225 protein-coding genes, 3 tRNA genes, 1 pseudogene and 1 riboswitch (2 of these 230 running past the window's edge) are annotated in these 226060 nt (G+C 71.1%); of the genes and pseudogenes, 80 read left to right on the top strand and 149 right to left on the bottom strand.

Annotated features, from left to right (window positions below; all coding sequences use genetic code 11):
• The 7 genes from nrfD to ORV05_RS23500 form a co-directional block, all read right to left on the bottom strand.
• A protein-coding gene (gene nrfD / locus ORV05_RS23470; RefSeq protein WP_268754184.1) for an NrfD/PsrC family molybdoenzyme membrane anchor subunit crosses the window boundary here: on the bottom strand, positions 1-763 show its 5' portion. Its footprint begins 230 nt before the window's first position; 763 of the gene's 993 nt are visible here — the first part of the coding sequence; it begins with the start codon at positions 761-763; its stop codon lies beyond the left edge, outside the window.
• Positions 760-1779: a 4Fe-4S dicluster domain-containing protein gene (locus tag ORV05_RS23475; RefSeq protein WP_268754185.1), complete on the bottom strand. Its 1020-nt coding sequence runs from the start codon at positions 1777-1779 to the stop codon at positions 760-762. The genes nrfD and ORV05_RS23475 overlap by 4 nt, the downstream gene beginning before the upstream one ends.
• 238 nt (positions 1780-2017) lie before the next feature.
• Complete coding sequence (locus ORV05_RS23480; RefSeq protein ID WP_268754186.1) at positions 2018-2263, bottom strand: hypothetical protein; 246 nt, start codon at positions 2261-2263, stop codon at positions 2018-2020.
• A 431-nt stretch (positions 2264-2694) separates the two neighbouring features.
• A complete protein-coding gene (locus ORV05_RS23485; protein ID WP_268754187.1) occupies positions 2695-3465 on the bottom strand; it encodes an enoyl-CoA hydratase/isomerase family protein in 771 nt (256 codons plus the stop codon).
• A gap of 127 nt (positions 3466-3592) precedes the next feature.
• A complete protein-coding gene (locus ORV05_RS23490; RefSeq protein WP_268754188.1) occupies positions 3593-4072 on the bottom strand; it encodes a DUF3995 domain-containing protein in 480 nt (159 codons plus the stop codon).
• Between the two features lie 376 nt (positions 4073-4448).
• Positions 4449-4727 carry a hypothetical protein gene (locus ORV05_RS23495; protein WP_268754189.1) on the bottom strand — a complete coding sequence of 93 codons (279 nt, stop codon included), beginning with the start codon at positions 4725-4727 and terminating at the stop codon, positions 4449-4451.
• A gap of 266 nt (positions 4728-4993) precedes the next feature.
• Positions 4994-5419, bottom strand: coding sequence for a hypothetical protein (locus ORV05_RS23500; RefSeq protein WP_268754190.1), 426 nt, complete (start codon positions 5417-5419; stop codon positions 4994-4996).
• 348 nt (positions 5420-5767) lie between these two features.
• On the opposite strand from ORV05_RS23500, the gene ORV05_RS23505 reads away from it, so the two are divergent.
• Positions 5768-6145, top strand: coding sequence for an STAS domain-containing protein (locus ORV05_RS23505; RefSeq protein ID WP_268754191.1), 378 nt, complete (start codon positions 5768-5770; stop codon positions 6143-6145).
• Positions 6146-6169: 24 nt separating this feature from the next.
• On the opposite strand, the gene ORV05_RS23510 is transcribed toward ORV05_RS23505, so the two are convergent.
• From ORV05_RS23510 to ORV05_RS23520, 3 genes are all read right to left on the bottom strand, one after another.
• A complete protein-coding gene (locus ORV05_RS23510; protein WP_268754192.1) occupies positions 6170-6700 on the bottom strand; it encodes a hypothetical protein in 531 nt (176 codons plus the stop codon).
• A gap of 126 nt (positions 6701-6826) precedes the next feature.
• Complete coding sequence (locus ORV05_RS23515; RefSeq protein ID WP_144588478.1) at positions 6827-7885, bottom strand: NAD(P)-dependent alcohol dehydrogenase; 1059 nt, start codon at positions 7883-7885, stop codon at positions 6827-6829.
• Between the two features lie 76 nt (positions 7886-7961).
• The gene (locus tag ORV05_RS23520) at positions 7962-8372 is read right to left on the bottom strand and encodes a pyridoxamine 5'-phosphate oxidase family protein (protein WP_268754193.1); all 411 of its coding nucleotides are present in this window, start codon (positions 8370-8372) and stop codon (positions 7962-7964) included.
• Between the two features lie 223 nt (positions 8373-8595).
• Here ORV05_RS23520 and ORV05_RS23525 point away from each other — a divergent pair, with 223 nt between their 5' ends.
• On the top strand, positions 8596-10359 hold the full coding sequence (locus ORV05_RS23525) for a sensor histidine kinase (protein WP_407652536.1): 1764 nt from the start codon (positions 8596-8598) through the stop codon (positions 10357-10359).
• A gap of 184 nt (positions 10360-10543) precedes the next feature.
• Here the strand turns inward: ORV05_RS23525 and ORV05_RS23530 are convergent, their stop codons facing one another.
• Entirely contained in the window at positions 10544-11443 is a 900-nt protein-coding gene (locus ORV05_RS23530; RefSeq protein ID WP_268754194.1) for a universal stress protein, read from the bottom strand.
• Positions 11444-11576: 133 nt separating this feature from the next.
• On the opposite strand from ORV05_RS23530, the gene ORV05_RS23535 reads away from it, so the two are divergent.
• Positions 11577-13334, top strand: a complete 1758-nt coding sequence (locus tag ORV05_RS23535; RefSeq protein WP_268754195.1) for a sensor histidine kinase — start codon at positions 11577-11579, stop codon at positions 13332-13334.
• 25 nt (positions 13335-13359) lie between these two features.
• On the opposite strand, the gene ORV05_RS23540 is transcribed toward ORV05_RS23535, so the two are convergent.
• The 9 genes from ORV05_RS23540 to ORV05_RS23585 form a co-directional block, all read right to left on the bottom strand.
• Positions 13360-13782: a hypothetical protein gene (locus ORV05_RS23540; protein WP_268754196.1), complete on the bottom strand. Its 423-nt coding sequence runs from the start codon at positions 13780-13782 to the stop codon at positions 13360-13362.
• Between the two features lie 76 nt (positions 13783-13858).
• Positions 13859-14212: a cupin domain-containing protein gene (locus ORV05_RS23545; protein ID WP_268754197.1), complete on the bottom strand. Its 354-nt coding sequence runs from the start codon at positions 14210-14212 to the stop codon at positions 13859-13861.
• The gene (narI, locus tag ORV05_RS23550) at positions 14209-14937 is read right to left on the bottom strand and encodes a respiratory nitrate reductase subunit gamma (protein WP_268754198.1); all 729 of its coding nucleotides are present in this window, start codon (positions 14935-14937) and stop codon (positions 14209-14211) included. The genes ORV05_RS23545 and narI overlap by 4 nt, the downstream gene beginning before the upstream one ends.
• On the bottom strand, positions 14934-15593 hold the full coding sequence (narJ, locus tag ORV05_RS23555; RefSeq protein ID WP_268754199.1) for a nitrate reductase molybdenum cofactor assembly chaperone: 660 nt from the start codon (positions 15591-15593) through the stop codon (positions 14934-14936). The genes narI and narJ overlap by 4 nt, the downstream gene beginning before the upstream one ends.
• On the bottom strand, positions 15590-17293 hold the full coding sequence (narH, locus tag ORV05_RS23560) for a nitrate reductase subunit beta (RefSeq protein WP_268754200.1): 1704 nt from the start codon (positions 17291-17293) through the stop codon (positions 15590-15592). The genes narJ and narH overlap by 4 nt, the downstream gene beginning before the upstream one ends.
• Positions 17293-20979, bottom strand: a complete 3687-nt coding sequence (locus ORV05_RS23565; protein WP_268754201.1) for a nitrate reductase subunit alpha — start codon at positions 20977-20979, stop codon at positions 17293-17295. The genes narH and ORV05_RS23565 overlap by 1 nt, the downstream gene beginning before the upstream one ends.
• 81 nt (positions 20980-21060) lie before the next feature.
• Positions 21061-21555 (bottom strand): hemerythrin domain-containing protein, encoded by a 495-nt coding sequence (locus ORV05_RS23570; RefSeq protein ID WP_268754202.1) that lies wholly within the window; start codon positions 21553-21555, stop codon positions 21061-21063.
• Positions 21548-22792: an MFS transporter gene (locus tag ORV05_RS23575; protein WP_268754203.1), complete on the bottom strand. Its 1245-nt coding sequence runs from the start codon at positions 22790-22792 to the stop codon at positions 21548-21550. Before ORV05_RS23575 ends, ORV05_RS23570 begins: the two co-directional genes overlap by 8 nt.
• Positions 22793-23261: 469 nt before the next feature.
• Positions 23262-23609, bottom strand: a complete 348-nt coding sequence (locus tag ORV05_RS23585; RefSeq protein WP_268754204.1) for an ArsR/SmtB family transcription factor — start codon at positions 23607-23609, stop codon at positions 23262-23264.
• A gap of 80 nt (positions 23610-23689) precedes the next feature.
• On the opposite strand from ORV05_RS23585, the gene ORV05_RS23590 reads away from it, so the two are divergent.
• Complete coding sequence (locus tag ORV05_RS23590) at positions 23690-25102, top strand: MFS transporter (protein WP_268754205.1); 1413 nt, start codon at positions 23690-23692, stop codon at positions 25100-25102.
• A 159-nt stretch (positions 25103-25261) separates the two neighbouring features.
• On the opposite strand, the gene wecB is transcribed toward ORV05_RS23590, so the two are convergent.
• Positions 25262-26377, bottom strand: a complete 1116-nt coding sequence (gene wecB / locus ORV05_RS23595) for a non-hydrolyzing UDP-N-acetylglucosamine 2-epimerase (RefSeq protein WP_268754206.1) — start codon at positions 26375-26377, stop codon at positions 25262-25264.
• Between the two features lie 438 nt (positions 26378-26815).
• Here wecB and ORV05_RS23600 point away from each other — a divergent pair, with 438 nt between their 5' ends.
• Positions 26816-27427 carry an RNA polymerase sigma factor gene (locus ORV05_RS23600; protein ID WP_268754207.1) on the top strand — a complete coding sequence of 204 codons (612 nt, stop codon included), beginning with the start codon at positions 26816-26818 and terminating at the stop codon, positions 27425-27427.
• Between the two features lie 52 nt (positions 27428-27479).
• Here ORV05_RS23600 and ORV05_RS23605 read toward each other — a convergent pair whose 3' ends face one another.
• Entirely contained in the window at positions 27480-28580 is a 1101-nt protein-coding gene (locus ORV05_RS23605; RefSeq protein ID WP_268754208.1) for a lytic transglycosylase domain-containing protein, read from the bottom strand.
• 335 nt (positions 28581-28915) lie between these two features.
• Between ORV05_RS23605 and ORV05_RS23610 the strand changes: the two genes are divergently transcribed.
• Together ORV05_RS23610 and ORV05_RS23615 are read left to right on the top strand one after the other, a co-directional pair.
• The gene (locus tag ORV05_RS23610; protein WP_268754209.1) at positions 28916-29689 is read left to right on the top strand and encodes a hypothetical protein; all 774 of its coding nucleotides are present in this window, start codon (positions 28916-28918) and stop codon (positions 29687-29689) included.
• Positions 29690-29928: 239 nt separating this feature from the next.
• A complete protein-coding gene (locus ORV05_RS23615) occupies positions 29929-30522 on the top strand; it encodes an RNA polymerase sigma factor (RefSeq protein ID WP_268754210.1) in 594 nt (197 codons plus the stop codon).
• Here the strand turns inward: ORV05_RS23615 and ORV05_RS23620 are convergent.
• Positions 30512-31051, bottom strand: coding sequence for a helix-turn-helix domain-containing protein (locus ORV05_RS23620; RefSeq protein WP_268754211.1), 540 nt, complete (start codon positions 31049-31051; stop codon positions 30512-30514). The two genes, ORV05_RS23615 and ORV05_RS23620, sit on opposite strands and share 11 nt — an antisense overlap.
• A gap of 86 nt (positions 31052-31137) precedes the next feature.
• Positions 31138-31911 (bottom strand): response regulator transcription factor, encoded by a 774-nt coding sequence (locus tag ORV05_RS23625; protein ID WP_268754212.1) that lies wholly within the window; start codon positions 31909-31911, stop codon positions 31138-31140.
• A gap of 351 nt (positions 31912-32262) precedes the next feature.
• Here ORV05_RS23625 and ORV05_RS23630 point away from each other — a divergent pair, with 351 nt between their 5' ends.
• Entirely contained in the window at positions 32263-32913 is a 651-nt protein-coding gene (locus ORV05_RS23630; protein ID WP_268754213.1) for a helix-turn-helix transcriptional regulator, read from the top strand.
• Between the two features lie 9 nt (positions 32914-32922).
• On the opposite strand, the gene ORV05_RS23635 is transcribed toward ORV05_RS23630, so the two are convergent.
• Positions 32923-33621, bottom strand: a complete 699-nt coding sequence (locus ORV05_RS23635; protein WP_268754214.1) for a helix-turn-helix transcriptional regulator — start codon at positions 33619-33621, stop codon at positions 32923-32925.
• A 234-nt stretch (positions 33622-33855) separates the two neighbouring features.
• On the opposite strand from ORV05_RS23635, the gene ORV05_RS23640 reads away from it, so the two are divergent.
• From ORV05_RS23640 to ORV05_RS23655, 4 genes are all read left to right on the top strand, one after another.
• On the top strand, positions 33856-34518 hold the full coding sequence (locus ORV05_RS23640) for an NADPH-dependent F420 reductase (protein WP_268754215.1): 663 nt from the start codon (positions 33856-33858) through the stop codon (positions 34516-34518).
• A gap of 79 nt (positions 34519-34597) precedes the next feature.
• Positions 34598-36211 (top strand): helix-turn-helix transcriptional regulator, encoded by a 1614-nt coding sequence (locus ORV05_RS23645; RefSeq protein WP_268754216.1) that lies wholly within the window; start codon positions 34598-34600, stop codon positions 36209-36211.
• Positions 36212-36272: 61 nt separating this feature from the next.
• Complete coding sequence (locus tag ORV05_RS23650; protein WP_268754217.1) at positions 36273-37451, top strand: cytochrome P450; 1179 nt, start codon at positions 36273-36275, stop codon at positions 37449-37451.
• Positions 37452-37493: 42 nt separating this feature from the next.
• Complete coding sequence (locus tag ORV05_RS23655) at positions 37494-37994, top strand: adenosine-specific kinase (protein WP_268754218.1); 501 nt, start codon at positions 37494-37496, stop codon at positions 37992-37994.
• A gap of 13 nt (positions 37995-38007) precedes the next feature.
• Here the strand turns inward: ORV05_RS23655 and ORV05_RS23660 are convergent, their stop codons facing one another.
• The 11 genes from ORV05_RS23660 to ORV05_RS36515 all read right to left on the bottom strand — a co-directional run bounded on the left by ORV05_RS23660 (position 38008) and on the right by ORV05_RS36515 (position 49458).
• Positions 38008-39042, bottom strand: a complete 1035-nt coding sequence (locus tag ORV05_RS23660; protein ID WP_268754219.1) for an LCP family protein — start codon at positions 39040-39042, stop codon at positions 38008-38010.
• Complete coding sequence (locus tag ORV05_RS23665) at positions 39042-39548, bottom strand: SigE family RNA polymerase sigma factor (RefSeq protein WP_268754220.1); 507 nt, start codon at positions 39546-39548, stop codon at positions 39042-39044. Before ORV05_RS23665 ends, ORV05_RS23660 begins: the two co-directional genes overlap by 1 nt.
• Before the next feature lie 93 nt (positions 39549-39641).
• On the bottom strand, positions 39642-41108 hold the full coding sequence (locus ORV05_RS23670) for a glycoside hydrolase (protein WP_268754221.1): 1467 nt from the start codon (positions 41106-41108) through the stop codon (positions 39642-39644).
• Positions 41109-41126: 18 nt separating this feature from the next.
• The gene (locus ORV05_RS23675) at positions 41127-42008 is read right to left on the bottom strand and encodes a serine/threonine-protein kinase (protein WP_268754222.1); all 882 of its coding nucleotides are present in this window, start codon (positions 42006-42008) and stop codon (positions 41127-41129) included.
• A gap of 146 nt (positions 42009-42154) precedes the next feature.
• Entirely contained in the window at positions 42155-43981 is a 1827-nt protein-coding gene (locus ORV05_RS23680; protein ID WP_268754223.1) for an ABC transporter ATP-binding protein, read from the bottom strand.
• 605 nt (positions 43982-44586) lie between these two features.
• Positions 44587-46539, bottom strand: coding sequence for an ABC transporter ATP-binding protein (locus tag ORV05_RS23685; protein WP_268754224.1), 1953 nt, complete (start codon positions 46537-46539; stop codon positions 44587-44589).
• A 115-nt stretch (positions 46540-46654) separates the two neighbouring features.
• Positions 46655-46969, bottom strand: coding sequence for a hypothetical protein (locus ORV05_RS23690; protein ID WP_268754225.1), 315 nt, complete (start codon positions 46967-46969; stop codon positions 46655-46657).
• A 405-nt stretch (positions 46970-47374) separates the two neighbouring features.
• Positions 47375-47830 (bottom strand): hypothetical protein, encoded by a 456-nt coding sequence (locus ORV05_RS23695; RefSeq protein WP_268754226.1) that lies wholly within the window; start codon positions 47828-47830, stop codon positions 47375-47377.
• Between the two features lie 37 nt (positions 47831-47867).
• The gene (locus tag ORV05_RS23700; RefSeq protein WP_268754227.1) at positions 47868-48050 is read right to left on the bottom strand and encodes a hypothetical protein; all 183 of its coding nucleotides are present in this window, start codon (positions 48048-48050) and stop codon (positions 47868-47870) included.
• A 309-nt stretch (positions 48051-48359) separates the two neighbouring features.
• Positions 48360-48764, bottom strand: a complete 405-nt coding sequence (locus tag ORV05_RS23705; RefSeq protein ID WP_268754228.1) for a DUF7660 family protein — start codon at positions 48762-48764, stop codon at positions 48360-48362.
• A 313-nt stretch (positions 48765-49077) separates the two neighbouring features.
• Positions 49078-49458: a CPCC family cysteine-rich protein gene (locus ORV05_RS36515; RefSeq protein ID WP_407652537.1), complete on the bottom strand. Its 381-nt coding sequence runs from the start codon at positions 49456-49458 to the stop codon at positions 49078-49080.
• Positions 49459-49539: 81 nt separating this feature from the next.
• Between ORV05_RS36515 and ORV05_RS36520 the strand changes: the two are divergent.
• Together ORV05_RS36520 and ORV05_RS23710 are read left to right on the top strand one after the other, a co-directional pair.
• Positions 49540-49923, top strand: a pseudogene (locus tag ORV05_RS36520) (tyrosine-type recombinase/integrase); the annotation flags it as partial.
• Positions 49924-49966: 43 nt separating this feature from the next.
• Positions 49967-50161 (top strand): hypothetical protein, encoded by a 195-nt coding sequence (locus tag ORV05_RS23710; RefSeq protein WP_268754230.1) that lies wholly within the window; start codon positions 49967-49969, stop codon positions 50159-50161.
• Positions 50162-50200: 39 nt separating this feature from the next.
• On the opposite strand, the gene ORV05_RS23715 is transcribed toward ORV05_RS23710, so the two are convergent.
• A tRNA-Asn gene (locus ORV05_RS23715) sits at positions 50201-50273 on the bottom strand.
• A gap of 152 nt (positions 50274-50425) precedes the next feature.
• Between ORV05_RS23715 and ORV05_RS23720 the strand changes: the two genes are divergently transcribed.
• Complete coding sequence (locus ORV05_RS23720) at positions 50426-50662, top strand: hypothetical protein (RefSeq protein ID WP_268754231.1); 237 nt, start codon at positions 50426-50428, stop codon at positions 50660-50662.
• Here the strand turns inward: ORV05_RS23720 and ORV05_RS23725 are convergent.
• Genes ORV05_RS23725 through dnaG form a run of 3 tightly spaced genes read right to left on the bottom strand, consistent with a single transcriptional unit; the run spans position 50607 to position 53863 of the window.
• Positions 50607-51428, bottom strand: a complete 822-nt coding sequence (locus tag ORV05_RS23725; RefSeq protein WP_268754232.1) for a trans-aconitate 2-methyltransferase — start codon at positions 51426-51428, stop codon at positions 50607-50609. The two genes, ORV05_RS23720 and ORV05_RS23725, sit on opposite strands and share 56 nt — an antisense overlap.
• Positions 51429-51443: 15 nt before the next feature.
• The gene (locus ORV05_RS23730) at positions 51444-51956 is read right to left on the bottom strand and encodes a hypothetical protein (RefSeq protein WP_268754233.1); all 513 of its coding nucleotides are present in this window, start codon (positions 51954-51956) and stop codon (positions 51444-51446) included.
• A 2-nt stretch (positions 51957-51958) separates the two neighbouring features.
• Positions 51959-53863, bottom strand: a complete 1905-nt coding sequence (gene dnaG / locus ORV05_RS23735; RefSeq protein WP_268754234.1) for a DNA primase — start codon at positions 53861-53863, stop codon at positions 51959-51961.
• A 67-nt stretch (positions 53864-53930) separates the two neighbouring features.
• Here dnaG and ORV05_RS23740 point away from each other — a divergent pair, with 67 nt between their 5' ends.
• Complete coding sequence (locus ORV05_RS23740) at positions 53931-54863, top strand: sigma-70 family RNA polymerase sigma factor (protein WP_268754235.1); 933 nt, start codon at positions 53931-53933, stop codon at positions 54861-54863.
• On the opposite strand, the gene ORV05_RS23745 is transcribed toward ORV05_RS23740, so the two are convergent.
• Positions 54823-55392 carry a carboxymuconolactone decarboxylase family protein gene (locus tag ORV05_RS23745; protein WP_268754236.1) on the bottom strand — a complete coding sequence of 190 codons (570 nt, stop codon included), beginning with the start codon at positions 55390-55392 and terminating at the stop codon, positions 54823-54825. The genes ORV05_RS23740 and ORV05_RS23745 overlap by 41 nt on opposite strands.
• A 95-nt stretch (positions 55393-55487) precedes the next feature.
• Positions 55488-56435, bottom strand: coding sequence for a quinone oxidoreductase family protein (locus ORV05_RS23750; RefSeq protein ID WP_268754237.1), 948 nt, complete (start codon positions 56433-56435; stop codon positions 55488-55490).
• An 89-nt stretch (positions 56436-56524) separates the two neighbouring features.
• On the opposite strand from ORV05_RS23750, the gene ORV05_RS23755 reads away from it, so the two are divergent.
• Positions 56525-57028, top strand: a complete 504-nt coding sequence (locus ORV05_RS23755; RefSeq protein ID WP_268754238.1) for a MarR family winged helix-turn-helix transcriptional regulator — start codon at positions 56525-56527, stop codon at positions 57026-57028.
• Here ORV05_RS23755 and ORV05_RS23760 read toward each other — a convergent pair.
• The 8 genes from ORV05_RS23760 to ORV05_RS23795 are packed head-to-tail and all read right to left on the bottom strand — an operon-like array spanning position 56977 to position 65375.
• Entirely contained in the window at positions 56977-58761 is a 1785-nt protein-coding gene (locus tag ORV05_RS23760; protein ID WP_268754239.1) for a glycosyltransferase family protein, read from the bottom strand. The genes ORV05_RS23755 and ORV05_RS23760 overlap by 52 nt on opposite strands.
• Positions 58762-58770: 9 nt before the next feature.
• The gene (locus ORV05_RS23765) at positions 58771-59904 is read right to left on the bottom strand and encodes a serpin family protein (RefSeq protein ID WP_268754240.1); all 1134 of its coding nucleotides are present in this window, start codon (positions 59902-59904) and stop codon (positions 58771-58773) included.
• 38 nt (positions 59905-59942) lie between these two features.
• The gene (locus tag ORV05_RS23770; protein ID WP_326938159.1) at positions 59943-61196 is read right to left on the bottom strand and encodes a deoxyguanosinetriphosphate triphosphohydrolase; all 1254 of its coding nucleotides are present in this window, start codon (positions 61194-61196) and stop codon (positions 59943-59945) included.
• Between the two features lie 58 nt (positions 61197-61254).
• Positions 61255-61899: a YdcF family protein gene (locus ORV05_RS23775; protein WP_268754241.1), complete on the bottom strand. Its 645-nt coding sequence runs from the start codon at positions 61897-61899 to the stop codon at positions 61255-61257.
• 19 nt (positions 61900-61918) lie between these two features.
• Positions 61919-62524 carry a response regulator transcription factor gene (locus ORV05_RS23780; RefSeq protein WP_268754242.1) on the bottom strand — a complete coding sequence of 202 codons (606 nt, stop codon included), beginning with the start codon at positions 62522-62524 and terminating at the stop codon, positions 61919-61921.
• The gene (locus tag ORV05_RS23785) at positions 62521-63693 is read right to left on the bottom strand and encodes a sensor histidine kinase (protein WP_268754243.1); all 1173 of its coding nucleotides are present in this window, start codon (positions 63691-63693) and stop codon (positions 62521-62523) included. The genes ORV05_RS23780 and ORV05_RS23785 overlap by 4 nt, the downstream gene beginning before the upstream one ends.
• Before the next feature lie 12 nt (positions 63694-63705).
• Entirely contained in the window at positions 63706-64431 is a 726-nt protein-coding gene (locus ORV05_RS23790; RefSeq protein ID WP_268754244.1) for an ABC transporter permease, read from the bottom strand.
• Complete coding sequence (locus ORV05_RS23795) at positions 64428-65375, bottom strand: ABC transporter ATP-binding protein (protein WP_268754245.1); 948 nt, start codon at positions 65373-65375, stop codon at positions 64428-64430. The genes ORV05_RS23790 and ORV05_RS23795 overlap by 4 nt, the downstream gene beginning before the upstream one ends.
• Positions 65376-65479: 104 nt before the next feature.
• Between ORV05_RS23795 and ORV05_RS23800 the strand changes: the two genes are divergently transcribed.
• Together ORV05_RS23800 and ORV05_RS36525 are read left to right on the top strand one after the other, a co-directional pair.
• Complete coding sequence (locus ORV05_RS23800; RefSeq protein ID WP_268754246.1) at positions 65480-66040, top strand: helix-turn-helix domain-containing protein; 561 nt, start codon at positions 65480-65482, stop codon at positions 66038-66040.
• Positions 66041-66263: 223 nt separating this feature from the next.
• A complete protein-coding gene (locus ORV05_RS36525) occupies positions 66264-66593 on the top strand; it encodes a GNAT family N-acetyltransferase (protein WP_407652793.1) in 330 nt (109 codons plus the stop codon).
• Here ORV05_RS36525 and ORV05_RS23810 read toward each other — a convergent pair.
• The gene (locus tag ORV05_RS23810) at positions 66575-67513 is read right to left on the bottom strand and encodes an alpha/beta fold hydrolase (RefSeq protein ID WP_268754248.1); all 939 of its coding nucleotides are present in this window, start codon (positions 67511-67513) and stop codon (positions 66575-66577) included. The genes ORV05_RS36525 and ORV05_RS23810 overlap by 19 nt on opposite strands.
• Before the next feature lie 108 nt (positions 67514-67621).
• Between ORV05_RS23810 and ORV05_RS23815 the strand changes: the two genes are divergently transcribed.
• Positions 67622-68101 (top strand): CGNR zinc finger domain-containing protein, encoded by a 480-nt coding sequence (locus ORV05_RS23815; protein ID WP_268754249.1) that lies wholly within the window; start codon positions 67622-67624, stop codon positions 68099-68101.
• A 22-nt stretch (positions 68102-68123) separates the two neighbouring features.
• Here the strand turns inward: ORV05_RS23815 and ORV05_RS23820 are convergent, their stop codons facing one another.
• Positions 68124-68669, bottom strand: a complete 546-nt coding sequence (locus ORV05_RS23820; protein ID WP_326938080.1) for a GlxA family transcriptional regulator — start codon at positions 68667-68669, stop codon at positions 68124-68126.
• A 7-nt stretch (positions 68670-68676) separates the two neighbouring features.
• Positions 68677-70065, bottom strand: coding sequence for a glycine--tRNA ligase (locus ORV05_RS23825; RefSeq protein WP_268754250.1), 1389 nt, complete (start codon positions 70063-70065; stop codon positions 68677-68679).
• Between the two features lie 152 nt (positions 70066-70217).
• Between ORV05_RS23825 and ORV05_RS23830 the strand changes: the two genes are divergently transcribed.
• Complete coding sequence (locus ORV05_RS23830) at positions 70218-70625, top strand: ArsR/SmtB family transcription factor (RefSeq protein WP_268759869.1); 408 nt, start codon at positions 70218-70220, stop codon at positions 70623-70625.
• A gap of 70 nt (positions 70626-70695) precedes the next feature.
• A complete protein-coding gene (locus ORV05_RS23835) occupies positions 70696-71130 on the top strand; it encodes a Fur family transcriptional regulator (protein ID WP_268754251.1) in 435 nt (144 codons plus the stop codon).
• Positions 71131-71134: 4 nt separating this feature from the next.
• Here the strand turns inward: ORV05_RS23835 and ORV05_RS23840 are convergent, their stop codons facing one another.
• The 17 genes from ORV05_RS23840 to ORV05_RS23920 all read right to left on the bottom strand — a co-directional run bounded on the left by ORV05_RS23840 (position 71135) and on the right by ORV05_RS23920 (position 86744).
• Positions 71135-71863, bottom strand: a complete 729-nt coding sequence (locus ORV05_RS23840; RefSeq protein ID WP_268754252.1) for a TIGR03943 family putative permease subunit — start codon at positions 71861-71863, stop codon at positions 71135-71137.
• Positions 71860-72861: a permease gene (locus ORV05_RS23845; protein ID WP_407652538.1), complete on the bottom strand. Its 1002-nt coding sequence runs from the start codon at positions 72859-72861 to the stop codon at positions 71860-71862. The genes ORV05_RS23840 and ORV05_RS23845 overlap by 4 nt, the downstream gene beginning before the upstream one ends.
• A 22-nt stretch (positions 72862-72883) precedes the next feature.
• On the bottom strand, positions 72884-73300 hold the full coding sequence (locus ORV05_RS23850; protein WP_144587873.1) for a hypothetical protein: 417 nt from the start codon (positions 73298-73300) through the stop codon (positions 72884-72886).
• On the bottom strand, positions 73297-74151 hold the full coding sequence (locus ORV05_RS23855) for an isoprenyl transferase (protein WP_268754254.1): 855 nt from the start codon (positions 74149-74151) through the stop codon (positions 73297-73299). The genes ORV05_RS23850 and ORV05_RS23855 overlap by 4 nt, the downstream gene beginning before the upstream one ends.
• A 40-nt stretch (positions 74152-74191) precedes the next feature.
• Positions 74192-74950: a DNA repair protein RecO gene (recO, locus tag ORV05_RS23860; RefSeq protein ID WP_144587869.1), complete on the bottom strand. Its 759-nt coding sequence runs from the start codon at positions 74948-74950 to the stop codon at positions 74192-74194.
• Positions 74951-74985: 35 nt separating this feature from the next.
• Positions 74986-75435 (bottom strand): CD225/dispanin family protein, encoded by a 450-nt coding sequence (locus tag ORV05_RS23865; protein WP_268754255.1) that lies wholly within the window; start codon positions 75433-75435, stop codon positions 74986-74988.
• A 100-nt stretch (positions 75436-75535) separates the two neighbouring features.
• Positions 75536-76429 carry a GTPase Era gene (era, locus tag ORV05_RS23870; protein ID WP_268754256.1) on the bottom strand — a complete coding sequence of 298 codons (894 nt, stop codon included), beginning with the start codon at positions 76427-76429 and terminating at the stop codon, positions 75536-75538.
• Positions 76426-76761: a cytidine deaminase gene (locus ORV05_RS23875; protein ID WP_268754257.1), complete on the bottom strand. Its 336-nt coding sequence runs from the start codon at positions 76759-76761 to the stop codon at positions 76426-76428. The genes era and ORV05_RS23875 overlap by 4 nt, the downstream gene beginning before the upstream one ends.
• 2 nt (positions 76762-76763) lie before the next feature.
• Entirely contained in the window at positions 76764-78083 is a 1320-nt protein-coding gene (locus tag ORV05_RS23880; RefSeq protein ID WP_268754258.1) for a hemolysin family protein, read from the bottom strand.
• Positions 78084-78086: 3 nt separating this feature from the next.
• Positions 78087-78632: an rRNA maturation RNase YbeY gene (gene ybeY / locus ORV05_RS23885; protein ID WP_144587859.1), complete on the bottom strand. Its 546-nt coding sequence runs from the start codon at positions 78630-78632 to the stop codon at positions 78087-78089.
• Positions 78633-78637: 5 nt separating this feature from the next.
• Complete coding sequence (locus ORV05_RS23890) at positions 78638-79717, bottom strand: PhoH family protein (protein ID WP_144587857.1); 1080 nt, start codon at positions 79715-79717, stop codon at positions 78638-78640.
• 89 nt (positions 79718-79806) lie between these two features.
• The gene (locus ORV05_RS23895; protein ID WP_268754259.1) at positions 79807-80163 is read right to left on the bottom strand and encodes a histidine triad nucleotide-binding protein; all 357 of its coding nucleotides are present in this window, start codon (positions 80161-80163) and stop codon (positions 79807-79809) included.
• Between the two features lie 474 nt (positions 80164-80637).
• A complete protein-coding gene (locus tag ORV05_RS23900) occupies positions 80638-81390 on the bottom strand; it encodes a 16S rRNA (uracil(1498)-N(3))-methyltransferase (protein ID WP_268754260.1) in 753 nt (250 codons plus the stop codon).
• Positions 81390-82550: a molecular chaperone DnaJ gene (gene dnaJ, locus ORV05_RS23905; protein ID WP_268759870.1), complete on the bottom strand. Its 1161-nt coding sequence runs from the start codon at positions 82548-82550 to the stop codon at positions 81390-81392. The genes ORV05_RS23900 and dnaJ overlap by 1 nt, the downstream gene beginning before the upstream one ends.
• Positions 82551-82586: 36 nt before the next feature.
• A complete protein-coding gene (hrcA, locus tag ORV05_RS23910; RefSeq protein ID WP_268754261.1) occupies positions 82587-83612 on the bottom strand; it encodes a heat-inducible transcriptional repressor HrcA in 1026 nt (341 codons plus the stop codon).
• Positions 83613-83763: 151 nt separating this feature from the next.
• Complete coding sequence (locus ORV05_RS23915) at positions 83764-85257, bottom strand: CoA-acylating methylmalonate-semialdehyde dehydrogenase (RefSeq protein ID WP_268759871.1); 1494 nt, start codon at positions 85255-85257, stop codon at positions 83764-83766.
• 188 nt (positions 85258-85445) lie between these two features.
• Positions 85446-86744: an aspartate aminotransferase family protein gene (locus tag ORV05_RS23920; RefSeq protein ID WP_268754262.1), complete on the bottom strand. Its 1299-nt coding sequence runs from the start codon at positions 86742-86744 to the stop codon at positions 85446-85448.
• An 84-nt stretch (positions 86745-86828) separates the two neighbouring features.
• On the opposite strand from ORV05_RS23920, the gene ORV05_RS23925 reads away from it, so the two are divergent.
• From ORV05_RS23925 to ORV05_RS23950, 6 genes are all read left to right on the top strand, one after another.
• On the top strand, positions 86829-88421 hold the full coding sequence (locus ORV05_RS23925) for a PucR family transcriptional regulator (RefSeq protein WP_268754263.1): 1593 nt from the start codon (positions 86829-86831) through the stop codon (positions 88419-88421).
• Between the two features lie 85 nt (positions 88422-88506).
• Entirely contained in the window at positions 88507-88872 is a 366-nt protein-coding gene (locus tag ORV05_RS23930) for an SSI family serine proteinase inhibitor (protein WP_268754264.1), read from the top strand.
• Between the two features lie 166 nt (positions 88873-89038).
• Positions 89039-90613 carry an NCS1 family nucleobase:cation symporter-1 gene (locus ORV05_RS23935; RefSeq protein ID WP_268754265.1) on the top strand — a complete coding sequence of 525 codons (1575 nt, stop codon included), beginning with the start codon at positions 89039-89041 and terminating at the stop codon, positions 90611-90613.
• On the top strand, positions 90564-91406 hold the full coding sequence (locus ORV05_RS23940) for a nitrilase-related carbon-nitrogen hydrolase (RefSeq protein ID WP_268754266.1): 843 nt from the start codon (positions 90564-90566) through the stop codon (positions 91404-91406). The genes ORV05_RS23935 and ORV05_RS23940 overlap by 50 nt, the downstream gene beginning before the upstream one ends.
• A gap of 10 nt (positions 91407-91416) precedes the next feature.
• On the top strand, positions 91417-92799 hold the full coding sequence (gene hydA / locus ORV05_RS23945) for a dihydropyrimidinase (protein WP_268754267.1): 1383 nt from the start codon (positions 91417-91419) through the stop codon (positions 92797-92799).
• 9 nt (positions 92800-92808) lie between these two features.
• Positions 92809-93801, top strand: a complete 993-nt coding sequence (locus ORV05_RS23950) for a TIGR03842 family LLM class F420-dependent oxidoreductase (protein WP_268754268.1) — start codon at positions 92809-92811, stop codon at positions 93799-93801.
• A gap of 70 nt (positions 93802-93871) precedes the next feature.
• Here the strand turns inward: ORV05_RS23950 and ORV05_RS23955 are convergent, their stop codons facing one another.
• The 5 genes from ORV05_RS23955 to ORV05_RS23975 form a co-directional block, all read right to left on the bottom strand.
• Positions 93872-95110, bottom strand: coding sequence for a serine hydrolase domain-containing protein (locus tag ORV05_RS23955; RefSeq protein ID WP_268754269.1), 1239 nt, complete (start codon positions 95108-95110; stop codon positions 93872-93874).
• Positions 95111-95142: 32 nt separating this feature from the next.
• A complete protein-coding gene (locus tag ORV05_RS23960) occupies positions 95143-95973 on the bottom strand; it encodes a siderophore-interacting protein (protein WP_268754270.1) in 831 nt (276 codons plus the stop codon).
• Positions 95974-96048: 75 nt separating this feature from the next.
• On the bottom strand, positions 96049-97878 hold the full coding sequence (locus ORV05_RS23965; protein ID WP_268754271.1) for an FtsX-like permease family protein: 1830 nt from the start codon (positions 97876-97878) through the stop codon (positions 96049-96051).
• Positions 97879-97881: 3 nt separating this feature from the next.
• The gene (locus ORV05_RS23970; protein ID WP_268754272.1) at positions 97882-98643 is read right to left on the bottom strand and encodes an ABC transporter ATP-binding protein; all 762 of its coding nucleotides are present in this window, start codon (positions 98641-98643) and stop codon (positions 97882-97884) included.
• Between the two features lie 88 nt (positions 98644-98731).
• Complete coding sequence (locus ORV05_RS23975) at positions 98732-99835, bottom strand: ABC transporter ATP-binding protein (protein WP_268754273.1); 1104 nt, start codon at positions 99833-99835, stop codon at positions 98732-98734.
• A 92-nt stretch (positions 99836-99927) separates the two neighbouring features.
• Between ORV05_RS23975 and ORV05_RS23980 the strand changes: the two genes are divergently transcribed.
• Complete coding sequence (locus ORV05_RS23980; RefSeq protein WP_268754274.1) at positions 99928-101106, top strand: ROK family transcriptional regulator; 1179 nt, start codon at positions 99928-99930, stop codon at positions 101104-101106.
• A 147-nt stretch (positions 101107-101253) separates the two neighbouring features.
• On the opposite strand, the gene ORV05_RS23985 is transcribed toward ORV05_RS23980, so the two are convergent.
• From ORV05_RS23985 to ORV05_RS24010, 6 genes are read right to left on the bottom strand one after another with little or no spacing between them, the layout of a single operon-like run.
• Positions 101254-102363 (bottom strand): vWA domain-containing protein, encoded by a 1110-nt coding sequence (locus tag ORV05_RS23985; RefSeq protein ID WP_268754275.1) that lies wholly within the window; start codon positions 102361-102363, stop codon positions 101254-101256.
• A complete protein-coding gene (locus ORV05_RS23990; RefSeq protein ID WP_268754276.1) occupies positions 102353-103228 on the bottom strand; it encodes an AAA family ATPase in 876 nt (291 codons plus the stop codon). Before ORV05_RS23990 ends, ORV05_RS23985 begins: the two co-directional genes overlap by 11 nt.
• Positions 103221-104123: an XdhC family protein gene (locus ORV05_RS23995; protein ID WP_268754277.1), complete on the bottom strand. Its 903-nt coding sequence runs from the start codon at positions 104121-104123 to the stop codon at positions 103221-103223. The genes ORV05_RS23990 and ORV05_RS23995 overlap by 8 nt, the downstream gene beginning before the upstream one ends.
• Before the next feature lies 1 nt (position 104124).
• On the bottom strand, positions 104125-106521 hold the full coding sequence (locus tag ORV05_RS24000) for an aerobic carbon-monoxide dehydrogenase large subunit (protein WP_268754278.1): 2397 nt from the start codon (positions 106519-106521) through the stop codon (positions 104125-104127).
• The gene (locus ORV05_RS24005) at positions 106518-107066 is read right to left on the bottom strand and encodes a (2Fe-2S)-binding protein (RefSeq protein ID WP_268759872.1); all 549 of its coding nucleotides are present in this window, start codon (positions 107064-107066) and stop codon (positions 106518-106520) included. Before ORV05_RS24005 ends, ORV05_RS24000 begins: the two co-directional genes overlap by 4 nt.
• Before the next feature lie 4 nt (positions 107067-107070).
• Complete coding sequence (locus ORV05_RS24010) at positions 107071-107964, bottom strand: FAD binding domain-containing protein (protein WP_268754279.1); 894 nt, start codon at positions 107962-107964, stop codon at positions 107071-107073.
• Positions 107965-108064: 100 nt separating this feature from the next.
• Here ORV05_RS24010 and ORV05_RS24015 point away from each other — a divergent pair, with 100 nt between their 5' ends.
• Entirely contained in the window at positions 108065-109000 is a 936-nt protein-coding gene (locus ORV05_RS24015; protein ID WP_326938081.1) for a LysR family transcriptional regulator, read from the top strand.
• Between the two features lie 9 nt (positions 109001-109009).
• Here the strand turns inward: ORV05_RS24015 and ORV05_RS24020 are convergent, their stop codons facing one another.
• The 3 genes from ORV05_RS24020 to hemW all read right to left on the bottom strand — a co-directional run bounded on the left by ORV05_RS24020 (position 109010) and on the right by hemW (position 111786).
• On the bottom strand, positions 109010-110047 hold the full coding sequence (locus tag ORV05_RS24020) for a hypothetical protein (protein ID WP_268754281.1): 1038 nt from the start codon (positions 110045-110047) through the stop codon (positions 109010-109012).
• Between the two features lie 3 nt (positions 110048-110050).
• Complete coding sequence (locus tag ORV05_RS24025; protein ID WP_268754282.1) at positions 110051-110545, bottom strand: SigE family RNA polymerase sigma factor; 495 nt, start codon at positions 110543-110545, stop codon at positions 110051-110053.
• A 101-nt stretch (positions 110546-110646) separates the two neighbouring features.
• Positions 110647-111786: a radical SAM family heme chaperone HemW gene (hemW, locus tag ORV05_RS24030; RefSeq protein WP_268754283.1), complete on the bottom strand. Its 1140-nt coding sequence runs from the start codon at positions 111784-111786 to the stop codon at positions 110647-110649.
• Here hemW and ORV05_RS36530 point away from each other — a divergent pair.
• The 11 genes from ORV05_RS36530 (at position 111774) to ORV05_RS24080 (ending at position 121244) form a co-directional block, all read left to right on the top strand.
• Positions 111774-111956 (top strand): putative leader peptide, encoded by a 183-nt coding sequence (locus ORV05_RS36530; protein ID WP_407652539.1) that lies wholly within the window; start codon positions 111774-111776, stop codon positions 111954-111956. The two genes, hemW and ORV05_RS36530, sit on opposite strands and share 13 nt — an antisense overlap.
• A 120-nt stretch (positions 111957-112076) precedes the next feature.
• A complete protein-coding gene (locus ORV05_RS24035; RefSeq protein WP_268754284.1) occupies positions 112077-113771 on the top strand; it encodes a nitrite/sulfite reductase in 1695 nt (564 codons plus the stop codon).
• Positions 113768-113917 carry an Insertion element protein gene (locus tag ORV05_RS24040; protein ID WP_268754285.1) on the top strand — a complete coding sequence of 50 codons (150 nt, stop codon included), beginning with the start codon at positions 113768-113770 and terminating at the stop codon, positions 113915-113917. Before ORV05_RS24035 ends, ORV05_RS24040 begins: the two co-directional genes overlap by 4 nt.
• Complete coding sequence (locus tag ORV05_RS24045) at positions 113914-114618, top strand: phosphoadenylyl-sulfate reductase (RefSeq protein ID WP_268754286.1); 705 nt, start codon at positions 113914-113916, stop codon at positions 114616-114618. Before ORV05_RS24040 ends, ORV05_RS24045 begins: the two co-directional genes overlap by 4 nt.
• Positions 114619-114649: 31 nt before the next feature.
• Entirely contained in the window at positions 114650-115582 is a 933-nt protein-coding gene (cysD, locus tag ORV05_RS24050; protein WP_268754287.1) for a sulfate adenylyltransferase subunit CysD, read from the top strand.
• A complete protein-coding gene (locus tag ORV05_RS24055; RefSeq protein WP_268754288.1) occupies positions 115582-116883 on the top strand; it encodes a sulfate adenylyltransferase subunit 1 in 1302 nt (433 codons plus the stop codon). Before cysD ends, ORV05_RS24055 begins: the two co-directional genes overlap by 1 nt.
• A 30-nt stretch (positions 116884-116913) precedes the next feature.
• Positions 116914-117978 (top strand): ABC transporter substrate-binding protein, encoded by a 1065-nt coding sequence (locus ORV05_RS24060; protein WP_268754289.1) that lies wholly within the window; start codon positions 116914-116916, stop codon positions 117976-117978.
• 41 nt (positions 117979-118019) lie between these two features.
• A complete protein-coding gene (locus tag ORV05_RS24065; RefSeq protein WP_268754290.1) occupies positions 118020-118820 on the top strand; it encodes an ABC transporter ATP-binding protein in 801 nt (266 codons plus the stop codon).
• Entirely contained in the window at positions 118807-119682 is an 876-nt protein-coding gene (locus tag ORV05_RS24070; protein WP_268754291.1) for an ABC transporter permease, read from the top strand. The genes ORV05_RS24065 and ORV05_RS24070 overlap by 14 nt, the downstream gene beginning before the upstream one ends.
• Positions 119682-120413 carry a sirohydrochlorin chelatase gene (locus tag ORV05_RS24075; protein ID WP_268754292.1) on the top strand — a complete coding sequence of 244 codons (732 nt, stop codon included), beginning with the start codon at positions 119682-119684 and terminating at the stop codon, positions 120411-120413. Before ORV05_RS24070 ends, ORV05_RS24075 begins: the two co-directional genes overlap by 1 nt.
• A 57-nt stretch (positions 120414-120470) precedes the next feature.
• Positions 120471-121244 carry an enoyl-CoA hydratase family protein gene (locus tag ORV05_RS24080; protein ID WP_268754293.1) on the top strand — a complete coding sequence of 258 codons (774 nt, stop codon included), beginning with the start codon at positions 120471-120473 and terminating at the stop codon, positions 121242-121244.
• Between the two features lie 197 nt (positions 121245-121441).
• Here ORV05_RS24080 and ORV05_RS24085 read toward each other — a convergent pair whose 3' ends face one another.
• The 3 genes from ORV05_RS24085 to ORV05_RS24095 are packed head-to-tail and all read right to left on the bottom strand — an operon-like array spanning position 121442 to position 122487.
• Complete coding sequence (locus tag ORV05_RS24085; protein ID WP_144589023.1) at positions 121442-121804, bottom strand: barstar family protein; 363 nt, start codon at positions 121802-121804, stop codon at positions 121442-121444.
• Between the two features lie 6 nt (positions 121805-121810).
• Positions 121811-122227 carry a ribonuclease domain-containing protein gene (locus tag ORV05_RS24090; RefSeq protein WP_268754294.1) on the bottom strand — a complete coding sequence of 139 codons (417 nt, stop codon included), beginning with the start codon at positions 122225-122227 and terminating at the stop codon, positions 121811-121813.
• A gap of 59 nt (positions 122228-122286) precedes the next feature.
• The gene (locus tag ORV05_RS24095) at positions 122287-122487 is read right to left on the bottom strand and encodes a hypothetical protein (RefSeq protein WP_268754295.1); all 201 of its coding nucleotides are present in this window, start codon (positions 122485-122487) and stop codon (positions 122287-122289) included.
• Positions 122488-122530: 43 nt separating this feature from the next.
• Here ORV05_RS24095 and ORV05_RS24100 point away from each other — a divergent pair, with 43 nt between their 5' ends.
• The 3 genes from ORV05_RS24100 to ORV05_RS24110 all read left to right on the top strand — a co-directional run bounded on the left by ORV05_RS24100 (position 122531) and on the right by ORV05_RS24110 (position 126087).
• A complete protein-coding gene (locus ORV05_RS24100; protein WP_268754296.1) occupies positions 122531-123496 on the top strand; it encodes a zinc-binding dehydrogenase in 966 nt (321 codons plus the stop codon).
• A 114-nt stretch (positions 123497-123610) separates the two neighbouring features.
• On the top strand, positions 123611-124573 hold the full coding sequence (locus ORV05_RS24105; protein ID WP_268754297.1) for an alpha/beta hydrolase: 963 nt from the start codon (positions 123611-123613) through the stop codon (positions 124571-124573).
• A gap of 110 nt (positions 124574-124683) precedes the next feature.
• Entirely contained in the window at positions 124684-126087 is a 1404-nt protein-coding gene (locus ORV05_RS24110; RefSeq protein ID WP_268754298.1) for an amino acid permease, read from the top strand.
• On the opposite strand, the gene ORV05_RS24115 is transcribed toward ORV05_RS24110, so the two are convergent.
• Positions 126088-127134 carry an NAD(P)H-dependent flavin oxidoreductase gene (locus tag ORV05_RS24115; protein WP_268754299.1) on the bottom strand — a complete coding sequence of 349 codons (1047 nt, stop codon included), beginning with the start codon at positions 127132-127134 and terminating at the stop codon, positions 126088-126090.
• A gap of 73 nt (positions 127135-127207) precedes the next feature.
• The gene (gene lepA / locus ORV05_RS24120; RefSeq protein WP_268754300.1) at positions 127208-129061 is read right to left on the bottom strand and encodes a translation elongation factor 4; all 1854 of its coding nucleotides are present in this window, start codon (positions 129059-129061) and stop codon (positions 127208-127210) included.
• Positions 129062-129174: 113 nt separating this feature from the next.
• Between lepA and ORV05_RS24125 the strand changes: the two genes are divergently transcribed.
• Positions 129175-129750, top strand: a complete 576-nt coding sequence (locus tag ORV05_RS24125; protein ID WP_268754301.1) for a class I SAM-dependent methyltransferase — start codon at positions 129175-129177, stop codon at positions 129748-129750.
• Between the two features lie 15 nt (positions 129751-129765).
• On the opposite strand, the gene ORV05_RS24130 is transcribed toward ORV05_RS24125, so the two are convergent.
• Genes ORV05_RS24130 through ORV05_RS24150 form a run of 5 tightly spaced genes read right to left on the bottom strand, consistent with a single transcriptional unit; the run spans position 129766 to position 133096 of the window.
• Positions 129766-130800: a WXG100 family type VII secretion target gene (locus ORV05_RS24130; protein ID WP_268754302.1), complete on the bottom strand. Its 1035-nt coding sequence runs from the start codon at positions 130798-130800 to the stop codon at positions 129766-129768.
• Positions 130797-131111: a type VII secretion target gene (locus tag ORV05_RS24135; protein WP_268754303.1), complete on the bottom strand. Its 315-nt coding sequence runs from the start codon at positions 131109-131111 to the stop codon at positions 130797-130799. The genes ORV05_RS24130 and ORV05_RS24135 overlap by 4 nt, the downstream gene beginning before the upstream one ends.
• On the bottom strand, positions 131111-131569 hold the full coding sequence (locus ORV05_RS24140; RefSeq protein WP_268754304.1) for a YbaB/EbfC family nucleoid-associated protein: 459 nt from the start codon (positions 131567-131569) through the stop codon (positions 131111-131113). The genes ORV05_RS24135 and ORV05_RS24140 overlap by 1 nt, the downstream gene beginning before the upstream one ends.
• Before the next feature lie 23 nt (positions 131570-131592).
• Positions 131593-132726, bottom strand: coding sequence for a DUF6346 domain-containing protein (locus ORV05_RS24145; RefSeq protein WP_268754305.1), 1134 nt, complete (start codon positions 132724-132726; stop codon positions 131593-131595).
• Positions 132716-133096: a VOC family protein gene (locus ORV05_RS24150; RefSeq protein WP_268754306.1), complete on the bottom strand. Its 381-nt coding sequence runs from the start codon at positions 133094-133096 to the stop codon at positions 132716-132718. The genes ORV05_RS24145 and ORV05_RS24150 overlap by 11 nt, the downstream gene beginning before the upstream one ends.
• 217 nt (positions 133097-133313) lie before the next feature.
• Here ORV05_RS24150 and rpsT point away from each other — a divergent pair, with 217 nt between their 5' ends.
• Complete coding sequence (gene rpsT / locus ORV05_RS24155; protein WP_268754307.1) at positions 133314-133574, top strand: 30S ribosomal protein S20; 261 nt, start codon at positions 133314-133316, stop codon at positions 133572-133574.
• A gap of 97 nt (positions 133575-133671) precedes the next feature.
• On the opposite strand, the gene holA is transcribed toward rpsT, so the two are convergent.
• Positions 133672-134646, bottom strand: coding sequence for a DNA polymerase III subunit delta (gene holA, locus ORV05_RS24160; RefSeq protein WP_268754308.1), 975 nt, complete (start codon positions 134644-134646; stop codon positions 133672-133674).
• Positions 134647-134760: 114 nt separating this feature from the next.
• Positions 134761-134893, top strand: a riboswitch (SAM riboswitch).
• A gap of 12 nt (positions 134894-134905) precedes the next feature.
• On the opposite strand from holA, the gene thrC reads away from it, so the two are divergent.
• Complete coding sequence (thrC, locus tag ORV05_RS24165) at positions 134906-136171, top strand: threonine synthase (RefSeq protein WP_268754309.1); 1266 nt, start codon at positions 134906-134908, stop codon at positions 136169-136171.
• Between the two features lie 18 nt (positions 136172-136189).
• Here the strand turns inward: thrC and ORV05_RS24170 are convergent, their stop codons facing one another.
• From ORV05_RS24170 to nadD, 7 genes are all read right to left on the bottom strand, one after another.
• Complete coding sequence (locus tag ORV05_RS24170) at positions 136190-138547, bottom strand: ComEC/Rec2 family competence protein (protein WP_407652794.1); 2358 nt, start codon at positions 138545-138547, stop codon at positions 136190-136192.
• Entirely contained in the window at positions 138547-139308 is a 762-nt protein-coding gene (locus tag ORV05_RS24175) for a ComEA family DNA-binding protein (RefSeq protein WP_268754311.1), read from the bottom strand. The genes ORV05_RS24170 and ORV05_RS24175 overlap by 1 nt, the downstream gene beginning before the upstream one ends.
• A gap of 229 nt (positions 139309-139537) precedes the next feature.
• Complete coding sequence (locus ORV05_RS24180) at positions 139538-140392, bottom strand: DegV family protein (RefSeq protein WP_268754312.1); 855 nt, start codon at positions 140390-140392, stop codon at positions 139538-139540.
• A gap of 10 nt (positions 140393-140402) precedes the next feature.
• Positions 140403-141140 (bottom strand): diglucosylglycerate octanoyltransferase, encoded by a 738-nt coding sequence (gene octT / locus ORV05_RS24185; RefSeq protein ID WP_268759873.1) that lies wholly within the window; start codon positions 141138-141140, stop codon positions 140403-140405.
• On the bottom strand, positions 141137-141745 hold the full coding sequence (locus ORV05_RS24190) for a histidine phosphatase family protein (RefSeq protein WP_268754313.1): 609 nt from the start codon (positions 141743-141745) through the stop codon (positions 141137-141139). Before ORV05_RS24190 ends, octT begins: the two co-directional genes overlap by 4 nt.
• Entirely contained in the window at positions 141742-142122 is a 381-nt protein-coding gene (rsfS, locus tag ORV05_RS24195; RefSeq protein ID WP_268754314.1) for a ribosome silencing factor, read from the bottom strand. The genes ORV05_RS24190 and rsfS overlap by 4 nt, the downstream gene beginning before the upstream one ends.
• A gap of 56 nt (positions 142123-142178) precedes the next feature.
• Positions 142179-142748 carry a nicotinate-nucleotide adenylyltransferase gene (nadD, locus tag ORV05_RS24200; protein ID WP_246128038.1) on the bottom strand — a complete coding sequence of 190 codons (570 nt, stop codon included), beginning with the start codon at positions 142746-142748 and terminating at the stop codon, positions 142179-142181.
• 136 nt (positions 142749-142884) lie between these two features.
• On the opposite strand from nadD, the gene ORV05_RS24205 reads away from it, so the two are divergent.
• Complete coding sequence (locus ORV05_RS24205) at positions 142885-145020, top strand: RecQ family ATP-dependent DNA helicase (RefSeq protein WP_407652541.1); 2136 nt, start codon at positions 142885-142887, stop codon at positions 145018-145020.
• Positions 145021-145112: 92 nt separating this feature from the next.
• The gene (locus ORV05_RS24210; RefSeq protein ID WP_268759874.1) at positions 145113-146408 is read left to right on the top strand and encodes an MFS transporter; all 1296 of its coding nucleotides are present in this window, start codon (positions 145113-145115) and stop codon (positions 146406-146408) included.
• Here the strand turns inward: ORV05_RS24210 and proB are convergent.
• The 5 genes from proB to ORV05_RS24235 all read right to left on the bottom strand — a co-directional run bounded on the left by proB (position 146405) and on the right by ORV05_RS24235 (position 152826).
• Positions 146405-147550 (bottom strand): glutamate 5-kinase, encoded by a 1146-nt coding sequence (gene proB, locus ORV05_RS24215; RefSeq protein ID WP_268754316.1) that lies wholly within the window; start codon positions 147548-147550, stop codon positions 146405-146407. The genes ORV05_RS24210 and proB overlap by 4 nt on opposite strands.
• Positions 147547-149001, bottom strand: a complete 1455-nt coding sequence (gene obgE, locus ORV05_RS24220; RefSeq protein ID WP_268754317.1) for a GTPase ObgE — start codon at positions 148999-149001, stop codon at positions 147547-147549. Before obgE ends, proB begins: the two co-directional genes overlap by 4 nt.
• Before the next feature lie 106 nt (positions 149002-149107).
• Entirely contained in the window at positions 149108-149365 is a 258-nt protein-coding gene (gene rpmA, locus ORV05_RS24225; protein WP_268754318.1) for a 50S ribosomal protein L27, read from the bottom strand.
• A gap of 14 nt (positions 149366-149379) precedes the next feature.
• The gene (gene rplU / locus ORV05_RS24230; protein ID WP_091512575.1) at positions 149380-149694 is read right to left on the bottom strand and encodes a 50S ribosomal protein L21; all 315 of its coding nucleotides are present in this window, start codon (positions 149692-149694) and stop codon (positions 149380-149382) included.
• A gap of 165 nt (positions 149695-149859) precedes the next feature.
• Positions 149860-152826, bottom strand: coding sequence for an Rne/Rng family ribonuclease (locus ORV05_RS24235; protein WP_268754319.1), 2967 nt, complete (start codon positions 152824-152826; stop codon positions 149860-149862).
• 483 nt (positions 152827-153309) lie between these two features.
• Here ORV05_RS24235 and ORV05_RS24240 point away from each other — a divergent pair, with 483 nt between their 5' ends.
• Entirely contained in the window at positions 153310-154704 is a 1395-nt protein-coding gene (locus ORV05_RS24240; RefSeq protein WP_407652542.1) for a S8 family peptidase, read from the top strand.
• Here the strand turns inward: ORV05_RS24240 and ORV05_RS24245 are convergent.
• The 9 genes from ORV05_RS24245 to folC form a co-directional block, all read right to left on the bottom strand.
• Positions 154682-155506 carry an ABC transporter permease gene (locus ORV05_RS24245; RefSeq protein WP_268754320.1) on the bottom strand — a complete coding sequence of 275 codons (825 nt, stop codon included), beginning with the start codon at positions 155504-155506 and terminating at the stop codon, positions 154682-154684. The genes ORV05_RS24240 and ORV05_RS24245 overlap by 23 nt on opposite strands.
• A gap of 1 nt (position 155507) precedes the next feature.
• On the bottom strand, positions 155508-156332 hold the full coding sequence (locus ORV05_RS24250) for an ABC transporter permease (protein WP_268754321.1): 825 nt from the start codon (positions 156330-156332) through the stop codon (positions 155508-155510).
• Positions 156332-157243, bottom strand: coding sequence for an ABC transporter ATP-binding protein (locus ORV05_RS24255; protein ID WP_268759876.1), 912 nt, complete (start codon positions 157241-157243; stop codon positions 156332-156334). Before ORV05_RS24255 ends, ORV05_RS24250 begins: the two co-directional genes overlap by 1 nt.
• Positions 157244-157378: 135 nt before the next feature.
• Positions 157379-157789, bottom strand: a complete 411-nt coding sequence (gene ndk / locus ORV05_RS24260; RefSeq protein ID WP_144593369.1) for a nucleoside-diphosphate kinase — start codon at positions 157787-157789, stop codon at positions 157379-157381.
• A 53-nt stretch (positions 157790-157842) separates the two neighbouring features.
• The gene (locus ORV05_RS24265) at positions 157843-159393 is read right to left on the bottom strand and encodes an alkaline phosphatase D family protein (RefSeq protein ID WP_268754322.1); all 1551 of its coding nucleotides are present in this window, start codon (positions 159391-159393) and stop codon (positions 157843-157845) included.
• Entirely contained in the window at positions 159390-160058 is a 669-nt protein-coding gene (locus ORV05_RS24270) for a hypothetical protein (RefSeq protein ID WP_268754323.1), read from the bottom strand. Before ORV05_RS24270 ends, ORV05_RS24265 begins: the two co-directional genes overlap by 4 nt.
• A 110-nt stretch (positions 160059-160168) precedes the next feature.
• Entirely contained in the window at positions 160169-160783 is a 615-nt protein-coding gene (locus ORV05_RS24275) for a pentapeptide repeat-containing protein (RefSeq protein ID WP_268754324.1), read from the bottom strand.
• The gene (locus ORV05_RS24280) at positions 160780-161130 is read right to left on the bottom strand and encodes a DUF4233 domain-containing protein (RefSeq protein WP_268759877.1); all 351 of its coding nucleotides are present in this window, start codon (positions 161128-161130) and stop codon (positions 160780-160782) included. The genes ORV05_RS24275 and ORV05_RS24280 overlap by 4 nt, the downstream gene beginning before the upstream one ends.
• A 128-nt stretch (positions 161131-161258) precedes the next feature.
• Positions 161259-162719, bottom strand: a complete 1461-nt coding sequence (gene folC / locus ORV05_RS24285) for a bifunctional tetrahydrofolate synthase/dihydrofolate synthase (protein ID WP_326938082.1) — start codon at positions 162717-162719, stop codon at positions 161259-161261.
• A gap of 40 nt (positions 162720-162759) precedes the next feature.
• On the opposite strand from folC, the gene ORV05_RS24290 reads away from it, so the two are divergent.
• The 4 genes from ORV05_RS24290 to ORV05_RS24305 all read left to right on the top strand — a co-directional run bounded on the left by ORV05_RS24290 (position 162760) and on the right by ORV05_RS24305 (position 166829).
• On the top strand, positions 162760-163365 hold the full coding sequence (locus tag ORV05_RS24290; protein WP_268754325.1) for a class I SAM-dependent methyltransferase: 606 nt from the start codon (positions 162760-162762) through the stop codon (positions 163363-163365).
• A 44-nt stretch (positions 163366-163409) separates the two neighbouring features.
• On the top strand, positions 163410-164672 hold the full coding sequence (locus ORV05_RS24295) for an amidase (protein ID WP_268754326.1): 1263 nt from the start codon (positions 163410-163412) through the stop codon (positions 164670-164672).
• On the top strand, positions 164669-165835 hold the full coding sequence (locus tag ORV05_RS24300) for an acyl-CoA dehydrogenase family protein (protein ID WP_268754327.1): 1167 nt from the start codon (positions 164669-164671) through the stop codon (positions 165833-165835). The genes ORV05_RS24295 and ORV05_RS24300 overlap by 4 nt, the downstream gene beginning before the upstream one ends.
• 91 nt (positions 165836-165926) lie before the next feature.
• Positions 165927-166829: an SGNH/GDSL hydrolase family protein gene (locus ORV05_RS24305; protein WP_268754328.1), complete on the top strand. Its 903-nt coding sequence runs from the start codon at positions 165927-165929 to the stop codon at positions 166827-166829.
• A 69-nt stretch (positions 166830-166898) separates the two neighbouring features.
• On the opposite strand, the gene ORV05_RS24310 is transcribed toward ORV05_RS24305, so the two are convergent.
• A complete protein-coding gene (locus tag ORV05_RS24310; RefSeq protein ID WP_268754329.1) occupies positions 166899-167726 on the bottom strand; it encodes an alpha/beta fold hydrolase in 828 nt (275 codons plus the stop codon).
• Positions 167727-167737: 11 nt separating this feature from the next.
• Positions 167738-168481: an alpha/beta fold hydrolase gene (locus tag ORV05_RS24315; protein WP_268754330.1), complete on the bottom strand. Its 744-nt coding sequence runs from the start codon at positions 168479-168481 to the stop codon at positions 167738-167740.
• Positions 168482-168551: 70 nt separating this feature from the next.
• Here ORV05_RS24315 and ORV05_RS24320 point away from each other — a divergent pair, with 70 nt between their 5' ends.
• The 5 genes from ORV05_RS24320 to ORV05_RS24340 all read left to right on the top strand — a co-directional run bounded on the left by ORV05_RS24320 (position 168552) and on the right by ORV05_RS24340 (position 174748).
• The gene (locus tag ORV05_RS24320; protein ID WP_268754331.1) at positions 168552-169466 is read left to right on the top strand and encodes a LysR family transcriptional regulator; all 915 of its coding nucleotides are present in this window, start codon (positions 168552-168554) and stop codon (positions 169464-169466) included.
• Between the two features lie 56 nt (positions 169467-169522).
• Positions 169523-170512 carry a hypothetical protein gene (locus tag ORV05_RS24325; protein ID WP_268754332.1) on the top strand — a complete coding sequence of 330 codons (990 nt, stop codon included), beginning with the start codon at positions 169523-169525 and terminating at the stop codon, positions 170510-170512.
• A gap of 77 nt (positions 170513-170589) precedes the next feature.
• Positions 170590-171024, top strand: coding sequence for a MarR family winged helix-turn-helix transcriptional regulator (locus tag ORV05_RS24330; protein ID WP_268754333.1), 435 nt, complete (start codon positions 170590-170592; stop codon positions 171022-171024).
• A gap of 78 nt (positions 171025-171102) precedes the next feature.
• The gene (locus ORV05_RS24335) at positions 171103-172437 is read left to right on the top strand and encodes an MFS transporter (RefSeq protein ID WP_268759879.1); all 1335 of its coding nucleotides are present in this window, start codon (positions 171103-171105) and stop codon (positions 172435-172437) included.
• 4 nt (positions 172438-172441) lie between these two features.
• The gene (locus ORV05_RS24340) at positions 172442-174748 is read left to right on the top strand and encodes an FdhF/YdeP family oxidoreductase (protein ID WP_268754334.1); all 2307 of its coding nucleotides are present in this window, start codon (positions 172442-172444) and stop codon (positions 174746-174748) included.
• Between the two features lie 94 nt (positions 174749-174842).
• On the opposite strand, the gene ORV05_RS24345 is transcribed toward ORV05_RS24340, so the two are convergent.
• Both ORV05_RS24345 and ORV05_RS24350 read right to left on the bottom strand, forming a co-directional pair.
• Complete coding sequence (locus ORV05_RS24345; RefSeq protein ID WP_268754335.1) at positions 174843-175601, bottom strand: SDR family NAD(P)-dependent oxidoreductase; 759 nt, start codon at positions 175599-175601, stop codon at positions 174843-174845.
• Entirely contained in the window at positions 175598-176017 is a 420-nt protein-coding gene (locus tag ORV05_RS24350; RefSeq protein ID WP_268754336.1) for a VOC family protein, read from the bottom strand. The genes ORV05_RS24345 and ORV05_RS24350 overlap by 4 nt, the downstream gene beginning before the upstream one ends.
• A gap of 66 nt (positions 176018-176083) precedes the next feature.
• Here ORV05_RS24350 and ORV05_RS24355 point away from each other — a divergent pair, with 66 nt between their 5' ends.
• On the top strand, positions 176084-176755 hold the full coding sequence (locus tag ORV05_RS24355; protein WP_268754337.1) for a GntR family transcriptional regulator: 672 nt from the start codon (positions 176084-176086) through the stop codon (positions 176753-176755).
• Positions 176756-176799: 44 nt separating this feature from the next.
• Here ORV05_RS24355 and ORV05_RS36585 read toward each other — a convergent pair whose 3' ends face one another.
• Together ORV05_RS36585 and ORV05_RS24360 are read right to left on the bottom strand one after the other, a co-directional pair.
• Positions 176800-176916 (bottom strand): MFS transporter small subunit, encoded by a 117-nt coding sequence (locus tag ORV05_RS36585; protein WP_425458439.1) that lies wholly within the window; start codon positions 176914-176916, stop codon positions 176800-176802.
• The gene (locus ORV05_RS24360; RefSeq protein ID WP_268754338.1) at positions 176913-178265 is read right to left on the bottom strand and encodes an OFA family MFS transporter; all 1353 of its coding nucleotides are present in this window, start codon (positions 178263-178265) and stop codon (positions 176913-176915) included. Before ORV05_RS24360 ends, ORV05_RS36585 begins: the two co-directional genes overlap by 4 nt.
• A 178-nt stretch (positions 178266-178443) precedes the next feature.
• Between ORV05_RS24360 and fdhD the strand changes: the two genes are divergently transcribed.
• Both fdhD and ORV05_RS24370 read left to right on the top strand, forming a co-directional pair.
• Positions 178444-179283 carry a formate dehydrogenase accessory sulfurtransferase FdhD gene (gene fdhD, locus ORV05_RS24365; protein ID WP_268754339.1) on the top strand — a complete coding sequence of 280 codons (840 nt, stop codon included), beginning with the start codon at positions 178444-178446 and terminating at the stop codon, positions 179281-179283.
• 28 nt (positions 179284-179311) lie between these two features.
• Positions 179312-180253, top strand: coding sequence for an alpha/beta hydrolase (locus ORV05_RS24370; protein WP_268754340.1), 942 nt, complete (start codon positions 179312-179314; stop codon positions 180251-180253).
• Positions 180254-180263: 10 nt separating this feature from the next.
• Here ORV05_RS24370 and ORV05_RS24375 read toward each other — a convergent pair whose 3' ends face one another.
• The 5 genes from ORV05_RS24375 to tig form a co-directional block, all read right to left on the bottom strand.
• Entirely contained in the window at positions 180264-180677 is a 414-nt protein-coding gene (locus ORV05_RS24375; RefSeq protein ID WP_268754341.1) for a hypothetical protein, read from the bottom strand.
• A gap of 83 nt (positions 180678-180760) precedes the next feature.
• On the bottom strand, positions 180761-182056 hold the full coding sequence (gene clpX, locus ORV05_RS24380) for an ATP-dependent Clp protease ATP-binding subunit ClpX (protein WP_144587391.1): 1296 nt from the start codon (positions 182054-182056) through the stop codon (positions 180761-180763).
• Between the two features lie 307 nt (positions 182057-182363).
• Complete coding sequence (locus tag ORV05_RS24385; RefSeq protein WP_144587390.1) at positions 182364-182990, bottom strand: ATP-dependent Clp protease proteolytic subunit; 627 nt, start codon at positions 182988-182990, stop codon at positions 182364-182366.
• 25 nt (positions 182991-183015) lie between these two features.
• Positions 183016-183630, bottom strand: a complete 615-nt coding sequence (locus ORV05_RS24390) for a ClpP family protease (protein ID WP_144587389.1) — start codon at positions 183628-183630, stop codon at positions 183016-183018.
• Between the two features lie 144 nt (positions 183631-183774).
• On the bottom strand, positions 183775-185205 hold the full coding sequence (gene tig, locus ORV05_RS24395; RefSeq protein ID WP_268754342.1) for a trigger factor: 1431 nt from the start codon (positions 185203-185205) through the stop codon (positions 183775-183777).
• Positions 185206-185453: 248 nt separating this feature from the next.
• Between tig and ORV05_RS24400 the strand changes: the two genes are divergently transcribed.
• Positions 185454-187028, top strand: a complete 1575-nt coding sequence (locus ORV05_RS24400) for an FAD-binding oxidoreductase (RefSeq protein WP_268754343.1) — start codon at positions 185454-185456, stop codon at positions 187026-187028.
• Here the strand turns inward: ORV05_RS24400 and ORV05_RS24405 are convergent.
• The 6 genes from ORV05_RS24405 to ORV05_RS24430 are packed head-to-tail and all read right to left on the bottom strand — an operon-like array spanning position 187021 to position 190934.
• Positions 187021-187410 (bottom strand): ferredoxin, encoded by a 390-nt coding sequence (locus ORV05_RS24405; RefSeq protein ID WP_268754344.1) that lies wholly within the window; start codon positions 187408-187410, stop codon positions 187021-187023. The two genes, ORV05_RS24400 and ORV05_RS24405, sit on opposite strands and share 8 nt — an antisense overlap.
• On the bottom strand, positions 187407-188597 hold the full coding sequence (locus ORV05_RS24410; protein WP_268754345.1) for an NADH-ubiquinone oxidoreductase-F iron-sulfur binding region domain-containing protein: 1191 nt from the start codon (positions 188595-188597) through the stop codon (positions 187407-187409). The genes ORV05_RS24405 and ORV05_RS24410 overlap by 4 nt, the downstream gene beginning before the upstream one ends.
• A complete protein-coding gene (locus tag ORV05_RS24415; RefSeq protein WP_268754346.1) occupies positions 188594-189151 on the bottom strand; it encodes a ferric reductase-like transmembrane domain-containing protein in 558 nt (185 codons plus the stop codon). The genes ORV05_RS24410 and ORV05_RS24415 overlap by 4 nt, the downstream gene beginning before the upstream one ends.
• On the bottom strand, positions 189148-190077 hold the full coding sequence (locus tag ORV05_RS24420) for an FAD:protein FMN transferase (RefSeq protein ID WP_268754347.1): 930 nt from the start codon (positions 190075-190077) through the stop codon (positions 189148-189150). Before ORV05_RS24420 ends, ORV05_RS24415 begins: the two co-directional genes overlap by 4 nt.
• Entirely contained in the window at positions 190077-190331 is a 255-nt protein-coding gene (locus tag ORV05_RS24425; RefSeq protein ID WP_268754348.1) for a hypothetical protein, read from the bottom strand. The genes ORV05_RS24420 and ORV05_RS24425 overlap by 1 nt, the downstream gene beginning before the upstream one ends.
• A gap of 3 nt (positions 190332-190334) precedes the next feature.
• Positions 190335-190934 carry a hypothetical protein gene (locus ORV05_RS24430; RefSeq protein WP_268754349.1) on the bottom strand — a complete coding sequence of 200 codons (600 nt, stop codon included), beginning with the start codon at positions 190932-190934 and terminating at the stop codon, positions 190335-190337.
• 231 nt (positions 190935-191165) lie between these two features.
• On the opposite strand from ORV05_RS24430, the gene ORV05_RS24435 reads away from it, so the two are divergent.
• The gene (locus ORV05_RS24435) at positions 191166-192623 is read left to right on the top strand and encodes a sensor histidine kinase (RefSeq protein WP_407652544.1); all 1458 of its coding nucleotides are present in this window, start codon (positions 191166-191168) and stop codon (positions 192621-192623) included.
• A gap of 76 nt (positions 192624-192699) precedes the next feature.
• On the top strand, positions 192700-194604 hold the full coding sequence (locus ORV05_RS24440; RefSeq protein WP_268754350.1) for an ArnT family glycosyltransferase: 1905 nt from the start codon (positions 192700-192702) through the stop codon (positions 194602-194604).
• A 55-nt stretch (positions 194605-194659) separates the two neighbouring features.
• On the opposite strand, the gene ORV05_RS24445 is transcribed toward ORV05_RS24440, so the two are convergent.
• The 4 genes from ORV05_RS24445 to ORV05_RS24460 are packed head-to-tail and all read right to left on the bottom strand — an operon-like array spanning position 194660 to position 199236.
• Positions 194660-196087: a GH1 family beta-glucosidase gene (locus ORV05_RS24445; protein ID WP_407652545.1), complete on the bottom strand. Its 1428-nt coding sequence runs from the start codon at positions 196085-196087 to the stop codon at positions 194660-194662.
• Complete coding sequence (locus ORV05_RS24450) at positions 196084-196938, bottom strand: carbohydrate ABC transporter permease (RefSeq protein ID WP_268754352.1); 855 nt, start codon at positions 196936-196938, stop codon at positions 196084-196086. The genes ORV05_RS24445 and ORV05_RS24450 overlap by 4 nt, the downstream gene beginning before the upstream one ends.
• Positions 196935-197921 (bottom strand): carbohydrate ABC transporter permease, encoded by a 987-nt coding sequence (locus tag ORV05_RS24455; protein WP_268754353.1) that lies wholly within the window; start codon positions 197919-197921, stop codon positions 196935-196937. Before ORV05_RS24455 ends, ORV05_RS24450 begins: the two co-directional genes overlap by 4 nt.
• Before the next feature lie 19 nt (positions 197922-197940).
• Positions 197941-199236 (bottom strand): ABC transporter substrate-binding protein, encoded by a 1296-nt coding sequence (locus ORV05_RS24460; RefSeq protein ID WP_268754354.1) that lies wholly within the window; start codon positions 199234-199236, stop codon positions 197941-197943.
• Between the two features lie 139 nt (positions 199237-199375).
• On the opposite strand from ORV05_RS24460, the gene ORV05_RS24465 reads away from it, so the two are divergent.
• Both ORV05_RS24465 and ORV05_RS24470 read left to right on the top strand, forming a co-directional pair.
• Positions 199376-200401 carry a LacI family DNA-binding transcriptional regulator gene (locus ORV05_RS24465; protein WP_268754355.1) on the top strand — a complete coding sequence of 342 codons (1026 nt, stop codon included), beginning with the start codon at positions 199376-199378 and terminating at the stop codon, positions 200399-200401.
• Positions 200402-200557: 156 nt separating this feature from the next.
• Positions 200558-201439, top strand: a complete 882-nt coding sequence (locus ORV05_RS24470) for a ketopantoate reductase family protein (RefSeq protein WP_268754356.1) — start codon at positions 200558-200560, stop codon at positions 201437-201439.
• Between the two features lie 146 nt (positions 201440-201585).
• Here ORV05_RS24470 and ORV05_RS24475 read toward each other — a convergent pair whose 3' ends face one another.
• Both ORV05_RS24475 and ORV05_RS24480 read right to left on the bottom strand, forming a co-directional pair.
• Positions 201586-202953, bottom strand: coding sequence for an aldehyde dehydrogenase family protein (locus ORV05_RS24475; protein ID WP_268754357.1), 1368 nt, complete (start codon positions 202951-202953; stop codon positions 201586-201588).
• Positions 202954-203014: 61 nt separating this feature from the next.
• Positions 203015-203518, bottom strand: coding sequence for a DUF1360 domain-containing protein (locus ORV05_RS24480; RefSeq protein ID WP_268754358.1), 504 nt, complete (start codon positions 203516-203518; stop codon positions 203015-203017).
• An 81-nt stretch (positions 203519-203599) separates the two neighbouring features.
• On the opposite strand from ORV05_RS24480, the gene ORV05_RS24485 reads away from it, so the two are divergent.
• Complete coding sequence (locus tag ORV05_RS24485; RefSeq protein ID WP_268754359.1) at positions 203600-203842, top strand: DUF2630 family protein; 243 nt, start codon at positions 203600-203602, stop codon at positions 203840-203842.
• Positions 203843-203956: 114 nt separating this feature from the next.
• Positions 203957-205249 (top strand): tannase/feruloyl esterase family alpha/beta hydrolase, encoded by a 1293-nt coding sequence (locus ORV05_RS24490; RefSeq protein WP_268754360.1) that lies wholly within the window; start codon positions 203957-203959, stop codon positions 205247-205249.
• A gap of 65 nt (positions 205250-205314) precedes the next feature.
• On the opposite strand, the gene ORV05_RS24495 is transcribed toward ORV05_RS24490, so the two are convergent.
• The 4 genes from ORV05_RS24495 to mgtA form a co-directional block, all read right to left on the bottom strand.
• Positions 205315-207108 carry a helix-turn-helix domain-containing protein gene (locus tag ORV05_RS24495; protein WP_268754361.1) on the bottom strand — a complete coding sequence of 598 codons (1794 nt, stop codon included), beginning with the start codon at positions 207106-207108 and terminating at the stop codon, positions 205315-205317.
• A gap of 4 nt (positions 207109-207112) precedes the next feature.
• Complete coding sequence (locus tag ORV05_RS24500) at positions 207113-208447, bottom strand: MFS transporter (protein ID WP_268754362.1); 1335 nt, start codon at positions 208445-208447, stop codon at positions 207113-207115.
• A 34-nt stretch (positions 208448-208481) separates the two neighbouring features.
• Positions 208482-209237 (bottom strand): 3-hydroxybutyrate dehydrogenase, encoded by a 756-nt coding sequence (locus ORV05_RS24505; RefSeq protein ID WP_268754363.1) that lies wholly within the window; start codon positions 209235-209237, stop codon positions 208482-208484.
• Positions 209238-209339: 102 nt separating this feature from the next.
• Positions 209340-211988, bottom strand: coding sequence for a magnesium-translocating P-type ATPase (gene mgtA / locus ORV05_RS24510; RefSeq protein ID WP_268754364.1), 2649 nt, complete (start codon positions 211986-211988; stop codon positions 209340-209342).
• 150 nt (positions 211989-212138) lie between these two features.
• Between mgtA and mftD the strand changes: the two genes are divergently transcribed.
• From mftD to ORV05_RS24550, 8 genes are all read left to right on the top strand, one after another.
• Positions 212139-213311, top strand: a complete 1173-nt coding sequence (mftD, locus tag ORV05_RS24515) for a pre-mycofactocin synthase MftD (RefSeq protein ID WP_268754365.1) — start codon at positions 212139-212141, stop codon at positions 213309-213311.
• 36 nt (positions 213312-213347) lie between these two features.
• Entirely contained in the window at positions 213348-214124 is a 777-nt protein-coding gene (locus ORV05_RS24520; RefSeq protein ID WP_268754366.1) for a GntR family transcriptional regulator, read from the top strand.
• A 163-nt stretch (positions 214125-214287) separates the two neighbouring features.
• Positions 214288-215391, top strand: a complete 1104-nt coding sequence (locus ORV05_RS24525) for a TIGR03364 family FAD-dependent oxidoreductase (RefSeq protein ID WP_268754367.1) — start codon at positions 214288-214290, stop codon at positions 215389-215391.
• A complete protein-coding gene (locus tag ORV05_RS24530; RefSeq protein ID WP_456062009.1) occupies positions 215388-216065 on the top strand; it encodes a phosphonatase-like hydrolase in 678 nt (225 codons plus the stop codon). The genes ORV05_RS24525 and ORV05_RS24530 overlap by 4 nt, the downstream gene beginning before the upstream one ends.
• Positions 216062-217099, top strand: coding sequence for a 2-aminoethylphosphonate ABC transporter substrate-binding protein (locus tag ORV05_RS24535; protein ID WP_268754368.1), 1038 nt, complete (start codon positions 216062-216064; stop codon positions 217097-217099). Before ORV05_RS24530 ends, ORV05_RS24535 begins: the two co-directional genes overlap by 4 nt.
• Positions 217096-218190 carry an ABC transporter ATP-binding protein gene (locus ORV05_RS24540; protein ID WP_268754369.1) on the top strand — a complete coding sequence of 365 codons (1095 nt, stop codon included), beginning with the start codon at positions 217096-217098 and terminating at the stop codon, positions 218188-218190. The genes ORV05_RS24535 and ORV05_RS24540 overlap by 4 nt, the downstream gene beginning before the upstream one ends.
• Positions 218160-218993, top strand: a complete 834-nt coding sequence (locus tag ORV05_RS24545; protein WP_268754370.1) for a 2-aminoethylphosphonate ABC transporter permease subunit — start codon at positions 218160-218162, stop codon at positions 218991-218993. Before ORV05_RS24540 ends, ORV05_RS24545 begins: the two co-directional genes overlap by 31 nt.
• Positions 218971-219768, top strand: coding sequence for an ABC transporter permease (locus ORV05_RS24550; protein WP_268754371.1), 798 nt, complete (start codon positions 218971-218973; stop codon positions 219766-219768). The genes ORV05_RS24545 and ORV05_RS24550 overlap by 23 nt, the downstream gene beginning before the upstream one ends.
• A gap of 64 nt (positions 219769-219832) precedes the next feature.
• Here ORV05_RS24550 and ORV05_RS24555 read toward each other — a convergent pair whose 3' ends face one another.
• The 4 genes from ORV05_RS24555 to ORV05_RS24570 all read right to left on the bottom strand — a co-directional run bounded on the left by ORV05_RS24555 (position 219833) and on the right by ORV05_RS24570 (position 223858).
• The gene (locus tag ORV05_RS24555) at positions 219833-220138 is read right to left on the bottom strand and encodes an antibiotic biosynthesis monooxygenase family protein (RefSeq protein ID WP_144590374.1); all 306 of its coding nucleotides are present in this window, start codon (positions 220136-220138) and stop codon (positions 219833-219835) included.
• A gap of 99 nt (positions 220139-220237) precedes the next feature.
• Complete coding sequence (locus ORV05_RS24560) at positions 220238-222592, bottom strand: arylsulfatase (protein WP_268754372.1); 2355 nt, start codon at positions 222590-222592, stop codon at positions 220238-220240.
• 117 nt (positions 222593-222709) lie between these two features.
• On the bottom strand, positions 222710-223036 hold the full coding sequence (locus ORV05_RS24565) for a Rossmann-fold NAD(P)-binding domain-containing protein (RefSeq protein WP_268754373.1): 327 nt from the start codon (positions 223034-223036) through the stop codon (positions 222710-222712).
• A 408-nt stretch (positions 223037-223444) separates the two neighbouring features.
• A complete protein-coding gene (locus ORV05_RS24570) occupies positions 223445-223858 on the bottom strand; it encodes a nuclear transport factor 2 family protein (RefSeq protein ID WP_268754374.1) in 414 nt (137 codons plus the stop codon).
• Positions 223859-223948: 90 nt separating this feature from the next.
• Between ORV05_RS24570 and ORV05_RS24575 the strand changes: the two genes are divergently transcribed.
• Entirely contained in the window at positions 223949-224389 is a 441-nt protein-coding gene (locus tag ORV05_RS24575; protein WP_268754375.1) for a MarR family winged helix-turn-helix transcriptional regulator, read from the top strand.
• Positions 224390-224586: 197 nt separating this feature from the next.
• On the opposite strand, the gene ORV05_RS24580 is transcribed toward ORV05_RS24575, so the two are convergent.
• Positions 224587-224663, bottom strand: a tRNA-Pro gene (locus ORV05_RS24580).
• 78 nt (positions 224664-224741) lie between these two features.
• Between ORV05_RS24580 and ORV05_RS24585 the strand changes: the two genes are divergently transcribed.
• A tRNA-Gly gene (locus ORV05_RS24585) sits at positions 224742-224812 on the top strand.
• Between the two features lie 250 nt (positions 224813-225062).
• Positions 225063-225530, top strand: coding sequence for a DIP1984 family protein (locus tag ORV05_RS24590; protein WP_268754376.1), 468 nt, complete (start codon positions 225063-225065; stop codon positions 225528-225530).
• A 273-nt stretch (positions 225531-225803) separates the two neighbouring features.
• Here ORV05_RS24590 and ORV05_RS24595 read toward each other — a convergent pair whose 3' ends face one another.
• A protein-coding gene (locus ORV05_RS24595) for a TetR/AcrR family transcriptional regulator (protein ID WP_268754377.1) crosses the window boundary here: on the bottom strand, positions 225804-226060 show its final stretch. The gene runs 340 nt beyond the window's last position; only the last 257 of its 597 coding nucleotides appear in the window; its start codon lies beyond the right edge, outside the window — the gene reads right to left on this strand; the stop codon is at positions 225804-225806.

Here is a 226060-nt window from a genome sequence, read left to right on the forward strand (position 1 = left end):
TGAGCGCCTCCGCCCAGGACTTCAGCCGCCCGGCCCGGCCGGTCGAGTAGGCCTCGGCCGAAGCCCCGGTTCGCCGGCCGAGCATCCGCGAGGCGGCGGTTTCCAGCAGCGCACCCACCACCGCCAGCCGCCGCGCGGGACCGGCCTGCGCCACGGGTGTCAGCGCCATGCCCAGCCCGCCCCCGCTCGCCGCGGCCGATCCGGTGAACACGAAGGGCAGGCAGGGGTGCGCCTCATGCCAGGCGGGCACCGCGGTCTGCGACAGCAGGACCGCCGTGTAGGACGCGACTCCGGGGGCCACGGCCGCCGCCGCCAGCCCAGCGGGCCGCGCCATCCGGCCCAGCAGACGGCCCGGTAGGGCTCGCCGCAGGCCGCTCGGCACGAGTTCGGCCAGGCCGCCGACACCGGCACCCGGCCCGTACGCGACCAGGATCCAGGTGCCCACGCTCATCGGGGAACTGGGCTTGGCCACCCTGAGCATGTGGTGGAACCGTTCCGGCCGCCCGAGATCCGCGATCAGCAGAACGGTGCTGACCACTAGGCTTCCCAGGGCGGCGAGCCTGCCCGTCCGGCGCAGGTCGGGACGGCCGGTGAGATCGGCGCCCGCCGCCAGCATCGCCGATCCCGCCGACAGCCCGCCCGTGAACAGGTAGGCCGGGATCTTCCATTCCCACACCGGGGTCTTCAACACGGCCCGGCCGTAGTAGGACCGGAATTCCGCCGGCGGTACGGCCGCCTGCCCGCGCTGTCCGTTGCGGCTCATCGCTTTCCCCTCCCCAGGAAGACCGACACGGCGGCGGCGACGAACGCCGAAGCGGCCATCCCCGCGTATTTCCACATCGACGCCAGGTCACGGGTCGGCACCACCGGGTCCGGTGGCAGTCCGTAGACCTCCGGCTCGTCCAGCAGCAGGAAGAACGCGCCGGCACCGCCCACCCCGTCCCCCGGGTCGTGACCGTACAGCCGGGCCTCGGTCACCCCGTCCTCATGGAGCCGGGCCAGCCGCCGCGCCGCCCGATCCCGCAGCTCGTCGAGCGGCCCGAACTGGATGGACTCGGTCGGGCAGGCCTTGGCGCAGGCCGGCTCGAGGCCATCCCGCAAACGGTCGTAGCAGAGGGTGCACTTCCAGGCGCGTCCGTCGTGCTCCCGCCGGTCGATCACACCGTAAGGACAACCGGAAACGCAGTAACCGCACCCGTTGCAGATATCCTGCTGGACCACCACAGTGCCGAATTCCGTCCGGAACAGCGCACCGGTGGGACAGACGTCCAGGCATCCCGCATGCGTGCAGTGCTTGCACACGTCGGAACTCATCAGCCACCGGAAGTCGGTGCGCGACTCGGCCCCGGTCGCGTCGCCCGGCCGCTCGAACCGGGGAAGGCCCAGATCGACCGGCGAGGTGCCCAGTTCCCCGCCGCCCCGTTCGGCCTGTTCGAGGGCGGAGGCCACGGTCCCCGCCGAGACCTCGCTGCCGGAGGGACCGGTGGGCAGGCCGCCGAATCCCGCGTCCTGACCGCTCAGCGGCCGCGACTGTTCGACGAAGGCAACGTGACGCCAGGTGTCGGCCCCCAGAGAGCCCGTGTTGTCGAAGGACATGCCGAGCAGACTGAACCCGTCGTCGGGCACGTTGTTCCACTCCTTGCACGCCACCTCGCAGGCCTTGCAGCCGATGCAGACCGAGGTGTCGGTGAAGAACCCGACGCGGGGCGGATGTTCCTCGTGGCCAGCATCGGCTGCCGGATCGGCGAGCGGCCCGAAAAGGCTGTGTTCGTCCCTCATCGCTCCTCCTCCGGCACGGTGCGCCCGTCGTCCCGGACCGGACACGGACCATCACCTCGGTGGCCGTCACCTCAGTGGTAGGCCCTGCGGACCCGGTCCACAACTCGGCCGCACCGAGCGCCGTCGGAAGGGACATCGCCCGCTTGCGCCTTCCGGGCCCCTCCTGCCCGCACGGCAGGCTGAACCGCGCGGCGTGGCGAACCCGCCCGCGACTACCCCGCCCACGCCCGGCCAAACCTCAGGCGCCCAGTTCCGCGATTTCGGTGTTCAGGATCTCGGCCTGTTCCCGGAGCGTGCGCTCCTCCGGCTCTCCCGTGCCGAGCCGCTGCCGCAGCTCCTCCCTGGTCGTGACGGTCATCGCCCCCGCGTGCCCGGGGAGCTGTTCCGGCGGCACCAGGAGGATCCGCCCGCCCTCCAGAACCAGACTCGTCCCGCCCCCGGCTTCCAGGAGCTTCCGCAAATCCGCGACGGTCACCTTGCTCATGCCCGCCACATACCCGCCGCCGGCCCGGGTTATGCGCGGCGACGGACGTCCCCCGGGCACAGCGGAGATACGAAGATCGAGTTATCAAACACCAGAGCGACCAGGAGTGCATTTTTCACGCGCCAGAATCGCCGTGGAACGGACTCTACCCGGCGCCGGAGATCTGTAAATCTATCTTTCGGTAGATGTTGCGACGCCCGGCCGACTCATACGATGGCAGCACGGATGCTCGTCCGTCCTAAGACGACGGTGATGCGAGACTGCGCCAGACAAGGAGGAAGCCGATGGCACTTTTCCTGACATACAAGAAAAAAGAGCGCCTTCTCGGGGCGGTGGCAGGCGCGCTCACCCGGGTCCGCCGGCTCGCGGCCCGCGGACCCGGGACCGGCATTCAGCGGGATCGTCCCCCGCCGCCGGTGACGCGAGCGGCATCAGCGGCCGGTGAAGGTGGCCTTGCCCGGCCCTTCGGCAAGGAACGATCGGACCGCGGACCGCAGGTCTTCGGTGCGGTACAACTCGGCGGCGATCGAGGTGATGTGCTCGTTCGCCGCCGGCACCCCGCCGCGCTCGAAATGCGCGAGGACCTTCTTTGTGGCGGCATGGGCGCGGGTCGGGCCGGCCGCAAGACCGGTGGCGAAGGCGTGGGCCGCCCCGGCGAAGCCCTCGTCGGGCAGGACCCGGTTCACGACGTTCCACCGCTCGAGCGTGGCAGCCGGGTAACGGTCCCCGGTCATCACGAATTCCTTCGCGCGGCCCACTCCCGCCCTGGCGGCGAGCCGCTGCGTGCCGCCCATCGTCGGGGTCAGCCCGACCACCTTCTCCACCAGCCCGAAGCTCGCTCCTTCGGCGGCCAGAATGAGATCACAGGCGACCGCCACCTCGAAGGCCCATGTCAGGCACAGGCCATGCGCGGCGAAGACGGTCGGGAACTCGAGTGCGGCGATGCGGTTCGGCAGTTCCAGCATCCGGTCGAACAGGACCTTCGCCTGTTCCGGGGTCTCCTGCGCGGCGAAATGGTGGACATCGACCCCACCGCTGACCACCTTGCCCTCGGCCCGGATCAGCAGAGCCCGGGTGTCCGGAGTCAACCGGTCCAAGGCCGCGTCCAACTCGTCGTGCAGGTCGGGGGTATAGAGATTCAACGGGCCCGCGGCGATGGTCAGCACGGCCAGCCCGGAGGGCTCGAGGTCCAGGTTCGTCACCCGCGCAGCCTATCCCGGCCTCCGGCACAGCTCCGGTGCGCTGCTGCCCGGGCCAAGGCGTGCAGCACAGTCGGCGCGCATGGGGGCCGCTATCCGCACCGCCACGCCAACCACCTCGCTCTCGGCCCTAAACCCGGCTGCCTACCACCGGTGACCGGCGGCGGAAGGCGATGGTGGCGAGGGCGAACAGCACCCCCCACACCAGGAACCACAAATCCCACACGGCGACATGCCAGGTCAGCGCGGTCCGGTCGATCGCCGTGCCCGGGTCCATGGCGCCGGTCAGCACCAAGGCCCCGACCGCGACCAGCACCCCGCCGTAGACGATGAGGACGAATCCGATCAGTGCCGCGAGGATCAGCAACCATCGCAACCGGCCGCCCGTTCGCGCCAGCACGAATGCCACGGCGCTGGCCGCTAGCTTCAACGCTGCCGCTCCGAGCCCCACGGTGACCGCACTCGTCCCGCCCCGCCCGGCCAGATCCCTGACCGCCCCGCCCACCGTGTCGAGCCAGTAGGTCCCGCCCGCGCCCCAGTACAGGCTCAACGCCGCGTACAGAGCGCCGATGACAGCGGCCGCGTACCCGGCCACGCTTCCCAGCCTCATGACCGGCGTGACACGACAGGAAGGAGAATGCGACCGGCATCAGAGGAAAGCGGCAACCCTCGAGGGCACTGGCGGTCCGGGCCGACGCTCCGGCCTTCCTTCTCGTCGTCGATGAACGGCGTGTGCTGGCCCATAACAGAAAGCTACCGCATGGAGCCGACGACTTCGTCCACTGAGGAGCGTGAGGGCGAGCACTGGAGGCACTTGCTCGCCCCTTCCTGTGACGGAGGCCAAAGAGGCAACCCCATTCGGAGAAGCTTGGTCGCCCACGTGGCCCAACCCTTCCCCCACAGGAGAGCCCATTCCTCCCCGCCTTCCCGATTCGGCCACGCACAGCGCTCCACCGCTAGGCCATTCGGGTGTCGAGACTGTCCGCTCACAACTCGGGCGGCCGGGCGAACCGGATTTCGGCGGCCAGATGGTGTGCGCGCGTGATGGCACTGTCCGACAAGAGCGTTTCCGTCCTCGGCTCCAGTTCCTGGATGAGGCCGCACAATGCGGCGCCGAGCCGTTCGACCGCCGCCCCCACGCCCCGGCGACAGGGACCGTAGTCCAGCGGTGTGGCATCCGGTCGCAGCGCGGCAGCCACCGCGGCGGCGAGCTGTTCCGCCGCGCGGGCGGCCAATTCCGGCGTGTCAGCAGCCACCGCCGTCATCGGGACCTCCCACCTTCGGGTGTGCAAGCTTCTCCTGAGCTGCCCGAAAAGCCGCCCGCGAAACACGGTTGCGAACACTGCTACCAGCGGTGGCCGGCGCTTCGGAGGGTGACGGGGAACGGGTGACCGAAATGTAATCCGGGCGCGGATCACGAACCGGCCCGTCGATCCGGCTGGGCAGCACCAGAGAGCGATTACCGTCCTCGACGAGGAGCCTTCAGGAAGAGAATGTCCACACGGGATGGAGAGACGTCACCGGTCCGCGATCAGGAGGCCGGGATCCGGGGCAGCGGAAGCTCCTCGTCCAGCAGTGCCCCGACCCGGATGCACGCCCACAGCGTCATGTACTCGCCGCTGTTGCCGATCCCCCAGTCCGTCGTGCAGGCCTCCAGCAGGTACCGGCTCGTCCGAGAGCGGCTCGGAGCCGTCGGCAGCACCAGGTGCGGCACGGTCACCGCCATCCGTAGCGAAGGACGGCGGTAGGAACGGATGAGGCAGACCCCCGCAGGCAGGTTCCCGTACTCGCAGGCCAGCGTGCTCAGCTCGTCGGCGACCAGCACCGAGTCGATCACGTCCTCCTGTGTGCAGCCCGTCAGCAACTCCCTGACGGCCTCCCGAACCTTCCCCAGGTCGGCCAGACCGGTCAGGGTCAGCCGTACCAGCTGCTCGTTGTGCCGCTGCGTTGCATACATCGTGGCCGTTCACCTCCGCTGACCCGCGATGCGAGTGCCCTCCAGATACCCGGGTGACGGAGGGGGAAACGCAGAGCGACCGATCATCCACGAACGGGCACCCGCCGACGCGGGCGGAAGTACCACAACCAGGCAGCGGAGCCGGCCCCCATCACCCGATTGCGCGAAACCGGATCGCGGCTACGCTGCAAGGCACGGTTGAGTCCACAGCCGGAACTACGCCAAATGGAGAGCCGCCGAAGCCGGCGGATCCGCCGGTGGACTGAACCTGGCCCGACGGCCATCCCGATCCGGCCCACCGGCCCACCGGCGCCGCGAGGCACCGAGACGGGGAAGGGTCACCACGTCATGTCTCAACCACTCGTACCCACCGGTCAGGCCCAGCCCGGCTCGCTGGGCCTGGCCATCGACCGCCCGGAGCCCGAGGTCACCGTCCTCACGGTCTCCGGGGAACTCGACATGCTCACCGCACCACAGCTTGCCGCGAGCCTCGAACAACTGCTGGCCCCTGCCCCGCGAACGCTGGTCGTCGATCTGGGCGGAGTCACGTTCCTCGGTTCGGCCGGCCTCGCCGTCCTGGTCACCGCACACGAGCGGGCACAGGGCCGCGAGGTGCTGCGGATCGCGGCCGGGAACCGGCAGATCCGGCGGGCCTTCACCATGACCGGGCTGGACAGTCTGCTCGCGCTCTACGAAAGCCGCGAGGCGGCACTGTCGGGGGCCTGATCCCCTGGCCCGGGGCCATGGCCGTCAGGAGAACATCGGATACATGTTGTCTTCGGCGAGCCCGAAGGACAACAACAGCACCGCGATCACGAAGGCGAGCAGACCGCAGAGCAGACCGGTCAGCGCCTGGCCCGGATTGGTTGCCATCCCCTTGCGGACGCGGCGGAAGCCCAGCAGCCCGAACACGGTGCCGAGCAGCCCGAACACCAGATTGACGACCGGCAGCCAGAACAGCGCCAGCCCGATCACCCCGGTGATGAGCGCGGTGAACCCGAACCCGTTCTGGGCCTCGAAGGGCGGGGCGGCCCAGCGCTCCGGCGCCGGTTCGGGCCGCTTCGGCCGCTCGGGTGCCTGCCGCTCGGGTGCCTGCTGTTCGGGTATCTGCTGGTCGGGCAAGGCTCGCTGGGGTTGCGTCAGCGGCTCCGTCGGCTCGCCGCGAGGGGCCGCCTGCCGTGGAACGGGTGTGTGCTCGCCCTGACGCGGTACGGAGGTCTGCCCGCCCTGCTGGGCGGAACGGTCCGGTTCGGCCTGAGGTCGCTGAGGTCGGTGGGACATGGCGTGCTCCTTCGTCGTAGCGGACCTACCCCCGTTATCGCCGATGAACCACCCGTTCCGGAGCGGGACAAAGTCACGAGAGGCGGCGACCACCGGCACCACGGCCCGGGACGAACGACCCGGCGGTCAGCCCGCGCCCGGCACGACCACGGCACGCCCGGTCAGTTCCCCGGATTCAAGGCGCCGGTACGCCGTCATGGCCTGTTCGAGCGGGAAGGTGGTCAACGCGGTACGCACCAGCCCGCGCGAAGCCAGGTCCAGGACCTCGAGCAACTCGGGGCGGGTGCCCCACAACGTCGTCTGCACCGACAGTTCGTAAGGCTGTCCGAAGAACGACATCGGCAGCGTGCCGCCACCGAGGCCGATGATGGTGAGATCGCCCAGGATGCGGGCCGCGGCCACCCCGAGCGCCAGCGTCTCGTCGTTGCCCACGCAGTCGAGGATCACGTCGGCGCCGCGCCCTCCGGTGAATTCGCGGATCTCCTCCGCGGCTCCCTCCCCGGCCTGCACGGTGTGATCGGCCCCGCCGCGCTCGGCGAGCCCGAGCGCGGCGGCCCGGCTGTCCACCGCGACCACACGGGCCGCCGTGGTGGCCTTGAGGATCTGCACGGCCAAGTGGCCGAGTCCGCCGATGCCGATCACCACGGCCGTGGCGTCCGGCGTCAGTTTGGGCCACGAGCGGCGCACCGCGTGATACGGGGTGAGGGCGGCATCGGTGAGCGGGGCGGCGGTCACCGGTTCGAGCCCGTCCGGCAACGGCACCAGATGCCGGACCGCGGGGACGAGCAGGTACTCGGCCATACCCCCGTCCAGACCGAGACCTCCGCCGCCCATCCCGCCCGCCGGGGCGGCAGCCAGGTTTTCGCAGTACGCATCGGCACCGGCGAGACACCGTGCGCAGGTTCCGCAGCCCCACGGTCCGAAGACCGCGACCGGCTGCCCGATCTCCGGTCCCCGGACACCCCCGCCCAGCGCGTGCACCCAGCCCGCGTTCTCGTGCCCGAGCGTGAACGGGGGGTTCCACGGCATCGTGCCCGTGTCGAACTCGCGCATCAGGTGCAGATCCGAATGGCAGGCCCCGGCACCTCCGATCCGGACCACCACCTGGCCCGGGCCCGGCTTGGGTTCGGCCACCTCCGTCAGCTCCGGATCGCTCTTCCATGCGTTCAGCCGCAACGCTTTCACGGCGCCTCCCGGTTCTTCTCCCCATCGATGGTGCGGCAGCGACGGGCGCCGTGCCGGGGCTCTTCGCTCACACGGGTCAGCCGACGGCGCACACGGCCGACGAGAGGCGCCGTCCGGTGACGATCTTGATCGGGATCCGCAGGACCACGCTCTCCTCCCCCTGCACCCAAGGCCGCTGATGGGGATCGGTGTAGAGGGCGAGCCGCTCCGGATCGCGCACCAGTTCCGCCTTCCCGACCGCCACCACGCTCCAGCCGGCTTCGCTCCCGGAGTCGAGGCTGTCGATCTCCAGCGCGACGACCTGCTCGTCGAGACCGGCGAGGATGCCGTCGCGTGCCGCCCGGACCACGATGTCGTTGTGGTGGACGAAGAAGTTCACCGGCCGGGCGGTCGGCATCGCGCCTTCGGTGAAGATCAGCCGCCCGAGGGGGCACTGTGCCAGCAGCCTGCGGCATTCCGGCACCGGCAGCGGCTGTGGGTCCTTCATCGTTCCTCCAAGAACACGTGCGGTTTCCCCTGTTCCAGACTCCTCGCCGGACCTCCTTTCCCGGCAGGGCCACACGTAGTCGTCGCGAGGGACCGTCGTCGGTACCGGTGAGGGCCTAATCCTCCGGGCACGATCTTCGGGTCACCGAACGATTACGCAGCGGCACAGCCATCTCCGCCACATCACCTGCCCCAGCACTGTGCCGATCACTCGACCCGTTGGTATGTTTCTCGGCGGAGAGGGGAGCGCGGTGTCCGTCGAAAAAGTCGTGGTGAAGGCCGAGAAGACCCCACCTTCGGTCCGCGGCACCCTGTCGCAACTGCGCCTGCGGGAACTGCTCCGGGAGGTCCAAGACAGCCTCGAGCAGATGGCCGACGTCCGCGACCACCTGGACGGCCTGCTGGAAGCCATGCTCGCGGTCTCCTCGGGCCTCGAACTCGACACGACACTGCGGCGCATCGTCCAGGCCGCCATCGAACTGGTCGACTGCCGCTATGGGGCGCTGGGCGTGCTGGACGCCGACGGTGCCGGGCTCGCGCAGTTCGTCTACGAGGGCATCGACGAACAGGCCCGCCGGGAGATCGGTGCCCTGCCGACCGGCCACGGCCTGCTCGGGCTGCTCATCGAGCAGCCGAAACCGCTGCGGCTGGACGAACTTTCGCACCACCCGGCGTCCTCGGGCTTCCCGGCGAACCACCCGCCGATGCACAGCTTCCTTGGCGTGCCCGTCCGTGTCCGGGACGAGGTGTTCGGCAATCTCTACCTCACGGAGAAGACCGGCGGGCCGTTCACCGACGACGACGAGGTCATCGTCCAGGCGCTGGCCGCGGCCGCCGGTATCGCGGTCGAGAACGCCCGCCTGTTCGAGGAAGCCCGGCTGCAGCAGCGCTGGCAGGAGGCCACCAGCGAGGTGCGGGCCGAACTGCTGGCCACCGCCGACCCCGGCGACGTGCTCAGCCTCATCGCGCACCGCGTGCTCACGCTCACCGGTTCCGACTACGCCTTCCTCGCCCGCCCCGAGGATCCGGAGTTGCCCGCCGAAGAGGTGTCCACACTCGTCGTCAGCGCGTGCACCGGACTGCGGGGCGGCACGCTCGACGGCCGCGCGATCCCCATCGAAGGCTCCACCTGCGGGGCCGCGTATCGCGAAGCCACACCGAAGATCGCCGACCGGCTGGTGTACGACGTGTCCGCCGGGCTGGACGAAGAGTTCGGACCCGCGATGGCTCTTCCGCTGCGGGCGTCGGCGGAGTCGGTGTCGGGCGTGCTGGTCGCAGTGCGGCGACCCGGCCGGGAGCCGTTCCGGCGCAGCGCACTGTCGCTTGCGGCGTCGTTCGCCGACCAGGCCGCGATCGCCCTCAAGCGCGCGGAGGACCAGCGCCGGCTCTACGAGTTCGAAGTGCTGGAGGACCGCGACCGCATCGCCCGCGACCTGCACGACCAGGTCGTGCAACGGCTGTTCGCCCACGGGCTGCGACTGCAGAGCGCCAAGGCCCGCACCCGCGTGCCGGAGGTGCAGCGGCGGCTGGGTGAGCTGATCGAGGACGTGCAGAGCATCGTGTCGGAGATCCGGACCGCGGTCTTCGATCTGCACGGCGGGCTGCAGGGCGGCACGGGGTTGCGCAAACGGCTCGGCGAGATCATCGCCGAGATCACCGGCGACACCGCGCTGCAGACCACGATCCGCATGGCGGGCCCGATCGGCGTGCTGTCGCCGGGCCTGGGCGAGCACGCCGAAGCCGTGCTCCGGGAGGCACTGTCCAATGTGGTCCGGCACGCCCGCGCGAGCACGGTGACGGTGAACGTCTACGTCGGGGACATGGTCACGATCGACGTCACCGACGACGGCGTGGGCATCCCGGAGACGGTGGCGCGCAGCGGCCTGCACAACCTGAGCCGGCGGGCCGCCGACGCGGGCGGTGCCTGCACCGTGGAAAACGCGGACGGTGGCGGCACCCGCATCTCCTGGACCGCACCACTGAACTGAAGCGGCCGGACCGGTTTACGGTCGATACGGCCGTGAGGGGACCCCTCACAGGAAAGAACGCAGGATCCCGGCAAAGGCCCGTTGCCCTGTTCACCGGACCGAACGTGGGACAGAAGCGCACGAGCGTGGAACACGAGCGCCGGAGAACGAGGGTGGGACTCGCGCGGCAAGGTCCGGGGGCCCTTCACGGCGCGGGTGCGGCGGCGCGGACCACGAGCACCGGGCACTGTGCGTGGTGGATGAGTGCCTGGCTGGTCGAGCCGAGCAGCAGGCCGGTCACCCCGCCGCGTCCCCGGCTGCCGACCACGAGAAGTTGCGCCGCCTCACTGCGCGCGAGGAGTTCGGCGCGGGGCTGGTCGCGCACCGCCACCGGTTCCAGTTGGACCTCCGGGTACTCCTCCCGCCACCCGGCCAGGTTCTCCGCGAGCAGGCGCTCCTGCTGCTGCGAGACCGTGCCCCAGCCGCGGTCCGGTTCAGGCAGCAGTAGTCCGGCGTCGGCGTCGCTGAAGGCGTGCACCGCGATCAGCGGCACTCGCCGCCACGACGCCTCCTCGAAGGCCACGGCCACCGCTCGGTCACTCACGTGGCTGCAGTCCACTCCCACCACCACGGGGGCGTTCGCGGGTACGGGCAGGCCGTCGGTCCGCGGCCGCACGATCACGACGGGACAGAGGGCGCGGGCGGCGACCGCGACGGCGGTGGCCCCGGCGAGCCGTCCGGCGAAACCGGTCCTGCCGGTGGCTCCCAGCACCAGCATGCGCGCCCTTCCCGACGCGTCGACCAGCGGTGGAACGGGCGGTTCGAACGGCATCGAGTGGGTCACCGCGACTCCGGGGCTGACCTCGCGCGCGGCCCTTTTCGCTTCCGCCAGCAGGGTTTTGCCTGCCTGGTCGAGATCGTCGAAGTAGCTCTGCGGGACGGGCAGCCCGCCGCCGTACCCGCCACCGACCCAGCCCGCCGCGAACAGCAGGTGCAGCGGGAGGTCGCGGGCGCCCGCCTCCGCCGCCGCCCAGCGCACCGCCAGTGCGGCGCCGGCGGAACCGTCGACTCCCACCACGATGGCCCCTTCGGCCCCGCGTACCACCGTGCCTCCTCCGTTCCCGGAAAAGGGCGGGGTACCCCGGTCCGGCCGTGGCATTCCTGCGGGGACACGCGTTCCACCCAGTGACCGGGCTGTTTGACTGGCCGAGGGCCGCTCTCGGTGCGACGCTGGAAGCATGCCCGAGTTCGAACGCACACGGGCCGATGCCACGCCGTCGTTGAAAGGCACCCTGTCGCAGCTGCGGCTCCGTGAACTTCTCAGTGAGGTCCGGGACCGGATCGAGCAGCTGAGCAACACCCGCGACCAGTTGGACGGGTTGCTGGAAGCGATGCTGGCCGTGGCGTCGAGCCTGGAGCTCGACTCCACCCTGCGCCGGATCGTGCACGCCGCCATCGAGCTCATGGACTGCCGCTACGGGGCCTTGGGAGTGCTCAACGCCGATGGCGAGGGCCTGGCCGAGTTCGTCTACGAGGGCATCGACGAGCAGACCCGCCGCAAGATCGGGCCGCTGCCGCAAGGGCACGGTCTGCTGGGACTGCTGATCCAGCAGCCGAAACCGCTCCGGTTGGAAGACCTGTCCCAGCACGTGTCCTCGTCGGGCTTCCCGCCGCACCACCCGCCGATGCACACCTTCCTCGGTGTGCCGATCCTGGTGCGGGGCAAGGTTTTCGGCAATCTTTACCTCACCGAAAAGATTTCCGGTCAGCCATTCACCGAGGACGACGAAGTGGTCGTGCAGGCGCTGGCCGCCGCGGCCGGGATCGCGGTGGAGAACGCCCGCCTGTACGAGGACACGCGGTTGCGGCAGCGCTGGCAGGAGGCGACCAGCGACATCCGGGCCGAACTGCTGGCCGCCACCGACCCGGCCGACGTGCTGCACCTGGTCGCCAACCGGGCGCTCGCCCTCACCGGCGCGGACTGCGCGTTCCTCGCCCAGCCCGAGGATCCCGACCTCACCGCCGCGGAGGTGCGGGCCCTCACCGTCACCGCGAGCGCCGGCCTGGACCCCGGGCTGGACGCGGGCGAACTCACCGGCCGGAGCATCGCCGTGGAGGGCACCGTATGCGGCGAGGCGTTCCGTGACGCCACTCCGCGCCGCCTTGCCATGGCCGGGGACGATCTGGGCACCGGCCTGGGCGAGCCGTTCGGCCCCGCGCTGGTGCTGCCGCTGCGTGCGTCGGTGGATTCGGTGTCCGGGGTGCTGGTCGCCGTGCGCAAGGCCGGCGCCGAGCGGTTCGACGCCGGTCAGCTCCCCCTGGCCGCCTCATTCGCCGACCACGCCGCGCTTGCCCTGCGCCTGGCCCAGGACCAGCGGCGCCTGCACGAACTGGACGTGCTGGCCGATCGTGACCGCATCGCCCGCGATCTGCACGACCACGTCATCCAGCGGCTGTTCGCCCTGGGCCTGTCACTGCAGAGCACCGCCATGCGCAGCCGCTCGCCGGAGACGCAGCGCCGGATCGGCAACACGGTCGAGGACGTGCAGCAGATCATCAGCGACATCCGCAGTGCGATCTTCGACCTGCACGGCGGCCTGGAAGGCACCACGAAGCTGCGCAAGCGCCTGCACGACATCATCGCCGAACTCACCACGGACACCGACGTGCACACCACGGTGCGGATGTCCGGCGCGCTCGGTGTCGTCTCGCCCGCGCTCGCCGAACACGCCGAGGCGGTGGTACGGGAGGCCGTCAGCAACGTGGTCCGGCACGCGCACGCCAGCGCGGTCACCATCACCATCTCGGTCGAAGACGATTTCGCCATCGACATCACTGACAACGGCGTCGGCATCCCGGACACGGTCGCCACCAGCGGGCTGCACAACCTGCGGGAGCGGGCCGAGCAGGCGGGCGGCGTGTTCACCGTGCAGCGGCTGGAAAACGGTGTGAACGGGGGCGGCACCCGCCTGTTCTGGTGCGCCCCCGTGAGCTGAGGCGGATTACTTCGACAAAGGACCTCTAGCGCACCGGCAGCGGCTGGCCGCCGGGCAGTTCGGTCATCGGCACCGCCTGCGCGCGGTTCCACTCCACCGCCAGCCGCAACTGCTCGTCGCCGAGGAACGCCCGCCGCGCCACCTGCCGCAGATCCATTCCGGCCGCCCCGGGCTCGCTGCTCGCCTTGGCGAGCCGGCCCAGCCACAGCTGCTCGTCACGCCAGGCGGCCCGCCCGGCCGCGATCAGGCCGGGGACCTCCGCCGCCGAACACACGGTGACCATCCGCTGGCCGTCCCGGCTGGAATCGACCGGATCCACCACGGACGAATCCGGGACGAGCACGGTCATCTCCCGTTCCGGCGGGATGTCCGCCCCGCACACCTCGCACCGCCGGACGCGGGACGTCCCCGGTACCTGCTCACTGCCGATCGAGGCATCGGCCCGCATGTGCCACCTCCTCCGGTACGGCATGGCCGCCGCACCCTCCGCCCTCGGGGTTACCCCGTGCGCGGGCCGATCATCCTCAGCGCAGGGCGACCGTGAGGAGGAAGACCGCGTCGGCGAGCGCGACCACGCCGTGCCGCTCGGGCGGCACCGGGAACAGCTCACCCTCCTCGATGTCCCACTCGTGGTCCGCGGTGCGCAGCCGCACGCGGCCGGAGAGCACGTGCAGGGTGGCCGCGGCCGGGGCGTCGTGCTCGGCGAGTTCGGCACCGTCCAGCGCCACGATCAGGGTGGCCCGCTGCGAGGTGGACGCGGCCACCGTGCGCGCGGTGCGCCGCGCCGGATGTTTGCGGGCCTCCTCCAGCAGTTCGGCGGCCAGCGCGGTCAGGTTCACCACGGCGTGGTGCGGGACGTGTCCCTGGATCCTGGTCATGGCAGGCGCTCCCATCCTCGGCGGGGGATCCGGGTGCCCAGTTGGTGGTCCCGGCTCCGGTAGACGATGTACGGGCGGGTCAGGTAACCGAGCGGCATCGAGAATACGTGAACCAGGCGGCTGAACGGCCAGAACGCGAACAGCACCCAGGCGGCCAGGACATGCGCCTGGAAACCCCACGGCGCCCGCTTGATCAGGGCCGTGTCGGGCTGGAGGGCGAAGATCGAACGGAACCACGGCGCGACCGTCTCGCGGTAGTCGTGCGGGTGGCCGGTCAGGTTGCCCAGCACCGTGGTGCCCAGCCCGAGCACGATGGTGCCGATCAGCAGCACGTACATGAGCTTGTCGTTGCGGGTGGTGGCGGAGAAGACCGGGCCGACCGTGCGGCGGCGGTAGATGAGGATCGCCGCCCCGCCCAGCGTGCACGCCCCGGCGACGGTGCCCAGCGCGACCGCCCCGGCGTGGTAGGCGGTCTCGCCGATGCCTGCCGCCTCGGTCCACGCCTTCGGGATGAGCAGCCCGACCACGTGGCCGACCGCGACGACGAGGATGCCGAAGTGGAACAGCGGGCTGCCCAGCCGCAGCAGCCGGTTCTCGTAAAGCTGGGACGACCGGGTGGTCCAGCCGAACTTGTCGTAGTGGTAGCGCCAGTAGTGCCCGAGCACGAAGATCGCGATGGACACGTACGGCACCGCGATCCACAGCAGGGCGTCGGCCACGCTCATCGGTTCACCCCCCGGAACAGGTGGTCGGCGGCATGGAACGGATCGAGCCCGACCTCCTCTTCGGGCGGGCCCTGCTGGATCAGCCGGGCGATCGCCTCGTGGTCGGGACCGCGGAGCGCGGGCAGGGTCGCCGACACCGAGTCCAGCACGTGCGCCCACGGGGACCGGATCTCGTGCAGGCCGCGGCGCAGCAGTTCCAGGCCCGCGCGGTGCTCGCACAGCAGCCGCCTGCCCGCCTCGGGATCGACGGTCGCGGCGAACTCCAGCACGACCGCGAGGTGGTCGGGCAGTTCCCCCTCGCCCAGATCGAGCTCGGCGCGACGGTAGGCGTTCAGGAACCGCAGCAGGGCCATGCCGCGTTTCCTGGTGTCCCCGCAGGTGTAGTAGGTGAGGTAGAGGCTGCCGAGCTTGCGGTGGTCGAACGTGGCCACGTACTGGGATTGCAGTTCCATCGCGGGGGTGCCCTCGAGATGGTCCAGAAACCGCTGCAGCGGTTCGCCGACCGGTTCGGCGAGCCCGGCGGCGACCTCGCGCAGCAGCGGCACGTGCTCGAACAGTTCCGGGTGCGGATAGTCCACCAGCAGGGACTGCGCCTGCCAGGCCACCGCCGGTTCCACCTCGGTGCCGTTCCTGCCACCGGTCCTGCCGCCGCTCATGATCGCGGCTCCGGGTGTCCGCGCCGGGACGAGCCGGTGCCCTCCTCGTCCTCCCGGCGGGGCGGGAACAGGCCCTCCGGCAGACCCTTGCCGTCCCAGTTGAGCAGGTTGACCCGGTGCCGCTTGTCCACCGGTGCGGCCACCGTGTCGGCCCTCTGCCGCGTGTGCAGCATGCGGAAGTTCTCCACCGCGATCGGCGACGCTCCCCCGGAACTCTCCCCGAACGGCCCGGAGCCGAGCATGCCCGGGCCGCCGTCGTAGTCGAGGCTGCATTCGGTGGCCAGTTCCTCCAGCCCGTGCGCCTGCTCTGCGTGGGCGGTGGGGATGACGTAACGCTCGTCGTACTTGGCCAGGGCCAGCAGGCGGTACATTTCGTAGATCTCCTCGCCCGTCATGCCGACCTTGGCCGGGATCTCCTCCCGGGGTTCGCGGCCGAGGTTGATGTCGCGCAGGTACGAGCGCATCGCCGCCAGCCGCCGCAGCACCGCCTCCACCGGCGCCGGGTCGCCCGCGGTGAACAGCTTCGCCAGGTACTCGACGGGGATGCGCAGTGCCTCGATCGCGGCGAAGAGGTTCCCGTGTTCCTCGGCGTCGTGCCCGGTGTCCCGGACCACGTCCACCACCGGGGACAGTGGCGGGATGTACCAGACCATCGGCAGCGTGCGGTATTCCGGGTGCAGCGGCAGGGCGAGCCGGTAGTCCTCGATCAGCCGGTACACCGGGGACCGTTGTGCCGCCTCGATCCAGTCGTCCGGAATGCCCGCGAGCTCCGCCTCCCTGATCACCCCGGGATCTTGCGGGTCGAGGAAGACGCGACGCTGCGCCTCGCAGAGTCCCTGTTCGTCCTTTGTGGACGCCGCTTCGAGCACCCGGTCGGCGTCGTAGAGCACCAGCCCGATGTAGCGCAGCCTGCCGACACAGGTCTCGGCACAGACCGTGGGTATGCCGACCTCCACCCGGGGGAAGCAGAACGTGCACTTCTCGGCCTTGCCGGTGCGGTGGTTGAAGTAGACCTTCTTGTACGGGCAACCCGACACGCAGAACCGCCAGCCGCGGCAGCGGTCCTGGTCCACCAGCACGATGCCGTCCTCGCTGCGCTTGTAGATCGCCCCGGAAGGGCAGGAGGCCACGCACGAGGGGTTGAGGCAGTGCTCGCAGATCCGCGGCAGGTAGAACATGAAGGTCCGCTCGAACTCGAACCGGACCTTGTCCTCGATCCCGGCGAGCAGCGGATCCTTGCGCGCCTGTTCGGGCGCGCCGCCGAGGTCGTCGTCCCAGTTCGCCGACCACGAGATCTTCATGTGCTCGCCGCTGATCAGCGACCGGGGCCGGGCGACCGGGGTGTGCTCGGACAGCGGCGCGCTGGTGAGGTTGTCGTAGTCGTAGGTCCAGGGCTCGTAGTAGTCGTCGATACTGGGCAGCTTGGGGTTGGAGAAGATGGTCAGCAGCTTGCGCAGCCTGCCGCCCGCCTTGAGCGTCAGCCGGCCGCGGCGGTTGAGCTTCCAGCCGCCGCGCCACCGCTCCTGGTCCTCGTAGGTGCGCGGATACCCTTGCCCAGGCCGGGTTTCCACGTTGTTGAACCAGACGTATTCCACCCCGCCGCGGTTGGTCCACGCCTGTTTGCAGGTGACCGAGCAGGTGTGGCAGCCGATGCACTTGTCGAGGTTCATCACCATCGCCATCTGGGCCATGACCCTCATCAGTAGGTCACCTCCTGGCCGCGCCGGCGGATCACCGTCACCTCGTCGCGCTGGTTGCCGGTCGGGCCCAGGTAGTTGAACGCGAAGGACAGTTGCGCGTAGCCGCCGATGAGATGGCTCGGTTTGATCAGCAGCCGGGTCAGCGAGTTGTGGATCCCGCCCCGCCTGCCGCTGGTTTCGCTGCGCGGGACGTCGACGAGCCGGTCCTGCGCGTGATGCATGTAGACGGTGCCCTCGGGCATCCGGTGCGAAACCACCGCGCGGGCCACCACCACCCCGTTGCGGTTGACCGCCTCGATCCAGTCGTTGTCCCGCACGCCGATCTTCCCGGCGTCCTGCGGGGACAGCCAGATCGTGGGGCCGCCCCGGGAGAGGCTGAGCATGAACAGGTTGTCCTGGTACTCGGAGTGGATCGACCATTTCGAATGCGGGGTCAGGTACCGGACACTCACCCCGAGTTCGCCCCGTTCGCCCACCTTCGGCTCGCCGAAGAGGACATCCATGTGCAACGGGGGCCGGAACACCGGCAGTCCCTCGCCCAGTTCGGCCATCCAGTCGTGGTCCAGGAAGAAGTGCTGCCGCCCGGTGAGGGTGTGCCACGGCTTCAGGCGTTCGACGTTTACGGTGAACGGCGAATACCGCCGTCCGCCGGTCTCCGCGCCGGACCACTCCGGGGAGGTGATCACCGGCACCGGCGCCGACTGCGTCTGGGCGAAGGTGATCTGCTCGCCCTCGTGCTCCGCGGCGAGGTCCGCCAGCGCCATCCCGGTGCGCCGTTCCAGCGAACGGAATCCCTGAGTCGACAAATGCCCATTCGTGGTGCCCGACAGTGCGAGGATCATCTCGCAGGCCTGCACGTCGCGAGCCAGCGACGGCCGTCCCGCGGCCGGGCCCCCGCGCACCGTGCCGTTCTTGCGCTGCAGGTACTCCACGGCGCCGCTCAGGTCGTAGGCGACGCCCTTGGTGGTGGCCCCCATCGTCTCGGCGAGCGGCCCCAGCGCGATCATCCTCGCCGCCACCGCCGGGTAGTCGCGTTCCACGATGGTGAGCTTCGGCATGGTGCGGCCGGGAACGGGTTCGCACTCCCCCGCCCGCCAGTCGGCCACCCGCCCGTGCGGCGTGGCCAGTTCGTCGGGGGTGTCGTGCAGCAGCGGGGCCGCGACCACGTCCCGGCGCACCCCCAGATGCGTGGCGGCCAGCCTGCTGAACACCGAAGCGATGGCGTTGAAGGCCTGCCAGTCGGTCCTGGTCTGCCACGGCGGGTCGATGGCGGGGTTGAAGGAGTGGACGAACGGGTGCATGTCGGTGCTGCTCAGATCGTGCTTTTCGTACCAGGTCGCGGCCGGGAGCACGATGTCGGAGAAGACGGTGGTGCTGGTCATCCGGAAATCCAGCGTCAGCAGCAGATCGAGCTTCCCGGTCGGAGCCTTCTCGCGCCAGGTCACTTCGCTCGGCCGCCTGCCCGGCGGTGCCTGTTCCGCGCGCAGCGAGGAATCGGTGCCCAGCAGGTGCTCGAGGAAGTACTCGTCCCCCTTGGCCGAGGAGCCGAGCAGGTTCGCGCGCCACACCGTCAGCACCCGGGGGAAGTTCTCCGGCGCGTCAGGGTCCTCGCCCGCGAAACGCAGTCTGCCGGCCTTCAGTTGATCGGCGACGTACTCGCCGATCGGCCGGTTGCCCGCCTCGTCGGCGAGATCCAGGGGATTGCGGTCGAAGGTCGGGTACGAGGGCATCCAGCCCAGCCGCGCCGACAGGGCGAGCACGTCGGCGATGGTCCGCCCGGCCAGCTGCCCGGGCTCGCCCGCCGCGAGCGCGTCGGCACCGAACTGGTCGTAGCGGAACTGGTCGGCGTGCAGGTACCAGTAGGCGGTCTGGATCATCTGCCGGGCGGGCCGCACCCAGTCCGACGCGGTGGCCAGCATCGTGTACCCGGTGAGCGGGCGGACTTTCTCCTGCCCGACGTAGTGGGCCCAGCCACCCCCGTTCACGCCCTGGCACCCGGTGAGCATGGTCAGGGTCAGGAAGGCCCGGTAGATCGTGTCGGAATGGAACCAGTGGTTCGTTCCCGCCCCCATGATGATCATCGACCGGCCACCGGAGGCCTCCGCGTTCTCCGCGAACTCGCGCCCGATGCGGGCCGCCTTGGCCGCGGGTACCCCGGTCACGGTCTCCTGCCAGGCCGGGGTGTACGGCTGGGACGGATCGTCGTAGCCGGAGGGCCACTGCCCCGGCATCCCGTCGCGGAAGACCCCGTACTGGGCCAGCAGCAGGTCGAACACCGTGGTGACCACGTGCTCGCCGAGGCGCCGCACCGGGACTCCGCGCCGCAGCACGCTCGCCGAACCGTCCGGCGTGTCGAACCGGGCAAGCCGCACCTCGGCCGCCTCGCCGCCCTCGGGCGACCACACCGACAGCAGAGGATCGAGCTCGCCGAGATCGAGGTTCCATTTCCCTTCGCCGTCTTCGCCGTAGCGGAAGCCGAGCGATCCACCGGGCACCACCGGCCTCCCGGTGGCGGAATCCAGCAGCACCGTCTTGAACGCCGCGTTCTCGGTCTGCTCGCCGAGGTCCTCGGCGGTGAGGAACTTCCCCGGCACGTAACCGTCTCCGCGCTCTTCGAGCCGCACCAGGAAGGGCAAGTCGGTGTAGCGCTTGACGTAGTCGCCGAAGGCGGGCGCTTCCCGCCGCACGAAGAACTCGGTGAGGATCACGTGCCCCATCGCCATCGCGAGTGCGCCATCCGTGCCCGGCTGGGGGGCGAGCCATTCGTCGGCGAACTTCACGTTGTCGGCGTAGTCCGGGGAAACCGCGACGACCTTCTGCCCCCGGTACCGGGCTTCGGCCATCCAGTGCGCGTCGGGGGTGCGGGTCACCGGCAGGTTGGAACCCCACATCACCAGGTAGCCCGCGTCCCACCAGTCCGCCGACTCCGGCACGTCCGTCTGGTCGCCGAAGACCTGCGGTGAGGCGACGGGAAGATCGGCGTACCAGTCGTAGAAGGACAGCATCACGCCGCCCAGCAGCGAATAGAACCGCGCACCCGCCGCGTGCGAAACCATCGACATGGCCGGGATGGGCGAGAACCCGGCGAGCCGGTCCGGGCCGTAGGCGCGGATGGTGTGCACGTGCGCCGCCGCGACCATCTCCACCGCCTCGGCCCAGCTCGCCCGGACCAGGCCGCCCTTGCCGCGCGCCGACTTGTAGCGCCGCGCGGTGTCGCGATCCGACACCACGGCCGCCCAGGCCGCCACCGGATCCCCCGTGCGGGCCTTGGCTTCGCGGTAGGCCTGCAGCAGCACGCCCCGGACGTAGGGGTAGCGCACCCGGGTGGGCGAGTAGGTGTACCAGGAAAACGCCGCGCCCCGCGGGCATCCGCGCGGCTCGTACTCCGGCCGGTCCGGGCCCACCGACGGGTAGTCGGTCTGCTGCGCCTCCCAGGTGATGATCCCGTCCTTGACGTAGACCTTCCAGGAGCACGAACCGGTGCAGTTCACGCCGTGGGTGGAGCGCACGACCTTGTCGTGGCTCCAGCGGTCGCGGTAGAAGGCGTCCGCCTGCCGTCCCCCGGTCCGGTACAGGCTGCGCCGGTCCGCGGAGACCTCCGCCCTGGTGAAGAAGCGCCGGGTGCCGACCAGTGCCTCGGTGAGGGCGGAATCGAGGCCTGCCTGGGAAGGAGTCTGACCTGCCATCGCGCCGCCTTCACGCCGTCGAGTGCCGGTAGAACACGATCTGGATCGACGCTAACAGCAGCCTCCCGGCACCGCAGCGCTTCAGGCTCCGGTGCGCCCCGATACGGGGAAGGCAGTGGGAAGGGAACTACCCACCCGCTCCCGCACCGCGTCCACCGCGGCCCAGTCTTCGGTGCCGAGAAAGCCCAGCGCGGCCGGGAAAACGCCATCCTGCTCGGTGAGGATGTGCTCCCGCAGCACGTGCAGGACCGCCATCAGCCGATCGGGCCAGGCCGGATCGGCCGGGGTACCCGCCGCGGCCTCGTCCAGCACGGCCTCGATCCGCCGGTGCTCGGCGGTCAGCGAGGCGACGTGCTCACCGAAGTCCCCTTCCAGCGCGGGAAACAGTCCCTGCTCCTCGACCTGCGTGTGCGGGCCGAGCACCGTCGCGATCTCCCGGGCGAGGCGGGCCATCCCGGCGGCGTCGCCGCGCGCCCTGGCGTCACGCACCAGGCTGATCAGCCCGGCCACGTGGTCGTGTTCGGCGGTGAGCTCCGCGATCGCGGGGATCGACTGGCAACCGCAGTATTCACACATCGGGTGCTCCTTGGGGCCGGTGCGCCGAGTGGCGCACGCCGGTCATGGTGAACAACAAGGCGGCGAGCGCGACCACGGCCAGTGCCGCCAGGCCGAGCGCATAGGACGCGAAGGCGCCGTACAGCGCGCCCATGACCAGGGGCGGCAGGAACCCGCCCAGCCCGCCCGCCGCGCCGACCACGCCCGTCACCGAACCGACCGCCGACGGCGGCGAAAGCAGCGCCACCAGCGCGAACACCGCACCGCTTCCCGCTCCGAGGGCGGCCGCCATGGCCAGGAACAGGATCGTGCCGACCGGCAGCAGGGGCGGGGTGAACGCCTGGGCCACGGCGCAGCCGCTGATCACGGCGAGCACCCAGCCGAGCACCGGGATGGGGCCGAAGCGGTCGGAGGCCCAGCCGCCCACCGGGCGCATCAGCACCGCGAGCAGCACGAACCCGGCCATCCGGCGGGCCGCGTCGGCCTGGGCCAGTCCGTAGGCGGTCTTGAGATACGCCGGAAGGTACACCGAAAAGGCGACATAACCGCCGAAAACCACCGCGTACAGCGCGGAAGCCTGCCAGGTGACGGACAGGCGCAGGGCGCCCGCCAGCCGCCGCCCCACCGACTCGGCGGGCCGGACGCGGCCGGGCGCGTCACGCAGCAACAACGCGGCCACCACGGCGTACACCGCGAGCGCGGCCGCGGTCACCACGAACGGCGCGCGGATCGACCAGGCATCGGCGAGGCTCACCGTGGTCAGTGCCGCGATCGCGGTGCCGCCCATGCCCGCGCCGAAGATCCCGATCGCCAGCCCCCGCCGGTTCGGCGGGAACCAGGCCGAAACGAACGGCACGCCGATGGCGAAGGCGGTACCGCCGAGACCGAGGACGAACCCGCCTGCCAGCAGTGCGGCCAGCGAGGAGTACCCGGCCAGCCCGAGGAACAGGACGGGCACGATGGTGGCGGCCGAGACCAGCGGGAACATCACGCGGCCGCCGTAGCGGTCGGTGAGCGCGCCCACCGGGATGCGCCCCAGGGAACCGACCACCACCGGCACCGCGACCACCAGGGACTGGCTGAACGAGCTCAGCCCGAGCTCGTCCTTCAGCAGGGGCGCCAGGGGACTGAGCAGCGCCCACGCCCAGAAGTTGATGGCGAAACCCGCGGTCGCCAGGCCGAGCATCAGGGCCCGCCGCCCGGCGGTGGGCTGGAGTTCCCGCCCCGCGCGGGCCGTCGCCGCCGCTCGTTCGCCCATGGTCGCCTCCTCGGTTCCTCCGGTGGCAACCCCCAGCGTGCTCGCGCGGCCCCCGGCGTCCCCAGAGCGGGAGGACCCTCTCCCGCCAGGACTTCGGTCCCGCGCCCCGGTGACTCAGTGCCGCGAGGACGTCACCGGAGCCGCGAAGGCGGCCAGGGCCCCGCACACCTCGCCGACCCGTTCACGGCCTACAACCGCGCCCGCGAGCAGGCGCCTATGGCGCGCCTGCTCGTCCCCGGTTTCCCGATGTGGGCGGTGACCCGCCACGAAGAGGCCCGCACGCTGCTCAACGACCCGCGGTTCGCCCTGAGCGCCGCGATACGCGCCCTACCTGCGCACGATGGAGGCCAACGGGCCGGAGCACCGGCGCCTGCGCAGGCTGGTCGCCCCGGCGTTCACCCCGCGCGCCGCGGACGGGTTCCGCCCGCGCCTGGAAGCGCACCTCAGTACACCCGTGTGAAGGGACCCTTCACGGCACCCCTGGGGCCCTGGAGCCGTTCGGCGACTCGGTCGCGGCGAGGCGCAGGACCGGATCGAGCAGGCCCGGGAAGCGGTCGTGGAGATCGTCGGCGCGGACCCGCACCCGGCGGTGCCTTCCCTCGACGGTCATGGTGATCACCCCGGCCTCGCGCAGGATCCGCCAGTGGTTGGTCACCGTCGACAGCGGCACGTCCAAACCGGCGACGAGAGCGGAACAGGTCGACTCGGGCGTGGCCGAGGCCCGCCGCACCAGTTCCAGGCGCACCGGATCACCGAGCGCGTGCAGCACCGGCGCAAGCGTCAGCGCCTCGCGCGCAGGTTGGGGCAGTGGTCGCATGCCTCCACGATACCCCACTGTTCGACAGTTCGGGATTCTCGAACTATCCTGCGGGGTATTCGATCACGAGAGGACCTGCGTTGACCGCACACGAAACCGCGACGAAGACCGGATCGCCGGGGACCCCGGACGCCCGGCCGAGCCGGGCGGCGCTGCTCACGGTGACCTGCCTGGGTCAGTTCATGGTGCTGCTCGACAGCACGATCGTCGGCGCGGCGCTGCCCGACATGCAGCAACGGCTGCACACCCGGCTGAACGGTCTGCAATGGATCGTCGACGCCTACGTCCTGCTGGTCGCCATGCTGCTACTGTCCGGCGGCGTCTTCGCCGACCGCTTCGGCCGCAAGCGGGTGTTCCTGACCGGCGTCGCGGTGTTCACCGCCGCCTCCGTGCTGTGCGCACTCGCGCCCTCGCTCGGCTGGCTGATCGCCGGACGCGTGGTGCAGGGCATCGGGGCCGCGGCGCTGAGCCCCGGTTCGCTGGCCCTGCTCGCCGCCGCGTATCCCGCTCCGCAGGAACGGGTCAAGGCGATCGGCCTGTGGGCCGGGCTCAGCGGCATCGGCCTGGCCGCCGGACCGCTGGCCGGTGGCATCCTGGCCGAAGCCTTCGGCTGGCCCGCGATCTTCGTCGTCAACGCGCCCATCGGCGTGGTCCTGCTGCTGGCCGGTCTGCGCGTCCTGGGCGAGTCCCGCAATCCCGGCGCGCCGTCGATCGACATCCCGGGGACGGTCCTGTCCGTCCTGGCCGTGGGGGCACTGACCTACGGGCTGATCGAGGGCGGTTCCCGCGGCTGGACCTCGCCGGTGATCCTGGCCAGCTTCGCCGCCGCGGTGGTGCTCCTCGCCGCCTTCGTCGCCGTCGAAGGACGAAGCCCGGCGCCGATGCTGCCGCTGCGGCTGTTCCGGCAGCAACTGTTCACGGTGTCCAACACGGCCATGGTCGTGGTGGGTTTCGCGCTCATGGGGTCGGCCTTCTTCTTCTCCCAGTTCTTCGTCTCCGTCCAGGGCAGCACGGTTCTGCGCGCCGGACTGCAGACCCTGCCCACCTCCCTCGCCATGGTCGTCGTCAGCCCGTACGCGGGCCGGTTCGCCGCCCGGTACGGCTTCCGGATCGTGGTGACGACCGGCCTGGCGCTGGCCGGACTGGGGCTGCTGGCCCTGGGCTTCGTGCACGCGGACACCGCATACGGGAACGTGTGGTGGCGGCTGGCCATCGCGGGCACCGGTTTCGCGCTGACCATGTCCCCCCTGACCGGTGCGGCCATCCAGGCCGTCAGCCCGCAGGAGGGGGGTCTCGCTTCCGGCATCAGCAGCACCACCCGGCAGATCGGCGCGGTGCTGGGCGTGGCCGTGCTCGGCGCCATCGTCCGCACCCGGGAATCCGGTGGCGCGTCCTTCGAAGCCGGTCTCGACACCGCCTTCGTCGCGGCCGGTGCCGTCACCCTGGCCGGCGCCGTGTTCACCGGTCTGTGGCTGGTGAAGTCCCGGGGGTGACCGCCGCTGGGGTCGCGGACGGAAGGAAAAGGCTGGGCCGGGCCCCCTCGATCCCGGCCCAGCCGGTGTCCGTCCCGGCCGGACCGGCCAGGGAACCGCCGCGGTCTCCCTCTGGGCGCGCGAACCGCGGCGGCAACGATCCGCCAGGACGGAGCCTCCTTACCGCGTACCGAAACGGCGCGCGATCTCGGCCACGATGCGCCGGGACGCGTCCCCGGCGCCGAACGGCGATTCCAGCCTCGCCAGGCGGCGGTGCAGGCCGGGGAGGTCCTTCCACCATTCGGCGGCCGTCTTGCTGATCAGCGGTCCCGGCGAGACGAGCACGGCGAAGTCCCGCATCGCCTCGGGCCGTTCCGTGGACCGCCGCACCACGATCAGCGGCCGCTTGAGCACCGTGCACTCCTCCTGCACCCCGCCGGAATCCGAAACCAGGAAGGCGGCGTGGGCGGCGAGGCCGAGGAACTCCGCCGAACCGAGCGGCCCGGTCACGCCCAGCCCGTCGAGCAGGTCCACCAGGCCGTGCCGCCGGACCGCGCCCAGCGTCCGTGGATGCAGCGGCAGTACGACCGGGCACGGGAACCGGTGCAGTTCGGTGAGAATCGTGCGCAGCGCGGCGGCATCGTCGGTGTTCTCCGGACGGTGGACGGTGACCAGTGCGTAGCGGCCGGGCGCCAGCCCCCGCTCCGCCAGCAGGGCGCGGCACCGATCCGGCCCCGGCAGGGCCGCCCGCACGGCCTCCACCACCGTGTTCCCGGTCCGGATCACCGCGGCACCGCCGATCCCTTCTCTGGCAAGGTTTTCGACGTTTCCTTCGGTGGCCGCGCACAGCAGGTCGGACAGGTGGTCGGTGATGATCCGGTTGTACTCCTCCGGCATGGTCTTGTCGAAACTGCGCAGGCCGGCTTCCACGTGCACGACGGGGATCCGGCGGGCGTTGGCGGCCAGCGCACCGGTCACCGTGGCGTTGGTGTCGCCCTGAACCACCACCGCGACCGGTCTGTGCCGGGCGAACCACTCGTCGAGCGAGGCCAGCCCCGCGCCGATCTGCCCGCCGCGCCCGGCCCCGCCCACCGCGAACCGCACCTGCGGTGCGGGCAGTCCCCTCTCGGTGAAGAACACGTCGGACAACCCCGTGTCATAGTGCTGTCCGGTGTGGATCACGCAGGCCTTCGGTCCGAGTTCGGCGATGATCCCGGCGAGTTTGATGATTTCCGGCCTGGTTCCGAGAACCACCGCGACGCCGCCGTCCGGGATTGCTGCGATCTCCTGGTGCACTGCCTGTTTCCTTCCGCGAGCCGAGCAGTCGCGGTGAGGACCTTCCAGCGGCATCCGAATCTGACGCGCGCCCCGCCGCGGGTTCGTGATCTCGCCCACCGCGTCGGCGAACCCGCGCTCGGCTGCCGCCCGCCCGCGCCTGCCCCGCAAGGGGGATGAGGGCCGTGCATCGTCCCCGCGTTACTCTGTTTTTCGCCCCAAAACTCCTCCAGGCTTTCCAAAACGGCCCACTGTTACCTTCTCGTTATTCGACTCGAAAAGTGCTGGCGAGTTATCGGATGTCCAGATCGGCACGTTACCCGACGGCCCACTGTTCACTCCAAAGACACCTTTCGGCAAGCGCCTTACGCGCGCCGTGGCGGTTTTTCACTCGGTTGGCAGTCTCCCTTTCGTGCTGAATTGGTCAGGACGCGACGAAAATGTTCACGAGGAGGATCGATGCACCAGGTTGCCGGCGACACTCTCGCGGAACTGCCGGACGAAAAGCTCCTCGCCGAAGCGCGTGGCGGAAACCCGGGCGCCTTCGCGGCCCTGTTCACCCGCCATCACCGGCACGCCCTCCGGTACGCCAGGGCAATCGCACGCTCGGCCGCCGACGCGGAGGACCTCGCCGCCGAAGCCCTTCTCCGGATGATGGTGTCCCTCAAGGCCGGAAAGGGGCCGCTGACCAACATTCCGGCCTATCTGCGCACCACGGTCCGGCGGCTGTCCGTGGACGTGGGAACCAAGACCTCCCGCCTGGTCTCGGTGGGCCTGGACCTCCAGGCCGAGGAGAACGCCGGACCGGCACTCTCCGGCGAAGAGCACGCGAGCGAACAGGAAGTGATCCTCGAAGCCGCGTTCTCCTCGCTCGTTCCACAATGGAGGAACGCGCTGTGGATGGTGGAGGTTCTCGGTTATCGCCCGCGCGATGTGGCCGCGATACTGGGCATCGCCCCGGCGGCGGCGTGCTCCCTGCTCTGGCGGGCGCGCAAGGCACTGCGAAGACGGTTCGAGGAACTCTGGGGGGAGGGGTTTTCACCGGCCCCTCCACCACGCGGGGAGCCCTGAAGCCGACTGCCGCGGAAGTGCCGGACGGCCTCCGTCCGGCACTTCGCGGTTCTCAGCCCGGAGGCCGGGTGGAGCTCGGTCCACTGGGCCGCGTCGTCGTCGCGGAAGCGGCGGTCGAACTCGTCGTGGACGGGCGGGTGGACGGGTACGTGGGCGAAGAGGCACTCGATCCCGCTGCGCCGGTCGACGGCGTCGGCGTGGCCGATGGCGTGGTACTCGTCGTGGCAGGACTCGGCTCGGACGTACCGGACGGACTGGAAGGCGTTCCGGCAGGCGGCACCGGCACCGGCACCGGGGATACGGCGCCGGTGGGCGCCTTCTGCGCGGTGACCGGCACCACGACCACGGGTGCCGCACCGGCGCGGTACGACGCGTCGAGCGCCACCACCATGTCCACATAGGACTGAGAATGGTTGTACCTCAGCACGGCCGCTCGCAGGCCGTCGGGATTCCCCAGATCCTCCCCGCCCGCACACAGATAGCGGGCGGCGGCCAGTGCGGCGTCGAAGATGTTGTCGGGATCCGCGCGCCCGTCTCCGTTCCCGTCGGAGGCGTAGGCCCGCCAGGTGGACGGGATGAACTGCATCGGGCCCACCGCCCGGTCGAACACCCGATCCCCGTCGAACCCGCCGCCGTCGGTGTCGCCGATCCTCGCCGTCCCAGCCGATCCGTCCAGCACGACTCCCCGGATGGCCGGGGCGACCGTGCCGTCGGAGTACAGCCGCGAACCGCCGTAGCGGCCGTGATCGGATTCGACCCTGCCGATCGCCGCCAGTGTGCTCCAGTTCAGCCCGCAGCGCGGGCTCGTACCGGCCAGGATCGCGGCCGCCGAGCGGTAGGCCGCGAACGCGACGTCGGGAAGCCCACCGGGCAGGACGGTGGCGAGCGGCCCGGACACCAGGACGGCCGTGACCGCCGCCGGTGCCGCCGCTCCCGGTGGCGCCGGGGTTTCCCGGGGATCCGGTGCAGGAGGCACCGCGTGCGCTCGCCGGGCCGGAGTCTCCTCGGCGGGCGAGCGCGGGACCGGGGCGGCTACGGGCACCATCGCGGGGGCCTGCCCCGGCGGACGGCCGAGGAGGAGCGAAAGCCCGGCCAGTACCGCGAGGCAGGCCAGCAGGAACGAGGCGGGCAGTATCGCGCTTCTCCGTCGCACCAAGGTTTTCCAGCATGTGCCCGCGCGTCGGCGCCTGGTCATCACATCCCCCGTCGTCGGCTCTCGCCGCAGCGGCAAGCGCTCTCCGGTTTCCGTCCTTCTCAAGACCCGCGGCGGGGGCCGGATCTGATGCGCGGAAGCGGGTCGCCGGGCAAAATTGCTACTTGGGAGTAGACAAGAAAGGAAAAAGTGAGCACGATCACAGTCACCTTGGCCCCATCGATGGTTGAGTTCCTCCATGGGTGGGTACGCCGGGGCGCAGTCTTCGTCGAGTGGCGTGCCTGCGGGCCACCGTGGACACCGGGGGAGTGTCGATCGTGATAGGGCCGGCCAGCATGTCCGATGATCGCGAAGGCACTCGGGTTCCCCGGCCACGCCACCGGCCGGACACCTCGGCCGCAGGACTGCGCACCCGGTGGCACGCCGAAAGCCTGCGACGCGACTGGCCGCGGGATCTTCCCTGGGACGTCCCCGCCACCAGTGCCGTCGTCACCGCCTGCTTCGAGGGCGCCCTACTGTCCGAAACACTGCCCGACGCGCTGTACGCGCTCGCGGACGAGAGGCTCGCCGAAGCCGCCTCCCCCGCCGACTTCGAACGCGACATCGAAGCACTCGCGTGCTGCCTGGACGACGGGCCCGCGGCGGACGAGCTGATCGGATTGGGACGTCACGCGATCGGCGCGGTGCTGGCGCGCGACCACGTGCTGGGCGAGCTGTACTCCCCCGCGACCTCGTTCCGCAGCAGGACCGCGTTCCTGGCCGACCTGACCGGCCCCGCGGCGGCGGGGATGCCGGTGCACGTGTGGGCCGCCCGCTGGCGGCCCGCCGCCCGGACCTGGTCCGCCACGGCCACCCAGCTGACCGTCGCCTCCGTGGTCCGCACCGCCCTGCGTGACGGCGAGTCGGCCACTTACTTCGGCCCGGGCTGTCTGGCCGTACTTCTCGCCTCGCCAGGGCGCGGAGCGGAACTGGACGAACTGCTGCGCGGGGTCACGGACCTGGGCCCGGTGGAATCGCTGATCCACACCCGGCCGGACGGTCCGCTCGAACGATGGGGCCGCTGGCTGATCGAGGTGTTCCCGGAACTGATCGAAGATCCACTCCCCTGAAGCTCCAAAATGGAGCAATGTGACTCATTCGTTACGCACCCGCAGCCGCGGACGGCGCATTATGCGCGAGGTCCGATCAAGATCCAAGTCGCTTCCGGTCATTCACCCGACCGCCTACCTGTCCGGGTGAAAAACGCGGAAATGCCACGTCCCGTAGATCGATCTTTCACCCGACCGGCGGCTACTCGATGTAGTTCCATTTGGGACTCCAGAACCGGGGAAAGCAACGAGGAGGGCCCATGAGCCAGGCGCTCGCGGTGAGTCTGGCCGAACTTCCGGACAGCGAACTTCTCACCCAGGCGCGGCACGGCATCGGCGAGGCACTGGTCATCCTGTTCCAGCGGCACCACGGCCCCCTGCTGCGCTACGCGCGCTCGGTGGTCCGCTCCCGCAGCGACGCGGAGGACCTGACCGCCGAGGCACTGCTTCGCATGATGCTGGCCTTGAAGTCGGGCAAGGGCCCCACCACGAACACTCCGGCCTACCTGCGCACCACCGTCCGCAGGCTCGCCGCCGAGCACGGCGGCGACAACTCGCGACTGGTGTCGGTCGGGCTGGCCTTCGCCGAGGCCGAGCGCGACGAAGCCGGACGGCCCGGCGCGCGCGACCAGCCGACCGACCACGAGGCGCTGCTGGATCTGGCCTTCCGGTCGCTGGCACCGCGGTGGCGGCAGGTCCTGTGGATGAGCGAGGTACTGGGCTACCGGCCGCACGAGATCGCCACCGCGCTCGCCATCGCCCCGGCCGCGGCCAGCGCGCTGTTGTGGCGAGCCCGCAGGGCACTCAGGTTCCGCTTCGAAGAGCTGTCCCCGGCCGCCCCCGTCAGCGGCTAGCGCCGGGCTCCGGGGGGACGGGCCCGTGCGGGCGGGCAGCTGCGGTCCTCCGGTCCTGTGCGCTCAGGGACAGCAGGAGTTCCGCGCAGCGCGCCGGTTCCATGCCTGCGATCTCGGCGAGTGCGGTCACCCCGCCCCAGCCGAGCAGGACCTCGCCGGAGCGTGCCCCGCGCGCGCTGGCCCGTGCCCACCGCTGCAGCGGCAGGAGTTCCGGCTGCGTGCACCGCGCCAGCACCGAAAGCGGAACCACGACGGCACCGCGGTCCACACCGGCGGCACCGCCCACCTTGCCGAAGGCCGACACGCGCCGCTCCGCCTCGCCGACCAGGCTGCGCACGGACTGTCCGAGCGCGGCGCACAGCACGGCCAGCGTGTCCATCTTCAAGGCCCGATGACCGTCCTCATAGGACGCGATCGCGGACGGGGAGATGCGGCCGCCGGTTCGCGCGCTCAGCTCGCTCCTGCTCAGCCCGTGGGTCCGCCGGAGGTCGCGCAGGAGGAAGACGAGCGTGGCCACGAAGGCGGGCACCCGGTGGCCCGTTTCGTCACGAGAAACCTTTTCTTCACTCCAGTGGACGGATTCCGCTCGCTCGCCGGACCGGGGCACCGGGGCGTTCACCGCACCGCTCCCGCCGCGGCCTGCCGCATCCGGTCCTCGACCGCGCCGGGCTCGCCGCCCAGCGTCAGCAGGCCGTGCCGGAAACCGATCGACACCGCGTGCGTCCGGTCCCGCGCGCGCAGCTTCCGCAGGATGTTCTTCACGTGGGTGCGGACGGTCTCCACTGAAACACCGAAGATATCGGCGATGGCCGCGTTTTCCAGTCCCTCGGCGAGCAAGTCGAGCACCTGGTATTCGCGCTGGGACAGCGCGACGGCGAGCGCGCTGTTGGCCGCCGCCGGACGGCGCGGTCGCGGCGCCGGTGTGACCGCGCCGTCCGCGGACAGCCCGGCCAGCACAGGATCCAGGTACCGGCGGCCCGGCAGCGTCCGCCGGATCCCCATCAGCAACTGCCCGGCGTCGGCCGCCCGCGGGATCGCCCCCTGCACCCCGGCTTCCATCATGCGCGCCACGAAATCCGGGTCGTGGTCACCGTCCTCCACCACGAGCAGCACGGTAAGGCCGTGCTCTCCCGAGGAGAGTGTGCGCGTCAGCTCCCCCTGCGGGTCCAATCTCGAGTCCACCAGCACCACGTCGGCCCGGGCGTGCGCCGCCAGCCGCAGCGCCCCGCGCGTGGTGCCGGCGTGCCCCACCCAGGCCAGGTCCGGTGCGCGGCCGATCAGCCAGGACAGCCCGGCCCGGTAGATCGCGTCGGCGTCAACGGCGGCGACCAGCCTGCGGCGTCCCTGCTGCGGGATCGGCACCTCGCCGGTGAACTTGCGGTTCGTCATCGGTTCCCTTCCTTCGCCCGGGCACGAACCGGAGTCCGGCCGGGCGGTTGTGCTCGCTCACGTTTCGCTCGCCGCCCCGTGCGCTTCGCCGCTATGCTCGGCACCTCACCGTTTCCGGCGCCGCGCGCGCTCTCGTCGCGCACTCCCGCTCCCTCCCCGGCCTCGAGCTCCCGCTTAACGGACCGTCGAGGCCCTCGTTTCATGACGCGATCCGGGCAATCCGTTTTCCCGGCAGACGCGAAAAATTCTCGCGATTAGCGTCACGCCCCTCCGGCAAAGACGTCGCACCGCCAGACCGGTTCTCACGAAGGCCGGTGCCGACCGTCCCCACGACCCGCATCCGAGGCCCGCATGATCAGGGAAACCGCCAGTCCCCCGCAGCCCGCCGTCGACACCCGGGGGCTCCGCTACGCCGGAAACCGGCCCGATCACCGGGCCTTCCTGGAGGCGGTGTGCGCCGCCTCGGCCCGCCTGCGCTGGCTCGGCACCGCGAACAGCGGGTTCCGTGCCGCCGTCGAAACACCGCGGCCGGACATCGTCGTGATCGACTGGCGGTCCGCCAAACCCCTGTCGTCCTGCCTTGCCGCCCGGCGCGCCCTGCCCGCCGCCGCGATCTTCCTGCTGCTGCACGGCGAAGACGACATCCACCCGGACCTGTGGCCCGAACTCGCCAGGACCACGACGGGACTGCTGACCTGCGCCGCCCAGCCCGCGACCATGGCGGGGGTGCTCGCCGCGAGCACGGAAGTGGCCGAAGCGCTCGGAGCGGCGCGGCGGCGCCTGCCCGCCGCGCCGCCACCGGTCGAGTTGACCGATCTCGAAGAGGCCGTGCTGCGCCACGCGGCGGACGGCCGGACGGCCGCGGAGACCGCGGCGAAACTGGGGATTTCCTCCGCCGACGTCCAGTCCGTCCTGCGCGGCCTCAAGAAGAGACTGGGGGCCCGCTCGCGGGCGCATGCGGTGGCGCTGGCGATCCGGGCCGGTCACCTCCCCGTGCCGTGAGGGGCCCCCTCACAGCCCTATCGACCGTGAGGGTGCCCCTGACGGCAATCCGCGGCGGGGACTCACCGGCAGCACCCCGTACTCGTAGCCCTTCGCCACGGCGTGGGCGCGGTCCCGGACCTGCAACTTGAGGAACAGGCGGTGGGCGCGTTTCTTCACCGTGTTCGGCGAGATGGACAGCGCCGCGGCGATCGCTTCAGTCCGGTTTCCCGCCGACATCAGGGAAAGCACCTCGACCTCCCGGTCGGTCAGCGCGACGGAACGCTCCTCCTGCGGCGGCCCGGGCACCCCGGTGGCGAACTCCTGCCCGGCACAGGCGTGCAGGGCGCCCACGAGCCGGAGCGCACCGGCGGACAACGCGACGAACCGGTCGACCCCGGGCACGGTGCCCGGCACCCGGTCGGCCAGCACGACCACGGAAGCCCGCGGCGCCGAGACCCGCAGCGAACGGCAGACCGAGTAGCCCGGATCGGCGGCCTGCTCGACGATCAGCACGTCCGGAAAGCTCACCGATGCCAGCAGGTGCAGCGGCTCCTCGTCCTGGACCTGCCCCAGCCAGCACAGCCAGGGATCGGCGGTGACGACCGCCTCGACACCCCGGGCGACGAGGTCGAGCCGCCCGAAATAGGCCACCCGCAGCACCCGGGGAACCCGGTCCCCCGCCTCGACCCTACGGCTCGCCACGGGCAACTCCACCACGTTACTCATCGAGGACACACGCGCTCCCTAGCACTTTTCCGCCTGTCGCATGTGCACAGTCCACCGTGCACAACCTTCAAGACCGGCCCCCCGGCCCCACCATGACGCGGGAGCTCGATCAGGTGACGTGCCGGGCGCGGTAGGAAGGGTTTCATCAACCGATTCATGCACCGGGCCCTTGATCGGGGCCGAGCCCGATCGGTAAGACGAAAGGACGAGTCCAGGTGGAGGAGAGGAGATACGGTGCGGATCGCGGTGCTGGGCACGGGAATCGTCGGGCGGACCCTGGCGAACCGTCTTGCGGGCCTGCACCACCGCGTGGTCCTGGGCAGCCGCGATCCCGGCGGCGACCGGGCCCAGCGCTGGGCCCGCTCGGCGGGGCCCCACGGGAAGGTCGCGGGCTACGCCGAGGCGGTCACGGACGCCACGGTGGTGGTCAACGCGATCGCGGGAGCGGCCTCGCCGCACGCCCTCGGCGAGTTGAGCACGGCGCTGGAAGGCAAGGTGCTCGTCGACGTCGCCAACCCCGTGGCCGCGATCGACAGGGACCCGCCGGTGCTGGAACCGGTCACCGAGCTCAGCCTGGGCGAGCGGCTCCAGTTGCTGCTCCCCCGCACCCACGTCGTCAAGACCCTCAACACGGTCAGCCCCGCGGTGATGATCCACCCCACCCGGGTTCCCGGCCACCACGTCGTCTTCCTCGCCGGCAACAGCGGTCACGCCAAGCGCATCGTCACCGGGCTGCTGCGCGAGCTCGGCTGGCCGCCGGACGGCATCGTCGACCTCGGCGACATCACTGGCGCCCGCTCCACCGAAATGCTCGTTCCGCTTCGTCACCGGCTCACCCGCTCGTTCGGGCACAGCGACTTCAACCTGGACATCCAGCGCGGCCGAACCCGAAGGTGACCGGTTCGTCATCGCCGACGGGTGCGGCACGCGCCGGAAATCCCCGGAGAGCGGCCCCCGCCGCAGCACACTGTGGATCATGGATGCTGCCCGCCCCGTTCCGGGCACCCCCGTGACCCGGGCCAGGGAACTCGTCGACCGGAAGGACTGGGACGGCCTGGCGACGTTGTGCGACCAGTACTGGCTCGCGCTGCCGGAAAGGCACGAGAGCGCCATGGTCGCTCTGCTGGAAGAGGTGCCGGAAGCGGAATTCGCGGCGCGGCCGAGCCTGCTCGTGGCCTGGGTGATCTGCTACCACGCGATGGTCGACCAAGACTCCCGGGACCGCAGGCCGTTCCTGCGCCAGTACATGGAGCTCGGCACGCGCCTCGCCGGAAGTCTCGATCCGGAGCGGGAATCGAGCCCCGCCAACCTGATCCTCATCGGCACCCTCGCGATGATCACCCTCCGGGGGCAGGGGCGGTTCGAGGAGGCGGAGGCCCGCGGGCAGCGAGTGGCCGAACGGCTGGCCGTTCTGCATCCGCTGCCCGCGGTCGAACCGGCTCCCCGGCCCGGCTGGCTGGCGATGCAGCGCGGCCTCACCCGGTCCCTGCAGGCCGATTTCGACGGCGCCGCGGAACAGTACCGCCTGGCGCACGAACAGGCGCGGGCCGAACCGACGGCCTATTTCGCCGGGACCAACGCCACCGCGAACCTCGCGATGATCTTCGCCCATCTCGGCCACCACGAGACGGCACGCAAATGGCTCGACGAGCACGAGTCGTACCCGCCCTCGCCCCGCTGGGCCTCGACGCTGCTCGAGGTGGGCGCCACCATCGCACGGGGATGGGACGCACTCGACCGTTACGACTTCACCCGGTTCGACCGGATCGCCGAAGCGACCGGCGACGGCACCGAATCGTTCGAAGTGTGGCCGTTCATCGCCGCGCTGATGGCGGAGCGGGGGCTGCACACCGGCGGTCCGGCCCAGGCACTGGCGCACCTGTCCACGATCCGGCTCAGCCACGCCCCCGCACTCACCGGGCAGGGGGCGGCACGGCAGGTCCTGCTCCGCGCCGAGGCCGAGCTGCTGATCGCCCTCGGCGAGGGGAATCGCGCGCTGCGCGTGCTCACCGAGGCCGGCCCCGTCCCGTGGCTGGCGGTGCCCGCCGCCCGGCTGCGGCTGCTCGCCGGCGACCACGAAGCCGCGAGTGCCCTGGCGTCACAAGGCCTGTGGGCGATGCGCGCGGTACCGCGGGACACGCGGCAACTGCTGCTGATCAAGGCCGTCGCGGCCGTGCGGGCCGGGCGCACCGAGGAGGCGGCGGGCCTGCTCGCGGCGCTGCCCGCGCTCCGCTCGCCCCACGAAGTCCTTTCCCTGGCGACCGTGCCGCCCGCCGAGCGGGAGGAATTGCTCCGGCTGGCGCGCATCCCCCTCTCCGACGACGCCGCCGCGAGGCTGGCGACCGCGGGCCCGGTCTATCCCGAGCGGGTCACGCTCGTCGAGCTGACCGCGCGTGAGAGGGCCGTGCTCGCCGAACTCGCCACCGGCGACACCACCCCGGACATCGCCGCCCGGCTCGTGGTTTCCGCCGCCACCGTGCGGACCCAGGTGCAGAGCATCTACCGCAAGCTCGGGGTGTCCAGCCGGAAGGACGCGCTCCTGCGGGCCCGGGAGCTCGGGCTCCTGGGCTACGAGGTCCACTGTGGATGACCGGCGCCGGTGCCCGTCGCCTTCCCGGGCGGCGGCGCCGGACTCGGGATAGCGTCGGGACATGGACGAGCCGCTGACCTACCCGTTGACCCGCTCGGCCCCGTTCGACCCGCCGCGGGAAATCCTCGACCTGCTCCCGGAACGGCCCATCGCCCGCGTGCGCTATCCCGACGGCCGGCCCGGCTGGCTGGTCACCCGGCACGCCACGATCCGGGCCGTGCTCGCCGACCCGCGCTTCAGCGCCCGGCAGGAGCTGCGGAACTCCGAATTCGGCGAGGTCGGGGAGGTTCCTCCCGCCGCGCCGGGGATGTTCGTCGGCATGGACCCCCCGGCGCACACCCGGTACCGGCGGCTGCTCACCGGTCAGTTCACCGTGCGCCGGATGCGGGCACTCGCCGCGCACATCGAAGAGATCGCCGAAGCCTGCCTCGACCGGATGGCCGCCGCCGGCCCTCCCGCCGACCTCGTCGAGGCCTACACGGCGCCGCTCCCGGCCCAGGTGATCTGCGAACTGCTGGGCGTTCCCACCGCCTACCGCGAGGAGTTCGCGAGGCAGGTCGCCGTGGCCGGCCGGCGGGACACCACCGCGGAGGAACGTCAGCGCTTCCTCACCGCCATCTCGGAGTACCTCGGCGAACTGGTGCGGCACAAGCGGTCCGCACCGGCGGACGACCTCGTCAGCGGGCTCGCCGCCGACCGCGACGCCCGGCTCACCGACGAGGAACTGACCAACATCACCATCCAGCTCCTCGGCGCCGGGCTCGGCACCACGGCGAACGTGCTCGCCCTCGGCACCTTCGCGCTGCTGCTCGACCCCGGACAGCGCGAGGCGATCACCGCCGGGGAGACCGTGGAAGACGCGGTCGAGGAACTCCTGCGCTACCTCCCGATCGTGCCCAGTACCGCCAGGACCGCGCTTGAGGACGTCGACCTCGAAGGCGAACGGGTGCGCGCGGGCGAAACCGTCACCCTCTCCCTGCCCGGCGGCAACCGGGATCCGCGGCGTTTCCCCGATCCCGGCCGCCTGGACCTGACCCGCCACGCGGCCGGGCACCTCGCCTTCGGCCACGGCGTCCACCAGTGCCTCGGGCAGCAACTGGCCCGGAACGAACTGCGCGTCGCCTTTCCCGCGCTGTTCCGCCGCTTCCCGGACCTGCGGCTCGCCGTCGCGCCGGAGGACGTGCCCCTGCGCGACGACATGGTCATCTACGGGGTGCACGCGCTTCCGGTCACCTGGTAGCGACTCACCCCGGGCGGAGGTTGCCGCCCAGGGGGCGTCTGCGTGACGCTCGGATCCGCGATGGAACTGAGTGCGGTGACCGTGGAAAAGCCCGAGGACCTGAACCTGGTCCTCGGGCAGACGCATTTCATCAAAACGGTCGAGGACGTGCACGAGGCGCTCGCCGGTACCGTCCCCCGCCTGCGGTTCGGGCTCGCGTTCTGCGAGGCGTCCGGACCCCGCCTGATCCGGCATTCCGGGAACGATCCCGAACTGGTGGACCTGGCCGTCGCCAACGCCCGGCGGATCGGCGCGGGGCACGCGTTCCTCGTGTTCCTTCGCGAGGGCTTCCCCGTCAACGTGCTCAACGCCCTCAAGCAGGTTCCCGAGGTGTGCGGGATCTTCTGCGCCACCGCCAACCCGGTCCAGGTCCTCGTCGCCGAGACCGATCTCGGCCGCGGCATCGTCGGTGTCGTCGACGGCGGACCTCCGCTGGGCGTGGAGACCGAACAGGACCAGCAGGACCGCAGGGCACTGCTGCGCCGGATCGGTTACAAGCTCTGAGCGGCCGCGGGGTTCAGTTCACGCACGGGAGGTCGTCCCCGCTCGCGTTCCCGGACGCCGAGGGCGGGGCGCCCTGCCCGGCGGGAGCCGCGGGCCCGCCCGCGAAGAAACTCCCGACGAACGCCCGGACCTGCGCGGGATCCACCACCAACGCGTCCATCCCCTGCGGTGTGCGGGCGAAATTGCCCACCGGCACGGTCGCGGTCCGCAGCCCGTCCCCGTGCACGGCCCGCAACTGCCCGGCCGCTGCCGCCAGGTCCCAGCCTGGGTCGACCCGCACACTGTGCCGGACCGTGGCGAGGACCTGCGGGTCGGCCAGTTTGCCACTGCGCGCCAGCTCCCGGCCCAGGGACCGCAGGAACACCTGCAACCGCACGATCCGGTCCAGGTCGCCGTTGGGCAGGCCGTGCCGCTGGCGGAGGAAGGCGAGCGCCGCGGGCCCGGTCAGGGTCTGCTGCCCGGCCTGTAGCGAAGCACCGGAATACCGGTCCGAAGTGGCCGCACGGAGACAGACCGGCACCCCGCCGAGCGCCGTGCTCAGGCTGTCGAAGGCGGACAGGGACACGACCGCGTAGTGGTCGATGTGCACGCCCGTGAGCTCCTGCACGGCCCGGACCGTGCTCTCGGTACCGCCGCTCGCCTGGGCGGTGACCAGTTTGTCCATCCCGTGGCCCGGAACGTTCACATAGCTGTCCCGCGGCACCGAAACCGCCGAGGCCGAGCCGTCGCTGCCCAGGTGCACCAGCACGAGGGAGTCCGCGTTGTTCCCCTCGTCGGTCCCGATCAGCAGGATGTTCTGCTCGCCCGGCGGTGCCGCCGCCGTCTCGGCCGTGCCGTCGCCAGAACCGTGCGGCACCACGACGACCACGGCGATCACCGCGGCCACCACCACGGCCGCGGCCGTGACCATGAGGGCCAGTGTGCGGCGGCCGGACGGGCGGGCACGCCGCCGGTGCAGTTCGGCCAGCACGGGCCGCGGATCGGGCGCCCGGCCCGCCTCCTCGGCCAGCGTCTGGCGGATGAGCTCTTCGGTGGGGTCGTAGTCCATCACAGCGTCTCCCTGACGGGCGGGCTCGGCTCGGCGGCCCGCAAGGCCTTGAGCGCGCGGGAAATATGGCTGCGCACGGTGCCGGTGGTGCAGCCGAGCGCCTCGCCGATCTCGGCGTCGGTGCAGTCCTCGTAGTACCGCAGCACGATCGCGGCACGCTGCTTGCGCGGCAGGGCCGCGATGCGCTGCCGCATCGCGTCCCGCTCCGCGTGGGCGTTCGCGTGATCCGCGACCGGAATGCCGATTTCGTCCAGTGCACCGTGCGTCAGCGTGATGGTGCGGGCCGCACGCCGGCGGCGCCAGGACAGGTACTCGTTCGTCACCATGCGCCGCACATACGGTTCCGGTGCCGCCAGGGCCCCGATCCGTGACCAGCGATCCTGCGCCCGCACCAGCACGTCCTGCACGATGTCCTGCGCGAGATGGGGATCGCAGGTCAGCACTGTGGCGTAGCGCAGCAGCCGGTCGAGGCGGTCGGCGACGAACTGCTCGAAGCGGTCCGGCACGCCCGCTCCCTTCTTTCCGGTTGCTCTTGCGTCCGGAAGAACGCGCCGGACCCCTCCGGTTGTTGAATCCCGCGGCGAACTTTTTTCGCGCCGTCAGAGGGAGACGCCGTTGACCTCGAAGGTCTGGACGGTGTTCGGGGCGAACCAGGACCAGAACCTGGTCCCGTGCAGGACCGTGTCCTGGTGGTAGGCGTAGAGGTCGCCCCCGCCGGTGTTCGTGCACCAGCGGTCGACCGCGGCCCCGTCGGCGGGAATCGCGCCGAACCGGGACAGGTCGAAATCGATCCACTGCCCGGTGCCGTAGTTCGTGGCCACGATGACCAGCTTGCGCGCGCCCGGATCGTAGGCCGCGACCGTGTTACCGTTCCCGCCGTCGATCAGCAGCATGCCGGGACGGATGTGCCGGGTGTACTGGGCCAGCACGAAGTACTTGGTGTTGACCGGTCCCGGCTGGCCCCCCGTCTCCTGCACCAGTCCCCAGCCCCCGCCGTCGACGGCCTGCCAGTAGACCCAGGCACTCGGGTGGAGCCAGCGCAGGTCCAGGTTCAGGTTGGTGGCCAGGGACAGCCCGCTGCCGTCGTCCTCGCCGTACTCGGAGTTCCAGATCTTCTTCCCGGCCGCGGCCGCGGCGTCGTAGAGCAGGTCCCGGCGGCCGCCGGTGCCCTGGTAGCCGTGCACGTTGATCCGGCCGATGTTGCCCCGGGTGGTGGCGTCGAAACCGTTCCAGGTGTTCAGCGCGGCGTCGTAGGTGTTGCAGTCGGACGCGGCCACCGGCATCCAGCCCAGATCACGGCTGTTCAGTTCGGCTCGCAGGTAGTTGACGACCGGCACCTGGGTGGCCACCTCGAAGTGGCAGCCCTCCTGGGTGCCGGTGGACTTCCACCACGTGCCGTCGGGCTCGTTGAACGGCTCCACCGAACAGAAGTCGATACCCCAGTGGTCGTGGGCGTAGCGGGCGATGGTGGCCAGGTACACGGCGTGCTGCTGGTGGTTCCAGCTCTGCAGGTTGTCACCGCCGTCGTCGGCGCCGGAGGGGTTGTGGTTGTTGCACATCCACCACATCGGCGAGTTCGAGAACAGCTCGAACTGGTTCACCCCGCGGTCGCGCGCCGCCCACATCATGTTCCGCTGGTTGGTGTCGGCATACCAGTTCCAGCTGTCCGACGAGGGGTCGGCGCTGTACCAGTTGTGCCAGTAGCCTTCGATCAGGCGGGCGTCGCCGACGTTCGGGGAACGCTGCATGGTCTCGCCGCCGATCGGCGTGGTGTCGGTGGCCCCGGCGTTGTACCGCACGATGTTCAGGCCCAGCCCGGGCAGTGACTGCCCCTGGTAGGCGACGGTGCCACGGGTGAAGAAGAGGTCCGCGAGGTCGCTGCGGTCACCGAATGCCTTGGCCCACCAGCACAGGGAGGTACCCCAGCCTTCCCAGGTCCCCCACGAGGTCGCGGGGTTGAGGGTGGTCCAGGTGTCGGCGCTCGCCGTCCCCTCTGTCGCCGCGAGTACGGCGGCACCGACCGGAGCGGCGAGCAGAGAGCGCAGGATCTGTCTACGTCTGATCACCGCGCCACGGTAGTACGGTCAGCGGCCGAGCAGGTGGCCTTTCGGGAAATCGGCCGGACCGGCGAAGGCGGTCTCGGGTGCGGTCAGATAGCGGTCGGCCCATTCGGGCCAGGGCCGCTGCCGCGGCGGCACCTGGCGCGCGAGCATGAGTGCCGCCGTCGCGGTGTCGGGCCGCCGGTCCGGGTCGGGGTCCAGAAATGCTTCGACCATCGGGGGAATCCGGGTTCCCCCCTCGCCCGGCGGATGCCCCGTCAGCGATTCGTGCAGGACCGCACCAACGCCGTAGACGTCCATGGCCGTCGAAACGGGTTGGCACGCAACCTGTTCCGGCGCGGAGTAGCCTTCGGTGCCGGACGGAAAGCCCTTTCGCTGCGGCGAACCGACGGGGTAGGCGAAGCCGAAGTCCACCAGGATCGGCTTGCCGTCGCTGAGCAGGATGTTCGCCGGTTTCAGGTCGAGGTGCACCAGACCTCTGGTGTGCAGGGCCGCGACCGCGGACAACAGCTGCACACCGAGCAGGGCGGCCTCCACCGGCTGCAGCGGCCCGTCGTCCTCGATGCACTCGTCGAGCGCCGGACCGTCGATGTACTCGATCACCATGTAGGGCAAGGATTCCGTGGTCCCGTCGTCGATCAGCCGAGGCAGTCCCGGGTGGACGATCCCGGACAGCGCACGCACTTCGCGCTCGAGTGCTTCCCGTGTCGAGAGGCGCTCCACCTCGTGGGGGCGCGGCAGCTTCAGCACCGCCGGGCACCACAGCCGCACGGACCACACCAGCCAGGTTTCGTACCGGTGCCCCAGACCAAGGCGCTGCAACGCGAGATGGCGCCCGGGAAGTTCACTGCCCTCCTGGCAGGACCAGACGGGTTCGCCGTCCTCATCGATTTCCGTCGGACTCATCCTTGCCTCCCCGAAAAGAAAAACACCTGGTGGCCCGTCCGTGGACGGGCCACCAGGCGATGAATCACCAGTGCCAACGGCTGTACCGGCGCCAGCTGCGACGCCTGTGGCGACGGCGGTGACCGAAGCCACACCAGTCGTCACACCTATCGTACGAGATCGGTTGCTTGATACGCTGCATTCTGTTCACCTCCCTTCTTCGCATGGTCTGTAACGTCGTCCAGTTTGGACAAGTGGACGACGCGGTCTGCGATCGCCGCCAGGTTCTCGTCGTGGGTCACGATCAGCACGGTGCGCCGGAGCGTGGCGGTGCGGATCGCCTGGACGACGGTGGCGGACGAAACGGGGTCGAGGGATGCGGTCGGCTCGTCCAGCAGGACGATGGGCGCCTGCGACACGGCCGCCCTGGCGAGAGCCACGCGACGGCGCTGCCCGCCCGACAGCCGGACGCCGTCTTCGCCGAGCGGGGTGTCGTACCCCTGCGGCAAATCATGCACGAACTCGTCGACCAGGGCCAGCCGTCCGGCCTCCTCTACCTCGTCCCGGGTGGCCTCTAGCGCGCCGAAGGCGATGTTCTCGGCGACGCTGGCGTCGAACAGCCACGGATCCTGCGGCACGAACGCGATGCGCTGCCGGAGGCTGTGCCGTTCGCAGTCCCGGACGTCGAGTCCGTCCAGGCGGACGGCACCCGAATCGACGTCGTAGAGCCGCAGCAGCAGATGCAGGATGGTGCTCTTGCCCGCCCCGCTCGGTCCCAGCAGGCACACCGTTTCCCCTGCCGACAGGCGGAGGTCGAAGTCGCGCAGCACGGGATGGCCCTGCTCGTAGGAGAAACCGACGCCGTCGAACCGGACCTCCTGGATCCGCTCGGGGACCGGACGCGCCTTCGGTGCGTCGACCACGGCATCGGAAGCCGACAGCACTTCCTGCACGCGCCGGGCACTCGCCCCCGCCTTGGCGAGGATCGACGACAGCCGGGTCAGGCTGCGCACCGGCGAGTACAGCTCGCCCAGGTAGGCCAGCACCACGAGCAGGTCACCCGTGCTGAGTGAACCGTGGAGCACGTACCCGCCGCCGATGATCAGTACCAGGCCCGATCCGAGAGCCAGCACGATCTCGGCGATCGGGCTCCACCGGGCCGACACGATGGCCGCCCGCACCTCGGCCTTGCGCACCCGCTCGTTGCTCCGGCCGAACAGTTTCCGGGCCTTCTCACTGCGCCCGAAGGCCTGAACCGCACGAACGTTGCGGAGCAGATCGCCGGTCGCCGCGAACAGGTTTCCCGCTTCCTCACGGGCGTCCTGCTGGGCGGCACGCACGCGGCGGCGCTGGCGCTCGGCGAGCAGGGCCAGCAGAGGCACCACCGCGAGCCCGATCAGCGCGAGTCTCGGGTCGAACGCGGTCAGGACTACCAGCACTACCACGAGAACCACGGTTTCGGGCAGGAGAATGGTCGCCACCGCGATGACCGCATCGAGCATGCGGGTGATGTCGCTGGTCATCCGCGACAGGAGTTCGCCGTGGGGCATCCGGTCGTGCCAGCGCAACGACAGGTCCATCGTGTGCTCGAACATGGTTTGGCGGAGCCGGGCACCGATGCCCTCCGCCGACCGTTCGCCCAGCGCCGTGCTGCCGAAAGCCAGTAGTCCGGATAGGGTGGTGATGAGGACCAAAGCCACCCCCGCGAGCACGAGCACGGTCTCCGGTGACAGATCGTTCATCCAGGCGAGCAGTCCGGTCGACTGTCTTCGGCCGATGGCGTGGTCGACGGCCAGTGCCAGTGGCCACGGGAGAATCAGGGTCGCTCCAGCCCCCAGCAGTGCCAGCGCCCCGGTTCCGGCCAATGCCGCGAGATGGGGGCGCGCGGCCGGTGCGGAAATGGCCAGCGCCTGCGGCAGGTGCGGACGAAAGGCAGCTCTCGGTCTTCTGATCGAGCCACCAGCGCGCTCCAGCGGCGCTTCGGTGGAAACCATGTACGAGCTCCCCTCACTGCTCTCCCAGCGGCTGCTTCAATGCTACGACCGGAAGAACAGCCCGTGCATCTTGGGAAAATTCGCGTTATCCAAGAAATTTCCAAGACATCACAACGGGATCTCAGTCATGGCCACAGTGGACTTTGCTCCGGTAGTCTCTCGCGCTCCGCCGTGATTTACCGGGTATCGATCACGGATTTTTGCCGGTTTTCCTTGCACCACCAAGGTTTTCTCCTCGAGTGCTCACCCAGCGTGGGCGGAGTCGCCGTTTCGGTAGCCTGCTCCGGACTCCAAAATCCACCCTCGCCGGGTGAGTGCTCACCCGGCCCCGGGCGGTCACCCGACACGTCAGTATCCCGTCCCCTTTCACCATTCCTATATAGACAACCAGCTCGGTATCGGCGGCTTTTCCGGCCAGTGGGGTGCGTGCACAACAATCTCTCCTTTCTCTTCGCGCACACGAGCACCTTCTTGGCCGTGGCGACCGTGCTGCCGCTGGTCCCCCCTTTTGCCGGCCGCTGCCGCCGCTACCCTGTTCACGCCACTGCCCGCGCCGTCCGTCCCGGAATCACCTCGGCTGGGCGAAGGAACCGCGCGGCGACCCCTCAGGCTCCCGCGTTCCCGGCCTGGTAGGCCCCGGCCTGGATCCGGTAGAGCTCCCGGTAGGGGCCGGTGCCGGCGAGGAGTTGTTCGTGGGTGCCGTGTTCGACGAGCCTGCCCTGGTCGAGGACGAGGATGCGGTCGGCCGTCCTGACGTTGGCGAGGCGATGGGTGATCATGACCGTGATGCGGTCCTCACCATGGGTGGCCGCGTTCCCGAGCGCTTGGAAGACGCGGGCCTCGGCCTTGGCATCGAGGGCGGCGGTGGGTTCGTCGGCAACGAGGACGGGTGCGTCGCGGTAGAGGCCGCGAGCGATGCCGAGGCGCTGCCATTGCCCGCCAGAAAGGTCCTGCGCGGTATTGAAATGCCGGGACAGCAGGGTGTCCGCACCGTCCGGCAGGGCGGCGAGCACCTCGTCGGCTCCGGACTGGGAAACCGCGGCGTGCCATGCCCGGTGGGCGGGATCACGGCGGTCGAGGCGCCCGACGGTGATGTTGCGGTACGCCGTCATGGGCCAACGGGCCGGATCCTGGGCGATCACCGCGATACGGGAGTGGATCGAGGCGGGATCGGCGGTGGCGAGATCGGTGTCGTCCCAGAAGACGGTGCCCTCGGTGGGCGGGTAAAGGCCGGTGAGAATCTTGGCCAGGGTGCTCTTGCCCGAGCCGTTCTCCCCGACCAGGGCGACGATCTCGCCTCGGTGGAGGGTGATGGTCACGTTCTCCAGGACGGGCTTGTCCTGTCCTGGATAGGTGAAGGAGACGCCCTCCAGGCGGATCCGCCGTGGACTGGCCGGTGCGGTGATCGCCGAACGGGACTGCCGGCGGCGGCGCGCCTCGCCGAGCAGGCGGAGGTAGATGTCGATGTAGAAGGAATCCTCGTAAAGGAAGTTGATCGCGTTCATGGTGTTCGACAGCGCGGTCGCGGAGGTGCGCATGGCCAGCGCCGCCGTCCCGGCCAGTGCCAGGGGAAGCTGCCCGGTGTAGAGCAGGAAACCCAGCACGAGGTAGGCGGCGCCGGTCCCCACTCCGGCGGCGGCGCGGCCCACGAGGCGCACGAGGGTACTGCGGTGCGCGAGGCGGACTTCGTCGCGCACGAGACTCGCGGCGATGCGCCGGTACTCGCCGAGCAGGGGTTGCTGCAGGGTCAGCGCGTGCCGTTCGAGCGCGAGGGTGCGGGAGGTGGCGGCTTCCTCGATGACGGCCTTGCGGAGGTCGCGGGTGACCACGCGCAGGAAATGCCGGTAGCGCAGCTTCGCGACCTTCGCCGCCGCCCACCCGTCCGCGACCGCCGCGAGCAGCAGGGTGGGCGCCAGCCACGGGTCGAGCACCGCGGCCGTGACCACCGCGGCGGCGAGCGCGACCAGGGAGGCCAGCAGGTCGGCGATCGAGCTGACGCTGGACTCGATCGAGCGCACCCCGAACCGCTCGCCCTTGCGCGCGAGTTCCCGGAAGTCGGCGTCTTCGAACGCCAGCAGGCGCACGCCCACCAGTGCTGTGGTGACCTCGTTGTCCGCGGCCATCGCGACCCGGGGGCGCAACGTGCCCTCCACGGCGGCGACGGCGGAGTCGAGCCCGGCCCTGGCCGCGTAGGACGCGACGACCACCATCAGCGCGGGGAACGAGTCCAGCACCCGCGCCGGAGTGGGCCCCTCGCTCAGCAAGGCGGCGAACACGTTCGCCGTCGCGAGCAACCCGAACGCGGTCACACCCCCGGACACGACGTGCACCCCGGCGGCCAGCGCGGTCAACCAGGGTGCGGTACGCCACGCCAGTCGTACCACGACCGCGACCGCGACCGGCAGGGACCGCACCGCCTGCCACCACCCCGCGGACAGGACACGCTGCCCGGCGAGCGCCCAGTCCGGGGTGGCGAGGTTGTCGATACCAATCAGCGGCTCACCATCGGAGGAGGAGTTTTCTCTGTGTGACGGGGGATCCGCGGTCTCGGTCGTCATGAGCGCCCCCTGGTGGTTCCGCCGTTTCCGCGCCGTCTCGAAGACTACCGAGCTTCGCCGCGCGCGCCCAGCGTCCATCCCGGTGGCGATGACGGGCACAGTCCTTTGGGGACGATCACGAACCGCGCGGTTCACCGCGGTAGGACAAACAACCCAGCAGCGGAAGCACCGCGACCACCGTCGGGTTGCCGTGGTCGTCGGCGGTGCGGAACACCCGTGGCCGCCACAGACCGCTCACCCGCCACGGCGCGCGCCACTGGACGCGAGGACCGTAGTAGCACTGCCCCTGCCAGACCCGGAACCCGGACGGCACATCGAGCACCTCACCGCACCGCAGACACACATCCGGCCGCTCGAGTTCCTCCAAAGGCATGCGGCACAGCGCCTCGAGCGAATAGCGCGGCAGCCGATGCACACGGCAGGTCGTCATGGTCTCTCCCCGTCGGGTCGGCCGTTCGACACGTACGTCCAGCGGCTTCGTCTCGATGGTTCGCGCACGGACGGTTCCGCGTTACTCCCGTGGCCGGTGATTTCTCGGACCGGTTGCTCACTGGCGTAGTCGCGGATCGTTCTGGATCCTGGTAACGACGATTTCCCGTGCCTTCTCCCACGTCGACGCACCGGGATACCAGTCGGCTCCTTGCGCTGTCGACGTGACCGAGCGTGCCCCTTGCGCAGTAACCGTGCGACAGCACGCCCCTCCGGCGGAGGCCCTAGTTGATTTCAGGGCAAGTTGGCCGCGCGCCAGTCTTCCATCACGCACGCCCGTGGAACCATGACCGCACGATATGAGCGTGCGTGCGTACAACAGATCCTGGAGCCACGTGATCGGAAACTAATCGTAATACCCCGGAGCCGCAGCAAGAACAGCCTCGAAGTACCTCCCATCCTCATCTTCCGGCCTGCCTGGAAGCGTGCCTCTCCAGAGAGAAAGAAGCAGTTCAGGTGCCAGCACCTGCCGGCCACCGTCTTCGATCTCCAGGCGAGCAACATCCGAAATCCGACGGATGACCTCATCCGCAGCAAGCCCGAAGACCGAGATGCCGCGGAAGAGGACATTGACATCCCGACTGGGCCGATAGACCTCAATCGACCGAACGTTGCGACTCCGGTCCTGCCCAACTGCGATCGACATCTCGGAGTCGTAGTGGGCAAAGCCAGGAGCTACCCGGCCACCGGGCTCCGGAGGCACGAACCCGGCGATAGATTTCAGAGCCAGTTCGGCCTTGTCAAACGGCATACCGATCGCAATGGGACCAACCCCTCGCGGTGGATCAACGATCAGGTCCACTGGCTCCTCCGATCTGGACGCGCCGCCTCGGATCAACCTATAAGGTCGTAGCCCGAATGCGGGATGGCAGGCCGCCGAGGAGGTTCCCGCCATCGGCGGTGAGCATGTCGACCGCTTCCTGGTGCATCGGCTTGTCCGGCTGATGCTCGGCGCATGCCCGGGCCCACAGCAGCCAGTCCTGCCAGCCGTCCGGCTGCGGCCGGGCGGACGTCACAGTCACCAGTTCGGTGATCTCCTTCCGCAGGAGAGGACTGTCTTTCGCATGGCGCACTGCCCCGGCTCCCATCGGTTATCGCGCTGCCCATCCACGTGTTCAACCCGGCGCCGTGCTGCCCACCTACACCACCACAGGCGAACTCGTCCCCGACTTTCGCTGGCCACAGTCACCGACATCGAAGCCCACCCCGACCTGTTCACCTCCTGACCGGAAAGACCGCACTACGTGACCGTCTCGACCACGCCATTCAGCCCCACCGCAACGCAGGCGGCGGGGCTGGGCGCCGTTGCCGAGGCCAGTCACAGGTTCTCGTCACTCATAAACAGTCGCTGCCTTCCAGCCCGCTGCAAGAGCAGCCCAACTGTTCATCGGAACCCTCGCCTTCAACTCGGCACGATCAGAATCGGCACCCGCCAGCCAATCTGCGAGCGCCTCCAAGTAGTCGGGGAGATCACGAATGTCCCAGTTCGCCGGAGGACCATCCGACCAATCGTCGACGAGGGCGCGCAGCACCGCCAAAAGATGGTCTCGCCCACGGTCCTGAGATGCAGACGGACAGCCATCCAAGCCACAGTCATCGTCCCGATCAACCGACCAGTGTTCGAACGCGTAGTGGAAACACACGAAGTGCATCCCGTCGAACCTCGAGTAGCTCTCACGATTAGCTACCGGCTGGCTGCACTCCCTGCACAACAGGTCAGCCTCATCCTTATCCACCACAGCATCCTTCCACTGACGACCGGCCGAAAAGCGACGTGTGTTCAGGAGACAGTGTGATGTCCGGTGTGACGAGACTTCACGCGGCCATTTCTCCGGAGCACGTCCGACGAAGCGTCCTGACCCGCGCGTCCCGCCCCGGATATCGCTGGTGGCTGGCCCACGTCATGCCCGCGGCTGCCCGCGTCGCCGAACCGACTGGGTAATCCGCTGGGGCGAGCAGATCGACATCCGCCGCGTGCACCTGGCTGCCGCTGACCACGACGAGGAGGCTGCCTGAATGTCGACAACTGCCTCAGCCGGTTGGGGTGCGCTATCGCAGGGGATATTCCTCTGCCAGGGCAGGGCGTACGTGCCGGACCATCTCCGGCGAGCAGGCTCCGTAACGCGTGAAGTTGCGTCGCGCCTGGTCAAGGCTCAAAAAGCCGTTAGGACCACCGCGCACCTGGGCGGAGTCGTGATCGCCCTGCCCGTCATCCTCCCAGAAGCACACAGCACAGATCTCGAAGCCACCACGTGTTCGCAGCGTCAGATAGCCACAACACGGGCAGGCGTATGGCCCGGCGCCCGCGGGACGAATCACGTTGTTGAACGGCGTAACCGTGGTCACGCCCTGGATTCTCCCATCGTGCAGCGCAAGGACGGCCGCTATCAGGCTGCCGTGTACGTGCTCGCGCAAGCTCAACGCGCTCACCCCGGCCGATGTCCGGACGTTCGTCGAAACGTGGTCAAGTTCGTGAAAGCGCCGTCAAGGGACCACTTCGAGGTCGAGCCGATGTCCGAAACGGACGCTCGGCGCTTCCTCCGGCAGGCTGCGGGCCACTGGCTCTACGCGCTCTGGCTCGTGCTGATCACGACCGGGTTACGCAAGGGTGAAGTGCTCGGGCTGGCCTGGTCGGACATCAACATGACGACCGGTGAGTTCAAGGTTCGCCGGACTGTGCAGCACGTTCGCGGCAAGCTCGTGCCCAAGACGAAGCGGTCCCGGCGCACGCTCTACCTGCCGCCGGTCTGCCTCGTCGCCCTGCGGGCGCACCGCATTGCGACGGCCAAACGGATGTCGGACACACTGAACCCCGCAGAAGGGCAGCCGGGAGACCTGGTGTTCGTGACCCGGCACGGACAGGTGATCGAGCCCAGGAACGTCAACGCGATGCTGGACCGGCTGTTGAAGAGCGCGAAGATCGACAAAAGCCGCGTGCATGACCTGCGCCATATGCGCCACGCTGCTGCTCCTGGACGGGGCCACGATCCGCGAGGTGATGGACCAGCTCGGCCACGCCTCGATCACCACGACGGCGAACATCTACGGGCATGTGCTCGACGAGGCGAAACGGCGGATGGCCGAGCGGATGAACCGGCTCGCCGACATGGACCGATGTCAACCGTGGATGTAAAAAGGGCCCCCGATGATCTTGGGGGCCTCTTTCTTGCTGCTCCCCCGGTTGGACTCGAACCAACAACCCTTCGGTTAACAGCCGAATGCTCTGCCAATTGAGCTACAGGGGAATGCTCGGTTGTCTGCCCGGATCACTCCGGGCCAACGGAGTGAAACTTTAGCGCACCCCTGATCGCGCTCTGCAAGCACCCCCGGCATCCGGATGGCGGGTGAGGGACAATCGGGGAGAGGGTCGGAGAAGATCGGCGAGGAGGCGAGGGGCATGAGGGTATTCCTGCTGGGCGCGGCGGTCGGCTACGTGCTGGGGGCGAAGGCGGGCCGGGCGCGGTACGACCAGATCGTGCGCACGTACCGTAAGGTCGTCGATCACCCGATGGTGCAGGGGGCGGCCGGGGTGGTGCGCGCCAAGGTGAGCGAGAAGGTCGGCGGCAGGGTGCCGTTCTTCAGGGCGCAGGCGCAGCACAACGGGCACCGGCCGACCCGGTCCGTGGTTCCCTGACCTGGGCGATCCTGGCCACGGCGAAGACCCGCCGGAACGGGAACCAGGTGGTGCCGTCCCCGCGCGGCGGATAGGCCTCGTCCAGCAGCGGTGCCAGTTCGGCGCGGAACCGCTGCCACAAGTCCTCGCCGAGGGCCGCCTTGACGGACCGCAGTGCGGTGCCGGCGATCCATTCCAGTACCGCGTCCGGCCCGCTCAGCCGGTGCACGTAGGTGGTTTCCCACGCGTCCACGAGGCAGCCGGCGTCGGCCAGGAGCCCGGCGTAGTGGCGAGCGTCACCGACACTGCCTTCGTCACGCAAAGTGTGCGGCGGCAGGCGGTCCGCCCACTCGGGTGAGGCGGCCAGTTCACGCGGGAGGGTGTGCGAGGGGGCGTCGAAATTGCCGGGGACCTGCATCGCCAGCCACGCTCCGGAAGGGAGTTGCCCGGCCCAGCGCCGCAGCAGGTCCTCGTGCCCCGGCACCCAGTGCAGCACGGCGTTGGTGACCACCACGTCGGTGTCGTCCGCGGGCACCCAGTCCTGCACATCGAGCACCCGCGCATCGAGGCCCGCCGCCCGCGCCGCGCCCACCATTTCGGGGGAACTGTCCAGGGCTTCGAGGATGGCCGCGGGCCAGCGCTTCCCCAGGGTGCCGGTGAGATTGCCGGGCCCGCAGCCCAGATCCACCACGCGGCGGGGTGCGGTCGCGCCGATCCGGGCGATCAGGTCGTGGAAGGGGCGTCCTCGCTGGTCAGCGTAGTCGAGATACTTCTCAGGATCCCACACAGTACGAGCGTACTGCTATACCGGCGGCGGGGCCAGCCTCTCCGCGGCTTCCCGCGCCATCGCCGCGACGACCTCGGAGTCCACCCCGGGATCGGGTCGCGCCTGCAACACGCTGCCGTCCTGCCCGGGCAGCTTGCGCTGCACGAACCACACCCCTCCCCCGGGCAGTTCGTGCCGGTGGCGCCCCCGGATCGAGCCGTCCACCCGCTGCCGCACCATCAGCGGCACCTTTCCCGGCCTGGGCAGGGAAAACCGCACCGGTTCCCGGTCCGCCAGCAGCACCGCCGCCCCGGCGGACCCGGCCTCCTCGGCCTCCACCACGGTCAGGCCGCCGTCCCGCCACACCGCCTTGCTGATCAGGTGCCAGCCGATCCGCCGCCCCTGCGGCAACCACAGTCCCAGCTCGGTGACCACGAGGTGCCCTCCCCCGGCGACCTCGGCCGCGGCCAGTGCGTTCTCCCCCGGCGCGAGCGTGCCGGCGAACTCCTCCGGCAGCGGGTCGCCGAACAGCCGGCGCAGCCGTCCCATGGCTAGTCCGCCCCGCCGATCGCCTGCTCGCGCAGCGCCTTGCGGTACTCCTCGAGCGCGACCAAATCGCCGAACAGGCCGCGGTACTCGTCCGCCGCGTCGACCGGTGAGAGCCGCTGCAGCTTCGACTTGATCTCCGCGATCTGCCGCCCGACGAGGTTCTCCTGCACGGCGGCGATCATGCTCCCGATGTAGCGCACGTCCGCCTCTCCCTTGGCGCGCAACGGTTCCACCGCCAGTTCGGACACCAGGGTGCGCACCGTGCCCTCCGGGGTGTACGCGGCGGCGGCGTCGATCAGCGCGGGCCCGCTCAGCCCGCTGCTCGCCCCGCCCGCCTTCAGGATCGCCCGGTGCACCGCGACGTACGCGGGATGCGTGAACGCCTCTTCGGGCAGCGCGTCGTACTCCGGCCCGGACACGGCCGGTTCCTGAAGCGCCGCCTTGAGCACTTCGCGTTGCGCCAGCAGACCCGGGTCGCGCGGAGCCGGGTGTGCGACGTCCGACACCGTGGCGGCCTGCTGCCGGGGGCGGCGGCCAGCCGGTCCCGGGGTGCCGCCGTTGCCCGCCGACTCGCGGACCCGGCGCACCACCATCGCCTCGTCCTGCCAGCCGACCCACCAGGACAGCCGCGTGGCGTACCCGTCCCGCTTCGCCCGGTCCTTGATCTGCGCCACCAGCGGCACGGTGCGCTGCAGCGCGGCGACCTGCCCGTCGACCGAGTCCAGGTCGTACTCGGCGAGGATGCTCTTGATCGCGAACTCGAACAGCGGGATCCGCCGGGCCACCAGATCGCGCACCGCGGTCTCGCCCTTGGCCAGCCGCAGTTCGCACGGGTCCATCCCGTCCGGTGCGACCGCGATGTAGGTCTGGGCCGCGAAGGTCTGGTCGCCTTCGAACGCCTTCAGCGCCGCCTTCTGCCCCGCCTCGTCGCCGTCGAAGGTGAAGATCACCTCGCCCCGGAAGGCGTCGTCGTCCATCAGCAGGCGCCGCAGCACCTTCATGTGGTCCTCGCCGAACGCCGTCCCCGACGAGGCCACCGCGGTGGGCACCCCGGAGGCGTGCATGGCCATCACGTCGGTGTAGCCCTCGACGACCACCACCTGGCGCCGTTTGGCGATCTCCCGCTTCGCCAGGTCCAGCCCGAACAGCACCTGCGACTTCTTGTAGATCGGGCTCTCGCTGGTGTTGAGGTACTTCGCCTGTATCGGATCGTCGTCGAACAGCCTGCGGGCCCCGAAGCCCACCACGTCGCCGGAAAGCTCCCTGATCGGCCACACCAGCCGCCGGTGGAACCGGTCGATCGGCCCCTGCCTGCCCTGCTTGACCAACTGCGCCTTGAGCAGTTCGTCGAGTTCGAACCCGCGGTTGAGCAGGAACTTCGTCAGCTTGTCCCAGCCGCCGGGCGCGAACCCGCAGCCGAAGGTCCGCGCGGCCGTCTCGTCGAACCCGCGCTCCTTGAGATACGCCCTGGCCGCCTCGGCCTCGGGGGTGCGCAACTGCTCGGCGTAGAACTCGGCGGCCGCCTTGTGCGCCTCGACCATGCGCGTGCGGGTGCCGCGGTCGCGCCGGACGCTGCCGCCGCCACCCTCGTAGGTCAGCCGGAACCCGACCCGGTCCGCCAGGCGTTCGACCGCCTCCACGAAGGGCAGGTGGTCGATCTTCATCAGGAACTTGATGACATCGCCGCCCTCGCCGCAGCCGAAGCAGTGGAAGGTGCCGTGGGTGGGCCGGACGTTGAACGACGGGGTCTTCTCGTCGTGGAACGGGCACAGTCCCTTCAGCGCGCCCCCGCCGGCGTTGCGCAGGGCGACGTAGTCGCCCACGACCTCGTCGATCCGGTTGCGCTGGCGTACCTCCGCGATGTCACTTTCCCGGATGCGACCTGCCACCCGTCGAGGATATGCCATTTGGCGGCGGCCACCCGAGGTGGCGCACCCCTGCCCGGCGCCGTCCGCCGCGAGTAGGTTGCCGGGTATGGGTCTCGCCGAGCAGTTCGACGATCACCGCTCGCATCTGGTCGCGGTCGCCTACCGGCTCACCGGATCGGTGTCCGACGCCGAGGACGCGGTGCAGGAATCCTGGCTGCGGCTGAGCACCCTGCCCGACGGCAAACGCGACGGGATCCGGGATCTCAAGGGCTGGCTGACCAGGGTGGTCGGCCGCATCTGCCTGGACCGGCTGCGTTCGGCGACCGCGCGCCGTGAACAGTACGTCGGCCAGTGGCTGCCCGAACCGATCGTGACCCCGCTGACCGGCCAGCCCGGCGAGGACCCGCTCGACATCGCGGTCCGCGACGAGGGCCTGCGCATGGCCGCCATGGTGGTGCTGGACCGGCTCAGCCCCGAGCAACGCGTCGCGTTCGTGCTGCACGACGCGTTCTCGGTGCCCTTCGACGAGATCGCCGGCATCCTCGGCGCCAGCCCGGACGCCACCCGCCAGTACGCGTCGCGCGGGCGGCGCGCGCTGAAGGACGCGGAGCCGCCGCCCCGGGCGAGCCTGGCCGAGCAGCAGCAGCTCCTCGACCGGTTCCTGACCGCACTGTTCGCCGGTGACGTGCGGGCGGTGGCCGAGGTCCTGCACCCGGACGTGGTCCTGATCGGCGACAGCAACGGCAAGGCCAGCACCGCGCGCCAGATCATCGTCGGCGCGGACAAGATCGCCCGGTTCCTGTTCGGGCTGCTGTCGAAGTACCCGCCCGAGGCACTACGGGACGGGCAGCCGCTGCTGGTCAACGGCGACCTCGGGCTGTACCTGCCGGGGGCCGCGGGCGCCGGGGGCTACCGCGAACTCGCCCCCCGGCTGGAGGCCATGGCCATCCGCGACGGCCGGATCGTGGCGATCTACGACCAGTGCAACCCGGACAAGCTCACGCGAGCCCTGGCACCCGGCACGCCTCACCGGACGTGAAGCCCTGGTCGGTGATGTCGAGCGCGCTGAACATCCGGGCCCGCTGGTTCTCCAGCCCGATCTGGTAGGTCAGCTCGAGCAGGCCCCGGCGGCCGAACTCGCGCTCCAGTTCGGCGACCTGCTCGGACGTGACGGAGACCGGCGTGTCGCTCATGGCGTCGGCGTAGGCCAGGGCGAGCCGTTCCGCTCGGTCGAACAGCGGCGAGGTGGCGTAGTCGTCGATGTTCTTCAGCCGGTCGATGTCGAGCCCCTGGTGCTTCTGCAGCATCGTCCCGAAGTCGATGCACCACGAGCAGCCGAGGCGCACCGCGGTGCGATACACCGCCAGGTCGGCCACGTGCTTGGGCAACGCCCGGACGGCCTTCTCGGCCAGCAGCTCATGGATCGCGCTTGCGCGCAGCAGTGCGGGGTGGTTCGCCAGCACGGCGAACGGTTCGGGCACGGCACCGAAGCGACGGCGCGCGACGCGGTAGAACAGCTTCGCCTGGAGACCGGCTTCACTGGCGGGTACGGCGGGAATGCGGGGCATGATGACCTCCGGCTGTCGGTTTCTCGACGGACACCCGGTGGACGAGACGGCCCGGCGCGATGTGACAGCCGGGCCGCTCCCTCTTCGGCCCTTTTTCACGCGACGCGGACGACGCTCTTGCCGCGGGTCACTCCGCCGGCCAGGTCCGCTACCGCCTTCCCGACCTCGGCGAGGGTGTATTCGGCGGTGACATCGAGCCGCACCGACCCGTCGGCGACGAGGGCCATGGCACGAGCCGCGCTGTCGGCCAGCTTCCGCGGGCTGGTCTGGCTGGCCAGGTTGCTGTTGTAGGTCATCAGCGACTGGCCTCGCATCAGCAGGTCGTTGGCCGACACGGTGACCGGTTCGAAGGTGGCGATGTTGCCATAGACCGCGATCCGGCCATGCGGTGCCAACCGCGCCAGGTTCGCCACCCGGGTGGCGCCGCCGATCGGATCGAGGATCACGTCGAACGTCTCGTCGCCGAGTGCGTCGGGAAACTGCTGACGCACCAGCACTTCGTGGTAGCCGAACCGGCGCGCGTAGTCGACCTGGCCGGCATTGCCGACCACCCCGACGATCCGTTCCGCACCCGCGGCCGCGGCGAACTGCCCGGCCAGTGAACCGACACCACCGGCGGCGGCATGGATCAGCACACTGTCCCCGGGCGTGACCCGGGCGACGGTGCTGATCAGGTCGTAGGCGGTCGGCGCGACCCACCCGAACGCGGCGGCGGCACGGAATCCGACCCCGGCGGCGTTGATCGCCAGCACCGACGGCGCGGTCACGACCTCCGCGTATCCGCCCCCGCCGACCAGCGCGATCACCGGCTCGCCGATACGTTTCTCGTCGACGCCTTCACCGACCGCGACGATCTCACCCGCCGCCTCGAAACCGGGCACGAACGGACGCGGAATCGGGAAGTGCCCCTCGCGCACCAGGACATCGCCGTACTGCACCCCCGCATAGGCGACCCGGATCGCGACCTCGCCCGGCCCGGCCACGGGCTCGGCCCGCTCCGAGATCCGGAACTGGTCGTCGGTGCCCAGCACAACAGCCTTCATTGCATGCAACCTTCTGTGTTGACTCAGTATCCTGATACTTGGAAACCTAGTCAGTATCAGGTACCTGAGTCAAATTAGGGAGTTGTGAAGTGGCTGACGTGCCGGTCGAGGAATACGTCTGCAACCGCATCCGCCGCGCCGAGCAGGCGCTCATGGCCCACCACGAGGGGGTGCTCCGCGGCTACGGGTTGACGATGACCCAGTACACCGTGCTGCTGACCCTGTCCCGCGACGACGGCATGTCGGGTGCCCAGCTCGCACGGGCGTGCGGGGTCACCCAGCAGAGCATGGCCAGCGTCCTGACCGGGATGCAGAACAAGGGGCTCATCGATCGGCAGCCGTCGCCGGTGCACGCCAAGGTCCTGATCGCCACCCTCACTCCGGACGGCCGTGACCTGCTCGACCGGGCCTACCGGGAAGTGATCGTGCTCGAACGCGCCCTGACCGACCGGTTCACCCCGGAAGAGCACAGGCTGTTCTGCGAATTCCTCGACCGCGCCACGGCCACCCTCGTCGAGCAGACCCCCGCCGCGCCGGGGCTTCAGGCGCCCCGGAGGGAGCGGACGTCCCAGAGCCACACCCCATCCACATAGGTGGCCGGGGTGCGGAGCAGAAGTTCCACAGTGGACTGCAGTGCCTGCTGGTTGGTCACCGGCGCCAGCACCATCACGTCCGCGTGCCAGTACTTCAGGTCGGCCAGCAGGTCGGCCCGCTGGCGGTCGGTGACGTCGGGCACGTCGCCGGTCTCGCGCACCTTGTTGAGCAGGGAGGCCGTGGGCCGGTCCGGGGCGCCGTAACGGCCCCGCTTGTCAACTGGCCCGCTCGGCCCGACGAAATAGCCGTCCGCGATCGGGAAGCCCAGATCGGCCTTGATCTGCCAGGTCAGCGCGCGGGCGTCACCGGGGCTGCTCAGCGGCACGGCCACCAGCGAGCCCGAGCCGACGAACCTGCGCCACGTCCCGTCGGTGAAGAAGGCCGGGGTCGCGGGGCGGGTGAAGGTGTCCAGCGGGGTGGGCGCGATCGGCACGAGCACCGCGGCCACCACGCCGAGCCACAGCCACCGCGCCGAGAACTGCTGTTGCCGCACCGGCGGCACCGAGGCGAACACCTTGTCGGTGGCGATCGCGAGCAGCACACCCACCGCCGGGATGCAGGCCATCGCCAGGCGGGATTCCAGCAGCGAGTCGAACAGCGGCAGCTTGGCCAGCAGCTTCCACGGCCCGGGCAGGCCGGTCTCGTGGTGGGCGACGGTGATCTGGACGCCGAGGGAAAGCCAGGCCAGCGCCAACATCGCGATCGCGGCGCACCGCGCCACGATGTCGCGCCACAGCCACACCGTCAGCACGACCATGAACACGATCAGCGGCCAGCCGAAGAAGGCGTTCTCCTCGGTGCGGTTCATCGACACGTCGGCGGCGGCCGCGGGATTGCCCGCGATGGACTCGGTGGCGAACCGGGTGAGCGCCGCCGTGTCGTTGCCGACCGCGCCGTGCTCCAGGGTCCGGTAGCTCTGCGGCCCGAAGAACTGCCACCACAGCGGGTAGATCGTCAGGGCGAGCGTGATCACCGCGGCCAGGCCCGCCCCGATCACCGTGGGGCGGATCATCTTCACCGCTTCACGGGGGCGGGACACGACGAAGGTCAGCGCGAACACGGCGAAGCCCATCATCGTGATGAGCAGCGGCTCCTCGCCGAGGTACACCTGGTAGGCGATCAGCAGGCCGAGGATGACGCCGTCCCGGACCGGACGGCGCCCCTGCGCCACCCGGACCAGCTTCAGCACGATGAACGGCAGCACGAACAGCCCGACGAAGTTCGGGTGCGCGTTGCCGTGCGAGATCATGGCGGGGGCGAAGCCGCAGAACGCGCCGCCGATCGCGGCGGCCAGCCGCGAGCGCACCACGGTGCGCGAGAAGACCCAGTACCAGGCGGTGGCGGTACCGGCCAGCCCGCCGGTCAGCGCGATCGCCCAGGTCACCGTGGGTCCGAACAGCAGCGTGATCGGGGAGAGCGGGATGCCGAGGCCGAACATCGCCGTGTTGGCCATCAGGTTGACCCCGGCGGGGAAGTTCTGCAGCGTCGAGCCGAGCGGGTTCTCCAGGTGCCAGACGGAGTGCGCGGTGACCGCGAAGAACCACTCCCACATGTTCTGGTCCTGGGCGCTGTTGTAGAGGTAGCCGCTGTTCAGGTTGGTCCACAGGCCGCCGTAGACGACGAACGCGACTGCCAGGTAGCACAGCACGACCAGGGCGTCACCCCGGGTCCACCGGGGTCGTTTCGGCTCGGCCACCTGTACCGCCTCAGGCGCCTCCAGCAACGAGGTCACTTCCCACCCTTACGGTTCGACTACGCGGGCGAAAAAGTAGACCACACCGGTCCGCGCGTGCCGCACGAGGAGCAGGAAAGGCCGGTCGACCACCACTTCGACCGGTTCGGCGCGCACCATCGCCAGCGTGCGGAAGACCACCGCGGTGGCCGCGGCTCCCTCGAGTCCCTCCTCGTCGATGCGCAGCACCGCCTGGTGCACCACGTCGTCGACGAAGACGCGCGGATCGGGGGTGAGCGGGGCGAAGTCCGCCTCACGGGTGAACATGGTCCGTACGCCGAGGCCGGCCAGCGCCGTTTTGAGCGCGGCGCGCCGGTCCAGCCTGAACTTCGGCAGCGACAGGCTGACCTGTTTGTTTCCCTTGGTGGACACCAGGTTCGCCAGCAGGTCCGGGTCCAGATCGGACTCCTGGGAGGCCAGGTCGCCGTCCGGCAGCAGGATCAGCGCCTGCACCCCGCCGGCGCCGGGCAGTTCGACCAGCTGCCATCCGTCGCGCGCGGCGTGGCCGAGCATCGCGGACTGGTGCATGGTGGGCACGCGGCGGAGACCGCCCGGGCTGTGGAAGTCGCCGTCGGCGGTGCGCTCCGCCGGGAACGGATGGGTCCAGGCGAGCTTGAGGTAGAGCGCGTTGACCAGGCAGGCGACCGTGTCGTCCGTCACCGCCCCGGGCTGGAGCAGCTCGGGGATGAGCCGCCGGGTGGTCTCGGCGACGTCGGCGTTGATCCGGCGGCGCGCCGCGTCCGGGTCGCGGACGAACGGCGCGGTCCTGACCCCGCCACCCGGCCAGGCGGCGAGCTCGCCGAGGAAGTCCTCGTTGAGGGGGAGCTCGTCCCACGCCCACAGCGTGTTGGCCGCGGCGAGCACCGGCGGCTCACCCCGGTCGTGCTCGTCGAGGCTGGAGGCGGCGCCGAGCAGTTCGGCCTGCTTGGCGACGTCGGCCTCCCCGCCGGTCAGCAGGTGCAGCAGCTCGGTGGCGGCCGCGCCGCGGGCGGCCTGGCTGGTCAGCCCGAGCGCGCTCGCCACCGAGTAGGGGGAAAAGCACGAATCACCGCCCCCGGCGGCGTCACCGGCGATGGCCCGGTGCAGGGCGAAGCAGAACCTGAGGTGGTCACGCTCGGGACCACGCGCCTTGAGCTTGGTCACACCCCGACGCTACCGGACCACCTCCCGCCACGGCGGGGTCAGTGGCGGCCGGTGTGCCAGGCGTGCCAGGCGTGGGCCTGGGCGTCGGTGAGCGTGGCGACCTGGTCGATCACCACGCGCAGGCGCGCCGCGTCGTCACCGGCCGCCTCCCAGGCCGGGTGGAAGACGGCGTCGAGCGATTCCGGGGCACGGTGGCACAGCCGCTCGACGAGCTCGACGAGCAGCTCACGCTGTCCTTCCTGCAGGGCGCGGCGCCGCGGATCGCTCATCACGTAACGCAGCGCCACCGCCTTCAGCAGGGCCACTTCGGCGGCCACCCGTGCCGGGATCTCCAGGTCCGCCACGTACCGGGTGAGCGGCCCGTCGCCGTGCCCGCGCCGGGTGCCCGTGACCACCACGGAGGCGAAGCGGCCGACCAGCTCGCTCGTCAGGCGTTTCAGCGCGGCCTGCGCCCGGAACGAGGCGTCGAATCCCGTCCGGGCGAGCGCCGCGACCACGGGCAGCTCCAGCAGGCCCTCCGCGGCCCCCTCCAGCGCCGACACCGGCTGACCCGAGAAGTGCTTCGCGGCCAGTTCGGCCACCGCGGCCCGCTCTTCGCGATCGGTGAGCACCCGCAGGGAGATCCGGCCCGCCAGCACGCCGTCCTCGACGTCGTGCACCGAATAGGCGACGTCGTCCGCCCAGTCCATGATCTGCGCCTCCAGGCAGCGCCTGCCCTCCGGTGCGCCTTCCCGCAGCCAGGCGAAGACCTCGGCGTCGTCGGCGTAGACGCCGAACTTGGCCAGGCCGGGACGGCGCGGCCACGGGTACTTCGTCGCCGCGTCCAGGCAGGCGCGGGTGAGGTTGAGCCCGGCAGGCTCGACCTTGGGCTCCAGCCGCGTGAGGATGCGCAACGTCTGCGCGTTGCCCTCGAACCCGCCACACGGCTCGGCGACGCTGTCGAGGGCCTTCTCGCCGTTGTGGCCGAAGGGCGGGTGGCCGATGTCGTGCGCGAGCCCGGCGGTGTCCACCAGGTCCGGGTCGGCGCCCAGTTCGGCGGCGATGCCCCGGCCGATCTGCGCGACTTCCAGCGAATGGGTGAGCCGGGTCCTCGGCACACCGCTGACCTCCGCGCCCTCCCCGGGCCCGACGACCTGCGTCTTGCCCGCCAGCCGCCGCAGCGCGGCCGAATGCAGTACCCGCGCCCGGTCCCGGGCGAAGGGACTGCGCCCGTCCGCCGATGCCCCCGGGAGGGCGGCACTCTTCGGCTCCTCCGCCACCCTGCGCTGCACGTCGTGCTCGCCATAGCCGATCACGGGCCCACCCTAACCGCGATCGCCGCGCGAAGGGCAGTGCCGTGATCAGCCGTGATCAGCCGAGGCCGGTGCCGCCGATGTCGTCGGCCGGGGTGCGGGTGAGCAGGTAGAACAGCAGTGCGCCGGTCTCGCGCCGGATGTAGAGCGCCTGGGTCTGGCGGGTCTGCACGATCGGACCGCTGTGCGTGGGCGAGGTCCACGCGGTGAGCCCGACGCCGGTGGCCATGGTGCGGGCCCGGAACGAATGCCACGGATCACTGACCAGCACCGCGGTGTGCCAGCCGCGTCTGAGGACCTCGGCCGCCACCGCGCGCAGGCTCCCGAGGGTGTCTCGCCCCTCCCCCACCGCGAGCGTGGCCTGCCGGGGCACGCCCTCCTCGATCAGCCACCTCGCCCCCGCCGACGCCTCGGTGTAGGTGTCCCCGGCCTTGTTGCCCCCGGCGGTGACGATGACCTTGGCGACCCCGGCGTCGTAGAGCTGCTTGGCGTGGCGCAACCGCGCCTCGAAGATCGGCGATGGCTTCCCGTTGTACTGCGCCGCCCCGAGCACGACGATCATGTCGGCGTGCGCACGGTCGTCGACGCGGGCCACCTGCCACACGCGGAACGCGGTTCCCCCGAGGACCAGCACGACGACCAGTACGGTGCCGAAGAGTGTGCGGCGCAACCAGACAAGGCCCGCCGTCCTGAACTTCCCCATCCGCCCCATCTTCGCACGGTCACAGCCACCCGTTCTCCTCGGCGAGCCGTACCGCCTCGGCGCGGGTGCGCGCCCCGGTCTTGCCGATCGCGGCGGAGAGGTGGTTGCGCACCGTGCCCTCCGACAGGTGCAGCCGCCTGGCCACGTCGGCGACGGTGCCGCCGTCACTGGCCGCCCTCAGCACCTGCAGCTCGCGGCCGGTGAGCGGGCTGGCCCCGTGGACGAGGGATTCGGCCGCCAGCGCGGGATCCACCACCCGGAGTCCGTTGTGGACACGGCGGACCGCGTCCACGAGCTGCTCGGGCGGGGAGTCCTTGACCACGAAACCGGACGCCCCCGCGGCCATCGCCCGCGCCAGGTAGCCGGGCCTGCCGAAGGTGGTGCAGATGATGATCCGGCACGCGGGCATCGCCGCGTGCAGTTCGGCCGCGGCGGTCAGCCCGTCCTTGCCGGGCATCTGCACGTCCAGCAGCGCGACGTCCGGTGCGGACTCCTTCGCCGCCGCCAGCACCGCGTCCCCCGAGCCGACCTGTGCCACCACCTCGAGATCGGGTTCCAGGCCCAGCACGGTGGCCAGCGCGCCCCGCACCATCGCCTGGTCGTCGGCCAGCAGCACCCGGATCACGACGCCACCTCCAGCGCCGGCTTCACTTCGGCCCGCACCAGGAACCCGCCGCCCGGCCGCTGCTGCGCGTGCAGCGTGCCCCCGACCGCGGCCAGGCGTTCCGCCAGGCCTCGCAGGCCGTTGCCGCTCGCGTCCGGCGCGGCGCCCACCCCGCCGACCCCGTCGTCCTCGATCTCCAGCCACGTCCTGCCGAACCGCACCTTCACCTGCCGGGCCCGCGCATGCCGCAGCACGTTCGTCACCGCCTCCCGCAGCACGTACCCGAAGGTCTGCTGCAGCTCCGGGCGGACGTTGTCCACCGCCTGCGGCAGCTCGGCCTCGATGTCCGCGGCCCGCAGCGCAGCCTTCGCTCCCACGAGTTCGGCCGACAGCGACACCTCCCGATAGTCCGAGACGGTGGCCCGGACATCGGACAGCGCGCTGCGGGCGAGCCCTTCCACCTCGCGGATCTCGGTGACGGCCCGCTCGGGGTCGTTCCCCGTTTCCAGCACCCGGCGCGCCAGTCCCGCCTTGACCGTGATGGTGGTGAGGCTGTGCCCGAGGATGTCGTGCAGGTCCCGTGCGAGGCGTTCCCGCTCGGCCGTCACGGCCAGGGTGGCGATCTCCTGGTTGGCCGCCCGCAGGCTGCGCACGGTGGCGATCAGCCTGCCGATCGAGAACAGCGCGCTGCTCACCCCAATCACCGCGCCGAGGTCCCCTGGCGAACCGTGGTCGCCGGGTTGCAGGGCGACCAGGACCACCGCCGCGGCGAGCGACGTGCCTCCCAGCACAAGGGTCCACACCGGCGGCAGTCCGAAGGAGATCACCGCGGCCGAGTAGATCAGCAGGTACACGGTGCCGCCGGGCAACAGCAGCAGCATCAGCCAGCCCAGCAGCAGCATGACCGCGCAGAAGGACACGCGGTGTGCCAGTGGCCGCGGCCGGAACAGCAACCACGGAAAGACGATGTAGCCGGCCCCGTAAACGATGGTCAGCGCGATCGCGAGAACAGCGCGCCAGACCGTCAGATCACCGGCGGCCACGTTCCGGACCGTGGGAATGAGCACCGGAAGGTAGAACAGCAGACCCAGTAACGGCCACCGGACGTTGGCTCCTCGCTTTCCCCACGGGCCAGGAGGATTGTCGCTCCACAGGCCGATGCCCGACTCACGACCACGCTCGCCCACCACCGGTTCTCCTCGCTAAACCCGAGCCGAATCCTTACGGTATCGCCGCACCACGGCGAAGGAGAGGACCACGGTCCAGATGCCCAGCATGAGCGCGGCACGCCCGAGGCTGGTGGACAGCTGGCTGGTCACCGCCCCGCGGCCGACCTGCCCCATCCAGTAGCTGGGCAGCACGTGCGCGATGTTGAGCAGCCAGTCCGGCATCGCTTCGATCGGGATGAAGATCCCGCCGATCAGAGCCATCGGCAGCATGACCAGCTGGGTGATCGGCTGGGTGGAGTCGGCCGTGCCGACCTGCCCGATCAACAGGCCGAGCAGCGCGAACGGGATCGCGGCGAGCCACACCCCCAGAGTGACCCGAAGCCAGCCCGAAGCATCCAGCCGCACGCCCTCGGCGAGCGCGCCGACCAGCGGGACGACGATCACCGGGACCAGCGCCAGCATCATGCTGGTGACGGCCTTCGCGACGAGGTACCCCGGGCCGGAAAGCGGGGTCAGCCGCAACTGCCGCTGCCAGCCCGCCTGCCGTTCGAAGGCGACCCTGGTGCCGGTGAACAGGGCCGAAGCCAGCGCGCCGAAGGCGGTCATGCTCACCATCAGCGCGGCCCTTTCCTCCGGCTGCTTGGCGAAGATGCCCGTGTAGAGCAGAAAGAGCAGGACCGGGAAGGCCATGGTGAAGATCAGAAACCGCGGCGAGCGCAGCACGCGGCGGATTTCGAGGACCAGGTAGGTGAGGCTCATCGGATGGTCTCCTCGTCTGCGGTGAGGGAAAGGAAAGCGCCTTCCAGGCCGATCGCGGTGATCTCGATGTCGTGCGCGGCGGGGAAGGCGGCCAGCAGGGCGCGCAGGGTGGCGTCCGAGTCACCGCTGGACAGCGCGATCCGGTCGCCGCGCACCTCGTACTCGGTCACCCCGGGCAGGGCCGAGACGGCTGCGGAGGTGGCGCCCGGCACGACCGCCCGCAGTGTCCGGCCGCCCGCCAGCGCCCGGACCTCGGCCACCGAGCCGTCGGCCACGATGCGGCCCGAGCGCATCAGCACCACGCGGTCGGCGAATTCCTCGGCCTCTTCCAGGTAGTGCGTGGCGAAGAGGACAGTGCGGCCGGAGTCGGTGAAGGTGTGCATGGATTTCCAGAACTCGCGGCGGCTGCCCACGTCCATCGCCGCGGTCGGCTCGTCCAGCACGAGCAGATCGGGGTCGCTGACCAGCGCGATGGCGAACCGCACCCGCTGCTTCTGGCCGCCGGAAAGCTTGGTGCTGCGGCGGGCCGCGAGATCTTCGACCCCGGCGCGGCGCAGTGCCTCGGCCACCGGCAGGGGCTTGCGGTGCAGGGACGCGACCATGGCGACCATCTCGCCGACGGTGGCGTCCTCCAGCAGCGCGCCACCCTGGAGCATCGCGCCGATCGCCCCCTCGGTGATCGCTTCGGCGGGTTCGCGGCCGAACACACCGACCTGACCCGAGTCGGGCCTGGTCAGGCCGAGAATCATGTCGACGGTGGTCGACTTGCCCGCACCGTTGGGCCCGAGCAGGGCGACCACCTCGCCGGGGGCGATCGTGAGGTCGATGCCGTCGACCGCACGGACCTCGCCGTAGTGCTTGCGCAGCCCGGACAGGGCCACCGCGGCGCCCTGCCGGACCGCCGCGTCCCTGGTGCCGGGAAGGTGTGTACCGGTTGTGTTCATGGTCATCAGCGTGCCGCGGGAACGGGCCCGGCGAGCAGGCCGCGGATCATGGCTTGAGCATGACAACTGTCATTGCTTCCCGAACTTGAGATATATTCTCTGTTGTGAGAGATGATCTGGATCGACAGCTGGCCGACCGGTTGAGCGGGCTGCGGGCCGAACGCGGGTGGTCGCTGGAGAGGCTGGCCGAGGTGTCGGGGGTGAGCCGCTCGACGCTGTCGCGCATCGAACGGGCCGAAATCAGCCCGACCGCGGCCCTGCTGGGCCGCCTCTGCACGGCATACGGGCGGTCGATGTCGCAACTGCTCAGCGAGGTCGAAGCCGACCCGCCCGTGCTGCTGCGCGCCGCGGACCAGCCGGTGTGGACCGATCCGGAGACCGGCTTCACCCGGCGCTCGGTCTCCCCGCCGCAGCCGGGGCTGCGGGCCGAAGTCCTCGAAGGCGTCCTGCCCGCCGGTGCGGTCATCGCCTACGAGGCCGCCGCCCGGCCCGGGCAGGAACAGCATCTCTGGCTCACCGAAGGCGTGCTGGAACTCACCGTCGGCGGCGAGCTCCACGAGCTTCACGCCGGGGACTGCCTGCGATTCCGCGTCCGGAGCGGCACCCGGTTCCACTCCCCCGGCCCCGGCGCGGCCCGCTACACGCTCGTCATCGTCCTGCCCTGACCTGTCCTGACCACCCCGACCGCCAGGAGCGCCCATGCCCACGATCACCCCGCTCACCGCCGACGCCCTGCCCGAGGCGGGGCCCGAACTGGCCCGGCTGCTGATCGACTCCGTCGACGGCGGTGCCTCCGTCGGCTTCTTCGCCCCGCTCGACTTCACGACCGCCCTGCACTGGTGGCTCGCCCTGGAGTCACCCCTGCGCACCGGAAACGCGCTGATCTGGCTGGCCCGGGAGGAACACCGGATCGTCGGCACGATCGGACTGCGCCTGACCGCCTACCCGACGGGCCGTCACCGTGCCGAGGTCTCCAAGCTGCTGGTCCACAGCGATGCCCGCGGGCAGGGGCTCGGCCGGGCACTGCTGGCACATGCGGAGCGGGAGGCCGCGGCACGGGAGCACACCCTGCTCTTCCTCGACACCGAAACCGGCAGCGTGGCCGAGGGCCTCTACCGCCGCGACGGCTGGACCCCGGTAGGCACCATCCCCGGCTTTGCCCACAGTCCCGGCGGCACCCTCCGCCCCACCACGATCTTCTACAAGCACCTGTCCTGACCGAGGGGCGTGTGTGCGGTCCCGCTGACCGCGGTGGCGCAGTCGGCCACCTGCTCGCCCAGGACCCGCCCGAGGAAGCCGCGCAGGTAACCCGCGACGACGTCGAGGTGGCTCTCCAGCAGGAAGTGACCGCCGTTGATCAGGTGCACCTCCACGTCCTTGGCGTCACGGGCGAAGGCCAGCGCGCCCGCCGGGCTGAAGATCTCGTCGTTGCGGCCCCACACGGCGAGCACCGGGACCTCACTGGTGCGCAGGAATTCGTGCAGCAGCGGATAGAGCGGGCGATTGTTCTGGTAGTCGCGGAACAGCGCCAGCTGGATCTCGTCGTTGCCCGCGCGGGAGACGAGGGCGAAGTCGTGCTCCCAGGTGTCCGGGCTGATCAGGCTCGGGTCGGGCACGCCGTGCACGTACTGCCAGCGGATGGCCTCGAGGCTCAGCGCGGTGCGGACAGCGGGTTCCGTGCCGGGGCCGGGGTTCGCCCCGTACGCCCAAAGGCCGGTCCAGAACGACTCGACGAAACCGTCCTCGTAGCCGTTGCCGTTCTGGGTGACGAGGGCGGAGATCCGTTCGGGGTGCTTGAGCGCGAGGCGCCATCCGATGGGGGCGCCGTAGTCCTGGACGTAGAGGGCGTAGCGGTCCAGGCCCAGGTGGTCGAGCAGTCCGGAGGTGAGTTCGGCGAGGGCGTCGAAGGTGTAGGCGAACTCCTCGGCGCGGGGAGCGGCGGAGTGGCCGAAGCCCAGGTGGTCCGGCGCGATGACGTGGTAGTCCACGGCCAGCAGCGGGATGAGTTCGCGGAACATGAACGAACTGGTGGGGTAGCCGTGCAGCAGGACGATCGCGGGGGCGTCGGCCGGACCGGCTTCGCGGTAGAAGATCTCGTGCCCGCCGACGGTGGCGGTCCGGTGGTGTACCGAGCTCATTTCTAACCCCTTTAAACGCTTGATCTGGTTAAGCCCTTCGCCAGTCAAGCACGGGGTGGGTTAACCTGTCAAAGGACTTGATCTGGTTAGAAAGGGGAGCGGCACTCGATGGACGCGCTGCTGGACCTGCTCAACAGCAGGCCACTGGTCAACGGCGAGGAACAGGACGCGCTCGGCGACCCGGCCGAAGGCAGACGGTGGGCGCGGGAGCACGGCGGCGAAGGCAGCCTCGCGGAACTCGCGCTGCTGCGCCAGGCGCGGGACATCCTGCGGGACGTGGTGCGCGGAGAAAGCCCGCCCGCCGCGTTGAGCCCGCTGCTAGAAGGGGTCCACCAGATCCCGGAGATCACTTCGGACGGTCTTCAGTGGACAGTCGAGACTCCTCCGCACGCCCGGCTGGCCGTCGAGGTGGTCCTGGCCTGGGCCGCCACCGAGAAGCAACTTCCCGGCCGGCTACGCCCTTGCGCCAACGAGAAGTGCCAGCTGTTCCTGCTCGACCGCAGCCGCGCCAACCGCGCCCGCTGGTGCTCGATGGCCGTCTGCGGCAACCGCGAAAAAGCGCGCCGCCACTACGAACGCACCCGCTGACCCGTCCCCCACGCCCCCCGCATCAGGCGGCTGTGGAGGCGGGGCGAAAAGTGCGGCGGTATGTCTGGGGGCTGACGCCGATAGCGGCGTGGAGATGCCGGCGCAGGGAGACGCCGGTGCCGAACCCGGCGCGGTGGGCGACGAGGTCCACAGACCAGTCGGTGGTCTCCAGGTAGTGGCGCGCCAGGTCGACGCGCTGGCGGATCAGCCATTGGCCGGGCATGGTGCCGGTCTCGTCGTGGAAGCGGCACGTGAAGGTGCGCACGCTCATGTTGGCGTGGGCGGCCAGGTCGGCCGGGGTGAGCGGTTCGGCGAGATGCTCCATGACCCAGGCCTGGGTGGGGGCGGTGCCGGTAGCCGTCGGGTCAGGGACAGGACGCTGGATGTACTGGGCCTGTCCGCCGTCCCGCCAGGGCGGCACCAGGCACGAGCGGGCGACGTCGTTGGCGATCCGGCTGCCGTGGTCGCGACGGACGAGGTGCAGGCACAGGTCGATCCCGGCGGCGACGCCGGCGGAGGTGCAGATGTCGGGTGGCGTGTGCCGTGAAGGGGACCCCTCACGGCACACGCCATGGTCAGCAGCCGAGGAGGCGGCCCGCCAGGTAGGCCTCGAGCTTGTCGATGGCGACGCGCTCCTGGGCCATGGTGTCGCGCTCGCGCACGGTCACGGCCTGGTCCTCGAGGGTGTCGAAGTCCACCGTCACGCAGAACGGGGTGCCGATCTCCTCCTGGCGGCGGTACCGCTTGCCGATGGAACCGGCGTCGTCGAAGTCCACGCTCCAGTGCTTGCGCAGCGCGGCCGCCAGGTCCTTGGCCTTGGGCGTGAGGTCGGCGTTGCGGGACAGCGGCAGCACCGCCACCTTGTACGGCGCCAGCCGGTAGTCCAGTTGCAGCACCACTCGCTTGTCCACGCCGCCCTTGGCGTTGGGCACCTCGTCCTCGTGGTAGGCGTCGAGCAGGAACGCCATCATCGGGCGCCCGACACCCGCCGCCGGCTCGATGACGAACGGCCGGTACCGCTGCCCGGTGGACTGGTCGAAGTAGGACAGATCCACCCCGGAGTGGTTCGAGTGCGTGGTGAGGTCGAAGTCGGTGCGGTTCGCGATGCCTTCGAGCTCACCCCACTCCTGGCCCGAGGAGAACCCGAAGCGGTACTCGATGTCCACCGTCCGCTTCGAGTAGTGGGACAGCTTCTCCTTCGGGTGCTCGTAGTGCCGAAGGTTCTCCCGGCGGATGCCCAGGTCGGTGTACCAGTCGGTGCGCAGGTCGATCCAGTACTGGTGCCAGCGCTCGTCCTCGCCCGGCTCGACGAAGAACTCCATCTCCATCTGCTCGAACTCGCGGGTGCGGAAGATGAAGTTGCCCGGGGTGATCTCGTTGCGGAAGGACTTGCCGATCTGGCCGATGCCGAACGGCGGCTTCTTGCGCGAGGTGGTCTGCACGTTGAGGAAGTTGACGAAGATGCCCTGCGCGGTCTCCGGGCGCAGGTAGTGCAGGCCTTCCTCGCTCTCCACCGGGCCGAGGAAGGTCTTGAGCATCATGTTGAACTCGCGCGGCTTGGTGTACTGGCCGCGGGTGCCGCAGTTCGGGCAGGGCACGTCGGACAGGTCGTCCTCGGTGGCCGCCTTGCCGGTGCGCTCGGCGTAGTCCTCGGCGAGCTGGTCCGCCCGGAACCGGCGGTGGCAGGACAGGCATTCGATCAGCGGGTCGTGGAAGGCGTTGACGTGCCCGGAGGCCACCCACACCTGGCGCGGCAGGATCACCGACGAGTCCAGGCCCACGACGTCGTCGCGGTTCTGCACCATGGTCTTCCACCACTGGCGCTTGATGTTGTCCTTGAGCTCGACCCCGAGCGGTCCATAGTCCCACGCCGACCGGGTACCGCCGTAGATCTCCCCGCTCGGGAAGACGAAGCCACGGCGCTTGCACAAGCTGACGACGGTCTCAATGGTGTTGGCGGGCACTCCACGCTCTCCATAGATGCGGGGACGGTTATCTGATAGTCCAGCGTATCCGGCCCTTCCCGCGGACCCGCGGGGGGCTTGACAGATCGACGGGGAAACGATTAGCGACCACTAGGATGGGGGAACACCCCCACGACAGGCTGGAGAGCGACATGCCGACGGCGAGCCCGGACGCGGCCGTCCCTGGATTGCCGGACGAGGTGCATGCCGCCGGGCCGGCTCAGCCGCCCGCCCCGGCACCGCCGTCCCCGACACTGGCCGCCGCCGGAGAGCTGCTGCGCGCGCTGTCGGCCCCGGTGCGGATCGCGATCGTGCTGCAGTTGCGCGACGCCGACCGGTGCGTGCACGAGCTGGTCGACGCGCTCGACGTGACCCAGCCGCTGATCAGCCAGCATCTGCGGGTGCTGAAGGCGGCCGGGGTGGTCAGCGGCCAGCGGCGGGGCCGCGAGGTCGTCTACCGGCTGGTCGACGACCACCTGGCGCACATCGTGCTGGACGCCGTGGCGCATGCGCAGGAGTCGGACGGCGGGCACGACGTGAAGACACAGGAGGGCGCATGAGTCAGAATCGCCCACCCCGAACTCATGCACCCGACCGGGTGAGGGTGCCCCGCAGGACACAGGAGGGCGCATGAGCAGCGTCGCGCGAGACAGGGCTCCGATGCCCGGCCGCCGCTCGACGAAGCAGCGGGCTGCCGTGGTGGAGTTGCTGGCCGAGATCGACGATTTCCGTTCGGCACAGGAACTGCACGACGAGCTGCGCAAGCGCGGTGACGGGATCGGCCTGACCACCGTCTACCGCACCCTGCAGTCGCTGTCGGACGCCGGGGAGATCGACGTGCTGCGCACCGACTCCGGCGAGGCGATCTACCGCCGCTGCTCCTCGCACCACCACCACCATCTGGTCTGCCGGTACTGCGGCAAGACCGTCGAGGTCGAGGGCCCGGCGGTGGAGCGCTGGGCGGAAAAGGTCGCGGCCGGGAACGGTTTCTCCGAGATCGCGCACACCGTGGAGATCGTCGGCACCTGCGCCGAGTGCGCGGCCACCCGCCGCAGCAGGCCGTAGCCGGCTAATCCTCGTACGGGTCCTGGGGGGCGGGGACGGGGTGCAGGCCGGTGACGGTGAGGTCGGCGGTGTAGCGGTTCGCCGCGGTGGCCGTGCCGGGCACGATCCGCCCGGTCACCTCCAGCCAGGTGTCGTCAGCGTAGCGGCCCGCGGCGGGACCGTCGAGCCGGACGGTCAGCGGGTAGGCGTCGGCCGCGCAGCAGGTGATCTTCATCCGGGCCAGCAGCACGGCGCCCTTGTTGTGGGTGACGAACCCGGTCAGCCGGACCGTGCGGTCGTTGAGCGAACCGCCCGGGTCCCAGCCCGCACGGGTGACGAAATCGGTCATCGTCAGCTGGACCACGTCCCCGGCGGGCAGCGGCGGGAACGCCGCCGAGGCCTGCGGCGCGGGGGCGCGTGCCGGGGTGGTGGTCACCGAGTAGGAGCCAAGCGCGGGCGGGGCGACCAGGAACACCGCCAGCACCGGCAGCACCAGCAGCCACGCGGACCGGGCCGGGCCGTGGACGTGCCCGTCCTCCGGCTCGTGGTCGTGGTCGTCCCCGTGGCCTGCCCGGGCGGCGAGCACGTCCCGCACGATCGCGACCGCGCCGAGCAGGACCATCACGGCCCCGCTCGCCAGTACCCACGGCAGCTGCCCGGGCTTGACGTAGCGCAGGTAGTCCCCGGTGATGCCGATCTTCAGCAGCGCCCCGCCCAACAGGACGAGCAGGATGTTCTGGGTTTCCCGCCTCACCGGGCACCGCCGATCAGCGGCACCCCCACCGCGACGGCGCAGCACACCGCCACCACGAAGGTCACCGGCGCGAACCGCATCGCGAAACCCCGCCCGAAGGTCCCCGCGTGCAGCGCGAACAGTTTCACGTCGATCGCGGGCCCGACCACCAGGAACACCAGTTTCGGCAGCAACGGCAACGCCGCCATCGAGGCCGCCACGAACGCGTCCGCCTCGCTGCACAGTGCCAGCAGGACGGCCAGCACGGCCATCACCGCCACCCCGAGCACCAGCTGGGTGCCCAGCACGTCGAACCAGGACCGCGGCACCAGCACCCCCAGCGAGGCCGAGATGAGCCCGCCGAGGACGAGGAAACCGCCCGCCTCCACCAGGTCCGTGCGCGCCGTCTCGGCGAAGGCCCGCCAGCGTCCGCCCTCCGGGTCCGGCACCCGGCTCAGCGCACGGGCCACGATCCAGTCCGCCTTGCCCCAGCGCGCCCACAGCAGCCCCATCACCACCGCGGTGGCGAAGGAGCCGAGGAACCGCGCCAGCACCATCTCCGGCCGACCGGGGAAGGCGACCGCGGTGGCCACCAGCACCACCGGGTTCACCGCGGGCGCGGCGAGCAGGAAGGTCAGCGCCGCCGCGGGCGCCACGCCCTGCCCCATCAGCCGCCGCGCCACCGGCACCGAAGCGCACTCGCAGCCGGGCAGCGCCACCCCGGCCAGCCCGGCCATCCCGACCGCCGCACCGGTGTGGCGCGGCAGCACCCGCCGCAGTGTCCTGGCGGGGACGAACGCCGCGATCGCCCCGCTGATCAGCACCCCGAGCACGAGGAACGGCAGCGCCTGCACGCACACCGCGACGAACACGGTGGCCCCCGTGCTCAGGGCGGGCACGTCCAGCACGTCCCGCAGCCACGACTGGCCCAGGATCGCCACCACCAGCAGCGCGCAGAGCGCCTCCAGCGAGGTGATCCGGCGCCGGGCGCGCGGCTGGGCGGTGGCTTCGCCGGTCACGCCTTCCACCCGGGTGCCCGTCTCAGCCCTCGACCGGCACCAGCTCGCCCCGCAACTGCGAAGCGGTGGACACCACGAGCATCAGCAGCGTCCCCAGCGCGGTGGGGTCCAGCCCCTGCGCCGGGAAGGCGTACCGCAGGGTCAGATCGAGGCCGCGGTCGGTGTGGCTCACGCCGAGGGTGCCGAACAGGCCCCGGCCGGCGCGCTCCGCCGCCGAGGCCGCCACCCCGGGCTGGTCCGGCAGGTCCCAGGCCACCACGCAGGTCAGGCTCAGCACGGTGAGCCCTTCGGCGAGTTTCGTCGACTGGATCACGCACGGGACCCCGGCGTGGGAGAAGGTCAGCGCGCCGTCGTCGTCGACGTTGACCTCGAGGTAGCGCTCCAGCGCCTCACGGGCCCGGGACAGCAGCTCGGCGGTGTCGGACGCTTCAGTGCTCATGACGCTCCCTGATCCGAAGTGGCCGCGCTCGCGCCGTCGGCGGCGCCGGCCGTGTTGTCCACGGCGCCGCCGAAACGGCGGTCCCGCTTGGCGAACTCCAGGCAGGCCGCCCACAGCTGCCGCCGGTCGAAGTCGGGGAACAGGGTGTCCTGGAAGACGAACTCGGCGTAGGCCGACTGCCACAGCAGGAAGTTCGACGTCCGCAGCTCCCCCGAGGGCCGCAGGAAGAGGTCCACGTCCGGCATGTCCGGCTGGTACAGGTACCTGGCGAGCATCCGCTCGTCGACCTTGTCCGGGTTGATCTTGCCCTCGGCGGCCAGCTTCGCGATGCGGCGGGTGGCGTCGGCGATCTCCGCCCGGCCGCCGTAGTTCACGCACATCGTCATGTTGAGCAGCGTGTTGTCCTTGGTCTTCTCCTCGGCGACCTGCAGCTCCTTGATCACGCTGCGCCACAGCCGCGGCGCCCGCCCCGCCCACCGGATCCGCACCCCGATCGAACCGAGGTAGTCCACCTGCCTGCGAATGGTGTCGCGGTTGAAGCCCATCAGGAAGCGCACCTCCTCGGGGCTGCGCTTCCAGTTCTCGGTGGAGAAGGCGTACACCGACAGCCACTTCACGCCCAGCTCGACGGCACCGCTGGCGACGTCGATCATCACGGCCTCGCCGCGCTTGTGCCCCTCGATCCGGGGCAGGCCCCGCTGGTTGGCCCAGCGGCCGTTGCCGTCCATCACCAGCGCGACGTGCCGGGGCACCAGCTCCGCGGGGATCCGCGGCGGGCGCGCCCCCGACGGATGCGGGTCCGGCGGCCGCAGCACTGTTTCCGTCGCGGCCCGGCGTCCCCTGCCCAGCACCTGATTCGCCTCCCATGCCTTGCTTTTTCCGCCGACGACCTTACTTGCCCCCCGCGGGCGCCTCCCGGGCGCGCCTCTCCACGAGCGGCAGCGACCGCAACTGGCGTTCCAGATGCCACTGCAGATGCGCGGCGACCAGGCCGCTGGCGTCCCGCCGGGTACCGGGCACGGAGGCCTCCGCGATGTCCCAGTCGCCGTGCAGCAACGCCTCCAGCAGCACCAGCACCTCGGCGGCAGGGTGCACCGAGCCGGGGGCGCGGCAGTTGCCGCACAACGACCCGCCCGCCTGCACGCTGAAGGCGCGGTGCGGGCCGGGCAGGCCGCACCGGGCGCATTCTGTGATGGCGGGCGCCCAGCCGGCGAAGGCCATCGCCCGCAGCAGGAACGCGTCGAGCACCAGCGAGGCGTCCCGCTCCCCCTCCGCCAGCGCCCGCAGCGCGCCGGTGACCAGGAGGTAGAGCCGCATCGCCGGGGCGCCCTCCTCGGCGGTGAGCCGGTCGGCGGTCTCGGCGATCGCGCTGGCGGTGGTGTAGCGCTGGTAGTCGCCGACCAGCGGCAGCGCGAACGCGTCCACGGTCTGCACCTGGGTGATCACGTCGAGTGTGCGGCCGGTGTAGAACTGCACGTCGACGTGCCCGAACGGCTCGAGGCGCGCGCCGAAGCGCGAGGTGGTCCGGCGCACTCCCTTGGCGACGGCGCGCACCTTGCCGTGCCGCCGGGTGAGCAGGGTGATGATCCGGTCGGCTTCACCGAGCTTGTGGACCCTCAGCACCACTCCGGTGTCGCGATAGAGGCTCACCGGTCCATGGTCTCACCCGGCACCGACAGGAAACGTCAGTAGTAGGCGCGGGCGGTGGCCGCCGTCAGGACGGCGATGAGGATGCCGATGACGATCCCGGCCGCGCCGATGATCGTGGCGACCAGGCACAGCGTCTTTGCCGACTTCGACGCCTGCTGGGCCATCGCCAGGTTGCCCTGGGCGAGGTAGTTGTCGACCTCGTTCGACTTCATGATGGCGAAGATCGCGACGATCCAGCACAGGAAGATGGACCCGATCGCCCACCCCTTGTAGTTGGGGATCACCTGGCCGGGCGCCGCGAAGCCGGGCTGCGCGTAGCCCTGCGGATACGGCGACTGGGCGTAGGGCTGCTGGGGATAGGCCTGCTGCGGGTACTGCCCCTGGCTGTACGGCGTGGGAAGCCCGCCGGACGGCGGGCCGTATCCGGGCTGCGGCACGCCCGGCTGCTGGCTGTAAGGCCCGGGCTGGCCGTAAGGGTTGGTCATCTCGTTCCCCCTCTTCGATGATCGCGGCGACTGCGCGGACAGTACTCGACCGCTGCCACCCCGGCGCCGGTAGCCCGCCGTTCTGTGGTGAAAGCGAGACCTAGAAGCCGAGGCGGCGCAGCTGCTTGGGGTCCCGCTGCCAGTCCTTGGCCACCTTGACGTGCAGGTCGAGGTACACCTTGGTGCCCAGCAGCGCCTCGATGTGCCGCCGGGCCTGCGAACCCACGGCCCGCAGCCGCTCGCCCCGGTGCCCGAGGATGATGCCCTTCTGGCTGGGCCGCTCCACGTACAGGAAGGCGTGCACGTCGATCATGTCGTCACGGCCTTCGTGGGGCAGCATCTCCTCCACGGTGACCGCGATCGAGTGCGGCAGCTCGTCCCGCACGCCTTCCAGGGCCGCTTCCCGGATCAGCTCGGCGACCAGCGTCTGCTCCGGCTCGTCGGTGAGGTCGCCGTCGGGGTAGAGCTGCGGGCCCTCGGGCAGCCGCGTGACCAGCAGGTCCTCCAGCTGCTTGACCTGGAAACCGTCCACCGCCGACACCGGGATCAGCTCGGCGAAGGACATCACCTCCTGCAGGGCGAGCAGCTGCTCGGCAACCTGCTGGGGGGCGGCGAGGTCGGTCTTGGTGACGATGCCGATCACCGGCGTGCGCCGGGCGATCTTGGTCAGCTCGGCGGCGATGAACCGGTCGCCGGGGCCGACCTTCTCGTCGGCGGGCACGCAGAACCCGACCACGTCCACTTCGGACCAGGTCTCGCGCACGATGTCGTTGAGCCGCTGGCCGAGCAGGGTGCGCGGCCGGTGCAGGCCGGGAGTGTCCACGATGACCAGTTGCGCGTCGTCGCGGTGCACGATGCCGCGCACCGCGTGCCGGGTGGTCTGCGGTTTGCTGGAGGTGATCGCGATCTTGCTGCCGACCAGCGCGTTGGTCAGGGTCGACTTGCCCGCGTTGGGGCGGCCGACGAAGCAGGCGAATCCGGAGCGGTGGGTCACCGGAGCACTTCCTGGACTTCCCCCTTGGGATCGGCGCGGAAGATCGGCGCGGCGGGCGCCAGATCCCGCACCGCCTGCACCGAGGCGCCGGACACGAGCGGCTCGGCGGTGGCCACGGCCGCGGCCTCCAGGCCCTCGGCCCCGCTCGACACCGCCGCCGCGATCGCCGCCTGCAGCGCGGTGATCTTGAAGGACGGCAGGTCGACGGTGCACGCGGCATAGGTGCGTCCGTCGGTGTCCCGCACCGCGGCACCTTCGGCCGCCTGGGTCCGGGCCCTGGCCGACCGGGCGAGAATGACGATCTTCTCGTCTTCCGGCTCCAGCTCAGACATCCTCAACGCTCCTGTCCTTGGTCATGGCTTCCGGTAGGCACCCTACGTCCGGCGATGGTGTCGTCCACCGCGCGGACCACCACAGTGGTGATGCGCATCCGCCCGCGCCGGTCCTTGCCGCCTTCGGCGTGCAGCCGCAGGCCGTCGACCTCGGCCTCCGCCCCGGGCAGCGGGACCCGGCCGAGCCGCTGGGCGAGCAGGCCGCCCACCGTCTCCACGTCGTGGCCGGACAGGTCCAGGCCGAACAGTTCGCCGAGGTCGTCCACACCGAGCCGGGCCGCGACGCGCACCGACTTGTCGTCGAGGTGCTCCACCGGGGGACGTTCCTCCACATCGGACTCGTCGGTGATCTCCCCGACGATCTCCTCCAGGATGTCCTCGATGGTCAGCAGTCCCGCCGTGCCGCCATACTCGTCCACCGCGATCGCCATGTGGTTGTGCGACAGCTGCATCTCGCGCAGCAGTTCGTCCAGCCGCTTGGAATCCGGGACGAACGTGGCCCCGTACATGAGTTCGCGGACGGGCCGGACGGCCCCGTCGTCCAGCGACGCCCGCACCAGGTCCTTGAGGTTGACCACGCCGACGATGTCGTCGACGGACTCCTCGATCACCGGGATGCGGGTGAACCCGGTGCGCAGCGACAGCGCCAGCGCCTGCCGGACGGTCTTCTCCTGCTCGATCCACACGATTTCGGTGCGCGGCACCATGACCTCGCGGGCCACCGTGTCCCCGAGCTCGAACACCGAATGGATCATCTCGCGTTCGGCGGGCTCCACCACGCCGCGCTCCTGCGCCAGGTCGACCAGCTCGCGCAGCTCGATTTCCGAGCTGAACGGGCCTTCCCGGAAGCCGCGTCCCGGCGTGATCGCGTTGCCGACGAGGATGAGCAGACGGCTGAGCGGGCCGAGGACCGAACCCAGCACCCGCACCGGCCACGCCACGATCATGCCCACGCGGTAGGGGTGCTGGCGGCCCATCGTGCGGGGCCCCACCCCGATGATCACGTAGGTGACCACGACCATGACCACGGCCGCGACCAGCAGCGCGAGCCATTCGGGGCCGAACCAGCGCGGGAACACCACGGCGACGAGCACCGTCGCGGTGAGTTCGCACGCCATCCGGAGCAGGAGCAGCAGGTTGATGTGACGCCGCCGTTCGGCGACGACGAGTGCCAGTTGCCGTGCGCCGACCCGGCCGAGCCGGACGAGCCCGTCGACCCTGGCCGGGGACACCGTGCTCACCGCGGCCTCCGCAGCGCCGAACACCCCGCCCAGCAGGATCAGCGCAACCGCGATGACCAGCAAACCGGCGGAGGTCGCCATCTGCTAGGCGTCCTCCTGGGCACCGTCGAGACCGGCGGCGCCAAGGAGGCGGTCGTCGTTGCTGCGCTGCGCGTCGCGCCGCTCCGCCGCCGCCACCGCGGCCTTGAAGTCGGCGAGGATGCGCTTCTGCAGCCCGAACATCTCGCGTTCCTCGGCCGGTTCCGCGTGGTCGTAGCCGAGGAGGTGGAGCACGCCGTGCACGGTGAGCAGGTGCAGCTCGTCGAGCAGGGAATGCCCCGCGGTGCGGGCCTGGTCCTTCGCGAAGGCCGGGCACAGCACGACGTCCCCGAGCAGCGCGGGTGAGGTGTCACCGGCGTCGGGGCGGCGGGCCGAGTCGAGCTCGTCCATCGGGAAGGCCATCACGTCCGTGGGGCCGGGCAGGTCCATCCAGCGTTCGTGCAGGTCGGACATGACGTCGAGGGTGACCAGCACGACGGACAGCTCGGCGAGCGGGCTGACCTCCATGCGGTCGAGGGCGAAGCGGGCGGCGGAGACGATGGAGGCCTCGTCGACCGCCATCCCGGACTCGTTGGCGATTTCGATGCTCATGGTGGTTAGCGGCGGCCCTTCCAGCCGTTGCCGTTGCCGGCGTCCTGAACGGCCTGCCATTTCTCGTAGGCGTCGACGATGTCGCCGACCAAGCGGTGCCGTACCACGTCGTGACTGGTGAGGGTGGCGAAGTGCAGGTCGTCCACGCCTTCGAGGATCTCCCGCACCACCCGCAGGCCGCTGCGCTGCCCACTGGGCAGGTCGACCTGGGTGATGTCGCCGGTCACCACGATCTTGGAGCCGAAGCCGAGCCGGGTCAGGAACATCTTCATCTGCTCCGGCGTGGTGTTCTGGGCCTCGTCGAGGATGATGAAGGCGTCGTTGAGGGTACGGCCGCGCATGTAGGCCAGCGGGGCGATCTCGATCGTGCCCGCCTGGATGAGGCGGGGAATCGACTCCGGGTCGACCATGTCGTGCAGCGCGTCGTAGAGCGGCCGCAGGTACGGGTCGATCTTCTCGGACAGCGTGCCGGGCAGGTAGCCGAGCCGCTCCCCGGCCTCGACCGCGGGCCGGGTGAGGATGATGCGGGTGACCTGCTTGGCCTGCAGGGCCTGCACCGCCTTGGCCATGGCGAGGTAGGTCTTGCCGGTGCCTGCGGGGCCCACCCCGAACACGACGGTGTGCCTGTCGATGGAGTCGACGTAGCGCTTCTGGTTCAGCGTCTTGGGCCGGATGGTGCGTCCGCGGCGCGACAGGATGTCCAGGCTGAGCACGTCCGCCGGGGATTCACCGCTCTCGGTGGAGAGGATGCCCACGGTGCGGCGCACCGTGTCCGGGCCGACCTGCTGCCCGCGCGCGGCCAGCGTCACCAGTTCCGCGAACACGCGTTCGGCGAAGGCGACGTCCGCCGGGGCCCCGGTGAGGGTGACCTCGTTGCCGCGGACGTGCACGTCGGCGTCCAGGAGTTCCTCGGCGACGCGCAGATTCTCGTCGCGGGACCCGAGCAGCGTGAGTACCGCCGCTTCCGGGATCGGGAACCTGGACTGCGCGCTCTTGGTGGCGATCTCGGTGACGTCCGGGGTGGTCTGCGGGACGTCCTCGGGGATCTCGGATCGGGCGGCTCCACCCTGTGCGGTTCCGGCCACGTGCTTTCGGGCCTGCTTTCTGCGCGTGCGCTACTCGACGGTGTTGTCAACCATGATGCTAGCGGTCCGCACCCGCTCGACGCAGGTGGTTACTTGTACCGCCCGAACAACCCGAGCTGTTCCCCGCCGAGCACGTGCGCGTGGACGTGGAACACGGTCTGGCCGGCATCCTGGTCGGTATTGAACACAACGCGGTAACCGGTGCCGCTGATTCCCTCCAGCTCGGCGACCTTGGCCGCGGTGGCGATCACGTCGGCCAGCAGCTGGGGGTCGGCGGCGGCGAGCTCGGCGACGTTGCGGTACCGCTTGCGGGGCACCACCAACACGTGCACGCGGGCCTGCGGGTTGATGTCCCGGAAGGCGAAGGTGGTCTCGTCCTGGTACACCACGTCCGAAGGCAGCTCACCCGCGATGATGCGCTCGAACAACGTCTCCGCGTCACTCATGCGCCCGACCCTATCGCCCGCACACCCCCCACTGGCCCCCCGGCACGCCGTCGAGCCGCCCACGGCGGCAAGACAGGCCCCCGCGGGAGCCGCGGAGAGTCCCGGGACGGTCACGGAGCAGAAAAACCAAACACGTTCTGGCGTCAAGGTGTCCTGACCGTTTACTCTCATCACCGGATACCCCCGGGGACACCCCGCGGGTACCCCCGAGACCCCGCCGGACACCTCCCCCCTCGGTCCGGCGGAGCCGCGGAAGCGGTGGAGCGACCCCCAGGCTCCACCGCTCCGCGGCGGCCTCACTCACCCACCCACCAAGTCGCGCGGTCGTTGGGCGCGAATGCTTGGCTGAGCAGCGCTTGCCCTCAAGGTCGCCTTGAGGGCATCTATGACCCTCAAGACGGCCTTCAGGGCACACAACCCCGCACGAACGTGGAATCCGTCCGTGAAGGGACCCTTCACGGCTCGCCCCATGCCTCAGTGCCAGCGGGCGGTGAGGGCGCCGAGGGCGCCCAGTGCCACGGCCGCGGCGGTGGAGGTGCGCAGCACGGCGGGGCCGAGGCGGACGGGGGTGGCACCCGCGTCGGTGAGGGTCTCCAGTTCGGCATCGGTGATGCCGCCTTCGGGGCCGACGACGAGGAGCAGTTCTCCCTCGGCGGGCAGGCTCAGTTCGGTGAGCCGCCGGGGCGCGGTGCCTTCGAGGACGAAGGCCGCGGCGGCGGCGCGGACGGCTTCGGCGAGGCCGGTGGTGCCGACCGCCGGCCGCACGGGCGGTACCCGCAGGCGCCGGGCCTGTTTGGCGGCGGCCCGCGCAGTGCTCTGCCAGCGGGCGAGCGCCTTGGCTCCGCGCGGCCCCTCCTCCCAGCGGGCGACGCTGCGTTCGGCACGCCACGGGAGGATGGCGTCGGCCCCGGCCTCGGTGGCCAGTTCGACGGCGAGTTCGCCGCGGTCGCCCTTGGCCAGTGCCTGCGCGATGGTGATGGCCGGGCGGGGCGCGGGCTCGGTCCAGCGGTCGCCGACGGCGAGGTCGAGCTCGGGGTCGCGGCCGGGGCGCACCGCCTCGATCACGCAGTCGGCGCCGGTTCCGGCCCCGTCGGCGAGGGTGAGCCGTTCACCGGCCCGCATCCGGCGCACGGTGACGGCGTGCCGGGCCTCGTCCCCGCGCAGCACCCCGCGCGGCCCCGCCGGTAGCTCCTCGACGAGGAACACCGGCGCGGTGGTGGCGGGCATTACTTGTGGCTCTTGGCGCGCAGTTTGGAGAACAGCCCTCCGGAGCGGCCGTTGCTGGCCAGCGTGGGCACCTCCTCGCCGCGCTGCTGGGCGAGCGCGAGCAGCAGTTCGCGCTGCGACTCGTCGAGCCGGGTCGGCACCGTCACGTCGACGTGGACGTGCAGGTCACCGCGCCCGTCCACGCGGCCGGAGGACCGCAGCCGCGGCATGCCCTTACCGGGCAGCACCAGCTCGGTGCCGGGCTGCGTGCCGGGCTCGATGTCGATCTCGTACTCGCCGTCGATCAGCGTCTCGAGCTGCACGGAGGCGCCGAGCGCCGCCGTGGTCATCGGGATGCGCAGGTTGCAGTGCAGGTCGTGGCCCTCGCGGACGAACACCTCGTGCGGTTCCTCGTCGATCTCGACGTAGAGGTCGCCCGCGGGGCCGCCGCCGGGGCCCACCTCGCCCTGGCCGGACAGCCGGATCCGCATGCCGTCACCGACCCCGGCCGGGATCTTCGCGGTGACGTTGCGGCGGGCCCGCACCCGGCCGTCGCCCCCGCACTGGCGGCACGGGTCGGTGATGACCTCGCCGAAGCCCCGGCACACCGGGCAGGGCCGGGCGGTGACCACCTGGCCGAGGAAGGACCGCTGCACGGACTGGATCTCGCCCTGGCCGCCGCAGGTGTCGCAGGTCTTGACGGTGCCGCCGGGGGCGGTGCCGTTGCCGCGGCACTGGTCGCACAGGATCGCCGTGTCCACGGTGATGTCCTTGTGCGCGCCGGAAGCACACTCCTCGAGCGTGAGGCTGATCCGGATGAGCGCGTCGGAGCCGGGCTGTACCCGGCTGCGGGGCCCCCGGCCGCGGCCACCGCCGGTGGCGGCGCCGAAGAAGGCGTCCATGATGTCGCCGAGGCCGCCGAAACCGGCGAACGGGTCGCCGCCCGCCCTGGCGCCCGCGCCGTTGTCGAGCGGATCGCCGCCCAGGTCGACGATCTTGCGCTTCTGCGGGTCGGAGAGGACCTCGTAGGCGGTGGTGACCTCGCCGAACTTGTGCTGGGCGTCCTCGGACGGGTTGACGTCCGGGTGCAGTTCCCTGGCCAGCTTCCGGTACGCGCGCTTGATCTCCTGATCGGTCGCGTTCTTGGGCACCCCGAGAATGCCGTAGTAGTCCCTGGCCACCGTTCTCATGTCCTCCTGCAAAGGCCCGCTCGCCGGCTAGCTGCCGGCCAGAATCTGCCCCACGTAGTTCGCCACCGCGCGCACCGCGGCGATCGTGCCCGGATAGTCCATCCGGGTCGGTCCGACGATCCCCATGCCACCGAGGAGCACGTCGTCCTTCCCGTAGCCGATCGATACCACTGAGGTGCTGCGCATCTGCTCGTCCTCATTTTCCTCGCCGATACGCACCGTGATCGCACCGGGGTTGCGTGCCGCGGCGAGCAGCTTGAGCACCACCACCTGCTCCTCGAGCGCCTCCAGCACCTGGCGCAGCGAGCCGGGGAAGTCGGCGACGTTGCGGGTCAGGTTGGCGGTGCCGCCGAGGACCAGGCGTTCCTCCGGGTGATCGACGAGGTGTTCGACCAGCACCGTGCAGACCCGGATCAGCGCATCGCGCAGCTCACCCGGGGCCTGGTCGGGCAGGTCGGCCACCCGTGAGGCGGCGTCGGTGAGCCTGCGGCCGCTCAGCGTCGAGTTGAGCACGTCCCGGATGCGGTAGACGTTCTCCTCACTGAGCACGTCACCGAGGTCGATGGTGCGCTGGTCGACGCGGCCGGAGTCGGTGATCACCACGAGCATCAGGCGGGCCGGGGTGAGCGGCACCACCTCCAGGTGACGCAGTGTGGCGCTGCTCATGGTCGGGTACTGGATCACCGCGACCTGCCGGGTCAGCTGGGCCAGCAGGCGCACCGACCGGCGCAGCACGTCGTCGAGGTCGATCGCGCCGTCGAGGAAGTTCATGATCGCCCGCCGCTCCGCGCTGCTCAGCGGCTTGACGTCGGCGAGGTGGTCGACGAAGAGGCGGTAGCCCTTGTCGGTCGGGATGCGGCCGGCACTGGTGTGCGGCTGGGTGATGTACCCCTCCTCCTCGAGCGCCGCCATGTCGTTGCGGATCGTGGCGCTGGACACACCCAGGTTGTGCCGGTCCACGATCGCCTTCGACCCCACCGGCTCATGGTTGGACACGTAGTCGGCGACGATGGCACGCAGAACTTCGAAGCGGCGCTCCTCGGAGCTGGCCACACCTCACCTCCCGCGTTCGACGTTTACCCCACGTCAAGTCTACGGAAGTGGCGATGCCAGGAACACGACCTTGCGCACACCCTCCCCCAACGGCCGTGAGGGGCCCCTTCACAGCCGATACGACTGTGAAGGGGCCCTTCACGGCAACGGGTCAGGTGGTGCGGGGAAAGCCCAGGTTGACGCCGCCCTGTGCGGGGTCCGGCCACCGGGAGGTGACCACCTTGCGGCGGGTGAAGAAGTGGAAGCCCTCCGGTCCGTAGGCGTGGCTGTCGCCGAACAGCGAGTCCTTCCAGCCGCCGAACGAGTAGTGGCCCACCGGCACCGGGATCGGCACGTTGAGCCCGACCATGCCGACCTCGACCTCGTTCTGGAAACGCCGCGCGGCGCGCCCGTCGTGGGTGAAGATCGCGGTGCCGTTGCCATAGGGGTTGCCGTTGACCAGCTCCAGCGCGGTGTCGTAGCTCCCCGCCCTGACCACGCACAGCACCGGCCCGAAGATCTCGTCGGTGTAGATCGTCATGTCCGGGGTGACCCGGTCGAACAGCGTGGGGCCGAGCCAGAAGCCACCGTCGGTGACGCGCAGGCCGCGCCCGTCGACCACCAGCTCCGCGCCCGCCGCCACACCGGCCTCCACGTGGGACTCGACCCGGCGCCGGTGCGCCGCGGTCACCAGCGGGCCCATCTCGGACTCCGGGTCGCGCCCGTCCCCGACCTTCAGCCGGCCCATCCGCTCGGCGATCCGGCCGACCAGCTCGTCGCCGACCGGATCGACCGCGACCACGACCGACACCGCCATGCACCGCTCCCCCGCCGAGCCGAACCCGGCGGACACGGCGGCGTCGGCGGCCAGGTCGAGGTCGGCGTCGGGCAGCACCACCATGTGGTTCTTCGCGCCGCCCAGCGCCTGCACGCGCTTGCCGTGCCGGGTGCCGGTCTCGTAGACGTAGCGCGCGATCGGGGTGGAGCCGACGAACGACACCGCCTTGACCGCGGGGTGCGCCAGCAGCCCGTCCACCGCGACCTTGTCGCCGTGCAGCACGTTGAACACCCCGGCGGGCAGCCCGGCCTCGGCGAAGAGCCCGGCGATGAACAGCGATGCCGACGGGTCCTTCTCACTGGGCTTGAGCACGACGGTGTTGCCGCACGCGATCGCGTTGGGCACGAACCACAGCGGCACCATCGCCGGGAAGTTGAACGGCGAGATCACCGCCACCACGCCGAGCGGCTGGGCGATCGAGTACACGTCGACCCCGGTGGAGGCGTTCTCGCTGTACCCGCCCTTGAGCAACTGGGCCGCACCGCAGGCGTACTCGACGTTCTCGATGGCGCGCGCCACCTCGCCCGCCGCGTCGGATTCCACCTTGCCGTGCTCGGCGGTGATGATCTTCGCCAGTTCGTCCCTGCGGGCGGCCAGCAGCTCGCGGAAGGCGAAGAGCACCCGGCCGCGCGCGGCCAGTGAGGTGTCGCGCCACGCGGGAAAGGCGCGGGCGGCCGCGGCGACCGCCTCGTCGACCTGCGCGGGCCCGGCGAAGTCCACGTGCGCGGTGACCTCCCCGGTGGCGGGGTCGAACACCTCGCCGGTCTCCTCGGCGAGGCCGCCCCAGCCCTTGCCGTCGATCCAGTGGCTGATGCGCTGGGGGCTCATCGCGAAGTCTCCTGTGTCCTGCGCTCCGCCAGTGTCGTTCACGCGCCCTCCTGTGCCCTGCGGGACACCCGCACCCGGTCGGGCCGCGCGAACAGGGGCTCCGCCAGTGTCGTTCACGCGCCCTCCTGTGCCCTGCGGGACACCCGCACCCGGTCGGGCCGCGCGAACAGGGGCTCCGCCAGTGTCGTTCACGCGCCCTCCTGTACGACCGCGATCGACTCGCCGAGGATGGCCAGCGCCTCGTCCGCCTCCTGCTCGGTCAGGGTCATCGGCGGCGCCAGGCGGAGGACGTTGTTGTACAGCCCGCCCTTGCCGACGAGCAGGCCCCGCGCCCTGGTCTCCTCCAGCACCGCGGCCGCATGGTCCGGGCTGGGCCGGTCACCGCCGGACTCCACGAGTTCGACCCCGATCATCAGGCCCTTGCCGCGCACGTCGCCGACGATGTCGTTCCGCTCGCCGATCGCGGCCAGCCCGCCGAGCAGCCTGCTGCCGAGCTTGGCGGCGTTGCCCTGCAGGTCGTGGTCGAGCAGGTAGTCCAAAGTGGCCTTCGCGCCCGCGGTGGCGACCGGGTTGCCGCCGAAGGTGGAGATCGAGTTCGCGGTGATCGAGTCCATCACCTCGGCGCGGGCCACCACCCCGCCGATGGCCAGCCCGTTGCCGAGCCCCTTGGCGAAGGTCATCGCGTCCGGGGTGACGCCGTGCGCCTGCATCCCCCAGAAGTGCTCGCCCGTGCGGCCCCAGCCCGTCTGCACCTCGTCGGAGATGAGCAGGATGCCGTATTCGTCGAGCACCTCCTTGAAGGAGGCGAACAACCCGTCCGGCGGCACGTTGAAACCCCCGACGCCCTGGATCGGCTCGGCGATCAGCGCCGCCACGTCGCCGGAGGTGGTCGTCTGCAGCACGTCGCGCAGGTCGTCGGTGCAGGCCTTGACGTAGTCGGCGTCGGACAGGCGGGAGAAGGCGTCTCGGTAGCGGTAGCCGCCGTGCACGTAGCCGACCTTCACCGGGGACAGCGAGCTGGCCGACCAGCCGCGGTTGCCGGTGACGCCGACCGTGGCGAACGCCCGCCCGTGGTAGGAGTTGCGCATCGCCAGCACCTGGTTGCTGCGCCGGTACTGGGTGGCCAGCATCAGCGCGGTCTCGTTGGCCTCGGTGCCGGAGTTGGTGAAGAACACCTTGGCGTCGTCGATACCGGACAGTTCGGCGATCCGCTCGGCCAGCTCGACCTGGCTGCGGATCAGGTACAGGGTCGAGGTGTGCAGGACGCCGGTGTCGAGCTGGGCCCGGACGGCGTCGGAGATTTCCGCGATGTCGTAGCCGACGGCGTTGGTCAGGATCCCGGCGAAGAAGTCGAGGTAGGTGTTGCCGCCGGCGTCGGTGACGTGCCTGCCGCTCGCGCGGACGATCTCGATCGGTTCCCGGTAGTAGAGGGCCATCCAGCGGGGCAGGACCGCGCGGTGGCGTGCCACCAGCTCAGCGTCGCTCATGGTTTCCGAGTGTCCGTGCCCCGCCCGGCGGCCACCACACGCATTGTGTACGCACTACCCGGCCCGGCCGTACAGTTTGTTGGCATGTACCCGACCGTGGCCGACGTGCTCGCGCTCCCGGTGGTCCGCCACGGCCGCCCGCGCGTGGTGGCCGGTGCCGAGGGTCTCGACGGGCGCGTGCGCTGGGTGCACGTCGCGGAGGTCGCCGACATCGGGCATCTGCTCAAGGGCGGCGAACTCGTGCTCACCACGGGGATCGCGCTGCCCGACGACGCCGCGGCGCTGACCCGCTACCTGGACGGGCTGGCCGAGGCCGGCGTGGCCGGGCTCGTGGTGGAACTGGTCCGGCACTGGAACGAGGGACTGCCCACCGCGCTGGTCGAGGCGGCCGCCCGGCACGGCGTCCCGCTGATCACCCTGTCCCGGGAGACGAGGTACGTGACGGTCACCGAGACCGTCAACGGGCTGATCGTGGACGCCCAGGTGGCGGAGCTGCGGGCGGCCGAGCAGGTGCACCAGGTGTTCACCGAACTCACCGTTTCGGGTGCCGAACCGGTGGCGGTGCTGCGCGAGGTGGCCAGGATGACGGGGCTGCCGGTGGTGCTGGAAACGCTGGCGCACGAGGTTCTCGCCTACGACGCGGCGGGCACCGACCCGGGCGAGTTGCTTTCGGGCTGGCTGTCCCGCTCGCGGCTGGTCCACGTCGGGGAGCGCACCGGCTACCACGCCGACGCCGGCTGGCTGGTCACCGTGGTGGGTGCACGCGGGCACGACTGGGGCCGCCTGGTCGTGGTGTCCGAGGAACCGCCGCCGCACCGGCACGTGGTGGTCATCGAGCGCGCCGCCTCGGCACTGGCCGTGCACCGGCTGGTCGCGCGGGAATCGGACAGCCTGGAACGGCAGGCGCATCGGGCGGTGCTGGCCGAACTGGCCGCCTCCCCGGCACCGTCGGCCGAACTGCTGGCCCGCGCCTCGGCGCTGGGGGTACCGCTGACCCGGCGCCGCCTGGTCGGGGTGGCGATCCGGCCGCGACTGACCGAGGCGCGGCGCCCGGCGGGCTCGGCCGCGCCGGTCCTGCGGGACCTCGCCGAGACGGTCTCGCTGGCGGCGCGGCGCGCGAAGGTGTCGGCCCTGGTCGCGGTGTCCGACGAGCTGACCGTCCAGGCGCTGCTTTCCTTGTCCCCCAAGGCGAACATCGAGGCGGTGCTCGACCGCCTCGCCACCACCGTCCATCCCGGCCGGACCGCGGTACTGGCCGCGGGGACCACTGTGGACAGTCCGGCCGACGCGCGCCGGACGCTGGCCGAGGCCGTCCAGGTCGCCTCGGCCGCCCTGCACCGCGGCACCGACCGGCTCGTGCACCGGCTCGAAGACCTCCGGCTGCGCGGGCTGCTGCACCTGCTCGCCGGGGACGAACGCGTCCAGGCGTTCGCCGCCCGCGAACTGGGCCCGCTGCTCTCCCGCGACGCGGCCTCGGGCACCCGGCTGGTGCAGACCCTGCGGCACTACTGCGAACAGGGCGGCAACAAGTCGGCCGCCGCGGCCGCCGCCCACACCTCCCGCACCGCCTACTACCAGCAGCTCGCGCGGATCGAGAAGGTGCTCGGTGTCCCGCTGGAGGAGCCGGAATCCCTGCTGTCCCTCTACGTCGCCCTGCTCGTCCACGAGCTGCCCTGACCCCGGGCCTGTCCCGGGCACCACCAGGGGATTTCACCCGGTCGTGTGGGTGCGGGGAAACTCCGGAACGGCCGATACCCCCGGTATGCCTCTGACCCAGTTGGTACCCGCGGTCGCGTCGATGCTCGCCCTGGCCGGCACCCCGGCGCACGGCGCCTGCGATCTCACCTTCAGCAACCAGGACTCCGGCGGCCGGGTGACCACGGTGACCCTGCGCTGCGAACCCGACGGCGGCAGCCATCCTCACGCCGCCCGCGCCTGTGCCGCCCTCGAAGCCGCCGACGGCGACTTCGACCGGCTGGCGGGCCAGGACCAGCCGTGCCCGATGATCTGGCAGCCGGTGACCGCCACCGCCACCGGGCACTGGCGCGGCAGGCCCGTCCAGTACAGCCACACCTATCCCAACCGCTGCGAAGCGGCCATCCGCTCCGCCCAGGTTTTCGATTTCTGATCGTGACCATGTTTCCGCTTTATTGACGGATTGCTACGATGAGCGGCCGACCGGGCCGCACAGCACCGGCCCGCGCCGGACGCAACAAACAGAATGCGTTCCGACGCGGGCAACGGTGAACACTCTGCCAATGCCGTCGCCCCGCGCCGTCGCGCACGATTCCGCAATGGCACCCTCGCAGACAGTCCGCCCCGACGGCCGGGTGGATCTCAGCGACACCGCATCGATCCGCGGCAGCCGGTACTTCAACGACGAACTCGCCCCGGTCCCGGTGGAAAAGCGGACCTGGACCACCTACAACTATTTCGCCCTGTGGATGGGCATGGCGCACAACATACCGTCCTACGCCCTGGCTTCGTCCCTCATCGCGCTGGGCATGAACTGGCTGCAGGCGCTGATCACGATCACGCTCGGCAATCTCATCGTGCTCGTCCCGATGCTGCTCAACAGCCACGCCGGGACGAAGTACGGTATCCCGTTCCCGGTCTACGCGCGGGCTTTCTACGGAGTGCGCGGCGCCAACTTCGCGGCGCTGCTGCGGGCCTTCATCGCCTGCGGCTGGTTCGGCATCCAGACCTGGGTCGGTGGTGAGGCGATCTACATCCTCGTCGGCAAGCTGGTCGGTGGCGGCTGGCGCCACGCCGCCCAGCTCGGCGGGCAGCCGTGGACGCTGTGGCTGTCCTTCGCGGTGTTCTGGGTGGTCCAGATGCTCATCATCTGGCGGGGCATGGAGGCGGTCCGGCGCTTCGAGAACTGGACCGCGCCGCTGGTGTCGGTGGGCTTTTTGATCCTGCTCGCCTACGTGCTCGTCAAGGCGGGCGGGCTCGGGCCGATCCTGTCCGAACCCGCCAGGCTCGGCTGGGGCGGCACGTTCTGGAAGGTGTTCGCCCCCTCGCTGATGGGGATGATCGCCTTCTGGTCGACGCTGTCGCTGAACATGCCGGACTTCACCCGCTTCGGGGGCAGCCAGCGCAAGCAGGTGCGGGGCCAGTTGCTGGGCCTGCCCACCACGATGACCTTCATCGCGATCGTGGCCATCCTGACCACCTCCGGCGGGGTGCTGCTCTACGGCGAGGCGATCTGGGACCCGGCCCAGCTGGCGGACCGGTTCTCCAGCCCGGCGCTGGTGGTGGTCGCGCTGGTGGCGCTGGTGCTGGCCACCATCTCGGCCAACCTGGCGGCGAACGTGGTGAGCCCCTCCTACGACTTCTCCAACGCCTTCCCCAAGCGCATCACCTTCGCCGTCGGCGGCCTGATCACCGGCGTGATCGGCGTCCTGATCCAGCCGTGGAAGCTGTATTCCGATCCGGGCATCTACATCTTCGCCTGGCTGGGCTTCTATGGCGGGATCCTGGGCGCGGTGGCGGGAGTGCTGGTCGCGGGCTACTGGGTGGTGCGCCGCCGCAGGCTGGACCTGGCCGGTCTCTACACCGAGGGCGGCCGCTACTGGTTCCGCGCGGGCTGGAGCTGGCAGGCCCTGGTGGCCACCGTGGCCGGCGGGGTGCTCGCGGTCGGCGGCGCCTACACCGCGCCCGGGTCCTCCGGGCCCTTCCCCGCGGACGGGCTCATCCCGTTCCTCAAGCCCGTCTACGACTACAGCTGGGTGGCGGGGCTCGTCGGCGGCTTCGTCATCTATCTCGCGCTGGCCCTTCCGGGCCGCGCCGCGGAATCGGCAATCGAGGAGGAGAACAGTGAGCGAAGTGGTCAGGGCCGCCTTGGTACAGCAGCGATGGACGGGTGACAAGGAGTCGATGATCGCGGGTGCGGTCGCGGCGATCGCCTCGGCCACCTCGCAGGGGGCACAGGTGGTCTGCCTCCAGGAACTGTTCTACGGCCCGTACTTCTGCCAGGTGCAGGACGCCGACTACTACTCCTACACGGAGGGCATCCCGGACGGGCCGACCACCCGGCTGATGCAGGAGGTGGCGCAGCGGCACGGGATCGTGATCGTGGCCCCGATGTACGAGCAGGAGCAGCCCGGCGTCTACTACAACACGGCGGCGGTGATCGACGCGGACGGCAGCTACCTCGGCAAGTACCGCAAGAACCACATCCCGCAGGTGAAGGGCTTCTGGGAGAAGTTCTACTTCCGTCCCGGCAACACCGGCTACCCGGTGTTCGACACCGCGGTCGGGCGGATCGGCGTCTACATCTGCTACGACCGGCACTTCCCGGAGGGCTGGCGCGCGCTCGGCCTGGCCGGGGCGAAGATCGTGTTCAACCCGTCGGCGACCAGCCGGGGCCTGTCCCAGTACCTGTGGCGGCTGGAGCAGCCCGCCGCCGCCGTGGCCAACGAGTACTACGTCGGGGCGATCAACCGGGTCGGCGTGGAACCGCTGGGCGACAACGACTTCTACGGCCAGACCTATTTCGTCGACCCGCGCGGCGAACTGGTCGGCGAGGCGGCATCGGATGCCGAGGACGAGGTCGTGGTGCGTGATCTGGACATGGGCAGGCTCGCCGAGGTCCGTGACCTGTGGGCCTTCTACCGCGACCGCCGCCCCGACTCCTACGACTCGATCGTGGCCCCGTGAGGAGGAATTCGTGCGAACCCTGATCAAGGGCGGGACGGTGCTGTCGGCCAGCGGCGCGAGCCCGGCGGACGTGCTGGTGGAGGACGAGAAGATCGCCGCGGTGGCGGCCCCCGGCGTGTTCTCCTCGGCCGAGGAGGTGCTCGATGCGACCGGGAAGTACGTGCTGCCGGGCGGGATCGACGCGCACACCCACATGGAGATGCCCTTCGGTGGCACCTTCTCGGCGGACACCTTCGCCACCGGTACCGCCGCGGCCGCCTGGGGCGGCACCACCACCATCATCGACTTCGCGGTGCAGCCCAAGGGCGGCTCGCTGCTGTCCACACTGGATGCCTGGCACGGGAAGGCCGACGGCAACTGCGCCGTCGACTACGGCTTCCACATGATCGTCTCCGACGTCAACGACACCACGCTGAAGGAGATGGAGACCTGTCTGGACCGCGGGGTGTCCAGTTTCAAGATGTTCATGGCCTATCCCGGCGTCTTCTACTCCACCGACGGCGAGATCCTGCGCGCCATGCGGAAGGCGAACGACACCGGGGCGACGATCATGATGCACGCGGAGAACGGCATCGCGATCGACGAACTGGTGGCGCAGGCGCTGGCGTCGGGCCGGACCGAACCCGTGCAGCACGGCCTGACCCGTCCGGCCGCTTTGGAGGGTGAGGCCACCTCGCGCGCCATCACACTGGCCAAGGTGACCGGCGCGCCGCTGTACATCGTGCACCTCTCGGCGGCGGAGGCGCTGGCCGCCGTGGCGCAGGCCCGCGACGAGGGCCAGAACGTGTTCGCCGAAACCTGCCCGCAGTACCTCTATCTGTCCATTGAGGACCTTGCCAGGCCGGGATTCGAGGGGGCGAAGTACGTGGCCTCTCCCCCGCTGCGGGAGAAGAAGCACCAGGCGGACCTGTGGCGCGGACTGCGCACCAACGACCTGTCGGTGGTGTCGACCGACCACTGCCCGTTCTGCTTCAAGGAGCAGAAGGAACTCGGCGCCGGCGACTTCTCCAAGATCCCCAACGGCATGCCGGGCGTGGAGCACCGCATGGACCTGCTGCACCAGGGCGTGGTCGCCGGGAAGCTTTCCCTGGCCCGCTGGGTCGAGGCCTGCTCGACCACCCCGGCCCGGATGTTCGGGCTCTACCCCCGCAAGGGGGTGATCGCGCCGGGTTCCGACGCCGACATCGTGATCTACGACCCGTCGGCGCGGCAGACGCTGTCCGCCGAGACGCACCACATGGCCGTGGACTACTCGGCCTACGAAGGGTTCGAAATCACCGGGAAGGTGGAGACGGTGCTCTCGCGGGGCAAGGTCGTCGTCTCCCCCTCCGGGTTCTCCGGCGGCTCCGGCGGCCGGTTCCTGTCCCGCGATCTCTGCCAGTACCTGGGGTGAGGGGGCCCGATGGAGTTCGGGGTTGTCCTGCAGACCGACCCACCGGCCTGGGAGGTGGTGCGGCTGATGAAGGAGGCCGAGGCGCTCGGCTTCGGTTACGGCTGGACGTTCGATTCCTGCGTGCTGTGGCAGGAACCGTTCGTCATCTACAGCCAGATCCTCGCCGCGACCTCGGCGATGACGGTGGGGCCGATGGTGACCAGCCCGGGTACCCGGGACTGGTCGGTGCTGGCCTCGCTGTTCGCCACGTTGAACGACATGTTCGGCAACCGCACGGTGTGCGGGATCGGGCGCGGGGACTCGGCGCACCGGGTGGTCGGCAAGCAACCGTCCACCTTGGCCACCGTGCGCGAGGCCATGCACGTGATCAAGGAGCTGGCCGAGGGGCGGGAGGTGCGCTACGGCGACACCGCGGTGCGCATCCCCTGGGTGCGCAACGGGCGGCTGGAGATGTGGATGGCCGGGTACGGGCCGAAGGCGCTGCGGACCGCGGGTGAGCACGCCGACGGCTTCATCCTCCAGTGCGCCGATCCGGCGATCGCGCGCTGGACGATCGGCACCGTGCAGCAGGCGGCACGGGCGGCGGGCCGCGATCCGGCGGGCATCAGCATCTGCGTGGCCGCCCCGGCCTACGTCGGCGACGACCTGCCGCACCAGCGTGAACAACTGCGCTGGTTCGGCGGGATGGTCGGCAACCACGTGGCGGACCTCGTCGCCCGCTACGGGGATTCGGGGCCGGTGCCGCATGAGCTGACCGACTACATCCGGGAACGGGAGGGCTACGACTACGCGCATCACGGGCGGGCGGGCAACCCCTCGGCCGGGTTCGTGCCGGACCAGATCGTCGACCGGTTCTGCCTGGTCGGCCCGCCGGGAGCGCACACCGACCGCCTGGCCGAGCTCGCCGAGCTCGGAGTCGACCAGTTCGCGCTGTACCTCATGCACGACCAGCGTGAGGACACGCTGGCCGCCTACGGCGGCATCATCGGCGACCTGACCTGACCCGGCCCCCGCACGGGCGGTGCCGTGAAGGGTCCCTTCACGGCTCACGGCACCGCGGCGGAGCGAAGGCTCAGGAGATCAGGGCCTGGTAGACGAGGCGGCGCAGTTCCTGGCGGACGGGATGGGTGCTGGAGGGCAGCAGCTGCGTGAAGAACAGCGCGGTCACCTCCTCGGCGGGATCCACCCAGAAGGCGGTGCTGGCCGCACCGCCCCAGGCGAACTCGCCGACGCTGGCCAGGCTCTTCGCCTTGACGGGGTCGATCAGCACGGAGAACCCGAGGCCGAACCCGTGCCCGTGGAACGGCATTTCCGCGAACAGCGGCCTGCCGTAGGCCTCCAGGTCCACCCCGCCGGGCAGGTGGTTGCTCGCCATCAGCGCGACCGTGCGCGGGCTGAGCAGGCGGACGCCGTCGAGCTCCCCGCGGTTGAGCAGCATCTGGGTGAACCGGTGGTAGTCCGCCGCGGTCGACACCAGGCCGCCACCGCCGGACAGGAAGTCGGGGCGGGAGCGGCCCGTCTGGCCGAACGCGTCGTTGCGCACCGCCTTGCGGGTGCCCGGCTTCGGCACGTACAGCGCGGCGAGCCGTTCTGCGGCCTCGCCCTCCACCCAGAACCCGGTGTCGTTCATGCCCAGCGGCGAGAAGATCCGCTCCGCGAAGAACTCGTCGAGGGCGCGGCCCGACACGACCTCGACCAGGCGCCCCAGCACGTCGGTGGACACCGAGTAGTTCCATTCGCTGCCCGGCTGGCAGATCAGGGGCAGCTCCGCCCACTTCCGGGTGCAGGCCGCGAGGTTCATCCCGGCGGGCGCGCCCCATTCGAAGCCCGCGGCCCGGTACATCGCGTCCACCGGGTGACCGTGGTGGAACCCGTAGGTCAGTCCCGCGGTGTGCGTCAGCAGATGCCAGACGCGGATCGGTTCGGTGGCCGGTTCGGTGAGCGGGTTGAGCGCCGATCCCTTGACGTAGACGCGGGGCTGGGCGAACTCCGGCAGCCAGCGGGAAATCGGGTCGGTGAGGTCGAAGGCGCCCTCCTCGTACAGCATCATCGCCGCTACCGAGGTCACCGGCTTGGTCATCGAATAGATCCGCCACCGGGTGTCCGTCTCGACCGGGAGCCCGGCCTCGACGTCCCGGTACCCGTGGTGGGCCAGGTGCACGATCCTGCCCCGCCGGGCCACGGCGATCAGCCAGCCCGGAAGGAGTCCCTCATCGACGTACCGTGCGAAATGCCGGTCGATCCGTGCCAGCCTGCCCGCGTCGAACCCGGCCTCGGCCGGTTCGACGTCCACCTTCAGCTCCGTCGCCATGATGGGCACTGTCGCCGTCGCGCGGTCCTGCGTCAAGCGTCGCGGCGGTCCTCTTCGAGCGCGCGCTCGGCGGCCTTCTCGGCGCGCCACTGCTCGTCGGTGGCTCCGCGCCGCCAGTACCCGGACACCGACAGCAGGTCCCGGCGCATGCCGCGTTCGCCGAGCAGGTACCGGCGCAACTGCCGGACGAACCCGGCCTCGCCGTGCACGAAGGCCTGCACGGTGCCGCCCGGGAAGTCCATCGCGCGCACCGCGGTCACCAGGTCCTCCCCGGCGTCGCGATGGATCCAGCGGATCTGCGCGTCGCCCTTGGTGACCAGCGGCTGCTCGTCCTCGGCCCCGTCCACCTCGAGGAACACCCGTACCGGAACCCCGGCGGGCATCGCCTCCAGGGTCAGCGCGATCGCGGGCAGCGCGCTCTCGTCCCCGACGAGCAGGTGCCAGTCGGCCTCGGTGCCGGGCGCGTACGCCCCGCCCGGCCCGGTCAACAGCAGTTCGTCCCCGGGCTTCGCCCGCCGCGCCCACGGCCCGGCGATCCCCTCGTCACCGTGGTGCACGAAGTCGATCGCCAGTTCCCCGGCGACCGGGTCGAAGGAGCGCACGGTGTAGCTGCGCTGCTTCGGCCACTGCTCGCGCGGCAGGCTCGCCCGGACCGTGTCCAGGTCGAACGGTTCGGGATAGCGCACGCCGGGCACCGGGAACAGGACCTTGACGTAGGCGTCGGTGAACTCGTTCGGCGTGAAGGCCGCCAGCCCCTCGCCACCGGCGACGATGCGGACGAAGTGCGGGGTCAGCCGCTCGGTTCGCAGCACGCGGAGGCTGACCGTGGGCCGGCCCCGCCGTGCGGGTTTCTCCTGCGCCATCCGCGCTCCTTCGTCTCGTCACCGATCCTCGGACTTAGGCTACCCTAAATCGCCGGGCGGGCGGCGCGTCCCCGGTCACTCCCGCGCGCCCAGCAGCCCGACCGGAGCCTGCCGCGTGGCCGAAATGCTGGTCCACACGCTGGTCAGGCCGACCACGGTGAACGCGCCCAGCACAACCAGGCCCAGCGTGGTCCACGGCAGGGACAGGGTCGCGGTACCCAGGATGCGCACGGTCGCCCCGGTGATCCCGGCCAGCGCCGCGGAAGCCGCGACCAGGCCGAGCAGCAGCGCGATGACCACGACCGCCAGCGACTCCACGAGCGCCATCAGCACCACCTGCCACCGCTTCAGCCCGGTCACCCTGACCACGGCGAACTCCCGCCGCCGCTCCGCGGCCGCGATCACCACCGCGTTGATCACCGCGATCACCGAGTACAGCCCGGCCAGGCCCATGAGCACCGTCATGATCCCGGAACTGGTCTTCTCCTGCTTCGAAGAGCCGGTGGCGATCCAGTCGCCGACCGTGGTGACCGGTCCGGGAAGCGACGCCGCGACCTTCGCCGGGTCCGCACCGGGCGCCAGCTTCACGATCGTGTGCGCCGGGGCGTTCCCGAGCAGCGACGACGGCACCAGATCCCGCGGCAGCAGGTAACCCGGACCCCCCACGAACGAGTCGGGCAGCACCGCCACCACGCGCGTGTCGAACTCGCGATCCCCGATCCGCACGGTGATCGCGTCCCCCAGCGCGGCCCCGCGAGCCGCCACCGCCATCCCGTGCAGGTCGGCGAAGGAGCCCGCCACCGGCGCCTCCCGGTGTGTCCGCCGGTAGTCCCCCGCGTCCACGACCAGCGCCTGCTTCTCCTTCACCTTCCGCTTGCCCGACTTGTCGAACGACACGACGACCGGCACCGTCGTCTCCGTCGAGGCGACCGCGATCCCCGGCACCGGCCGCGCCGGGGCGGAGGCGGCCACCAGGTCCGCGTCCAGGTCCTGCACCATCTCCTGCCTGCCCGCCGCGGTGAGCGTGGACAGCGTGCCCGCCAGTCCCGCGACCAGTGCGACCAGCACCAGCAGCGGCGCCGCGGTGGAAGCGCTGCGCCGGACCCCGTCGGCCAGGTTCGCCCTGGCCAGGGTGCCGAGCGTGCCGCGCCCGGGCACCAGCCCGAAGACGCGGCTCACCAGCGGGACCAGCAGCGGGCTGAGGGCGCTGAGCCCCACCGCGGCGGTGACCGCGGAGTTGACCGACAGCGGGATGGCCGTGCTCGCCCCACCGAACACGGCGACGATCGCCAGCGCGACCGCACCGGCCACGAAGAGGATCCCGAAGAACCACCGGGGGAAAGTCATCACCCGGGCGGCGTCACCGCTCTCCCGCAGGGCCTCCAGCGGCCGCACCTTCGCCGCGCGCCGCGACGCGGCGAGCACCCCGAACAGGGACACGCCGACGCCGACGACGGCGGACACCACGATGATCCAGCCCTGCCATTCCGGCGAGAACGCCGCGGGCAGGAACTCCAGTCCGGTCAGCATGCGGCTCTGCAGCCCCATCACGCCCACGCCCGCCGGGACACCCAGCGCGGTCCCGATCAGCCCGAGCAGCAGCGCTTCCGACAGCAGCAGGCGGCGCACCTGCCCGCGGCTGCTCCCGATCAGCCGCAGCAGCGCGAGATCGCGCCGCCGCTGCGCGATGGTGAAGGCGAAGGTGGAACTGACGATGAAGACGGCCAGGAACGCGGCGATGCCCAGTGTCATCGCCAGGAGCGTGATCGCCTCGACGTGATCGAGCGCGGACAGCAGGATCAGCAGGGAGGACTGGACCAGTGCCACGCCGAGTGCGACGGTCACGATCGCGCCGAGGAACAGCTGCCACCGTTCACGGAAGGTGGCCACGGACAGTTCGAACATGCCTCAGCCCTCCAGCGCGGCGAGCCGGTCGGCGACCTCGCGCGCCGAGGGGCGGACGAGGCGGTCGACGATCCGTCCGTCGGACAGGAACACCACCGAGTCCGCGGCGGCCGCCGCGACCGGGTCGTGGGTGACCATGACGATGGTCTGGCCGATGGTCTCCACCATCCGCCGGAGCAGGCCGAGCACCGTGCGCGCGGAGTGGGAGTCCAGCGCTCCGGTGGGTTCGTCGGCGAAGAGCACCGACGGGCGCATCGCCATCGCCCGCGCGATCGCCACGCGCTGCTGCTGGCCACCGGAGAGTTCGCGCGGCCGGTGCCGCAGCCTCTCCCCCAGTCCCACCTGCGCCAGGACGGCGCGGACATCCTTTTTGGACACACGCTGGCCCGCCAGCCGGATCGGCAGGGCCACGTTCTGCTCGGCGGTGAGCGAGCCGACGAGGTTGAAGCTCTGGAAGACGAACCCGACGGTCCCGCGGCGCAGCGTGGTGAGCTGGTCGTCCGAGGCGGCGGTGACGTCGTGCCCGGCCAGGGTCACCTGGCCGCTGGTGCACTGCTCCAGCCCGGCAGCGCAGTGCAACAGGGTGGACTTGCCCGAACCGGAGGGACCCATCACCGCGGTCCACGAGCCGGCCGGAAAGCCGATGCTCACCCCGTCCAGAGCGCGGACCCGCGCCTGGCCGCTGCCGTATTCCCTGGTGACCGACCGGAGTTCGACCGCGGTGGCGGTACCGGCCTGGTCGCCGATGGCGATCGCTTGCGTCATGGGCCAATCACATCAGCGGGGCGCTTTCCGATCACCAGTGCTTTCCCCCGGGCCCGGGGTAGGGCCGTCCCTACCCCGGGCGGGCGCGTCAGGCGTCCGGAAGGCGTTCGCCGCTTTCCGGGTGGAAGGCGTGCACGTCGCCCGCGTCGGCGATGGCCACCTCGACGATCTCGCCGATCTGCGGCGGGCGGCGGCCTTCGGCCCGCACCACGAACCGTTCCGGCGTGTCGCCGATGCGGATGCTGCCGTGGATGTAGGCGTCCGCGCCCAGTTCCTCGACCAGCTCGACGGTCAGCTTCGCGGCCTGCTCCCCCTCATGCGCCGGGCGGAGCGACTCCGGCCGCACGCCGAGCTGGATCCGGTCCACCCCGGCCGCCTCGGCGGCGGCGAGCGTGGCCCGGGGCAGCGGCACGGTGAGCCCGTCGAGCCGCGCGCCCCCATCGGTGAGCGCGACGGTCTTGAGGTTCATCGCGGGCGAACCCATGAAACCGGCCACGAAGGCGTTCAGGGGCCGCTCGTAGAGGTTGCGCGGCGTGTCGCACTGCTGCAGCTTGCCGTCCTTGAGCACGGCGACCCGGTGCCCCATCGTCATCGCCTCGACCTGGTCGTGCGTGACGTAGATCGTGGTGGTACCCAGCCTCTTCTGCAGCGCCGCGATGTTCGCGCGCGTCTCCACGCGGAGCTTGGCGTCCAGATTGGACAGTGGCTCGTCCATCAGGAACACCGCGGGTTCGCGGACGATGGCGCGTCCCATCGCCACGCGCTGCCGCTGCCCGCCGGAGAGCGCCTTGGGCTTGCGGTCGAGGTAGGGCGTGAGGTCGAGCAGAGCCGCCGCTTCCCGGACCCGCTGGGCGATCTCCGCCTTGGGCAGGCGCTTGAGCTTGAGCGCGAAGCCCATGTTCTCCGCGACCGTCATGTGCGGGTAGAGGGCGTAGGACTGGAACACCATCGCGATGTCGCGGTCCTTGGGCGGGGTGTTCGTGACGTCGCGGCCGTCGATGTGGATCGCGCCCTCGTCGACGTCTTCGAGTCCGGCGAGCATGCGCAGCGCCGTCGACTTGCCCGAGCCGGACGGGCCGACCAGGACCAGGAACTCGCCGTCGGCGATCTCCAGGTCGAGCGCGTCCACGGCGCGGACCGGCGGGGAGCCGGGGTAGAGCCGGGAGGCTTGCCGGTAACTGACCTCTGCCATCGCTGACCGCCTTTCGCGTCGTTGCCGCGTCGTGTCTAACGGGCGGGGAGCCGGGGCCGCCAGAGATAGTAAGTTCACTAAACTTTCGATTCATGGAGTCTTCCCGGGTGGGCGCCGGCGCCAAGGCGATGCGGCGCCACAACCTCGCGCTGGTGATGAACCTGATCGCCCGCTCCGCGCCGGTCTCACGGGTCGAGCTGGCCGAACGGGCCGGGCTGACCAAGGCGACCGTCTCCGCCCTGGTCACGGAACTGATCTCGGCGGAGCTGGTGCGAGACCTCGGCCCGGCACCCGGCGGAGCACCCGGCCGTCCCGCCGGGCGGCTGGTGCTCGACCCCTACGGCCCGGTCGCGATGGGGCTGCAGTTCGGTGCCGACTTCGCCGCCGCCACCCTCCTCGACCTGTCCGGCCGCCCGCTGGCCCGGCACGTGCGGCGGTTCGACGTCGCCGCGGTCCCCGCCGCCGAAGGAGCACGGGCCGCGCGGCCGGTCCTGCGGCGGCTGTTCGAGGAGGCGACGCTGGCCGGGCGGCTGGTGGCGGGCATCGGGATCACCGTCGGCGGCACGGTGTCCCCGGGCCCGCGAGGACGGCCCGTGGTCACCTGGGCCCCGGCCCTGCGCTGGCGCGACGTCGACGTGATCGGTCTCGTCTCCGCCCAGCTGCGGGAACTCGACCTGCACGGACTGGACGTGCGGCTGGCCGGCGAAGTGGCGTGCGCGGCGCTGGCCGAGTACCAGGCGGGCGCCGCCGGGGACTGGCTCTACCTCGGCGGGGAGGACGTGATCGGGCTCGCGCCGCTCAACCCCGCCCTCACCCTCGCCGGAGACCTCGGCCACGTCCCCGTGCGCCGCCGCGGCGAGCCGTGCCCGTGCGGGAACCGCGGCTGCCTGGACCGCTACGCCGGACGGGCCGCCATGGCGGCCGCGGCCGGGCTCGCCGGTCCCGGCCCGTCCCGGCTGCTGGGGGACGAGGACGCGGTCACCGGTCTGATCCGTCGCGGTGACCCGGCCGCGCGCCGGGCCCGGGACACCGCCGCCGACGCCCTCGCCGACGCGCTGGTCCCGGTGCGCGCCCTGCTCGCCCCGGACACCGTCGTGCTCGGCGGGCGGCTGGGTGCCTTCGGCGAGCCGCTGCTCCGCCGCGTGCAGGACCGTCTTCCCGGGCTTGTCCTCCGGCAGGCGAAGCTCGGCGCGGACGCCGCCCTGCACGGCGCGGCGGGCAGCGTGATCGCCCGGGTGATCGCCGACCCCCTCACCTGGATCGACGGCTGAAGCCTCCGCCCGGAGGTGTTTTATAAGCGGCGGAGCCGCTTGCGGTGAGCTGTCAGCTTGCACCATGAGGAGGAGATCCCACAGCGAGGGACCACGTCAGGTTCCGCTACCCGCACCGCCACGCACACCACTTCGACACAGGCGAGATCAGGCGAGGGCGTCGAGGAGGGGGCCGAGGGCGTCGAGCCGGTGGGCGCTGACCACGGCGTCGCAGTACGGCCAGGCGGCGGCCATGCCGCCGGCGAGCGGCCGGTAGCCGGGTTTCGCGGTGCGCGGGTTGACCCACACGATCCGGTGCGCCAGCCGGGACAGGCGTTCCATCTGGGCCCCGAGGAGTTCGGCGGGCCCGGTCTCCCAGCCGTCGGAAACGATCACCACGACCGCGCCGCGTGCCATCCCGCGCGCACCGTACGCGTCAAGGAATTCGCGCAGTGCCGCCCCGATCCGCGTGCCGCCCGCCCAGTCCGGCGCCTCCTCCCCCGCCCTCCGCATCGCCAGCGCGGGTTTCGACCTGAGCGCGCGGGTGAGCCGGGTCAGACGCGTGGCGAAGGTGAACACCTCCGCGCGGGTTCCCCCGGCCGCGCACACCAGCAGTTGCAGCATCGCCCGTGCGTGCGCCTGCATGGAGCCGGAGATGTCGCACAGCACCACCAGTTTCCGCGGTTTCCACCGGGGACTCCACCGGCGCAGCACGGCCGGTTCCCCGCCGCTGCGCCGGGACCGGCGCAGAGTCTCACGCAGGTCCACGCGCCGCCCGGCGGGCGTCGCCCGTTTACGGCGGGTCCGCCTCGGCGGGGTCGCCAGCCGCAGCCGCCGCATCGCGTCGCGCAGCAGCGCCAGTTCCCCGGGTTCCAGGTCCCCGAAGTCACGGGAAGCCAGCCGTTCCACGGCGCTGCCCGCCGTCGCGACCGCCAGCTCGCGCACCCGTCCCGGTTCCCGGGGTTCGTCCCCCACGGAGAACGCGGCCTTCTTGGCGTCCACTGTGGACAAGGGTGGTTCCGGCCGGTCGCCGCGGAAGTCGGCCAGGTCCATGCCCCCGCCGAACACGGCGGCGAACACGCGGTCGACGATCTCGACCTCGCCGGGCGCCGACGCCAGGGTGGCCAGTGCACACCAGCGGAGCTCACGGGTCTCCACCGGTGAGAGCAGCAGCACCGCGCGGGTGAACCGGGCGGCGCGGTCCACGCCGACCGGCAGGCCCGCCGCGCGCAGCGCCCCGCAGAACCGGGCGGCGACGAGTGCGAGGTCAGCCCTCACCACCGGCCACCCCGGCCAGCCCGGCCTTCTCCACCGCCGCACGGTCCTCTTCGTACTTGATCAGCGCACTCAGCGTGTGCCGCAACGCCGGTTCGTCCAGTGTCTCCACCCCCAGCGCGTGCAGCGCCGCGGCCCAGTCGATCGCCTCCGCCACGCCCGGCGGTTTGTACAGTTCGAGCCCCCGCAACCGCTGCACCGAGCGGGCGACCTGCCCGGCCAGCCAGTCCGCCACCCCCGGCACCCGGAGCCGGATGATCGCGGCCACCCTGGCCGGACCGGGATGGGCGATCCACTGGTAGAGACACCGCCGCTTCAGCGCGTCATGCAGTTCGCGCGTCCGGTTCGAGGTGAGCACCGCGATCGGCGGCACCACCGCGTGCCGCGTGCCCAGTTCGGGAATCGTGACACTGGCTTCGGCGAGCAGTTCGAGCAGGAAGGCCTCGAACTCGTCGTCGGCGCGGTCGACTTCGTCGATCAGCAGCACGGCCGGGCGCGGACCGGGATGTTCGATCGCGGCGAGCAGCGGCCGCGCCATCAGGTAGTCCTCGCCGAAAAGGTCCTCTTCGGACAGTGGTTCGCCCCGTGACTCGGCGAGCCGGATCCCCAGCAGCTGCCGGGGATAGTTCCACTCGTACAGGGCATCCGAAGAGGACAGTCCTTCGTAGCACTGCAACCGGATCAGCCTGGTGTCCAACGCCCGCGCCAGCGCCTTCGCCGCCTCGGTCTTGCCCACCCCCGGCTCGCCCTCGAGCAGGATCGGCTGGGTCAGGTGCACGGCGAGGAACAGCGCGGTGGCCAGTGCCTCGTCGGTGAGGTACCCCGCCTCCTCCAGCCTGCGCGCGAACTCCTGGACCTGCTCACTCATCGGCATACCTCGCCGGGTCGTCCGAGAAGGCCTGGCGACAGCCCGGCCCGCAGAAGTGGTACTCGCGCCCGCCGTGCGCCAGCCGGAGCGCGCCGGGCGTGACCGCGACGCTCATGCCGCACACCGGATCGACGGCCTCCGGATGCCCGGCCGCCTCCTGCACCGCGGGCCGCGCCGCGGTGCCGCCGGTACCCCGGCGGGAGGCGATCAGCTCCGCGTACACCGAGACCGCGATCTCCTCCGGGGTTCCGGCCCCGATGTCCAGCCCGGCGGGGGTGCGCACCCGGCCGGGGTCCAGTTCCAGCGCCGAGAGCACCGCCGCGCCCCGGCGGCGGCTCGCGATCAGCCCGACGTAGCCCGCGTCCGCGGCGAGCGCGGCCCGCAGGGCCGGTTCCTCGTCCCGCCCGTGCGAGGCGACGATCACCGCCGCGGCGTCGGGGGGCACCGCCTCCCCCGGCACGGCGGCGCGCACGTCGTACCCGATCGCGCGGCCGAGGGAAACCAGCGCCCTGGCCACCGGTGCGTCCCCGAACACCACCACCAGCGCGGGCGGCAACTGCGCTTCGAGGAAGATCTCCAGCGTGCCACCGGACAGGCACGGGTTGCCGACGGTCACCACTCCCTCTTCGACCCGTTCCCGCGTGCCCGCCTCCGCTGTGATGCGCAGCAGCGTGGACCTCCCGGTGCCGAGCAGGCGGATCCCCTGCCGCCGCACCGTCGATTCGGCGCAGCTCCCGCCGACGAAGCCGGACATCGTGCCGTCCGGCAGCACCAGTGCGCAGTCACCGGGCTTGGCGCTGGTCGGGCGCTGCACCCGCACCACGGTGGCCAGGACGAACGGTTTCCGGGCCGCACGGAGGGAATCCGCCTGCGCGAGCAGTTCGCGACTGGGCATCTCAGGTGATCGCCAGGTCCGGGCGCAACGGACGTCCCTGCATCGCCCGCCACACCGCGGCGGGGGTCAGTGGCATGTCGGCGTGCCGTACGCCGTAGGGCTTCAGCGCGTCCAGCACCGCGTTGACCACCGCGGCGGGCGAGCCGACCGTGGCCGACTCCCCGATGCCCTTCGCGCCGATCGGGTGGTGCGGCGACGGCGTGACCGTCTCGCCCAGCTGCCAGGACGGGCATTCCAACGAGGTGGGCAGCAGGTAGTCCATGAAGGACCCGCCGAGGTGGTTGCCGTCCTCGTCGAAGGCCATCACCTGCATCAGCGCCATGCCGACCCCTTCGGCGAGCCCGCCGTGGATCTGGCCCTCCACGATCATCGGGTTGATCCGCACCCCGCAGTCGTCGACGGCGACGAACTTCCGCACCCTGACCTGCCCGGTGTCCGAATCCACCTCCACCACGCAGATGTAGGCGCCGAACGGGTAGGTCAGGTTCGGCGGGTTGTACACGCAGGTCGCGTCCAGATGCCCCTCCACACCTTCGGGCAGCTCCAGACTCGAATGCGCGGCCATCGCGATGTCCTGAATGGACTTGCCCGCTTCGGGATCGCCTTTGACGAACCAGCGGCCCTTCTCCCATTCCAGGTCGTCGGGGCTGACTTCGAGCATCGCCGAGGCGACCAGCCTGGCGCGCTCGCGCACCCGGCGCGCCACCACCGCCGTGGCCGCGCCGGACACCGGGGTCGAGCGTGATCCGTAGGTGCCCAGCCCGAACGGGGTCTGGTCGGTGTCGCCGTGCACCACGTCGATGTCGTCCGGCGGGATGCCCAGCTCCTCGGCCACGATCTGCGCGAACGTGGTCTCGTGCCCCTGCCCCTGGCTCTGGCAGGACAGGCGCAGCACCGCCTTGCCGGTGGGGTGCACGCGCAGTTCGGCCCCGTCGGCCATGCCGAGCCCGAGGATGTCCATGTGCTTGCGTGGCCCCGCGCCGACCGCTTCGGTGAAGAACGCCACCCCGATGCCGAGAAGGTCGCCGCTTTCGCCGTTGGCGTTCAGCTCCCGCCGCTGCGCCTGTTCGGCGCGCAGTTCGTCGTAGTCCACCATGTCCATCGCCATGCGCAGGGCACGCGGGTAGTCGCCCGAGTCGTACTCCCAGCCGGTCTTGGTGAGGTACGGGAACTGCTCGGCCCGCAGCAGGTTGCGCATCCGCAGGTGCGCCGGGTCCACGCCGAGGTCGTAGGCGAGCACGTCCACCATCCGTTCGACGAGGTAGACCGCCTCGGTGATGCGGAACGAGCAGGCGTAGGCGACCCCGCCGGGTGCCTTGTTCGTGTAGACCCCGGTGACCTCGCAGTGCGCGGCCTCGATGTCGTAGGACCCGGTGAACACGCCGAAGAACCCGGCGGGGAACTTCGACGGCTGCGCGGTGCCGTTGAAGGCGCCGTGGTCGGCGAGCACCTTCACCCGGATCCCGAGGATCTTCCCGTCCTTTGTGGACGCTATCTCGCCGTGCATGTGGTAGTCGCGGGCGAAGGAGGTGCTCATCAGGTTCTCCGAGCGGTCCTCCATCCACTTCACCGGTTTCTGCGTGAGGATCGACCCGACGATGGCGCACACGTAACCGGGGTAGATGCCGACCTTGTTGCCGAAGCCGCCGCCGATGTCCGGCGACACCACCCGGATCCGGTGCTCCGGCAGGCCGGCGACCAGTGCGTAGACGGTGCGGTGCGCGTGCGGTGCCTGCGTGGTGGTGTACATCGTGAGCTTGCCGGTGACCGGATCCAGGTCGGCCACCGCGCCGCAGGTCTCCATCGGCGCGGGATGCACCCGCGGATAGATCATGTCGGCCGCCGCGACCACGTCCGCGGCGGCGAACACCTCGTCGGTGCGGGCGCGGTCCCCGGCCTCCCAGTCGAAGATGTGGTTGTCCGTGCGGCCTTCGATGTCGTCGCGGATCACCGGCGCGTCTTCGTCGAGCGCATGGCGGGCGTCGACCACCGGGGGCAGCGGCTCGTACTCGACGTCGATCAGTTCCAGCGCGTCCCGCGCCGAGTACCGGTCCTCGGCCACGACGAAGGCCACCTCCTGGCCTTGGAAGCGGACCTTGTCGGTGGCCAGCACGGCCTGCACGTCGTGCGACAGCGTCGGCATCCACGCCAGGTTCAGCCCGGCCAGGGTCTCGCCGGTGATCACCGCGCGCACCTTCGGATGCGCCTGCGCCGCGCTGGTGTCCACCGAGAGGATCTTCGCGTGCGCGTGGGGGCTGCGCAGCACCGCGCCGTGCAGCATGCCGGGCAGCACGATGTCGTCGACGTAGTTGCCGTGCCCCCGCAGGAACCGCACGTCCTCCTTGCGGTGCATCCGCCCGAAACCCATCGGGGTCGGGTGCTCCTCGATGGCGGTCATGCCTGCACCTCCTTCCCGGTGTCCGCCGCGGTCTCCCTCATCGTGTCCACCGTGGTCTCTTCGGTTCTCGGCGCGGCGACCGTCACCGCCTCCTGCTCGGCGGCCCAGCGGATCGAACGCACGATGTTCTCGTAACCGGTGCAGCGGCACAGCTGCCCGGAGATGGCCTCGCGGATGTCCTCTTCGGACGGGTCAGGGTTGTGGTCGATCAGCCACCGGGCGGTCATCATCATGCCGGGTGTGCAGAACCCGCACTGGAGGCCGTGGCAGGCTCGGAAGCCCTGCTGGACCGGATCGAGACCGTCCTTTCCGGCCAGCCCCTCCACGGTCCGCACGCGATGCCCGTCGGCCATCACCGCCAGCACCGTGCACGACTTCACCGGAACCTCGTCGAGCCACACCACGCACGCCCCGCAGTTGGACGTGTCGCATCCCCAGTGCGTCCCGGTCAGGCCGAGGGTGTCCCGCAGGAAGTGCACCAGCAGCAGGCGCGGTTCGACTTCGCGCCGGTGGACCTGCCCGTTGACCGTCACGCTGATTTCCATCACCTCACGCCTCCGTTTCCCCGACGGCCGGGTGGCCGCCCCGCCAGCGGTGCAGCGCGGCCTTGAGCGCCCTCGCGGTGAGGGTCGCGGCGAGATGCCGCTTGTAGTCCACCGGACCGCGCTGGTCGGCGACCGGCGCGCAGTGCTCCGCGGCGATCGCCCCGGCCTGCTCGAAACGGGCCTGGGTGGCGGGCCCGCCGGTGAGAAACTCCTCGGCCTCGGGCGCGCAGAAGCTTCTCGCGCCGAGTGCGGTGAGGCCGATGCCCGCTTCGGCCACCGTCTCACCTTCCAGGCGCAGTTCGGCGCCGGCGGCGGCCACCGCCCAGTCCCCCGCCCGCCGCTCGACCTTCCGGTAGGCCGAGGCCGAGGACCGGATCGGCACCCGGAGCCCCACCAGCAGTTCCCCGTCGCCGACCACGGTCTCGTACGGGCCGCGGAAGAACTCCCGCACCGGCACTGTCCGCTGCCCGTAGATGCCCTGGATGACCGCCTCGCCGCGGACCGCGGCGAACGCCGCCGACAGGTCCTCGGACGGGTCGGCCTGGCACAGCGAGCCGCCGACGGTGCCCCGGTTGCGCACGACCGGATCGGCGATGACGCGTTCCGCGTCGTGGAAGATCGGGAAATGCTCGCCCACCACGGCGGAGGCCAGCAGCTCGGCGTGCCGCACCATCGACCCGATGCAGAGGGTGTGCTCCTCGACGCTGATCCGGGCCAGCTCACCGATTTCGTTGATGTCGATGAGCGCCTGCGGCTGTGCCAGCCGCAGCTTCATCATGGGGATGAGGCTGTGCCCTCCGGCCAGGATCCGGCTCTCCGGCCCGTACTGGGCGAGCAGCCTGAGCACCTCGTCGACGCTCGTCGCTTTCTCGTACTGGAACTGGGCAGGTACCTGCATGACGGGCAGCCTCCGTCGCCGGAGGGCCGGCGGCAACGGCTCCATAAGCTTTCCCTTATCCCACCAGGAAGAATGACCCAGGTCACGTAGAATGCCGGAGGTGACGCTCGGTCAGCTCAGCGCGTTCGTCCTGGTCGCCCGGCTCGGCTCGGTGACCGGCGCGGCGCGGGCCCTGGGCGTGAGCGAGCCCGCGGTGTCGCAGGCGCTGGCCGCGCTGCGCCAGCACCACGGCGACAAGCTCATCGTGCGGACCGCCGACGGGATGAAGCTGACCCCGGCCGGGGGCCGCCTCCTGCCCATCGCCTCGCAGATGGTGGCCCTCGGTGCCGATGCCGACGCGGCCGTCCGGGAGGCCAGCGGCAGGGCCGAGCGGCTGCACGTCGCGGTCACCAGCACGCTCGCCGAGTTCGTGGCGAACCCGCTGCTCGAAACGTTCGCCGCGCGCTCCGGCCTGCCCGTGGACGCCTCGGCCGGGCTGGCGCGGACCGCCGAGATGCCGGTGCTGGTGGGCAACCGGCTCGCCGACGCCGCCCTCGGCCCCGCCTTCGAAAGCGGCCTCGACAGCACCCCCGTCTTCCGCTGCACCCTCGTCGCCGTGGCCGCGCCGCAGGCCCGCTACCGCGGGAACCCGGCGAGCTGGCCGTGGCTGGTCGGCCCCTCCGGCGCCGATCCGGACAGCGACACCGCCAAGGTGCTCCAGCGGCTCGGGGTGGCCGACGACGCCATCCAGGTCTTCCCGAACCAGACCGCCGCCTGGTCGGCCGCGGCGGGCGGCCACGGCGTCTCGATCGCGATCGAGCACCTCGCGGCCCCCCAGCTCCGCCGCCGCGAACTCGCGGTCGTGCCCACCGCCGCCACCCCCGCGACCCTGTGCTGGCACGTGACGACCCTGCCCCGGGACCGGCAGTCCGCCGCGGCCGCTTCCCTGCGGCACTTCCTGGCCACCCCCGCGGCGATGCAGGTGATGCGTTCCCCCGGTGCGGGCGTGCCCCCGTCCCGCTTCCGGCCCCCGGTCTACGTCACCATCTGGAGCTGACCGGGCCGTTCACCGTGCCGGGACGGCGGAGACGGCCAGCGGCACGAGCAGCGCCTGATCACCGGATCCGGTGTGGATAACGAGCCAGTGCTCTTCCCCGAAGGACCGGGTGACCCTCCGGCCGTCCGGGGCGATCCACAACGGCACCCCGTCCACGACGGTCGCCGTGCCGGCCGCATCCCCCGGGCGGGTGGTGGCGGAAGCGGGCGGTGCAGTGATCGTCGTCGAACTGGCCGGGGGCCGCGCACTCGTGCTCAAGCTCTGCCGCGCGCTCGTCTCCGGGCCCCGGAACACGGCGGCGAGGGCGGCTTCGACCGAGACGCACCGGTCGTCCGTGCCCTGGGTGTCGGCCGGTTCCACCCCGGGCGGGCACAGGACCAGCCTCTCGCTCTTCGGGTTCCAGGACCACGAGACCAGCCGCAACGAGGCCGGCACCTTCAGCGACCGGATCATCCCCGTCGGCGTGGCCGGCATGGCGCGGAAGGACTTCGCGATCCTGATCAGGACGGGGAGGTCGTTCGTGATGCCGCCGCTCAAGACGGCCCACCGGCCGTCGCCGAACGGCCACGACACCGCGATCTCCTTTCCCCCGGCGAGCGGGCGCACCTTCACCGGGAAGTCGTAGCCGCCCACCCTCGTGAGCGGCAGTAGCGGGTTCGGGTCGTGATCCTCGACGGCGATCCGGAACACCTCCCCCCGCCACACGGTGCTGTGGTACTCGGCACTCGTCTCGTGCGGACCGATCGACCAGTCGCTCAGCTCGTACCCCTGCAGTTCGAGGGTGAACGGCAGCGTCGGGACCACCACTTCACCGGCGCCCGGCGAGGCGACCGGCAGCGTGGGCTGCCCGTCGTCCTGGCGCAGCCAGGAAAGGCCCACGGCCAGGCCCACCGTGGTCACCGCCACCAGGGTGGCCGCACCCAGAGCGCGCCGCCGCGCGCGCCGCCGCCGGATCCGGCGCCCGGTGCCGGCGAGCACCTCTTCGGGGTCGGGGGCCAGCACTTCACGGATGCGCAGGGCTTCCCGCAGTTCGTCCGTACCGTCCATTGCTCAGGCCACCTCCAGTTCGTTCTTCATGCGGGCCCGCAGGATGGACAGGCCACGCGAAATATGGCTCCGCACGGTTCCGAGGGCGCACCCGAGCACCTCGGCGATCTCGCCGTCGTCGCGGTCTTCGTAGAAGCGGAGCACGATGGCCGCCTGCTGCGGACGGCTCAGCCCGGCCAGCAGGGCGGCGAGCTGCTCGTGGTCGGCGATGCGTCCGGCCGGGTCGGCGACCTGCCCTTCGGTGAACCGGCTGGTGTCCTCCACCGCCCGCACGGACCGCTGGTACCAGCGGCGGCGCCACGAAAGGTAGCCGTTCACCACCATCTTGCGCAGGTACAGGTCGGGTCTTTCGGTCTCCGACACCCGCTTCCAGCGCGCGTGTGCCCGGACGAGGGCGTCCTGGACGATGTCCTGCGCCAGGTCACGATCCCCGCTGAGCACGGCCGCGAACCGCACCAGCCCGGGCAGCTGTTCCCGGGAGAACTCCTCGAAGTGCACATCCGCCTAATGCCCGCACCCCCGCGATCGGTTGCAGTCCCACCGCAGAAGTGGCCCAGACCTCTCCCGAGCCCTTCACGGCCTCGCCCGCGCGGGGCGGGTCAGTCGGCGAGCCTGCGGACGACGGCGTCGGCGAGCAGGCGGCCGCGGTCGGTGAGCACGGCCCGGCCCTGATCCAGTGCCTCCGGGGTGAGCAGCCCTTCGGACGCCGCGGCGCGCGCCTCGGCCAGTCCCCCGGGCTCCAGTGCCTCCAGCGGCAGCCCCTCCGCCAGCCGCAGTTCGAGCATGATCCGTTCCAGGTACCGGTCCGCGTCGGTGAGCACCTCCCGGCCAGCCTCCGGCGACTTCCCCTCGGCCAGCAGCGCGGCGTACCGGGCCGGGTGCTTCACGTTCCACCAGCGCACCCCATCGAGGTGGCTGTGGGCGCCGGGACCCGCCCCCCACCAGTCGCCGCCCTGCCAGTAGCCCAGGTTGTGCCGGCAGCGGGCCTGGGGGGAAGCCGCCCAGTTCGACACCTCGTACCAGTCCAGGCCGGCGGCGGTGAGGGTCCGGTCGATCAGTTCGTAATAGGCGGCGAGCACGTCCTCGTCCGGGGCGGGCAGCTCGCCGCGACGCACCCGGCGCGCCAGCGCGGTGCCGTCCTCGACGATCAGCGAGTACGCGGACACGTGGTCGACCCCGGCCTGGAGCACGGCGTCGAGCGAGGCCCGCAGGTCCTCGATCCGTTCCCCCGGGGTGCCGTAGATGAGGTCCAGGTTCACGTGCTCGAACCCGGCCTCGCGTGCCTCGATCGCCGCGGCCACGGGGCGTCCCGGTGTGTGCACGCGGTCGAGGACCCGGAGCACGTGGCGCGCCGCGGACTGCATGCCCAGCGAGATGCGCGTGTAGCCCGCTTCCCGGATGCCCGCGAAGAATTCCCGGGAAGTGGACTCCGGATTGGATTCCGTGGTCACCTCGGCACTCGGGGCGATCCCGAAGGAGCCCCGGATGGCGTCCAGCACGGCGGCGAGTCCGTCCGCACCCAGCAGCGACGGGGTGCCACCGCCCACGAACACCGTTTCGGCGGGCCTCGCGCCCGGCTGGGAAGCTCCGAAGTCCAGCTCACGCCGCAGTGCTTCCAGCCAGGACGACGGTGACGCGGCCGAACCCAGCTCGCCCGCCGTGTAGGTGTTGAAGTCGCAGTAACCGCATCTGGTCGCACAGAACGGCACGTGCACGTACACCCCGAATGGCCTTCCCACCCCATCAGTGTCCCACTGTCAAGCCCGTTCCCAGGACGTGGGCGCGTCTGGAACACAGGGTGGACACGTGGCACGGTGAACTCGTGACTCATGCCGGTGTTCTCCTCGTGGCGCGCCGCCACGTCGATCTCCGGCGCGTGGCCAGCGCCCTGTGCCGCACCTTCCGCTGACGCCGCCGCGCTTTCCCCACCAGCCGCCGGCGCCGGACGCCGCGGACTGCCTTCCCACGCCAGGGATCCAGGGGCAACCGGTGGCGCCGGCGCCCTCCGACCGCCCGGAGGACCCCCAGAATGTCCGACACCTCCACCCCCCGCACCCCGCGCGCCCGGCAGCGCCGCGGCAAGGGTCAGTGGGCGCTCGGCTACCGCGAGCCGCTCAACCCCAACGAGCGTTCGAAGAAGGACGACCATCCGCTCAACGTGCGCGCCCGGATCGAGGGGACCTACGCCCACGGCGGGTTCGCCTCGATCGACCCGGGTGACCTGCGCGGCCGCTTCCGCTGGTACGGCCTGTACACGCAGCGCAAACCCGGCATCGACGGCGGCCGGACCGCGGCGCTGGACCCGGAAGAACTCGACGACGAGTACTTCATGCTCCGCGTCCGGATCGACGGCGGCGCGCTGACCACCGAGCAGCTCGCGCTGATCGGCGAGATCTCCCAGACCTACGCACGGGACACCGCCGACATCACCGACCGGCAGAACGTCCAGTACCACTGGATCCGCGTCGAGGACATGCCCACCATCTGGGCCAAGCTCGAAGGCGCGGGGCTGACCACGATGACCGCCTGCGGCGACAGCCCGCGCGTGATCCTCGGCTCGCCGCTGGCGGGCATCGCCGACGACGAGATCATCGATGCCACCCCGGCCATCGACGAGATCAAGCGCCGTTACCTCGGCAAGCCCGAATACGCCAATCTGCCGCGCAAGTTCAAGACCGCGATTTCCGGGCTGCCGGACGTGGCGCACGAAATCCACGATGTCGCCTTCGTCGGGGTGCACCACCCCGAGCACGGTCCCGGCTTCGACTTGTGGGTCGGCGGCGGGCTGTCCACCAACCCGATGCTCGCGCAGCGGCTGGGCGCGTGGGTGCCGCTCGCCGAAGTGCCCGAGGTGTGGGAGGGCGTGATCAGCGTCTTCCGCGACTACGGCTACCGCCGCCTGCGTTCCCGCGCGCGGCTGAAGTTCCTCGTCAAGGACTGGGGGGCGCGGAAGTTCCGTGAAGTCCTCGAAACCGAATACCTCGGGCGCAGGCTGCTCGACGGTCCCGCACCCCAGGCGCCCGGACGCCACCGGGACCACGTCGGCGTGCACCGCCAGAAGGACGGCACGTTCTCGGTGGGCACGGCGCCGATCGCCGGCCGTGTGTCCGGCTCCACGCTGATCGCGGTGGCCAAGGCCGCCGAACGCGCCGGTTCCGCCCGCGTGCGCCTGACGCCGCTGCAGAAGCTCGTGGTGCTCGACGTGCCGGAGACGGAAGTGCCGGGACTGCAGGCCGAACTCGCCGAACTCGGCCTGCCGAGTGAGCCGAGCCCCTGGCGGCGCGGCGTGATGGCCTGCACCGGCATCGAGTTCTGCAAGCTCGCGATCGTGGAGACCAAGGCGCGGGCGCGCGAGCTGGTCACCGAACTGGAGCGGCGCCTGGCCGACATCGAGTCCGAACTGGACACCGGGGACAGCCCGGTCACCGTGCACCTCAACGGCTGCCCGAACTCCTGCGCCCGCATCCAGACCGCCGACATCGGGCTCAAGGGCCAGATCGTCACCGACGACGAGGGCAACCAGGTCGAGGGTTTCCAGGTGCACCTGGGCGGCGGCCTCGGCCTCGACGCCGGGTTCGGCCGGAAACTGCGCGGGCACAAGGTGACCGGCGGCGAGCTGGTCGGCTACGTCGAGCGGGTGGTGCGCAACTACCACGCGGGCCGGGAACCGGGCGAGCGGTTCGCGCAGTGGGCGGCACGGGCCCCGGAGGACGAGCTGCGATGAGCGAGCGCGCCACACCGTTCCACTGCCCCTACTGCGGCGAAGAGGATCTGCGCCCGGAAGAAGCCGAGGGCTGGCTGTGCGTCGCCTGCCGCCGGGTGTTTTCCGTGAAGTTCATCGGAATACGGCAACCAGAGGGAGTGCGATGACCACGGCCACCAGGGAAGCGGAACTGCGGGCGCTGGCGGAGGAGGCGGGCCGGGCGCTGGCGGACGCGGACGCGCTCACCGTGCTGAAGTGGACCGCCGACACCTTCGGCGACGACTTCATCGTGGCCTCGAACATGCAGGACGCGGTGCTCATCGACCTGGCAACCCAGGTCAAGTCCGATGTGGACGTTCTGTTCCTCGAGACCGGATACCACTTCGCGGAGACGATCGGGACCCGGGACGCGGTCGCCACCGTCTACCCGGACATCCGGATCGTCAACGCGGTGCCCGAGCAGACCGTGGCGCAGCAGGACGCCGAGTACGGCCCGAAACTGCACGAGCGCGACCCGAACCTGTGCTGCCAGTTGCGCAAGGTGGTTCCGTTGCGCAGGACCCTGTCCCGCTATTCGGCCTGGGTCACCGGGGTGCGCCGGGTCGACGCACCGACCCGCGCGGACACCCCGATCGTCACCTGGGACGAGCGCAACGGCCTGGTGAAGATCAACCCGATCGCCCCGTGGTCCGACGAGGAGTTCCGCGACTACCTCGAATCCCACGGCGTCCTGGAGAACACGCTCGTCTCCGAGGGCTACCTGTCGATCGGCTGCGCGCCGTGCACGGCCAAGGTCGCCCCCGGCGCCGACCCCCGCAGCGGACGGTGGGCGGGCAAGGCCAAGACCGAATGCGGCCTGCACGGCTGAACGAGGGCGAAAAGGGTTCAGAAAGGCAGCCATGACTTCCGTTTCCGTACCCGGAACCGGCGTGACGGTGTTCGATTCCGACCACCTCACCGCGCTGGAGTCCGAGGCCATCCACATCTTCCGCGAGGTGGCGGGCGAGTTCGACCGCCCGGTGATCCTCTTCTCCGGCGGCAAGGACTCCACCCTCCTGCTGCACCTGGCGATCAAGGCGTTCTGGCCGGCGCCGGTGCCGTTCCCGCTGCTGCACGTGGACACCGGCCACAACTTCGACGAGGTCATCGCGTTCCGCGACGAGGTGGTGGCCCGGCACGGCCTGCGCCTGGTCGTGGCGCGCGTGCAGGACTGGATCGACGACGGGCGGCTCACCGAACGCGCCGACGGCACCCGCAATCCGCTGCAGACCCAGCCGCTGCTGGACACCATCGCCGAGCACCGGTTCGACGCGGTGTTCGGCGGAGGCCGCCGCGACGAGGAGCGCGCCCGCGCCAAGGAGCGCATCTTCAGCCTCCGCAACGCCTTCGGGCAGTGGGATCCGCGACGGCAGCGTCCCGAGTTGTGGAACCTCTACAACGGACGGCACCGTCCGGGAGAACATGTGCGGGTGTTCCCGCTGTCCAACTGGACCGAAGCCGACGTGTGGCACTACATCGCCCGCGAGGGGATCGAGCTGCCCTCGATCTACTACGCGCACCGCCGTCCGGTCTACCGGCGGGACGGGATGTGGCTCACCTCCGGCCCGTGGGGCGGGCCGCGCGAAGGCGAGGACGTCCGGGAACTGAGCGTGCGCTACCGCACCGTGGGCGACGGTTCCTGCACCGGCGCGGTGGAATCCACCGCGACCACGGTGGAGGAAGTCATCGCCGAGGTGCTGGCGAGCCGGCTCACCGAGCGCGGCGCGACCCGGGCCGACGACCGCCTGTCCGAAGCCGCCATGGAGGACCGCAAGCGAGAGGGCTACTTCTGATGAGCTCATTACTTCGCCTGGCCACCGCGGGCAGTGTGGACGACGGAAAGTCCACTTTGGTCGGCCGGTTGCTCTACGACACCAAGTCGGTGCTGGCCGACCAGCTCGACGCGGTCACCCGCGCCAGCGTGGACCGTGGTCTGTCCACACCGGACCTCTCCCTGCTGGTCGACGGGCTGCGCTCCGAGCGCGAGCAGGGCATCACCATCGACGTCGCCTACCGCTACTTCGCCACCCCCAAGCGGACCTTCGTGCTGGCCGACACCCCGGGGCACGTGCAGTACACCCGCAACACGGTCACCGGCGCCTCCACCGCCCAACTGGCGGTGCTGCTGGTCGACGCGCGCAAGGGCGTGGTCGAGCAGACCCGCCGCCATGCCGCGGTGCTCGCCCTGCTGGGCGTGCCCCGGCTCGTGCTCGCGGTGAACAAGATCGACCTCGTCGACTACGACGAGGAGACCTTCGCCGTGATCACCAAGGAGTTCACCGCGCACGCCACGGCGCTGGGGTACGCGGAGGGCGCGGTGCTCGCCATCCCGGTGTCCGCGCTGGCCGGGGACAACGTGGTGGAGCGTTCGGCCAACACCCCCTGGTACACCGGCCCGACCCTGTTGCACCACCTCGAAACGGTGCCGCCCGCGCCCGACCCGCACGACGTCCCGTTCCGGTTCCCGGTGCAGTACGTGATCCGCCCGCGCACGCCCGAACACCCGGACTACCGCGGCTACGCGGGCCAGGTGGCGGCGGGCACCGTGCGGCCGGGTGACGAGGTCGTGGTGCTGCCCGCGGGGCTGCGCACCACGGTGGCGCGGATCGACACCGCCGACGGCGAACTCGCCTCCGCGGAGGCGGGCCGCTCGGTCACCCTCGTGCTCGCCGACGAGCTGGACATCTCCCGTGGTGACGTCATCGCCGCCGCGGGCCGGGCGCCGGTGCCGTCGGACGAGCTGGACGCGACCCTGGCCTGGCTGTCCGACAAGCCGCTGCGTCCGGGCGCCCGCGTGCTGGTCAAGCACGGCGCGCGCACCGTGCCCGCCTTCGTCGAGAAACTCACCGCCCGCTTCGACGAGCAGCGCTTGTCCAGTGTGGACTCTCCGGAAACGCTGGAGCTCAACGACATCGGCGCTGTCCGCGTGCGCACCGCGGAACCGTTGCCGGTGGACGACTACGCGGTCAACCGCCGCACCGGGGCGTTCCTGCTGATCGACCCCGCCGACGGCACCACCCTCGCGGCCGGCCTCGCCGGTGCCCCGCTGCCGATCCTGCGCGGCGACCGCGACGAAGTCTCCCCCGGTCCGTAGTCCCTTCTCCCCCAACGGAAAGGTCCCCCCATGAGAGCCCAGCGACGTGGCATCGGCCTGCTCGCCACGGCACTGACCGTCCTGGCCATGCTCAGCGGCTGCACCCGCGCCGGTGGCTCCGACAGCGCCGCGCCCGCGGCCGACCAGGGTGCCGCGGCCGAGGTGCGGCTGGGCTACTTCCCCAACGTCACGCACGCTTCGGCGCTCATCGGGCTGGACAAGGGCTACTTCGCGCAGCGGCTCGGCAGCGGCACCAAACTCGTCCCCACCCGGTTCAACGCGGGTCCGGACGAGGTTTCGGCGCTGCTGGGCGGTTCGCTCGACATCGGGTTCATCGGCTCGGGCCCGGCGATCAACGCCTTCGCCAAGTCCGACGGCCGGACGGTGCGCCTGATCTCGGGGGCGACCTCGGGCGGCGCCCAGCTGGTGGTCAAGCCGGAGATCACCGCCCCGCAGGACCTCCACGGCAAGATCATCGCCGATCCGCAGGCCGGCAACACCCAGGACGTCGCGCTCAAGAAGTGGCTGGCGGAGCAGAAGCTCACCGACGTCAGCGTGCAGAACGAGGACAACGCGGTGACGCTGGACCAGTTCGGCAAGGGCGCGATCGCCGGGGCGTGGCTGCCCGAGCCGTGGTCGTCGCGGCTGGTCGCCGACGCCGGGGCGAAGGTGCTGGTGGACGAGAAGAGCCTGTGGCCTCAAGGGCGGTTCCCGACCACGGTCGTGGTGGTGCGCACGCAGTTCCTGGCGCAGCATCCGCAGACGGTGCAGGCGGTCCTGCGCGGCCTGCTGGACGCCGGCTCCCTGGCCGCCACCGACCCGGCCGAGGCCAAGGCCGCGGTCAACCGGCAGCTGAAGGCGCTCACCGGTTCGAGCCTTTCGCCCGCCGTGCTGGACCGGGCGTTCTCCTCGATCGAGCTGACCACCGATCCGCTGGCTTCGCGCTTCCCTCAGCTGGCCCAGGACCAGGTGACCGCGGGCGTGGCCAAGACGGCGCCGAAGCTGACCGGTTTCTTCGATCTCACCGCGCTGAACACCGTGCTCGCGCAGGCCGGGAAACCGGCGGCCGACGCCGCGGGCCTGGACGCCCATTGATCGCCGACGATCGCGACGACCGAGGAAGGCAGGCGAGACTGATGACGGCCACGGTGGAGGATTCCGTGCGACCGGCCACGGGGCACGCCGTGCGGCTGGCCGGGGTGCACAAGAGCTTCGGCCAGGGCCGCCGCACGATCGCCGCGCTCGCCGGGGTCGACCTCGACGTGGCCCCGGGCGAGTTCGTCTGCCTCCTCGGCGCGTCCGGCTGCGGCAAGACCACGCTGCTCAACCTGATCGCCGGACTGGACCGCCCCTCCGCGGGCACGATCGAGCTGAACAGTTCCCGGCCCGCGGTGATGTTCCAGGAAGCGGCGCTGATGCCGTGGCTGACCGCCGCGGCCAACGTGGAACTGCCGTTGCGGCTGGCCGGGGTGCCCCGCGCGGCCCGCAAGAGCCGCACCGGTGAACTGCTCGAACTGGTCCGCCTCGACGGGGCGGGCAGGAAGCGGCCGCACGAGTTGTCGGGTGGCATGCGCCAGCGCGTCGCGCTGGCGCGCGCGCTCGCCTCGGCGCTGCACACCTCGGACGAGGCGGCCTCGCGGCCCTCGCTGCTGCTCATGGACGAGCCTTTTTCCGCGCTCGACGCGATCACGCGCGACGTGCTGCAGGGCGAGCTGCTACGGGTCTGGCGCACCACCGGCACCGCCGTCGTGTTCGTGACGCACGATGTTCGCGAGGCCGTGCGGCTGGGGCAGCGCGTGGTGCTGCTGTCCTCGCGGCCGGGACGGGTGGTGCAGCAGTGGCCGGTCGGCGGGCTTTCCGCGCCCGAAGAACGGACGCTGACCGAGACGATCAACCAGCGTCTGCGTGAGGTGATCTCCAGTCATGCCGCGGCTTGACGATCTCGACGCGGCGGTCGGCGCGGGCCTCGACGCCCTCGACACTCCCCCCGAGGACGCCGAACGGCCGGGCCGCGCGGCACGGTTGCTGCGGGCCGTTGTGCCGCCCGTGGCGTTCCTCGTGCTCGTCATCGCGGTGTGGCAGGCGCTGTGGGCGGCGGCGCTCTGGCCCGAATACCAGCTCCCCGCGCCGCTGGCGGTGGGCGGGGAACTGTGGACGCGGGTGGCCGACGGCGAGGCGCTCGGCTTCGTCTGGACTTCGGTGCACCGCGCCGTGTTCGGCTTCCTGATCGCGATCGTGCTCGCCACCCCGCTCGGGCTGCTGGTGGCCAAGGTGCGCCTGGTGCGCTCGGCGCTCGGGCCGTTCCTGTCCGGCCTGCAGAGCCTGCCTTCGGTGGCCTGGGTACCGGCCGCGGTGCTGTGGTTCGGGGTCTCCCCCACCGCGATGTACGCGGTGCTGCTGCTGGGCAGCGTGCCGTCGATCGCCAACGGGCTGGTGGCCGGGATCGACCAGATCCCGCCGATCCTGCCGCGCGTGGGCAAGGTGCTCGGCGCGGGCAGGCTCAGGGCGTCGTGGCACATCCTGCTGCCCGCCGCGCTGCCCGGTTATCTCGCCGGGCTCAAGCAGGGCTGGGCGTTCTCGTGGCGTTCGCTGATGGCGGCCGAGATCATCGCGACCTCCCCGTTGCTGGGCAAGGGGCTGGGCGCCTACCTCGACGACGGCAGGACGCTGTCGGACATGCCGACGGTGATCTCGGCGATCGTGCTCATCCTGCTGGTCGGGGTGGGCATCGAACTGCTGGTGTTCCGCCCGCTGGAGCGGTCGGTGCTGCGAGCCCGCGGGCTGAGCGGATCGGTGTGATGGCCCCGCCACTGGTCGTCGTCGCGCACGGCAGCCGCGATCCGCGGTCGGCGGCGGCGATCCACGCGCTGGCCCGGTCGTTCCCCGCGGACGGCCCGGAGATCCATGTGTCCTTTCTGGACCTGTCCGCGCCGTTGCTGCCGGACGTGCTGCGCGGCCTGCACGCACGGGGGCACCGGCACATCGTGGTGGTGCCGCTGCTGCTCGGCAGCGCCTACCACGCCCGGGTCGACGTGCCCGCGCTCGTGGCGCACGTGCGGGGGCCGCGGGTCACCGTGTCCGGCGTACTGGGCCCCGACCCGGTGCTGGCCGAGGCCGCGCTCGAGAAGCTGATCGCGGCCGGTGCCGATCCCGGCGACCCCGGCCAGGGCGTGGTGCTCGCCGCGGCCGGGTCTTCGCACGCCCCGGCGAACGCGGCGGTGGCCCTGCTGGCGCGACAGTGGACAGCGCGGTACCGGATGCGCGTCGTCCCGGCGTTCGCCAGCGCGGCGCGGCCGGACGTCCCCGCCGCCATCGCCCGGCTCCGGGCCCAGGGCGCCCGGCGACTGGCCGTCGCGTCGTGGTTTCTGGCCCCCGGCCGCCTCCCGGACCGGATCGCGGCACTGGCCCGCGAGGCCGACCCCGCCGTCCGGCTCGCCGGGCCCCTCGCCCCCGATCCGCGCGTCGGCTCCGTTGTCCTGGCCCGCTACCGCGAGTCCCTCGCCCCCGTTCGCCTCGCACTGGCGACGTGACGCGGGCCTCGTCACGGTGGGCGGATCACACTCCCGCTCTGTGGCAAGGTGACAGCCATGCCTGACGAACTGGTGCACTACTCAGTGGCGAGTGGTACCGCGACGATCACCCTCGACTCACCGCACAACCGCAACGCGCTGTCCTCGCAGCTGCGGCGCGAACTGCGCGAGAGCCTGACGAAGGCCCAGGACGACGACGCCGTCCGGGTGATCGTGCTCACCCACACCGGTCCGGTGTTCTGCTCCGGGATGGACCTCAAGGAGGCCAGGGGAGCCGAGGCCGGCAACCAGGGTGTCAACGAGTTCCCCGGGATCCTCGAACAGCTGTGGAACAGCCCGAAGCCGGTCGTCACCCGCCTGGCCGGGCCCGCCAGGGCGGGCGGCGTCGGCATGGTGGCCGCCTCTGACATCGTGGTGGCCGCGCGCGAGGCCACCTTCGCCTTCTCCGAGGTCCGGATCGGTGTGGTCCCGGCGGTCATCTCGCTGGTCGTCCTGCCCCGGATCGCGCCGAGGGCGGCGCAGGAACTGTTCCTCACCGGCGAGGTGTTCGACGCCGAGCGCGCCGCCCGGATCGGGCTCATCACGGCCGTGACCGATGCGGAGGGGCTGGACGACGAGGTGGCCCGCTACGTGCGCGCACTGGTCCTGGGCGGCCCGAAGGCGCTGGCCGCGACGAAGGAACTGCTGGCCGCCCCGAAACCGGCCTCGCCGTCGGCCGGGTTCGCGGCGATGAACGAGCTGTCCGCGCGGTTCTTCGCGAGCGAGGAGGGCCAGGAAGGCATCACCGCCTTCGCCCAGAAGCGCCGCCCCGCCTGGGTCCCCGCCGACTGACCCTGCCCGGCCGCGGATTGCCGTGAAGGGTCTTGTGTCCCACGCTGGGACCGGTGCCGGGTGCCCTGAAGGTCGCCTTCAGGGTCATAAACGCCCTCAAGGCCACCTTGAGGGCACGGCCCTGCTCCGAGGCACGCCGCCCCTGTCCGGGCGCTGACCCTTCACGGCCCGGCCGGCCCCTCAAGAGGCGGCGGGGGTCAGGCGTCGATGAGGGTGACGGTGAGGCGGCGGCTGTCCGCCCGGTCCCCGCCCGGCGCGAGGGCCCGCTCGGCGTCGGAGAGGACACTGCGGATCGCCAGGTACGCCCTGGGGTCGGCCTGCTTGAGGTCCTCGGAACCGGCCCAGATGAGCACGTGCTCGCCGCTGGGGAGCCACGACAGGTCGGTGAGGCAGTCGTAGAGGGCGTCGAGGTTGCGGCCGAACCAGTCGGGGAACGACAGGGCCGCGGCGATGGCCTCCATCGTGGACATCTTGTCCACCGGATGCCCGGCCAGCAGATGCGAGTAGGCGCCCCGCGCACGGGCCTGCTCGGTGACGGTCTTGACGGTGAGCTGCTCCATGGCCTTTTACCTGCTGGGATCGACGACGACGAAGGTGGAGTAATGGTCACCGGTGTAGTAGAGCTCCTGCGACCTACCGGTGATCAGCCGTCGCGGGCCCCGGTCCTGGCTGCCGGGGGTGGGCACGGTGTACTCATGGTAATAACCCGACTGCTTTTCGGGCAGCCGTTTCTCCCGGTTCTCGAACACCACCCCGTCGTTGCGGGGATACGGGAACGGACCGCCCTTTTCGATCAGTTTCCAGGTTTGGGCGGCTTCGGGCGGGAGGGTGGACAGGGCGCGCGCGGGCAGCGAGGCCGTACTGGGTCCGGGCCCCGTACCGCCGCTGCCGCCGACCTCCCTGACCAGCCACCCGCCGAGGACGAGCACGATGAGCCCGATCAGGGCGACCGTGATGCGCCTTCTGCTGGTGGAGGTCTTCATCGGCGGCACCCGCGTGCGAAACGCACACCTGTCCCGTTCATCTTCGACACCAGCACACCTTAAGACCGGGGCGGGCAGTCCCGGTCGGGGGCCGAGCCGAACCAGGCGCCGATCCGGTCGACGATCCGGTCGATCAGCCACGCCGCGCCGAGACACAGCGGTCCGAGCACGGCGACGACCAGGATGAACTGGAGGGGGAACCACAACTGCGCGAGCCACAGCTCGGCGTTGTCCCACCAGTTGGCCAGCCCGTTGAACACAGCTCACAGCGTACGCGCCGCTTGATCGCGGTACGTTGCTGGCATGTTCGCCGTGTACGCCCGAGAACCGAAGCCGGACAACCCGCTGGACGCGCTCGTCGTGGGGGAGCGCCCCGAGCCGGAGGTGCCGGATGGCTGGGTGAAAGTCGCTGTCAAGGCCGCCAGCCTCAACATGCACGACATCTGGACCCTGCGCGGGGTGGGGATCAAGGGGGAGCAGTTCCCGATGATCCTCGGCTGCGACGGGGCCGGAGTGCTCGAGGACGGCACCGAGGTCGTCCTGCACTCGGTGGTCAACGCCCCCGGCTGGCAGGGTGACGACACCCTCGACCCCAAGCGCACCCTGCTCACCGAGAAGCACCAGGGCACCTTCGCCGACTACGTGGTGGTCCCGGCCCGCAACGCCATTCCGAAGCCGGCGGGCCTGTCGTTCTCCGAGGCGGCCGTGATGGGCACCGCGTGGCTGACCGCCTACCGCATGCTCTTCGTCAAGTCGGGGCTGCGGCCCGGGCAGACGATGCTGGTGCAGGGCGCCTCCGGCGGCGTGTCGACCGCGCTGATCCAGCTGGGCCGCGCGGCCGGTTTCCGGGTGTGGGTGACCGGACGCAGCGAGGAGAAGCGGGCACTGGCCGAGTCGCTGGGCGCGCACCAGGCCTTCGAATCGGGCGCGCGTCTGCCGGACCGGGTGGACGCGGTGTTCGAGACGGTCGGGAAGGCGACCTGGGGTCATTCGCTCAAGTCGCTCAAGCCGGGCGGCATCGTGGTGGTGTCCGGTTCGACCAGCGGTCCCGACCCGAGCGCCGACCTGCAGCGCGTGTTCTTCCTGCAACTGCGGGTGGCCGGGTCGACCATGGGCACCCGGGACGAACTGGAAAGCCTGCTCCACTACGTGGACCTGGCGGGGATCCGGCCCCAGATCGGGGCGGAGCTGCCGCTCGCGGACGCGGAGAAGGGATTCCGGGACATGCTCGCGGGCGAGACGGCCGGAAAGATCGTGTTCACGAAGTGAACCGGCGGAAATAGGCCCCGGCCTGCGGCAAGGCCTTGCCGGCGCGCTCCCGATGCGGCTTTGTGACCCGGAAAACCTTGAGGAAAAATGAGATTTCCTCGCTAATCTGGGTACATGACCGCAATGAGGCGGGAACAAGGCCAGGCTCCGGACGCTCGCCCGGCCGGCCCGGATCCGATCCGGGCCGGCTACCGCAGCTATGCCGGCGTCCGGACCCGCGTACTGGAAACCGTCTCGGCCCGGCAGACCAGCGGGCCGAGGCTGGTGCTGCTACACGGTTACTGCGACAGCGCGGACACGTGGCGCCCCGTGCTGGCCGAACTCGCCGAAGCGGGGCTCCCCGCGGTCGCGGTCGACCTGCCCGGATTCGGTGACGCCGAGCCCCTGCGGCCCGGCGCGATGCTGCCGCAACTGGACCTGTTCGTCGACGCGGTCCTCAAGGAGCAGACGGCCCAGGGCGATGTGGTGCTCGCGGGGAACTCCCTCGGCGGCACCATGAGCCTCCGCGCGGCCTACACCTCCCGGCGGCCGGTCACCGGCGTGGTGTCCGTCGCCGCCCCCGGATTCGTCGACCGCTGGCTCGTGCGCGCGGTGGGCAGCCTGCCCCTGCGGATGTGGTCGTCGCTGCCCCTGCCCGTCCCCGGGTTCCTGGTGCGCTCGATCGCCGAGTACGTGGTGCCGAGGCTGCTCTACGCCGATCACGGGGTCGCCGAACAGGAGCACGTCCGGCGCTTCACCGAACTCTTCCCCGACTACCGGACCGCGACCAGCAGGCTGGACCAGGCGCGGCAGCTCGTCGAGGAGCTCGCCGAGGCCTACGGCGGGATCGACGGCATCGAGGTACCCCTGCTGGTGGTCGCCTGCGGCAAGGACCGGCTGGTCAGCGCCGATTCCGGCCGCCGCCTGCATTCCCTGGTGCCGCACAGCCGCCTGCTGGTGCGGGAGGACTGGGGGCACTGCCCCCAGCTCGACGACCCCTCGGCCCTGGCCGAGCTGCTCGGTTACTTCGCCGCAGGCGCGCTCCGCAGGCGCGGGGAGGAACGGGTGGCGGACCGGCTGGAGGCGGCCGCGGGCTGAGCGCGGGTCCGCCAGGAGCAAGCACGAAGCCTCCGTTCGCAGCTGCCGTACCGGGACGATTTGGGAGTACCGTGCCCGAATCGCCGTTCGCGGACTGATTGGGGACGTTCATGGCCGCCGCCGGGATCTTCCGCCGCAAGCCCATCGACCAGATCGAGTCGGCGGAGACCGGCGGCCTGCAGCGCACCCTCGGCCTGTGGCAGCTGACCGCCATCGGCATCGGCGGCATCATCGGCGCCGGGATCTTCTCCCTGGCCGGGGCCGTCGCGCACGAGACCGCGGGCCCGGCGGTACTCATCTCCTTCCTCATCGCCGGTGTCGCGAGCGCGGCGGCGGCCTTCTCCTACGCCGAGTTCGCCGGGCTCATCCCGCGAGCCGGTTCGGCCTACACCTACGGCTACGCGGTGCTGGGCGAGCTCGTCGGCTGGTTCATCGGCTGGGACCTGCTGCTGGAGTACACCGCGATCGTCGCGGTGGTCGCCATCGGCATCTCCGGCTACTTCAACGACCTGCTGGGCTTCCTGCACGTGAAACTGCCGTTGTGGATGTCCGGCGCGCCCGGCACCGAACCGCACGGCGTCGCCCCCGGTTCCTACAAGGTGAACCTGTTCGCCGTGCTGCTGTGCCTGCTGATCGCCTTCGTGCTCAACCAGGGCATGCGCTCGGCGGCGCGGTTCGAAACCCTGCTGGTGTACCTCAAGATCGCCCTGGTGCTGCTGGTGATCGTGGTCGGGGCGTTCCACGTCAGTACCGGCAACTGGTCGGACTTCTTCCCGTTCGGCATCGGCGGCGCCTTCACCGGGGCCGCCACCGTGTTCTTCGCCGTGTTCGGCTACGACGCCATGTCCACCGCGGCGGAGGAGTCCCGCGACTCCCAGAAGCACATGCCCAAGGCGATCCTGTACTCGCTCGGCATCTCCATGGTCCTGTACGTGCTGGCCTGCCTGGTGCTCACCGGCATGGTCCCCTACCCCGAGATCAGCAGCGAAAGCGCGTTTTCCAGCGCGTTCGCCTCGGTCGGCCTTCCCGCGCTCGGCGCGGTCATCGCGGTGGGCGCGATCCTGGGCATCCTGACCGTGCTGTTCACCTTCCTGCTCGGCGCCACCCGCGTGGGCTACTCGATGAGCCGCGACGGGCTGCTGCCGCCGTGGTTCTCCGCCACCCACCCCCAGCGGAGGGTGCCCACCCGGATGACCTGGGTGCTCGGCGTCGCCGCCGCGGTCATCGCCGGCCTGCTGCCGATCGGGGCCGCGGCGGAGCTGACCAACATCGGCATCCTGCTCGCGTTCGTGGTGGTGTGCGTCGCGGTGATCGTGCTGCGGCGCCGCAGGCCCGACCTGCCCCGGAGCTTCCGCTGCCCGTGGGTGCCGGTGGTACCCGCGATCGGTGTGGTGTTCTCCCTGTGGCTGATCACCTTCCTGCGCCCGGAGACCTGGCTGCGCTTCGCGGTCTGGTTCGTGCTCGGCCTGGCGATCTACTTCGGGTACTCGCGCCGCCACTCGCGGCTGGCGTGATCAGTCCAAGGCGACCCGGCGCAGCGCCGCCAGTGCCTGTTCGCGCAGCCTGCCGAAGATCTCCGCCGCGGGCCCCTCGGTCACCAGCGGGTAGGTCTGCCCCGCCCACAGGCTCAGCCCCTCCTCGTCCCCCACCCGGGCGGCGGCGGCCCGCACCGGCCGGGTGAGGTGGTGCACCTGCGGGTAGGCCGCGGGGGCGTGTGCGGAGTTCTCGGTGAGGAACCCGTTCACGATGCCGCGGGCGGGCCGTCCGCTGAACGCGCGGGTGAAGGCCGTGCCGCGGCCGCCTTCGGCCAGCGCCCGCCGGTGCACCGGCTGCGTCCCGGCCTCGTCGGCGCGCAGGAACGCCGTGCCCGCCTGGGCCGCCACCGCGCCCGCCGTGAGCACCGCGGCCACATCCGCGCCGTGCACCAGGCCACCGGCCGCGATCATTGGCAGTCCGGTCCGGACCGAGACCAGCCGCAGGGCGGCCAGCAGCCCGTAGGCCGCGCCCCCGGCCGGATCTTCCGGGTCGTCGGTGAACAGCCCGCGGTGCGCCCCCGCCTCGAAACCCTGTACACACAGGGCATCCGCGCCGACCCCCGCGGCACGCGCCGCCTCGTCCGGGTTCGTGACGGTGACGACCACCCGGCTGCCCGCCTCGTGCAGGCGCGCCACGTCCTCCGGTGAAGGCAGGCCGAAGGTGAAGGACACCAGCGGGACGCGCCGGGCCACCACGGCATCCAGCTTGGCCGGGTAGTCGTCGTCGTCCCAGCGTGGTTCGCCCGGTTCGGCCCCGTACCGCCGCGCCACCTCCGAAACCCGCGCGACGTACCCGGACAGGTCCACTGTGGACCTTTCCCCGGGCACGAAGAGGTTGACCCCGAACAGGCCCCCGGTCAGCTCCCGGGTCTTCGCGATCTGCGCTTCCAGCGCCTCGGCCTTGAGGTAGCCGCCCGCGAGGAAACCCGATCCCCCGGCCTCGACCACCGCGGCCACCAGCTCCGGGGTGGAAGGCCCGCCCGCCATCGGCGCGACCAGCAGCGGAAAGCGCAAGTCCTCGAACATGCCCCCACCCTAAGCCCGTCCACGGGTCCCACGCTCCGTGGCGTGAGTCCCACGCTCCGCGCCCGGGCGGGGTTTACTTCTTGCCCTTGCCGCCCTTGTCGCCGGGTTCGGAAGTGGACAGCGCCGCGACGAAGGCCTCCTGCGGGACCTCGACCCGACCGACGGTCTTCATCCGCTTCTTGCCTTCCTTCTGCTTCTCCAGCAGCTTGCGCTTCCGCGAGATGTCACCGCCGTAGCACTTCGCGAGCACGTCCTTGCGCATCGCGCGGATCGTCTCGCGGGCGATGATGCGGGACCCGATCGCCGCCTGGATGGGCACCTCGAACTGCTGCCGCGGAATGAGTTCGCGCAACCGCGAGGCCATCTTGTTGCCGTAGCCGTAGGCGGCGTCCTTGTGCACGATCGCGGAGAACGCGTCCACCGGCTCACCCTGCAGCAGGATGTCGACCTTGACCAGATCGGCGACCTGGGTGCCTGCCTCCTCGTAGTCCAGCGAGGCGTACCCGCGGGTGCGGGACTTCAGCGAGTCGAAGAAGTCGAAGATGATCTCCGCGAGCGGCAGGTGGTACCGCAGCTCGACGCGGTCCTCCGACAGGTAGTCCATGCCCAGCAGCTGCCCGCGCTTGCTCTGGCACAGCTCCATGATCGCGCCGATGAACTCGGCCGGGGCGATCACGGTGACCTTGGACAGCGGCTCGTGCACCTCGGAGATCTTGAAGCCGCCGGGCCAGTCCGAGGGGTTGGTGACCACGTGCTCGCTGCCGTCCTCGAGCACCACGCGGTAGACCACGTTCGGCGCGGTCGAGATCAGGTCGAGGCCGAACTCCCGCTCCAGGCGGTCGCGGGTGATCTCCAGGTGCAGCAGGCCGAGGAAACCGCACCGGAAACCGAAGCCCAGCGCCACCGAGGTCTCCGGCTCGAAGGTCAGCGCCGCGTCGTTGAGCTGCAGCTTCTCCAGGGCCTCGCGCAGTTCCGGGTAGTCCGAGCCGTCCAGTGGGTACAGCCCGGAGAACACCATCGGCTTGGGCTCGCGGTACCCGGTCAGCGGTTCGGTGGCGCCCTTGCGTTCCGAAGTGACCGTGTCACCGACCCGGGACTGGCGAACGTCCTTCACCCCGGTGATCAGGTAACCCACCTCACCGACGCCCAGCCCGGCGCAGGGCTTGGGTTCCGGCGAGATGATGCCGACCTCCAGCAGCTCGTGCGTCGCGCCGGTGGACATCATCCGGATGCGCTCCCGCGGCGTGATCTTGCCGTCCACGACCCGGATGTAGGTGACCACACCGCGATAGGTGTCGTACACCGAGTCGAAGATCATCGCGCGGGCCGGGGCGTCCGGATCGCCCTGCGGCGGCGGGATCTGGCGGACCGCCTCGTCGAGCAGTTCCTTCACGCCCTGCCCGGTCTTCGCCGACACCCGCAGCACGTCGCCGGGGTCGCAGCCGATGATGTTCGCCAGCTCGGCGGCGTACTTGTCGGGATCGGCCGCGGGCAGGTCGATCTTGTTCAGCACCGGGATGACGTGCAGGTCCTTGTCGAGCGCGAGGTAGAGGTTCGCCAGCGTCTGCGCCTCGATTCCCTGCGCGGCGTCGACCAGCAGGATCGCGCCCTCGCACGCCTCCAGCGCCCGCGAGACCTCGTAGGTGAAGTCGACGTGGCCCGGCGTGTCGATCAGGTGCAGCACGTGGTCCTGGCCGTCCACCTGCCACGGCAGCCGCACGTTCTGCGCCTTGATCGTGATGCCGCGCTCCCGCTCGATGTCCATCCGGTCGAGGTACTGGGCCCGCATGGCGCGCTCCTCCACCACGCCGGTGAGCTGCAGCATGCGGTCGGCCAGCGTCGACTTCCCGTGGTCGATGTGGGCGATGATGCAGAAGTTCCGGATCAGCTCCGGGGGCGTGAAGGTGGTGTCGGCGAACGTCGTCACGAAATTCCTCGGCTCGGTCGTGGTCGGCACCCTCTAGTCTCCCATGCCCGGTCAGTGACGATTTCCGGGTCATCCCCGATGCCGGATCGGCCCCCGGGTGCTGACCTGGAGCTATGAGTACGACAACGAGCCGGGTGCTGGACCGGGCCTTCGGCCGTCCCCGCGGAGTGCTGGGCAGGATCGGCGGCGCACTGATGGCCTGGGGCAACGCGGCGACCGAACGGCACATGGTGAACGTGGCCAGGCTCGGTCCCGCCGACACGGTGCTGGTCCTCGGGCCGGGCCCGGGGGTGGGGCTGAGCGCGGCGGCGGAGCGGACCGGGCACGTCGTCGCCGTCGATCCGTCGGAGACGATGCTGGCCCGCTGCCGCGCCCGGTGCCCCCAGGCGGCGCTGCACCCCGGCACCGCCGAACGCACCGGCCTGGCCGTCGGCTCCGTGGACGCGGTGATCAGCGTGAACAACGTGCAGTTGTGGCCCGACCGGGCGGCCGGGTTCGCCGAGCTGTTCCGGATCCTGCGGCCGGGCGGCCGCCTGGTGCTCTCGGTCCACGAGAAGTGGCTGCCGGTGTCCCGGCACGAACTGGCCGCCGAACTCGAAGCGGCCGGGTTCACCGACCTGCAGACCTGGACCTGGGAGCCGCCGGGCCCGGCGGGCACGGCGGCCCAGCTCCGGGCGAGGCGGCCCTGACCGGCGAGCAACTGTCTACTTCTTCGGCAGGTCTTCCTTGGCGTCGGAGTAGTTGTCGTCGGCGTCCGCCGTCTCCTTCGACCCTTCGTAGACGCCGGTGCGGACCAGGTTGCGCCAGTCGACCGAGTCGGAGAACCCGTCCCGGGTCCGCTTCGCCAGCAGGCCGTCGACGTTCTCGGCGAAATCCCGGAGCCCTTGCGGCAGCCGCCCGGTCACCGCGTTCTTCATCGCGTCGGCCTGGCCCTCGACCGCCCGCAGGGCACGGCCGTTGCGACCGGCCACCCGGCCGAGGGCCTTCGCCCCGTCCCCCATCCGCCGGGCGAGTTTCGCCAGCGCCTGCACCGCGCCCTTGAGCTTGGCGAACTTGTTCAGCGCGACGGCGAGTTTCATCAGCAGTTTGGAGATCTTGCCGGTGATCTTCGCCGCGGTCGCGGCCCCGCGGGCGACGGACCAGCCGATGAACGCGCCGACCGAGGCACCGAAGGAACACCAGCTGGTGGCCAGTGCCGCGGCGGCCGCCACCACGATCTCGCCCACGACGTCGGCGATCAGGTCGCGGATGATGCCCCGGGTCGTGGCGACCAGCACACCGGACAGCCGCAGGCCCTCCGACACCCCGGTGGACGCGCTCTCCAGCGCCCGCAGCTGCTCGACGATCTCGCCCGCGCCCTTGCGGTAGGCGTCCGCCGCGCTGCCCTGCCAGCTGCCGGTCTCGCCCTCGACGGCCCGCTCGTAGTCCGTCGCGACCTGCCCGATCTGCTGCCGGACCTGCTCGCCCCACACCGCGGCGATCTCCACGATCTTGTCCGGATCCCCCGCCAGATCGTCCAGGGGTTCCTTGAGGAAGCTCAGGTGCTCGATCAGCCAGCCGATCCCGGCGGCGGCCAGCCCGCCGAGCGGGTTGGCGACCAGCCCGAGGACGTCGATGCCCAGTGCGAGACCGTCCAGTGCGAGATCACCGGGATCGCTGAGATCGTCGGCGGCCCCCTTCACCGTGTCGACAATGCCGGCGCCCGCCGACCACTCGTCCATGTTCGTCAGCACGCTCACAGCTCCGCCTTCAGCCTGGTCAGCAGTTCCTGGATCTCGCCTTCGACCTGCTCGTAGTTCTGCCCGGCCAGCCCAACGCCCTCGCCGAAATCGGTGAGGCCGACGGCCAGGTCCGAGATCGCACTCGCCGTTTCGGTGATGTCGCCCTTGACCTTGAAGGCGAACGCCTGGCCGATGATCCCGAAGGTCTCTCCCCCGACGTCGACGCCGCCCCCGGTGGCGGCCGCCTGCCGGAGCCGTTCACCGAGGCCGGTGACGGTGGCCGAATGCTTCGCCAGATCCTCCGGAGTGGAATGGAATCCGTCCGCCATCAGCTCCTCCTCAGGAACGGGCCACCGAACTCGCCGTCTTCGTCACCGCTGTCACCGCCGCCTGCGCGGCGCCGCGGAGCGTTTTCGGCCTGCTCTTCGGCGAGTCCGGTGTCGAGCTGTTCGGCGAGGAACTCCATCGCCGCCGACTGGCCGAGCAGCGGCTGCAACGCCGCCTGCGTCTGGCGCGCCGCATCGGCATGGGCGGCCTGCACGGTCTGCTTGATCGCCGCGGCGAGGCGGTCGTGCCCGAGCCGCAGGGCCTGCGGAGACAGCGTCAGGTCTTCCAGACGGCCACCGGGCGCGAGCACCACCCGCACCGCACCGTCCGGGCTCTCCGCGCGCGCCCGCAGGGTCTTGATCTGCTCCTGGCTCCGCTCGGCGCGCTGCTGGATCTCCTGGACCCTCGTGGCGTATCCGGCCAGCCGTTCCTCGGCGGCCTTGAGGTCGTCGCTTGCCACGGACCCTCCCTTCTCTTGATCGCCTACGACGCGAGAAGGTCCCCTTTGGTTCCTTTGGTCGAAACGTCCGTCCCGAGCAGGCGGTCGATCCTCCTGCTCGGGCTTTCCAGCGTGGCGAAGAAGATCGCGGCGAGCAGGGTCAGCAGGATCGCGTCGGTGAGACAGGCGAGCCACACCGCGAACGGCCCCGACGCGGCGCCGAAACCGCGGAAGGCGGCCCACACGGCCAAGGCGACGAGCACGGAACCGGTGACCGCGGTGCCGATCCGGTGCGCCCGGTCCCGGCCGTCCAGCGCGCGGCGGAGCTTCGCCTCGCCGCTCCCCTTGCCGGGCAGGTCACGGGCCAGATAGGCGGCCCCGTGCCGGACGATCCTCGCCGCGTCCGTCCGCGCCGCACCCGCCATCGTGGCGAACAGCACGGCCAGGATCGTGCCCAGGACCACCGCGGCCCCGGGCGGCAGATCGGCCAGCCGCGCCCGGGCGATCTGCGGCCACGGCGAGACGAAGCGCGGCGCCCGCGGCGCGTCGAACCGGGGCACCATCGACAGCGGCACCACCAGCACCACCAGCGCACACCAGGCCGACAGCAGGCGCAGGCGCAGCACGCGCCTCAGCAGCGGCACCGCGGCCCGGTCGGCGGGGGTGACCGGCCAGTCCCGCTGCGCCCGCCGCCCGGCGAGCCGCTGCTGCCCGGCCCGGGTCCGCCCGGTCTCCGGTTGCGGCGGGCCGGGAACCGGGCGGGCCACCCGGACGAGGGCGTAAGCGGTCCCGGCGCCCAGCACCGCGGCGGCAGCCCCGGCGACCGCGAGGGCGAGCGGACGGAGCACCACCGGCCAGACCGCCCCGTCGCGCCCGTAGACACTCCCGTCGCGGTAGACGGGGACATCTTCCTCCCCCGGGGTCAGCACGCCTGGGGCGAATTCGGCCCGCTCGACGTCCCCATCGCCCCACCGGACCTCAGCGACGCAGCCGTAGACGTCACCGAAGCCGTACGCGCTCACCGGCCCGTGATGCACACACGCGAGCACCGACGCGGACCCGAACCGGTCGGCCTCCGGCCCGCCGCCCGCCGTCATCCGGGACACCGTCGCCAGCGTCAGCAGGGCCAGCACGAAACCGGCGCCCCACAGCAGCGCCCGCAGTGCCCTACCCGCCACGGACGTCGGTCCGAAGTGGATGGTCGGCCGGGATCTCGACGAGCACGATGCGAACCCCCTCCGGATCGGAGATCCACGCCTCCCGCAGCCCCCAGGGCTCCAGCAGGGGCTCCCGGTCGAGCCGCACCCCGCGGCCTTCGAGCTCGGCCACGGCGTCGGCCAGATCCCGGACCTGCATCCACAGCACCACGTTCGAGGCGGGGCCTCCCTCACCGTGCCCGGAAACCTCGAGAAGGCCCTGCCCAAGGAAGAAGACCGTGCCTCCGGGGAAGGTCCGGTAGATCGCCAGGCCGAGGACGTCGCGGTAGAACGCCGTCGACCGCTGGGGATCCGCGGGCCGCAGCAGGACCCGGCTGCTCAACACCTGCATGCGTCCTCCCTACCGCACGGCGCGACAAGGCGGCAATCGGGGCGATTCCGGCACGCGTCCCGGCCTGCGGCGAGCGAGGCGCCGACGGGGCCTGCCCGCGCTGCTGGTAGCCTTGTCGCTCGTTGCCGTGTGGCATTCCGCCAGGGAGGAAACCCGGGTTTCCGGGGCCACGAGAACACGGCGGCGAATCCCGGAAGCAGATCGAAGGAGTGCCCGCGTGGCCAACATCAAGTCCCAGATCAAGCGCATCACGACCAACGAGAAGGCGCGCCAGCGCAACCAGTCGATCAAGTCTTCGGTGAAGACCGCGATCCGCAAGTTCCGCGAAGCCGCCGAGGCCGGGGACAAGGACAAGGCGATCGAGCTGCAGCAGGCCGCCGCGAAGAAGCTCGACAAGGCCGCCAGCAAGGGTGTCATCCACCCGAACCAGGCCGCGAACAAGAAGTCGGCCATGGCCAAGCGCGCCAACCAGCTCTGAGTTCACGCATCCCGGAGGGCCCGCCGCTGCCACGCAGCGGCGGGCCCTCCGTCGTTGCGCAGCCCGCCCGGGGAAATGTCGGTGCCGGTCAGTGCCGTCAGTGCCGGTCGCGTGCGTCGGCGAGATCGAGAATCGCCCGTTCGAGGGCGTAGGACGGATCGGCCGCCTGGCCCTTGACCTCGGCGTTCACCCTGGCCACGATGCCCATCGCGGCGGCGAGCCCGGCCGGGGACCATCCGCGCGACTGCCCCTGTGCCTTGCGCACCTTCCAGGGCGGCATGCCCAGTTCGCCCGCCAGCTGGTTCGGATTGCCGCGGCCCGCGGCGGACACCCGCGCGATCGTGCGGACGGCGTCCGCGAGCGCATCCGCGACCAGCACGTGCGGCACGCCGATCTGCTCGGCCCAGCGCATCGACTCCAGCGCGGCGGCCCGGTCACCGCCCACGGCCTTCTCGGCGACCGCGAAACCGGTCACGTCGGCCCGTCCCCGGTGGTAGCGGCGGACCGCCTCCTCGTCCACCTTGCCCCCGGTGTCGGCGACCAGTTGGGCCGACGCCGACGCCAGTTCCCGCAGATCCGAACCGACCGCATCGAGGAGCACGGCCACCGCGCCCGGCTCGATCCGGCCCCCGGCCTGGCGGACTTCGTTGCGCACGAACATTTCCCGCTCGGCGGACTTGGTGATCTTCGGGCATTCGGTGACCTGTGCGCCCGCCTTGCGCAGTGCGGCGGGCAGCGCCTTGGCCGCCTTGCTCCGCCCGCCACCGGTGTGGACGACGACGAGCACCACACCCTCGGCGGGCATCTTGAGGTAGGACAGCACGGCGTCGGCGAGTTCCTGTCCTATGTCCTGCGCGGCCTCGAGCACGATCACCCGGCCCTCGGCGAACAGTGAGGGGCTGACCAGTTCGGCCAGTCCGGGCACGGTGAGCTCGGCCGCCTTGGCCTTCGTGAGTTCCGCCGCGGGATCCGTCTTCCTGGCCGTTTCGAGCGCGGCACGCACGGCACGCTCGACGAGGAGTTCCTCTTCGCCGAGGACGAGATGAAGGGACGGGACCGCGGGCGAGCTCACGCCACGATCCTGCCACGGTGACGAACCCCGCAGGGGCATGGCGCCGCGAGAACGCCCTGTCGTATGGTGTTAGGCGCGTGCCGCCTGGAAGGGCCGCCGCACACAACCGAATACCGCTCATCCAGAGGGGCAGAGGGAACGGCCCGATGAAGCCCCGGCAACCGGCGTCAGCCTGTCATCTCGATTCCGCGAGGTAGCTGACGACCACGGTGCCAATTCCGGCCCGCCCCGGCGGGACAGATGAGGAAAGGACCTCGCGATGACTGCCACCCTCAGGACTGCTTCGACCGGCCGCGCCCTGGACCTGGGCCCCGCCGTGGAACTGGTTTCCAAAGAGGAGGGCCACCGCCAGCCGCTCGCCCCGGAGTTCGTTTCCGCCGAGGACTTTTCGCCGCTGGAGGTCGCCTACGACTTCGGCCGGGTCCGCCGGGAGGACATCGAAGCCGGGCCGAAGAACATCTGGCGGTACAAGAAGCTGCTGCCGGTGCCCTCGAACGTCGAGGAAATCCCGAACACCGAACCGGGCTGTACCAGGCTGGTGCGTGCCGACCGGCTCGCCAAGGCCCTCGGCCTGAAGCGGCTGTGGGTCAAGGACGACACCGGCAACCCCACCCACTCGTTCAAGGACCGCGTGGTCGCCGTCGCGCTGGCCGCCGCGCGGGAGTTCGGTTTCGACACCCTCGCCTGCCCTTCGACCGGCAACCTGGCCAATGCCGTGGCGGCCGCGGCGGCCCGGGCCGGCTGGCGCTCGGTGGTGCTGATCCCGTCCTCGCTGGAGCGCGCGAAGGTGCTCACCACCGCGGTGTACGACGGCGACCTCATTGCCGTCGACGGCAACTATGACGACGTGAACCGCCTCGCCACCCAGCTCGCCGCCGAGCACGACACGTGGGCGTTCGTGAACGTCAACGTCCGCCCGTACTACTCGGAGGGCTCCAAGACCCTGGCCTTCGAGGTCGCCGAGCAACTCGGCTGGCGCCTGCCGGAGCAGATCGTGGTCCCGATCGCGTCCGGCTCCCAGCTGACCAAGGTGGACAAGGGCTTCCGCGAACTGGGCAGCCTCGGCCTGGTGGAAGAGAGCCCGTACAAGGTCTTCGGCGCGCAGGCCACCGGCTGCTCGCCGGTCTCGGCCGCGTTCCGCAACGGCTACGACGTGGTGCAGCCGGTCAAGCCGGACACCATCGCCCGCTCCCTGGCCATCGGCAACCCGGCGGACGGGCCCTACGTGCTCGACACGGTCCACCGCACCGGCGGCGCGATCGAGGACGTCAGCGACGAGGAAATCGTCGAGGGCATCCGCCTGCTCGCGCGAACCGAGGGCATCTTCACCGAAACCGCCGGCGGGGTCACCGTGGCGACCGCCAAGAAGCTCATCGAGACCGGCAAGCTCGACCCCGAGGCGGAGACGGTGCTGCTGATCACCGGCGACGGCCTGAAGACACTGGACGCCGTCGAGGGCCGGATCGGTCCTAAGGCGACAGTGCCGCCGAACGCCGACGCCGTCCGCCGGGCGCTCGAAAGCTGACCGCACGGGCCCGCACGCTCATTTTCCCCTGCGCACCAACGCGAGTTCTCCCTTCTGGCTGAGCACCGCCGCGTCGCCGTCGGTGTCGGTGCGGGCGACAAGCGCACCACCCGCGGCCAGTGTGTCCATTGTGGACCTACTGGGGTGGCCGTAGGGGTTGCCTGCGCCGGCACTGACCAGTGCCACCCGCGGGGACACCGCGGCGAAGAACTGGGGCAGCGAGTAGCGGCTTCCGTGGTGTGGTGTCTTGAGCACCTCCGCGTGCAGATCGGTGCCGTCGGTGAGCAGGGCGCTCTGGGCGAGGAGTTCGACGTCGCCGGTGAGCAGGACCCGGCCGGCCCGGGTGGTCGCCCGCAGCACCACCGAGGTGTTGTTGATCCCGGTGCCGTCGGTTTCGTCGTCCTGGCGGGGGTTCACGTAGTGCGGTCCGAGTACCTCCAAGGTGAGTCCGGGCCAGTCGAGCCGACGGCCGATGTCCAGTTCCAGCAAGGGCACGCCGTGCCGTGACGCGACCTCCGCAACCTGGCGCCACGCCCACCCGGGTATCCGTCCCGGCCCGACCGCGACCGCGCCGACGGAGCGCCCGTCGAAGACGCTGTCCAGGCCGCCGACGTGGTCGGCGTGCAGGTGGCTCAGCACCACCAGGGGAATGCGGTCGACGCCGAGGCGGCCGAGGCAGGCGTCGGCCGGGCCGGGCTCGGGACCGGTGTCGACCAGGACGGCGCGGCCGGGATCGTCCGTGGCGAGGACCTCCGCATCGCCCTGGCCCACGTCGCAGGAAACGGCCACCCAGCCCGGCGGCGGCCACTGTGGTGCGATCACCCGGACCGGCACCACCACGAGCAGTACGCACACCAGCACCAGGGCCAGCGCGATCCGCAGTGCCGGACGGCGGAAGGCGAGCACCAGCAAGGCCACCACCACCGCCGCGAGGAGGGCACCCCACCAGCCCGCGGGCCAAGGCAACAGCGCACCGGGCACCCGGGAGGCGTGCCGGGCCAGGGTGAGCAGCCATTCGGCTTCCGGCCCGGCCGCCAGGGCGGGCAGCCGGGCCGCCTCGGGCCAGACCGTGGCGAGCGCCGCGGTCACCACACCCAGCACGGTCGCCGGTGCGACCGCGGGCGCCGCGAGCACGTTCGCGGCGACGGACACCACACTGACCTCACCGGCCATCCCGGCGAGGACCGGCGCGGTGACCAGGAACGCGGCGAGCGGGACGGCCAGCCCCTCCGCGATCCCGGGCGGGATCCCGCGGCGGGTCATGGCCATGACCCAGCGCGGCGCCACCAGGACGAGCCCCGCGGTGGCCAGGACGGACAGGGCAAAACCGAAGTTCACGGCCATTGCGGGGTCGTAGAGCACCAGGACGCCCACCGCGGCCGCCAGTGCGGGCAGCGCCGACCGGGCCCGCCCGAGCGCCAGGGCGAGCAGGCCCACGGCGCCCATCACCCCCGCCCTCAGCACGCTCGGTTCCCCGCCCGCCAGGACCACGAAACCGACCAGAACGGCCCCCGCGACCAGTGCGGACGCCCTCGGCCCCGCACGCAGCACCCGCAACAGGAGCAGCGCCGCCCCCGCCACCACGGCCAGATTGCTCCCGCTGACCGCCATGAGATGGGACAGTCCCGCCTCGGTGAACTCACGGTCCACCTGACTGGACACCCCGCTGGTATCGCCGACGACCAGGGACGGCAGGAGCCCCGCCGCGTCCGGGGACAGCACCGAGCACGCTGCCCGCAGCGCCGCCCGCACCGATTCCGCCCTCCGCTGCCACCAGGGTGCGGGCCCGATTTCGGCGGGCGGCCCGCGGACGGACACCGCGGCCACGGTCAGGGCCGGTCCGCGGGGTGGCGCGAGTACCCCGCGGGCAGTGACCTCCTGCCCCGGCAGCAGCCCGGACCACTGCTGGAACGGCGCCAGGAGCACGACTCGCCCGGACGACGCGATGGGGCGGCCCCGCACCTCGGCCGAAACCACCTCGGCGCCGATCACCACGCTGCCCGCCCCGGCCTGCCGGTCCGCAAACCCGGCGGAGCGCACGGGCCTGGGCCGCTCGGTGACGGTCACCCGCAGTTTCGCCTCGGCACCGTGCCGCGCCGGAGCACCCAGTGCGTCGTCACGGGCCGCGATCAGGCGCAGAGTCACCGGCCCGGCCAGGAGGACACCGGACACCAGCAGGGCGGCCGCCCCCGGGAACCAGCGCGGGCGCGTCCCCCGCCCTCGCCAGAGCAGGGCCACTGCCGCCAGCACGGCCGCCGTTCCGGCGACCGGTGCGGCCCAGCACCCCCAGAGCAGGCCGAGGAGAGCACCGAGCCAGAGCGTGACCGCGGCGGGCACGAGGCGGTAGTCGTGCCCCGAAGGCGGGACCTCACCGATCACGAGACCGTCACCTGGTCCCGCAGCCGGGCGAACCGGGTCGCGCCGATGCCGTCGACCTCCTGCAGTTGCTCGACGCTTCCGAACGGACCGTGCTCACTGCGCCAGTCGACGATCCGGCGTGCGGTGACCTCACCGACTCCGGGCAGAGCGTCCAACTGCTCGGCCGAGGCCGTGTTGAGGTCGAGTCTGGCCCCGGTCGCCGCGTCGGCGGCCGCCGGGGCGGCGACCGGGGGCAGCCCGACGTTGATCTGCTCACCGTCGCTGAGTTTGCGTGCCAGGTTCAAGACCGTCACGTCGGCGCCGTCGAGGACGTCCCCGGCCGCGCGGAGCGCGTCCGCGACGCGGGCGCCGGCGGGAAGCGTGACCAGTCCGGGTGAACGGACCTTTCCGACGACGCTCACCACCAGCATCGCCCCGGGACGGGCGCCCGGCGCCGATCCCCCTGCCTGGGCGGGCGGCGGCCGGTCCGCGGCGGTGGGAAGCACCGGCGCGCGCTCGGCCGGCGGATCCCCGCCGAGCAGGAGGATCGACCCTCCGGCCAGGAGCACGACAACGGCGAGCACGGCAAGGGCGGCGGTGAGGCGACGGCGACGCGGGCTGCGCGTCAAGGCGTGGGGCACCCACCGTTCGACCAACTTGGCCACGACCGGCTCGTGCTCGGCCAGCCTCGCTTGCTCGGCCAGCCTGCCGAGCCGGTGACGGGCCGCGGCCGAGGCTGAAGGACCGGGACCGGGAGAGGGAGAGGATTGTTCGAACACGCATTCGACGCTACGGGGGGCGAGGACAGGGGAGAAGCGGAAATTGAGCCGGTTGTGGACAACTGGGGTGTTGTGGACAAAGAGCTCACACCGGCCCGCGGAACGGGGAACTCGCGCTCGTGCGCGGCTCCCGGTCAAAGACGGCCGTGAAGGGTCCCTTCACAGTCGTATCGACCGTGAAGGGACCCTTCACGGCAAACCCGCAGCCCCCTTGCCAGGCGCGTGTCCCTCACGGCAGGCTCGGCCGTCGCTGGACGACGACGCCCAGCACGCCGGGGCCGGTGTGGGCGCCGATCACCGCGCCGAGTTCGGAGACCAGGCAACCGCCGGAGACCATGAGCCGTTCTTCGAGCCGGTTGGCCAGCTCCACCGCACGCTCGGGCGACGCCAGGTGGTGCACCGCGATCTCGACCGGCCCGTCCCCCGCCGCCCGTTCCGCCAGTTCCACCAGGCGCGCCACCGCGCGGTGCATCGTCCGGACCTTCTCCAGCGGTTCGATCCGCCCGTCCTCGATGTGCAGCACGGGTTTCACCGCGAGCGCGGTGCCCAGCAGCGCCGCCGCGGCGCCGATCCGGCCGCCCCGGCGCAGGTGTTCGAGCGTTTCCACGACGAACAGCGCCTTCGACGACCGCACCGCGGACAGGGCGGCGTTCTCCACCTCCGCCAGTGCCGCTCCCCCGGATGCCGCCTTCGCCGCATGCAGGACCGCGAAACCCAGGCCCATCGCGGTGCTGCGGGAATCGACCACCCGCACCACTTCCGGGCCGACCTCGCGGGCCGCGAGGACCGCGGACTCCCAGGTGCCCGACATCTCGCTCGACAGGTGGATCGACACCACGGCGTCCGCCCCGGCTTCGAGCACCTCGCGGAACACGGCGGCGAACTCGCCGGGGGTGGGCCGCGCCGTGCTCACCTGGCAGCGGTCGCCCAGCGCCTCGGCGAGCGCGTCCGGCCCGACATCGATGCCGTCACGGGCGGTGGCGCCGTCGATCAGGACGTGCAGGGGCACCACCCGGACCGCGAACCGGTCGGCGAAGCCTTCCGGCAGATGGGCGGTGGAATCGGTGATGACGGCGACCGGCACGTCCGCCAGCCTACGGCGCGGCGGGCTCGTCTTCGCGATCCAGGAGCGGACCGAGCAGCGCGGCCATCGCCTTTCCCACGGAAGCGTGACCCTCCCAGCCCCAGTGCATGCCGTCGGGGTTGCCGCGGCCGCTCAGCACGTGCTCCCCCACCACCGCGGGCAGATCGAGCATCGGCACGTTCGCGCGGGCCGCCCACGCCGCCATGGCGGCGGCCGCGCCGTCCCGCGCGGAGTGCACCCGCCCGTAGGAGTCGGCGCGGTGCACGCTGGGCAGCATGCCCACGATCGGCAGCGAGGGCCGCAGGATCCGCAGGGCCTTCACCGCCGTGTCGAGATAGTGCACGGTCAGCTTCGCCGGCAGCACCACCGGACGGCCCCGCAGGGCCACCGCCAGGCGCGGCTGGGCGGCGAGATAGGCCTTGCGCGCGATCCGCCGCAGGCCGTCGGGCCGCAGGTAGCGCAGCCCGGTACGCAGATAGGTGGGCAGCGGCGAGGGCAGGGTGTCCATGCTGCCCACGGCCAGCACGACCGCATCCACGTGGTGCAGCTCCGCCCACACCCGGGGGTCGCCGACCAGGGACCACCAGGCGTCACGCGCGGTCCAGCCGAACCCGGCGACCAGATCGGCGGAACCGCCCAGCTCGGCCGCGGTGATGTTCGGCCACAGCCGGGCCTCGTCGGCGGCACACGGGCCGTCGGGGCCGTGGAAGCTGAGCGAATCTCCGAAGACGAGCAGGCGCGCCATCAGCCGGGCATGCCCGTGTTGTAGGCGTGCAGGCGCCAGCCGCCGTCACGCCACCCCAGCTCCACCCAGTGGCAGTTCTTGATCCCGCCCAGCTGGGGCCAGGCGGGGACGGGCAGTGCGAGCAGGTGCGCGGTGAGCGCGGTGATCAGCCCGCCGTGCGCGGCCAGGAGCACCGTCTCGCCGGGTTCGCCCGCCCGCAGGTCGTCGACCACGCCCGCGGCCCGCTCGGCGACCTCGATCCGGGACTCGCCGCCCGGCGGCGCCCAGGTCGCGTCGACGCGCCACCGGTCGCGGTCGCCGGGCCACCCGGCGTCCACCTCGGCCCCGGTCATGCCCTGCCATTCGCCCAGGTGCGTCTCGCGGAGGCGCTTGTCGACCCGCAGCGGAACGCCGATGGTCTCGGTCAGCACCGTCGCGGTGTCCATCGCGCGCCGCAGGTCCGAGGAGATCACCAGCCCGGGTTCGAACCGCGCCAGTGCGGGTACGGCGAACCGTGCCTGGTTCCAGCCCACCTCGGTGAGCGCGGAGTCCAGGTGCCCCTGCATGCGGCCGGCCGCGTTGAAATCGGTCTCCCCGTGCCGCCACAGCACGAGGCGCCCCAATCTCACGCGCCCTCCTCGTCGGAGGCCAGGCCCGGCACCTCGATCCGCGGGCAGTCCTTCCACAGCCGTTCCAGACCGTAGAAGGACCGTTCCTCCTCGTGCTGGACGTGCACCACGAGGTCGACGTAGTCCAGCAGCACCCAGCGCCCTTCGCGGGCCCCCTCGCGGCGGACCGGCTTGTGCCCGGCCAGGCGCAGCTTCTCCTCGATGCTGTCGACGATGGCGCCGACCTGCCGCTCGTTCGGGGCGGAGGCGATGACGAACACGTCGGTGATCACCAGCTGTTCGGAGACGTCCAGCACCACGACGTCGGTGGCCTTCTTGTCGGCCGCGGCCAATGCGGCCACGGTAGCCATCTCACGTGCTTTGGACGTCGCTGCCACTCCTGCTCCCTCACGATGGGCATCAGTCTGTCGGTTCAACGAGGGTACCGGGCGGCTCACTCGGGCTTGCGGTAGAGCTTGCGCTTGTCGATGTAACGCACCACGCCGTCGGGCACCAGGTACCAGATCGGTTCGCCGTGTTCGACGCGCTCGCGGCAGGCGGTGGACGAGATGGCCATCGCGGTGACCTCCACCAGGCTCACCTTGCCGCTGGGCAGGTGGTGGTCGTTGAGCCGGTAGCCGGGCCGGGTCACGCCGATGAAGTGCGCGTAGGTGAACAGCTCGTCGGCGTTGTGCCAGGTGAGGATCTGCTCCAGCGCGTCGGCGCCGGTGATGAAGAACAGTTCGTCCTCGGGGTACTCGCGGTGCAGGTCGCGCAGGGTGTCCACGGTGTAGGTCTCGCCACCGCGGTCGATGTCGACCCGGCTCACCGAGAACACCGGGTTGGAGGCGGTGGCGATCACCGTCATCAGGTAGCGGTCCTCCGCGCGGGTCACCACGCGCCCGGTCTTCTGCCACGGCTGACCGGTCGGCACGAAGATCACTTCGTCGAGGTCGAACCGGGCCTGCACCTCGCTGGCCGCCACGAGGTGGCCGTGATGAATGGGATCGAAGGTTCCGCCCATGACCCCGATACGCCGTGGTGACATGAACGGAGCGTATAGAGCGCGGGGGGCGGCGGCGAACGACTTGTGACGGGTTCGAGCGGACGGCCGGTTCCCGGGGAACGATTCACCGCGGTGCGGCCTGCCGGTGACGGGAATGTCGGACCCATGGGGTAGACGTGGAGAGGTGGACCTCCAGCGACTACGAGACCGGGCCGAAGAGCTGCTCCGCGCTCTGGCCGGCGAGCACGCCCGCCTGCGCGACGACCAGTGGGCCGCCATCGAGGCGCTCGTCGCGGAACACCGGCGGGCGCTGGTGGTCCAGCGCACCGGCTGGGGCAAATCGGCGGTGTACTTCCTCGCGACGGCGCTGCTGCGCGAGGCCGGGGCGGGCCCGACGGTGATCATCTCACCGCTGCTCGCTCTGATGCGCAACCAGATCGCCGCGGCCGCCAGGGCCGGGGTGAGCGCGGCCACCATGAACTCGGCCAATCCCCAGGAGTGGGACGAGGTCCAGGCCGGGATCGCGGCCGGGGAGATCGACGTGCTCCTGGTCAGTCCCGAGCGGCTCAACAATCCCGACTTCCGGGACACCGTGCTGCCGAAGCTGACCGCCACCGCGGGCCTGCTCGTGGTGGACGAGGCGCACTGCATCTCCGACTGGGGGCACGATTTCCGGCCGGACTACCGCCGCCTGCGCACCCTGCTCGCCGAACTGCCCGAAGGGGTGCCGGTGCTGGCCACCACGGCCACCGCGAACGACCGGGTGGTCACCGACGTGGCCGACCAGCTCGGTCTGGGGGACGGCGCGGGCACGCTGGTGCTGCGCGGCCCGCTGGACCGGGAAAGCCTGCACCTGTCGGTGGTGGCCCTGCCGACGATGGAGACGCGGCTGGCCTGGCTGGCCGAAGCGCTGGCGGAGCTGCCGGGTTCGGGAATCATCTACACCCTCACCGTCGCCGCCGCGCAGGACGTGGCCGAGTTGCTGCGCGCGCAGGGGTACGAGGTGGCGGCCTACACCGGCAAGACCGACCCCGCCGAACGGGCCGCGGCGGAGGACGACCTGCTCGCCAACCGGGTCAAGGCCCTGATCGCCACCTCCGCGCTGGGGATGGGCTTCGACAAGCCGGACCTCGGTTTCGTGGTGCATCTGGGTGCCCCGTCCTCGCCCATCGCCTACTACCAGCAGGTGGGCCGCGCGGGACGCGGGGTGCGGCACGCGGAGGTGATCCTGCTCCCGGGCCCGGAGGACCGCGAGATCTGGCACTACTTCAGCTCGCTCGCCTTCCCCGAGGAGCGGCGCGTGACCCAGGTACTCGACGCGCTCGCCCAGGCCGGGCGGCCGCTGTCCACGGCAGCGCTGGAGCCGCACGTGGAGTTGTCCCGTTCCCGGCTGGAGATGGTGCTCAAGGTGCTCGACGTGGACGGCGCGGTCCGGCGGGTGCGCGGCGGCTGGGAGTCGACGGGGCTGCCGTGGCGGTACGAGGCCGCCCGGTACGACCGGGTCCGGGAGGCCCGCGCGGCCGAACAGCAGGCGATGCTCGGCTACCAGTCCACCGCGGGCTGCCGGATGGAGTTCCTGCTCAGGCAGCTCGACGATCCCTACGCCGCACCCTGCGGCCGGTGCGACAACTGCACCGGGAACCATCGCGCCACCGAGGTCTCGGCGGAATTGGCCGAGACCACGGGAGAGCGCTTGCGTCGCCCGGGGATCGAGCTCGCGCCGCGGCGGCAGTGGCCGACCGGGCTGGGCACGCTGGACGTCCCGCTGTCCGGGCGGATCGCGGCGGCCGACCAGGCCGAGCCCGGGCGCGCGCTCGGCCGGCTGACCGATGCCGGCTGGGGCAACCGGCTGCGGGAGCTGGTCGGGACGGCCGCGCCGGACGGGGAGGTGCCGGAACCGCTGTTCCAGTCCTGCGTGGCGGTACTCGCCGCCTGGGAGTGGGCGCAGCGCCCGGTCGCGGTGGTGGCGCTGCCCTCGGCGCGGCGCCCGGCGCTCGTGCACGGCCTGGCGAGCAGGCTGGCCGCCGTCGGCCGCCTGCGCTTCCTCGGCACCTTGGCCGCGCACGCCGGTCCGCCCCGCACGGCCAACAGCGCACAGCGCGTGGCGGATCTGTGGAAACGCCTGGAAGTACCCGAAGATCTGGCCGAATCCTTGTCCACTGTGGATGGCCCGGTGCTGCTCGTGGACGATCTGGTGGACACCGGCTGGACGATGACGATGGCCACCCGGCTGCTGCGCCGGGCGGGCGCCCCGGCCGTGCTCCCGTTCGCGCTCGCGGCCACCACCTGATCGACGGCTGGTCGGCCGTTGATCGACACCGTCTTCCAAAAGCCCTCCCCATATGGCACGCTGCGCAGGCAGGCGAGGACGTGGAGGTGACCATGGTCGAGCCGAAACTGGACGCCACGGCGGTGGTACGGCACCGGCTGCCGGTGCGGAAGCTGTTCGCGGCGAGCGTGGGCAACGCGCTCGAATGGTTCGACTGGACGGTGTACGCCACCTTCAGCATCTACTTCGCCACCGCGTTCTTCCCGTCGGGCAACGACACGCTGGCCCAGATCAACACCTTCGCCACCTACGCGCTGGCGTTCTTCTTCCGGCCGCTGGGCGGGGTGCTGCTGGGCAGGCTGGCCGACGTGAAGGGCCGCAAGCCCGCGATGATCCTCACCATCACGCTGATGGCGGGCGGGTCCGTGGTCATCGGCCTCCTGCCCACCTTCCACCAGGTCGGCTGGCTGGCACCGGTCCTGCTGCTGCTGGCCCGCGTCGCGCAGGGGCTGTCGCTCGGCGGTGAGGTGTCCAACGCCTCGGCATACCTCGGCGAAATCGCGCCGCCGTCCTGGCGTGGCCGCTATTCGTCGTTCTTCTACATCTCCACCGGCTCGGCGGTGCTCCTCGCCTCGGTCCTCGGTTTCGTGCTGGCGCGGACGATGAGCAGGGCGGACCTGAACTCCTACGGCTGGCGCATCCCGTTCCTGCTCGGCGGACTGCTGGGCGCGATCGGGCTGTGGCTGCGGCGCAGCCTGGCCGAAACCGAGCAGTTCCAACGGAACCGGCACCGGGCCACCAAGGTGAAGCATCCGCTGCTGGCGACCCTGCGCCACCACCCGAAGGCGGTCGGGCGGCTGGTGGGGCTGACCATGCTCTCCACCCTGTGCTATTACACGTTCTTCAGCGCCCTCACGCCGTTCGCGGTGAAGACCCGGCACGCGAACGACGTCGACGTGTTCCTGGCCCTGTCGATCGGCACCGCACTGTTCGTCGTCCTGCAGTACCCGTTCGGCCTGCTTTCCGACCGGGTGGGCCGCAAACCGCAGTTGCTGGTCTGGTCCGGGGCGATGGCGGTGCTGACCGTGCCACTGTCCACTTTGGTCGCACCGGGGCTGGGCAAGCTGCTGGTGGTGTTCTGCGTGGGACTCGGCCTCTACCCGGCGATGTCCTCGCTGGCCCCGGCGATCATGAGCGAGCTGTTCCCGACCGCGCTGCGCGGCCTGGGCATCGGCGCCTGGTACAACCTCACCGTCGCCGTATTCGGCGGCACCGCTCCCCTGGTGATCAGTGCGCTGTCGGCGGCGGGCAATCCGACGCTGTTCTTCTGGTACGTGGCGGTGGCCGCCGCCATCGCCTTCCTGGTGATCCTCACCCTGCCCGAAACGCGCGGCAGCGAGCTGCGTTAGAGAGACGTCCTCTGCACGACCTTCGTGCGGGCGGGGCGGCGCAGCGGGACGAGATCGTCGGCGTGCACGACTTCGCGCCGCTGTTCGGTGGGGAGCTCGTGCGTGGACCGGCCGATCAGCGCGGGCAGCTCTCCGGCGTCGAAGGCCACCACCCCCCGGGCCACCACGCGCTGCGCCGGATCGACCAGCTCGACCACGTCCCCGGCCTGGAAGTCGCCGTCCACGCCGGTGATCCCGGCGGCGAGCAGGGAGCGCCTGCGCCGCACCACGGCGGCGACCGCACCGTCGTCGAGCTGGAGCCTGCCGGTGGTGCCCGCCGCGTAACCGAGCCAGAACCGGCGAGCGGACAACCGCGAGTCCGCGGCGGAGAACGCGGTGCCCGCCCCGGCGGTGCTCAGTGCCTTGTCCGCCTCGCTCGCCGCCGCCAGCAGCACGGGGATCCCGGCCGCGGCGGCGGTGCGGGCCGCGGCCAGTTTGGACACCATGCCGCCGGTCCCGAGCCCGGAGCTGGACATGCCCACCTCGATGCCCTCGACATCCGCGTCACCGACCACCTCGGTGATCTTGCGGGTCGCCCCGTCGCGCGGGTCCCCGTCGTACAGACCGTCCACATCGGACAACAGGATCAGCGCGTCGGCCCCGATGAGGTGCGCCACCAGCGCGGCCAGCCGGTCGTTGTCGCCGAAGCGGATCTCCTCGGTGGCCACGGTGTCGTTCTCGTTGACCACCGGCACCGCACCAAGGGCCAGCAGCCGGGAAAAGGTCCGCTGCGCATTGCGGTAGTGCGCACGGCGCATCACGTCGTACGAGGTCAGCAGCACCTGCCCCACGGTGAGCGAATACCGGCCGAAGGACTCCGCGTAGGCGTGCGCGAGCGCCAGCTGCCCCACACTCGCCGCCGCCTGCTGGGTGGCCAGATCACGCGGCCGCTTGCCCAGGGCGAGCGGGGCGAGGCCGGCGCCGATCGCCCCCGAGGAGACCAGCACGAGCTGGCTGCCCCGGTCGATCCGCGCCGCGATGGCGTCCACGAGCGCGTTCAGCCGGACGATGTCGAGACCGTCCCCGGCGGTGGTCAGTGCGGAGGAACCGACCTTGACGACCAGGCGTTCCGCCTCCGCCACGGCCTTGCGGGTGTCACTCACTCGTCTTCGCCCTCGACCTCGTCCTCGGGCACCCCTTCACGCCGGATGCGCCGGGCCTCCTTGCGCTCGGCCGCGCTGACCCGGCCGGTGGCCTCCAGCCGCACGTCCGTGCCGCGGCCCGCGAAGTACGTGGCCACCCCCGGGGTGGACGGCTGCCAGTCGAAGGTGACGGCGCCGATGGTGACCGGGCAGCCCGGCTCGGCCCCGAGCTTGGCGAGGGCCTCTTCGACACCCAGGCGGTTGAGCCGGTCGGCGAGGTACCCCACGGCCTCGTCGTTGCCGAAGTCGGTCTGACGGATCCACCGCTCGGGGCGGCCGCCGTGCACGATGAAGCCGCCCGGCTCCTCCGGATCCGGCTCGATGGTGAACCCGGCCTCGTCCACGGCCTGGGGCCGCAGCACGATCCGCTCGGCCGTGGGCGCGGGCTGCTCGGCACGGTACTTCTCCACGATCGTGCCGAGCGCGTAGGCCAGCTCCCGCAGGCCCTTGCGTGTCGCGGTGGACACCTCGAACACCGGCAGCCCGCGCGCCTCGAAATCGGGGCGTACCAGCTCCGCCAGTTCCGCGGCCTCCGGCACGTCGACCTTGTTCAGCACGACCACCCGGGGCCGCTCGGCGAGATCGCCGCCCAGCCCGGGCGTGTAGCGTGCCAGTTCCTCTTCGAGCGCGTCCACATCGGACAGCGGGTCGCGGCCGGGTTCGTAGGTGGCGCAGTCGACCACGTGCACCAGCACCGCGCAGCGCTCGATGTGGCGCAGGAAGTCCAGGCCGAGGCCGCGGCCCTCGCTGGCGCCGGGGATGAGGCCCGGCACGTCGGCCATGGTGAACACGGTGTCGCCCGCAGTGACCACGCCGAGGTTGGGCACCAGGGTGGTGAACGGGTAGTCGGCGATCTTCGGCCGCGCCGCGGACAGCACCGAGATCAGCGACGACTTGCCCGCCGAGGGGAAACCGACCAGCCCCACGTCGGCGACCGAACGCAGTTCCAGCACCAGCGAGCGGGACTGTCCCGGCTCCCCGAGCAGCGCGAACCCCGGTGCCTTGCGGGCCTTCGACGCCAGCGCGGCGTTGCCGAGTCCGCCCCGGCCACCCTGCGCGGCGACGAACGTCGTGCCCGGGCCGATCAGGTCCGCGAGCACCTCGCCGTCCTCGCTGAGCACGACGGTCCCGTCGGGCACCTTCAGCTCCAGCGTCTGGCCCGCGGCACCGGCCCGGTGGCTGCCCTGTCCCTGCTTGCCGTTGCCGGCACTGGCGTGGGGGCGGAAATGGAAGTCCAGCAGGGTGTGCACGTTCGGGTCGACGACGAGCAGCACGTCGCCGCCGTTCCCGCCGTTCCCGCCGTCGGGACCGCCCAGCGGTTTGAACTTCTCCCGGTGCACCGAGGCACACCCGTTCCCGCCGTCGCCGGCGGCCACCTGGATCACCGCACGGTCAACGAACCGGGACGCCATGTCATGCCTTTCCGTGGTTGTGAAGCCTGTCCAAAAAAACGAGGGGCGAACCCAGATTTGTTCCGGGCCCGCCCCTCGGGGGAGGTGCTGTGCGTCTCGCCGGGCCTCAGGCCTCGAGCGGGACGATGTTGACCGTCTTGCGGCCGCGCTTCGCGCCGAACTCGACCGAACCGGCGGCCAGCGCGAACAGCGTGTCGTCACCGCCACGACCGACGTTCACGCCGGGGTGGAACTTGGTGCCGCGCTGGCGGATCAGGATCTCGCCCGCCTTGACGACCTGACCACCGAACCGCTTGACACCGAGGTACTGCGGGTTGGAGTCACGACCGTTGCGGGAGCTGGAAGCACCCTTCTTGTGTGCCATGGCTGCTCAGCTCCTTACTTGCTGATTCCGGTGACCTCGACACGGGTCAGCTTCTGCCGATGCCCCTGCCGCTTGTGGTAGCCGGTCTTGTTCTTGAACTTGTGGATGCGGATCTTGGGACCCTTGGTCTGCTCGACGACCTTGCCGGTGACCGAGACCTTCGCCAACGCGTCGGCGTCCGTGGTGACCTCTCCACCGTCGACGTACAGCACGGCGGGGAAGGTGTGCTCGGTGCCCGGCTCGCCCTCGAGCTTCTCGACCTCGACGACGTCGCCGACGGCCACCTTGTACTGCTTGCCGCCGGTCTTGACGATCGCGTACGCCGACACGGAAGTCTCCTGCTTACTCGACAATGGGTGAGGGCTTGCGATCCGGCCCGCTCTGCGGCGGCCCGGTGATCGCGCCATGGCCCGCGCGCTCACGGGCCGTCCTCTAGATTACTGCCACCCCGGCCGCTGGTCGCACCGGGGTGGCAGAAACCCGATCAGAAGCGGTCAGCTCTGTTCGGACGCGTGGACCGGCGGCCCGGCCGGGCGGGAGGCCGCGCGGCGCGCCCGGCGCCGCGCGGACCGCACGGCCGGGGCGGGCACACTGACTTCGGGCTCGGGCTCGGGCTCGGGCTCGGTGCGGGACACCGCCTTCTCCGGCTCGGCCTGCGACACCGGCTCCACGGCAGGTTCGACGGCCGGAGCGAGGGCCTCCGTAGCCGCTTCCGCGGCCTGCTCCTGGGGCTGCGCCTCAGCCGCAGGAGGGGCCTGAACCGCGGTCTCGGCAGCGGGTTCGGCTTCGACCCGTACCTGGGCCGCGGCCGCGCCCACCGGCTCCGCCACGGCCTGCTCGGCCGCCGCGGGCTGCCCGGGTTCCTGGAGCTGCCCGTTGAGAGCCGCTTCCTGCTCGGCCGCTTCCTCCTCGGGCTTGCCCGAAGAAGCCAGCTTCGTCGCGTTCGCGATCGCCTGCACCGCGGAGACCACCGACTCCCGCTGCTCCGGGGTCGCCTTGGCGGGCTCGGGCTGCGCCTGGGGCTCCTCGGCCTTGCCCCGGCCGCGGGAGCGGCGCGAACCGTGCTGGTGCCCGCCGCCGGCACCGTTGCCGTGGCCGTTGCCGCCACTCGCGGCCCGCTGAGGCTCGGTGGACACGACCACGCCGCGGCCCTTGCAGTGCTCGCAGGTCGCGGAGAAGGCCTCCAGCAGGCCCGTACCGACCTTCTTGCGGGTCATCTGCACCAGGCCCAGCGAGGTGACCTCGGCGACCTGGTGGCGGGTGCGGTCGCGGCCAAGGCATTCGGTGAGCCGCCGCAGCACCAGTTCGCGGTTGGACTCCAGCACCATGTCGATGAAGTCGATCACGATGATGCCGCCGATGTCGCGCAGCCGCAGCTGACGCACGATCTCCTCGGCCGACTCCAGGTTGTTGCGGGTCACCGTCTCCTCGAGGTTGCCGCCGGAGCCGGTGAACTTGCCGGTGTTGACGTCGATCACCGTCATCGCCTCGGTGCGGTCGATGACCAGGTAGCCGCCCGAGGGCAGCCACACCTTGCGGTCGAGCGCCTTGGTGATCTGCTCGTCGATGCGGTAGTCGGTGAACACGTCCCCGGTGCCCACATAGCGCTTGAGCCGGTCGACGAGGTCGGGGGCGACGTGCCGCACATAGGCGTGGATGGTCTCCCAGGCCTGGCCGCCCTGGACCTCGAGCTTGGCGAAGTCCTCGGTGAACAGGTCGCGGACCACCTTGACCAGCAGGTCCGGCTCCTCGTACAGCATGGTCGGCGCCGCCGACTTCTTGCCGTGCCCGGTGGCCGAGTCCGCCTTCTCCTTGATGACCTCCCACTGCGCCTTCAGGCGGCGGACGTCACGCTCCAGTTCCTCCTCGCTGATGCCTTCGGAGGCGGTCCGGATGATCACCCCGGCGTCCTCGGGGACTATGCGCTTGAGGATGTCCTTGAGCCGCCGCCGCTCGTTCTCCGGCAGCTTGCGCGAGATACCGGTGGCCCCGCCCGCGGGCACGTACACCAGGAACCGGCCGGGCAGCGAGATCTGGGTGGTCAGCCGGGCGCCCTTGTGGCCGACCGGGTCCTTGGTGACCTGCACCAGCACGTTGTCCCCGGTCGACAGCGCCTGCTCGATCTTGCGGGACTTGCCCTCCAGGCCCGCGGCGTCCCAGTCGACCTCACCGGCGTAGAGCACGGCGTTGCGGCCGCGGCCGATGTCGACGAACGCGGCCTCCATCGAGGGCAGCACGTTCTGCACGCGGCCGAGATAGACGTTGCCGACGATCGAGCCGCTGCCGGAAGAGGTGACGAAGTGCTCGACGAGGACGCCGTCCTCGAGCACGCCGATCTGGGTCTGCTCGCCCCGTTCGGCGACCACCATGGTGCGCTCGACGGATTCCCGGCGGGCGAGGAATTCGGCCTCGGACAGGATCGGCGCGCGGCGGCGGCCCGCCTCGCGGCCGTCCTGGCGGCGCTTCCGCTTGGCCTCCAGCCGGGTCGAGCCGCGGACGCTGCGCACGCCGTCGCCCTTGGCGGCGGTCTTCTCCGCCTCGGTCCGGCCTTCGCGGACGTGGACGACGGTCTGGACGGCCTCGTCGGACGGGACGGCCTCGGCGCCTTCGTCCTCCCCGCTCTTGCGGCGGCGACGACGGCGACGGCGACGGCTGATGCCCTCGGCCTCCTCGGCTTCCTCCGCCTCCTCGTGCTCGGGCTCTTCCTTGGCCTCTTCCCCGGCCTCTTCGGCCCGGACTTCCTCGGCCTGCTCGGCGGCCTCGGCCTCGGCCTCGCCGGTGGCTTCGTCGCCGCCCTTGCCGCGGCCACGGCCGCGGCGGCCCCGGCGACGGCGGCGGCGGCCGCCCGCCTCCTCGCCTTCCTCGGCCTCTTCGGCGTGTTCCTCCGGCGCGGCCGCTTCCGCCTCCGCCTCAGCCGGCTTCGACGGCTCGGGCCGGGTCACCGCGGGCGGCTCGGGCGGCAGGAACACCGGCGAAGGGGCCGCGAACACCGGCACGTGCGCCAGCGGGCGCACCGGTTCGGGTGCGGACTCGGGTTCGGGTGCGGGTTCGGGTGCGGACTCCGGTGCGGGTGCGGCCGCGACCGGTTCCGGCTCGGTCCTGGGTTCCGGCTGCGGCGCGGGCGCCGGTTCCGGCTCTCCGGCGACGGTCGTTTCCGGGGCGGCTTCCGCCACGGGTTCCGCGGCCGCGGGCTCTTCCGCCGGGCCGGTCAGCGCCTCGGCCACCCGGAAGGCCACTTCACGGGGCACGCTCGACTGCGCGCTTCGGGCCGTCTCGCCCAGTTCGGTCAGCTTCGCCAGCACATCCCGGCTGTTCGAGCCCAGCAGTTTGGCCAGTGCGTGCACCCGGACCCGCGGCGGCAGTTCGCCGAGCGGGTTCCCGGACACGGTGACAGCCGGGTCATTCGTGGGTGCGACGGCGTTCCCGCCGGTGGTGTCGGCGGGTGTATCCGCGTTCGTCATCTGTCTCCTCCGCCCCCGGGCGCGTCTGCCAGCCGATGCTGGAAGGACGCGGCCGCGCAGGGGCCCTTTCCTGTCCTGTGCCGCCGGGGTGGTCACCACCGGCGGGAATCCTGTGCCTTCTCGCCCGGACGGCGCCGGGAGAACCGGCACGCGCCTGGAGGCAGGTCCGCTCGGTCACATACCGGCTGGGCCGGCGGCTTCGCACTCCGCCTGCCACGTCGTCGAGCCGCCCCGCACGGGCGGCGACGACCTGGCGCTCCTCCGGCATGTCACCGGGTCACCGGTACCGGCACGCACCATGGTGTGGGCGTTCCGGCTCGGCAGCCACCTCGAGTATCCCACACGAGGCCCGGGGGCCCGCGTGCTCACCGTCCGGACGGCGGGTCGGCCACGGCCGGGCGAACTTGACCGCTCCGGTTGTCGCTGCGTGGCCGGCTGCCCTAACGTCCGGCTGATACCGCAGGTCCCCAGGAGGTTTCCCGAGTGACGACGTTCCGGCGGTCGCTCGCAGCGCTGGCCGCGGCCCTGCTCGCCGCCGCGGCCGGGGGTCCGCCCGCCTCGGCCGACGAGGCCGCCGGCTGCTTCCCGGCCGGCCGTTCCCTGCGCTATCTGGTCCTCTTCGACCCCGCAACGCCGCCCGAGCAGGCCGACGCACAGGTGCGGGCCGCGTGCGGGAGCTCCACCGGTTACTACCCCCAAATCAGCGTGGGGGTGGCCGTTTCGGCCGATCCCGCCTTTCCCGCGCGGATCGGCCCCGCGCGTGCCTTCAGCGCGCAGGCGTACCGGACGGCCGTGCCCTCCGGCCAGGCGGAAGCGGCCTTCGACCAGATCCCCCGGGCGGGTGAGCCCGACCGGACGGGCGAGCAGTGGGACATGGCCGTGATCAACGCCCCGCAGGCGAGATCGGTCACTCCGGGCGATCCGGACGTGGTGGTCGGGGTGCTGGACTCGGGCATCGACGCGAACCATCCGGATCTGGCGCACGCGGTCGCACGCGAGGAGTCGGCGGGCTGCCTGACCGGGATGCCGGATCCCGGGGAACCGGCCTGGCGGCCGACGGCCTCCGCGCACGGCACCCACGTGGCGGGCATCATCGCGGCGGCCGACGACGGCCGCGGGGTGACCGGGGTGGCACCCGGGGTGCGGGTCGCCTCGGTGAAGGTCATCGACGACCGCGGGTACGTCACGCCGGAAGCGGCGGTATGCGGGCTGATGTGGGCGGCCGCACGGCACATGAAGGTCGTCAACAGCAGCTTCTCCGTCAACCCGTGGGGCCTGGCCTGCGCCCGGCGCGAGGACTACGCCGTGGTGCACGAAGCCCTCGCGCGGGCGGTGGAGTACGCGGCCCTCTCGGGCACCCTCACCGTGGCGGCCGCCACGAACGACGCGGCGAACCTGACCCCCTCCCCCCGTGCCGGCACCACGCCACCACCCGCCACAGGCTGCGAAGCGCTCCCCGCCGGGCTGCGCGACGTCGTAACCACCTCGGCGGTGGGCCGTGGCGAGGTGAAGGCCGGCTACAGCTCCTACGGGCTCGGCGTGATCGGCCTGGCCGCCCCCGGTGGTGACGGCCACGACTGCGTGCTGTCCACGGTGCCCGGCGGCGGGTACGCGCCCCTGTGCGGCACGTCCATGGCGGCGCCGCACGTGAGCGGGGTCGCCGCGCTGCTCGCCTCGGCGCATCCCGGCTACGGGCCCAGGCAGTTGCGCGAGGCGCTGTACCGCACGGCCCGCCCGATGCCCTGCCCCGCGGACTACGACCTCACCGGCGACGGGCACCAGGACGCCTACTGCACCGGCTACACCGCCTACAACGGCTTCTACGGCCACGGCATGGTCGACGCGCGGGCCGCGCTCACCGCAGGAGCAGGTGGGTGATCCGGCGCGACGCCGCCCACACCCCGAACGCCGCCAGTGCCACCAGATAGGCCAGGTGCCCCAGCATGTCCGGCCGCAGCAGCCCGGCCGACACCTCGCGCATCAGCTCCACCCCGTGGTACAGCGGCGAACACTGCACCACCACGCGGATCGCCCCCGGGTACACCGACAGCGGGTAGAACGTGGTGGAAAACAGGAACAGGGGCATCACGACGAGCTGGATGTAGTCGAACTGGGACGGCGAACGCAGGAAGGTGGCGCAGGCCATGCCGATGGCCGCGAAGGCGAACGCGACCAGCAGGGCGATCGGGATGATCAGCACCGTCCACGGCGAGGTGACCAGGCCCATGCCAAGCATCACGCCGAAGAACGCCACCGCGTACAGGCCGCCGCGCAGCACCGCCCAGGCGATTTCCCCGATCGCGATGTCCAGCGGGCCGATCGGGGTGGCCAGCATCGCGTCGTAGGTCTTCGCGTAGCGGATCTTGAAGAACATGTTGTACGTGGAGTCGAGGACGGCGCCGTTCATCGCCGAGGACGCCAGCAGCGCGGGGGCGACGAAGGCGACGTAGCTGATCGGCCTGCCATCAGGCCCGGCCACGTCGCCGACCAGCCTGCCGAACCCGATCCGGAAGGCGATCAGGTAGAACAGCGGCTCGAAGACGCCGGAGACGAAGACGAGCCACATCCGCGAGTAGGCGAGGATCGAGCGCTCGACGAGCTTGCTCGCCCGGCCCGCGTAGAGCCCAGGCGGCAGGATCCGCAGCAGCGGCCCGGGCCGCCTCTGGTGCAGCACCGTCATTTCAGACCACCAGCCGTCGGTAGAAGTACTTGCGGGCGAGGAAGATCCCGATCGCCAGCAGCGCCGTGAGATACGCGACGTGCCCGAGCGCGGCCCAGATTCCCAGCCCGCCGAGAGTGACCCCGCGTGCCAGCTCGTTTCCGTGCCAGAGCGGGGAAATCCAGGCCAGCCAGCGCAGGGCGAGCGGGATCTGCGCGATCGGGAAGAAGGTTCCGGCGAACAGCGTCATCGGGATCACGCCGAACCGGAACAGCCCGTTGAACCGGGTGCCCTCGTCGAAGGTGGTGGCCGCGAAGGCGGTGACCGGGGCGGCGCACGCCAGCCCGGTGAACACCCCCACGACGACCACCGCCACCAGGCCCGCGTTGAGCCAGGCGCCGAAGGCGAGCGCGATCAGCGCGTACACCACGCTGGACAGCAGTATCCGCAGGCCCACCCACGCGAGATGGCCGCCGAGCAGTTGTCCCGGGGTGACCGGGGTGGCCGTCACGGCGAGGTAGTCCTTCTGCCATTTGAACCCGGACAGCACCGGGTACGTCGACTCGGCCACGCCCTGCTGCAGTGCCGCGGACACCAGCAGCGCCGGGGCGATGTAGTGCAGATAGGACAGTCCGCCGGTGGCCGGGCCCGCCGGCACCTGCGAGCCGAAGCCGAGGCCCATGGCCAGGAGGAACAGCAGCGGCTGCAGCCCCGAGGAGTACAGGGTGGACTTCCAGTACCGGCGGTACCAGGACAGGTTCGCTTCCACGCGCAGCAGGGCCGCCCGCCACGGCCCGACCACCCGGCCCGCCGATGTCACCGATGCCGTCGTCGATCCCGTCGTCATCAGTCCACCAGCGTCCGGCCGGTGAGGTGGAGGAAGACGTCCTCCAGGCTGCTGCGGCGGACCAGGCTCGACAGGGGCCGGATGCCGCGGACGTGCACCTGCTCCAGCGCCGCCTCCCCCGCCGCGGTGTAGAGGAGCAGCCGGTCCGGCAGGACCTCCACGCGTTCGGCCAGATCGGCCACCGCGGCCAGGGGTGCCTCCTCGCCGGGCGGGAACCGCAGTTCGAGCACCTCGCGGGTGGAATAGCGGGAGATCAGCTCGGCCGGTGAGCCCTCCGCGACGATCCGGCCGCCGTCCATCACGACCAGCCTGTCGCACAGCTGCTCGGCCTCGTCCATGTAGTGGGTGGTGACGATGAGCGTCACGCCCTGCGCCTTGAGCCGGAACAGCCTGTCCCACAGCAGGTGCCGGGCCTGCGGGTCGAGCCCGGTGGTCGGCTCGTCGAGCAGCAGGAGCTCGGGATCGTTGACCAGTGAGCGGGCGATGGTGAGCCGCCGCTTCATCCCGCCGGACAACGGTTCCACCTCGTCGTCCGCGCGGTCGGCGAGCTGGGCGAACTCGAGCAGTTCGGCGGCCTTGGCGCGGGCCTGCGCCCGCGACAGGCCGAAGTAGCGGGCGTAGACCTGGAGGTTCTGCCGCACGGTCAGCTCGGTGTCGAGGTTGTCCTGCTGCGGCACCACGCCCAGCCGGGCGCGGATGCGGGGGCCGTCGGTGTCCGGGTCCAGGCCGAGGATCCGGAGATCGCCGTCGCTGCGCGGGGACACGCAGGCGATCATGCGCATGGTGGAGGACTTGCCCGCGCCGTTGGGGCCGAGGAAGCCGAACGCCTCCCCGCGCCGCACTTCGACGTCGATCCCCCGGACGGCCTCGAAACCGCCGAAGCGCTTCACCAGCGCCTTGGCCCGCACCATGGTCGTGTCTTCGTCCACATCTCGCACACTAGGACGAACCACCGACAGAACTCGACCGCTTTTGGGAGCGGGCGCCCTGGAAACCGTGAGGGCCCTTCACGGCCGGAACGACCGTGAAGGGCCCTCACGGGAGGGTCACAGGTCCGGGAACCAGAGCTTGAGTTCCCGCTCGGCCGACTCCGGCGAGTCCGACCCGTGCACCAGGTTGTACTGCGTCTCGAGGGCGAAGTCGCCGCGCAGGGTGCCCGGGGTGGCCTTGGCGACCGGGTCGGTACCGCCGGCGAGCTGGCGGAAGGCGGCGATCGCGCGGGGGCCCTCGACGGCGATGGCCACGACCGGGCCCGAGGTGATGAACTCGAGCAGCTCGCCGAAGAACGGCTTGTCCTTGTGCTCGGCGTAGTGCTCCTCGGCCACCGGGCGCGGCACGTTCCGCAGTTCCAGCGCGGCCAGCGTCAGGCCCTTGCGCTCGATCCGCGCGATGACCTCGCCCACGAGGCCGCGCTTCACGCCGTCGGGCTTGACCAGGACCAGCGTGCGTTCACTCACGACTCTGTTACTCCTCGATTAACCGCTCGTCATCGAAACCTGCTGAACGCAGCCTAACGGCTTCCCCTCGAACGCTGCGGGCGCAGGGTGGCCGACCACAGCGAAACACCCTTTCCGTCCCTCAAGCACACCGTCAGTTCACCGCTGGCACCGTCCACGTTCAGCTCGCCGAAATGCTGGAAACCGTCCATCGGCGAGGTGTTCGGGGCCGGCGGGGCGTGCACGAAAACCGCCTCGGGGCCGAAGGTGGGGTCGAGCTTGTTCGGCCCGAACGCGCCCGCGTGCAACGGCCCGGAAACGAATTCCCAGAACGGGTCGAAATCGCCGATCGCGGCGCGGTCGGGCGAGTAGTGGTGGGCCGCGGTGTAGTGCACGTCGGCGGTCAGCCAGACCACGTTGCGCACCCTGCGGCGCGCAATCTCCCGGAGCACCCCGGCCAGTTCGCTCTCACGCCCGCCCGGCGCGCCCGCCAGGCCGTTGGCGACGCCCTCGATGTCCTTGCCGTCGGGCACCACGAGCCCGATCGGCAGGTCCGCCTGCACCAGCTTCCAGGTGGCGGTGCTGCGGGCCAGTCCGTCCACGAGCCACCGCGCCTGCCGTTCCCCGAGAATGGAACCGGGCTTGGTGACGTCGGAGGTGTTGGCGTCCTTGTAGGTCCGCATGTCGAGCACGAACACCTCGACGTGGGGCCCGTAGCGGAAGCTGCGGAACACACGTCCGTCGACGGCCTGCTTCGCGTCGATCGGATGCCATTCGTGGAAGGCCTGGAATGCGCGCTGGGCCAGCACGTCGACGCGCTTTTCGGTGTACTGGGGAAGATCGAGGATTTCGCCCGGGTACCAGTTGTTGAGCACCTCGTGGTCGTCCCATTGCACGTAGCTCGCCACCGAAGCGGCGAAGGCCCGCACGTTTTCGTCGAGCAGGTTGTAGGCGAACTGCCCGCGGTATTCGTCGAGGGTTTCGGCCACTTTGGACTTTTCCGGAGTGACTATGTTGCGCCAGACCCGCCCGTCGGCGAGGGTCACCGTTTCCTTCAGCGGCCCGTCGGCGTACACCGTGTCGCCGCTGTGCAGGAACAGGTCCGGCTCGCGCGCGGCCATCGCCGCGTAGGCGGTCATCCCGCCGAGGTCCGGGTTGATGCCCCAGCCCTGGCCCGCGACATCGCCGGACCAGAGGATCCGGACGTCCGAACGGCCGGCGGGCACCGTGCGGAACCGGCCGGTCAGCGGCTCGCTCACGGCCCGCCCGTCGAGGGATTCGGCCGTGACGCGGTAGTGCAGTTCCGACCCCGCGGGCAGCGCCGGGACACACAGTTTGCCGGTCCCGCCGGTGCCGGGGGTGAGCAGCGGCCCGGTCAGCCGCCGCGCGTGCGCGAAGCGTTCGTCGCGGGCGACCTCCACGATCATGCGGGAGGGACGGTCCGCCCGCGTCCAGATGATCGCGGAGTCGGCGGTGACATCGCCCGCCTGCACGCCGTGGGTCAGCACCGGGCGGTCCCGGCGGACGAGCGCGGCGGCGGTGGGTCCGCCCAGCGCCCCCGCAGCGAGCGCACCGGCCGTCACGATGCCGGTTTTGAGCAGGGTTCTTCGGGTCTGTTCGGTCATGACCGGTTTGTAACCAGCGTCCCGGTCGGCGAGGTCAATTCCGGCTTTACGGCCGGTGAACGGGTTACGGCGAAGGCGAGCAGCAGGCAGCCCAGTGCGGTCAGCAGGCCGTGCGCGACGCGGAGCGCGGGCGAGCCGAAGAACTGGGGAATGAACAGGGCGAACGCGAGCGCGAAGGGGATACCGGCCCAGCGGAACGTCCCGGCCCGCCCCACGGCCACCGCGGTGAGGATCCCCGCCGCCGCCAGCAGCAGCAGCCCGGCCGCGAACAGGGTGGCCGCAGCGGGGTTGAACCGCATCGCGTCGACGACCCGCAGCAGCGACTGGTCACCGGTGTCGAGGGCCCGCCGCCCGATCGCGTTCGCACCGAACACCTCGGCGCCGTAGTAGGGCAGGGTGAGCCCCGCGCCGAGCCAGCTCGCCACCAGCGCCGCGCGCCCGGGCGCGCCGTCCAGCGCCCGCAGGCCGAACGGGATCAGGATGAAGCCCGCGACAGCGGCGAGGTGCGCGACGATCCAGGCCGGTGAGGCCATCGCGGCCGCTCCGGCCAGCGTCGTCTCGTCCGAGTAGGGGCGCACCATCGGGTAGACGGCGAACAGCACTCCGGCCACGGCCAGTGCCGCGGCGTTCAGGCGCGTGATGCCCGGCTTGGTCCGTACTTCCACGATTCCTCCGTGAACACTAGTCGCATTCGAGAGCAGCGCTCTCATGCGACCAGCATCGCGCGAACCACGATCCGAGTCAAGAGCAATGCTCTCGTTTTCTGATAGTGCTCTCAGAATGCCGCGGCAGACTCAGCCTCCCGGACGTCCGGGCCCAGGCTGCGCACAAGCACCACGGCCTGCGCGGGCGTGATGAGGGCACCGCTCAGCTCCACCGTCAGCGGGTCCATCGACCGCAGGTCACTCCCCCGCAGATCACAGCGGGTGAACTTGGCACTGTGCAACTGGGCACCCGACAGATCCACCCCCGACAGCACCGCCTCCGCGCAGTTGGCCCCCGTCAGATCCACTTCCCGCATCCGCAGGGACTGGAACGACGAACCCCGCAGATCCGCGCCCGGCAACGCCACGAACGACCAGTCCCCGCCCATCACGCGCATCGGCCGCACCACGCACTGCTGGAACTGGCTGCCCACGAGCTTGCACCCCTCGAACTCCGCGTCGAAGAAGTTGCACCGCTTGAACGTGCAGCCCACGAAGGCCGAATCGACGTGACGGGAGGCGTTGAACCGCACATTGCCGAACGTGCATTCGGTGAACACCGCACCCCGGCTCGACGCCTCGGTCAGATCCACCTCGTGGAACGAGCAGCGCGTGTAGTGCACCGCTTCCAGTTCCTCGGCATACCAGTCCTCACGCCGGAACGTCTCGCCTTCGCGCTCGCTCACCGCCGCTGGCTGGGCAGCGTCCCCGCCGCCATCCGGCGCGCCACGTCACGGCGCAACCACAACGCCCACACCCAGAACGCCAGGAACAGCAGACCGATGATCGCGACCGCGGGCAGCGTGAAGAAGAACGAGATCAGCCCCACCTGCAGCGCCAGGATGACCGGCACCACCCACGACCGCTTCAGCAGCCCGCAGAGCACCACCAGCGCCACCGCGATGCCGATCACCGCCCAGCCCTTGCCGGTGCCCACGCCGCCGCCCAGCCGGGCCACCACGGGCACCGCCAGGCCCACCGTGATCGCCTCCAGGATCAGCGCACCCGCCATCACACCCCGGAAGGACTTCATCGGATCCTTAGCCGGAGGCCGCGCCCCGGTGTCCACAGACCCGCCAGTGTCGCTCACGCGGGCTCCTGTGTCCTGCGGGACACCCGCACCCGATCGCCCGCCGTGAGCGGGGCTCCCGCCAGTGTCGCTCACGCGGGCTCCTTTCCGAAGAGTGTCCGGGCTTCGCCCGCCGTGACCACCGAGCCGGTCACCAGCACCCCGCCGCCCGCCAGCGGCTCGTCCGGGTCGTCGCTTTCCTCCACCAGGGCGACCGCGGCCTCCACCGCGGCCTCCAGGCTGGGCTCCGCCACCACGCGGTCCTCCCCGAACACGGACACGGCCAGTTCGTACAGCTCGTCCAGCGGCATGGCGCGGGGCGAGGAGTTGCGGGTCACCACGAGGTCCGACACGACCGGCTCCAGTGCCTCCAGGATGCCGCGGGCGTCCTTGTCCCCCATCACGCCGACCACCGCGGCGAGCCGCCGGAAGGCGAACTCCTCGCCGATCGCGGCGGCCAGTGCCCGGGCGCCGTGCGGGTTGTGCGCCGCGTCGAGCAGCACGGTCGGCGCGGAGCGGACCCGCTCCAGCCTGCCCGGCGTCTCGACCTCGGCGAAGGCCTCACGCACCGCCTCCACCACGAGCTGCCGGTCCTTGCCCGCCCCGAAGAACGCCTCGACCGCCGCCAGCGCCAGCGCCGCGTTGTTCGCCTGGTGCTCACCGTGCAGCGGCAGGAAGATCTCGTCGTAGACACCGCCGAGGCCCTGCAGCCTGAGCAACTGGCCGCCGACGGCGACCTCCCGCTGCAGCACGCCGAACTCGCTGCCCGCCCTGGCCACCGTCGCGTCCACCTCGACGGCGCGCTCCAGCAGCACGCGCAGCGCCTCGGGCTCCTGATCCGCGATCACCGCGACGCTGCCGGGCTTGATGATGCCCGCCTTCTCCGCCGCGATCTTGCTCAGGTCGCTGCCCAGATACTCGACGTGGTCGATGCCGATCGGGGTGATCACCGCCACCTGGGCGTCGACGATGTTCGTGGCGTCCCAGGTGCCGCCGAGCCCCACCTCGATCACCGCGGCCTCCACCGGCGCGTCCGCGAAGGCGGCGAACGCCATCCCGGTCAGCACCTCGAACTTGCTCATCGGCGGCCCGCCCGCACTGTCCACCATGGACACGTACGGCGCGATGTCGCGATAGGTGTCGACGTACTTCGAGGCCGGGATCGGGACGCCGTCCAGCGCGATGCGCTCGGTGACCAGTTGCAGGTGCGGGCTGGTGTAGCGGCCGACGCGCAGGCCCATCCTGGTGAGCAGCGCGTCGATCATGCGGACGGTGGACCCCTTGCCGTTGGTGCCCGCCACCTGCAGCACCGGATAGGTCCGCTGCGGGTCACCCAGCACACTCGCCAGTGCGGCGATGCGCGACAGCGAGGGCTCGATCTTGGTCTCCGGCCAGCGCTGGTTCAGTTCCGCTTCGACCACCAGAAGGTCGCGCCGGGCCTGCCGTTCGATCTCCTCCAGGTCGGCAGCGGGGACCTCTCCGGGCTCGTCGGGCAGAGGTCCGGCCACGAAGTTGTCGCCACGGGACAGCTCGGCTGGGTAGTCCTCTTCCACATCCCAGAGTCTACGTTCGCCGTTGTGGCAGGTTGGCGCCGTGCCCTTCAACCACAACGACCACTACCACCCGCTGCTGTTGCGCCAAGTGCCCGCGCGAGCGCGCACCGCGCTGGATGTCGGCTGCGGCACGGGAAAGTTCACGCGGAAACTCGCCGCGACCGGCCTGGCCGTCGAAGGCATCGACCCGGCACGGGAAGCGATCGAAGCCGCGTGCGCAACGAGCCCCGGCAAGATCACCTACCGCTGCGAGGACGTCACCCGCGCCGGGCTTCCCGAAGGCCACTACGACTTCATCTCGTGCCTGGCGGCGTTGCACCACATGCCGTTCGAGACGGTGACGAAGCTGCGGCGCGCACTCGCCCCCGGTGGCGTGCTCGCGGTCCTCGGCCTGGCACTCCCGAGCTCCGCCCGCGACCTGGGGAAGTGGCTGCTGGCGGCCCCGCTGCTGAACGTCCCCGCCAGGCTGGTGGTCGCGGCCGGGGACCGGCTCAACGGTGGCGGAGACCACGTCGCCGTCGCGCCGGTGCGGGACCCGGACCTCTCGATGGCCGAGGTCCGCCGCGGCTCGGCCACGCTGCTGCCCGGCAGCACCGTGCGCACGCTCCTGTTCTGGCGCTACCTGCTCGTTTACCGGGCCGGCTAAGCGGGGGCTTAGTAACGGGGCCCTCGAGGTGCTATGAACACAGGGTGAGCGGATCAGAGTGGATCGCCCGGACCGGACGGCCCGCCGCCGCGCTGCGGCGCGCGGAAGAACTCGGGGCCTTCGTCGAAACCTATGCCGAGCCGGGTATCCCGGCAGCCGTGAAGGACCTCATCGACGTGGCGGGCCAGCCGGTCCGCAACGGCACACCCGGCCTCGGCCACCGCATCGCCGGAATGGACGCCCCGGTGTGGGCGCGGCTGCGCGCCGCGGGCTATGCCGCGGTCGCCCGCACCACCGTGCCGGAACTGGCCTGGTCGGGCCGCACGCCCGGCTGCGGAAACCCGTGGGACCCGTCACGCGACGCGGGCGGGTCGAGCGGCGGCTCGGCGGTCGCCGTGGCCACCGGCGCGACCGTGGTCGCGCTCGGCACCGACACCGGCGGTTCGATCCGCATCCCGGCGGCGCTGTGCGGGGTGGCGGGCCTTCGCCCCACCCACGGCACCCTCGACCTGCGGGGGATCACCCCGGTCACCCCGTCCATGGACACGGTGGGGCCGATCGCGGCCACCGCCGCCGACTGCCTGCGCCTGCACGGGCTTCTCGGCGGCGCCATCGAACCCGTACCCGCCCTCGCGGACCTGACCGTCGGTCTTCCCGTGCACCTGTGGGCTGGAAAATGCGACCCCGAGGTCGTGCGGCTCGTCGAGGAGGCGGCCGCCACCCTGCGCGCGGCCGGCGTGAAGATCGTCGAGGTCGATCTTCCGCTCGCGGCCCGGCACGCCCGCACGGCCGGATACACCACGATGCTGTTCGAATCGGCCCGCCAGTGGTGGGCCGAATACCGGCGGGACCCCTCGGGACTGGCGGGCCGTGCCGCCGGGCTGCTGCGCGCGGGGTCCGAAGTGTCCGTCTCGGACTACGAGCGGGCCAGGGAACTGGCCGCCGCGATCCGCGCGGAGGTCGACGCCGTGTTCGGCGACGTGGGGGCGCTGCTGCTGCCGACCGTGCCGGTCACCGCCGCCCGGCTCGACGAGGAAACGGTCGAACTCGGCGGACGGGCCGAAGACGTCGAAAACGCCTACTACCGGCTGACCGCGCTCGCCTCGGTCGGCGGTCATCCCGCGCTGACCGTGCCCGCCGGGCTCAGCGCGGCCGGACTGCCCGTCGGTGCCCAGCTCGTCGGCCCCCGGCGGCAGGAAGCGACGCTGTGCGCGCTGGGGACGGTCATCGAAGACGGGCCCGCCGCGCGGGAACTCGCGCTGGCGAGGCGGAACCTGCAGGACGAAACAGTGAGGACACAGCCATGAGCCGCCCCGACCCCCGTGATCTTCTCGGCATCCGTGAGCTGCTCGGTGAAGAGGAGCGGCAGATCGCGGACACCGTGCGCGCCTTCGTGGGCAAGGAGGTGGCCGACCACGCGGGCCAGTGGTTCGAGGACGCCGAGTTCCCGCGCCACCTCGTCGGCCGGATCGGCGAACTGGGTCTGCTCGGCATGCACCTGACCGGCTACGGCTGCGCCGGCACCAACGCCACCGCCTACGGCCTGGCCTGCCTCGAACTGGAGGCCGGTGACTCCGGGTTGCGCAGCTTCGTGTCGGTACAGGGCTCGCTGGCGATGTTCCCGATCTGGAAGTACGGCTCGGAGGAGCAGAAGGAGCGGTGGCTGCCCGCGATGGCCCGCGGGGAGAAGATCGGCTGTTTCGGCCTGACCGAACCGGACCGCGGCTCCGACCCCGGCGACATGCGCACCACGGCCCGGCGCGACGGCTCCGACTGGGTCCTCAACGGCGCCAAGATGTGGATCACCAACGGCACCTTCGCCGACATCGCGGTGGTCTGGGCACGGACGGAGGAGGGCATCCGCGGTTTCCTGGTCCCGGCGGGCACGCCCGGCTTCACCGCGCGCGAGATCAAGCACAAGATGTCGCTGCGGATGTCGGCGACCGCGGAACTGGTGCTCGAAGACGTGCGCCTGCCCTCCGACGCCGTACTGCCCGGTGTGACCGGCCTGCGCGGCCCGCTGTCCTGCCTGGCCGAGGCGCGCTACGGCATCCTGTGGGGCGCGCTCGGGGCAGCGCGTTCCTGCTACGAGACCGCACTGGACTACGCCACCAGCCGCGAGCAGTTCGGCAAGCCGATCGGCGCTTTCCAGCTGACGCAGCAGAAACTGGTCGGCATGGCGCTGGAGCTGAACAAGGGGCTGCTGCTCGCGCTGCACCTCGGCCGCCGCAAGGACCACGGCGAGCTGCCGCCCGAGCTGGTCAGCTTCGGCAAGCTGAACAACGTACGCACCGCGATCGACATCGCCCGCACCGCGCGGACCATCCTGGCCGCCAACGGAATCAGCCTGGAATACCCGGTCATCCGGCACGCCAACAACCTGGAGTCGGTGCTGACCTACGAGGGCACCGAGGAGATCCACACGCTGGTCCTCGGCCAGCTCCTCACCGGACAGTCCGCCTACCGGTAAGCCTTCCGGGCTCCCACCTTCGGAGTATCCCGGGGTAACGCCACCCGAACGGCGGCGCCGCCCGGCGGGCGCACAGGCTAGGAAGAAAGCCATGCGCGCCCGCCGGAGCCTCTTCGTCAGCCTTGTCACCACCCTCGTGGTCTGCACCTCGCTGGTCTCGTCGCTGGCCGCCGACGCGGCCACCCGCCGGTTCCGGCACTACGTCGCCCTCGGCGACTCCTACACCGCGGGCCCGCTCATCCCCCTGCAACGGCTCGATCCGCTGGGCTGCTTCCGGTCCACTTCCAACTATCCGGCACAGCTCGCCGTGCGGCTGAGGGCCGGTTCCTTCACCGACGTCAGCTGCAGCGGGGCCGACACCACGAACATGACGGCCCCGCAGGACGTGCTGTTCGGGCCCAACCCGCCGCAGCTCGACGCGCTGCGCCCGGACACCGACCTGGTGACGCTGGGCATCGGCGGCAACGACTACAGCGTGTTCGGCAGCATCATCGGCACCTGTCCCGGGCTGCGCGCGAGCGATCCCACCGGAAACCCCTGCCAGCGGCATTTCACCGTCGACGGGGTGGACACGCTCAAGGCCGCGATCACCCGCACGCAGGGCAACATCACCCGGGTACTGGCGCTGATCCACCGGCGTGCCCCGCGCGCGAAGGTCCTGGCGATCGGGTACCCGCGCATCGCGCCGCCCAGCGGCACCTGCCCGGACATCCTGCCGTTCGCCGACGGCGACTACGCGTGGCTCAACAGCGTGGAGGAAGCGCTTAACGCGGCGGTCGCGAGCGCCGCGTCCACCGACCGTCGTACGTCCTACGTGGACACCTTCACGCCGTCGCTGGGCCACGACGCCTGTGCCACCGGCGGCGAGGCCTGGATCAACGGCAAGGACATGCTGCCCTGGGCCGCGTCCTACCACCCTCTCTTCACCGGAATGGCGGGGATGGCACGGATCATCCAAGCCTCCCTCACCCACTCCCGCACCGAGCTGTCCTAGGACCTGGATCAAAGTGGCTTGGGTAGCGGTGCGGGGAAACTGCAACCCGCTTCCCGCCGCAGGTCCGGCTTACCTCGTGGACGCTGCGTGCGGCACGGCAGGCAGTTGTTCGTCCAGGAAAGCGGTCACCAGACCCCAGAACGCCTCCGGGTGCTCGGCGTGCGCCCCGTGGCCCGCGTCCACCTCCGCGTAGCGCGTCCGCGGGATCCGGGCGAGCAGTTCGCGCTGCTGGGCCGCCGGGATCAGCCGGTCCTGGGCGCTGGCGAGCACCAGGGTCGGCGCGGTGATCGCCGGGAGCACCGCGCGGAGGTCGACGGTCCGGTCCACTTCGGTCTGCCGCGCCACTCCCGGCGCCAGGTTGGCCGCCAGTGCCGCCACCACCGCCTCGTTGGAGGCGGCGTCCGCGGCCGACCAGTAGCGCGTCCCGAAGGCCATCAGCGGCAGCATCCGCGCGAACAGTCCGGGAGCGGTGTCCAGCACCTCCAGCCAGAGCCGGAATTCGGCGTCCAGGCGGGCGTCGGTGTGGACCCACCCCGCGTGCAGAACCAGCGAAGCCACCTTCTCGGGCCGGGTCCCCGCGAGGTGCGCGGCGACCGCCGCGCCGAGCGAGTGCCCGACCACGTGGAAGCGGTCCAGACCGGCGTCCGAGGCCGCGGCGAGCATCTCCGCCGCCAGGTCCTCCACGGTCAGCGGCCCGCCGTGATCGGTGGTCAGCCCCGATCCGGAGTAGTCCGGGGCCACCACGGTGAACCGGTCCCGCACCGCCTCGACCAGCGGCGCCCATTGCTCGCGCGTGGCCCCGGTTCCGTGGATCAGCAGTAGCCCGGGACCGCTGCCCGTCACGTCGTAGTGCACCGAGACGTCGCCGCCGCTGATGCGCAGATTCACCTTGGGCATGGGCAACTCCCTCAAAGCACCGCGCGCAGCGCGGCGTTGAACTCGGCGGGACGTTCCTGCTGCGGCATGTGGCCGCTGCCCCGCACCACGGTCAGTGTCGCGTCGGGCACCAGGCTCGCGCAGGTTTCCGGCACCTCCAGCGGGATTTCCGCGTCCAGTTCGCCGTGCACGTAGCTGACCGGCACCTTCAGGGACGGCAGCGACGGGCGCGGATCGTAGGTACCGGCTTCGAGGATGTGCGCGTCGATGTAGGGGCCGGCGTCGAGGATCTGCCGCACCGTCCAGTCGATCAGCGCCCCGGAGGTGCCGGGGGCATACCAGTTCGGGACCCAGCCGGCGAGCGTGGCGGCGCGGTCGTCCCTGAGCCCCGAGGCCAGCTTTTCCAGCGGCATGCCCGTCGAAGGCCAGTAGGACGGCCCGTCCACGGCCACCACCCGCGAGACGCGTTCCGGATGGCGCAACGCCAGTTCCGTGGCGAACGTGGCACCGATCGAGGACCCGATCAGCACGGCCTGCCCGATCTCCAGCGCGTCGAGCAGCCCGAGCGTGTCCGCCACGACGGTCGCGGTGTCGTTGCCCCCGGCGGGGCGGGCGGAGCGGCCGCAACCGCGCCAGTCGACCGTGACCACCCGGTGGTCGCGGACGAATTCGGGCAGTTGCGCGTTCCACACCCGGCTGCTCGTTCCCCAGCCGTGCAGGAACAGCAGCGCAGGGCCGCGTCCCTGGTCTTCGTAGTAGAGATCCTGGTGAAACATGCCTCCAGGAAATCCGAAGCGGGGGCGCGGACCAAGACGCGATCCGCTCCTACACTGATCACGAGTCGTGATGAATGGGGTGGGCGTGGAGCTGCGGCAGTTGCGGTACTTCCTGACCGTGGCCGAAGAGCTGCACTTCGGGCGTGCCGCCGAACGGCTCCACATCGGCCAGCCCGCGGTGAGCCAGCAGCTGCGGCGGCTGGAACGGGAGCTGGGGGTCAGCCTGTTCGACCGCACCACGCGCACGGTCACCCTGACCGAGGCCGGAAAACGCCTCGTCCCCCATGCCCGTGCGGTGATCGCGGCCGAAACGCGGGCCAAGGAGGCGATCGGCAGCCTGCGGGCGGAGCAGGCGGGCACGGTGCGACTCGGCACGAGCGACGGCCTCGGCACCCGCCTCGACCGCCTGCTCGCGCGGTTTTCCCACCACTGCCCCGCCACGCAGGTGGAACTGGTCCACGCGCCGACCGAGCAACGGCTGAGGGCGGTGCGCTCCGGAGAACTGGACGCGACGCTCGTGCGGGGGAAATGGGACCGCCCCGAACTCCGGCTGATCCCGGTCTGGACCGACCGCGTGCTCGCGGCACTGCCCGCCGCGCATCCGCTCGCGCTGCGTGGCGAGATCGAAATCGCGGCACTGGCGGGCCTGCCGTTGCGGCTGTCGCCCCGGACACGGAACCCGGTGCTGTACGACCTGATGGTGGCCAGCTGCCGCGAAGCGGGCTTCGAGCCGGTGTTCGGCAAGGACTTCACCACCTCGCAGGACACCCTGGCCGCGATCGCGTTCGGGAAGGCGGCGTGGACGGTGTTCTACGAGCCGCACGCCCGTCAGCTGCCGGTGCCCGGCGTGGTGTTCCGCCCCCTGCGGAACCCGGCCCCGGTGATGGCCACCCACCTGGTGGTCCGTACCGGCGCGGAACGCCCCGAGCTCGCCGCACTCGCCCAGTCCTGCCGCGAATCCCGGGAATCGGCCGACGAGCCGTAACACCGGCGAGTGATCACCGATTTCCGGAGGACGGTTTTCGAGCGAAAGCGGCGCGAGTGGACGAGTACGACATCGAATCGCATCCGGATCTGCAGGATCCCGAGTGGCAGCGCCGGGCGATGAAGACGGCGCGGGAGGAACTGCGGCGCCGGCAGCGGCGGACCGGCCGGGGCAGGCGCCTGGCGCTGACGGCCGTCGTGCTCGCCGTCCTCGCCGGAGGCGGATTCGCCTTCTACCGCTGGGGTGTGGCGACCTCCGACCACTACTCCGGCAAGAGCTCGCAACCCGCGCCGAGCCGGGCGGGTACCACCACCGCACCGGCGCCGAGCGACCTGCCCTACTGGGGTGCGGTGGATCTGAGCCACCCCTTCGACCACACCCCGGCCCAGAACTGGGGACAGGGCCTCGCCGGACTGGCCGTCCCGCAGGCGACGCAGGTGGGCACCTTCTCCGAAAAGCAGGTTTCGGACGCGCTCACCCAGGTGCTGCACGCGATCGACCTGGCCTTCCTCGACCCGGATGTCCTTTCCGCGCACCACACGGACCGCTATCTGGCGGGCCTGGCTCCCAGCGCCCGCGACTGGCTCACGCCGTACCTCACCGGCTCCGACCGGTCGCACGCGCTTTCCTACGTGACCCTGCTGGCCGACGGATACCACCTGCTGCCGGTGCTGCCCCGGATGAACGGAACCCTGACCAGTCGCGCCGGCCGCCGCGGCGAACTCGTGGTGCACGCGAGTTTCGTCGTCGCCTACGCCTTCGACCCGGGAAACCGGACCGTCAGCGGCCCCGGCGACATGGAACCCTTCGTGCGTGTCGAGGGCGACTACACCGTGCGTTCGGCGGGCGAGTTCACGAAGAACGACTCGGGACTGTGGCCGGACGGCAATCACCTGTACCTGACCGCGGCCGCGTGCCGGGCCTCCGACGAGGGCTTCCTGGCTCCCGCGTTCAGCGAGCGGAGTGTCGCGGTGACCAGCGCGACGCCGGAACCGGGCGAGTTCGACCCGAACCAGCCGATGCCGACCCAGGACACCTGCCACTGACCACGAGCCGAGGCCACCCCTCACGGCCCCCGTGCGGCGGATTGAACAGAGTGGACTGAACAGCCTAGGCTGGGTTTATGAGCAGGGTGTCGTCCGAGGTCGCGCACCTCGCCGGCGGGGTGCGCGGCGTGATCGGTCAACTGCACCGGCGCCTGCGCCAGGTCGACAACGCGGGGGTCCTCACCCCGTCGCAGTCCGCCGTGCTGGGCCGCCTGTACCGCGACGGCCCGGCCACGCAGGCGCAACTCGCCGCGGCCGAGCACGTCCGCCAGCAGTCGATGGCCGCGACCCTGGGTGTCCTGGACGAACTGGGCTTTCTCGACCGGGCCCGCGATCCCCGGGACGGGCGGCGCGTGATCCTCTCGCTGTCCGAACTGGGCGAGAAGACGGTGCGCGGGGTGAGCCAGAACCGCGAGGAATGGCTCGCGCAGGCGCTGTCCACCTTGACCGCCGAGGAACGCGAAACCCTCGCCAAGGCGCTGCCCCTGCTGCGGCGCGTGGCTCAGCGATAAGGAGTGGTCAAGACGACGGCAGCGCGAACCGCGACCGGAAACCGGACCCTCTTCGGCCCCCGCGTGGTGCTGCCCCTGGTGGCGGGCGCGGTGCTCAACCCCGTCAACTCGACTCTGATCGCGGTGGCGCTGGTCCCGATCGGCCGGACCTTCGGGGCGGGCCCGGAGCACACCGCCTGGCTGATCACCTCGCTCTACCTCGCCACCGCGGTCGGCCAGCCGGTGGTCGGGCTGCTGGTGGACCGGTTCGGCGCGCGGCGGGTACTGCTCGGCGGGGCGCTCCTCGTGCTGGTGGCCGGGATCGGCGGGCTGCTCGCGTTCTCGCTGGACTGGCTGATCGGCGTGCGCGTGGTCCTCGGCCTGGGCACCTGTGCGGGTTTCCCGGCGGCGATGGCGGTACTGAGGGCCAGGGCGGACGCGGCGGGCGAAGGGGTGCCGAGCCGCGTGCTGTCCGTCCTCGCGATGTCCGCGCAGACGGTCATGGTGATCGGTCCGGCCCTCGGCGGGGTGCTGATCGGCCTGGCGGGCTGGCCGGCGATCTTCGCGGTGAACATCCCGCTGGCCACCGTTTCCCTGGTGCTCGCCCTGCTGTGGGTGCCTCGCGACGAGGTGCGTCCGGCGGCGAGCCGGGAGCCGGTCGACGTCCTGGGTATCGCCCTGTTCTCCGCCGTCCTGCTGGCCCTGCTGCTGTTCGTGATGGAACCGGCGGTGGGGCGGCTGTACCTGCTCGGTGCCGCCGTGCTCCTCGCGGCGGTGTTCGCCCGCGTGGAATGGCGGTCCCGCAAACCGTTCGTGGACCTGCGCATGCTCACCGCCAACGGGCCGCTGCTGCGCACCTATCTGCGCCAGGCACTGGCCTTCCTCATCGTGTACGCGATCATGTTCGGCTACGTGCAGTGGCTGGAATCGGTGCGGGGACTCAGCGAATCCGCGGCCGGGGCGCTGCTGCTGCCCATGTCCGCGGTCGCGCTGCTCGCCGCGGGCGCCTCGGGCAGGCCCCAGGGCCTGTGGGGACGGCTGATCATGAACTCGCTCGCGCTGCTGACCGGTTCGGCGCTGCTGCTGTTCCTCGACACGAAGACCTGGCTGCCGGTGCTGGTCGGCGTCGCCGCGGTCTTCGGCCTCGGCCAGGGACTGACCAGTGTGACCAACCAGACGGCGCTCTACCAGCAGGCTCCGGCCGAGGCGATCGGCACCGCCAGCGGCCTGTTCCGCACCGCCCAGTACCTGGCCGCGACCGGCGCGTCGACGCTGATCGCGCTGTGTTTCGGCGGCCGGGCCACCTCCGCCGGACTGCACCATCTGGCGTGGGCGCTGGCCGGGGCGGGCTTGCTGCTGCTGTCGGTGACGGTGTTCGATCGGGCACTGCGGAAAATCCGTACTCGCCCTGAACGAATCCAGGACGAACAATAACGCGGTGACCAGGAACGCGCCCAAGAACGACGTCGACGAGGCCCGCCTCGAAGTCCACCAGCCCAAGACCTGGGCGGCCGGTGTGCCCGGGGTGGCCGTGTCGCTGTTGCGCAGCGTCGAGCAGATGGGAACCTCCCGCACGGTGCGCACCTTGCGCCTGCTGAACCAGCGGGAAGGGTTCGACTGCCCGGGCTGCGCCTGGCCGGAGCCGCAGGGCTCCGCGGGAGAACACCGCAAACTCGCCGAATTCTGCGAAAACGGGGCGAAAGCGGTCGCCGAAGAGGCGACGAAACGCCGCGTCGGACCGGAGTTCTTCGCCGCCCATCCGGTGGCCGAGCTGGCGGGCAGGACCGACTACTGGCTCGGGCAGCAGGGCAGGCTGACCCATCCGATGGTGCTGCGGGAGGGGGCCGCGCACTACGAGCCGATCTCCTGGGACGACGCCTTCGAACTGATCGCGCGGCACCTGCGCGCACTGTCCACTCCGGACGAAGCGCTGTTCTACACCTCCGGGCGCACCAGCAACGAGGCCGCCTTCCTCTACCAGCTCCTGGTCCGCTCGTTCGGCACGAACAACCTTCCGGACTGCTCGAACATGTGCCACGAGTCCTCCGGTACCGCGCTGTCGGAGACGACGGGAATCGGCAAGGGCTCGGTCAGCCTCGCCGACATCCACCAGGCGGACCTGATCGTGGTGGTCGGGCAGAACCCGGGCACCAACCACCCCCGCATGCTGTCCGCGCTGGAGAAGGCGAAGTCGCACGGCGCGAAGATCGTGGCGGTGAACCCGCTGCCGGAAGCGGGCCTGATGCGGTTCAAGAACCCGCAGAGCCCGCGCGGGGTTCTCGGCAAGGGCACCGCGCTCGCCGACGAGTTCGCGCAGGTGCGCCTCGGCGGCGACCTCGCCCTCTTCCAGGCCATCGGGCACCTGCTGCTGTCCTGGGAGGACGCCGCCCCGGGCACGGTGGTGGACAAGGAGTTCGTGGACGGCTCGACGCACGGCTTCGACGACTACGCCCGCAACCTGCGCGAGATCGACTGGGCCGAGATCGACCGCGCCACCGGGCTGCCCCGCGAGCAGATCGAAAAGATCGCACGCCTGATCGCCGGGTCGCGGCGCACGGTGTACTGCTGGGCGATGGGCGTGACGCAGCACCGGCACGCGGTGGCGACCATCCAGGAGATCACCAACGTCGCCCTGCTGCGCGGCATGATCGGCAGGCCGGGTGCCGGGCTGTGCCCCGTGCGCGGGCACTCGAACGTCCAGGGCGACCGGACCATGGGTGTCTGGGAGAAGATGCCCGAACGGTTCCTCTCGGCACTGGAGACGGAGTTCGGCATCGCGGTGCCGCGCAAGCACGGGCTGGACACGGTGGACTCGATCCGCGCGATGCGCGACGGCGCCGCGAAGGTGTTCATCGGCATGGGCGGCAACTTCGCCGCCGCCACCCCGGATTCGGAGCTCACCGAGCGCGCGCTGAGCGCCTGCGAGCTCACCGTGCACGTGTCGACGAAGCTGAACCGGTCCCACGTGGTGCACGGCAGGACCGCGCTGATCCTGCCCACGCTGGGCCGCACCGAGCGTGACGTGCAGGCCTCCGGCGAACAGTTCGTCACGGTCGAGGACTCGATGTCGTGCGTGCACGCTTCACGGGGCCGCCTGCGGCCGGCGGGCGACGAACTGCTGTCGGAGGTGTCGATCATCTGCCGGCTGGCGCGCACCCTGCTCGGCCCGGACCACCCGGTGCCGTGGGCGGAGTTCGCCCGGGACTACGACCTCATCCGCGACCGCATCGCCCGCGTGGTGCCCGGCTGCGAGGACTACAACAAGCGCGTGCGCGAACCGGACGGTTTCGTGCTCCCGCACCCGCCGCGCGACGAGCGGCGGTTCGAAACCGCGACCGGGAAGGCGAACTTCACCGCCAGCGAGCTGGAATACCCGCGGGTCCCCGAAGGCAGGCTGCTGCTGCAGACGCTGCGCAGCCACGACCAGTACAACACCACGATCTATGGCCTGTCCGACCGCTACCGCGGCATCGAGGACGGCCGCCGGGTGGTGCTGGTGCATGCCGAGGACCTCGCCGAACTCGGCTTCGCCGAAGGGGAGGTGGTCGACGTTGTCTCGGAATGGGAGGGCACCGAGCGCCGGGCGGAACGTTTCCTGCTGGTGGCCTACCCCACCGCGCGCGGCTGCGCCGCGGCGTACTTCCCCGAGGCAAACGCCCTGGTGCCGCTGGACTCCGTGGCGAAGAAGTCCAACACTCCCGTGTCCAAGGCCGTCATCATCCGCCTGGCCCACCGGAACGGCTGAGTCTCCCCGCGGACGGGGCCGTGAAGGGTCCCTTCACAGTCGATGAGACCGTGAAGGGACCCTTCACGGCACGGCCAGTGGGCCGCCTTGGCGGTCAGCTGCGCAGGTGGGAGGCGCCGTTGAGGTCGAGGACGGCGCCCGACGCCCACACCGAACCGGGCTCGGCCAGGTACACGATCGCGTCGGCGATCTCCTCGGGCCGGGCGACTCGCCCGAACGGGCTCTGCGCGCGAAGCCGGTCTCCGCTTTCCCCGGCCAGCCGCCCGGCGACCCGCTCGGTTTCGATGAAGCCGGGAGCCACCGAGGTGACCGCGATGCCGTGCGGAGCAAGGGAAACGGCCAGTGACTGGCCGAGTGCGTGCAGACCGGCCTTGGTCGCGCCGTAAGCGGGATGGTCCGGCTCGCCGCGGAAGGCGCCGCGGGAGCCGACGTTGACGATGCTGCCGCCCGCCTTCCGCGCGATCATGTCCCGGGCGACCCAGTAGGTGAGATCGGCGGCCCCGAGCAGGTTGACCTCGACCGAGCGCCGCCACACCCGTTGCCACTGCCCGAAATCCGCCTCGGCGAGCGGGTGCGCGGTCTCGGCTGAGGTGGCGAGGGCGGCGTTGTTCACGAGAACGTCCACTCCGGACAGTGCCGCCACCGCCGACTCCGCGATGGTCCGGGCGTCCCCGGGCAGCTCGCCCGGCACCAGGACGTGACCGCTGCCGGGCAGGGAATCCAGGGTCTCCCGCGCGGCGGCTTCGCCGGAGTGGAAATGCACGGCCACCCGGTCACCCCGCGCGGCGAACGCGCGCGCGACCGCGCGGCCCAGCCCGGATGCCGCGCCGGTGACCAGAACGCCCCGGCTCATTTCGCGAACAACTGCGACTCGTCGCGGAACGCCTTGAACTCGAGTGCGTTTCCGGCGGGGTCGTGCAGGAACATGGTCCACTGCTCCCCCGGTTCGCCGGCGAAGCGCTGGTACGGCTCGATCACGAACCCGGTGCCCGCCGCCCGCAGCCGGTCCGCCAGTGCGTGGAAGTCCCCGACGGTGAGGATGAGCCCGAAGTGCGGGACGGGCACGTCGTGGCCGTCGACCGGGTTGCGCCCCGATTCGCTGCGTGCCCCGGGGACGAGGTGGGTGACGAGTTGGTGGCCGTGGAAGTTCCAGTCCACCCAGGCGGTGTCGGAGCGGCCCTCGGCCAGCCCCAGCACCCCGCCGTAGAACTCGCGGGCACGGGCCAGGTCGTCGACGGGGAGCGCGAGGTGGAATCCCGGGCGCGTCATGAGCGGCTCCTTCCTTGGGTTTCCCCCAGCTTGACGCCACCCGCCCGACAATGTCAACATTCGGACATGTTGCATCCGGCGCAGCGCCGCGGGCTCGGTGACGAGGCGGCCGACCGCATCCGTGAAGAGATCTTCGCCGGGCGTTTCCCGCCGGGCGGTGCGCTGCGCGAGGTCGAACTCGCCGCCTCGCTCGAGGTCAGCCGCGGTTCGGTACGGGACGGGCTGGCCATCCTCGAACGCGAGGGCCTGGTGCAGAGCGTGTGGCACAAGGGCACCCGGGTCATCGAGCTCACCGAGTCCGACATCCGCGAGGTGTACGCCGTCCGCGCGGCGCTCGACCGGCTCGCCGCCACCACGGCGGCCCGGCACGCGGCGCCGGAGCACCTGGACGAGCTCGATCGACTGGTCCGTGCCATGGCCGCCGGGCACGAAGGGCCCGCCACCGGCCTGCTGGCACTGGACATCGAGTTCCACGAGCGGATCTACCAGGCGGCGGGCAACCGGCGCCTGCTCGAAGCCTGGCACGCGGTGCGCTCACAGGTGTACCTGTTCCAGTCCCACCGGATCCGGCTGGGCGCCGAGGAGTACCGCGACCGGCTCGCCGAGGAGCACGGCGAACTCGCCGCACTGATCCGGGCACGGGACACCACCCGGTTGCCCCAGTTGGCCGAAGAACACGTGCGTTCGGCCCAGCGGGCCCTGCTGGCCGGCCTGGCCGGAAACGACGCGGGCGAATGAGACGATGCCGCCGAGACGCCGCTGGGGCGTCTCGGCGGACCCGATCACTTCCCGAAGAGCTGGACCACCTTGAGGATCAGTTCGTAGACCCCGTAGGCGAAGGGCAACCCCACCCACAGCCAGGCCAGGGCGAGCAGCCAGGAACGACGGCCCTCGTTCATACCGTTTCCTTTCCGCGCTCGGCCACCGGCTCGTGGTAGCGCTCCTTGACCGGTCGCACCAGCTCGTTGGCGATGAACCCGACGACCAGCAGCGCGATCATGATGTAGAACGACGTGGTGTAGAGGTCCGGCCCCTGCTTGCCGGCGTGCTTCTGGCTGTCCGCGATCGCGTTGACGATCAGCGGCCCGAGCACCCCGGCCACCGACCACGCGGTGAGCAGGCGGCCGTGGATCGCCCCGACCTCGAAGGTGCCGAACAGGTCCTTCAGATAGGCGGGCGCGGTGGCGAAACCCGCCCCGTAGAAGGAAAGGATCAGCATCGCGCTCAGGATGAACAGCAGTTTCGACGAGTTGCCCGCCACCGCGATCAGCAGGTACAGCAGGGCGCCCGCACCGAGGTAGAGGCGGTAGATGTTCTTGCGCCCCACGATGTCCGAAGTGGACGACCAGGCGAACCGGCCGAGCATGTTGGTCAGCGACAGCAGGGCCACGAAACCGGCGGCGGCCGCCGTGCCCACCGGGGTGGAGGTCTGCTTGAAGAAGTCGCCGATCATCGGCGCGGCCTTCTCCAGGATGCCGATGCCCGCGGTGACGTTGCAGACCAGCACCACCCAAAGGCACCAGAACTGCGGGGTCTTGATCGCGTTGGCCGCGGACACGTTCGCCGCGGTCACCAGCGACCTGCCGGCGGGCGTGGTCGCGGTCCACCCCCGGGGACGCCAGTCCGGCGCGGGCACGCGGATCAGCAGCACCCCCAGCGACATGAACACCGCGTAGACGATCCCGTGGACCAGGAAGGCACTCGCGATGCCACCGGTGCTGGCGCCGAAGCTCTGCAGCATCTGGCTCGACCACGGCGAAGCGATCAATGCCCCGCCGCCGAAGCCCATGATCGCGATTCCGGTGGCCATCCCCGGCCGGTCCGGGAACCACTTCATCAGCGTGGACACCGGCGAGATGTAGCCGATACCGAGCCCGACTCCGCCGATGAGCCCGTAGCCCACCACCACCAGCCAGTACTGGGAGGTGGCAGCACCCAGCGCGGAGATCAGGAAACCGGTGGAAAAGCACGTCATCGACACGAACATCGCCCAGCGCGGCCCCTTGCGCTCCACCAGGGTCCCGCCGAAGGCCGCGGACAGGCCGAGCATCACGATGCCGAGCTGGAACGGCAGGGCGCTCTGGGTACCGCTGAGCCCGAGCGCCTTTTCCAAGGGGGGCTTGAACACACTCCAGGCGTAGGCCTGGCCGATCGCCAGGTGAACCGACAGTGCCGCGGGCGGGATGAGCCAGCGACTCCAATCGGCGGGGGCGACCGTGCGGGAACGGTCGAGGAAGGTGACGGTCAAGGCGACGCTCCCCTACGCTGGTGGTGGGTGCGGGCGCGGTGTCCACGCCCCGTTCGGCGTCCGACACCACACGATCGGGTGAAGTGCACGGACGGCCGTGTGCAATCTAATACGCAAAGTGTTGCGACGCACTAACTAATTGTGGACTTTTCGGGCAGATTCGGCAGGAGAGACGGACATGGGCCGAGTAACCGTACGGCGGCCGGTGCGCACGCTGTCCGCCACCGGAGCACGGCGGCGGCCGGATTCGCTCGCGGCGGAGGAACCACTGGAGATCCGGGTGGGCGGGAAAGCGCTTGCCGTGACCATGCGCACACCGGGCCACGACGTCGAACTCGCGCACGGTTTCCTGCTGTCCGAAGGGGTCATCGGTGCGCCGGAGGACGTTTACGCGGCGCGCTACTGCGACGGCGTCGACGACCAGGGACGCAACACCTACAACGTGCTGGACCTGACCTTGGCCGAGGGGGTCGCGCCGCCGGAGACCGGCGTGGAACGCAACTTCTACACCACCTCCTCCTGCGGGGTCTGCGGCAAGGCCGCGCTGGACGCGGTCAAGCTCAAGACCCGGTTCCCGCCCGGCGCGGCCGGGTTCTCCGTCACACCGGAGGTGCTCTCCGCACTGCCCGACGCGTTGCGCGAACGGCAGCGCGTGTTCGCCAGCACCGGCGGCCTGCACGCGGCCGGACTGTTCCGCGCCGACGGCTCGCTGCTGGCCGTCCGGGAGGACGTCGGACGGCACAACGCGGTGGACAAGGTGCTCGGCTGGGCACTGCTGGAACACCGGGTACCGCTGGGCGAAGTGGGGCTTCTGGTGTCCGGGAGGGCGTCCTTCGAACTCGTGCAGAAGGCCGCGATGGCGGGAATCCCCTTGCTGGCGGCGGTATCGGCGCCGTCCTCGCTGGCCGTCGAGCTCGCCGAGGAGAACGGCATGACGCTGATCGGTTTCCTGCGCGGCAGCAGCATGAACCTCTACACCGGGGAGCAACGAGTGCTTGAGGCCGCGGCAGCCTCCTGAGTGGGCGTGTTTGTCGCCTCACGCTGGCATGCGCTCTAATGGGCCGGTGAACGAGGCCGTGGCCGGGACCGGGCCGGGGAAGCGCCGCCGGATCTCCCGGCGCTCGCTGCTGATCGGGGGCGCCTCGGGACTGGGGATCACCGCCTTCAGCATCGGCACCGCCACCGGTAACATGCCGCTGACCACGGCCGTCCAGCGCGCGCTCGGGGTCGCCTCGACCACGCCGGTCAGCCAGCCCGGCGTCGCGAAAGTGGAACGCGTGTTTTCGGCCGCCCGCAACCGCGAGGTCGACCTGGTGACCCTGCTGCCGTCCAGGAACCCCCCGGCGAACCTGCCGGTCTCGCTGCTGCTGCACGGCCTGCACGGCCGGGCCCGCAACGCCGCGCCCACCGGCACACTCGCCGAACTGAGCAGTCAGGTCGCCCGGCACGCGGTGGCACCGTTCGGCCTGGTCGCGGTGGACGGCGGCGACGACTACTGGCACGCGAACCGGCCCGGCGACGACCCGATGCGGATGCTGCTGGAGGAGGTCCCCCAGTGGCTGAGCCGCCGGCGCCTCGGCGGGCCGGGCGGGCAGCCCTTCGCGTGCACCGGCATGTCCATGGGCGGATTCGGTGCCCTGCTGTACGCGCGTCGCCGGGCGGAGCGCGCCCAGCCGCTGCGTGCCCTCGCCCTGCTGGCCCCCGCGCTCATCCTGTCCTGGGACGAGATGGCCAAGCGCGGTGCGTTCCACGACGCGGCGGACTGGGCGGCCCTGGACCCGCTCAAGCACCTCGACGCGACCCGCAGCATCCCCACCGGCCTCTGGTGCGGCACCGAGGACCCCTTCATCGCGGGGGCCCGCCAGTTCATCGCGGCGACCCACCCCGCGATCGCCTACACCGCCCGGGGCCGGCACGGGGACACGTTCAACCGCACCGTGGTGCCCTCGGTCATCGGCTTCCTCGGCAGGAACGTGCCCGCCGCCTGAAGGCGGATCTTCAGGACCCGGAAACCCAGCGAGCGGCGACGGACAGCACCCAGAACCCGACCACGGCGGCGGCGAGCAGGAGGACCGACCAGACCAGCAGGGGCCGGTCTTCACTGCCCGCGGCCCGGACCCGGTGCAGCGCGTAGTAGGCGAAGCCGAACAGCGGCAGCGGCAGCAGCGGAAGCGGCGACAGGCGCACCCCGGTTGCGACCAGGCAAACCCCGCCCAGCACCCACAGCACGATCCGGACCGAACGGTGCAGGACCGGATGGCTCAGGTACGGCGTGATGACCTGGTACGCGAGATCGCTGAACCCGCGCACATCGCCGCGGCCCTCCGGGACCACCTGGTCCACGCCGGCCTCTCCCGGTTCGGCCACGCCGTCACCGGCATCCGCCCGGGATCCCGCCCCCTCGACACTCATTCGGTCAGCTTATCGAGCCCGGCGCTTCCCGTACTCCGACAGGGCGCACAACACAGCCACGTTCGGGTGAACGCCGACGACCGTCAGGCGGTCTTCTCGCCCCGCTCGGTGTTGCGGCGGCGGGACGGCTGGCGCGAGACGATGGTCGGGTTGACGTTCTCCCGCACCGTCTGCTCCGTGATGACCACCTTGGCGACGTCGGTGCGGCTCGGGATGTCGTACATCACCGGCTGAAGCACCTCCTCCATGATGGCCCTCAGCCCGCGCGCGCCGGTGCCCCGCAGCACCGCCTGATCGGCGATCGCCTCCAGCGCGGTCTTGGTGAACTCCAGCTCGACGTTGTCCATCTCGAAGAGCTTCTTGTACTGCTTGACCAGCGCGTTGCGGGGCCGGGTGAGGATCTGCACCAGCGACGGCTTGTCGAGATGGGTCACGTTCGCCACGATCGGCAGCCGGCCGATGAACTCCGGGATCAGCCCGAACTTGATCAGGTCCTCGGGCATGGTCTCGCTGAAGACGTCGCTCTCTTCGATCTCGGCCCGGGTGCGGATGTCGGCGCCGAAGCCGATGCCGCGCTTGCCGATCCGGTCGTTGATGATCTTTTCCAGGCCCGCGAACGCCCCGGCCACGATGAACAGCACGTTCGTCGTGTCGATCTGGATGAACTCCTGGTGCGGGTGCTTGCGCCCGCCCTGCGGCGGCACGCTCGCGGTGGTGCCTTCCAGGATCTTCAGCAGGGCCTGCTGCACCCCCTCGCCGGACACGTCGCGCGTGATCGACGGGTTCTCCGACTTGCGGGCGATCTTGTCGACCTCGTCGATGTAGATGATGCCGGTCTCGGCACGCTTGACGTCGTAGTCGGCCGCCTGGATCAGCTTGAGCAGGATGTTCTCGACGTCTTCGCCGACATAGCCCGCCTCGGTGAGCGCCGTGGCGTCGGCGATCGCGAAGGGCACGTTGAGCATCTTCGCCAGCGTCTGGGCGAGGTAGGTCTTGCCACAGCCGGTCGGGCCCAGCAGCAGGATGTTCGACTTGGCCAGCTCGACCGGCTCCTCCTTGGAGTCCTTCGGGCCGCTCTTGTCGCCGGACTGGATCCGCTTGTAGTGGTTGTAGACCGCGACCGCGAGGGTTCGCTTGGCGTCGTCCTGGCCGATGATGTACTGGTCGAGGAACTCGTGGATGTCCAGCGGTTTCGGCAGCTCGTCGAGCTTCACCTCACCGGCCTCGGCCAGTTCCTCTTCGATGATCTCGTTACACAGGTCGATGCACTCATCGCAGATGTAGACGCCGGGCCCGGCGATGAGCTTCTTCACCTGTTTCTGGCTCTTCCCGCAGAAAGAACACTTCAGCAGGTCCCCGCCGTCGCCGATCCGTGCCATGACCGTTGACCTGTCCCCTCCGGCACGCCGGGCCGGCGTACCTGGTTGTGTTCCTGCACTTCCCGCCGATCGAGGCGGAATTCGTGCTCGTCTCTGACGGTACCCGCCCGAGCCGCCCGGCGGGAGAACCATCGGGCGATGGGGCGCACCCGGCCACCCCTGCGTGCCCACCGCCCCTGCGCGGCGGGCGAAGGTCCTCGCCGCCGCCTCCCCGCGAGCCGTCAGGCGCCGCAGAATACCCCGCTCCGGGCGCGTGTCCGGGTGACCGACACGCGCCCGGAGCCGAGGTGCGCTGTCCGCGGGAGCGTCAGCGCGCCGAGGCCTTGCGGTAGGACAACACCTCGTCGATAATGCCGTATTCCTTGGCCTGTTCGGCCGTGAGGATCTTGTCGCGTTCGATGTCCTGCCGGACCTCGTCGGCGGTCTTGTTCGTGTGCTTGGCCAGCACGGTCTCCATCTGGCGCCGCACGCGCTGGATCTCGTTGGCCTGGATCTCCAGGTCCGAGACCTGCCCGTAGGTGCCCTCGGTGGCCGGCTGGTGGATCAGCACCCTGGCGTTGGGCAGGGCGAGACGCTTGCCCTTCGTGCCCGCCGCGAGCAGCACCGCGGCCGCCGAAGCGGCCTGTCCCAGCACGACGGTCTGGATGTCGGGCTGGACGTACTGCATGGTGTCGTAGATGGCCATCAGCGCGGTGAACGAACCACCGGGCGAGTTGATGTACATCACGATGTCGCGGTCCGGGTCCTCGTGCTCGAGGTGCAGCAGCTGGGCCATCACGTCGTTGGCCGACGCGTCGTCCACCTGCACGCCGAGCATGATCTGCCGCTCTTCGTAGAGCTTGTTGTACGGGTTGGACTCCTTCATCCCGTAGCTCGTGCGCTCGACGTACGAGGGCAGGATGTACCGGGACTGCGGAAGCTGATAGTTGCTCATGGGTTTCTCCTACCTGCGCGCCCGGTCAGCGGTGGCCGTTGGCCGAGGGGAGCTGGTTTTCCCGGGTGAGGACGTGGTCGACGAAGCCGTAGGTCTTGGCTTCCTCGGCGGTGAACCAGCGGTCCCGGTCGCCGTCGCGGATGATCTGCTCGACGCTCTGGCCGGTCTGCTCGGCGGTGATGCGCGCCAGTTCCTGCTTCCACTTGCCGAACACCTCGGCCTGGATGGCGATGTCGGAGGCGGTACCGCCGACACCGGCCGAGGGCTGGTGCATCAGGATGCGGGCGTGCGGCAGCGAGTAACGCTTGCCGGGGGTGCCCGAGGAGAGCAGGAACTGCCCCATCGACGCCGCCAGGCCCATCGCGTACGTCGCCACGTCCGGCTCGATCAGCTGCATCGTGTCGTAGATGGCGAAGCCCGCGGTGACCGAGCCGCCGGGCGAGTTGATGTAGAACCGGATGTCGGACTCCGAGTCCTCCGCCGACAGCAGCAGCAGCTGCGCCGTGATCCGGTTCGCGACCTCGTCGTTGACCTCGGAACCCAGGACGACGATGCGCTCCTGGAGCAGCCGCTCGTACACCGAGTCGGTCAGGTTGAGCCCCGCGGTGCTGGTCCGCGCCTCGGGCTTGTACTGGGTCACGTCTGCCTGCCTTTTCGCCGCTGTGGTGCTCCCCCGGACGGGAGAGCTCCACTGTGGACTTCCTTCACGTTCAGATCTTGTAACCGACCCTAACGAACTTGGGCGGCGCAGAAGTCCTGACACCGCCCAAGTTCGCTCAGAGCTTCACTTTTCGTCCGAAGACTCTCCCGGCGCCTGAGCCTCCGCGGCTTCCGCGGCCTCGGTGTCGGCGGCCTCAGCGACCTCGGTGGCCTCAGCGACCTCGGTGACCTCTTCGGTGGGACCGAACAGCTCGTCCAGATCGACCTCGGCGCCCGAGGCGTCGGTCACGGCCGCCTTGCGCACGATCGAAGCCAGCGCCTTGCCGCGCCGCACGTCCGCGAAGATCGCGGAGAGCTGCCCGGACTGCTGGGCGCGCTGGACGTACTCGTCTGGGCTGATGCCGAAGCGCTGGGCCTGGTAGAGGATCCGCTCGGTGAGCTCGGCGTCGTTGACGCTGACCTGCTCCGCGTCGGCGAGGGTGTCCAGCAGCAGCTGGGTGCGCACCGCCTTCTCCGACTCGGCCCGCACCTCCTCGTTGAACTGCTCGAGGGTCCTGCCCTCGGCCTCCAGCACCTTGGCCAGCGCTTCCTCGCTGTGGTCGAGGTCGTGCACGGCGTCGTGCTTGCGGCTTTCCACCTCGGCCTCGACGACCTTCTCCGGCAGCGGCACCTCGACCTGCTCCAGCAGGGTCTCCAGGATCTTGTCCCGGGCCTGCACGCCCTGCTGCACCTTCTTCATCCTGGCGAGCCGCTCACGCAGGTCGGACCGGAGCTCGTCGAGGGTGTCGAACTCGCTGGCGAGCTGGGCGAACTCGTCGTCGGCCTCGGGCAGTTCGCGCTGCTTGATGGACTGCACGGTGACCGCGACCTCGGCGTCCCGGCCCGCGTACTGGCCCGCGACCAGCTTCGTGGTGAAGGTCTTGGTCTCGCCGGCGTTCGCACCGATGATCGCCTCGTCGATGCCGTCGACGAGCTGGCCGGAGCCGATCTCGTAGGACAGGCCGGTGGTGGCGGCCTCCTCGACCTCCTCGCCGTCCACGGTGGCCGACAGGTCGATGGAGACGAAGTCGCCGTTCTCCGCCGCGCGGTCGACGCCGGTCAGGGTGCCGAACCGGGCCCGCAGCTGGTCGAGCTCGGCGGCGACCTCCTCGTCGGTCACCTCGACCTCGTCGACGGTGACGGCAAGACCCTCGAGATCCGGCAGCGTGATCTCGGGGCGGACGTCCACCTCGGCGCTGAACTCGAGCACCTCGCGGTCCTCGAGCCGGGTCACCTCGAAGTCCGGCTGCCCGAGCGTGCGGACCTCGCCTGCCCGCACCGCCTCCATGTACTTGGCCGGAATGGCCTCGTTGACGACCTCATCGAGCACCGGCGCGCGGCCGATCCGGCTTTCCAGGACGCGAGCGGGCACCTTGCCGGGACGGAAGCCCGGGATGCGCACCTGCTGGGCGATCTTGCGGTAGGCGCGGTCGAAGTTCGGTTTGAGTTCGTCGAACGGCACCTCGACATTGATCTTGACTCGCGTCGGGCTGAGCTGCTCGACGGTGCTCTTCAACGTGTTCTCCTCGAGCCGTACAGGGGTTGGTGATGGTACCGGGGTACCACGGGCACAGGGGTGCCCGAAGACCGAGTCTAGGCCAGCGACTTGACAGCCCCGGGCTGGGCCTACTCGCCGCGCCGAGACGCGGGCGGAGTTTACATTTGCCCCCTGGTTGTCTACCTTCTTGACGCAGCGCGTCCCCCTTTCGGAGGAGGCTGTTGCCCGCAGGATCGGCGGCAACCGAGGTGAGGTGTGAACGGCCCGTGACGGCGACAACCACACCGACCGCACCGGCCCCGGCACTGGTGCGCGTCCCCGCCATGGCACTCCCCACCCTGCTGCTGTTCCTCGCGGCACTCGGGCTCGGCGCCGGGGCCACCTGGCTCGCCCTCGAAGGGCTCGCCCCGCCGTGGCTCACCCTCCCCCTGCACGTGGCCGCGATGGTCGCGCTGTTCGTCGTGCTGCACGAATGCGCCCACCACACGGCCGGACGGCTCGGCGGGGTCAACGACGTGCTCGGCCGGATCGCGATGCCGTTCGTGTCCGCGGTCGGCGCCTTCCCCTCGGCCCGGTTCCTGCACCGCGAACAGCACCGGCGGCGCAGCGGTGCCCACCTGACCCCGTGGAACCTGCACGGCCCGCGCTGGCAGCTGCCGCTGCGGTGGATGACCGCCGACCTCTGGCACGTCTACGCCTACATGCGGCGCAGCGCCGACCGCCCCCAGGCCGAGGTCGCCGAGGCGCTGGCGATGCTGGTGCTGCTGCCCGGCACCCTCGCGGCCGTGATCGGCACCGGCCACGGCGGCGAACTGCTGCTGGTCTACCTGCTGCCGCAGCGGCTCGCACTGGCGGTGGCCGGGTGGTGGTTCGACTGGCTGCCGAGCCGCCTGCCCGACAGGGCCCGCAGCTACCAGACGGTGCACACCCGGCATCCGAACCTGCCCTTCCACCGGTACCGGCGCGCCTGGCGGACCGGACCGGAACCGGAACCACCGGCGCCGGCGGTCCCCTCGCCCCGGCCCGCCCCGGAGGCGGAGTTCCGGAGCCTGACGGTGAGCACCGTGCGCCCGCTGACCGACCGGGCCGTGCTGGTCGGGTTCCGCATCCCCGCCGCACTGCGGCCGGAGTTCCGGTTCGTCCCCGGCCAGCACGTCGTCCTGCGCACCGAACTCGACGGCGAGCCGGTCCGGCGGGCCTACGCGATCTGCTCCCGCCCCGAGGAAGCCGAACTCAGGGTGGCGATCAAACGGCTCAAGGGCGGGCGGCTGTCCACCTACGCCACGACGGAACTGGCACCAGGAGCCCGCCTCGACGTCCTGCCCCCGGCGGGCGATTTCACGCTCGCCCCGCACCCGCGGGAGGCCCGGCACTTCGTGGCGATCGCGGCCGGGATCGGCATCGCGCCGCTGCTGCCGATGCTCTCCCACGCGCTCACCGCCGCGCCGCGCTGCCGCGCCACGCTGCTCTACGTCAACCGCAGCGGCGCGGACACCCTGTTCTCGGACGATCTGAGCCGGCTCGCCCGCACCTTCGAAGGGCGGCTGCGGGTACTGCACTTCCGCACCGACGAACGCGACCCCGACCTCCACCCCGTCCGCTCGGCGCGGCCCTTCGACAGCATCGGCACCGCGCTGGCGATCTCCTACGAGCACTACCACGCCGGAGCGCTGGACGGGGCCCGGCTGCGGTCACTGCTGGCCGGACGGCTGCATCCGGCGAAGGTCGACGAGTGGTTCGTCTCCGCACCCCCGGAGCTCGCCGACCCGGTCCGCGCGCTACTGGCCGAACACCACGTGCCCGCCACCACCGTCCACCGCGAGCAGTTCCGGCTCAGCTGAGCCCCCCGCCTCCGTCCGGGCCCTCCGGCACCGTCCGCAGGCGCAGCGCCAGCGCCGGGCAGAGCCTGACCGCCCGCCGGGCGTGCTCGGCCAGCGCCGGGGGCACCACCGGCTCCTTCGTCCCGTCGCGCGGCACCGGATAGCCCCACGGGTCGCTGCCCAGGGTTTCCGGCAGCAGTTCCGCGCACAGCCCCCGCCCGTCGCAGGCGGTCCAGTCGATGTGCAGGCGCACGGTCATCGTGTCCTCCTGTGTCTTGCGGGACACCCGCACCCGGTCGGACCCGACGACCAGCAAACCATCGTCGGTCATCGCGTCCTCCTGTGTCTTGCGGGACACCCGCACCCGGTCGGACCCGACGACCAGCAAACCATCGTCGGTCATCGCGTCCTCCTGGTGACGCAGTCCCCCCGCAGGTGCCTGCCCACCTCGTCGTCGAACACGGCGAGCGCGCTACGCACGAATCTCGCCGTACCGTCGGGGTGGTGGCAGGCGCCGCGCCCCTCGACCAGTGCGGTCAGCCGGCGCAGCCGGTCCGGCAGGTCCGGTGTGCCGCCCTGGGCCAGCCGCGCCATCGCGTCGGCGATGGCGGGCAGCCCGTTCAGGCAGGGGCCGCACTGGCGGGCGCTCTGCTGCGCCAGGTAGTTCGCGACCCCCGCCGCGGCCCGCAGGCCGCACTGCCCGGTATCGAGCGCGACGACCACACCCGCGCCGACCGCACCAAGACCGGCCCGCGAGAACGGGCTCGCCAGCGCGGTGGCCGGTATCCAGGTGCCGTGGTAGCCGCCGACGAGCAGCGCGCGCAGCGGCCGAGCCGGACCGCCCGCCCTGGCCAGCACGTGCCCGAGCGGAGTCCCGATCGGCACCTCGTACACGCCGGGTTCGCGCACCGAACCGCTCAGGGTGGTCAGCATCGTCCCCGGCTCCCGCTCCGTCCCGCGTTCACGGAACCACGACGGTCCGTAGCGCGCGATCAGGGCCAGATGGGCCAGCGTCTCGACGTTCTGCACCAGCGTGGGCCGACCGTCCACACCGGACCGGGCGGTGAGTTCGAAACGGTCGCCGGGACGGGCTGGCCTGCCCTCCACGGCCGCGACGACCGCGGACTCCTCGCCACTGAGGAAACTGTCGGGGGTCGCCACCAGGGACACCGCGATGGCGTCCCAGCGCCGCGCCGCCCGCTCCGCCAGCGCCGCCTTCACCGACGCCATCGCCGGACCGGGCGGGGTGTACAGGTACGCCTGCCCCGCCCGGACCGTTTCGGCGGCCAGCTGCAGCCCGTCCAGCACCAGGTGCGGCGCGCGCCGCAGCAGCGTGTCGTCCTTGTGGCTGGCCGGTTCGCCCTCCGCGCCGTTGGCAATCACCACCGGCGCCCGTCCCTGGGCCACCGTGGCGAGTTTGCGCCACACGGGGAAACCGCCGCCGCCACGCCCGGTCAGCCCGGCCGTGCGCAGCTCGCCGATCAGGTCCGGGCGCCCCCACGGCACCGGCCCGCAGCGCCGGAAATGGGTCTCGAGGTCTCCGGCCGCCGCGTCCAGCAGCCCCGCCACCCCGGTCATGCCCGCAGTCATGCCCGGACCTCCCTTCGCTTCGGGAAACGGGTGGACAGCCGCCACCCGAGCGTGCCGAGCACCGCCAGCACGCACAGGGCGTTCACCCCCAGGAACCACGGCGTGGCACTGTCGGTACCGGTGCCGAGGGAGTGGAGCAGCGCCACCGGCCACAGGCCGTAGGAAGCCCAGTGCACGGCGCGCCACGCTCGACGGCCGATCCGGTGCCGCAGCAGGCTCGTCACCACCAGCGCCACCATCAGGTCGAGCGCGACGGTCCCCAGCCCCTGCCAGAACGGCCGGTAGTTTCCGGCGAAGGGCAGCACCAGATCGAACAGCCGCAACTGCGCGTACGGGTCGAACAGCAGCAGCACGACGTGCAGGCCCAGGAACACACTCGCCAGCAGGCTGACGTTGCGGTGCACCTCGGTCACGGCGAACCGCGGCAGCCCGGGTAGCGGGCGCCCCGAGCGGGCGCTCACGCCGAGCACCACGGACGTGGTCAGCAGCAGCAGGGCCACCACACCGCTGCCCCGGCCGAAGTCCCAGAACGCTTCCGAACCGACGGCGCTCATGAGGGCCACCCGCCGAGGACGTGCACCCGGCCCGTCTCGTCGACGAGCCGCGCCGGGAGGCCGACTCGGGTGAGCAGGGACGGCGCCTCGCGTCCCCGCACCAGCGCGGCGGTGGTCCACGTGTTCGCGTCGACGCAGGCGGGGGCGGCCACGGTGACGCTGCGCCAGGTCCGCGGCGCGGGCTGGCAGGTCCGGGGGTCGAGGACGTGGTGGAGCAGCCGCTCCCCGCGCCGCCAGGTCCGGCTCGTCGTGCTCGACGTGGCCATCGCGGTCCCGGACGGCACGGTGACGGTGCAGGCCGGGTCGCCGGGGGCGTCCCGCACGACGATCCGCCAGTCCCCCTCGGGAGCGGTTCCGGCCGTGGCGAGGTCGCCGCCGAGTTCGACGAGCACGCCGGTGCCGAACGCGTCCGCCACCAGGCGGGCGCACCGGTCGGCGGTCCAGGCCTTCGCGGTGGCCCCGAAGTCCAGCCGCACCCCCTCGGGCACGCTCAGGCGGCGGCCTTCGAGCCGGACCCGCCGCCAGCCGGGTGCCTGCCGCACCCGGACCGGCACCGCGGGTCCGCCGGCGGGCACGAGCGGCAGGTCCCGGTCGTAACCGAGCTCCGCCAGCGCCGAGCCGACGGTGGGGTCGACGTCCCCGCCGGTCCGGCGGGCGGCGCCCAAGGCGGCGGCGACCAGTCCGGCCAGCAACTCGCCGATCTCGGCCTCGCCCGCCCGTTCGGCCCTGGCCAGTTCGGAATCGGGCCGGAACCGGCTGCACGCGGCGTCCACGGCGGCCAGTTCGGCTTCCACCAGTGCCCGCGCCCCCGGCAGTGCCGCCGGATCGGTGACCACGATCCGCGCGGTCGTGCTCCAGACCGGCCACTGCGCCACCCCGGGCCCGGCCAACAACTCGTCCACAGTGGACAGGGGTGCGGCGGTCATCACGAACCTCCCGAACGCCCGTGCCCAGCACCGGATCCTGGTGAAATGCCGATTCCGCCCGAGGAGTGGCCGGAACCGTCCCACGGTGAAGTGACCGAGTTGTTCGAACTGCCGGAGGAACCGGACGCGCTCGACGAACCCTGCTGCGTGCCCGAGACGGTGCAGGCGACCAGCGTGGTCCCGGCGACGCCCACCACCGCGATCCCGGCGGTGAGCAGCGCGACACGGCGCAGCCCGACTTCACGTTTGCCCATGGTTCAGCCCTGCCTCTGCTGGTTCTGCTGGTTCCGGCCCGCGGTCCGTTCGGTCACCCTGGTGGCCGTCGCGGTGCCGCCGTTCACCGTCGCGACGACGGTGACCGTGTCGCCGGTGGCGATGGAGGAGGAGTTGGCGTTGTTCCCGACCGCGGTGTTGCCATCGATCGTGTAGGTCCTGACGTAGCCGTCCGCGCTCTTCGCGGTCAGCGACGTGGAGCCGACCGCGGTGACCGTGCCGGTCTGCATCAGTTCCGTGGTGTAGGTGCCGTTGGTACCGGAGACGGTGTACTCGCCGTGCAACGCGCCGGACAGTGCGGACTGGCCGCCCATCCCGCCCTGGCCGCCCTGGCCGCCGGGTCCACCCATCATGCCGCCGGCCCCGTTCTGCCCGGACGCCGAGGAACCGGAGGAACCGCCGGAGCCGCTCGATGCCGCGTAGACGGCGGCGCCACCGGCGGCCACGACCGCGACCGCGACCGCGGCGGCCACCACCGTCCTTCCGGTGGACCAGCGGGCCGGCCGCCCCTGCGGCGCGCCCCAGTGCGCCTGCCCGCGATCGTCCGAAGGGGACGGTGTGGTGGGGAGTTGTTCGGTGGTCATGGTCTTCCTCTCTGTCGCGGCGGATGTCCGCTTCGCCTGCGTGACAACCAGTTTTCGGCGGCAGTCTGTGCGGTGGCTGTGGGCCGGGTGGGGTCTTCCTGTGCCCCGGGACCGGCGGCGCGAGACACAGCGGGCTCACAGGAAGCGCACAACGCGCCCACACGAATCCGGGCGATCGTCGAGGAATGAACGTGCGGGAGTGTGCCTTGACGACGAGCGGAACCGACGGCGATGGCCGCGCACTCGGCGGCTGACCGGGGGCGGCGGCGGGCCCGGCCGCTGCGGACCAGGCTGATCGCCGCGCTGCTCGCCCTGCTCACCGTGGTGTGCCTGCTGATCGGGGTGATCAGCGAGTTCGCGCTGTCCGCCTTCCTGACCCGCCAGGTGGACCAGCAGTTGCACGACACCATCAGCCGGGCCGCCTCACTGGACCGCGACCGGGAACACGACAACGCGCTCGCCGTCGCGGGCACCGCCACCGGCACCGTGCACGCCTGGTTCTCCGGCCGTGAGGCCGACGCGCAACTGCTCACCACCCGGCCGGGTTCGCCGCAGGCCCAGCCCCAGCCCCTCGGTTCCGGCGATCAGGCCGTTCTGCGCTCCGTACCCGCCGACGGGCAGCCCCGCACCGTGACGCTGTCGAGCGGGCCGTACCGGGTGATCGCCGCCGACAGGGGCGACGCGCTGGAAGTGTTCGGCCTGACACTGGGACAGGCCCACGACACGCTGCTCACCGTCGGGCTGATTCTCGGCGGGGTCGCCGCCGCGGCCGTGCTCGGCGCCGGCATCGTCGGCGCGTACGTGGTGCGGCGCACGCTGCGCCCGCTCGACCGCGTAGCCGCCGCGGCCTCCCAGGTCACCCGCCTTCCCTTGGAGAAGGGCGAGGTCGCGCTGTCGGTGCGGGTCCCGGTGACCGACACCGACCCGTCGACCGAGGTGGGGCAGGTCGGCCACGCCCTCAACCGGATGCTCGGCCACATCGACCAGGCACTGGAAGCGCGGCAGGCCAGCGAAACCCGGGTGCGGCAGTTCGTCGCCGACGCCAGCCACGAACTGCGCACCCCGCTGGCCGCGATCCGCGGCTACGCCGAACTCACCCGCCGCTCCCCCGACCGCGTCCCGCCGAACGTCGCGCACGCGATGAACCGCGTCGAATCTGAGGCCTCCCGGATGACGGTGCTCGTGGACGACCTGCTGCTGCTCGCACGGCTGGATGCCGGGCGGCCACTGGAACGGTCCGAAGTGGACCTCACCAGGCTGGTGGCGGACGCGGTGGGCGACGCGCACATCGCCGGACCGGGCCACCACTGGCAGCTCGCGCTGCCGGACGAACCCGTCGTGGTCGTCGGGGACCCGCAGCGGCTGCACCAGGTTCTGGCCAACCTGCTGGCCAACGGGCGCACGCACACGCCGCCGGGCACCACCGTCACCACGCGCCTGCGGACCGAGCGCGGGACCACCGTGCTGACCGTCACCGACGACGGCCCCGGAATCCCGCCGGAACTGCTGCCTTCGGTGTTCGAGCGGTTCGCGCGCGGCGATTCGTCGCGGTCCCGCGCCGCGGGCAGCACCGGCCTGGGCATGGCGATCGTGGCCGCGGTCGTCGCCGCGCACCACGGCACCGTCGCGGTACGGAGCGGACCGGGCCACACCGAGTTCGAAGTGCGCCTCCCCCGTTCAGCCGCCTGATTCCGGGGGCGGCCGCACAGGATTCGCACAGGTTCGGCACAAGGGCGGCCCAGGTGGGCTCGCCAGGGTGGGAACCATGACCGCCCTGGCCGAGCCCGCCTCCGCTGACCCTCCCACCCTCCCGAGCCGCACCGAGCGGCTGCTGCGGGGCCATCCGGCCGACCCCCGCTGGGTACGGCCCGCGCTGCTGGGCCTGCTGGCCGCCACCGCGCTGCTCTACCTGTGGGACCTGGGCGCCTCCGGCTGGGCCAACGCGTTCTATTCGGCCGCCGCGCAGGCGGGCGGGCAGAGCTGGAAGGCGTGGTTCTTCGGGTCCAGCGACGCGGCGAACTCGATCACCGTCGACAAGACGCCGGCCGCACTGTGGGTGATGGGCCTGTCGGTGCGGCTCTTCGGGCTGAGCGCGTGGAGCGTCCTGGTGCCCCAGGCGCTGATCGGGGTGGCGTCGGCGGGCCTGCTGTACGCCACCGTGCGGCGGGTGTCCGGCCCCGCCGCGGGACTGCTCGCCGGGAGCGTGCTCGCCCTCACCCCGGTGGCCGCGCTGATGTTCCGGTTCAACAACCCCGACGCGCTTCTGGTCCTGCTGCTGGTGGCCGGGGCGTACGGCACCGTGCGCGCGATCGGCCAGGCGAGCCCGCGCTGGCTGGCGCTCGCCGGGGCCGCCGTGGGATTCGCCTTCCTGGCGAAGATGCTTCAGGCCTTCCTGGTGCTGCCCGGTTTCGCGCTCGCGTACCTGATCGCCGCGCCCGTCTCGCTGGGCAAACGGCTGGCGCACCTGCTCGCCGCGCTCGGCGCGGTGGTGGTGTCGGCGGGCTGGTACCTCGCGGTGGTCGAGCTGTGGCCCTCGGGCAGCCGTCCGTTCATCGGCGGCTCGCAGACCGACAGCATTCTGGAACTCACCTTGGGCTACAACGGTTTCGGCCGGATCACCGGGAACGAGGTGGGCAGCCTGGGCGGGGCGCAGAGCGGCGGGAGCTGGGCGCGCCTGCTCGGCAGCGAGATGGCGGGCGGGATCGCCTGGCTGCTTCCCGCCGCCGTACTGGCCTTCGGCGCGCTGATCTGGCTGAGCTGGCCGGCTCCCCGCACGGACGCCACCCGCGCGTCGGCCGTGGTGTGGGGCGGCTGGCTCATCGTCACCGGCGGTGTGTTCAGCGAGATGAGCGGCATCATCCACCCCTACTACACGGTCGCGCTCGCCCCGGCCGTCGCCGCGCTGACCGGGATGGGCACGGTCGCGCTGTGGCGGCGCCGCGCGAACCCGATCGCGGCCGGGCTGCTCTCGGCCGGGGTCGCGCTCACCGCGCTGACCGCGTTCCTGCTGCTGGACCGGGAGGCGAACTGGCTGCCCTGGCTGAAGTTCCTCGTCCTCCCGATCGGCCTGGGCACCGCCGTGGCGCTGCTCGTCGCCGACCGGCTGCCGTCCGCCGCCGCGCGCGGGCTCGCGGCCCTCGCGCTGGTCACGACCCTGTCCGCGAGCGGCGCCTACACCCTCGCCACCGCCGCCACCACCCACTCTGGCGCGATCCCGTCCGCGGGCCCGAATTCCCGCTCGTTCGGCGGCGCACCCGGCGGTCCCGCCGGCCCCGGCGGTGGCATGCGCGGGGGGATCGGCGGTGGGATCGGCAGCCTGCTCGGCACGAGCACCCCCGGCACGGCGCTGGTGGACCTGCTGCGCGCCGGGGGCGGGGACTACACCTGGGTGGCCGCCACCGTCGGCAGCAATCCCGCCGCGAGCTACCAGTTGGCCTGCGGGCTGCCGGTGATGGCGGTCGGCGGGTTCAACGGCACCGACCCCTCACCCAGGCTGGCTCGGTTCCAGCGGGACGTGCGGGACAAGAAGATCCACTACTTCCTCGGCACCGGCTCCGAGATGCGCGGCACCACCGGCAGCGACGACGCCCAGGAAATCGCGCAATGGGTCTCGGAGCACTACACAGCCACCACCGTCGACGGCGTGACGGTCTACGACCTCAACCCGTGATCCGCGCCGCGGGCGTTGGCCGTGAAGGGCCCCTTCACGGCTCGCCCAGCCCCGGTCAGGCGCCTGGCAGGGGCGGCAGGGTGTTGGTGGTGGCCACGCGCGAAAGCCAGTGGGCCGAACGCTTGCGTGTCCGGCGCTGGGTGGCGTAGTCCACGTGCACCAGCCCGAACCGCTTCGAGTATCCCTCGGCCCATTCGAAGTTGTCCAAAAGGGACCAGTAGAAGTACCCGCGGAGATCCACCCCCTGGGCGAGCGCGGCGTGCGCGGCCCTCAGGTGCCCGTCGACGAAGGCGATGCGGTCGTCGTCGGCGATCTCACCCGCCGCGTCCGCCACGTCCGGGTAGGCGGCACCGTTTTCGGTGACGTACAACGGGACCGCGGGGTATTCGCGGTGCACCCGGACCAGCGCGTCGGCGAGTTGCTCCGGCTGGACCTGCCACCCCGAGTCGGTGAGCTTCGCCGCCGGATCCGGTTCGAACCACACGTCTTCGGCGCCGATCCATTCCGGGCCCGCCGGTTCGGCCGCGGACGACGGTGCCGCCGTGACCTCGTAGCCGCGGTAGTAGTTGATGCCCAGTGTGTCGATCGGCGCCGAGATCAGGTCGAGGTCCCCCTCGCGCACGTGGCCGTCGAAGCCGAACGGCGCCAGGTCCGCCAGCAGGTCCTCGGGATAGCGGCCGAGCAGCACCGGATCGAGGAACAAGCGGTTCTGCAGGCCGTCGATGCGGCGCGCCGCGTCCGCGTCGGCCGCGGAAGCGGGATCCGACGGCCGCACCGGGTACAGGTTCAGCGTGACGCCCGCCTTCGCCGAGGGCGCGTAGCGGCGGATCTCCGCCATGCCGAGCCCGTGCGCGAGCAGCAGGTGGTGCACCGCGGCGGCGGCCGCCGCGGGCTCCCGCCGTCCTGGCGCGTGGACTCCGCTGGCATAGCCCAGGAAGGCCGAGCACCACGGCTCGTTCAAAGTGGACCAGAACGGCACCCGGTCGCCGAGCCGTTCGACCGCGGCCTCGGCGAAACCGGCGAAGTGGTGGGCCGTGTCACGGTTCGCCCAGCCGCCCTTCTCCTCCAGCGCCTGCGGCAGGTCCCAGTGGTAAAGCGTGGCCCACGGCGTCACGCCGGCGCCGAGCAGTTCGTCCACCAGCCGGTCGTAGAAGTCCAGCCCGCGCGGGTTCACCGGCCCGCCGTCGGGCCGGACCCGGGGCCAGGACAGGGAAAACCGGTACGCGCCGAACCCCAGTTCGGCCAGCGACGCCACGTCCTCGGCGAATCGGTGGTAGTGGTCGGCCGCGGGCTCCCCGGTGTCGCCACCGGCGACGGCACCCGGCACCCGGCAGAAGGCGTCCCAGATGCTGTCGGTGCGGCCGTCGTCGGCGGTCGCACCCTCGATCTGGAAGGCCGCGGTGCTGGCCCCCCACAGGAAACCCGTGGGGAAGGTCAGCTTCGCCTCCGCCGCCACCTCGTCGCCCAGTACAGACATAGTCACCCTTTCACAGCACCCTGCATGATCCCGGCCACGATCTGGCGGCCGAGCAGAAGGAAAACGATGAGGATCGGGATGGTGGCCAGCGTGGTTCCGGCCAACACCAGCGAGTAGTCGACGTAGTAGCCGCTCTGCAGCTGTTCCAGTGCCAGCTGCACCGTCGGGTTGTCGGCGTTGAGCACGATCAGCGGCCACAGGAAGTCGTTCCACGACATCATGAAGGTGAACATCGCCAGCACCGCCGCGGCGGGTCGCACCGCGGGCAGGCACACGTTGAGGAAGGTCCGGAACACGCTGCACCCGTCCACCCGCGCCGCCTCGATCAGCTCGTACGGCACGGCGTCCACTGTGTACTGGCGCATCCAGAACACGCCGAACGCGGTGACCAGGTTCGGCACGATCACCGCCTGCAGGTGCCCGGCCCAGCCGAACTTCGCCATCGCGATGAACAGCGGGATGATGCCGAGCTGGGTCGGCACCGCCAGGGTCACCACGATGAACACGAACAGCGGGTTGCTGCCGCGGAAGCGCAGCTTGGCGAAGGCGAACCCGGCCAGCGAGGAGAACAGCACGGTGGTCAGCGTGACCGTGGTCGACACGATCAGGCTGTTGCCCAGTGCCTTCCAGAAGGCCACGACGTGGAACACCTTGGAGGCGTTGGCGAAGAAGTTGCCGCCGGGCAGCAGCGGCGGGACCTTGTCGGCCAGCATCGCGGAATCCCGGCTGGCCACCAGGAACGACCAGTAGAACGGGAAGAACGACGCCAGGACGAACACCGCGAGCGCGGCGTAGACGAGGAAGTTGGGCCGTCCGATCAGCGATCCGGTCCCCCGGCGGGGTCTGAGCAGGGTCATCGTTTCGGTCCCGAGGTTGCGGCGAGGCGCCGGGTCAGCAGGAAGTTGATCAGTGCGATCACCACGATCAGCAGGAACAGCACCCATGCGATCGCGGAGGCGTAGCCGAGGTGGAAACCCTCGAAACCCGACTGGTACAGGTACAGCGTGACGGTCTGGAACTGGTTGGTGGAACCGCCGTTGTTCGATCCCGGCATCGCGTCGAACAGCTTGGGCTCGGTGAAGATCTGCAGCCCGCCGATGGTCGAGGTGATCACCACGAAGATCAGCGTGGGCCGCAGCATCGGCAGGGTGACGCTGAAGAACCGGCGGAAGGCCCCGGCGCCGTCCACCACGGCCGCCTCCATGACCTCCTTCGGCAGGGCCTGCATCGCGGCGAGCACGATCAGCGCGTTGTAGCCGGTCCAGCGCCAGTTCACCATGGTCGCGATCGCGATGTGGCTGGCGAACCGGTTGGCCTGCCAGTCCACCCGGTCCAGCCCGGTGAGCTCCAGCAGGGAGTTCACCAGGCCGTAGCGCGGGCCGAACAGGTTGGAGAAGATCAGCCCCAGCGCCACCAGGCTCGCCGCGTACGGCAGCAGGACGCCCACCCGCCATCCGGTCGGGAAGCGCAGCCGCATGTTCAGCAGCGCGGCCAGCCCCACCGCGATGACGATCTGCGGCCCGCTGGAGAGCACGAAGATCGACAGCGTGTTGAGCAGGGCGTTCCAGAACTGGTGGTCCCCGAAGAGGTCGATGTAGTTCTGCAGCCCGAGGAACTTCGGATGGTCGTCGCCGATCTCCCAGTCGAACAGTGAGACGTACCCGGTGTAGAGCAGGGGGAACAGGCCGACCAGGCCGAACACCACGAAGAACGGCGCGATGTAGAGGTAGGGCGAGATCTTCAGGTCCCACCGGGAGAGCCGCTCGGAGAACCGGGGCTTCGCGGGTTTTCCGCGCGGCGCCCGCTGCCGCGGTTGTGGATCGAGCACGGTACTGGTCATCGGACTGTTCCCCCCGGCACTACTTCACGATCCGCTTGGCACCGTCGACGACCTGCTGCCAGGCCTGGCCGGCGGGCGTGCCCTGCTCGACCGCCTGCAGCGCGGGCTTGATGACGTTCTCCTGGATCTGGCCGTCACCGGGCCCCTTGTACTGCGCGTGCGTGACCTTGCGCGCCTGCTCGGCGTAGAGCTCGCCCACCTTGACGTCACCGAAGTAGGCGTCGGTCTGGTTCAGCAGTTCCGGCGAGGTCAGCGCCTGCACCTGGCTGGGGAAGTTCCCCTTGGCCTGGAAGGCCTTCAGCTGCTGCTCCGGCGCGGTCAGCCAGGCCGCGAGCTCGGCGGCTTCCTTCGGGTGCTTGCTCTGCTTGGGCACGGTCAGGTACGAGCCGCCCCAGTTGCCGCCCCCGTTGGGGAAGGCGTCGGTGACCGCCCACTTGCCCGCGTTGGCCGGGCCGGCGTCCTCCTTGACCACGCCGAGCATCCAGGACGGGCACACGGTGGTGGCGAAGGCGCCCTGCTGGAAGCCGGTCTTCCACTCGTTGCCGAAGGCGGTGAGCTTGGCCGACTGGCCCTGGGAAATCGCGGTGGTGATCTTGTCCCAGGCGGTCTTGATGCCGGGGTTGCTCTCGATGGTCAGCTTGTCGCTGTGGTCGAGGTAGCCGACGTCGAGTTGGTTGACCATGGAGTTGAACAGCTGCGACGAGGCGTCGAACCAGGGCTTGCCGGTCTTGGCGGCGTACTGGGCGCCCGCGCCGAAATAGCTGTCCCAGGTGGCGAAAAGCGACTTGACGCCCTGCGGGTCGCTGGGCAGTCCGGCCGCGGCGAGCAGGTCCTTGCGGTAGCACAGGGCGAGCGGGCCGATGTCGGTGCCGTAGCCGATCAGGCGGCCGTCCTTGTCCTTGCCCGCGTCGTACTTCCACTTCAGCCAGCGGTCGGCACTGGCGTCCTTGGGGCCGATCTCGTTGAGATCGTTGAACTTGCTGGACTTGTCGATGATGTCGGAGAAGTGGCCCTCCTCCACCGCGACGACGTCCTCGAGGCCGGAACCCGCCGCCAGCTTGGTGATCAGGTTCTGGTGGTAGGGGCCGCCCTCGCCGGTCTTGTGGTGGGTGATCTTGATGTTGGGGTGCAGCTGCTGGTACTGGGTCAGCAGGTCCTCGTAGCCGAACTCGGTGAAGGTACCGATGCTCAGCTCGATCTGGCCGCCGGAATCGCCGGATCCGGAGGCCGAATCACCGCCGCCACAGGCGGCGAGGCTCGCGCCCAGCACCGCCAGTCCGATGGCGAAGCTCACGCCCTTGTGAAGAAGTCGCACTTCAAAACCCCTTGCTTGGTGGGTTCCGGGTGGGGAAATTTTGGGAGCGCTCCCAGAACGGCACTGAGTGTGTCCTTGACTAACACCGGATGTCAAGGTGCGCTATTCTTGAGAGCGCTCCCAGGAAAGGACGGCAGCGGTGACCCGAAGCCCGGACGAACGGCCGACTCTGGAGGACGTGGCTGCCTTCGCCGGCGTCTCCCGCTCGACGGCGTCCCGCGCCCTCAACGGCGACGCGAACGTCAGCACCCGCGCGAAGGACGCGGTGCTGGCCGCCGCCCGCGACCTCGGCTACTCCCCCAACCAGGCGGCACGGTCCCTGGTCACCCGCCGAACCGGCGCGGTGGCCGTGGTGCTGTCCGAACCGGAGGAACTCGTCCTCGGCGACCCGTACCGCATCGCCGTGATGCGGGCCGCCTACCGGCAACTGGCGGCGGCGGGCAGCCAGATGATCCTGATGTTCAACGACGGGCGCGAAGACCACGCGCGCACGCTGAACTTCCTGGAGGGCGGCCACGTCGACGGCGCGCTGGTGTTCGCGCCGCACCGGTCGGACCCGCTGCCGCGTGCGCTGCGCCTGCTGCGGCTGCCGATCGTGTTCGGCGGCCCCGCCGGGAATCTGTCCCGCGGGGTGTACGTGGTCGACTTCGACAACTCCGACGGCGCCCGGCAGGCGGTCGAGCACCTCCTGCGGTCCGGGCGGCGCCGCATCGCCACCGTGGCGGGCCCGCAGGACCAGACCGCCGCCGTGCACCGGCTCGCGGGCTGGCGGGAGACCCTGTCCGCGGCGGGCCTCGACCCGGCGGGCCTGTCCGAAGAGGCGGACTTCACTTTGGACGGTGGCCGCGCCGCGATGGCCCGGCTGCTGGAGCGCGTACCCGATCTCGACGGGGTCTTCGTGGCCAGCGACCTGATGGCCGCGGGCGCACTGCGCGCGCTGAGCGCGGCCGGGCGCCGGGTCCCCGGCGACGTGGCCGTGATCGGCTTCGACGACCACCCCGCGCTCGCCGCCACCATGGACCCGCCGCTGACCACCCTCCACCAGGACCCGGCGTCCCAGGTCCAGCACATGGTCGCGACCCTGCAGGCGCTGCTGGCGGGCGAAGTGGTCCGGCCTCAGCGCCAGGTGCTGCCGGTGTCGATGACCGTGCGCGAATCCGCCTGAGCATCCGGCCGGGCACCCTCACGGCGGGCACGGAAACCGTGGGGCGGCACTGTGATTTCCACTGCGTGGCGCGGAAATCACATGATCATCCCGGCCGTCCTGGTTATAGGGTGACCTCCACCGGGCAACGGGCCCGGCGACGGGGAGGGAACGGAAATGACCAGGATCGGTGTGCTGGGCCCCGGCGGGGTGGGCGGGTTGCTGGCGGCGCGTCTCGGCGCCGCGGGACACGACGTGACGGTGATCGCCACCGAGAACACGGCCGCCGAAATCACCCTGCGCGGCCTGACCTTCCAGTCCCCCGGCGCCGCCGCGAGCACCACCTTCCCGGCCGCCCGGCCGTGGCTCGCCGAACCGGTCGACGTGCTGTTCGTCGCGGTGAAGGCCACCGAACTGCTGCCCGCACTGCAACGCGTGCCCGCGCCCGCGCTCGGATCCGCGATCGTCGTGCCGCTGCTCAACGGCGCGGACCACCCCGCCGTGCTGCGCGCCGTGTACCCCGAGGCGGCCGTCGTGCCCGCCAGCGTCGTGGTGGAGGCCACCCGGCACCGGCCCGGCGTGATCGAGCAACTCTCTCCCGCCGCCGACCTCACGGTCGCGGACGGGACACCCGCCGGGGCCGAAGTGGCCGCATTGCTGTCCGCGGCGGGCCTGCCGGTGACCACGCACCCGGACGAAAACACCGTGCTGTGGCGCAAACTCTCCTTCCTGGCCCCGTTCGCACTGCTCACCACGGGGGCGGACGCACCGATCGGGCCCGCCAGGACCCAGCGGAGGGCGTGGGTGCGCCCCCTGGTGGAGGAGGCCGCGGCCGCGGCCGCCGTCCGGTCCGTGACCATCGACCCCGACACCGTCGCCGCGCGGCTCGAGGCCGCGCCCGAGACGATGAAATCCTCGATGCAGAAGGATTTCCAGGCACACCGGACGCTGGAACTCGAGGCCATCGCCGGTCCGGTCGTCCGCGCGCTCGGCACCGCGAAGGCCACCACCACCGTCGAGGCCGCCCGCGTCATCCTCGACGCCCAAGCCGCCCGCTGACCGTCCCTGGCCGGAAGCTTGCCGTGAGGGCCGTGCCCTCAAGGTGGCCTTGAGGGCGTTTATGACCCTGAAGGCGACCTTCAGGGCACCGCCAAGCGGACCGGACTACACCGGGACCCTGGCCGAAACGGCCGTGAAGGGCCCCTTCACGGCCTTGACTCGCGCGGCACCTGGCCGGGGATCCGGGCCGCGGGGGCGGGGGCCAGGTGCACCACCTTCATCCGGGTCATCTCGTCGAGCAGTTCGGGCCCGTAGCCGAAACCTTCACCACTCGCCCCTCGGGGCTGGGCCGCGCCGCCGGGCGCCCCGCCGAACACCCCGTTGATCTTCACGGTGCCCACGGGCAGCCGCCGCCACGCGCGCTGCGCGTGCTCCATCGAGTTCGTCAGCACCGTCGCCGCGAGCCCGTACCGGTCGTCGGACGCCTCGAGCAGCGCCTGGTCGAAGTCGGCCACGACCCGGACCGGGGCCACCGGCCCGAACGTTTCCTCCCGCAGCACGCGCATCGTCGGCGTGCAGCCGGTGAGCACGGTCGCCGGGTAGAACGCGCCCGGGCCGTCCGGGATCTGCCCGCCGGTCAGCACCTTCGCACCGCCGTGCCGGGCGTCCACCACGTGCTCGTGCACGTGATCACGCTGCCGCCGGTCCACCAGCGGCGCCATCGGCACCCGGTCCGGGCGCAGACGTGCCTGCCCCACCAGTGCTTCGAGGAAATCGGGGGCGATCTCCCTCGGCACGTAGATCCGCTCCACCGACACACAGATCTGGCCGGCGTTGGTGAACGCGCCGATCGCCGCCTGCTCGGCGGCCCAGGCCAGGTCCACGCCGGTGTCCACGATCAACGGGTCGTTGCCGCCGTTTTCCAGCAGCGCCTTGGCACCCGTCGCCGCCGCGGCGGCGGCGATCGAGCGCCCGGTGGTGGTGCTGCCGACGTGGGCGATCACGTCCACCTCGGGATGTGCGACCAGACGCGCCCCCACCCGGCCGTCACCCGGAACCCACCGCAGCACGTCGGCGGGCACCTTCCGCCCGATCACCTCGGTCAGCCGCTGCCCCACCAGCGGGCAGCGCTCGCTCGGCTTGTGCACCACGGCGTTCCCGGTGGCCAGCGCGGCACCGAGCAGGCCACAGGCCACCGCCACCGGGTCGTTCCACGGGGTCAGTGCCACCACGACACCGCGTGGTTCGGGCACCATCACGTCGGTCGCTCCCCAGTCCCCCAGCAGGCTTCTGCCGCGGTGCACGGGCCCCAGTTCGGCGTACTGGTCGAGGGTGGCGGCACCGGCCAGAACCCCGCCTTCGGCCTCGTCGAGCAGCTTTCCCGTCTCCTGGTGGTTCAGCTGCGCCAGCTCACCGGCCCGCTCCCGCAGTTCGGCCGCGGCGGCGTGCAGGGCCGCCGCCCGTTCGGTGGCCGGAGTGCGGGCCCAGGCGGGAAACGCCCTGCGTGCCGCCACCACGGCGTCACCGGCGTCGGAGACGCCCGGCACCGGCCGCCGTTCGATCAGATCCGTCATCGCAGTCCTCCTCCGCGCGGAGGAGTACCCGGGTGGGTGCGATCGACACGCGGGCCGCGCTTCAGCCTTCGGCCGCCTTCTGCGCCCTGGCGTAGGCGAGCTGCAGGAAGTCCGCCCCCGCCAGCGATGCGAACGTCCCGGCGACCAGCCGCGTGACGCGGGGCGCGAAGACCAGGCCGGTGGTGAACGCCGTGACCACCCACAGGTCCAGGCAGAACGGGCAGGTCAGCAGTTCCCCGATGCTGTGCCGCAGGCCGCTGGGTTTGCGCACCTCCTCCATCACCTCCGCGGGGCCGCCGGTGTCCCGGTACCGGGTGAACGGCGCGCGGAGCGGGCTGGTCACCGCGTCCTTGCTCACGGTCCGCGACAGTTTGTGCGTTCCCAGCGCGAGGATCGCCAGGTCCTGGACCGGAACCCGGCGCGGCAGCCTGCGGCCGGTCAGCGCGGCGGCCGTCGCCGCCAGCGCCACGAGCAGGCCGTAGATCGCCATCACGACCAGGTAGCCGCCCAGCGGGCGGTCGGCATCCCCGCGGTAGGCGTGGGCTTCCTGCTTCAACTCGTCCATGTGCCCTCCCTTCACCCGCGCCTGGTTACCCTCGCGGCCGCGTGACAACCACAGGGCGCGGGAGGGAGGTACGGTGTTGCGGTGAGCGACAAGGACATCATCGGCAGCATCGACGGACTCATCGCCGAGGAGCACCAGCTCCGGGAGAAGGCCTCGAGCGGCGGTCTCGACGACACCGACCGCACCCGCATCCGCCACCTGGAACAGCAGCTCGACCAGTGCTGGGATCTGCTGCGGCAGCGGCGTGCCCGCCGGGAATTCGGCGAGGACGAGTCCGGGGCCCAGGTGCGCCCCGCCTCCGAGGTGGAGTCCTACCAGCAGTAAGCCGCCGGCCGCCCCGTAGCCACCATGACCGGGGCGGAACTTGTGTGCGCGGACCCCATACCTCTCCTCGTTGTGCCGCCCTACGTTTTCGGGCGACACAAGGAGGTGTGTGCCATGCTCAGACGCTTCGTGCCAACGGCCGTCGGTCTGCTCATCGCGTTGTTGCTGTCCCCCGTCACCGCCGGCGCGGCCACCTGCCGCCCCGCCGCCCGGGTTCCCGGCGCCGAGTTGCAGGAGTGGTCCTGCCTCGACGATCTGAGCACCGCGGGCACCGTCGCGTCGGGACACACCGTCCCGGCGGACTGGGCGGGACTCACCGCGAGCACTCTGCCCGCCCCGACCCCGGTGCCCGGAATGCAGGTCGACGGCTATTTCCCCGACACGTCGACCACCAACACCCATCACGGCTGGAACCACGACTCCCAGTTCGTGCTGCGCCTTCCGGCGCACTGGAACGGCGGCCTGGTGGTCGGCGGCTCGCCCGGCAACCGCGCGCAGTACGCCAACGACCGCGCGATCGCCGACTACGTGCTGGCCCAGGGATATGCCTTTGCCGCCACCGACAAGGGCAACACCGGAGTCCGGTTCTTCACCGATCCGGGCGGAGTCGCCGAGTGGAACTTCCGTCTCACTCAGCTGACCGTCGCCGCGAAGGCGACGCTGGCCCGCTACTACGGCAGGCCACCGGTCCGCACCCTCGCCGCGGGCATGTCCAACGGCGGTTATCTGGTGCGGTGGCAGCTGGAGAACCGCCCCGGCCTCTACGACGGCGGCGTCGACTGGGAAGGCACGCTGTGGTCCCAGCACGACAATCTGCTCGAGTTCCTGCCCGCCGCGCTGCGCGCCTACCCGGCCGGTGACCACGACGCCATGCTCAAGGCGGGGTTCGCGCCGGGCTCGGAGTTCCTGTGGGACTTCCACTACCGCGTCTACTGGGATCTCACCCAGCGCATCTACCGCGAATCGCTCGACCCCGGTTACGACGGGGACCTCCAGGCCGGGAGTCCCTTCTGCCAGAGCGGAACCCCGAACTGCGACGCGGACTACGACTACGCGGCGCGGCCTGCTTCGGTGCACCGGGCGGTGGAGCGGATCTCGCTCACCGGCCGGATCGGCAAGCCGCTGATCACGCTGCACGGCACCCTGGACAGCCTGCTGCCGATCAGCCGCGACTCCGACGTCTACGACCGGATGATCGGCGAGGCGGGCCGGGCGGGGCTGCACCGGTACTACCGGGTCGACGGCGGTAACCACGTCGACGGCCTCGTCGACACCTTCCCGGACCGGCTCCGCCCGATCGCGCCGTGCTTCCGTTCCGCGGTGTCCGCACTGGACGGCTGGCTGTCCGGCACCCGCCCGCCGGTCTCGGCCACCGTGGCCCCCACCGCCACCACCTGCACCCTCTGACCCAGCCGGGCGTGGTACTCCCGTGAGGGGTCCCCTTACAGCCGTATCGACTGTGAGGGGACCCCTCACGGCCAGGCGGGGCCGCCGCTGAGGGCGTGGAGGCGGAGGGCGAGCTGGATCTCCAGGGCACGGGTGGGCGTCTGCCAGCCCTCGCCGAGCAGCACGCCGATGCGTTCCAGTCGCTGCACCACGGTGTTCACGTGCACGTGGAGCGCTTCCTTGGCCCTGGTCAGGTTGCCCCCGGCCGCGAAGTAGGCGTTGAGGGTGCGGACGAGTTCGGTGCCGCGGCGGTCGTCGTAGTCGAGCACCGGGCCGAGGGTCTGCCGTACGAAACCGCCGACGTCCCCGCGATCCCCGAGCAGCACGCCGAGGAAGCCGAGCCCTCGCGAGGAAGCGCCTTCACCGGCGCGGCCGAGGGTGAGCAGGGCCCGCAGGCACCGCTCGGCCTCGGCGTGCGCGGCGGCGATCTCCACCGGGCCGACGGCGGGCCCCGCCGCACCCACCGTCACCGGAGTGTCCATTGTGGAGGACAACTCGGCGGCGGCGCGGGCGGCGGGCGCGTCCGGATCCTTCGCCTGCGCCAAAAGCACCACCTGCTCGGCGTGGACCCCGGCCAGGGTCGCGTACCGCGACGCGGCGGCGAGCAGCCTGCGGCGCGACACCGTGTCCGCGTGCGCGATCAGCACGACGTGCGGTTCCGTGAGCTGCACGCCCAGCCGTCTTGCCCGCGCCAGCAGCGCGCCCGGGTTGCGGCCGGGCGCAGTGAGCAGGTCGGTGAGCAGTTCCCCGCGCACCTCGTCCTCCGCCTTGGCCACCGACCGGCGCAGCATCAGCAGCAGCCCGGTGACCACCGCGGCCCGCTCGAACAGCCGCCGGTCGGCGTCGACGAGCACGTCGCGGCCGCTGAGCACGATGCTGCCCAGCGGTTCCGGACCGGCCTGCACGGCGCACACCCACACCGCGCCCGCCGCCACCGCGCGGCCCGCCTCCCGTGAAGTCGTCACCGCCTCCGCGGGCGGCGCGGGCAGCGGGTCCCCGCTGCGGGCCAGGCATTCGCCGGTCGCGTCGAACAGCGCGATCGACCCGTGCAGCACCTCGGCCACGGCCCCGGCCACGTCCGGCACGTCCCCACCACGCAGCACCAGATCCATCAGCCGGTCGTGGGCTTCCTCGGCCCGGTGCAGGGACTCGCTGTGCGCGCTGATCTCCGCCAGCAGGCGCGCGTTGTCCAGCGCGATCGCGGCGTGGTCGGCCAGCGAGGACAGCAGCGCGACCTCGTCGGGGGTGAATTCCCGGGGCGTGCGGTCGGAGGCGTACAGCACGCCGATGACCTGCTCGCCCAGTGCGAGCGGCACGCCGAGGATGCCGCGCAGCCCCTCGTCCCGCACCGCGAGGTCGATCGGGCTGGTATGCCGGAACCGCGCGTCGGCGAAGTAGTCGCGGGTGGCCGAGGGCCGCGAAGTCTGCGCCACCAGGCCCCCGAGCCCCTCGCCCATGCCGAGGGTCACTTCCTGGAACAGCTTCGACACCGAACCGTCGGTCACCCGCATGTACGTGCGCCCGGCCTCTTCGTCGTTGAGGCTCAGGTAGGACACGTCCACGCGCAGCAGGGTCCGGGCGCGGTGCACGATCGAGCGCAGCACCGCGTCCGGATCCCGCAGCCGCGCCAGGTCGCTGGCGGTCTCGAACAGGGCGACCAGTTCGGCTTCGCGGCGGCGATGGCGGTCCAGCGTGGCGTGGATGCGCAGGGCCAGCTCGGTCGCGTTGCCCGGCACCCTGGCGCGCGCCAGCTGCTCGCCGCTCGCGCCGCTGGCGAGCAGGTCGAGCAGCTGGAGCACCTCGTCGGACACGAGGGTCATCTTGTCACCGGCCGGCGGCGGCGGGCAGTGCCGCCGCGGTTTCCTCCTCGGTCAGGTCGCGGCCGACGGTCTCCCTGGCCACCGCGACCGCGATCACGGTCAGCACGCACATGCCCAGCACGTACAGCGAAACCGGCACGGTACTGCCGTAGGCCTTGAACAGCGCCACGGCGACGATCGGGGCGAGTGCCCCGGCGGCGATCGAGGACAGCTGCCCGCCCACGGAAAGGCCCGTGTACCGCACCCGGGTCGGGAACTGCTCGGCGAAGAACGCGGCCTGCGGACCGTACATCGCGCCGTGCAGCAGCAGCCCGGCGGTCGCGGCCAGCACGATCACCGCGGGCGACTTCGTGTTCAGCAGGGTGAAGAACACGAAGGCCCACACCGCCATGCCGAGCGCGCCGAACAGGTACACCGGCTTGCGGCCGATCCGGTCCGACAGGATGCCCCACAACGGGATCGTCACGAAGTGCACGGCCGAGCCGATCAGCACCGCGTTCAGGCCCACCGACTTGGCCAGGTGCAGCGGCCCGGTCACGTACACCAGGATGAACGCCGTGATCACGTAGTAGGACACGTTCTCGGCCATGCGGGCCCCGATGGTCACCAGCACCTGGCGCCAGGAGCTGCGGAACACCGCGAGCACCGGCACGTGCTTCTTCTCCTCGGCCACCGCGTTCTGCTGGGCGGCGAGGAAGACCGGCGATTCGGTCACCGCGAGGCGGATCCACAGACCGATCACCAGCAGCACGCCGGAAAGCAGGAACGGCACGCGCCAGCCCCAGGACAGGAAGGTGGCGTCGGACTGGGTACCGGCCAGGATCGCCAGCACCGCGGTGGCGAGCAGGTTCCCGCCCGGCGCGCCGCACTGCGGCCACGAGGCCCAGAACCCGCGGCGCTTCTGGTCCCCGTGCTCGGAGACGATGAGCACCGCGCCGCCCCACTCACCGCCCAGCGCGAAGCCCTGGATCAGGCGGAGCGCGGTGAGCAGCAGCGGCGCGGCGGCCCCTGCCACCGCGTACGTCGGCAGCAGGCCCATCGCACAGGTGGAGCCGCCCATCATCAGCAGGCTCACCACGAGCAGCTTCTTGCGTCCCATCCGGTCACCGAAATGCCCGAACACCACCCCGCCGAGCGGCCGGGCGAGGAAGCCGATCGCGTAGGTGGCGAACGACAGCAGCGTGCCGGTGAGCGGGTCGTGGGCCGGGAAGAACAGCTTGTTGAACACCAGCGCGGCCGCGGAGGTGTAGAGGAAGAAGTCGTACCACTCGATGGTGGTGCCGATCAGGCTGGCGCCGACGATCTTGGCGATCGATCCGCGTGAGGGGGGCTGGGGCACGGCAACACTCCTTTGTGTGTCGGGACGGGGAGGTTCAGGCGGCGGTCCAGCCGCCGTCGAGGGGCAGGGAGGCGCCGGTGAGCTGTGCGGCGTGGTCGCCGCACAGCCATCGCACGACCTCGGCGACGGACTCGGGGGCGATGAGCTGCTTGATCGCGGCCCGCTGGAGCAGCACGCGCTCGAGGACCTCGGATTCGTCGATGCCGTGCGCCGTGGCCTGCGCGGCGATCTGGTCCCGCACCAGTGGGGTGTCGACGTAGCCGGGGTTGACGCAATTGCTGGTCACCCCGTGCGGCGCGCCCTCCAGGGCGACCACTTTGGACAGTCCTTCGAGGGCGTGTTTCGCGGTGACGTAGGAGGATTTGTAGGCACTGGCCCGCAGCCCGTGCACGCTGGAGATGTTGATGACGCGGCCCCAGCCGCGGGCGTACATCCCCGGCAGCACGCGGCGGATCAGCAGGAACGGCGCGGTGACCATCACCTGCTGCATGCGCGTGAAGACCGCGGGCGGGAAGGTCTCGATCGGGGCGACGTGCTGGAAACCGGCGTTGTTGACCAGGATGTCGGCCTCGGCGGGCAGGGCTTCGACGGCGGCGGGGTCGGCCAGGTCGGCCACGTGGGCCCAGCCCCCGGTTTCCGCCGCGACGCGCCGTGCCGCCGGTTCGTCGAGATCGACCACGTGCACCTTCGCCCCGGCCTCGGCCAGCGCCCGCGCACAGGCACGCCCGATACCGCTGCCCGCACCGGTGACCAGCGCCGTCCGGCCGTCGAGGGTGGATCCGCTTCGCATGCGAAGGACGGTAAGCGAGCCACACCACAGTGGGTATGTGCCCTGCCACCACAACCGTGCCGGTTTCGATGGTCGGATTCCCCATCACCGGCGCGGGAAGATTCAGACCTGGCGGGGCTTGCCGGGTTGGCGCGCGGCGGTGCTGAACCGGGCCGCGCGCCGCCGGGCGTGCCGGCGCGCGAGGTCGCGCGGCGGGGCGGTCACCGGGGCGTGCGGCACCCCGTAGAACAGCCGCTTGCCGATCTCGACCAGCCCGAGGTAGCAGACCACCATCACCACGAGCGCGGCGAAGAACCCGAAGGGCAGCGGGGTGAAGCCCAGCGCCGCGGCGAACGGGGTCACCGGGAGCACCGCCCCCACCGCGATCACACTCAAAGACGCCAGCAGCAGCGGCAGGCTGGGGTGGCTCGAGAAGAACGGGATCCGGCGGGTGCGGATCGCGAACAGCACCAGGGTCTGGGTGGCCAGGGACTCCACGAACCAGCCGGTGCGGAACTCGGGCGCCCCGGCGTGGAACACCCACAGCATGATCCCGAAGGTGGCGAAGTCGAACAGCGAACTGATCGGCCCGAAGCACAGCATGAACCGGCGGATGAACCGGATGTCCCACCGCGCGGGCCGCGCGAGCTGCTCGGGATCCACCTCGTCGGTCGGGATGGCCAGCTGGCTGGTGTCGTAGAGCAGGTTGTTGAGCAGGATCTGCGACGGCAGCATCGGCAGGAACGGCAGGAACAGCGAGGCCCCGGCGGCGCTGAACATGTTGCCGAAGTTGCTCGAGGTGCCCATCAGCACGTACTTCATCGTGTTGGCGAAGATCCGCCTGCCCTCCATCACCCCGTCGGCGAGCACGTGCAGGTCCTTCTCCAGCAGGATCACGTCGGCGGAATCCTTGGCCACGTCGGTGGCGGAGTCCACGGAGATGCCCACGTCCGCGGCGTGCAGCGCGAGCGCGTCGTTCACCCCGTCGCCAAGGAAGGCCACGTCGATGTCGGCCCGCCGCTGCACCCGCACGATCCGGGCCTTGTGCTCGGGGCTGACCCGGGCGAACACCGTCGTGGTGGCCAGCGCCCCGGCCAGTTCCCGGTCGTCGAGCCGGTCCAGCTCGGCGCCGGTGAGGATGCCGCCGACGGCCAGCCCGAGGTCCTGGCAGACCTTCGCCGCGACGGCCGGGTTGTCCCCGGTCACGATCTTCACGGTGATGCCCAGCGCGGCGAGGCGGTTCAGCGCCTCCGCCGCACCGGCCTTGGGCGCGTCGAGGAAGACCAGGAAACCGGCCAGGTCCAGGTCCCGCTCGTCCGCCGGGGTGATCGCGGTGAGGGGCCCGGCGGGCCGGGTGGCGACGGCGACCACGCGGTTGCCCGCCGCGAACTCGGCGTCCAGGGCCTTGCGGGCGCCCTCCGGCACGTCGGCGCACCGGTCGAGCACCGCTTCCGGCGCGCCCTTGGTGATCAGCAGCCGCCCGCCGTCCCGGCCGGCGACCAGCACCGAGGCCATCCGCCGCTCGTGGTCGAAGGGCAGTTCCGCGAGCCTGCGGTACGCACCGACCTCGACGTGCCGCGCCGCGGGCGACTCCCACAGCGCCACGTCGAGCGGGTTGCCCCCGACCACGACGCCGTTCTCCCGCTCGGCCTCGTTGCACAGCAGCCCCCAGGTGAGGGCCTGTTCCGACGGCGAGCCGTCCGGTCCCACCGACCGCATGTAGCGGATCCGGCCCTCGGTCAGGGTCCCGGTCTTGTCGGTGAACAGCACGTCCACGTCACCCAGGTCTTCGATGCACACCAGCCGCTTGACCAGCACCTTGCGCCGGGCCATCTGGCGGGACCCCGCGGCGAGGCTGGTGGAGACGACCGCCGGCAGCAGCTGCGGCGTGATGCCGACCGCGATGGCCAGCGAGAACAGCAACGCGTCGATGATCGGGCGGTGCAGCACCACGTTGATCACGAAGATCGACACCGTGAGCACGGCCGCGACCCGCACGAGCAGGAGCGAGAACCGGCGCAGGCCGGTCTGGAACGCGGTGTCCGCGCGGCGGGTGCCCAGCCCCGCCGCGATGCGGCCGAACTCGGCGCGGGCACCGGTGCCCACCACCACGCCCCGGCCGCTGCCCGCGTGCACCACGCTGCCCATCAGGGCGCAGCCGGTGAGGTCGGCGAGCGGGGTGCCCTCGGGCACCGGATCGGCGTTCTTCTCGGCGGGCATCGATTCGCCGGTAAGCACCGACTCGTCGCATTCGAGTTCGTTCGCCGACAGCAGCCGCAGATCGGCGGGCACGATGTCCCCGAGGCGCAGTTCGACCACGTCGCCAGGAACCAGTTCGGCGACCGGCACCCGCCGCGAACCGCCGTCGCGGAACACGACGGCTTCGTGCCGGATCTGGGAATGCAGCGCCTCGGCGGCCTTTTCCGCACGGTACTCGTTGAAGAACCCCAGGCCGACCGACAGCAGCACGATCACGCCGATGATGAGCGCGTCACCGCGTTCCCCCACGAAGTAGGAGGCGACGACCGCGGCCATCAGCAGGCCCAGCAGGGGCGAGCGCAGCTGGTGCCACAGCACCTGCCACGGCCGGGCCCGGTGGGACGACACCGTGTTGGTGCCGTAGCGGCTCAGCCGTCGCGTGGCTTCTTGTGCGCCGAGCCCGCCTTCGGCGGTGCCGAGACGGGTCAGGACCTCGGGGCCGGGCAGGGCACCGGCCGCCCGCACGTCGAATCCGGAGGCGGGCGTGACGGCCGGGGCCGTGATTGTGCTCATCCCTGTGCCCGATCCTCTGCTCATGCCCCTACTTCACCGGGCGCGCCCTCACCCGCAGGAGAGGAGAAAGTCCCTTCGCCCGGGGCCGTGGGACCAAAGCCGGGCCCTTCGGCCCCTGCGCTCTCCCGCGCCGCGCGCGACGCTGTCCGGATGTCCGATGCGTGGTTCGAGACGGTGGCCGAAGCGCAGCGCCGTGCGAAGAAGCGGCTCCCGAAATCGGTGTACGGCGCGCTGGTCGCCGGTTCGGAGCGGGGACTGACCCTCCGGGACAACGTCGAAGCCTTCGGCGAGCTGGGCTTCGCGCCGCACGTGGCCGGGCTGTCCAACCGGCGCGAGCTCACCACGACCGTGCTGGGCCAGCCGCTGTCGATGCCGGTGCTGATCTCGCCGACCGGCGTGCAGGCCGTGCACCCGGAAGCCGAGGTCGCGGTGGCGCGGGCGGCCGCGGCGCGGGGGACGGCGATGAGCCTGAGCTCGTTCGCGAGCAAATCCGTCGAGGAGGTCGTGGCGGCCAACCCGAAGACGTTCTTCCAGATGTACTGGGTGGGGACCCGGGAGGTACTGGTGCAGCGCATGGATCGCGCCCGCGCGGCCGGCGCGGTGGGGCTGATCATGACCCTGGACTGGTCGTTCTCGATGGGCCGGGACTGGGGCAGCCCGGTGATCCCGGAACGGATGGACCTCAGGGCGATGCTGCGGTTCGCCCCGGAGGCGGTGACCCGGCCGAAATGGCTGTGGGAGTTCGCGAAGACCCGGCACGTGCCGGATCTGACCGCTCCGAACCTCACCCCGCCCGGCGGGGCTCCGCCCACCTTCTTCGGCGCCTACGGCGAGTGGATGCAGACACCGCTGCCGACCTGGGAGGACGTGGCCTGGCTGCGCGAACGGTGGGGCGGGCCGTTCCTGCTCAAGGGCGTGACCCGGGTCGACGACGCGAAACGCGCGGCCGACGCGGGGGTGACCGCGATTTCGGTGTCCAACCACGGCGGCAACAATCTCGACGGCACACCGGCCCCGATCCGGGTGCTGCCCTCGATCGCCGATGCCGTCGGCGGGCAGGTCGAGGTGCTGCTCGACGGCGGGGTGCGGCGCGGCAGCGACGTGGTGAAGGCGCTGGCACTGGGGGCGCGTGCGGTGCTGATCGGACGTGCCTCCCTGTGGGGGCTGGCCGCCAACGGGCAGGCCGGGGTGGAGAACGTGTTCGACATCCTGCGCAGCGGCATCGACTCCGCGCTGCTCGGCCTCGGCCACCAGTCCGTCCACGACCTCACGCCCGCCGACGTGGTGATCCCGCCCGGCTTCACGCGCACCCTCGGCGCTTGAGCCCGTGTCCTCCCGCGGCCCGTAAGCTCGAACTCCGTGACCAGGCAAGTGGCCAGGCGGGGACAGGCGGGGGACGGCCCGGTCCACGCGGGCATTCCCGAGCACGGCCGGGTTCCGCGGTACTACGCGGTCAAGGTGCGGCTGCTCGACCTGCTCGGCGAACTGGGCGAGGGCGCCGTCCTGCCGACGGAACGCGAACTCGCGGAACGGTTCGGCTGCTCGCGCGCCAGTGTGCGGCAGGCCGTGGGCGATCTGGTGCTGGAGGGCAGGCTGCGGCGGCGCCAGGGCAGCGGCACCTTCGTCGCCGGCCCGAAACTGGTGCAGCCGCTCGCGCTGGTCAGCTACACCGAGGGGCTCCGGCGGCAGGGGGTCGAGCCGGGGCGGTCGCTGGTCACGCTGGAGCGGGTGACCGCCGGGGAGACCCTCGCCGGGGAGCTGCGGCTCGAACCGGGCGCCGAGATGATCCACATCGAGCGGGTGCTGCTCGCCGACGGCGAACGGGTCGGCCTCGAGTCCACCTACCTCGTCGCCGACCGGTTCCCCACGCTGCTCGAGGTGTTCGACCCCGCGCAGTCGCTGTACGCGTGCCTGCGGGACAAACTGGGCGTGGTATTTGCGGGGGCGGAGGAACGGGTGGAGACCATGCTCGCCACGCCCAGGGAGGCGCTGCTGATCGGCACGAACCCGGCACTGCCGATGCTGCTGATGCACCGCGTGTCGTGGGGACCGGACGGTGTGCCGTTCGAACGCGTCCGCTCGCTGTACCGGGGAGACCGCCTCTCCTTCACCACCCGCCTGAACCCCACCCCCTGACCGTGCCGTTTTGAGCGAGGGCTGTCTGCTTCGAATGATTCGGAGCAAACAGCCCCCGCTGCACCACCTAAGATAACGGAATGATAACTCATCCAGTCCAATTTTCATCCGGCGTTGTCCCTGAGGTCACGGGCCATTCACGGCGACCGGCGAGGGTCTTGCCGTGCGAATTCTCATCGTGGGCGGAGGGGTGCTGGGCACCCTGCACGCCTGGCAGGCCGTGCGGCGCGGGCATGACGTGCTGCACCTGGAACGCGAGCCCGAGGCCAGGGGCGCTTCCGTGCGCAACTTCGGGCTCGTCTGGGTCAGCGGCCGCGCGCCCGGCGCGGAGCTGACCGCCGCGACGCGGTCCCGGGAACTGTGGGAGGAGCTCGGCGCCCAGGTGCCCGGACTCGGCTTCCGCGCCAACGGTTCACTCGCCGTGCTGCGGACCGAAGCCGAGCACGCCGTGGCGGCCGAAGCGCCCGGTGACCGCGGCTTCACCCTGCTCGACGCCGCCGAGACGCGGCGACTCAACCCCGCCCTGCGGGGCGACATCCTCGGCGCGCTGTGGTGCCCGCGCGACGCGGCGGTGGAACCGCGGACGGCGCAGCCCGCGCTGCGGGCGTGGCTCGCCGGAACCGGCCGCTACACCTGGCTGCCCGGCCGGGAGGTCCGCGACCTCACCGGACAGGGCGTGCTCGACGACCACGGCGAGCGCCACGAGGGCGACCAGGTGCTGCTGTGCACCGGTGCCTGGCTCGGCGGGCTCGTCCGGGAACTCACCGGCGATCTCCCCGTCCGCCGCGTTCGCCTGCAGATGGCCCAGACGGAGCCGCTGGGCGAAACGCTGACCACCTCGGTGGCCGACGGCGACAGCTTCCGCTACTACCCCGCCTACCGCGGCCCGGCGCTGAACGCGCTGAACGAGCGGCAGCCGCAGCCGCCCGCCGCAGCCGCCCACGCGATGCAGTTGCTGATGGTGCAGCGCCTCGACGGCGGCCTGACCATCGGCGACACCCACGACTACGCCGAACCGTTCCCGTTCGACGTCACCGAGGAACCCTACGAGCACCTCCGCCGCGTTTCGGAGGCGATCCTCGGCCGCCCGCTGCCCCGGATCGTGCGCCGCTGGGCCGGGGTCTACGCGCAGACGACGGACACGTCCCAGGTCGTGCACCGGCGGCAGGTGGCCGCCAACGCGTGGCTGATCACCGGGCCCGGCGGCCGCGGCATGACCTGCTCGCCCGCCATCGCGGAGGACACGGCCGTGGCGGTGGGCCTGTGAACCCCGAACTCGCCGTGCTGGACATGGCCGGGACCACGGTGGCCGACGACGGCCTGGTCGAGCAGAGCTTCACCGCGGCCATCGCCACCGCCGGGGTGTCCGAATCGGACGATCGCTATCCGGCCATGCTCGACCACGTCCGGCGCACCATGGGGCAGTCGAAGATCACCGTGTTCCGCGCGCTGCTCGGCGACGAAGCGGCGGCGCAGCGGGCCAACACCGAGTTCCGCCGCCACTACGAGGGACTCGTCGCGGCCGGTCACTGCGCCCCGGTGCCGGGAGCCGAGGAGGCGATCCGGCTGCTGCGGGCCTCCGGCACGAAGGTCGCGCTGACCACCGGGTTCGCCTCCGGCACCCAGCAGGCGCTGCTGGACGCGCTCGGCTGGCAGGACCTCGCCGATCTGGCGCTGGCCCCCGGCCCCGGGGTGCGGGGCCGTCCCTTCCCCGACCTGGTGCTCACCGCGGTGCTGCGCCTGGAAGTCACCGACCTGCGGCGGGTGGCCGTAGCCGGCGACACCCCGTCCGACATCCTCACCGGCCTCCGGTCGGGCGCCGCGGTCTCCGCCGGGGTCCTCACCGGAGCCGCCGGCCGCGACGAACTGCTCGCGGCCGGTGCCACCCACGTGCTCGATTCCGTCGCATCCCTCCCCACCCTCCTCGGAGTCCCCTCATGAAGATCAAGAAGAAGGCCGTGATCGCGCTCGTCGGACTGCTCACGGCGGTCCTGTCCGCCTGCGGCGGCACCGCGGGCGGTTCGGCCGCGGGCGGCACCACCGTCACCGTGTACACGGTGGACGGACTGGAAGACTGGTACACCCAGCGGTTCGACGAGTTCAAGGCGCAGACCGGGATCACCGTCCAGGTGGTCACCGCGGGCTCCGGTGAGGTCGCTTCCCGCGTGGAGAAGGAGAAGTCCAACCCGCAGGCCGACATCCTGGTCACGCTGCCGCCGTTCATCCAGCGGGTGGCGGACGAGGGCCTGCTCTCCCCCGTCACGATCGCCGGTGCCGAGAAGGTCCCGGCCGGTGAGCGCGATCCGCAGGGCCGCTACACCGCGATGATCGACAACTACCTGTCCTTCATCGACAACCCGAAGCAGGCCGTACCCGCCCCGAAGACCTGGGACGATCTGCTCGACGCCCGGTTCAAGGGCAAGCTCCAGTACTCCACTCCGGGTCAGGCCGGGGACGGCACGGCGGTGCTGATCCAGTTGCAGCACGTGTTCGGCAAGCAGGGCGCGCTGGACTACCTCGCCAAGCTCCAGGCCAACAACGTGGGTCCGTCCTCCTCCACGGGCAAGCTCCAGCCGAAGGTGGCCAAGGGCGAACTGCTGGTGGCCAACGGCGACCTGCAGATGAACCTCGCCGAGATCGACAAGAGCGGCGGCTTCGAGGTGTTCTTCCCCGCCGACGCCACCGGCAAGCGCTCGACCTTCGCCCTGCCCTACTACGCGGGCGAGGTCACCGGCGCGCCGCACGCCGACAACGCGAAGAAGCTGCTGGACTTCCTGTTCTCGCCCGAGGTGCAGGCCAAGGCGGCCGACGCCTACGGGCTGCCCGCCCGGGCCGACGTCACCGCGACCGGGCCGAAGGCGGACAAGTTCAAGGCCGCGCTGCAGGGCGTGGACGTGTGGCAGCCGGACTGGTCCCAGGTGCTGGCCGACCTCGACGGCGACCTCACCGCCTACAAGAAGGCCACCGGGCAGTGACTCTCGCGACTCCCGCCGTCGAACTGCGGGACGTCTCCGTCCACTACGGACAGACCTGCGCACTGGCGGGACTGGACCTGTCGGTGGCCCGCGGACAGACGCTGGCCTTGCTGGGCCCTTCGGGGTCCGGCAAGTCCACCGCACTGAAGGTGCTGGCCGGATTCGTCCGGCCCACCTCCGGCCGGGTCCTGCTCGACGGCGTGGACATCACCGGTCTGCCCCCGGCCCGCCGCGGGCTCGGCGTGGTGGTGCAGAGCTATGCGCTGTTCCCGCACCTGAGGGTCGCCGACAACGTGGCCTTCGGGTTGCGGGCCCGCCGCAGGCCCCGGTCGGAGGTCCGCGAGCGCACGCGAGAGGCCCTCGAACTGGTCGGGATGGCGGACTACGCGCGCCGCTTCCCGCGGGAACTGTCCGGCGGGCAGCAGCAGCGGGTCGCCATCGCCCGCGCGCTGGCGATCCGGCCCCCGGTGCTGCTGCTCGACGAACCACTGTCCGCATTGGACGCCGCGCTGCGGGAGGACATGGTGGCCGAGCTGCTGCGCCTGCGCGCGGAACTGCCGGACACCACCGTGGTCTACGTGACGCACGACCAGGGCGAGGCGCTCGCGCTGGCCGACCACATCGCGGTGATGCGGGACGCCCGGCTGGTCGAGACGGGGCCGTGCGAACGGCTCTACCGCCACCCGCGACATCCCTTCACCGCACGGTTTCTGGGCGCGGCGAACCTCATCCCGGTCGAAGTGCTGGGTCCGGCGGGCGAGGGAGCGGTCACCGTCCGGCTCGGCACGCGCCAGCTCACCGCCACCACCGCGGAGTCCGCGGCACGGGTGGACGGCGGCGAAGCCGTGCTGGGCGTGCGGCCGCACCACCTCGCGGTGCACGCGCCCGGCGCGGATCTTGTTCCAGCGACGCTGAAAGGTGTGCAATGGCGGGGCAGCGGCTATCGGCTCGACCTCGAGCTGACGCTGGGCGGGCGGCCGTGCCCGGTCCGCGCGGACGTGCCGGACAACCACGGCCTGCCGGGGATCGGGGAGCCGGTCGGGGTGTCCATTCCGGACGGTTGTCCGCTGGTCGCCGCCGAGGCGGGCTGAGCGGACCGGGCTGGCCGGGCGCGCTGTGGGTGCTGCCGCCGCTGGCGGTCGTGCTCGGCCTGTTCGGCTACCCACTGGCGCTGGTGATCCGGCAGTCCTTCGAACCGGGCCGCGGGGCGTCCGGATGGGACTCGATACTGGGTTCGGCGGAGTTCCGGCAGGCCGCGTGGCGCACGTTCGCGCTCGCGCTCGGCACCACCGCGGGCTGCCTGCTGCTGGGCACGTTCCTGGCGCTGGTGATCGCTTTCGTGCCGTTTCCCGGAGCGCGGACGGTGTCGCGCCTGATCGACACCATGCTGGCCTTCCCGTCGTTCTTGATCGCGCTGGCGTTCACGTTCCTCTACGGCAGCGCCGGGGTGTTCCACGCCGGCGGGTTCCTGTACTCGTTCTGGGGCGTGCTGTTCGCCGAAATCACCTTCTACACGCCGTTCGTGCTGCGTCCGGCGCTCGCCGCGTTCGGCCAGGTCCCCGGCGCCCAGCTGGACGCGGCGGCGAGCCTGGGCGCCGGACCGTGGCGGGTGGTGCGGCAGGTGGTGCTGCCCGAGGCGGCGCCCGCGCTGGTGGCGGGGGCCTGCCTGACCATGCTGCTGGCGATGAACGAGTTCGGCATCGTGCTGTTCATCGGTGCGAAGGACGTACTGACCCTGCCCGTGCTGATCTACACCAAGGGAATCGTCACCTTCGACTATCCGGGGGCCTGCGTGATCGCCGTGGTGCAGGTGGCTTCGGCACTGGCGCTCTACGGCCTCCACCACTGGATCTCGGGGAAGGGAGGGAACGGTGCTGCTGTGGGGAAGGCGTAGCAGGCTGGTGCTGTGGGCGATCTTCGGTGTGGTGTTCACCGTGATCGTGCTGGCGCCGCTGGTGATGATCGTGCTCGCGTCGTTCGCGGGCTCGTGGACGGGCATCCTGCCCAGCAGGCTCACGCTCGAGCACTACGCCGGAACCCTGTCCGGGGACACGCTCGCGAGCCTGTCGGTGAGCGTGCAGACCGGGGTGATCGCCTCGGCGGCTTCGGTACTGCTCGGCACGTGGGCCGCACTTGCCGTCCGCGCGGCGCGACCCGGGCTGCGGCGGGTGGTGGACGCCGTGTTCCACCTGCCGATCGCCGTTCCGTCGGTGGTGCTGGGGCTGGCACTGCTGGTGGCGTTCAGCCGGCCGCCGGTGCTGCTCAACGGGACGCGGTGGATCGTGCTGGCGGGGCACCTGATGATCGTGCTCCCCTTCACCTACAGCACGGTTTCGGCCGCCGAACGGCGCGCCGACCCGCTGCTGGCCCAGGTGGCGGGCAGTCTCGGGGCCTCGGCGGCGCGGGTCCTGCTGCGGGTGCGCCTGCCGTTGCTGCTGCCCGCGATGTCGGCGTCGGCGAGCCTGGCGCTGGCGATGTCGCTCGGGGAGCTGGGCGCGACCATCATGCTGTACCCGCCGGACTGGCGGACCCTGCCGGTCGGGATCTTCGCGCTCGCCGACCGCGGTCAGCCCTCCCTCGCCTCGGCGGGCACGGTGGTGCTGCTCGTGGTCACCCTCGCCGGGGTGACGGCCGCGGGCCGCGCCCGGGGCCGCGCCACCGAACGCTGAGACGCCGCGAGGTGCCGTGAGGGTGTCCCTCACGGCACCTCGCCGCTCCCCCGGTGAGACCTGTTCAGCCCGCGATCTCGGTGACGGTGTCGAAGGTCTCCACCACGGAAGCACCCGTGGTCGGGTTCTCGGCGGCGCCCTTGTGGGCGGCGCGGAAGGACTCGGACCCCATCCAGGCGCGGAAGGCGTCCTCGTCGGTGAACTCCATCACCGACACGTAGGGCTGGCCGGGCTTGGCCGGGCGCAGGAGCGTGGACCGCAGGAGCCCCGGCACGCCGGGCAGGGTCGCGTTCATGCTGGCGCTGAAGCCCTTCTCGAAGCCCTCGGCCATACCCTCGGTGACCTCGATGCGGTTCATGACGGTGTACATCGGCTGGGAAACCTCCTCCGGCGGCGGCGATCCGCACGCCAGCTTGTCGACATGATGTCAGCATCATAGCGAGTTTGCCGACACGACGTCGGGAAGAGGTCAGTCGATGATGAACCAGCCGCGAACCTCCGCCTCGTGCTCGACATAGCGTTCGCCGGAAACGTCCACCACCACCCGGTCGATGGTCCCTCCGGTGAACCGGAACGGCACGGGGTAATCCGGCGTGACGGGGGAACCGTCGTCACGCCCCACGCAGATACCGTCCCCCGTGGCGTTGAAGTACCCGGGCTGCGTGATGATCTCCGCGCTGCCCACGGCCTGGTCGTCGATGTAGAGCGTGAGCGTGCCGGTGGCCCCCGGCATCTCGGGATCCTCGCTCCGCCCGGCGGCCGTGAACTCGGCGGCGAAGACGTGCGGCCCCGGCGTGATCTCCCGGTCCGAGTCCACCGTCTGCAGGACACTGCCGACCCAGTTGAACACGTAACGCAGGCGCCGGTCCTTGACGTAGAGACTGTGCCCGCCCGCGACACCGCCGTGGGCGTACAGCACACCCTCCGCCTCCGGCTCGGCGATCTTGACACCCGCGGAAATGGTGTAGGACCGCCCGCTGACGAGGACACCGGCCTGCTCCGGAACCGCCGGGCAGTCGGGGTAGTACACGTACCGGTTCCGGGGCGGGGTGCCATGCGGACGCTCGACCAGGCTCTGTTCGAGCGGGGTACGGTCGTCCAGCGGCAGTCCGTGGTACCTCCCGGCGTAGTAGAACCACAGTTTCTGCAGCAAACCCAGCCGCTCCGGCTCCCGCTCCGCGAGGTTCTCCGCCTGTGCGCGGTCGCTGGGCAGGTGGTAGAGCTCCCAGACGTCGCGTTCGTAGTTCCGCCAGCCCGACAGCGGCGGGTGGACGCTGTTGACCAGCCACCCGTCGTGGTAGAGGGAGCGCTGCCCGAGCATCGCGTAGAACTGGGTCTGCTTGCCGGGCGCCGAAGGGTCGGTCAGCGAGGCCGCGAAACTCTCGCCCTCCATCGGGCTCTGCGGATACCCCTTGATCGTTTCCGGCGGTTCGATGTCCAGCAGTTCGTACAGCGTCGGGACGACGTCCACGGCGTGGACGTACTGGCCGCGCACCTCGCCCGCGGCGTCGAGCCGGGCGGGCCAGGCCACCATGCACATGTCCGCCACCCCGCCCTCGTAGCCCGCCCAGCGCTTCCAGTACGGGAACGGGGTGTCGAACGCCCAGGCCCACCCGGTGTTGTAGTGGTTGTAGGACTTGGGGGTGCCGAGCTCGTCGATGTGCCTCAGGGACAGTTCGGCCGGGCTGGGCAGGTTGTTGAAGAAGCGCCACTCGTTGAAGGTGCCGTCCGGCCCGCCCTCGGCGCTGCCGCCGTTGTCCGAGACGACGACGATGATGGTGTTGTCCAGCTCTCCGGAGGCCTCCAGGAAGTCGATCACCCGGCCCACCTGGTCGTCGGTGTAGGACACGTAGCCGGCGAAGACCTCGGCCATGCGGACGAACAGCCGCCGCTCGCCGTCGCTGAGCGAGTCCCAGGGCCGCACGGTGTCCAGCAGCGGCCAGGGCTGCCCGTCCGGCCCGGTGACCGCGGGCTCACCGTGCGGGTTGATCGGCGAAAGCCGGGTGTCCTCGGGAAGCAACCCGATTTCCTTCTGCCGCCTCAGGATCGCGGGACGGATCGCCTCGTAGCCCTCGTCGAAGGTGCCCCGGTAGCGGTCGGCCCACTCGCCGAAGACGTGGTGCGGCGCGTGCGCCGCGTCGAGCGCCATATAGAGGAAGAACGGCTTGTCCGGCTGGACGACCTTGGCGTCGCGGATGAACTGGATCGCCTTGTCGGAGAAGTCCTTGGCGATGTGGTAGCCCTGCTCGGGTTTGGCGGGCGCGTCGACCGGATGGTTGTCGGAGACCAGGTCCGGATACCAGCAGCTCGACTCACCGCCGAGGAACCCGTAGAAGCGCTCGAAACCCCGCCCCAACGGCCATCGCCCCTTGTAGGCCGCGACATTGGTCTCGTCGCCCGGCGTGAGATGCCATTTGCCGATGCAGTAGGTGTTGTAGCCCCGTTCCACCAGTACCTCGGACAGGAAGCCGTTCTCGAACGGGATGCGGCAGGAGATGCCGGGGAACCCGGAACCGAATTCGGCGATCGTGGCCATGCCGTTGGAGGTCGCGTTCCGGCCGGTGAGCAGGGACGCCCGGGTCGGCGAGCACAGGGCCGTGGTGTGGAAGTTCGAATAGCGCACCCCCAGGTTCGCGATCCGGGTCATGACGGGGGTCGCCACGGGGCCGCCATAGCAGTCCATCGTCCCGTAGCCGACGTCGTCCCACACGATCATCAGCACGTTGGGTGCATTCGCGGGCGCCTTCGGCGCCAGGTAAGGGGTCCAGTCCGGCGTCGAATCCCGGATGTCCACCGCGATCTTGCCCCGAAAGCCCCTGGCCATGGCGGGCCTCCCTCCGTGAGCCGGTCAGGCCGACGGCATTGCGGGGTCTGGGACATCGCCGTAGAGCCCACTATCACACAGGCCCTCCCCCACCCGGCGGGTGAAATCGGGCCGGGCTCAGAGACCACCGGGCCACAACCGGGCACCGAGATTGCGGACTTCGAGGCCGAACCTGGTCTTCGGGACGAGCAGCGCCGCGGACAGCTTGATGGCGCGCTGTTTCGGCGTGACGCGGGCGCGGTGGATCGTCTCGTACCGGCGGAAGGCCGCGGCGTGGTCGTTCCGCCGGTCCGCGATGCGGCCTCTCGACCACGCTGGCAGGACAACCAGGCTGACGGCGTCGAAGAAAAGGTCGTCGGCTTCCTGAAGCCGGGTCAGCAACTCCGGCCTACGCCATCCGAGGCCGGCGTAGGCCTCGCTGACAATCCCCGGCGTGCTGTGCATGAGCACGGCTTCCGGATCGTCGACCGGCTCGCCGAGCGGCGTGGTGGCAACGAAGATGCCGATGGGACGGACGAAATCACGCTCGGGACCGAAGGCCGTCCGCCCCGATCACCAGATCGAAGCGGCGTGGGGCGGCACGGTCGAAGGTGACTTCCACGCCGTGGTCGTCCTCATGCAGCGCGGTGATCGTGTCGTCGAAGACGAACTCGGCCTCGTCCCGCGCCCACCGTGGCCACCCGACGGCCGGAGGCGTCGAGCAGGCGCATGGTGGTGGTTCGGGTGGCGATCTCGCGTAACCGCGGCATGATGCCCATCGCTTCGGCCACCGGCATGGCGATAACCGCCAGGCCCGCGAAGATGACCTGGGAAGCCGGCAACTCCAGGCATGACCGGCTTCCCGGCGGGAGATCAGCCCTCGCGCGTCCAGGCGGGCACGATCCGCATCTCGCGGAATCGCCATCCCACGGCCGTCCGTACCACGGTGGAGGTCAATCGCAGGCCGCTCGCGAAGTGGGGCGCCTGGCCGCTGCGGTAGAAGTACACGAGCGAGTTCGCCGAGGCGGCCGCCTGATCGCCGTCGACGTCCACCAGCAGGTCGGTGGTCACGTGCTGCGCGTGCTGCCCCTCGACCTCGGCCTGCCGCATGAAGCCGACGACCTTGTCGATGCCGCGGAGCTCGCCCCCACGCGGCGAGTGCACCGCCACATCGTCGGCGTAGACGGTGTCGGCATCCTCCCAGCGCTCCTCGTCGAGCAGGCGCGCGAAGCGGGTGAACAGGTCGGCGATCTCGATACGGTCGGCGACCAGGGTGTCCGTGGACATGCATTCCTCTTTCATTGGTGGCTCCAACATTGGTGCCGCCAACTATATACACATATTCATTGGTGGCGCCAACGATGTAGAGTGACCGCCGTGGAGAAGACACCCGCACGCCTGACCGCGAAGCCGAGCTGGCTACTCAACCAGTTGGCAGTGCACGCCCACCGGCTGGCGTCCGACGGCTTCGGCGAACTGGGTGCGCGCGGGTACCACTACCGCCTCCTGGCCGCGCTGGACGAGTTCGGGGTGGCCAGCCAGGCCGAACTCGGTCGCCGGTGCAACATGGACCGCAGCGACGTGGTCGCGGCGATCAACGAACTGGCCGGGCAGGGTTTCGTCGAGCGGACGCCGGACCCGGACGACCGAAGGCGCAACCTGGTGACCCTCACCAAGGCGGGCGAACGGCAACTGCAACGCCTGGACCGGGCGCTCGACCAGACACAGGACGACCTGCTCGAACCGCTTTCGGCCGAGGACAGGCAGAACCTGACCCGACTGCTCACCCGGCTGTTCCAGCACCACCAGCGGGGGTGAGGACGCGGCCCCGGCCTGCATGACCGGCGATCGTCACAGCCGCGCGTCCGCACCGGGCGACTCGATGTCGACGACGACCATCTGCCTCGGCAGGCCACCGAGCAGAGCGAGGGCCGCGTCATTCATCTGCACCGAGAGCACGGCCGGAAGCATCGCAGGCCCGGAGTCCCGAGCGAGTCGGGACCAGACCTCACGACTGGTCGGGATGACAGGATTTGAACCTGCGACCCTCCGCTCCCAAAGCGGATGCGCTACCAAGCTGCGCCACATCCCGGTACGCCCCGGGCGGGGCGTTGCGATCACTCTAGCGCGACCCGCTAGACTACCTTCGCGCACGGTTCACCGAGCGCATGCGGGCGTAGCTCAATGGTAGAGCCCCAGTCTTCCAAACTGGCTACGCGGGTTCGATTCCCGTCGCCCGCTCCGAGATCGGCACACCCTGCTCACGCTGCGCGTTTCGCCTGGTCTCTGCGCCATTCTCCCCGGGGGTCGACCCCCGGACCCCCGCCAGGGGGTGAGCCCCCTGGACCCCCGCGCGGAGCCGGTTGGGGCGTTAACGCGCCACTGAGGGGGCGGAACTCCTGGACCTTCGCGCGGATCCGCGCCGGAAAACGCGTTGCGGCTCGATCGCGAGCGTGACACCCTCCGCCCGGACACGGGGGGTGGAACGAGAATGAAGCTGGCCGAGGCACTGGTGTTGCGTGCGGATGCGGCGCGCCGGCTGGAACAGCTGCGGGCCCGGGTCGTCGGCAACGCCCGCTACCAGGAGGGCGAGACACCGGCGGAGGACGCCGGAAGCCTGCTGGCTCAGGCCAGGCAGGTGTGCGCGGAACTGGAGTCGCTGATCCGCCGGATCAATCGCACGAACTCCGCGGCACGACTGGGCGAAGGGACGATGACGGATGCGCTCGCGCGCCGGGATGCCCTGCGGCTGCAGCACGGGGTGGTCACCGCGGCGGCCGACGCGGCCGCCGGGCGGGATCAGCGGGGCGGCGGCCGCCAACTGCGTTCCGAGCTGATGTTCCTGTCCGCCCTACCCGTAGCCGAACTGCGGGCCGAGGCCGACCAGTTGGCCCGCGAGATCCGCGAACTGGACGTGAGCATCCAGCGCACCAACTGGGAGGTGGATCTGCTGGACTGACCGGGATCCGGACAGCAGGAGCAGGTAGTCATCCGGAAAGCGAGCACACACCGCGAGCCGGCGGTCAATCCGGCTCCTCCGGTGCGCGGAGGGCAGCGCAGGGGTTCAATTCCCCGCATCATCGGGCAGCCCCGCACGGCGCACAGGTGACGGCGCACGGCGCACAAGTGATCACCACGTGCTGGTTCCGGACGACGAGGGCGGGTTCGGGGCCTCCTGCTGTCGGTTTCCCGCCGGGTCACCTGCTTTACGCGCGCGGCCTCGAGGACCTACTCAAGCCGCTGACGCGGCCAGGGCAGCTCGCAGCATCGGCTGCAACAGGGTGCTCACCTGAGCGTCCGTCAGATCGGCCAGTGCGCTCGACCCCAGGATGTCGCGCACGAAGGTCACCCCGATCAGGACGGCTCCCAGCAGGTCGATCCGCAGGGCGATCTCCGGGTCATCGGGATCGCGGCCGTCCGCCCGCGCGATCAGGTCCCGGATGGTCCTCCGCAGTTCGATGGCGACCTCCGGGTTGCTGGGCGCGGTGC

Source organism: Amycolatopsis cynarae, assembly GCF_026802195.1.
Lineage (GTDB): Bacteria > Actinomycetota > Actinomycetes > Mycobacteriales > Pseudonocardiaceae > Amycolatopsis_E > Amycolatopsis_E rhizosphaerae.

Coding starts and splice junctions, on each gene's coding strand:
- ORV05_RS23475 (WP_268754185.1), bottom strand. CDS start 1,779: ATGAGGGACGAACACAGCCTTTTCGGGCCGCTCGCCGATCCGGCAGCC.
- ORV05_RS23480 (WP_268754186.1), bottom strand. CDS start 2,263: ATGAGCAAGGTGACCGTCGCGGATTTGCGGAAGCTCCTGGAAGCCGGG.
- ORV05_RS23490 (WP_268754188.1), bottom strand. CDS start 4,072: ATGAGGCTGGGAAGCGTGGCCGGGTACGCGGCCGCTGTCATCGGCGCT.
- ORV05_RS23495 (WP_268754189.1), bottom strand. CDS start 4,727: ATGACGGCGGTGGCTGCTGACACGCCGGAATTGGCCGCCCGCGCGGCG.
- ORV05_RS23500 (WP_268754190.1), bottom strand. CDS start 5,419: ATGTATGCAACGCAGCGGCACAACGAGCAGCTGGTACGGCTGACCCTG.
- ORV05_RS23505 (WP_268754191.1), top strand. CDS start 5,768: ATGTCTCAACCACTCGTACCCACCGGTCAGGCCCAGCCCGGCTCGCTG.
- ORV05_RS23510 (WP_268754192.1), bottom strand. CDS start 6,700: ATGTCCCACCGACCTCAGCGACCTCAGGCCGAACCGGACCGTTCCGCC.
- ORV05_RS23520 (WP_268754193.1), bottom strand. CDS start 8,372: ATGAAGGACCCACAGCCGCTGCCGGTGCCGGAATGCCGCAGGCTGCTG.
- ORV05_RS23525 (WP_407652536.1), top strand. CDS start 8,596: ATGTTTCTCGGCGGAGAGGGGAGCGCGGTGTCCGTCGAAAAAGTCGTG.
- ORV05_RS23535 (WP_268754195.1), top strand. CDS start 11,577: ATGCCCGAGTTCGAACGCACACGGGCCGATGCCACGCCGTCGTTGAAA.
- ORV05_RS23540 (WP_268754196.1), bottom strand. CDS start 13,782: ATGCGGGCCGATGCCTCGATCGGCAGTGAGCAGGTACCGGGGACGTCC.
- ORV05_RS23545 (WP_268754197.1), bottom strand. CDS start 14,212: ATGACCAGGATCCAGGGACACGTCCCGCACCACGCCGTGGTGAACCTG.
- narI (WP_268754198.1), bottom strand. CDS start 14,937: ATGAGCGTGGCCGACGCCCTGCTGTGGATCGCGGTGCCGTACGTGTCC.
- narJ (WP_268754199.1), bottom strand. CDS start 15,593: ATGAGCGGCGGCAGGACCGGTGGCAGGAACGGCACCGAGGTGGAACCG.
- narH (WP_268754200.1), bottom strand. CDS start 17,293: ATGAGGGTCATGGCCCAGATGGCGATGGTGATGAACCTCGACAAGTGC.
- ORV05_RS23565 (WP_268754201.1), bottom strand. CDS start 20,979: ATGGCAGGTCAGACTCCTTCCCAGGCAGGCCTCGATTCCGCCCTCACC.
- ORV05_RS23570 (WP_268754202.1), bottom strand. CDS start 21,555: ATGTGTGAATACTGCGGTTGCCAGTCGATCCCCGCGATCGCGGAGCTC.
- ORV05_RS23575 (WP_268754203.1), bottom strand. CDS start 22,792: ATGGGCGAACGAGCGGCGGCGACGGCCCGCGCGGGGCGGGAACTCCAG.
- ORV05_RS23585 (WP_268754204.1), bottom strand. CDS start 23,609: ATGCGACCACTGCCCCAACCTGCGCGCGAGGCGCTGACGCTTGCGCCG.
- ORV05_RS23600 (WP_268754207.1), top strand. CDS start 26,816: ATGCACCAGGTTGCCGGCGACACTCTCGCGGAACTGCCGGACGAAAAG.
- ORV05_RS23610 (WP_268754209.1), top strand. CDS start 28,916: ATGTCCGATGATCGCGAAGGCACTCGGGTTCCCCGGCCACGCCACCGG.
- ORV05_RS23615 (WP_268754210.1), top strand. CDS start 29,929: ATGAGCCAGGCGCTCGCGGTGAGTCTGGCCGAACTTCCGGACAGCGAA.
- ORV05_RS23625 (WP_268754212.1), bottom strand. CDS start 31,911: ATGACGAACCGCAAGTTCACCGGCGAGGTGCCGATCCCGCAGCAGGGA.
- ORV05_RS23630 (WP_268754213.1), top strand. CDS start 32,263: ATGATCAGGGAAACCGCCAGTCCCCCGCAGCCCGCCGTCGACACCCGG.
- ORV05_RS23635 (WP_268754214.1), bottom strand. CDS start 33,621: ATGAGTAACGTGGTGGAGTTGCCCGTGGCGAGCCGTAGGGTCGAGGCG.
- ORV05_RS23645 (WP_268754216.1), top strand. CDS start 34,598: ATGGATGCTGCCCGCCCCGTTCCGGGCACCCCCGTGACCCGGGCCAGG.
- ORV05_RS23650 (WP_268754217.1), top strand. CDS start 36,273: ATGGACGAGCCGCTGACCTACCCGTTGACCCGCTCGGCCCCGTTCGAC.
- ORV05_RS23660 (WP_268754219.1), bottom strand. CDS start 39,042: ATGGACTACGACCCCACCGAAGAGCTCATCCGCCAGACGCTGGCCGAG.
- ORV05_RS23675 (WP_268754222.1), bottom strand. CDS start 42,008: ATGAGTCCGACGGAAATCGATGAGGACGGCGAACCCGTCTGGTCCTGC.
- ORV05_RS23680 (WP_268754223.1), bottom strand. CDS start 43,981: ATGGTTTCCACCGAAGCGCCGCTGGAGCGCGCTGGTGGCTCGATCAGA.
- ORV05_RS23685 (WP_268754224.1), bottom strand. CDS start 46,539: ATGACGACCGAGACCGCGGATCCCCCGTCACACAGAGAAAACTCCTCC.
- ORV05_RS23690 (WP_268754225.1), bottom strand. CDS start 46,969: ATGACGACCTGCCGTGTGCATCGGCTGCCGCGCTATTCGCTCGAGGCG.
- ORV05_RS23710 (WP_268754230.1), top strand. CDS start 49,967: ATGACCTGCGCCATATGCGCCACGCTGCTGCTCCTGGACGGGGCCACG.
- ORV05_RS23720 (WP_268754231.1), top strand. CDS start 50,426: ATGAGGGTATTCCTGCTGGGCGCGGCGGTCGGCTACGTGCTGGGGGCG.
- ORV05_RS23730 (WP_268754233.1), bottom strand. CDS start 51,956: ATGGGACGGCTGCGCCGGCTGTTCGGCGACCCGCTGCCGGAGGAGTTC.
- dnaG (WP_268754234.1), bottom strand. CDS start 53,863: ATGGCATATCCTCGACGGGTGGCAGGTCGCATCCGGGAAAGTGACATC.
- ORV05_RS23740 (WP_268754235.1), top strand. CDS start 53,931: ATGGGTCTCGCCGAGCAGTTCGACGATCACCGCTCGCATCTGGTCGCG.
- ORV05_RS23745 (WP_268754236.1), bottom strand. CDS start 55,392: ATGCCCCGCATTCCCGCCGTACCCGCCAGTGAAGCCGGTCTCCAGGCG.
- ORV05_RS23750 (WP_268754237.1), bottom strand. CDS start 56,435: ATGAAGGCTGTTGTGCTGGGCACCGACGACCAGTTCCGGATCTCGGAG.
- ORV05_RS23775 (WP_268754241.1), bottom strand. CDS start 61,899: ATGGGGAAGTTCAGGACGGCGGGCCTTGTCTGGTTGCGCCGCACACTC.
- ORV05_RS23790 (WP_268754244.1), bottom strand. CDS start 64,431: ATGAGCCTCACCTACCTGGTCCTCGAAATCCGCCGCGTGCTGCGCTCG.
- ORV05_RS23795 (WP_268754245.1), bottom strand. CDS start 65,375: ATGAACACAACCGGTACACACCTTCCCGGCACCAGGGACGCGGCGGTC.
- ORV05_RS23810 (WP_268754248.1), bottom strand. CDS start 67,513: ATGAGCTCGGTACACCACCGGACCGCCACCGTCGGCGGGCACGAGATC.
- ORV05_RS23815 (WP_268754249.1), top strand. CDS start 67,622: ATGGACGCGCTGCTGGACCTGCTCAACAGCAGGCCACTGGTCAACGGC.
- ORV05_RS23830 (WP_268759869.1), top strand. CDS start 70,218: ATGCCGACGGCGAGCCCGGACGCGGCCGTCCCTGGATTGCCGGACGAG.
- ORV05_RS23835 (WP_268754251.1), top strand. CDS start 70,696: ATGAGCAGCGTCGCGCGAGACAGGGCTCCGATGCCCGGCCGCCGCTCG.
- ORV05_RS23850 (WP_144587873.1), bottom strand. CDS start 73,300: ATGAGCACTGAAGCGTCCGACACCGCCGAGCTGCTGTCCCGGGCCCGT.
- ORV05_RS23865 (WP_268754255.1), bottom strand. CDS start 75,435: ATGACCAACCCTTACGGCCAGCCCGGGCCTTACAGCCAGCAGCCGGGC.
- ORV05_RS23875 (WP_268754257.1), bottom strand. CDS start 76,761: ATGTCTGAGCTGGAGCCGGAAGACGAGAAGATCGTCATTCTCGCCCGG.
- ORV05_RS23880 (WP_268754258.1), bottom strand. CDS start 78,083: ATGGCGACCTCCGCCGGTTTGCTGGTCATCGCGGTTGCGCTGATCCTG.
- ybeY (WP_144587859.1), bottom strand. CDS start 78,632: ATGAGCATCGAAATCGCCAACGAGTCCGGGATGGCGGTCGACGAGGCC.
- ORV05_RS23895 (WP_268754259.1), bottom strand. CDS start 80,163: ATGAGTGACGCGGAGACGTTGTTCGAGCGCATCATCGCGGGTGAGCTG.
- ORV05_RS23900 (WP_268754260.1), bottom strand. CDS start 81,390: ATGCCCGCCACCACCGCGCCGGTGTTCCTCGTCGAGGAGCTACCGGCG.
- ORV05_RS23915 (WP_268759871.1), bottom strand. CDS start 85,257: ATGAGCCCCCAGCGCATCAGCCACTGGATCGACGGCAAGGGCTGGGGC.
- ORV05_RS23920 (WP_268754262.1), bottom strand. CDS start 86,744: ATGAGCGACGCTGAGCTGGTGGCACGCCACCGCGCGGTCCTGCCCCGC.
- ORV05_RS23925 (WP_268754263.1), top strand. CDS start 86,829: ATGTACCCGACCGTGGCCGACGTGCTCGCGCTCCCGGTGGTCCGCCAC.
- ORV05_RS23930 (WP_268754264.1), top strand. CDS start 88,507: ATGCCTCTGACCCAGTTGGTACCCGCGGTCGCGTCGATGCTCGCCCTG.
- ORV05_RS23935 (WP_268754265.1), top strand. CDS start 89,039: ATGGCACCCTCGCAGACAGTCCGCCCCGACGGCCGGGTGGATCTCAGC.
- ORV05_RS23950 (WP_268754268.1), top strand. CDS start 92,809: ATGGAGTTCGGGGTTGTCCTGCAGACCGACCCACCGGCCTGGGAGGTG.
- ORV05_RS23955 (WP_268754269.1), bottom strand. CDS start 95,110: ATGGCGACGGAGCTGAAGGTGGACGTCGAACCGGCCGAGGCCGGGTTC.
- ORV05_RS23960 (WP_268754270.1), bottom strand. CDS start 95,973: ATGGCGCAGGAGAAACCCGCACGGCGGGGCCGGCCCACGGTCAGCCTC.
- ORV05_RS23965 (WP_268754271.1), bottom strand. CDS start 97,878: ATGTTCGAACTGTCCGTGGCCACCTTCCGTGAACGGTGGCAGCTGTTC.
- ORV05_RS23970 (WP_268754272.1), bottom strand. CDS start 98,643: ATGACGCAAGCGATCGCCATCGGCGACCAGGCCGGTACCGCCACCGCG.
- ORV05_RS23975 (WP_268754273.1), bottom strand. CDS start 99,835: ATGGCAGAGGTCAGTTACCGGCAAGCCTCCCGGCTCTACCCCGGCTCC.
- ORV05_RS23980 (WP_268754274.1), top strand. CDS start 99,928: ATGGAGTCTTCCCGGGTGGGCGCCGGCGCCAAGGCGATGCGGCGCCAC.
- ORV05_RS23990 (WP_268754276.1), bottom strand. CDS start 103,228: ATGAGTGAGCAGGTCCAGGAGTTCGCGCGCAGGCTGGAGGAGGCGGGG.
- ORV05_RS23995 (WP_268754277.1), bottom strand. CDS start 104,123: ATGCCCAGTCGCGAACTGCTCGCGCAGGCGGATTCCCTCCGTGCGGCC.
- ORV05_RS24000 (WP_268754278.1), bottom strand. CDS start 106,521: ATGACCGCCATCGAGGAGCACCCGACCCCGATGGGTTTCGGGCGGATG.
- ORV05_RS24005 (WP_268759872.1), bottom strand. CDS start 107,066: ATGGAAATCAGCGTGACGGTCAACGGGCAGGTCCACCGGCGCGAAGTC.
- ORV05_RS24010 (WP_268754279.1), bottom strand. CDS start 107,964: ATGCAGGTACCTGCCCAGTTCCAGTACGAGAAAGCGACGAGCGTCGAC.
- ORV05_RS24020 (WP_268754281.1), bottom strand. CDS start 110,047: ATGGACGGTACGGACGAACTGCGGGAAGCCCTGCGCATCCGTGAAGTG.
- ORV05_RS36530 (WP_407652539.1), top strand. CDS start 111,774: ATGGCCTTCCCACCCCATCAGTGTCCCACTGTCAAGCCCGTTCCCAGG.
- ORV05_RS24035 (WP_268754284.1), top strand. CDS start 112,077: ATGTCCGACACCTCCACCCCCCGCACCCCGCGCGCCCGGCAGCGCCGC.
- ORV05_RS24040 (WP_268754285.1), top strand. CDS start 113,768: ATGAGCGAGCGCGCCACACCGTTCCACTGCCCCTACTGCGGCGAAGAG.
- ORV05_RS24045 (WP_268754286.1), top strand. CDS start 113,914: ATGACCACGGCCACCAGGGAAGCGGAACTGCGGGCGCTGGCGGAGGAG.
- cysD (WP_268754287.1), top strand. CDS start 114,650: ATGACTTCCGTTTCCGTACCCGGAACCGGCGTGACGGTGTTCGATTCC.
- ORV05_RS24055 (WP_268754288.1), top strand. CDS start 115,582: ATGAGCTCATTACTTCGCCTGGCCACCGCGGGCAGTGTGGACGACGGA.
- ORV05_RS24060 (WP_268754289.1), top strand. CDS start 116,914: ATGAGAGCCCAGCGACGTGGCATCGGCCTGCTCGCCACGGCACTGACC.
- ORV05_RS24065 (WP_268754290.1), top strand. CDS start 118,020: ATGACGGCCACGGTGGAGGATTCCGTGCGACCGGCCACGGGGCACGCC.
- ORV05_RS24070 (WP_268754291.1), top strand. CDS start 118,807: ATGCCGCGGCTTGACGATCTCGACGCGGCGGTCGGCGCGGGCCTCGAC.
- ORV05_RS24075 (WP_268754292.1), top strand. CDS start 119,682: ATGGCCCCGCCACTGGTCGTCGTCGCGCACGGCAGCCGCGATCCGCGG.
- ORV05_RS24080 (WP_268754293.1), top strand. CDS start 120,471: ATGCCTGACGAACTGGTGCACTACTCAGTGGCGAGTGGTACCGCGACG.
- ORV05_RS24085 (WP_144589023.1), bottom strand. CDS start 121,804: ATGGAGCAGCTCACCGTCAAGACCGTCACCGAGCAGGCCCGTGCGCGG.
- ORV05_RS24090 (WP_268754294.1), bottom strand. CDS start 122,227: ATGAAGACCTCCACCAGCAGAAGGCGCATCACGGTCGCCCTGATCGGG.
- ORV05_RS24100 (WP_268754296.1), top strand. CDS start 122,531: ATGTTCGCCGTGTACGCCCGAGAACCGAAGCCGGACAACCCGCTGGAC.
- ORV05_RS24105 (WP_268754297.1), top strand. CDS start 123,611: ATGACCGCAATGAGGCGGGAACAAGGCCAGGCTCCGGACGCTCGCCCG.
- ORV05_RS24110 (WP_268754298.1), top strand. CDS start 124,684: ATGGCCGCCGCCGGGATCTTCCGCCGCAAGCCCATCGACCAGATCGAG.
- ORV05_RS24115 (WP_268754299.1), bottom strand. CDS start 127,134: ATGTTCGAGGACTTGCGCTTTCCGCTGCTGGTCGCGCCGATGGCGGGC.
- ORV05_RS24125 (WP_268754301.1), top strand. CDS start 129,175: ATGAGTACGACAACGAGCCGGGTGCTGGACCGGGCCTTCGGCCGTCCC.
- ORV05_RS24135 (WP_268754303.1), bottom strand. CDS start 131,111: ATGGCGGACGGATTCCATTCCACTCCGGAGGATCTGGCGAAGCATTCG.
- ORV05_RS24150 (WP_268754306.1), bottom strand. CDS start 133,096: ATGCAGGTGTTGAGCAGCCGGGTCCTGCTGCGGCCCGCGGATCCCCAG.
- thrC (WP_268754309.1), top strand. CDS start 134,906: ATGACTGCCACCCTCAGGACTGCTTCGACCGGCCGCGCCCTGGACCTG.
- nadD (WP_246128038.1), bottom strand. CDS start 142,748: ATGGGCGGAACCTTCGATCCCATTCATCACGGCCACCTCGTGGCGGCC.
- ORV05_RS24205 (WP_407652541.1), top strand. CDS start 142,885: ATGTCGGACCCATGGGGTAGACGTGGAGAGGTGGACCTCCAGCGACTA.
- ORV05_RS24210 (WP_268759874.1), top strand. CDS start 145,113: ATGGTCGAGCCGAAACTGGACGCCACGGCGGTGGTACGGCACCGGCTG.
- obgE (WP_268754317.1), bottom strand. CDS start 149,001: ATGGCGTCCCGGTTCGTTGACCGTGCGGTGATCCAGGTGGCCGCCGGC.
- rpmA (WP_268754318.1), bottom strand. CDS start 149,365: ATGGCACACAAGAAGGGTGCTTCCAGCTCCCGCAACGGTCGTGACTCC.
- ORV05_RS24235 (WP_268754319.1), bottom strand. CDS start 152,826: ATGACGAACGCGGATACACCCGCCGACACCACCGGCGGGAACGCCGTC.
- ORV05_RS24245 (WP_268754320.1), bottom strand. CDS start 155,506: ATGACGGTGCTGCACCAGAGGCGGCCCGGGCCGCTGCTGCGGATCCTG.
- ORV05_RS24250 (WP_268754321.1), bottom strand. CDS start 156,332: ATGACGACGGGATCGACGACGGCATCGGTGACATCGGCGGGCCGGGTG.
- ORV05_RS24255 (WP_268759876.1), bottom strand. CDS start 157,243: ATGGTGCGGGCCAAGGCGCTGGTGAAGCGCTTCGGCGGTTTCGAGGCC.
- ORV05_RS24265 (WP_268754322.1), bottom strand. CDS start 159,393: ATGACCGAACAGACCCGAAGAACCCTGCTCAAAACCGGCATCGTGACG.
- ORV05_RS24280 (WP_268759877.1), bottom strand. CDS start 161,130: ATGAAGTCCTTCCGGGGTGTGATGGCGGGTGCGCTGATCCTGGAGGCG.
- ORV05_RS24300 (WP_268754327.1), top strand. CDS start 164,669: ATGAGCCGCCCCGACCCCCGTGATCTTCTCGGCATCCGTGAGCTGCTC.
- ORV05_RS24305 (WP_268754328.1), top strand. CDS start 165,927: ATGCGCGCCCGCCGGAGCCTCTTCGTCAGCCTTGTCACCACCCTCGTG.
- ORV05_RS24310 (WP_268754329.1), bottom strand. CDS start 167,726: ATGCCCAAGGTGAATCTGCGCATCAGCGGCGGCGACGTCTCGGTGCAC.
- ORV05_RS24315 (WP_268754330.1), bottom strand. CDS start 168,481: ATGTTTCACCAGGATCTCTACTACGAAGACCAGGGACGCGGCCCTGCG.
- ORV05_RS24320 (WP_268754331.1), top strand. CDS start 168,552: ATGAATGGGGTGGGCGTGGAGCTGCGGCAGTTGCGGTACTTCCTGACC.
- ORV05_RS24330 (WP_268754333.1), top strand. CDS start 170,590: ATGAGCAGGGTGTCGTCCGAGGTCGCGCACCTCGCCGGCGGGGTGCGC.
- ORV05_RS24345 (WP_268754335.1), bottom strand. CDS start 175,601: ATGAGCCGGGGCGTTCTGGTCACCGGCGCGGCATCCGGGCTGGGCCGC.
- ORV05_RS24350 (WP_268754336.1), bottom strand. CDS start 176,017: ATGACGCGCCCGGGATTCCACCTCGCGCTCCCCGTCGACGACCTGGCC.
- ORV05_RS24355 (WP_268754337.1), top strand. CDS start 176,084: ATGTTGCATCCGGCGCAGCGCCGCGGGCTCGGTGACGAGGCGGCCGAC.
- ORV05_RS36585 (WP_425458439.1), bottom strand. CDS start 176,916: ATGAACGAGGGCCGTCGTTCCTGGCTGCTCGCCCTGGCCTGGCTGTGG.
- fdhD (WP_268754339.1), top strand. CDS start 178,444: ATGGGCCGAGTAACCGTACGGCGGCCGGTGCGCACGCTGTCCGCCACC.
- ORV05_RS24370 (WP_268754340.1), top strand. CDS start 179,312: ATGCGCTCTAATGGGCCGGTGAACGAGGCCGTGGCCGGGACCGGGCCG.
- ORV05_RS24375 (WP_268754341.1), bottom strand. CDS start 180,677: ATGAGTGTCGAGGGGGCGGGATCCCGGGCGGATGCCGGTGACGGCGTG.
- clpX (WP_144587391.1), bottom strand. CDS start 182,056: ATGGCACGGATCGGCGACGGCGGGGACCTGCTGAAGTGTTCTTTCTGC.
- ORV05_RS24385 (WP_144587390.1), bottom strand. CDS start 182,990: ATGAGCAACTATCAGCTTCCGCAGTCCCGGTACATCCTGCCCTCGTAC.
- ORV05_RS24405 (WP_268754344.1), bottom strand. CDS start 187,410: ATGACCGACGATGGTTTGCTGGTCGTCGGGTCCGACCGGGTGCGGGTG.
- ORV05_RS24410 (WP_268754345.1), bottom strand. CDS start 188,597: ATGACTGCGGGCATGACCGGGGTGGCGGGGCTGCTGGACGCGGCGGCC.
- ORV05_RS24415 (WP_268754346.1), bottom strand. CDS start 189,151: ATGAGCGCCGTCGGTTCGGAAGCGTTCTGGGACTTCGGCCGGGGCAGC.
- ORV05_RS24420 (WP_268754347.1), bottom strand. CDS start 190,077: ATGACCGCCGCACCCCTGTCCACTGTGGACGAGTTGTTGGCCGGGCCC.
- ORV05_RS24425 (WP_268754348.1), bottom strand. CDS start 190,331: ATGGGCAAACGTGAAGTCGGGCTGCGCCGTGTCGCGCTGCTCACCGCC.
- ORV05_RS24430 (WP_268754349.1), bottom strand. CDS start 190,934: ATGACCACCGAACAACTCCCCACCACACCGTCCCCTTCGGACGATCGC.
- ORV05_RS24435 (WP_407652544.1), top strand. CDS start 191,166: ATGGCCGCGCACTCGGCGGCTGACCGGGGGCGGCGGCGGGCCCGGCCG.
- ORV05_RS24440 (WP_268754350.1), top strand. CDS start 192,700: ATGACCGCCCTGGCCGAGCCCGCCTCCGCTGACCCTCCCACCCTCCCG.
- ORV05_RS24450 (WP_268754352.1), bottom strand. CDS start 196,938: ATGACCCTGCTCAGACCCCGCCGGGGGACCGGATCGCTGATCGGACGG.
- ORV05_RS24455 (WP_268754353.1), bottom strand. CDS start 197,921: ATGACCAGTACCGTGCTCGATCCACAACCGCGGCAGCGGGCGCCGCGC.
- ORV05_RS24470 (WP_268754356.1), top strand. CDS start 200,558: ATGACCAGGATCGGTGTGCTGGGCCCCGGCGGGGTGGGCGGGTTGCTG.
- ORV05_RS24475 (WP_268754357.1), bottom strand. CDS start 202,953: ATGACGGATCTGATCGAACGGCGGCCGGTGCCGGGCGTCTCCGACGCC.
- ORV05_RS24480 (WP_268754358.1), bottom strand. CDS start 203,518: ATGGACGAGTTGAAGCAGGAAGCCCACGCCTACCGCGGGGATGCCGAC.
- ORV05_RS24490 (WP_268754360.1), top strand. CDS start 203,957: ATGCTCAGACGCTTCGTGCCAACGGCCGTCGGTCTGCTCATCGCGTTG.
- ORV05_RS24495 (WP_268754361.1), bottom strand. CDS start 207,108: ATGACCCTCGTGTCCGACGAGGTGCTCCAGCTGCTCGACCTGCTCGCC.
- ORV05_RS24505 (WP_268754363.1), bottom strand. CDS start 209,237: ATGCGAAGCGGATCCACCCTCGACGGCCGGACGGCGCTGGTCACCGGT.
- mgtA (WP_268754364.1), bottom strand. CDS start 211,988: ATGAGCACAATCACGGCCCCGGCCGTCACGCCCGCCTCCGGATTCGAC.
- mftD (WP_268754365.1), top strand. CDS start 212,139: ATGTCCGATGCGTGGTTCGAGACGGTGGCCGAAGCGCAGCGCCGTGCG.
- ORV05_RS24535 (WP_268754368.1), top strand. CDS start 216,062: ATGAAGATCAAGAAGAAGGCCGTGATCGCGCTCGTCGGACTGCTCACG.
- ORV05_RS24555 (WP_144590374.1), bottom strand. CDS start 220,138: ATGTACACCGTCATGAACCGCATCGAGGTCACCGAGGGTATGGCCGAG.
- ORV05_RS24560 (WP_268754372.1), bottom strand. CDS start 222,592: ATGGCCAGGGGCTTTCGGGGCAAGATCGCGGTGGACATCCGGGATTCG.
- ORV05_RS24565 (WP_268754373.1), bottom strand. CDS start 223,036: ATGCACAGCACGCCGGGGATTGTCAGCGAGGCCTACGCCGGCCTCGGA.
- ORV05_RS24570 (WP_268754374.1), bottom strand. CDS start 223,858: ATGTCCACGGACACCCTGGTCGCCGACCGTATCGAGATCGCCGACCTG.
- ORV05_RS24590 (WP_268754376.1), top strand. CDS start 225,063: ATGAAGCTGGCCGAGGCACTGGTGTTGCGTGCGGATGCGGCGCGCCGG.